We start from the raw sequence: 230,686 nt of genomic DNA on the forward strand, positions 1-230,686 counted from the left end.
AAAGTGCGGTGGTATCTTGCATTAATTCTGCTGACATAACGCGATTGAGAAAATAATGTTGCAGTAAGCACAACGTGGATTGAATTTCGCGATTAAGCTTAGGGTCACCCAACCAAGGTGATGCCGAGAAAGATTGAGCATCAGAGGGGGAATTACGTCTTGCATCACGAAAACGATAAACAGGATGCTGTGCAATTAATGCCATTGCCATTTGTTCTGGGTCTTCTACGCTAAGTATTTTCCCTTCCCCATCTAAAAAATGGTAGGTGGTGATAATCTCTGAGCCTCGCATTTCCCCCATAATCTGAAAATAAATTTTGGCATAAGGTTCATCGTCAAAAACGGCAAGTTGAGTATAAGGGAAATGCGCTAAGGATTTTGCCTCACGGTGAATGCTAAAGGTAAATAATAGGGTGATTTCTTTCACCGTAGAGACATTTTTTTCGTCTTGATAAAAATCCGTTGATTGGAATTGATAAAGGCGTTGCTCGTTATTAAAAATGACACTTAACGCCGCCAATAAACTGGATTTCCCCCAAGCATTTTCACCAATCAACACCATATTCGGTTGTAAAGTAAGCGAAAGGCGGTTTATGCCACGAAATCCCACCAAATCTAATTGACGCAAATACATCATTGCTCCTTTGTATTTTTATCTCACTTGCGTAAAATAGCATAATAATTTCATCATTTTAAGGAAAAAACTGTGTTTGAAGGATTACTTATCGTCCTCGCACCCATGTGTTTAGGCTATTTTTTTAAGACAAAAAACACCGCACTTTTACAACGTATAAACCAAATAGTAATGCTTCTGCTTTATGTCATTTTGTTCATTATGGGCGTATCTTTAGGGCATTTAGACGATCTTACCAACACGTTACCGTTAATTGGCATTTCTGCCTTTAGCTTTGCTTTAATCATTCAAAGTTGCAATATTATTGGCTTAATGCTCTATGACAAACTTTACCCATTGCCACTTAAACGTTTGGGCAAAGATTTACCTTCCCGTGGGCGATTATTATTGGATAGTGCCAAACTTTGCTCAATGGTATTGATTGGTTTTATGGTGGGGATTTTAACCAAAGAATGGCTCGCCTTTCCTTTTAGTACAAGTACTTATGCTTTGGTTCTGTTGATCTTTTTTGTCGGCATTCAACTGCGTAATAATGGTATTGCGTTACGTGAGGTGATCCTCAATAAGCGTGGCATTTATACGGGGATTATTTTTATTATCACTTCCTTGCTAGGCGGTATCATTTCCGCTTATGTCCTTGATTTACCGATGACGCAAAGTTTAGCCATTGCATCTGGGTTTGGCTGGTATTCCCTTTCTAGCGTTGTGATCAATGATGCGTGGGGGCCGGTATTTGGCAGTATCGCATTTTTTAATGATCTCTCACGGGAAATTCTGAGTTTGTTTATGATTCCCTTCTTTATGTTTAAGTATCGCTCTACCGCAGTCGGGATGGCTGGCGCAACCGCATTAGATTGCACCTTGCCCATTATTCAACGTTCTGGCGGCATTGAAGTTGTCCCACTGGCGATTAGCTTCGGCTTTGTAACGAATATCGTGCCGCCCATTTTATTGGTATTTTTTTCCAGCATCCCACTTGCTTAATTATTCACTTTCAGCCTGTATCTTGCTATATAGGCTGAAAAATCCATTCAATTTCTACCGCACTTTTCTTTTTAATATTTAGCAATAAGAATGATTCTCTCAAACAGAATAATTATTATTAAAATTTCCTTTTAAAATGAATAACTTATAAATATTTTTAGTTGCAAAAAAGAAAAAACTGGTTAAACTATGCCCAGTCTAGTTAATCATTAAGGAAAGGAGTGGCTATGTTACAAGACGCGATTATTAAGAAATTAAACGAACAAATTAATTTGGAATTTTATTCTTCCAATGTGTATTTACAAATGAGCGCTTGGTGCTCAGCAAATGGCTATGAAGGCGCAGCAGCCTTTTTACTACGCCACGCAGATGAAGAAATGATGCATATGCAAAAATTATTCACCTATGTAAATGAAACAACCGGTATGCCATTATTAGGCAAAATTGAAGCACCAAAAAATGACTACAAATCGTTAAAAGAAGTCTTTGAGATCACGCTTGAACACGAAAAATTTGTTACCGCAAAAATCAATGAACTGGTGGAAGTTACCTTTGAGCATAAAGACTACTCTACTTTCAATTTCTTACAATGGTACGTGGCAGAACAACACGAAGAAGAAAAATTATTCAGTAGCATTATTGATAAATTTAATTTGGTTGGTGAAGATGGACGCTCGCTTTACTACATCGACCGCGATTTAGCTACATTAGAATAATCAGAATAAAAGGAGAAAAAAATGTTATCAAACAACGTGATTAAATTATTAAACGATCAAATGAATTTGGAATTTTATTCCTCAAACTTATATTTACAAATGAGCGCTTGGTGCGAACAACAAGGTTTTGACGGTGCAGCACAATTTTTGTCTGCTCACGCGGCGGAAGAAATGCAACATATGCGTAAGTTATTCACTTATTTAACTGAAACAGGGGCATTGCCAATCATCAGTGAAATTGATGCACCACCGCACGAATTTAGTTCATTAAAACAAGTGATTGAAACCACTTACCAACACGAAAAATTAATTACCAGTAAAATCAATGAATTAGTTGGGAAAACCTTTGAAGAAAAAGACTTCTCTGCATTCAATTTCTTACAATGGTATGTGGCAGAACAACACGAAGAAGAAAAATTATTCAGTGGTATTTTAGATAAGCTGAATCTTCTCGGCGATGACGGCAAAGGCCTGTTCCTTGTGGATAAAGACCTTGCTAAACTTGCAGTTAATCACGCTTAGTTATCAGTATAAAGCCAGTTATTCGCTGGCTTTTTCTTTGTCCAAAATTTGCTGATTTTCCACCGCACTTTGGATTTGTTGATAATGACAAGTGCGGTAGAAAAAGGCGGAAAGAAGTATGCAAAGCATTAAAATAATTTGAATTAAACGTTTTTTTGTTAGCTTTTCAGTGGCCATTAGGATTTCCTTAACAATTATTTAACTATTTAAAACTTCTTAATTTTACCATTTAGTGGTATTATTTCTTGCGTTAGATCAATTTTATATGATTTTTTCTGCTTTACCGAGTTATTTGAGGATTAAATGAAAATTTTAGCTAATGACAGTAAAATTGGGCGTCGTGTTCAATCCGGCGGCTGTGCCATTCACTGCCAAGATTGTAGTATCAGCCAACTCTGTATTCCTTTCACATTAAATGAACACGAACTAGACCAGCTTGATAACATTATCGAACGTAAAAAACCGATCCAAAAATCTCAAGTCTTATTTAAAGCAGGCGATACCCTTCATTCTCTCTATGCAATTCGTTCTGGCACGATTAAATCTTATACGATTAGTGAAACAGGTGAGGAACAAATTACCTCTTTCCATTTGCCCGGTGATCTCGTCGGCTTTGACGCAATTATGAATATGCAACATCCAAGTTTTGCACAGGCTTTAGAAACCGCAATGGTCTGCGAGATCCCTTTTGATATTTTAGATGATTTATCAGGCAAAATGCCCAAATTACGCCAACAAATTATGCGTTTAATGAGTAATGAAATTAAAAGTGATCAAGAAATGATTCTCTTACTGTCTAAAATGAATGCCGAAGAACGCTTGGCGGCGTTTATTCATAACCTTTCTCGTCGTTACTCGGCTCGTGGTTTCTCTGCACGAGAGTTCCGTTTAACGATGACGCGTGGCGATATTGGCAATTATTTAGGTTTAACCGTTGAAACCATTAGCCGTTTGCTAGGACGTTTCCAAAAGTCAGGAATGCTCTCGGTTCAAGGAAAATATATCACCATCAATAATATGGCAGAGTTATCCCAATTAGCAGGAGTAACCAAAACGCGTATTCAAATGGTCAGCTAATTGGCTTTTCACTCAACTAGTGCAACAATATGTTGCACTAGATCACGTTTTTTTCCACACTAACTTGTTATTCTTGCCAATCTTTTCTATGCTATAAGCCAATTAACCATCATTTGGAGGTTGTTATGAAATTTAAAAATATCTTGGTTGTGTTAAATCCTGAAAATGAAAAGCAATATGCTCTTGCTCGCGCGGTGCGTTTAGTCAAAGAACAAAAAAGTGAAAATAAAGTAAACATTACCACGTTTATGACGGTTTATGATTTATCTTACGAAATGTCCGCACTGCTTTCTTCAGAAGAACGTGAAAATATGCACCAAGGTGTTATTGAACAACGCCAAAAAGCCATTAAACCTTATTTAGAAAAATACGCCGATCCAAATATTGAATTTTATTCAAAGGTTGTTTGGCATAGTAATGAAGCGGAAGCCATCGCGGAAGAAGTAGAAAAAAATCACTACGATCTTGTCGTGAAATATACACAGGAAGAAGAAAGCATTACATCACTTATTTTTACCCCGATGGATTGGCAATTATTACGTAAATGCCCCGCTCCAATAATGATCGTAAAAGACGGCGATTGGAAACATCAACGCCGTATTTTAGTTGCGGTCAATGTGTCTGATGACGAAGAACATCATAGTTTACTGAATAATGAATTAGTGACACTAGGTATTGATTTAGCCGATAGCTTAGAACGCGGAAATGTACACCTTGTTACCGCTTATCCACCAACACCAATCAATATGGCAATCGACTTACCTGAATTTAGCGCGGCTGATTACAGTAATAGTATTCGTGGACAATACTTGCTCAATATGAAAGCCCTACGCCAACATTTCAATATTGATGAAGATCACACCCACGTTAGAGAAGGTTTCCCAGAAGATATTATCCCTGAAGTGGCGAAAGAATTAGGGGCGGAAATGGTGGTGCTAGGCACAATCGGCAGAACCGGGCTTTCTGCGGCTTTTCTTGGAAATACTGCTGAACACGTTATCAGCAAATTAAATTGTAATTTATTGGCAATTAAACCGAATGACAAATAGCCCCAAATGAGCATATAAAAAAGCTGACCTCAATATTGAGATCAGCTTTTTTTTCATTTCAACAGCTAAAACAGTGGATTATTTTGCATAAAGCGGTGCTGGACCAATAGGCCCACCCTGCGTTGAATTTTCTTGCTGTTTTACTAATTTTCCTGACGAAGAAATTTCTACACGACGATTTTCGCGTAAGCAGTCTTTTAATGCTTGACCCGTTACGTTATCACAAGCTTTCACTTGATATGCTTTTCCATAACCAATTGCTTCAATATTTGCCGTTACACCTTGCTGAATTAAACGTGCTTTAACACTATCAGCTCGGCGCTGGGATAATTTTAAATTATAATCCGCAGAACCTAAACGGTCAGTATGACCTGAAACCTTAACATTTTTAGCTTGGGTCTCTTTCAATTGTTTCGCCACATTATCTATTACCTGAATCCCTTTTGCAGTCAAAACATCTTTATTGAAGTCAAATAGAAAATCGCCTTTTAAGCTAAACGATAAGCTTCCATTACAACCATTTGGATACCAGAAGAAACTTTGTGCGTTCATATTTTTGTCAAACAAAATTTTGTATTGACAGATTTTATGCTCGCCATTTTCACGATAGTTAAACACATAATCCCATTCGCGAACACTGAATAAACCTTCTGCAAAATGTGGACGATCGATCAAGTTATAAATTTGATCTTTATTCATACCACGTTCAATCATTCTCACATTATCCCAATTTGGCCAAGAACCATACTGGCTACCATTATGATTAAATGTTGAATCTTCAATTTTAGGCCAAACTAAGTGATCAGATGTACCTTCATCTGTCACTTTACTTAAATTTCCGCAGGCTGCTAATGTCGTTGCAGCAACAGCTGAGAATAAAAGATGTGATAATTTCATATTTTTACCTTAACACTGAATAAAACCATTACTTAAAATAAACAAAATGCTCAAATGGCATTTTTGTTCGGCGCTATATAGTAAAGCGAATTGCTAATAAAGTAAATTGACAAAACGCTTTACTCAACGAAATCCAATGAGTTTTTTGTCAAATAATGTAAATGCAACGTCCTCTTTAATATAGCGTTCGCTCATTACGTTTTAACCACCCCAATAGCACATTATCTGCACTTTCTTCCGCTTGTTTCCCTAATTTCTGGACAAGGGATTTTTTCATTGCGTATTTCACCGAAACGACAAATTTATCTTTAATCGCTTGCAGGATAACATCATCGCTGGTGGCAATTTCATCAACTAAGTTTAATCCTAACGCTTGCTGCCCAAACCAATGCTCTCCAGTGGCTACCTGCTCAATATCAACCTGTGGACGATGCTGTGCAACAAATTGTTTAAATAATTGATGAGTTTCTTCTAATTCTTGCTGGAATTTTTCTTTCCCTTTTTCCGTATTTTCGCCAAGTAAAGTGACTGTACGTTTATATTCTCCCGCAGTCATCACGTCCACATCCACATCGTGTTTTTTCAGTAAACGATGAATATTCGGCACCTGTGCCACCACCCCTACTGAACCAATAATAGCGAAAGGTGCGGCAATAATTTTATCCGCTACGCACGCCATCATATAGCCTCCACTGGCTGCTACTTTATCCACTGCCACGGTTAATTTAATCTGGTGCTGTTTTAAGCGTGCTAACTGGGAAGCCGCAAGCCCATAACCGTGAACCACACCACCGGGGCTTTCCAAACGCAATAATACCTCATCTTCCGGTTTTGCTACGGCGATAATAGCACTCACTTCCTCGCGAAGTGCGGTGGTTTCTGAAGCAGAAATATCCCCTTTAAAGTTCAACACAAATAAATGGGGCTTGCGTTCATTTTCTGGATTTTCACCTTTTTTACGCTTTTCTTTTTCTGCTTTTGCTTTTTGTTTATCCTCTTTTTTACGTGCTTTTTCTACTTGTTTTAACGCTTCTTCAGAAAGATGAAACTCCGCCAAACGCTTGGCATTTTCTTCATATTCTTGCGATAAATCGGTGATGACCAACTCCCCTGCTTGATGAGATTTTTTCTGTTTAAACGCCATAATCATCGCGACAATGCCAGTAATAACCAATAACACCGTAAGAATTTCTAAAATAAATAAGCCATAGCCCATTGCTAATTCTGACCACATAATCTGTCCTTGTTGTTAAATAAAAATCAAAATGCGATCATAAAGCATTTCTGACAAAGTGCAATTTCTCGCTGATTATTTACGATTAAGAAAAAATCTTTTTCCTTTTATCCCATTGTTCTAGCAAAAATTCCCTTTATAATGACCGCACTTTATAATAAGCACAATTTAAGGATTTCTTATGTCGAAAGTTCTTGTTTTAAAATCAAGTATTCTTGGCGATTACTCACAAACGAATCAGCTTGCTGACTACCTTGTTTCAAAATTACCTGCTGGCACCGAAGTGGTTGAGCGTGATTTAGGCGCGAACCCATTGCCACATTTTGATGGTATTGCTGCCAATGCCTTGCGTGGCGAACCAAAAACCGACCAAGATAAAGCATTACTGGCACTTTCAGATGAATTGGTCGCAGAATTAAAAGATGCTGATACCCTTATTATCAATGCACCAATGTACAACTTTAATATTCCAACCCAATTAAAAAGTTACATTGATTTCATTGCCCGCCCACGTGTCACTTTCCAATATACCGAAAATGGCCCTGAAGGCTTAGTAAAAGGGAAAAAAGCCATTGTATTAGCCTCTTTCGGCGGCGTACACCAAGGGCAGGTCACAGATGTTATCACCCCCTATTTGAAAACATTCCTTGGTTTTATCGGCATTAATGATGTGGAATTTGTTTATGTAGAAGGCGTAGGATCGGGGGCAGAAGTCGCCGCTAAATCGCAAGAACAAGCAAAAGCAAAAGTAGATACACTCATTTCATTATCTTAAATAAAAATTTGTTTATGTTAATCAACCTTTGCCTTTAAACATAACGAAACATTATTTTCTTTAAGATTATCGCACGACAAAAAAGCTTGATTTTCATCAAGCTTTTTCTTTATGGCAAAATTTTTATTGCACGAGCAAATAAAAATTGGTTTTACCACGCAAAATATTTAACGCAATGGTAGAAGGGTTATCTTTTAGTATGGCACGTAATTGGTCTAAATCTTTAATCGTTACACGATTAACACCAATAATGACATCGCCTTCTTTTAATCCCAAACGTTGAGCTAAAGATTTATCCTTAATTTTGCTAATCTCAACGCCTTTTTTCCCTTTAGCATCGTAATTACTTAATTCCGCCCCCTCAAGCGCTGGCAATAAATTATCTGCGTTTGCTTTAGTTTGCTCATCAGATTGCAGTGTGACAGAGGTGGTATTAGATTTACCATCACGCAAATACGTTAATTTAACTTGTTTCCCCGCACCTGCAGTAGCAATTTTAGCTCTTAACTCTGCAAAACTTGATAAGTTTTGCCCATTCAGTGCCGTAATAACATCACCCGCTTGCAATCCTGCTTTTTCTGCCGCAGAGTCAGGAAGCACCTCACTGATAAATGCCCCTTTCTGTGCATCAATTTTCAATGCCTTAGCCAAATCAGCATTTAATTCTGTGCCTTTTATTCCTAATAACCCGCGACGAACTTCACCAAATTCCAGAATTTGTTTCACTAAACTATTTGCCATATTACTTGGAATAGCAAAAGCAATGCCAGCATTGCCACCATTTGGCGAAATAATCGCAGTATTAATACCAATTAACTCACCATTTAAATTCAGCAAAGGTCCGCCTGAATTTCCTTGGTTTACAGCAGCATCGGTTTGGATATAGTTCTCATAATTCCCTGTTTCTGATCCTGTTGAACGCCCCAACGCAGAGACAATACCAGAAGTGACGGTCTGACCTAAACCAAATGGGTTCCCCACAGCAACCGTATAATCGCCTACACGAAGCTTATCAGAATCGGCTATCTTAATTTCTGTCAAATTCTTCGGATTTTCTAATTGAATTAAGGCAATATCAGAGAGATCATCCGTTCCTACTAATTTTGCGTTAAACTCTCGTCCATCTTGTAATTTCACCGTGATTTTATCCGCTTGATCCACAACGTGGTTATTGGTTAAAACATAACCTTTCTGTGCATTAATAATCACACCAGAACCCAGTCCTTTAAAGCGACGAGAAGAATTGTTGCTAAACACATCTGGACCGAAGAAAAACTTAAACTCCTCAGGTAGCTCATCATTTTGAAAACGTGATTTTTGTTTTCCCTCCACAGAAATAGAAACCACACTAGGAAGCACACGTTCTAACATTGGTGCAAGCGTCGGTGTTTCTGACAACGTACTAGGTGGAGGTAAGGTTGCCATTGAACTCACTGAAGAACCAAGCACCGTTAAGCCAAGTGCAATACTCGTTAATAAAAAATGTTTTCTTTTCACTTCATTTCTCCATTTTATTACTAAACATAATATTAAGGTAAGAACAGTTCTCAATTTTTAAAGAGATCAATAAACATTTCCTTTCATTAAGAAAAGTTTATTCACTGTCTCTCCTATGACAAAAGAAGTAAAAAATTGTTCATCAAAATGATCAAATAGTTAAAAATTACAAAAAAAGAGGTAAATGCGCCCTCAAAGTTGCATAAGCTAAATCAAATAGATAGAATAAGCGCAATTTTAACGCGCGACCAAAATATGAACAAAATCCAAGAACAAGGCATAGCAAGCAAGCAAGCAAGCAAGCAAGCAAGCAAGCAAGCAAGCAAGCAAGCAAGCAAGCAAGCAAGCAAGCAAGCAAGCAAGCAAGCAAGCAAGCAAGCAAGCAAGCAAGCAAGCAAGCAAGCAAGCAAGCAAGCAAGCAAGCAGACATCAATATTTAGTTGATGTCAAGGCTTATTTTGCCTATTTTTCTGTCTCTTTTTCTCTCTCTTTTTTCCTTTTCTTTGTTCTCAAGTTAGCCCCTTTATTTCACGTTTTCTGGTGGGATTTCCCAACCTGTTGCGTGCGTTTTTTCTTACAAGAACAAGGCGTTTTCAATAAACATGATGACCTTAATCCCGTGCGAGCATTACGCACACGCCTATTTTTTGCACAATCAAAAACCTTAACACCCATTTTAAATCGTGAGACGGGGGATAACGTTACCCCATCTCTGCCCCCTTGCCATCGCGTTCATTCTATTTATAGCAATCAACGCGGGCATTTTCCTTTTGGCCCTGCGCAACCTCTGACTCTCTCGCGCAAGGTCTTTTTTATTCACACACTTATTCAAACAAACACCGCGCTATACAAAGTGCGGTGCTGGATGAATACATTTTTAAACCACAACCTTAAGAAGATATTCTTATGAAAAATACAGTCATTATCAATGTCTTATCGAAAGATACCATTGTATTGCCTTTCAGTTACTCAAGCGTAAAACAAACGCAACGCCAAGGGGATAACCTTGTTATCACCTTAGACAATGGCAACACCATTGAACTCGACGGCTTTTTTAAATCGCCACACAATCTGTTATTAAAAGCAGAAAATGGTGTCGGCTTTGACCAACTTATCATGAATGAAAATGGCTTTGTGACCCAAGCCGCTCACCTCTCCAATGCTGAAGCCGATGCCTTATTAGGGTCTGATGCCTTATCTGCCTTAGCAAAACAATCTACCGATGCCGTATTATTAAATGCCGTTGCCCCAGCAGCCGAAGCAGGTGGCGCTATTACTGATGCCACGCCATTATATGTCGGGGCGGCAAGCTTAGGGATTTTAGGGGGAATGTTCGCCCTTGCAGACAAAAACGGTTCTTCAGGTAGTTCTGCTGCCGCACCTATCACGGAAACCAACACTCATCCTGATGGTTCAACCACCACAAGAGAAAGAAAAGATACCGATGGTGATGGGAAATTCGATACCACAATCACCACCGAAAAAGATAGTAAGGGTAACACCACAAAAGAAACCACTACGGTTGATATGAATGAAGATGGTAAGCCGGAAGAAACCACAGAGGTAATCAATCACCCAGATGGTTCTACCACCACGACCATAACCAAAGATAAGGATGGGGATGGCAATGCAGATGCCCGAACCTCGGAAACCAAAGATAAATACGATAACACTACGGGTAGCAGTGAGACCACTATCAAACATAATAAAGACGGCTCAATAACAGAAGACACCGTAAACAAAGATGCATACGGTAACACCACCGGTAGCACAGAAACCACCACAAAACAAAATGCGGATGGTTCAACTACCGAAACAGCCGTAAACAAAGATGCTCACGGTAACACCACCGGTACGACAGAAACCACCACAAAACAAAATGCAGATGGTTCGACTACTGAAACAGCCGTAAACAAAGATGCAAGCGGTAAAACCACGGGTAGTACAGAAACCACCACAAAACAAAATGAAGATGGTTCGACTACTGAAACAGCCGTAAACAAAGATGCAAGCGGTAACACCACGGGTAGCACAGAAACCACCACAAAACAAAATGAGGATGGTTCAACCACCGAAACAGCCGTAAACAAAGATGCACACGGTAACACCACCGGTAGCACAGAAACCACCACAAAACAAAATGCAGATGGTTCAACTACCGAAACAGCCGTAAACAAAGATGCGCACGGTAACACCACCGGTAGCACAGAAACCACCACAAAACAAAATGAAGATGGTTCGACTACCGAAACAGCCGTAAACAAAGATGCAAGCGGTAAAACCACGGGTAGTACAGAAACCACCACAAAACAAAATGAGGATGGTTCAACCACGGAAACGACCGAAAACAAAGACGCAAGCGGTCACACCACGGGTAGTACGGAAACCACCACTAAGCCAACTGAAGAGGGTAATGTTGTAAAAACTATCATCAAAGACGAAAATGGCAATAAAATCGGTAGCACCGAAGCCACAACCAAACAAAATGAGGACGGTTCAAGCACAACTACAACCATTGCCAAAGACAAAGATGACAATGTAACCGGCAGCACCGAAGCCACAACTAAACAAAATGAGGACGGTTCAACCACGACTACAACCATTGCCAAAGACAAAGACGATCATGTCACCGGTAGCACCGAGGCGACAACGGTCAAAAATGAAAATGGCTCAACAACCACGGTGAAAGAAAAAGACAGCAACGGTCAAACTGTTTCAACCACCAAAGAAACCACAACCACAGAAGATGATGGTTCAACCACCACGGTAACAGAAAAAAATAAAGATGCCGATGAACACGTAGATGAAAAAACGACCGTGAACACAAAAGCAGACGGTTCAACCACAACTACCGTGGAAACCTCTAGCAAGGATGATGGCGTGATGGATTCAACGGAAACTACAAAAAGAAACCCAGCTGGGGAAGCCACTTCCACCACCAAACAATCCACCACTGCTGGAGACAACGGCTCTACCACTACCGTAACGGAAAAAGATAAAGATGCCGACGGTCATGTGGATGAAAAAACGACTGTGAACACAAAAGCAGACGGTTCAAGCACAACTACCGTGGAAACCTCTAGCAAGGATAATGGCGTGATGGATTCAACGGAAACCACAGAAAGAAATCCAGAAGGAAAAGCCACTTCCACCACCAAAGAAAGCACCACCGCTGGAGACAACGGCGCTACCACCACCGTAACGGAAAACGATAAAGATGCCGACGGTCATGTAGATGAAAAAACGACCGTGAACACAAAAGCAGACGGTTCAACCACAACCACTGTGGAAACCTCTAGCAAGGATGATGGCGTGATGGATTCAACGGTCACCACAGAAAAAACGGCAGACAATAAAGTCACACATGAAACCGCCACAACCACACAAGATGGCACCACAACCACCGTGGACACAAAAGATGCGAATACCAACGGTCATATGGAAGAAAAAACCACCACTACCCTCAACGCAAATGGCTCAAAAACCGTGAGAACGGAGCTTGACACCAACGATGATGGCAAAGTGGACCAAATCACCGAAGCCACTTATGACAAGGCTACTGACGAACACCCATCTTTAGTGGAACACATTGATGTGGATACGGGGAAAGTTATTCAACGTGATATTGACGCCGACAAAAATGGCTTTATTGACCGTAAAGAATACGACGCTAATGGCGATGGTCACGATGAAAAAGTCGAAACCTTTGACAACAAAGGCAACAATCCATCCAACATCACTAAAGTGGAAATTGATGCGGACAGCAACGGGCGTGTGGAAACCATTAAATACAATGGAAATGGTAACGCGTTCTTTGAGAAGATTGAACACTTCGACAATAATGACTCAGCCAATACTACACCAATCAAAACAGAGTATGACGAAACCCCTGAAGATGGTAACCCTGACCTCATTATCACAGATGGGAATGAACGTCTCACCAAAAAGATTGAATATCAAAACGGTAAACCACATACTATCAGCTATGACAACAATGGTAGCGGTGATGTTGAACGCAAAGACACCCTTGGTAACAGCGGTAACGAAACCGACGTGGTAGAACGCGTGCTGGATATTAACGACGACGGCAATGCAGATGCCAAAATCACCTACGAGGGCAATAAAGCCTTTACCGTCACCAATGAAAACGGCGAAACTGAAATCGTTTACAAACCAACCAAAGCCAGCTTCAATGACAACTACAACAACGGTGCAGACAACACCATTGACCATATTGAAACCTATCAATATGACAACAAAGGCAATGTCACCGAAACCAAGTTCTTCAACGATGGAAATGATGCCAACAATAACGGCAAAGCAGACCGTATTGAAACCAACATCTACAATGCAGAAGGTCAGCTCACCACTAAATACATCAATGCTGATGGTGAAACCTCTACAGGCAAAGATAAAGTGGTTGACGGTAAATCAGTGAAAGGAGTAGATATCATTGAAACCTATGAGTACAACCCTGAAGGGCTAGTCAGCAAAAAATCCATTGATGGGGACGCGGATGGCAACGATGACCGTACTGAAAGCTATGACTATAACGACAAGGGGCAAGTAGAACGTATCACTTATAATGACAATAATGATGACACGCCAGACCGCATTGAAGTAAACAAATACGATGGCAACGGCAACCTTATCCAAACCAGCTTCTTCAACGATGGGAATGAAACCAACAACAAGGGCAAAGCGGACAAAGTTGAAACATACCGTTACAACGAATTTGGTCAAATGAAAGGCAAAGACATTGATGCGAATGGGGATGGCACCATTGACCAAGTGGAAACATACGCATTGAACGAAAAAGGACAAATCGTCCAAACCACTTACGCTGTACCAACCGGCGCAAAATCGGATGGTACCTACACCGGATTGACTGAAACCGCTATTGACTACTTTGACTTAGACGCGAACGGCAACATCAAAGCCAAATACACCAATGCGGATGCGAAGAACACCGGTGAAAGCCTAAGCGAACAAATTAACGGAAAAACCACCGCACTTTCAGGGATTGAGAAATTTGAGGAATACACCTTAAATGCCAAAGGTGAAATCACCGAAGTGAAATACAACCTTGACGCCAAAGGAGCGATTGACTGCATTGACTATCTCGACCTTGACAACAATGGTCACACCCTCAAAACCTATCAAGACCTTGACGGCAAAACTGCCACAGGGGCAAAAGCAAGTGCAACAACTGGCAACCATCAAGGAATTGACCGCATTATCACCAATACCCAACTTGACGCGGAAGGGCGTGTATTAGTTCAAGAAACGGACAATAATGCAGATGGTAACCCCGATAGCAAAGAGCGCTACACTCGCGATAATAATGGCAATGTGGTTAAAAAAGAAATCGATCTCACTGGAGATGGTCCATATGATAAGCATGAGGATTATGTGCTTGATGCCTCTGGATATATAACCGAAACCTCTTATTATTTGGGCGATATACTCACGTCAAAAGAGCACGTTACACGCAACAATAACCATCAGGTTACCCATAAAGATATCTATAAATCTAATGGTGAGACTGTTGATAATATTGTTGATGCAACAGAGGACTATAAACTGGATGCCTTAGGACGAGTCTCAGTTTATACCTATGATGATACCAATCGCGGTGAACCAAATCGCATTGAAACTGTAACACGCGATCCAAATGGTTATATTGTTCGTAGAGACATCAACCAAACGGATACTAATAAGGATGTTGATGCTATTCGATATTATGATGTTGACGCTTACGGTAACACTGCTGAATATCGTGCTGCGAATAATGCTACTGATATTGATCAAAAAAATATCTATACACGTAATGAATTTGGTCTTATTGTTACAGATGAGCGCTATTCTCTTGATTTAAATGGAGAACTAAAACTCCTCCACACAACAAGTAACACTTACAATGCATTGAAACAACTAGAGACAGCTACTATTAAGTACGCTGACCCAGCATTAACTACAAAAAATACAAGTACAACATACACCTATTATGATGATGGGTTAAAAGAGTCAGAAACGCATTTTAATGCTAAGGATGTTAAAAAAGATACTTATACATATAAGTACGATAATGCGACAAGAGTTGCTGAGCGTATTGATACCTATTATGACGCGAAAGGTGCTGTGACTAGAACAGACTATAATGTATATGAAAGCTACTATGAAGGTTTCGGAAGAGCTAAAGATATTGCAGTTTATACTGATGAAGCACATAAAATACGCCAAAACTTCACGACTTATGAAATAAACGGTAATGGAAAAATTACCCATTCTATTATAACACTTGATTCAGTAAACCCTGATGCACCATCAACTTATACATTCGGGGCGCGTAATGCTTCTACATCACTTATTCTTAATGAGAATATGACTGAATATAGTGCTGAGCGTTTAGCCTCTCTTGGCGATGCGTTAAAAGAGATTAAATTGACAAGAAATAATGCTAGTGAATTAACCATTGATTCAAAAACCATCGCCAAAATCAGCGAAGGTGGGTTAAATATTATCGGTCAAGCTGATGATAAAGTGACGCTATCTAGTGATTTCACTAAAGGGGCGGCTAATGAAGCAGGGCATAAAGGCTATACCCACTATACTGCCGATGTAGGTGATGAACATTTAGATGTATATATCAGCACGGCGGTTGATACAGTGATTGGAGGCTAATCGTTTTATCATCTATAGCTAACGCCAATGCTTTTGATATAAGGATTTATTTATCCTCTTTAATCAAAAGAAAAAGTGAATAACTATGCTATTCATCTCATTGCGTGGGCTAATTAATGGTAACGCTTGATTAATCATCATTAAAAGAGCGGTCAGTTTTTCACGAGTTTTTATCAAAATTCCTCAAATTCTGACCGCACTTTAAATAATTCAAACCCTTGAGAATAAGTAGATCTTGATTGTTTATCCTTTCGGAATAAATCCATTCACATTCCGATAAATAACAGCAATACCTTAACCATATTGTTAAAAATCATTGACTAATCACAAATTCCCTCGGGTTTTCATTATTTCTCTCAAAGGATTTCCTATGCAATTTGATTATAACGCACGCAACGCCTTACGAGGCTTTCGATTTAATACCCTTTTCGCCCTGTTAAGCACCACGCTATTAGTGGGTTGCCAACACCCAGCCACACACCCCATTCAACACAATGGTGACAACCACCCTATGCAAGCCTCAATAGAGCAAGTGAAAATGGGCGATGTAATGGCTTCCGCTTCAACGGTGGCAAATCCTCATAACAAAGCCCACACCACTCAACCCGCTCAATACAATAGTGACAATCACCCAACACAAGCCTCAATAGAACAAGTGAAGCTGGGTAAGGTGATAACCGCATCAACTGCCACCTCTACGAAAACGGCTACTGCTACGTCTATAGCTTCTACCTCGCCATCAACACCACCTCAGCCCGAGCCACAACGCTATTCCTTAGCCCCACTTCAGCTCACCAACCCCGTGCCAACCACACAGGGCAATGCTACTGCCCCTGTTGCGGTGCAACCCCTTGTGATGCAAATCATTGCCTCTTCCCGTGAAGGCAAACCCGTCCAAGCCATTTTGCAATCGGCACTCACCTATTTCGATAACCACGCCTCTGCCGATGCCTTAATTGCCCAACACCAAGCCGAAACCACTGCCACCGAACGCCAAGCCTATCCCGATATTCGCCCCGTGGCAGGCGTAGGCAAAAACCACACTGCCCAATTCGGCTTGGAAGTCAATTACACCCTCTTTGACTTTGGGCAAAACGACACCCAAGTCACCCAACGCCAATTAACCACTGAGAGTGCCATCATCAACAAACACCTCGAGCAAACCAAACGCCTCAGTGAAACCTTAATCAAACTCGGCGAAGTGGCGGAACGCCAAGCCCGCATTGCCCTCACCCAAAACACCTTAGCCAATATCAATCAACTGTTACAATTAGCCCAAAGTCGTCAGGCTTCCGGTGTAGATAACGGTTCCGATGAAATGCTATTAAGCATTAAATCCGCTGAACTCACCACCGAAATCCAAACCCTTAAAAAACAGCTGGATTTATCCCTTTCCCTGTTATCGCGTCAGCTCATTCGCCCGATTTCACTTAACGACGTTCCTACACTGACTCAATTATTGGCGGTGATTAATACCCCTGTTGCAGACTTAAACCAAGCGCCTCAGCTACAACAAGCGGAAAAATTCATTGAACGCGCCAAAGCCGCCGTAGAAGCCGAGAAAAAAGCCTTTACCCTAAAGTGGTAGTGACGGCAGGTGGATATAAAAATGTCAAAGGACAAAGCGACACCCAATTGAATGTCAGCCTACAAGCCCCTACGGGAATTTTTGCCGGCTCAGCCCGTGTAAACGCCCAAGAGGCAGCCCTTTTGGCGGCACAACGCGACTATGAACGATTAGCCGATGATATTCGCACCGAACGCTCGCGTCTTGATTTAGAGACAGACCGTTTACAACAAAACCTACAAACCTTTGACGCTTTCATCGCCCAAACACAAAGCTCAATCGACTTATTTAACCGCCAATTTGAAATCTCCCAAGCCTCTATCGCCGATGGCATCAGCCCATACAGCACCTTACTCCGCACCAAAATCGAGCGTAACAATGCCTTACTCGAGCTTATCCGCATCAAAGCCAACCGCTTACCCTTGGTGCTACCCAGCACATTAGCGGAAAAATAAGAAAAAACGGGAAAAATGAGATGAGATAAAAAAAGGATAATAAAAATAGAAATAGAAAGAAATAAAGGAAATACGGAATAGAAAAAAACGAATAAATAAAGCATAACCCCGACAAAAAGAAAAAAACAATAAATGGAAGAATAAAAATGGCTAAAAAGAAGCAAAAGAAACAAAAAAACAACCCTACACCCGCCCAACAAGGCGGTACAAATAAAAACCATAAAAAAACCACTGCACTTATAATAAGTCGGAATACCTAAATCACAAAAATGAAAGGAGTAACTAAATATGAAAATCACTACTAAAAGATGAAAAGAAAATATATAAATAACCGAACAGAAAATCAGTAAATAAACAAAATCAATAAATAAAAAAAATAGAAAAAAGTAGCATTGCCGAGCAAGCAGAACGAAAAAAAGCAACAACCTTGTAACGGCAAATAAAAATCATAAAAAACCACCGCGCTTATAATAAGTCGAAATATCTAAACCACAAAAGAGAAAGAATAATTGAATATAGCAACCACTACCAAAGGAAGAAAAGAAAATATGTAAAAGAAAAATACATAAACAAAGCACAACCTCAACTAAAAGAAAACCAGAAAATAGAGGGAAAGAAAATCAGCAAACGAAATGAAATAAATAAGTAAAAAATAATAGGAAGCACATAAAAATAAGAAATCAATAAATGAAAGAATAAAATATGATCAAATAGGAAAAGAAAATAAATAAATCCCCCTAAACCAAAAGAAAAACAACAAATGGAAGAATATAAAACACACAAAAAGACGAACAAAAAATGAGTAATAAGAAGCAAAAGAAATAAAAAAAACAGCCAACCCACCAAACAGGATGGAGAAATAAAAAAGGCAACCCCTTAATAACAGCAAATAAAAACCATAAAAAAACCACCGCACTTATAATAAGTCGGAATACCTAAACCGCGAAAGGGAAAGAATAATTGAATATAGCAACCACCACCAAAGAAAGAAAAAAATATGTAAAAGAAAAATACATAAACAAAGCACAACCTCAACTAAAAGAAAACCAGAAAATAGAGGGAAAGAAAATCAGCAAACGGAATGAAATAAATAAGTAAAAAAGAATAGGAAGCACATAAAAAGAAGAAATCAATAAATGAAAGAATAAAACATGATCAAATAGGAAAAGAAAATAAACAAATTCCCCTAGACCGAAAGAAAAACAACAAATAAAATAATATAAAACACATAAACAGACGAAAAAAAATGAGTAATAAGAAGCAAAAGAAATAAAAAAAAACAGCCACCCCACCAAACAGGATGGAGAAATAAAAAAAGGCAATACCCTTAATAACGGCAAATAAAAACCATAAAAAACCACCGCACTTATAATAAGTCGGAATACCTAAACCGCGAAAGGGAAAAAATAATTGAATATAGCAACCACCACCAAAGAAAGAAAAAATATATAAAAGAAAAAAACACATAAACAAAGCACAACCTCAACCAAAAGAAAAAATAGTAAACAGAAGAAAAAATATACAAATGAACAAACAAAAAATTAGTAAACGAACAAAATCAACAAATGGAAAAATAGAAAAAAGCCGTATTGCCTGCCAAACAGAATGGGACAAAAAGAGAAAGGGATAACTAAATATGAAATTACCACTAAAAGATGAAAAGAAAATATATAAATAACCGAACAAAAAATCAGTAAGCGAACAAAATCAATAAATGGAAGAATAAAAAAGCCGTATAACCACAAAAACAGAACGGGAGAAAAAACAATAGCCTTGTAACGGCAAATAAAATCATAAAAAAACACCGCACTTATAATAAGTCGGAATACCTAAACCGCGAAAGGGAAAGAATAATTGAATATAGCAACCACTACCAAAGGAAGAAAAAATATGTAAAAGAAAAATACATAAACAAAGCACAACCTCAACTAAAAGAAAACCAGAAAATAGAGGAAAAGAAAATCAGCAAACGGAATGAAATAAATAAGTAAAAAAAGAATAGGAAGCACATAAAAAGACGAACAAAAAATGAGTAACAAGAAGCAAAAGAAATAAAAAAACAGCCAACCCACCAAACAGGACGAGGAAATAAAAAAAGGCAATACCCTTAATAACGGCAAATAAAAATTATAAAAAACCACCGCACTTATAATAAGTCGGAATACCTAAACCGCGAAAAGGGAAAGAATAATTGAATATAGCAACCACTACCAAAGGAAGAAAAGAAAATATGCAAGAGAAAAATAAAAATGAATAAACAAAGCTCAACTAAGACAAAAAGAAAAAATAGCAAACAGAAGAAAAAATATACAAATGAACGAACAAAAAATTAGTAAACGAACAAAATCAATGAATGGAAAAATAAAAGATAAGCAAAGAAAACGATAAAAAAACAGCCGCACTACCCCGCCCAACAGGACGAGGAAATAAAAAAAGGCAACCCCCTTAATAACGGCAAATAAAAATTATAAAAAAACCACCGCACTTAATGCGTTGGAATACCTAAACAACAAAAAAGAAGGACTAATTACGTATGATAATTTCCACTGAACGCCTGAACACCTTAGCTGAACGTTGCTTGCTTCCCTTTGACGAAGCCCTTGCACAACAAGCTTATGCCATCGGTTTACCCCTTTCTAATGCCGATATTGACTTCGCATTAAATACGATGACATCGCCAAATCAGAAAGGGCAAGGCAACCCTGTTGCGATGTCAGTCGCCACAGCCGAACACCTCGCTGGCACAGGAAAAATGTCATCCTCTACCCCGACGACACCAAGCTCGCCTACTGCACCCACTCCGTCTTTACACCAACGTCGCGCTGCCGCATTACAAGCCTTATTGCTGGATGAACAACTTGACCTCACCCATCATCCCTTGGCTTCCGAAGAAAAAAAACAATGGGCATCACTGTCTGCCCCTTGTGTGGTGACGGTCAATGCTGAACAAGCCCTTGTGGTATTAGCGAAAAACCCAAACACCTCGCACGCTCGCCAACCTATCGCAAGGGTGAAAACCACCCGTTCAGGGAAAAAAGGCAGTGAGCAAACCCTTTTACTTTATGCCCGTCATTCAGACCCCATTGAACTCACCATCGCAGAATGGCACGCCTTGTTGCACACGCTCACCCAAGCACCACAGAAAAAGGCTAACACTCACGCAAATGCCAATGTGCCCCCTCACTTGAATACAACTGGGCAAGCTCTCGCGAACGACAATGGGCAAACAAAGGCACAGGCACACCTCAGCCATAACGCCAAAGAAAACCGCAATGCCGATGCGAACGCTGATGTGACCCCTCACTTAAATACAACTGGGCAAGCTCTCGCGAACGACAATGGACAAACAAACGCACAAGCACACGTTAGCCATAACGCGAAAGAAAACCGCAATGCCGATGACACGCGCCCCCATTACTATCAACTGCGTAAAACCCTTTCCCGTATTCAACAAGAAAATGCCGTTGAACAGGAAAATGGGCATTGGTTTTGGCGGCTCTTTCGTGCAGAAAAAGGCATCTTCTACCGAGTCCTCATTGCCTCGCTCTTTGCTAACCTCTTGTCGGCGATTTCCTCTTTCTTTTCGCTGCAAGTCTATGACCGTGTTATCCCCAATAAATCCGAAGAAACCCTCTGGGCATTGTTAATGGGGGTGTCCATTGCCTTTTTACTCGAGGGGCTGTTGCGTATTTTCCGCTCTCATTTGTTAGATTACAGCGGGAAACGCATTGATGTGCAGGCAACGGCACTGTTATTACGTCGTTTAATGGGCTTACGTTTGTCTCACCAAACCCCTTCCCCTAATCGCCTTAATCAACAAATGCGGGAATTTAATTCTGTCCGTGAGTTCTTCACGGAAGCCGCTGTGGGTTCGTTTGTTGATATTCCCTTTGCGGTGATATTTTTAGCCGTTATTTACCTGCTCGGTGGACCGGTCGTGTTTGTCCCGCTCTTTGCCTTGCTGTTAATGGTGCTTCCCGCACTGCTTTATCGCAAAAAAATGTTGCGTATTGTGAAGTCTTATCTCGGCTCACACGCCGCGGCAAACCGTTTATATAATGAAGTCAGTTATCATTTAGAAACCGTGAAAAATGCCAATGCTGGACGTTTTTTTGAACAACAATGGAATGACATTAGTTATTTAGTGGCGACTGTTTCGATGCAACAACGCCACCTCGTCACGTTTCTCACCCAATGGGCGGCGTCTATCCAACAATTTGCCTATGCGATGACCATTACCGTAGCAGCCTATCAGGTCTTTGAAGGGCATTTTACGATGGGGGCAATGATTGCCTTGAGTATTTTAACCTCTCGCGCCCTTGCCCCTTTTGCCCGTTTAAGTTCGTTGTTAATCCGTTGGCAACAAATCAAATCCTCTTTGGCGGATTTAGATACCATTGCAAATGGCGAACAAGATGACCCCATTGAACAACGTAAATTACGCCGCACCCAATTAAGCGGGCATATTCACTTAAAACACTTGCAATTTAGCTATGAAGCGAAAGCGCGCCCTGCCCTCAATATTCAACAACTTGTTATTCGTCCGGGTGAGAAAATTGGCATTTTAGGCCCCAATGGCTCGGGCAAATCCACCTTATTAAAACTGTTAGCCGGGCTTTATTTACCGCAACAAGGCGAGCTTAAATTTGATGGCATTGATGGCAGACAGATTGCGGCAAAAGATTTACGCCGTGCCATTGCCTATAACACCCAAGAAGCCCAGCTGTTTAATGGCACGCTACGCGATAATCTGACCTTTGGCGACAGACGTATCCGTGATGAACAATTACTGGCTGTCTTACAGCAGACTGGTTTAGCGGAATTAATTCAATCTCACCCTTATGGCTTGGATTTACCCATTCGTGATGGCGGTGCAGGGTTATCGGTTGGGCAAAAACACAGTGTGCAATTAGCCCGTGTCTTTTTAAGTCAAGCCAATGTGGTGCTATTAGATGAACCGACGGCAAGTTTTGACCCACAAGTGGAACAGCACGTTATCCATCATATTCAACGTTTTACTCGTGATAAAACCTTTATTGTGGTGACCCACCGCACCCCGATTTTATCTATGGTGGACAGAATTATTGTGATGGCACAAGGACAGATTATTGCTGACGGTCCAAGAGATGTGATTTTACAGAAAATTGAGCAAGCACAAGCCGCACAATCCGCTTAGGCTTAGGCTTAGGCTTAGGCTTAGGCTTAGGCTTAGGCTTAGGCTTAGGCAAAATAGCCTAACCCAAACCAAACAACATAACACAAGAAAAGAGAACCATCTTATGCGTGATTTAACCCAAGAAATGACTCAACCAACACAGACAAAACGCTATCTGACCTTAATTAGCTTGCTGCTTACCGCCCTGCTGATTTGGTCGTATATTACCCCCTTTAGCCGTGTGGTGCGTGCCAATGGCGAACTGGTTTCCGCCGCGCGTACCCAAGTAGTCCAAAACCTTGAAGGCGGTATCATTCAAGCAATTAATGTGGAAGAAGGACAAATCGTCAAAAAAGGACAAGTTCTGCTCCATTTTGATACCACCCGTTTTCAAAGTGCGGTGGAAGAATTAGACAAAAAACTGGCCTCGCTCACCTTTAAACGTCAGCGCCTACAACAAGAGCTTAAACTGCCCCTTACCCCTGAGACGCAAATTATCCCGTTGAGATTTCCAGAAAAACTGGCTCAACTCTACCCAACAATGGCGGAAGCTGAGCAGGCACTTTATCAAACTCGCTTGCAAGAGTTTATGAGTAAAGCCAAACACTTTCAGCGCTTAATTGCGCTTAAAGAACAGCAACTGAATAACATCAAGCCCTTTATTAAAAGTGGCGCGGTCTCAAAACAAGAATTACTCACCACCGAACAACAACTGGCTGCCCTTTATTCTGAACGCGATGCGTTTTTTTCGGATGTGCGTAAACGTCAATCAACCGAGCTGTCGGAAACCATCAGCGAACAATCCTTACTGGAAGAAAAACGGAAAGCCAACTTAGACCAACTGGAACGTACCACCGTCAAAGCCCCCGCGGACGGCACCGTCAATCAACTGTTTTTCTCTACCGTTGGCGCGGTGGTCAGCCCCGGGCAACCCATTTTAGATATTGTTCCCAAAGACGATAGCCTTGTTGCCGAAGTACGTGTGTTACCAAAAGACATCGGCTATGTTGTGCCCAATATGAATGCCAATTTAAAACTCACCGCTTATGATTACAGTATTTACGGCACCTTACAGGGTAAAGTAACGAAAATCGGCGCCGATACCGTCCCTGATAAACACAGACGCGATGCCCCGCCAAGTTATGTGGTCACCATCACCTTAACCCCCGAATCCCTTCAAAAATGGCAACAACGCCACTTAGACATTCGTAATGGGATGGTGGTTGATGCGGAGCTTGAAGCCAATAAAATGCGAATCATTGACTACCTCCTCCGCCCAATCCTTAAAACACGTGATGCGTTAAAGACGATTTAGAAAGGCGAGGATAACAGCACATTATGCTGATTTTTTCTTGTTACTATATTCCCTAAGAGGCCATTTTTTTAAATTATTAGAAAACCACCTCTATTTTTATAGGATTAATGAACAAGGTCGTTGCTAACCATTATTTTTTTAAATTGTTAGCAACGCTTTTTATTTAAAAAGCCTTTAATAAACATAATATTACAATTTTTGCTTAATCTGTGATGATTTATTGATTTCCTTTTTAATTCACTAGATCATCTTTAATCTATTTGTTGTCTTGTTCCTATTGGACTCAAGATGCTTTTTAAAGATAAATGCCTATTTTTCTCGTTTTTAAAAATAGGCTGAGTTGAGCTGTGAGGGAAGGTGTTTTGTTTATTTACAAGTTATATCTCGCATAATAACCTGTTACAAGAATAGATAAAATTATGGTTCCTGTTTGTATTCAAAAGCCATAACGCTCACCTAAAAGTGAATTTATTGTTACTAAGGTAGATTAAAAACCGCCCCAGCCTTTCATTAAATTTATTTTACTCATATTTATCCCTATAATTAGCCCTAAAAGAAATATTTTGACTAGAATGATAGGAATTTCTCCCTATTGTCAAGCGTTTACCCTCACAAACTTATCCATACCAACATCACAAAAAACAATAATGATACGCCCATTTCAACCATTCCTACTTGCTTTACTGAAAGTTTATATTTAGGAAGAATTAAGGCTCGGAGAAATGGTGGAAAAAAGGCGAGCGCTAACCCATATTGCTGGCATAAGACAAAACCTAATATACACAACAAATGAAAAAGAATGGAAATTTGTAAATATCGAGGATTTTTGCGTTCACGCATTACAGATTTAACATAAAGGGTTACGCCCACAAAAAAGAGGCTTGGATATAGCGCCACCCAGTAGATTTTATGATCGAATTGCGAATTGGCGAAATAATAAGCGGCCATTCCAGCGATCGCAAAAATAATAATCCCTGCAAAATCATTAAGTAATGCTCTCTCATTTTTTTGTTTTACATAATAAATATTCACTGCCACAAAAGGTAACATTGCGAGTAAAAAATAGAATATATGCCAGTTATGCAACAAGGCAGGTAAGGCAAAAAGCAAGCTGGCAGTGGCGTAAATCAGCGTCCATTTACGATAAAATTCAAGATTTCTGCCTTTAAATAAATTTAAAAAAGGATAGGTCATCAAATAAAGAGAGAACCACGCTAGCAAAAGAAATAAATGGAGTGTTATCGGCGTGGAGAGCAACATTCCGTATAAAAACGGCATTAATGCCATCACGATAGCACCGTGTTGATTGGAAATAAGCAATTTCATAATAAATTTTCTAAGTGCGGTGAAAAATTACCAAGAATTTTAGCTATTTTTACGCACAATCGCTATAATCCTTGCGAATTATTTTTATTTCATAGAAAGGGAAAAAACGATGACAACTATCCAACGTTTTCACACCAATGAACGCCTTGCTGAAATGTGCATTTACAATGGCGTGGCTTATTTGGCGGGGCAAGTGCCAGAAAATACACAAGGCAATGCCTATGAGCAAACCAAAGAAGTGCTAGGTTTGATTGATAAATTGCTGGCGGAAGCGGGTTCAAATAAAAGTAACATCCTAAATGCACAGATTTTCTTGGCTGATATGCAAGATTATACGGAAATGAACCAAGCTTGGGATGAGTGGGTGGATCGTCATAATCCACCAAGCCGTGCAACCGTAGAAGCAAAACTCGCACTGCCTGAGTGGAAAGTGGAAATCGTCATTACGGCTGCGGTTTAAGCAAGGTTAATTCCACCAGTAACGGATTATGATCGGAGCTGGTGGTTTGCATCGTGCGTGCAGACTTCACATTAAAACCGCGTACAAATACCCAATCGAGCGGATTCGCTAAAAAACGTAGCCTGTCATCTGGCTGAAATGAGACAGGAACTAAGCCATAAAGTGCGGTGAGTTTTTTGATTAAATTTATCCGCCCACTATTCCACGCATTGAAATCCCCTGCCAGAATAATTGGCCCTTGATGCGATTTAATCAGTTTAAACATTGCTTCTAACTGCTGTTGATAGCGAACTGGGTTAAGCTCAAAATTGACCAAATGTAAATTAATCGTTAATAAAGATTGCCCATTCACCAACGGAAACCTCATCGCATTCCCCACTTTAGGAATACGAATCCAAGGCTCGACAGAGGAACCCGCACAGAAAGATTGTGGCTGAAAATGGCTCATCAGCATTACCCCAGATTGCTTCCCCAAATAAGCAAAGCTACTGGTATAAAGTGCGGTAGGAAATTGCTGAGAAAATTGCTGTGCTAAATGTTGCTCGCTAGATACCTCTTGCAAAAAAAGAACATCGGATGCTTTCGCAAAGAACGAAAGTGCGTTTTGCCAACCTTTATCTTGCCCTTTGTGCATATTCCACACTAACAGACGAAAGTTCTGCTGCTCAATAGGTTTAACAGATTGCTCGGTATAAAAACAGGTCACTGCGCTATCTAGTGCTTTACGCTGATAAGCCAATGGGCTTTTTGTATGAAATTGAATTTGTGGGACAGGATAAATTTCTAGGCTATACCACAAATAGCCCAAACCAAGCAAAATCATCCCTAATAGGGCAATAAAAAAGGATTTTAGTTTACTCATTTTGATGTATTTTGAAAATTTGTGCTTTCTAAATAATAGCAGTTTACTTATACTACGCCAATTAATTTGGCTTATTCTCCATCCCTTTCCTTTATCAAGTGGAGCAAAATGAGCCACTTTTCTTAGCAAAATTCTTTATTATTTTGATTAAGGCTCTTCAATGAACGTTTATACCTACATTTGCTTTCTCTCTGCCATTTCTATTTTGATTGGTTTTATTACGCAGAAAATTAATGACAAAATTCAATATACCATTGCCATCACTGCCACCTCAATGGTTGCTTCTCTGATTTTGTTAATAATGGGGCATTTCAATTTATTGCACATTGATTCACTTGCCAAGGGCGTGATGGAACAAATTGATTTTAAAAGCTTTCTGCTCAACGGGATTTTAGGTTTTCTTCTCTTTGCCGGGGCGCTAGGCATAAAACTCCCCGTAATGAAAAGCCAAAAATGTGAAATCACCATTCTCGCCTTATTTTCTACTTTCGCCTCCACATTCCTTATCGGTTCAAGTTTTTATCTTTTAACTTACGTCCTTGGCTGGGAAGTGGATTTTATCTATTGTATGTTGTTTGGCGCATTAATTTCGCCTACTGACCCTATTGCCGTATTGGCGATTATCAAAAATCTCAAAGCACCAAAAAAACTTTCGATGAAAGTAGAGGGAGAATCCTTATTTAATGACGGTGTGGGTTTGGTGATTTTTACCACTATTTTTGCCGTCGCATTTGGGGGCAAACAGCCAACAATCGCCGATGTCAGCGAACTCTTTTTTATGGAAGCAGGCGGCGGATTATTATTTGGCTTAGTTCTTGGATTAATCGCACACTTTCTTATTTCTGCTACTGATGATGGTAGTTTAGAAATTCTCCTTACGCTCACCATTCCTACGGCGGGCTTTATGATTGCCGATTTACTTGAAGTTTCCGGCGCATTAGCAATGGTGGTGTCGGGCATCATTATCGGTAACTGGACAAGACACACAGGATTTTCCAAACAAAGTCAGCACTATTTAGATCATTTTTGGGAAATGATCGATCATTTCCTCAACTCCCTTTTATTCCTGTTAATTGGTGCGGCAATGTTATTAGTAAATTTCACCTATCAAGGCATTATCCTTAGCTTGATTGCTATTCCATTGTGTTTACTGTGTCGTTATATCAGTGTATGGACGCCCTTTAAATTTCTCAGTATGAAAACCACATACAATCCATATACCTTACGCATTCTCACTTGGGGCGGTTTACGCGGTGGGCTTTCACTGGCAATGGCACTTTCTCTTCCCGTGGGTAGCCTATATATCCCTAAAATTGGTATGAACGTGCGCGATTTGCTCTTAGTGATGACCTATGCAGTGGTAATGTTCTCCATTCTCGTCCAAGGCACAACCATTGAAACAATGGTTCGTAAATCTAAAGAAGCCACCTTACAAGCTAGAGGCTATGTGGGGTTGAAGCCTGAGCATAAAGAAGAAAAAGACGCATAAAGAAGAAAGGCTAACTCAAGTTAGCCTTTTTGATAAGCGAGAAAAAAGTTCTAAAAAAGTACCGCACTTCTCTTTTTATAAAATTAAGCTTTACGCAAAATTCTGCTTGAAACCACGCCTGCAGTCATTGCCCCGTTTACGTTTAACGCTGTGCGCCCCATATCAATGAGAGGTTCAATGGAAATGAGTAAACCAACTAATGCTAAGGGTAAGCCCATTGTAGAAAGCACGATAATTGCTGCAAACGTTGCGCCTCCACCAACGCCAGCAATGCCGAATGAAGAAAGGGTTACCACTAATACAAGGGTAAGCAAAAATTCTAACGACATTGGATCAATCCCCACGGTTGGCGCAACCATTACGGCGAGCATTGCCGGGTAAATGCCGGCACAGCCGTTTTGCCCGATTGTTGCACCAAAAGATGCGGCAAAATTCGCAATGGCTGACGGCACATTCAATTTTGATACTTGGGTTTCAATATTCATTGGAATTGTTGCAGCACTGGAACGGGAAGTGAAAGCAAAAAGTAACGTTGGGAAAGCCTGTTGATAGTAACGAACTGGATTTACTTTCACCAAAGCAAGTAAAATACCGTGTACCACGAACATTAAGAAAATCGCCAAATAAGATGCAACAATAAAGCCAAGCAAGTTAAGAATATCAGCAAGATTTGAGTTGGCAACCACTTTTGTCATCAAGGCCAAAACGCCATAAGGGGTAAGGCGAATCACCACACGAACAAGGCTCATCACTAATTTATTTAAACTTTCAACACCTTGTGATAATCGTGCCGCTAATTCCTCATCCTCTCGACGAATACGCAGAATCGCCACGCCTAGAAATGCGGCAAAAATCACCACACTGATAATCGAAGTTGGGTTGGCTCCAGTAAGTTCCGCAAAAGGATTTTTCGGAATAAAAGAAAGCAACATTGTCGGCACATTTAAACCTGCCACCTTTTCTGCGCGTCCCAGAACGCGATCTTGTGCAGCAAGCTCACGATCACCTGCCACCAACCCTTCGGCTGAGAGATCAAATAAATTTGCCATAGTAATCCCTATCACTGCTGCAATTGCGGTGGTGAACAGTAATACAGAAAGAACGCTGACACTAATCTTGCCTAAAGAGCTTGCTCCTTGTAAGCGTGCAACCGCAGAGAGAATGGAAACAAAGACCAGTGGCATTACGATCATTTGCAATAATCTCACATAACCGCTGCCCACAATGCCAATCCAATTCAGGGTTTCTTTCATTACTGGCACATTACCGTCATAAAATAAATGCAATGCGCCGCCAAATAATCCCCCTAATACTAACCCTAAAAACACGCTACGCGATAAGGTATGATTTTGATTAAAATACCATTTTATGCCGATCAACAAGGCGATAAAAATTGCTAAATTGAGTGCAAGATAGCTCCACATCATTGTAACTCCTTAATTTATATCATCATTAGTATAATATATAAGATAATCTGTGTAGCTCAATGACGTTTTTGGCATATCTTATGCCATTTTGATCTATCAAATTAGCTTACGTAATCAGGATTATTCGTTATAGGCAGGGGCAACCTATTACACGCCGTAAGAAAAGGAATAAAAACAAAAAGTGCGGTATCTTTTACCGCACTTTTTCTCACGCAATAGGCTATCTAGGATAATTGATGCTTTCCACTTTTCCTATTGTGTCTTCACAATGGATGCCCACTTCAACAAGCGTGGCTGGGTAAAAATTGGCAGGATTTCTGCCGCACAATTCACGTACGATATCCCCTACCAAAGGTAAATGAGAAATAATCAGCAAGGTTTTCACACCGTCTTCCGACAGCACATTCAAATAATCTCGCACTAGGCCTGCATCTCCATAGGGTGTGATCCCCTCCCACGTTTCGCACTTAGTTTGCAGCTGATTTTGATACGCCAAATTCACTTGCTCAAAGGTTTGTTGCGCACGCAGATAAGGGCTAACGAGGACTTTATCCAGCTGAATATTCATAGAATGTAGCCATTGCCCTTGTTGATATGCTTGCTGTTTGCCCTTTTCTGTGAGAGGTCTTGCACTATCTGAAGGGGCGATGGTCTGCGCCTCGCCGTGTCGCATTACAAAAATTTTCATACTACTACTCTATTTAATTAGAAGAAAAGAAGCGAAAAACTCGCTTCTTTTACACCACACTGTTAATTGGCACGCACCGCTTCAGCAATTTCTTCAGCACATTGTTGCGCAAGTGTGCCATCCTCACATTCAACCATTACACGAATTAACGGCTCTGTGCCTGATTTTCTTAATAAAATACGTCCCTTACCTGCTAAGCGTTTTTCCACTTCAGCGGCAACGGCTTTCACTTGTTCGCTTTCTAATGGATTACTGCCACCTGAGAAACGCACATTAATTAATACTTGTGGGAATAATTGCACCGCACTTGCCAATTCATTGAGTGATAAACGATGTTCTACCATGGCGGCTAATACCGCCAGTGAGGCGATTATGCCATCTCCCGTGGTATTTTTATCTGCAATAATGATATGACCTGAGTTTTCACCACCAAGTAACCAGCCATTTTCTTGCATTTTTTCTAACACATAACGGTCGCCCACATTGGCGCGCACAAATGGGATCGCTAATTCTTTTAAGGCGAGTTCAAGACGCATATTACTCATTAATGTTCCTACCACGCCGCCTTTTAGTTTGCCCGCACGCAAGGCTTCACGTGCAATAATAAATAGGGCTTGGTCGCCGTCCACTTTATTACCAAGGTGATCCACTAAGATTAAGCGGTCGCCATCACCATCATAGGCTAAACCAATATCGGCTTTGGTTTCTAATACTTTGTCCTGCAAGGCTTTAATATCGGTCGCACCACATTTTTCATTGATGTTCATTCCATTTGGTTGCGTCCCCATTTCGATCACCTCCGCCCCCAATTCACGCATTACATTAGGCGCAATGTGGTAAGTTGCGCCATTGGCACAGTCCACCACAATTTTGTAATTTTCTAGGCTTAAATGCGCGGGAAAGGTGCTTTTACAAAATTCAATGTAACGCCCTGCTGCGTCATTAATACGGCTTGCGCGCCCAAGTTGAGCCGATTCAACGCAATCCATTGGCTGTTCTAGCATTGCCTCAATCGCTTCTTCCACGTCATCAGGTAATTTTGTGCCTTGAGTAGAGAAAAATTTGATCCCGTTATCATAATAAGGATTATGAGAAGCTGAAATCACGATGCCCGCTTCAGCTCGGAAAGTGCGCGTTAAATAAGCAATGGCAGGGGTTGGCATTGGACCGGTAAAAGCGGCGGAAAGCCCTGCTGCCGCCAAACCTGCCTCAAGGGCGGATTCCAACATATAGCCTGAAATGCGGGTGTCTTTCCCAATTAATACGGTACCGTAACCCTGCGTTGCTAGCACTTTTCCTGCTGCCCAACCAAGTTTAAGGACAAAATCAGGGGTAATCGGTGAAGTCCCAACTTTTCCACGCACGCCATCAGTACCAAAATATTTGCGTTCTGCCATTTGTATTCCTTTTTATTTTTTATGGTTAAAAATCCGTACATTCATTGTACACTATTATGATTATGCCATTTGCGTCGCTTGCCAAATTTTTAATGCCTCTGAAGTGGGTGCAACATCGTGGACACGCACAATTTTTGCCCCATTTATGACGGCAATTAAGGCGGCGGCAACGCTACCCACAATACGCTCATCAACAGGTTTATCTAATACCGAGCCAATCATTGATTTACGCGAAACGCCGGCTAAGACAGGATAATCTTGGGTAAATTTCGCTAACTGTTGCAACAATTGATAATTATGTTGTACGGTTTTCCCAAACCCAAAGCCCAGATCCCAAATAATGTTTTCTTTTTTCATTCCGCAGGCTAAACAAAGTGCGGTGCGATTTTCCAGAAAATTTAATACCTCTTGCACCACATTTTCATAATACGGATTTTGTTGCATTGTTCGAGGCTGCCCTTGCATATGCATTATGCAGGTGGGTAACCCTAATTGTACGGCAGTTTGCAATGCATTGGGTTCAGTTAATGCACGAATATCATTAATTAAATCCATTCCGACTTTCGCACTTTCTGCCATTACTTGCGCCTTCGATGTATCCACAGAAATCCAACAATCAAAGCGTTTTCTCACTGCTTCCACCATAGGTACAACGCGATCTAATTCTTGCTCAAGACTCACTTCTTCTGCCATTGGGCGGGTGGATTCCCCCCCAATATCAATAATAGTCGCCCCTTCATTAAGCATTTTTTCCACTTGAAATAAGGCTTTGTCGCGGTCAAAAAACAGACCGCTATCTGAAAAAGAATCTGGCGTGAAATTTAAAATACCCATAATTTGGGGCTGTGATAAGGAAAGGGTTTTATTATTAGCTTGTAACTTCATAATTTTTTATATTGCATCGAAATTCGGTCAATTATAACGAAATATTTATGCAAACAAAATATAAACATTTTGTCGCGTAAAACGCATTATTCACTTATACTGACGACAAAACAATCAAGAGGAAACCCCAAATGAACAAAACCATTTTTGCTTTAAGTTTTTGTACGATTTTTTTACTCTCTGCTTGTGATGATAAACAAGTGGCTGAATTACAGCAAAAATTGCAACAAGCGGAAACAGCCCAACAAAGCCAGCAGCAAGAAATCACCCAACTAAAAAATGAACTCAATGCACAAAAATCCTTATTTCCGGCATTGCAGGTAGAAATTTCACCGCTCTTCCAAAAAGAGGAAACATTCAATCTCAAAAACACTGAAAGTGAAGCAAATATCAATGTTTCAGTTACGATGCCTGAAACCCATATTGAATGGCTTGATGCTTTGCTTCGCCAACAATGGGCGCAATATATCGCAAATGAAGAAAATGAAAATTCGCCACCACTGACTACAATCGACAAAGATCAACTCCGTCAAAAATTTGCACAAATTTATCAAGAATATCGTAAAGAAATGTTAGCCGAAGGCTCAATAGGAAAAGAATTCTCTCTTTCCTCCTACTACCTAGGACAACGCCAAAATTGGCTAGGATTTAGAATAGATAGCTATACTTATGAGGGCGGTGCACACGGGTTTGGTATGACTCATTATCTCAATTTTGATGCTCAGCAAAAAGCCTTGATCACCCTTGAAAAATTAATTTCTCCAGAAAATCAGCCCAAATTACTCGATGCGCTATGGAAAATTTACATACAGGGGCTTGAACCGGGGGAAGCCCCTTTTACTTCTTTAGAGGGTTTCTATATTTCACCTGAATTTTATTTCGATCAAGAAGGAATTCATTTCGTTTATCCGCCTTATGCACTTAATTCTTATGCGGAAGGGGAAAGGACGTTAGATTTATACTGGAAACAAAGTGAAATTAACTTACTCAATAGTGAATATGTGAAACCTTGGCTTAAGTAAAATAAGAAATAAAAAAAGTGCCTCATTAGAGGCACACTCGGAAAGCAAAATATGACCATTACAGGCTATTAAAATAGCACTTATTATGGTGCAAATAATATGCAAATCATTTCCAATAAGCAAAGAGTAATATTTAAATTTGTGAAGTAATTCACGGTTTTAATAATAAAAAATTGAGATAAAAAAACCGCACTGGTATAAGTGCGGTATAAATTTTATTAATTTTCTTCTTTATGACGCTCAGCCACTTCAGATAATAAGGTTTGTAATTCACCTTGTTGGTACATTTCCAGAATAATATCACAGCCCCCAATTAACTCACCCTCTACCCATAATTGTGGGAAAGTTGGCCAATTCGCATAGGCAGGAAGTTCTGCACGAATATCTGGGTTTTGCAAAATATCTACATAGCCAAAAGGCACTTTGCAATTCATTAAGGCTTCTACCGCTCTTGCTGAAAATCCACAAGATGGGAATTTTGGTGAACCTTTCATATAAATCAGAATTGGGTTCTCGCTAATTTGTTTTTTAATACGTTCTAAGGTTTCCATAATTGTCCTCGTTTTTAATTAAGTGGGCAGATTGTAGCATAAGGGGCTTGAGATACCAATAACCCGAGCAGAATAATCAAGTATTACCAACTTCCGCCAGCACCACCGCCACCAAAACCGCCACCGCCAAAGCCTCCGCCAGAACCGCCACCGAAACCACCAAATCCACCTCCTGAGCCAAAACCGCCTCCAACACCACCGCTACGGCGTCTGCCAAGAGGTGGTTGGCGGAAAATTTGTCCATTGTGATTATTGGTGGGGCTGATATAAGGCGTTCTACGCCAACTTAGTTCGCCAAACAGTACAAATAAGACAAAAATACTGATCATTATGATTGGAATATATTGTGTCCAATCATCCTCTTCCGTCTCAGCAGCATCATATTCCCCTTTACTTGCGGCAATGATGTAATCCAATCCACGATCAATCCCGAGCATATAATGCCCCTGTTTAAAGGCGGGAGTAATAACATTGCGTATGACGCGAGAAAGGAAAGCATCAGGCAACGCTCCTTCTAGTCCTTGCCCTGTGGCAATAAAAATCTTACGATCGTTGATGGCAATCAACATTAATACGCCATTATTTAGCTGTTTACGACCAATGCCCCATTTATCCCCCAATTCAAAGCTATATTGTGCAATATCATAATTCCCTGTACTTGGAATTAACACCACCGCAATTTGTGAACTGGTTTCTTTAGAATAAGCAACTAGCTTATTCTCCAAAAGTTGTTTTTCTGATGGAGTAAGGGTTTCAGTATAGTCATTGACATAATGAAAAGGATGAGGCGGTGGTGGGAAATTGACCGCATTCGCGGTTAAACTCCAAAAAACAAGCAAAAAAACGACCGCACTTTTTATAAGCTTAATCATTAATAATCACCTCATTATCCAGCTCATTACGATCATTTGGCTGAATAGGAAAATGCTGTGCCAACACTTGAGCAATGTTATCAATCGCATTAACAACGCCTTGAGTATAAAGCTTTTGCTTAAAATGCGTTGTCATTTCAGCACATTGTGCTTGCCAAAAGTTTTCTCCTACATACTGATGAATGCCTTCATCACCAATAATGGCACATTGATGATCCTTATAAGCAATATAAATCAACACGCCATTACGCGCTTGTGTGGCTGTCATTTCTAATTTTTGAAAAACAGATAAGGCGTGTTCCATCACCGAGCTTGATGATTTTGCAATGTGGCGTTCAATATAAACACGCAACTCTGCGGAAGTTTGTTGTTCGAGGCGAACAATTGCCGCCTCAATTTGCTTTTTGTTAAAGGGGATTCTTGAAAATAGCGCCATAATAGATCGATCTTAGTTAAAACTGACAACCGGTGCGTTTTCAGATCCCACGGCAGATTTGAAGTAAGGTTTTTCTTTAAAACCAAAAATCATTGCCGCTAATTTCGTTGGGAACTGGCGAATTTTTTGGTTATATTCACGCGCTGCCTCATTAAATTTATCACGTGCAACATTAATGCGGTTTTCTGTCCCTTCTAATTGGGCTTGCAAATTCATAAAGCCTTCGTGAGCTTTAAGATCTGGGTATTTCTCTACTGTGACTAATAAACGTGATAATGCCGATCCCACAGAGTTTTGTTGCTGTTGAAATTGCGCTAATTGCTCTTCTGTCATATTACTTGGATCAATTTTAGTTTGGCTCGCTTTTGCACGCGCTTCCATTACCCCCGTTAAGGTTTCTTTCTCAAAGTTAGCCTGACCTTTTACTGTATTCACGATATTGGGAATTAAATCTGCACGGCGTTGATATTGTGATTCAACATTCGCCCATACGGAATCAATTTTTTCTTCTGCTTGCACTAAACCATTGTAGCTAGTCATTAATGTAAAACCGGCGATGACAGCGACAATTAGCACAATAATCCACTTTTTCATTCTCTTTTCCTTAACGATAAAATGATGAGATAACAAAAGACCTAAACTTTCGTTTAGGTCTTTTTTATAAACGTATTAAAGTATTAACGAAAAATTATTCGTTACCTTTAACCGCGATTTCTACACGACGGTCATCAGCTAAACAAGCGATTAATGCTTTACGACCTTTAACTGAATCACATTTAGCACCAGTTACAGGGTTTGCTTCGCCGTAACCTGTTGCAGAAATAGCGTCTTGAGCAACACCTTTAGATACTAAGTAGTTTGCAACAGTTTCTGCACGACGTTGTGATAATTTTAAGTTCGCAGCTTCTGAACCGATACGGTCAGTGTAACCCGCTACTGCAACGTTTGCCTCTTTTAATTGTGCGATTTCACCGTAGATACCATCTAATGTGCTTTGTGCTTCTGGACGTAAATTAGATTTACCGAATGCAAACGTTACATCAGAGCTTAATGCGAAAGTTTTAGAAACCACTTTAGGCGCTACAACTGGTGCACTTTGACCGAAACGGTAGGATAAACCTGCAGTTACAGCACCAATACTTGGCGTGTAGTCTACACGATAACCATCTTCATCTTTTAAACGACCAACACCATTAACCCATTGATATTCAAGACGTAATGCTAACTCTGGTAATGATGGAAGGTTATATTCTAAACCACCAGCGAATACAGGAGATACTTTTAAACTGTGTTCATTTTTATCAAATGCCCCATCAGTTGTACCTTTTTTATTTTTATAGTCAGAACGGATTAATGCCGTACCTACACGACCATAAATATCTAAGCCTTCAATAATTGGATAGCTTGCTTTTAAGCTTAAGTGCGCACCGTGGTTAGTATGTTTAGATACTGTTTGACCATTTTTACGGAATTTAGCACGCCCGAAATCATCATAACCTAACTCAACAGCGAAGTTATCAGTAATTTGATAACCACCAAATACACCATAAGTAACTGAGTTACGTAATGTTCCCTCAGCAAAAGCTTGATCTTCAAATTGTTCTAAACCATCGTGGAAAGATGCCCAACCAGCTTTTGCACCAGCATAGAAAGTATTTGCTTGTGGTGCAGCTTGTGCTACTGATGCAGCAGTTAAACCAGCGATAGCTAATGCGATTGCAGTTTTTTTCATTTGGATGATCCTCTATTTAGTCATCAATAAATTTAAAATGAAAGTTTAATCTTATAAGTATTTAGAGAACGATAGCTTCTCTATTTCTACTTCGCTTATGTGTCAATCTAATTAAGATCGAACCTATTCAAAGCGAATATATTATCAGCTTGAAAAAATAGAAAATCAAACGATTTTTCTCTTTTCAGCTCAAAATTCATACAATCACTTACTATTTAAGATGATTTTTTGAGCAAAAATAAGGCGATTTTATCGTTTTACCTTTCAGAAAAAACAAAATTGATCTCTTTCTTTCGATGAAAGGATCATAACAATATGCTAAACTTCATTTATTATGTTAATCATTATATGAGTAATAAAATGCTACCACGTTTATCTGATGTCCCACAGCTTTCCCCTTTAGTTTCTGATTATTTGGAGGAACTCAAACGCCAACATTTTACTGGCGATATTGCTTCAAACTATGCAGATCGCTTAAGCCTTGCAACGGATAACAGTGTGTATCAGCAACTGCCGCAAGCCATTTTGTTTCCTAAAGATACCGCTGATGTGGTTCGCCTAACCAAATTAGCACAAAAAGAAAAATACCTTTCACTCACTTTTACGCCACGCGGTGGTGGCACTGGCACGAATGGGCAATCCCTAAATAACAATATTATTGTGGATCTTTCACGCTATATGAGCAAAATTCTTGAACTCAATGTGCAAGAACGCTGGGTAAAAGTGCAAGCCGGCGTGGTAAAAGATCAACTCAATCAATTTTTGAAACCTTATGGCTTATTTTTCTCGCCAGAATTGTCCACCAGCAACCGTGCTACGTTAGGCGGAATGATCAACACTGATGCCTCAGGACAGGGGTCATTGCGTTATGGCAAGACCTCTGATCACGTTTTAGGCTTGCGAGCAGTATTAATAGACGGCGAAGTGATTGATACTCACGCACTCAACACCGCAGATTTTGAGCAATCATTACAGCAACAACCTATTTCTCAGCGTAGTCGCCATCTGCATCAAGAGATTTTCCAGCGCTGTCAGCAAAAGCGTAACGAAATCCTGCGTGATTTACCACAGCTTAATCGCTTTTTAACAGGCTATGATCTCAAGAATGTCTTCAATAATGATGAAACTGAATTTAATTTATCCCGCATTTTAACGGGGTCAGAAGGTTCACTTGCGTTTATTTGTGAAGCCACCTTAGATCTCACCCCTATTCCACAATATCGCACATTAATTAATATTAAGTATCGCTCTTTTGATGCGGCGTTACGTAATGCCCCCTTTATGCTAAAAGCCAACGCACTTTCGGTAGAAACCATAGATAGCAAAGTGCTAAACCTTGCTAAGCAAGATATTATTTGGCATTCAGTGAGCGATCTGCTTATCGAAGATCAAGAAAATCCCATTCTTGGTTTGAATATCGTAGAATATGCTGGCAATAGTAAATCATTGATAGAAAAACAAGTGGCACAACTTTGCCTACAACTTGATGAAAAAATCTCGCAAAATCAAGATGATATTATCGGTTATCAAGTTTGTAATGATTTACCCTCTATTGAACGTATCTATGCAATGCGCAAAAAAGCCGTCGGCTTATTAGGCAATGCAAAAGGTCAAGCAAAACCGATTCCGTTCGTTGAAGATACCTGCGTTCCGCCAGAACATTTAGCAGATTATATTCGTGAATTTCGTGCGTTATTAGATCGCCACCAGCTTGAATATGGAATGTTCGGCCACGTTGATGCGGGCGTTTTGCACGTTCGCCCAGCCCTTGATTTATGCGATAAAGAACAAGTGAAACTGTTCAAACAAATTTCCGATCAAGTGGCAGAGCTGACACATAAATATGGTGGATTAATTTGGGGCGAACACGGCAAAGGAATGCGTTCACAATATGGTGAAACCTTCTTCACGCCTGAATTATGGCAAGAATTACGTTATATCAAAACGCTGTTTGATCCGCACAATCGGCTAAATCCGGGCAAAATTTGCACCGCACTTGATAGTACTCAAACACTCTACGCTATCCTATCGCCAATGCGTGCGGATCAAGATCGTCAAATTCCAATACAGATGAAAACGGAATTTGCTGGGGCAATGAATTGCAACGGTAACGGATTATGTTTTAATTTTGATGTACATAGTGCAATGTGTCCTTCAATGAAAGTAACTAAAAATCGCTTATTTTCGCCGAAAGGACGTGCGGCAATGGTGCGTGAATGGCTACGTTTACTGGCGAACCAAAGCGTTTCCCCTGAGCAATTAGATTTTCGCAAAAACCAAATAAAACTCACCGATTTTGTAGCCAAAATTCGTCATAGCCTTGGAAAATTACGCGGTGAATATGATTTTTCTCACGAAGTGAAAGCGGCGATGGATACCTGTCTTTCGTGCAAAGCCTGTGCTAGCCAATGTCCGATAAAAATTGACGTGCCAAGTTTCCGTGCGAAATTCTTACATTTTTATCATCAACGTTACACTCGCCCAATTAAAGACTATGTGGTGTCTAATGTGGAGTTCATCGCCCCTTATATGGCAAAAGCACCGACATTTTTTAACTTTTTCACGGCAGCCAAAATCACTCAGCCGCTAGCCAAAAAAGCCTTGGGAATGGTGGATTTACCCTTATTAAGCCAACCGAATTTGCAGCAGCAACTGGTTGCCCTTAATTATCAAGGGTTAAGTTTAGAACAATTAGAACACTTAAGTGAAATCGAAAAGCAAAATATGTTGCTTATCGTACAAGATCCTTTCACTTCTTATTATGATGCCAAAGTCGTGGCAGATTTTGTGGCACTTACTCAAAAATTGGGCTATCGTCCCATTTTGTTGCCTTTCAAGCCTAATGGCAAAGCCCAGCATATCAAAGGTTTTCTCGCTCGCTTTGCTAAAACAGCCAAAAATCAGGCGGCATTTTTAAATCGAATGGCGCAGTTAAATCTGCCTCTCGTCGGCGTAGATCCCGCCATCGTGCTGTCTTATCGTGATGAATATCGTGAAATTTTAGGTGATGAACGTGGTGATTTCCAAGTGCTTACCGCACATCAATGGCTGAAAAATCAGTTACATTCTGAGCAATTAGCGCAAGGAATAAAAAATTCACAAAAAAACCACCGCACTTTACCTGAAGGACAACAGTGGCATTTATTCCCCCACTGTACAGAATCCACCGCCTTACCGAATAGCCCGAAAGAATGGCAAGAAATCTTTGCTGCCTTTGGGCAAGCCTTGCAAGTGGAAACGGTTGGTTGCTGCGGAATGGCGGGAACATTTGGGCACGAAACGCAACATTTTGCTATGTCTAAAGCAATTTATGCCAGTTCTTGGAAAGAAAAACTTGCCGATAAAAATCCTGATTATTGCCTTGCCACGGGCTACTCTTGCCGTAGCCAAGTTAAACGTTTTGAAAAATGGCAGCCGAAACACCCTGTACAAGCCTTATTAACCTTACTCAGTTAGAAAACACAATGAAAATTTGGAAAAAATCATTTACTTTAGACCAACTTAATCAATTTAATGCCCATTGTGCCGTGGCACATTTAGGTATTCAATTTCACGCCCAAGGGGACGATTGGTTGGAAGCCACGATGCCTATTGATCAACGCACCACCCAGCCAATGGGCTTTTTACACGGTGGGATTTCTGCCGCATTAGCCGAAACCGTAGGTTCAATGGCTGGGTTTTGCTGTGTCGAAACAAACCAAGCCGTTGTTGGATTAGAAATTAACGCAAGCCACCTTCGCCCAGTTCGAGAAGGTGTGGTAACCGCCAGAGCAACCCCTATCCGTTTAGGAAAAACCATCCAATTTTGGCAAATTGACATTAAAGATCAAGCCGATAAACTATGCTGCTTTGCAAAACTGACATTAAGCGTGGTCAATCAATGAAAAACCCAAAAATCGGCATTATTCTTGCCAATTTAGGCACTCCAGACGCCCCTCAATCCAAGGCTATTTCAAGTTATTTATGGCAATTTCTGACCGATCCTCGCGTCGTCGATTTGCCCCGTTGGAAATGGTATCCTTTGCTTCGTGGCATCATCTTACCAATACGTGCTAGACGAGTGGCTGAAACTTACCGTAGTGTATGGACGGAGCAAGGCTCTCCCTTATTGGTCATTGCTAAACAGCAGCAACAAAAGTTACAGCAATATTTTACACAACAAGGAATCAATACCATTGTTGAAATAGGAATGACTTATGGCAATCCCTCTATGCAAAGTGCGGTGGAAAATTTACTCAAAAATCAAGTTGATAAAATTATTGTGCTACCGCTTTACCCACAATATAGTAGCACCACAACTGCGGCTGTCTTGGATTGTTTTGCTCACGCATTAAAATCCATTCGAGGGCTTGTGCCGTTTGAATTTATCCATTCTTATCATCTTGATGCGCATTATATTGATGCCTTGGCGCAATCTATTAAAGCAAAAATGAAATCGGATGAATTTTTACTGTTTTCCTATCACGGTATTCCATTGCGTTATGAACAAGAGGGCGACTATTATCGTGAACACTGTAAACAAACCACTCTCGCTGTGGTCGATCGTCTAGGTTTAACAGAAAATCAATGGCAACTCTGCTTTCAGTCTCGTTTTGGACGTGAAGAATGGTTACAGCCTTATACGGATCATTTCTTACAAAATGCAACTCGCCAGCAAGGCATCGAAAAAGTTGCGGTTATTTGCCCCGGTTTTTCTGCAGATTGTTTAGAAACATTGGAAGAAATTGAAGTAGAAAATCGCGAAATTTTTCTTCAGAATGGGGGAAAATCCTTCCAATATATCCCTGCCCTTAACGCAGAACCTGCCCATATCGAAATGATGGCGAAATTAATTAAAGAGAAAATATAAAAAAAATGCCTAGATGAACGTCTAGGCATTTTACTAAATTTTTCTAAAAATTAGACCGCACTTTAGCTCTTCGACTAAACATAAATTATGCCCAATTTTTCTTTTTAGAGGTTTTACCAATCCCCGGGTTGAAGCTGTTGGTTGGATCTAATTTTTGGTAAAAGGCCTTTAATTCAGGTTTTGCTTCATATAAATGTCCGACATTATGTTCCGCTGGATATTGCGCCCCACGCTGATCAAGCAATGCTAACATTTCGTGTTCGATTTCTTGCCAATCGTAACCTTTTTTCACCAAATAATCTTGATGGAATACATAGCACATAAAATGTCCGTAATACAGTTTATGGATTAATTTATTTTCCAACTCTGCTGGGAGTTTCTCGAACCAATCTTGATCATTACGACGCAAGGCAATATCCAATGCCACGATTTCTTCCACCTCTTGCTCGTGAATTGCACGATAACGAATTGCCGCTGATGCCACAGCAAAACGATGTAACATCGCGGCTTGTGTTTCTTCTGCACTGCATTCAAAATATGCTCCTTTGGACTTATCGGCAAAGCGTGTCTGCAAATATTCTCTGGCTTCTTGCACGCCATTCCCGCCCATTTTTAGGATTAAATGATGTTCATATTGATCGCGATAATCTCTCAAGCGTTGTGGCAAATGCTGTGGCAACAATTTAGAAACAAATTGCAACATTTTGTCGCTGATATGATTTGGTAAAAAAGTCAATTTTTTCATTAGGCGATCAGCTTTGGCTTTGAGCGCAAATAATTTTGGCAAACGGTGCGTGCCAAAACGTTTAATCACCCAGAACGTATCTTTTCCATACTCTGCCGCAATATCAAAAGCATCACGATGAATATATTCGCCCGATACAGGTAAGGTGCTAAATTCTGCCAAAATATGACGGCGAATATCCGTTAAAACTTGCGTGTCATTTGTGCCAATATAAAACACCGCACTTTCTTTATCTTGTGGGAACGTATCCAAACGTACAGCAAACACCCCTAATTTTCCCGCACTACCAGAGGCTTCATAATGACGATTAGGATCGGCATTAAAACGTGCAGGCGTGTCGGCATCAATTTGGCGAACGTGATTGCAATAATCGTGATCGTGTCCTTTCCCACAGTCAAGATGAATATCTTTACGCTGATAACGTCCTGCTTGTAAGTTGGTAAGAATTTCTTCTGGAGTCTCGCCTAAATCAATACCAAGATTATTGATCAGATGTAATTCACCGTTCTCATCTAACTGTGCATACAACGCCATTTCCGTATAAGCTGGACCACGTTGAACCAATGCACCACCAGAATTATTACAAATTCCACCAATTACTGAAGCACCGATACAAGATGAACCAATAACAGAATGCGGTTCACGTTTATATTCTTTCAGCAACATCTCCAGATCATTTAAACGCGAACCTGCAAAGCACATCACTTGCTCGGCATTATTAATGGGTTGAATGCCTGTCATTCGCATAGTATTTATCAAAACAATATCACGCTCGTAATCATTTCCCGATGGTGTTGAACCACCGGTAAGCCCCGTATTTGCCGCTTGTGAAATCACGATCACATCGGCTGCCACACAGGCTTTTAACACCTTCCAATATTCCAATAATGAACCGGGACGAACAACCGCAAGCACCTTGCCTTGCCCAAAGCGATAACCCGTGGTGTACTCTTCAGCTTTTAATGGATCGGTAATCAGATATTTAGGTGTAACAATTTGCGCTAATGTATCAATTAAATGCGTTGCAGACATACAATACCTCTTTAATAGAATGTAACAGGGATTTAACATTTACTATAAAATGAATATACTTGCATTTCAATGTAACTAATAAAATTATTTTGCTTTTCTTTTGATAGCAAAATAAAGGTTTTCTACCATAGAAAATAAACAATTCAGACGGGAAGATTATGGCTTATCACAAATCTCAATTTTGTGATATAGTTCAAAGTTTTTAAAATTTTGTTAAAAAATTTAAAAATTTTATTTACCGCACTTTTCATTTTGTTTAACAATAGAGAAGATTTGATCTAACCCAAAATCAAATATGACAACGCAAAAAAATCCTTATTCACAACAAGGCGAGGTTTCTACTAAAGGAAAAGCAATGGTTAGCAAGTTATTGTATAATGTCGCCATGATTTTTTACTGGAAATAAAGAATGAACATTAATTTTACTCAAATTTTTCAAGATTGTTGGTATTTTATGCGTAATCAAAGGACGATTACCCAGCAATTTATCTTTTTCTTTTTTATTAACGCACTAATTTTCTATTTTCTTTTAACGACGGTCGTACCGATGCCCGAAATCAGTCAGGCAAATGGACAAAGTTTACCCTTACCGAATAATATCAGTGCTGAATTTTTACTGTTAGGCATCGCACAACAATTAGTCAGCCTATTTCTTTCTTCTTGGGGTATTCTCACTTTTCACCGCATTAGTATTCAACAACAAAATCCATTAAATCAAAGTGCGGTGCTAACTTTACAACGTTTTGTTGGCGTAGTGGTCATTAGCTTAATTGGATTTATTCCGCTGATGATTGGCGTGGTAGAAAGCCTGTTCGCCATTTTACAAGGGCAATCGCCTTCAATGCTTTCTTTGGTCGCGATTTTGCTTGGCTTTTTTATTTTTGTACGCTTAAGCCTTGCTTCTACGGAATATCTCATTAACCCTGTAAGCATTATGCAAGCATTGAAAAATAGCTGGTTAAGCGGCGTGAAACGCACTGCGCCGTTATTGATTTATTGTTTGTTAATTTATGTCGTACTGCCTTTTGTACTGAGACGTATCACGGCATTAAGCGACAATCTTATTTTCGATGTCCTAATGCTCTTTTTAACTGCCGTAGTGAGCGTATTTTCTTTACTTTTCACCTACCGCTTTTACAGCTTATTTATGCGCAAGGATCAACAATAATGAAACAGATTTTAGAATTTATTCCCTTACTCGTCTTTTTTATTGTGTATAAACTATTGGGGATTCGTGAAGCCGCAATTGCCCTAATTATTGCCACCGTCATTCAGCTTGTGGTGCTAAAAGTCAAATACGGTAAAATTGAAAAACAACAGCTCATTATGGGAAGTGCGGTGGTTTTTTTTGGTGCATTATCCGCCTATTTCAACGAATTAGCATTTCTAAAATGGAAAGTGACGGTGATTTATGCCTTGTTCGCTTTGGCATTAATCATTAGCCAAGTGATGTTTAACAAACCGCTCATTCAGCAATTATTAGGTAAAGAAATTCAGCTACCTGATGCGGTTTGGTATAAATTAAATATGGGCTGGGCGTGCTTCTTTCTGCTTTGTATGGTGATTAATATTATCATTAGTCAATATTTCTCTGACGATATTTGGGTCGATTTCAAAACGTTTGGAATTATTGGGCTTAGCCTTATTGCAACAGTAGCAACGGGCGTTTATATTTATCGTTATCTTCCACAAACGGATAATAAAGAACAACAATAGGAAAAATTATGTCTGTTTTTATTGAAACCAAAACGGGGCGACAATCCCAAGGTAGTTTATTACTTCGTACATTAGCGATGCCTTCTGATACCAACGCCAACGGCGATATTTTCGGCGGTTGGATTATGTCGCAAATGGATATGGGCGGCGCTATTTTAGCGAAAGAAATCGCACACGGGCGTGTCGTTACCGTTGCCGTTGATAGTATGACCTTTATCCGCCCAATCTCCGTTGGCGATGTGGTATGCTGTTATGGGCAATGTGTTAAAGTCGGCCGTTCTTCTATTCAAATAAAAATTGAAGTATGGGCAAAAAAAGTGTCCAGTGAACCCATTGGTGAACGTTATTGTGTGACGGAAGCGATCTTTACCTTCGTTGCAGTAGATAATAAAGGAAAATCTCGTGCCATTCCGCGAGAAAACAACCCAGAACTAGAAAAAGCATTAGCATTAATGGCAAAACCCTAATCAAGGAGAACAACAAAATGTATTATGTTATTTTCGCACAAGATAAACCCAACACACTCGCTCAGCGTCTTGCTGTGCGTGAGCAACACCTCGCTCGTTTAAAACAATTACAAGCAGAAAATCGTCTATTAACCGCGGGACCAAATCCAGCCATTGATGATGAAAACCCCAGCGAGGCAGGCTTTACCGGTTCAACGGTTATTGCTCAATTTGATAGTCTTGAAGCCGCCCAACAATGGGCAAACCAAGATCCTTATGTGGAAGCAGGGGTTTATGGCGAAGTCATCATCAAACCATTTAAGAAAGTTTTCTAAGTAAAAACACTCAAAAAAAGCACCGCACTTTTCTTTTAGTTAACTCAAGTGAGAAAAAAGAAAAGTGCTATCCCTAACGATAAAAACAATAAGAGGAAACACAATGTCAAACTTTCTACACGATTACCAAAAACATATTGATGAACGTGCCGCACAGGGTGTTGTGCCAAAACCATTAGATGCCGAACAAACCGCACAGCTTATTGAATTATTAAAACATCCCCCAGCAGAGCAAACGGAATATCTTCTTGAGCTTTTTAAAACCCGCGTACCGGCTGGGGTGGATGAAGCCGCTTATGTGAAAGCCTCTTTTCTTGCCGCCATTGTCAATGGTAGCGCCCACTCTCCCTTGATTAGTCCTGAAAGTGCGGTACAAATTTTAGGTACAATGCAAGGTGGTTATAATATTGAACCACTGCTCCAAGCCCTTGATAATGACACCCTTGCCCCTTATGCCGTCACCGCCCTTTCTTCCACGTTATTAATGTTCGATAATTTCTACGATGTAGAACAACGAGCCAAACAAGGCAATGCTTACGCACAACAAATTCTTCAATCTTGGGCAAAGGCTGAATGGTTTTTATCACGTCCAAAATTAGACGAAAAACTCACTGTTACCGTATTTAAAGTATCGGGTGAAACCAACACAGATGATCTTTCTCCTGCTCAAGATGCGTGGTCACGTCCAGATATTCCTTTGCACGCTCTAGCAATGCTAAAAAATGAACGAGAAGGCATTCAACCAGATGAAGCCGGCAATATTGGACCAATTCAACAAATTAATGCCTTAAAAGAAAAAGACTATCCACTGGCTTATGTGGGCGACGTTGTAGGCACAGGTTCATCTCGCAAATCTGCGACAAATTCGGTGCTATGGTTTATGGGCGAGGATATTCCTTATATTCCGAATAAACGCGCAGGTGGCGTGGTATTAGGCGGAAAAATTGCCCCTATTTTCTTTAATACGTTAGAAGATGCGGGGGCATTACCGATTGAGGTCGATGTAAGCAAACTCAATATGGGGGATGTGATTGATATTTACCCTTATCAAGGCAAAATTTGCCAGCATAATAGCGATCAAGTATTAGCCGAATTTCAGTTAAAAACCAATGTATTATTAGATGAAGTACGCGCTGGCGGACGTATTCCATTAATTATTGGACGAGGCTTAACACATAAAGCACGCCAAAGTTTAGGTTTAGCTGAAAATGATATTTTTGCCAAACCACAAGCAATAGCCGATAACCATAAAGGGTTTACCCTCGCACAAAAAATGGTCGGGCGCGCCTGCGGTGTAGAAGGTATTCGCCCGGGACAATATTGCGAACCAAGAATGACCTCTGTCGGCTCACAAGATACCACCGGCCCAATGACCCGTGATGAACTGAAAGATCTCGCCTGTTTAGGATTTTCCTCAGATCTTGTGATGCAATCTTTCTGCCATACCGCCGCCTACCCTAAACCGGTGGATGTGGTCACCCATCACACGTTGCCTGATTTTATTATGAACCGAGGCGGTATATCGCTTCGTCCCGGAGATGGCGTTATCCACTCTTGGCTAAATCGTATGTTATTGCCTGATACCGTAGGAACAGGCGGAGATTCACACACTCGCTTCCCAATTGGCATTTCTTTCCCTGCTGGTTCAGGCTTGGTGGCGTTTGCTGCTGCCACAGGTGTAATGCCACTGGATATGCCGGAAAGTGTGCTTGTTCGCTTCAAAGGTGAAATGCAGCCGGGCATCACTTTGCGTGATTTAGTCCACGCCATTCCTTATTATGCCATTCAACAAGGCCTGCTCACGGTAGAAAAACAAGGCAAGAAAAATATTTTCTCTGGTCGCATTTTAGAAATTGAAGGATTAGAGCATCTTAAAGTGGAGCAAGCCTTTGAGCTTTCCGATGCCTCAGCAGAACGCTCTGCCGCCGCTTGTACCATAAAATTAGACAAAGCACCAATCATTGAATACCTGAATTCCAACATTGTATTACTCAAATGGATGATTGCAGAAGGTTATGGCGATGCGCGTACGCTAGAACGGCGTATCAACGCAATGGAAAAATGGTTAGAAAATCCTCAATTACTCAGCGCGGATCCTGATGCAGAATATGCTGCCGTGATTGAAATCGATCTCAATGAAATCAAAGAACCGATTTTATGTGCGCCAAATGATCCTGATGACGCTCGCCTTCTTTCTGAGGTGCAAGGGGATAACATTGACGAAGTGTTTATCGGCTCTTGTATGACGAATATTGGCCATTTCCGTGCTGCTGGAAAATTATTAGCCAAGTTTAAAGAGGTCATTCCAACTCGCTTATGGCTCGCCCCACCAACTAAAATGGATGCCAGCCTACTGACAGAAGAAGGCTATTACAGCATTTATGGTAAAAGTGGCGCACGGATTGAAATCCCCGGTTGTTCACTTTGTATGGGCAATCAAGCGCGTGTCGCCAATAATGCCACAGTGGTTTCCACTTCAACCCGCAATTTCCCGAACCGCTTAGGGCAAGGGGCAAATGTGTATTTGGCATCAGCAGAACTCGCCGCTGTGGCAGCATTGCTCGGCAAACTGCCAACACCAGAAGAATATCAAGCCTATGTGGCGGATTTACAGCAAGACAAAGAAGACACCTATCGCTATATGAATTTTGATCAACTTAATCAATATACGCAAAAAGCACAGCAAGTGATCTTCCAAGCCCCTGCTTAGTAAAACCGCAATCACAAAAGTGCGGTGAAAAAATCAGGAAAATTTCACTGCACTTTTCTTTCTATAAAAACCCAAACGCCTTTATTTTGTTATTTCTTTGCGGATAAGAAGTGCGGTTATTTTTTTGCTTATTTTTATTTCCTTTTTTCATCATTAATTATAGCCATTTAGCCTTTTCTATTTGACAGCAATATCCTGCCCTTTCTATACTAAACGGGAATTAGTCGGGGTGCTTTTTAAGCTGAGATGATACCCGTGAACCTGATTCAGTTAATGCTGACGTAGGAAACTAATTAGATCATATTCTTGCAAATAGCTATGTTGCAGAATATTCTTTTTTACCTTTCTAATTTCTTCCTTGCTCGTCAATATGACTTTTTAATCATTTAATTAATAAGGAAATGACAATGCAATTTAAACCTTTTTTCTCATCATTTTTATCAAAATGTGGCTTAATTTTTATTGTGCTAGGTGGATGCTTTTTATTTAGCCACAATGCTAATGCGGAAGGACGACTCAATATTTATTGTAGCGTGCAACATTCTGTGTGCGAAAAAATGGCTCAAATTTTTGCTAAAAAATATCACGTGGAGACCAAATTTGTGCGTAATAGCACAGGGGCAACCTTAGCTAAAATCAAAGCAGAACAAGCCTTGCCACAAGCGGATATTTGGTATGGCGGCACCATTGAGCCTCATTTTCAAGCTGCGCAATTAGGATTACTCGAGCCTTATCGTTCGCCCCTACAAGCGGAAACAATGCCACAATTTAAAGCATTGCTCGACAAGCACGGTGATGTAACCGCAATTGGCTATATTATTGTGTTAGGCATTGGTGTAAACACGGAAAAGTTCAAACAATTAGGCATTAAGGATTACCCAAAATGTTGGAAAGATTTAACCGATCCCAAATTTAAAGATCAAATTCAAATGCCTGATCCACGCAATACAGGTACCGGCTACACCTTTATCGCAACACTCGTGCAATTATTCGGTGAGGAAGAAGCCTTTCGTTATCTTAAAGCTTTAGATAAAAACATTTCCCAATATGCAAAAAGTGGCACAGAGAAATCCAATCTCTCGCGTGGGGATGCAGCGGTAACCATCGGTTTTATTAATGGTTATCAAACAGAAAAAGAGAATGGCGCGCCAGTGGAAGCAATTTTACCTTGTGAGGGGGATAGCTATTCGCTTGGTGGTATCAGTATTTTGAAAGGGGCGAGAAATTTAGACAATGCGAAATTATTTATGGATTGGGCATTAACCCCAGAAGCACAAGAAATTGCGTGGCGTGAAGAAAAAATGTATCAAATTCCAACCAATATTCACGCCAAAGCCTCGCCAAATTCAACCGATCCAAAAACCTTAAAACTCATTGACTTTGATTTTGATCGCTTTGGCTCAGACGAAGAAGGGAAACGATTAATAAAACGTTGGCTAGAAGAAGTGAAACTAAAGTAAGTTTACATTGACAAAGGATAAAGTGCGGTTAAAAATAACCGCACTTTATGATTTTTTACGTTAGGAAAGCTGTTCATAATGCGATACCAGATTATTTTCGCAATTTGTATTATTTTCTTACAATGTTTTATTTATATTTTTAACCGCACCCTTTCTTGGCTTTATTTGCAAAATGCCAGTCCTGTTTGTCGTAAAATTTTCACCCTGAGTACTTATCTCGCTGCAAACAGTATTATTTTGCTCACTGTTTCGCGTATTTACCCGATGTTTCGCACTAGCGCTTTTATTTTGGCATTTTTGCTTTTTGCAAGCTTTGTCAGCTTAGCCTGTGTAGCTATTTACTTTATCTTTAGAAAACAAAAAGTTAAGCCAAAATTACACCGCACCTTAGCTTGGTTTTATCCTGTTGGTTTAATCAGTTTGATTGGATTGAGTGTCTATAATGCTTACACACCACAAGTCATTCATTATCAAATTACCTTGGATAAACCTTTCAAACCCTTGCGTATTGGAATGGCGAGTGATTTTCACCTTGGACGATTATTTGGTGGCAAACAATTGGATAAGCTAGCTGAAATAATGAACGAGCAAAAAGTCGATATTATTTTACTCCCGGGCGATATTATGGATGATAATATTCGCGCTTATGTCGCAGAAAAAATGCGACCGCATCTTGCTAAATTACACGCCCCACTTGGCGTTTATGCCACCTTAGGTAACCACGATTTCTTTGGGCAACAGCAGGCGATTGCCAACGAAATTCGTCAAGCTGGCATTACGGTTCTGATGGATCAAGCAGTGCAAGTAGATAATCGTTTTGTGCTGATTGGGCGTAATGATGATTTATTTAAAGCGCGTCCAAAAACCAAAGATATAATTAATCGCTTAAATACCCATTTACCTATTTTTCTATTGGATCACCGTCCAACAGAAATTATGGCACATTCAACCTTACCTATTGACATTCAGGTTTCAGGCCACGCACATAAAGGACAAATCTTTCCAGCAAATTTAATCACAAAGGTGTTATATCGTTTAGATTACGGTTATGAGAAAATTGGCAACGGGCATTTTTTCGTTACTTCAGGTTATGGATTTTGGGGAATTCCAATGCGATTGGGATCGCAATCGGAAGTGTTTATTATTGATGTAAAAGGAAAAGAATAGGGCGTGAGAATGAACTTTCTAAATAAAAATTTAAGTAAAATTTACACCGCACTTTGTTTAGGCTCGGCAACGCTGTTTTCCAATGCCGTTCAGGCAGAAGGCAAGCTCACCGTCTATTGTAGTGTGCAAAGTACGACTTGTGAGAAAATCACGCAAGCTTTTAGTAAGAAGTATCATGTGCAAACTCAATTTGTGCGTAATAGTACAGGGGCGACCTTATCCAAGTTAAAAGCAGAACAACACAATCCTCAAGCGGATGTTTGGTACGGCGGTACGATTGAATTACATTATCAAGCTGGCGATCTGGGTTTACTCAGTCCTTATCGTTCACCAATGCAAGCTGAAACAATGCCACAATTTAAAGCATTATTGGATAAAAAAGGCGATCTGACGTCTATTTTATATATGCTCGTACTTGGTTTTGGTGTAAATACTGAAAAATTTGCTGAGCTAGGCATTAAAGACTATCCGAAATGTTGGAAAGATTTGCTTGATCCCCGCTTAAAAGGACAAATTCAAGTGCCAGATCCTCAACTTTCTGGCACGACTTATACAGCGATTGTTACGCTGATTGAATTACTCGGTGAAGAAAAAGCCTTTGCCTATCTAAAACAGTTAGATAAAAATGTTTCTCAATATATGAAGAGCAATCAAGTTACCAGTAATTTAGCACGCGGTGAAAGTGCAGTCAGTGTTGGATTCGTGCATAGTTATGCCACCGAGAAAGAAAATGGCGCACCAGTGGAAGCCATTTTGCCTTGTGAGGGGGATAGTTATTCCCTTGGTGGATTAAGCATTATTAAAGGCGCAAGAAACTTGGATAACGCAAAATTATTTGTGGATTGGGCATTATCTAAAGAGGCACAAGAAATTCCTTGGCGTGAGGCAGGGGTTTATCAAATTCCAACCAATGTGAATGCGCAAGCCTCACCAAAATCTGTTGATCCTAAGACCTTGAAGCTGATCAATATTGATTTTGACCGTTTTGGTTCGGCAGAAGAAGGCAAACGCTTAGTCAATAAATGGGTGCAAGAAATTAAATTGAAAAAAGAAAATTAACTTTTCGCAAAAAAATGACCCCACTTTTAATGTGGGGTCAGGCATTTTAACCTTTCAAACGTTCAAAGCCCGCTTTTAAATCAGCGATTAAATCTTCAACTTCTTCAAAACCAATATGCACACGGATTAATGTGCCAGTCAGTTTTCTATCAATATTAGGGCGAATTTTAGCAATCTCTTCTGGTTGATTATATAAAATTAATGACTCAAATCCTCCCCAAGAATATGCCATTGAAAACAGTTCAAAATGATCCATAAAGCGTTCTAATTGTTCTTGTGTTAATTTCTCTTTTAGCTCAAAAGAAAATAACCCGCTGGCCCCCGTGAAATCACGCTTAAAGTTTTCGTGTCCCGGACAACTTGCTAAAGCTGGGTGATAGACCGCCTTTACTTCAGGCCGTTGAGCTAACCATTGCGCAACTTTTATGCTATTTTCTTGATGTTGTTTTAGGCGAACCGCTAAGGTACGAATACCCCGTGCGGTAACATAGGCGGTATCTGCATCCACCATTTGCCCCATTAAATAAGAATGTTCACGCAATTTATCCCAACAACGGGCGTTAGATACTGCGGTGCCGATCATTGCATCAGAATGCCCTACTAAATATTTCGTCCCCGCTTGGATAGAAATATCAATATCGTGTTCCAGCGCCTTAAATAACACGCCCGCCGCCCAAGTATTATCAATCATAATCACGACATCAGGATTAACCGCACGCACAGCTTTTACAATCGCAGGAATATCAGGCACTTCCATTGTCAGTGAGCTTGGCGATTCTAAGAACACTACTTTGGTATTTGGCTGCATTAAATTGGCAATTTCAGCCCCCATCAGCGGATCATAATAGGTGGTACTTACCCCCATTTTTTGCAAAATCACGTTGCAGAACACTTGAGTTGGCTCATAAGCCGCACCTGTCATCAAAATATGATCACCAGTTGCCACAAAAGAAAGAATGGTATTGGTTACCGCTGCAGCCCCACAAGGGTAAAGATAACAGCCTGCCCCACCTTCTAATTCACACATTAAATCTTGTAAGGCAAAATGAGTGAGCGTACCGCGACGTCCATAATATAATGCGCCTTTAGTGAGGTTTTTGCCGGCTTCTTTTTTATCCGCTAAGCAATCAAAAACTAAAGAAGAGGCACGCTGAATCACAGGATTCACACTGCCTTGCGTCATTCTCTTTTTACGTCCAGCGTGGACAAAGGTGGTGTTCGATGTAGTATTTGCTTTCATACATTTTCCTTACTTTTATTAAATTTAGGTAAAAATAATCAATTTAATAGATAAAAACAGTTATTCAAGTGCGGTGCTTTTCTTTAGAATATTTCCCGATTTACGCTTATTGTTGTTTAAGCATATCTATCATTAATTTTTATAGGAGATTTTTACTATGGTATTAGTAACTCGTCAAGCACCAGATTTTACTGCATCCGCTGTATTAGGCAACGGTGAAATTGTTGATAATTTTAACTTAAAAAAACACATCGAAGGTAAACCAGCAGTTATCTTCTTCTGGCCTTTAGATTTCACTTTCGTATGTCCATCTGAAATCATCGCATTCGATCATCGTTATCAAGAATTCAAAAACCGTGGTGTTGAAGTGGTTGGTGTTTCTATTGACTCTCAATTCACTCACAATGCGTGGCGTAAAACCTCTGTTGATGCAGGCGGTATCGGTGAAGTTCAATTTGCGATGGTTGCTGACGTTAAACACGAGATTGCTCAAGCATACGGTATTGAACACCCTGAAGCAGGCGTTGCACTTCGTGCTTCATTCTTAATTGACAAAGATGGCGTTGTTCGTCACCAAGTTGTAAACGATCTTCCACTTGGTCGTAACATTGATGAAATGATCCGTATGGTTGATGCGTTACAATTCCACGAAGAACACGGTGAAGTTTGCCCAGCACAATGGGAAAAAGGTAAAGAAGGAATGACCGGCAGCCCTGAAGGCGTTGCAAAATACTTAAAACAAAACGCAGATAAACTTTAATCTATTACTTGTTTAGCTTTATTTTCAATTTAATTTAGGAACTGGAAACTCACTAAGGTGAGTTCTCTTTACCTAAGGAACTTTTATAAAAACAATGCGTTATAAAAAAAGCTAAGTTTTCTAAACTTAGCTTTTTCTTTTAAATCAACTCATTAAAAAATTGATGAGGCAAGCGTTAGGATCACGCCTAAAGATAGCACAACCATCATCATTGCATAACCAAATGTACCCATAATTTACTCCTAAAAGTTGATAAAACTTGTCGGGATTATAGCAAAATTGTGAAAAAAAGAAACTTTCTTAAATAAACAGGAAAAAGCCGTGATGAAGTGCAAATTTTTTCGCAATAACCCTTAACAATTCGATTTCGCCCTTTATAATAGCCAAAATTTTTTCGGAGGAATTATGGCAACAATTAAAGATGTGGCAAAAATGGCGGGCGTGTCCACCACGACGGTATCCCACGTAATTAATAAAACGCGCTTTGTTGCACCTGAAACAGAAAAGCAAGTACGCGAGGCGATTCAATCACTCAATTATTCACCCAGTGCAGTAGCGAGAAGTTTGAAAGTCAATACCACAAAATCAATTGGTATGATCGTAACCACCAGTGAAGCCCCTTATTTTGCTGAAATTATTCACGCCGTTGAAGAGCATTGCTATCGCCAAGGCTATTCATTATTTTTATGCAATACCCAAAATGAACCAGAAAAAATTAAAAATCATCTTGAAATGCTTGCTAAAAAACGCGTAGATGGGGTATTAGTGATGTGTGCAGAATACACGCAAGATTCCCTCGATCTGCTGGCAAATTTCACCGATATTCCAATGGTAGTAATGGATTGGGGACCAAATAATCAAAACACAGATATTATTCAAGACAACAGCTTTGAAGGTGGCTATATGGCAACCCAATATCTGATTGATAATGGGCATAAAGCCATTGGTATCATTGCAGGTGAATTAATTAAAACCACGGCTAAAACACGTTATGAAGGTTTTGTTAAAGCAATGACAGAGGCTAATTTACCGATTAATCCCGATTGGGTGATGGAAGGTTTTTTTGAGCCAGAAGATGGCTATGAATGTATGAATAAAATCTTAAAGCAAGAACACTTACCTAGTGCGGTATTCTGTTGCAATGATGTGATGGCATTAGGTGCAATCTCTGCCATTGGAGAAAAAGGACTGAAAGTGCCTGATGATATTTCTATTATTGGCTATGACAATATTCACGCCTCGCGTTTTTATTCACCGCCACTTACCACAATACACCAGTCTAAATCTCGTTTAGGCGCACAAGCGGTGAATTTATTATTCCAACGCATTAGTGATAAATCAGGTCAGCACCAAATTATCGAAATGCACCCTGAATTAGTCGTTCGCAGTTCAGTTAAACAGTTATAATTCATTTCCTGCCCGTTACTATAACGGGCAATTTTTTAGACTAAATTTTAACAAATTACTAACATTATTAGATTTCATATAAAAAAAGATAAAAAATTCATAAAAAAACCACCGCACTTTTGATTTATATTATTTTTTATCTTTTAAATAATTGACCTTTCTCCCTATTTTTGATTATATCTATCACAGAAAACGAATTTATTTTTTTGTGAGGTGCTTATGATCCAACAATACACAACACTGCGTAACAACATCAATATGCTTGGGCATTTCTTGGGCGAAACCATTAGTGATGCACAAGGTAGTGATATTCTTGACTTAATTGAAAATATTCGTGTGTTATCACGCAATTCCCGTGCGGGTGATGAAAAAGCACGCCAGCAGCTACTTGATACCCTCGCGACAATTTCTGACGAAAACATTATTCCTGTCGCGAGAGCCTTCAGCCATTTTTTGAACTTAACCAATATTGCTGAACAATACCAAACAATTTCTCGTCAGCATATTGACCAAGAATCGTCCGATCGCACGTTAGAAGCCTTATTTCAACGTTTAAAAGCACAAAATGTTCCTGTTGAGAAAGTCCTTGATGCGGTACAAAAACTGATTATTGAATTGGTGCTTACCGCTCACCCAACCGAGGTAACACGCCGTTCACTCGGGCATAAGCACGTCGAAATCAACCGCTGCTTAAGCCGTTTAGAACACGATGATTTAACTGAAGCCGAAACCACCAAACTTAAACGCCGTTTAATGCAGCTGATTGCCCTCGCTTGGCATACGAATGAAATTCGTACCCAACGCCCAACCCCTGTTGATGAAGCCAAAGCAGGGATGGCGGTGATTGAAAATAGCCTATGGAAAGCGGTGCCAGAATTTTGTCGCCTATTTAATTTTCATTTAGAAAAAAATTTTGCGGTGCAATTGCCAGTGGATCTTGCGCCAGTGCGTTTTTCTTCTTGGATGGGTGGGGATCGTGATGGTAACCCATTTGTTACTGCCCAAACGACTCGCCAAGTGTTACTAATGAATCGCTGGAAAGCGGCTGAGTTATTTTTAGAAGATATCAAAGCCTTAGCCGATGAACTTTCTGTAATTCAATGTACGCCTGAATTTCGCGCTAAATATGGCGATCACTTAGAACCCTATCGCTTTGTCATCAAACAATTGCGTAGCAAACTGATCAAAACCGTTGCCTATTATGGCGAGCAACTAGAAGGCAAAATCCCTGCTGTTGCGTCAGAAGAATGTTTAACTGATGATGAACAGCTTTGGGAACCACTTTATGACTGCTATCAATCTCTCCATCAATGTGGTATGCGAATTATTGCAAATGGGGCATTACTTGATTGCTTACGCCGTATTCGTTGCTTTGGCTTATCGCTTTCTCGCCTTGATATTCGCCAAGAAAGCACAAGACATAGCGATGCCATTGCGGAAATCACCCGTTATATTGGTTTAGGTGATTATTCACAATGGACAGAAGATGACAAACAAGCTTTCTTAATTCGTGAACTCAGTTCACGCCGTCCACTCCTACCGCGCGATTGGCAACCTTCTGCAGAAACGCAAGAAGTGCTAGATACCTGTAAAGTGATTGCAGAACAATCCGAAGGCGTGATTTCTTGCTATATTATTTCAATGGCGCGTACCGCTTCCGATGTACTTGCCGTGCATTTATTGCTAAAAGAAGCTGGCGTACCTTACCACTTACCTGTTGTACCGTTATTTGAAACATTAGACGATTTAGACGCCTCCGAAGAGGTGATGCGTCAATTATTCAATATCGGCTGGTATCGTGGGGTCATCAATAATAAACAAATGGTGATGATTGGCTATTCCGACAGTGCAAAAGATGCGGGAATGATGGCCGCTTCTTGGGCGCAATATCGTGCGCAAGAACAACTCGTAAATTTATGTGAAGAATTAGGCATCGAACTTACCCTATTCCACGGGCGTGGCGGTACCATTGGACGAGGGGGCGCACCTGCACACGCGGCGCTTCTTTCTCAACCGCCGCGTTCCTTAAAAAATGGTTTACGTGTAACCGAACAAGGAGAAATGATCCGCTTTAAACTTGGTCTCTCTGCGGTGGCAGTAGGCAGTTTAGATCTTTACGCAAGTGCTATTTTTGAAGCCAATTTATTACCCCCACCAGAACCTAAAAGAGCTTGGCGTGAAGTAATGGATGAGCTTTCTCGCACATCTTGCGATATTTATCGTCGCGTGGTGCGTGGCGATAAAGATTTTGTGCCATATTTCCGCTCTGCGACACCAGAACAAGAACTATCAAAATTACCATTGGGTTCACGCCCGGCGAAACGCAATCCTAATGGTGGCGTAGAAAGTCTGCGTGCGATTCCTTGGATTTTCGCTTGGATGCAAAACCGCTTAATGCTACCAGCTTGGCTTGGTGCAGGGGCTTCAGTGCGGCTTGCTATTGAGCAAGGTAAAGGCAATATTATTGAAGAAATGTGTAAACAATGGCCATTTTTCTCAACACGGATTGGTATGTTAGAAATGGTGTTCAGTAAAACCGATACTTGGCTTTCTGAACACTATGATCAACATCTTGTGAAACCTGAATTATGGTATTTAGGGCAATCTTTACGCGAACAATTAAACGCTGATATTCAAACAATTCTCTCTTTATCGCACGAAGATCAATTAATGTCCGATCTCCCTTGGATTGCAGAATCTATCGCTTTGCGTAATATTTACACTGATCCACTCAACTTATTACAAGTGGAATTATTACGCCGTTTGCGTGAAAACCCTGAAAACCCAAATCCTGATGTTGAGCAAGCCTTGATGATCACCATTACAGGTATTGCCGCTGGAATGCGTAATACTGGTTAAACGCAAGTATCGCCCGAAAGATAAAAGGCAAAGTGCGGTAAAAAATTACCGCACTTTTTCTTTCCTGATTATTCTTATGCTATGATACGCACTCTTTTCAAACAAATAAAAAAACCAATGACAGAACAAATAAAAAAACTTGATCCTGATACTGCTATTGATATTGCCTATGACATCTTCCTTGAAATGGCCGGAGAGAACCTTGATCCTGCGGATATTGTTCTCTTCAATTTACAATTTGAAGAACGCGGTGCGGTTGAATTTGTCGAAACGGCAGAAAATTGGGAAGAAGAAATCGGCGTATTGATTGATCCTGATGAATATGCTGAAGTTTGGATCGGCTTAGTTAATGCGCAAGATGAAATGGACGATATTTTTGCCAAGTTCCTCATTTCCCACCAAGAAGAAGATCGTCAATATCATATTATTTGGAAAAAATAATCCCGACAAAAAGTGCGGTGAAAAATCACCGCACTTTTACTATTTAACCACAGTCTGATCTGTACTCGAAAAACTGGACACCTAATTTGAGGTGCAGATCAGCCATTATTGTCCTATATATTCAAAGACAATAATTGAACCGGGATTTGCCATTTTTGAGGTTGGTGTGTCATCTAATTGACGGCCATTTCCCATATTATCTGTTACCACATAAATTTTACGGGTATCTGGGCTAACTAAAGCATTGCGATAACGGTTTGCACTGGTGAAATATTTTGCCGTATCCCCTTGCACATTACTCGCATCTTCATTCATTTTTACTTGATAGATTGCCCCACTCTTATAGGTTGCTAATAATAATGAATTACGGAACTCTGGAATAACGCCATCTTTCGGATAATATACCGCATTACCCGGTGCAATTGTTGGCCAGCAAATATAAGCCAGTTTTCCACAAGTGGCGTTAGTGTAATTGTAGTCATTATTCACCGTGAAGAACGTTTTGACAGGATCAATCACAGGTTCTTTGTAATCCGTTTCTTTTTGTGTTGGCACGCCTTCAGGAATCACATTGGGATCATATTTCACGCTCGGGCAATTTACCGCGGCAGAATAATTCGCATAAACATAAGCTAAATCATCTTTAAATCCCGCAATGTGTGGCCAGCCATAATTTCCACCCGCTTCAAGTTTGTTCAATTCATCATCGCTTGAAGGGCCTTGTTCTGTGCTATAAAGGTGATTTCCTACCCATACTAAACCTTGTGGATTACGGTGTCCGTAGGTATAAATGTGGCTTTTCACCCCTTTAATGATAGGATTATCATCAGGAATTGAGCCGTCTTTATTAAGGCGCAAGGTTTTTCCGTTATAAGCTTGGTAGTCGTGATTTTTCACCTGTTCTGCTGTTGGCAATTTTTGTGAAGTAATTTCATCGCAAACGTGTTTACCTTGGTTATAGCCTAAATCGCCTGTGGTGTAATAAAGTTTACCATCTGGACCAAATTTAATACGTCCAGCATTGTGATCGACACCTGCAATAATATGGTCAATGACAATTTTCTCATCACCTAATTTGTTGGCTTTCCCATCATAGGTTAAACGGACAATACGGGCGAATTTTTTCTCGCCGTCCACATAAGTATAGGCCGCATAAGCATAAGGTTCACCTGCATCAAAATTTGGATCTAAGGCTAACCCTAAAACGCCTTGATGTGGGAATTTCTCATAAGCATTAGCAAAATGGTACAACACGCTTTTCTCGCCCGTTTTGGGATCAATGCTCACGATATTTCTGCCTGCACGTTCTGTTAGCCAAAGTTGCTCTTTCGGCCCCCAGATCATCTCCCAACCGCCATCAACCTTATCGGTTAATACTGTTGCTTCAAAATGTGAACCAAAATCCACCTTCCCATCTTTACTCACCACATCAATGGCATTTGCGCTAGTTGTCGCAAATACAAATAATGCACCAGCAAATGCTAGTTTTTTCATTCTATTCTCCTATTGTTCTTCTTGCTGTTAAAAAGCGAGCGGATTATATAAAACGAGGAAAAATAGCGATACCTATTATTAGAAAAGGTGTTTTTACTATTAAGAAAATTTATAGTATGGGCATAGATTCACAAGTGATTCTCATAAAAAATGAAGATAAAAAACAGCCTATTTCTGGTTTGTAAGAAATAGGCTGTTTATTTTGATAAACCGAGAGGGATATCTAGTAAAGGCTAGCCTTGAGGTTTGTTTGCCATAATCTCAATAATTTGCACATCTGTGTGTTGCATACTCTTACAAGCAATCGCACATAAATTTTCTATACTTTCATCAACACAATGTTCCACAATCCCTTCATTACCGGTTACACCTGTTTGATTCATTGCCATCAACACCGATTTATATGCTGATGTAACACTTGTCGATACTTTCATTGCACAACTATTTGCAGCGCCATCACAAATAATCCCACTAATATCACCGATCATACTACTTATCGCCATTGCTGCCGTATCAAATTTATCTGTTAATAAATAAGAAATCCCAGCACAACTTCCCATTGCCGCAGTAGTTACCGCACAAAGGGCAGAAAGTTTTGGTAGCTTACTATGAATAAAAATTGCCATTAAATGTGATAAAAATAATGCGCGTGTACGTTTTTCTTCATCAACCTTGAGATGATCCGCCACGACAACAACAGGCATTGTCGCAGTGATACCTTGATTGCCCGAACCAGAATTACTCATTGCCGGTAAACTAGCGCCGCCCATTCTGGCATCTGATGCCGCTGTTGTATTAATCATAATACGTGAAAGCAAATCATCTGATATAAGCCCATCACCAATATGTTTCTGTAATGTACGGCCTATACGTAATCCATAATCACTACGTAATCCTTCATTAGATAAAGCTTTATTTAATTTTTCAGCTTGATTAATAAATGCAATTTTATCCAAAGGCACTGTCATTGAAAAATCAAAAATATCTTTTGCCTTTAGCTGCTCAAAAATTGCATAAGGATCAAGGTCTTGATGTTGGTTATCTTCTACTTGATAGATAACCTCCCCTTTTTTCTCAATAAGAATAATATTCGTATGCTGTCCTTGAATAACCACCCTTACCCAATCATCGCCAGCATATAGCGTTGATTCTGCATACAAAATTTGATCCGTTTGCTGAATACAAACACTCACTTTGTGTTGCGCTAAAAGCTGTTTAGCCTGCTCTACCTGCTCTGGTGTAATTTTATTTAATACCTCTAATCCGGCTTTTGCATCTCCGCCAATCGCACCTACCGCGGCGGCAATAGGCAATCCAACCATTCCCGTACCAGGAACCGCGACTCCCAAGCCGTTTTTCATTAGATTTGGTGAAACTTTTGCCACAATTTTATCTGGGAATTGCCCTAAATGTGATGCGGCAGTCGCAGAGGCTAGTGCTAGAGAAATCGGTTCGGTACACCCTAATGCAGGCACAACATCCTGCTTTACAATATTTATCAATGCTGGCTCAAAAGCCAATAAATGTGCGTTCATCATAAGCTCCTACATTAATGCTAAAAATGGTGAAATACATAATAAAATGCCAGTAATAATAATGATATAAAGTGCAATGCCTTTATATTTATGTAACATTGGTACTTTATAAACTAAATAAGCTGGAATCAAGCAACCAACTAAACCAAAAATTGGGCTACAAATAGACGTGAAGCTTAATACTGGCGCATTTAATACAATAGCACTCCAAGCAAGCAGAATAGCGGCTAACATAATTCCTTTAGCAACCCATTTCTGATTAATTTTATCTGCCGGCATAAAGCGTTGTAACATATTCAATACAATCCCTTGCGTTGCTTCATGGAAACCTAAATATACACCAAAGAAAGCTGTCATCACCGCAAAAAATAAGCGGGTATTCCCCCGCTTATTCATTCACTAGACTCGTTTATATCTTAACGCCACGCTTTATATTGGTTGATTAAACCATTAGTTGAGCTGTCGTGGCTGGTGATTTCGCTGTTGTTTTCAAGCTCTGGTAAAATACGGTTAGCAAGCTGTTTGCCAAGTTCTACTCCCCATTGGTCAAAGCTGAAAATGTTGAAGATCACACCTTGAGTGAAGATTTTGTGTTCATACATTGCAATTAATGCCCCTAAGCTAAATGGCGTGATTTTTTGCAATAAAATTGAGTTGGTTGGTTTGTTACCAGTGAACACTTTAAATGGTACAATCTCTTTCACTTCATCAAGGGATTTACCCGCTTTCACAAATTCTGCTTCTACTTCTTCTTTTGTCTTACCAAACGCCAATGCTTCCGTTTGTGCAAAGAAATTAGACAATAATTTCAGATGATGATCTGAAAGTGGATTATGAGTTTGTGCAGGGGCAATAAAATCACAAGGAATTAAAATTTTACCTTGGTGAATTAATTGATAGAACGCGTGTTGTCCGTTTGTACCCGGTTCCCCCCAGATAATTGGGCCTGTTTGGTAATCCACCACTTTACCATCACGTCCTACATATTTTCCGTTTGATTCCATATTACCTTGTTGGAAATAGGCGGCAAAGCGGTGTAAATATTGGTCATAAGGCAAAATAGCTTCTGTTTGCGCGCCAAGGAAATTGGTGTTCCATAAGCCCACTAAGGCTAATGTTGCAGGAATATTTTCTGCAAGCGGCGCATTGCGGAAATGTTTATCCATTTCGTGCGCACCCGATAACAAGGCTTCAAAGTTTTCAAAGCCGATAGAAAGGGCGATAGATAAGCCAATCGCTGACCATAAGGAATAGCGTCCGCCAACCCAATCCCAAAATTCAAACATATTTGCCGTATCAATGCCAAATTTTTCTACTTCTTTTGCGTTAGTTGAAAGTGCGGCGAAATGTTTTGCAATATGCGCTTCATCTTTCGCACTGGCTAAGAACCAATCACGCGCAGAATTTGCGTTGGTCATTGTTTCTTGCGTAGTGAAGGTTTTTGATGCGACTAGCACCAGCGTAGTTTCTGGATTCACTTTTTTCAATGTTTCAGCGATATGTGTGCCATCTACATTGGAGACAAAGTGCATTGTCAGGTGATTTTTGTAAGGGCGTAAGGCTTCGGTAACCATATAAGGCCCTAAATCTGAACCGCCGATACCAATATTAATCACATCAGTAATGGCTTTGCCTGTATAGCCTTTCCATTCCCCTGAAATAACACGATCGCAGAACGATTTCATTTTAGCGAGTACTGCATTCACTTCTGGCATCACATCTTTACCATCCACCAAGACAGGGGTATTTGAGCGATTACGCAATGCGGTGTGTAGCACAGCACGGTTTTCAGTGCGGTTAATTTTTTCCCCACTGAACATCGCTTCCGTTGCGGCTTGCAAGCCACATTCTTCCGCTAATTGACGCAATAGTCCTAAGGTTTCTTGAGTAAGATTATTTTTTGAATAATCCACTAAAATATCCTGATTAAAGGTTAAAGAATAATCTTTAAAACGGTTAGGTTCTTGCGCAAATAATTGTTGAATAGTGGTTTCGCCTAGATTGTTTTTATGTTGTTCTAAGGCTTTCCACGCTTGCGTGCTGGTTGGATTGATGTTTTTCATTTGAGTTTCCTTTTATTAAGTTTAATTAAAAAATTAATCAATATATTCCGTCAAAACTCGTGGGGTGAGTTTTGTTATTAATTCATAACTTAAAATGCCACTTATTGCTGCGATTTCTTCAATAGGTAATTCCTTACCCCATAAGATTACTTCGTCCCCCACTTGATCTTGGCTGTCTTGACCAAGATCCACAGTGAGCATATCCATTGATACTCTGCCCACAATTGGCACACGACGTCCATTAAGATAAACCGGAGTCCCTTGTGGCATATCTCTTGGATAGCCATCTCCATAGCCAATGGCAACAACACCAATTTTGGTATCTTGTTCGCTCACCCATTTTCCACCATATCCTACGGGTTCGCCTTTTTTATGATTACGCACGGCAATCAGCGATGAAGTGAGTGTCATCACAGGCATTAAGCCGTATTCTTGACTTGGTACGTTATTCGGTGAAATGCCATATAAAATAATGCCGGGACGAATCCAATCCAAATGCGCTTCAGGCCAAAATAAAATGCCCCCAGAGGCGGCAATACTACGCTCCCCTACTCTATTTTTCGTCGCTTTAAGAAATGCGTTAAGTTGCTTTTGGGTGTAATCTGATTCTAATTCATCGGCACGGCTAAAATGACTCACAAAACCAAAGTGCGGTTCAATATTTGGACATTTTTCAAGCGCTTGGCAAAATGTCTCTACTTCCTCTAACGCGACACCAAGGCGGTGCATTCCCGTGTCTATTTTGAGCCAAACGTTAATTGGGTTGGGTAAATTGGCTTGCTGTAAGGCATTTAACTGCTCTTCGTTATGCACGATAGTTTGGATATTATTGACGGCAATAATCGGTAGATCTTTCGCGCGGAAAAAGCCTTCTAATAATAAAATGGGCTTTGTAATCCCATTTGAACGTAATGTGAGTGCTTCTTCTAAGCGCGCAACGCCAAAACAATCGACAAATTCTTCCAACACGGAGGCAACAAACGCCACACCGTGTCCATAAGCATTGGCTTTTACGACGGCAATCACTTTGCTACGTGGCGCTTTTTGTTTGATCACCCCAATATTATGTTTTAATGCCTGTGAGCTAATTTTTGCCGTAGCGGGTTTTACATCAATCATAATGCCTACTCGTAAGAATAATCAGGTTGATCTTTAAGGTTGTCAAAACGAGAAAATTGTCCGTTAAATTTTAACCGCACTTTACCAATCGGTCCATTACGCTGCTTACCAATAATAATTTCTGCAATGCCTTTTTCTTCCGAATTATCGTTATACACTTCATCGCGATAAATAAACATAATCAAATCCGCATCTTGCTCAATAGAGCCTGACTCACGTAAATCTGAGTTTACAGGACGTTTATCCGCACGGTTTTCCAACGTACGGTTAAGCTGTGAAAGGGCAATCACAGGCACTTCCAACTCTTTTGCTAAGGCTTTCAAAGAACGCGAAATTTCTGCAATTTCCAAGGTACGGTTATCGGAAAACGCGGGCGCACGCATTAACTGCAAATAATCCACCATAATCAGGCTCAGCCCGCTGTGTTCGCGATACACGCGTCTCGCACGCGAACGCAATTCAGTTGGCGTTAGCCCTGAAGAATCATCAATATACAAATTGGGTTTTTTCCTAAATATCCCTAAGGTGCTGGCAATTTTCGCCCAATCCCCTTCATCTAAACCTTGTCCAGTCCGAATTTTCGTTTGATCCACCCGGGAAAGAGAAGCTAAAGAACGCATCATAATTTGCTCTGAAGGCATCTCTAAACTAAAGACCAACACAGGTTTATCACTGGCTAATGCGGCATTTTCACATAAATTCATCGCAAAGGTGGTTTTCCCCATAGAAGGGCGTGCGGCAACAATAATTAAATCGGAAGGCTGTAAGCCTGCGGTTTTGCGGTCTAAATCAATAAAGCCCGTCGTTACCCCCGTTACCCCGTTATGGGTTTCGCTCATACTTAGCACTTCAATTTTATCAATGGTTTTATCCAAAATATCAATGATATTTTGCGGTCCTTCACTCGCCGTGGTACGCTTTTCTGCAATGCTGAAAACTTCACGTTCGGCATCATCAAGAATTTCTTTTACATCTCGCCCTTTGGTTTGATAGCTCATTTCAGCAATTTTATTACTGGACGCGATAAGTTCACGCAAAATCGCTTTTTCTCGTACAATCTCGGCATAAGTCAGCACGTTCGCGGCACTTGGTGTATTTTTTGACAGTTCTGCTAAATAGGCAAAACCGCCCACTTCTTCGCTCACCCCTGCCGCTTTTAATGTTTCATCTAAGGTAAGAAGATCCACGGGTTTATTATTGCGGATCAAATTCATAATATGTTGAAAAATCAAACGATGCTCAAAGGTATAAAAATCCTCAGCAATAATGCGTTCAGAAACCGCATCCCAATGGGCATCTGTCAGCAACATACTGCCGATCACGGCTTGTTCTGCTTCAATGGAATGAGGGGGGATATTAATCTGCTCAACTTTTTTATCTTTTGAGTTTGAAGGGTATTGTTTCGCCATAAATCCGTTTTTGATTATGATAAAAATTTATGCCTATCATATACCAAATTGAGGTGAGAATTAAGAAAAAGAACAGTGAAATAGCGAAAATCCCCCAATAAAAATAAAAGGGAGAAATACATACGCTTAGGCGCAATAACAAAAAAGTGCGGTAAAAATTACCGCACTTTTTATGACAATCAAATTAGATGACCGACACATTAAGCTTTGAATCACCTACGATTTGAACTTTTGCTCCCGGAACAAATTTTTCATTGTATTTTTGTACAACCACAATTTGTTTACCATCATTTTTTCTGATCACCAATTCTTGCGCATTCACTTGGCTTGCTTTTTCTTCTACTTTGCTACCAATCACGGCACCCGCAATTGCGCCAACTGCCGTTGCAATCGCTTGACCTGTACCGCCACCAATGCCAGAACCCGCAATACCGCCAAGTACACCGCCACCAACAGTACCGATTACACCTTCATTTTCTGCTTGAATTTTCACCGCTCTTACAGAAACAATCGTACCATAGCTGATTGAGCGCGCTTCTTTTGCTTGTCCACCAGAATACACATCACCGCTGTAAATATCCTGATTTGCACAACCTACTAAGCCAATGCTCATTAAAATTGCTAATGCTAAACTCATTTTTTTCATAAGAAATACACCTTTATTTAACTTGTTATCTTTATTCCCTTATCAAGACGCCACAATCGTCTTAATATGATAAGGATGCACCTTAATGCAAGTGGAATGATCACAACTCACTGCAATTGAAGGGTTGGGGAGCCTTTCACCCTCTACCTTAGGTTCACTCACTTTGACGCTCACATCTGTCATTTTGTTCCATAAAAAATGCGAATTTATACGCTCAACCCACGCATTTGTCGTTTCTTTAGGCAAAAAAGGAATGACCGCTTCAATATGTTCCCACCCTTCTTGTGGATAATGTTTATTTTTCGGGAAAGGTAATTCAATGATCTGTACTTGCTGATTAGCAAAGGTTAATGGCGTATCTAATTGAATAAGATAGATTTTTCGCCCATTGACGATATTATCACTTAAAATTTCACCGCACGTTAATAACGCACTGAGCCAACGTTGTGCTGATTGCTCGCTGTTCACGCGCACCGCAAGGTGATCAATCACATAATCTTGCAACGGCAATGCCATTTTTTCCGCCAATCGTAAAATCTGCTGCTCAAATTTGGCAAATTCATCGTAGGAAAAGAAAGGGTTGTCAAAAAATGAAAAATTTTGTTCGCGACTTATCATTTTTTCCTGCTTTATCTTTGTCTTAATCCAGAAAGAACGGTATCATAGCGGATTATTTTATTTTCACAATTTAAAATTAAGGATAAACCGTGAATATTCAATCCATTTTATCTGACAAAATTAAGCACGCAATGATCCAAGCTGGGGCAGATGAACAATGCGAAGCCCTTGTGCGCCAATCCAACAAACCACAATTTGGCGATTATCAAGCAAACGGCATTATGGCTGCCGCAAAAAAATTGGGGCAAAATCCCCGTGAATTTGCACAAAACGTGCTAGAACATCTTAACCTCGAGCCTATTGCAAACAACATTGAAATTGCAGGTCCCGGCTTTATTAATATTTTTCTTTCCCCAACTTGGCTTGCGGATAATGTGCAAGTTGCCTTGAAAGACGATCATCTAGGCATTCACACCGATAAGAAAGAAACGATTGTTGCCGACTATTCTTCACCAAATGTAGCAAAAGAAATGCACGTCGGGCATTTACGTTCCACCATTATTGGCGATTCAGTGGTGCGTACCCTTGAATTTTTAGGGCATAAGGTGATTCGTGCTAATCACGTTGGCGACTGGGGAACGCAGTTCGGTATGCTTATCGCCTATTTAGAAAAAATGGAAAATGAACACGCCAGCGAAATGGAATTGAGCGATTTAGAGGCCTTTTACCGTGCAGCAAAAGAACATTACGACAACGATGAAGCCTTTGCTGAAAAAGCGCGTAATTATGTAGTGAAATTACAAAGTGGCGATGAATACTGCCGCACAATGTGGAAAAAGTTGGTTCATATTACCATGCAACAAAACCAACGCAATTACGATCGCTTAAACGTTACCCTCACAGAAAAAGATGTGATGGGCGAAAGCCTATATAACCCAATGCTACCTGCTATTGTAGAAGATCTGAAAGCACAAGGACTTGCGGTGGAAGATGACGGCGCATTAGTGGTTTATCTTGATGAATTTAAAAACAAAGATGGCGATCCAATGGGCGTGATCGTGCAGAAAAAAGATGGCGGATTTTTATACACTACCACAGACATTGCCGCCGCCAAATATCGCTATGAAACCTTAAAAGCGGATCGTGCACTTGTATTTTCAGATACACGCCAAAGCCAACATATGCAACAAGCGTGGCTGATTACACGCAAGGCAGGTTATGTACCAGATAGCTTCCAATTAGAACATAAAAATTTCGGTATGATGCTAGGTAAAGATGGCAAGCCATTTAAAACACGTACTGGCGGAACCGTAAAATTAGCTGACCTCCTAGATGAAGCCATTGAGCGTGCCGATAAATTAATTAGCGAAAAAAGCACCGCACTTTCTGCAGAAGAAAAAGCGGCCGTGGTTGAAGCGGTGGGAATTGGTTCAGTGAAATATGCCGATCTGTCTAAAAACCGCACAACAGATTACGTATTTGATTGGGATAATATGCTCAGCTTTGAAGGCAACACCGCCCCTTATATGCAATATGCTTACACGCGCATCCGTTCTATTTTCAATAAAGCAGGCATTAGCAGCGAACAACTTGCCGATGCGCCAATTAACATCATTGATGAAAAAGAACGTGCCTTAGCCCTCAAATTACTTCAATTTGAAGAAGCAATCCAACAAGTGGCAAAAGAAGGTTCACCGCATATTCTTTGTGCCTATCTTTATGAATTAGCCGGCGTCTTCTCAAGTTTCTACGAACATTGCCCAATACTTAATAACGAAGACGAAGGAGTAAAACTCAGCCGTTTGAAACTGGCATTACTCACAGAGAAAACCTTAAAACAAGGATTAGATTTGTTGGGAATTAAAACTGTTGAGAAGATGTGATTTTACACGTCAAAAAATAAGCAGTCTTTATTGACTGCTTTTTTGTTTCTACAAGAAAAAATATAAGTGCGGTATTTTTTCTCAAATTTTACTCAAATAATGTCTAATTAGCACCTCTATTCCCCCCTCATCGCCTCAAAGATTTTCTCTGCTAAGGATTTTGAGATCCCCGGTACGGAGGCGATTTCGTCAAGGGTGGCTTTTTTCACCCCTTGCATTCCGCCAAGGTATTTAAGCAAGGCTTGGCGGCGTTTTGTCCCAACCCCTTCAATGGTTTCTAAGCCACTTTGAGTAAAGGCTTTTTGACGTTTTTTACGGTGTCCGCTAATCGCGTGATTATGGCTTTCATCACGAATATGTTGAATTAAATGTAAGGCAAGGCTATCTGGGGGTAAATTGATTTCGCGATCTTGCTTGCTGATGATGAGGGTTTCCAAGCCAGCACGGCGATCCACACCTTTTGCCACGCCAATCAAGTGCGGTCGTTTTTTATCCCATTTTACCTTGAGTTGTGCAAACACTTGCAAGGCACGGTTCAGCTGCCCTTTTCCGCCATCAATAAAGATCACATCAGGAATTTTTTCGCTTTCCAGATCTTTATCGTAACGTTTTAATAAGGCTTGTTCCATCGCGGCATAATCATCACCGCCAGTAATGCCCGTGATATTAAAACGGCGGTAATCTGATTTCAGTGGTCCATCTTGATTAAACACCACACAAGACGCTATGGTTTGTTCTCCCATCGTATGACTAATATCAAAACATTCCATTCGCTGAATTTTTTCTATGCCAAGTAAATCTTGTAAGGCTTGGTAGCGTTCTTGAATAAGCGTGGATTGCTTCAGTTGCGTAACCAATGCAGCTTTCGCATTCATTTGTGCAAGCTGTAAATATTTACTTTTATCCCCTTTGGCACTGTCTTGAATTTGCACTTTACGCCCAGCTTGTTCAGCGAGCAAGGTTTCTAATTGAGCTTTTTCTGCCAATTTATGATCCACAATAATGGTGTTTGGCACGGTTCGTCCTTGATGTGCTTGCAAATAAAATTGCCCCACGAAAGTGGCGGTGAGTTCAGATAAATCCGTATTGGCTGGCACTTTCGGGAAATAACTGCGGTTGCCCAAAATTTTGCCTTGTCGAATAAACAACACTTGTACGCAAGCAATACCAAGTTGGTAAGCAATGGCGATAATATCAATATCATCAAGGCGATCATTACTAACAAATTGTTTTTCAATGACGGCACGCACAGCTTGAATTTGATCTCGTATGCGTGCTGCATCTTCAAAATTTAGGGCTTGGCTTGCCTGCTCCATTTTGCCGACAAGATGATCCAACACTTGTTGATCTTTACCTTGTAAGAAAAGACGAGCAAAATCCACTTGTTGGTTATAATCTTCATCAGAAATATAGCCTGTAACACAGGGCGCAGAACAACGCCCAATTTGATATTGCAAGCAAGGGCGTGAGCGGTTGCGATAAACCGAATTTTCACATTGCCGCACAGGAAACAACTTTTGCAATAGGGAAAGGGTTTCACGCACGGCGCCCGCATTAGGATAAGGCCCAAAATATTCACCTTGAATTTTTTTACTCCCCCGATACGCCGTGATCCTTGAGTGGCGTTCTTTGGTGAGCAAAATATAAGGATAAGATTTGTCATCACGCAATAGCACGTTATAGCGTGGCTGATAGGTTTTAATATAGTTATGTTCTAACAGCAATGCTTCCGTTTCGCTTGAAGTGATGGTCGTTTCAATACGATGAATGGCTGCAACGAGGGCTTCCGTCTTTTTACTCGATAAATTAGTACGAAAATAACTAGATAAGCGTTTTTTTAAATCTTTGGCTTTGCCCACATAAATCACCTGATCTTTATCGTCATACATACGATAAACACCGGGATCGTGGGTTACGTTAGCGAGAAACTTTTTGGCATCAAAGGTCATTTTGGTTATGAATGATTAAGCAGGGCAGAATAAATCCGCCCTAAAAATTATTTAAAGAAATTATTTAGGATCGCATTGATGTCTTTCGCTAACTCATCATTTGAGCTTTCTTCTTGTGTTTGGCTTGTTTGTGTTGGTGTGTTTAAAATTTGCTTAAACAAATCACCTAAAGGTGAGCCATTTGTTTCACCTTGGGTTGATGAACCACCAAAAATGCCACCTAACACAGAACCTAGCACATCTTGCGGATTATCGTTGTGAGCCTGCATTGATTGAGTTAAATTATCTGCCGATACCCCGCCTTGACGCCCATTCGGTGTTAGCATATCAATTAAACTCGGTAGTACTTGAGAAATAATATCTTCTGTTTGATTAGTGCTAATACCTGTCTGCTGAGCAATATCTTCAATAGTATTCTGCCCGAAAGTTTGGCTGACTTCATTTCTTGTCATCGTTTGGTTTGAACCCGTGCCGATCCAGCTATCTAGCAATCCACCTAAGCCATCTTGTTGTAACTTAGCAAAAATGCCTTGTACACCACCTTGTGAACGTAATAACTGTTGCAACACTTCACTCACCACATTACCTTGCCCTTGTGGCGCTGAATTGTTCCCTAATACCGAACCTAAAACTGAACCTAACATTTTGTCTAACATCTTGTTTCCTTAGTTTGAATAAATAGTGAAAGAGGAATTAATAATGTCCTAAAATCGCCCGCACTTTTTCTAAATCTTCCGGCGTATCTACACCGACAGCAGGGGCTTCTTTCGCAAGATCAATATGAATTTTTTCACCATACCACAACACCCGTAACTGCTCTAAAGATTCAATACCTTCTAACGCAGAAGGTTGCCATTGCACATATTGCTTAATAAATCCTGCACGATAAGCATAAATACCAATGTGGCGTAAATACGGGGTTTGTAGCACAAGCTGTGTTTTTTGTTCATCGGATAACCCAGCAAATTGATCGCGATTCCAAGGAATTGGCGCACGGGAAAAATACAAGACATTGCCTGATTTATCTGCTACAGCTTTCACCACATTTGGGTTAAATAATTCTTCAGCATCATTCAATGGGACAGCAAGGGTTGCCATATTCACGGCATTATTGGCTAAGTTATCCGCGACTTGTTGCACGATCACTGGGGGAATTAACGGCTCATCACCTTGAATATTGACCACAATTTCATCATCTGCTAGGGCTAATTTTTCCACCACTTCCGCCAAGCGTTCCGTGCCTGAATTATGATTCGTTGAGGTCATACACACTTCACCACCAAAGGCTTGCACCGCAGTTGCAACATCTTGATTATCCGTTGCCACCACGACTCGGCTTGCACCTGATTGTTGTGCTTGTTGCCAAACGTGGGCAATCATTGGTTTACCAGCAATATCCGCTAAGGGCTTGCCGGGTAAGCGACTTGAGGCAAAACGTGCAGGAATAATTACGGTAAATGTTGTCATTATTCTTCCCCTTGTTGTTGGGCTTTTTCTTGTTGTAACGGTATTGCTCGTTCCGCAAGTAACACCGGGATACCTTGTTCTATCGGGTATGCCACTTGCTCAAAAGAGCAAATGAGCTGTTCGTTTTCTTTTTGATATTTCAAGCGCCCTTGACAAAGGGGGCAAGCGAGAATGTCGAGTAGTTTTTCGTTCATTAAAATTTCTCCACTGCTTTTCAGAAGGTTATGTTTAACCCTGTCATCAAACGCAGGTAAATAAAGCTAAAGTGCGGTCTTTTTTTCTCTTGTTTTTATCTCTTGAATTAATTCGCTTATAAATTGCTTACTTTGTGGTGAAGTAATCTCCGCTTCAACAGGCACATACCACCAATTTGGCTGCGCAAAATTTTGACATTTGACCGCATCTTTTTCTGTCATAAAGAGCGGTTGGTTTTGATCAAATTTTTCAAATAAGGCTAAATGATAAGCTTGATGATCTTGAAAGGCTTGGCTTGCTACCACGTTCATCGACAGGGTTTGCAACATTGTGAAAAAACGCTGTGGGTTGCCAATGCCAGCAATGGCGGTAATACCTTGTTCTGCAAAATCACGCAATAGGCGCTTTTCCCCTGTTTGCAAATGAATCGCAAAGTGCGGTATTAAAGTCATTACACTTTGACTAAAAGGCGTTGGCGCCCCGTTATTGATAATCCAATCAACGTTTTTTAAACGACTGATTGGCTCTCGTAACGCACCTGCTGGCAAAACAAAACCATTACCAAATTGACGCTGAGCATCTAGCACCACGATTTCTTTATCTCGTTGTAATTTATAATGCTGTAAGCCGTCATCACTAATAATCACTTGGCAAGGAAAATGCGCAAGTAAATGCGCTATCGCCTGCTGACGATTTGGTGAAATACACACAGGGGCATTAGTGCGTTTAGCAATCAATAATGGCTCATCACCTGTTTCCACAGGATCATCTTGACTGGTTACTAAACGGGGATAACCTTTTGCTTTGCTCCCATAACCGCGTGAAATCACCCCCACTTGAATACCTTGTTGCTGTAATTGTTGCACGAGCCAAATCACCACAGGGGTTTTGCCATTCCCTCCAACAGATAAATTCCCCACAATCACTACGGGAACGGGGGCTTTGTAAGAAGACAAAATTCCACGCTGGTATAACCAAGATCGTAATCTGATAATGAGCAAAAATAACAAGGCGAAAGGTGATAATAACCACTTTAGTGCTTTTGCGAAAAGATCCGATTGATACCAAAAATTCATTATCACCTCATTAAAATGGGGAAATTGATGTACGCTGAAAATTCGTCCATCAATACAAAATTAATGATTAAACTGCATTTGATGTAACTGCTTATAAGCACCATTCAACGCAAGCAACGCTTGATGCGTGCCACGTTCTTTAATTTCACCGTGTTCAATCACCAAAATTTCATCAGCTTTTTCAATGGTAGATAAACGGTGCGCAATAACTAAAACGGTACGCTCTTTTTGTAATTCTTCAAGGGCTGCTTGAATTGCTCGTTCAGATTCCGTATCAAGGGCTGATGTTGCTTCATCTAAAATTAACACGGGAGAATTGCGCAACAAGGCACGAGCAATCGCCAAACGCTGACGTTGCCCGCCCGATAAACTTGCCCCATTTTCGCCAATGACGGTATCTAAACCATTTTCTAACTTTTCAATAAATTCCATCGCGTGTGCTGCTTTGGCGGCTTTAATAATATCTTCACGACTGTATTTATCTGCTGCGGCATAGGCAATGTTATTGGCAATAGTGTCATTAAATAAATGTACTTGTTGTGAGACCACCGCACAATTTTCACGCAAATTACTCAGGGTGTAATCTTGAATATTGACGCCATCAAGGGTGATTTCCCCTTGTTCAATCTCATAAAAACGGGTAACTAAATTAGCAATTGTAGATTTCCCGGAGCCTGAACGCCCAACTAATGCCACGGTTTTACCTTGTGGAATGTCAAAGGAAATATGATTTAATGCGGGATGCTCTTTGCCTGAATAGCTAAACGTAACGTCTTTAAATGCAATATTTCCTTTCGCTTTTTCTACTTGGTAAGTACCGTTATCTTTCTCAGTTGCCATATCCAAAATAGCAAACAAGGTTTGACAAGCCGCCATACCACGTTGGAACTGGGCGTTTACATTAGTTAAAGATTTCAACGGTCGCATCATTGCAAGCATTGAGGAAAACACCACCGTAAAAGACCCCGCCGTGAGGTTTTGGCTCATAATTTCTGGTACGGTTGCCAAATAAAGCACCGCTGACAAGGCAAAAGAGGCAATAATTTGCACCACAGGATCAGAAATGGCATCTGCCACCATCACTTTCATTCCCTTACGGCGCATATCATTACTTACTTTATTAAAGCGTTCTTCTTCAATTTTTTGTCCACCGAAAGAAAGCACTACTCGATGTCCTTTTAGCATTTGTTCTGCCGAAGAAGTCAGCTCCCCCATTGAGTTTTGCATATTTTTACCTAACTCGCGGAATTTTTTCGATACCATACGAATTAGCACCGCAATAATCGGTCCTATCACAAAAAGTACTAAGGAAAGCTGCCAACTGGTATAAATCATTACGCAAAGCAAAGAGATAATATACGCTCCTTCACGCACAATAGTTACTAAAGAACCTGATGATGAATTGGCGACTTGTTCGCTATCGTAAGTAATACGAGAAAGTAATTTTCCTGCTGAATTTTGATCAAAAAAGGGAACGGGCATATACATTAAATGCTTAAATAAACGGCGGCGAATTGTCATCACCACTTTCCCTGAAACCCACCCTAAACAATAGGTTGAAACAAAACTTGTTACACCTCGCACAATAATCAATAGTACAACCACTACGGCCATTAAACGCAAAAAGCCAACATCCGCTTTACCGAATCCATCATCTAATAAAGGTTTAAGCATTTGAATTAAAGTTGCATCAGCCAATGCGTTAAATACGAGTGTTATTGCAGCGGCAATTAGCCCTGCTTTAAAAGGCGCAATAATTGGCCATAAGCGTTTGAACGTTTGCAGCGTAGTTAAGTCTTTATCTTGCATAATTTATTCATTTCCGTTAAAAAACTTTGCCATTTTACCTTTATTTTGCCAACAAGCCAATTAATCCCCGATACCAAGGGGAAAATTCCGATCTTACGGTATGAATTTTTATCTGCTCAGGGAAGAACAATAGACTAATCTGACCAAAATCAGCGGTATTATACACCGCACTTTGTTGTGCCTTTAAACGTTCTAAAACCACTGAGTGAGGAAAATGCCACGGATTGCCACGGCTACTAGAAATCAACGCAATTTTCGGTTGTACTGTTTTGATAAAATATTCACTGCTAGAGGTTTTACTGCCGTGATGTCCCACTTGCAATACCTCTATTTTTCCAGCTAAATCAGCAAATTGGCGCTCTGTTTGACTGTCCGCATCCCCTGTTAAAAGCACCTTATATTGCCCATCATCAATCAACAGTACGCAAGAGTCTGGATTTTCTGCACGATCTCGGATCTGTTGCGGTGAAAGCGCAGTAATAGTTAATCCTTGCCATTGCCATTGTTTTCCTTGAAGACAAAAAGTGCGGTGTTTTTTTGACACATTTTTTCGAGAAGACGCCATCAATTCAATCTGTGGAAATGCCTGTAAAATCGCTTCTGCGCCCCCTGAATGATCATTATCATCGTGGCTCAAAACCAGTTTGTCTAGCACAATGCCTTGTCGTTGCAAATAAGGCAAAATTTCTAACTCAGCCATACTGCCATTACGCCAAGCCGCCCCAGTGTCATATAAAATACCACGCTGATTTTTCACCAATAAGGTGGCCAAACCTTGTCCGACATCAAGGGTTTCTAACCGCCATTTAGGTGTATTTATCCCTTGCCACCCTAAATTGATCAGCATTATGCTAAGCAAGCCTATAAAAATAAACTTCATTTTTTGCAGAAATCGCGGATTAGGCAATTTTTCTGCATTAAGTGAAATGCTCTTTTTTACCGCTAAGATCGGTTTTTTCATTACTTTTAGCTGTGAATTTTGCTGAAAATACTGCAAAAAGTGAACATAAAGTAATCCTAAACCAAGTAATAGAATCACAATCCATTGCCCTTGCTTATGAGATATATTCAACCAATATCCTTGCCATTGTGCCAGATACTCGGTGAGGTATTCTGCAAGCCAATTTGCCCCTTGCCACGAACCCAATGCCCCTTGACTCAATACTGCAAACAGCACCATTGGGACAAGACAGAGACTGAACAATGGCACAGCGAAAAGATTTGCTATCATTCCCGATAAAGCCATTCCGTGAAAAAAATAAAGCTGAATAGGGGTAAATAAACATAGCAACCCCAATTGCAGGTGAAATAAGGAAAAAATCCAGCGCACTAGTTTCTTCACCCACGTATTTTTAATCGGATAAATTTGCCACTTAATACAATCTAAAGGAACAAGCTGATACCATAAAATCAAGCTCGCTACCGCGCCCGCAGAAAGCCAAAAGCTGACGGAAAGTAACATCAGTGGATCCCATAGCATAAGCAATGCCACCACCCATTGAAAATACTGCCAAGCGGTATAATAACAGCGTAGCATTCGGATCACGCAAACCAAGCATAAGGCAAGCAATGCTCTTAAGGTGGGAATAGAGAATCCAGCTAGCTGAGCATAAATTAACGCAATGAAAATCCCACATAATAATGGCCAAATCGCCCCTATTCGGTGAGTGGGTAAAAAGAACTGCATTACTCTTGCGAGAGCAAAACCGAGCAACATTGCCAAGCCAATATGCAAACCAGAAATTGCGATGAGGTGTGCCGTATTTGTTTTCTGATAAATTTGCCAATGTTCAGGGTTAAGCCACGCTCGTTCGCCAAAACCCAATGCCAGTAACAGTCCTTGCATAGATAAACCTTGGGTCTGCTGAAAACTGACTTGCAATAATCGCTCGCGCCAAGAAAAATTCTCCGCAATTTTTACCGCACTTTTTACTCTGCCATAGGCGCTAATGCCTTGTGAAAAATACCATTTTTGCCGTTCAAAACCGCCTTGATTTAAACGGCTTGATAAAGGTTTAAGCAATAATTCTGCCTGCCAAATTTGCCCTACTTTAACTGCTTCAATCTTCCTATCTGAAACGGTGTTATTCTTGCTTTGCCATTGCAAATAAATACGCTGTTCGGGCAACTTTTCTGCTAATCTCGCTGTGGCAATAATCGTTTGATAATCTTGCTGATGTAAAATTTTCTCGATCTTGATTGGCGTGCTGATGTGGTTATTTACACGGGCAAGCTGTTCTGCTTGGCTCAAAAGCTGATTCGCTTGGAAATGAAAATACCCTAAACTCAACACAAAAATCACCCCATAAATGAGGCATTTTGCCGTGTTGTAATAAGTAAAAGCATAGGCAATCAAGACTGCCAATGCTCCACTTCCCACAAGCCAAAACATTAAATGTAAGCTCATTAATAGGCCTTTCGGAACATAAAGTAAACTCAAGCCAGCACCAATAATCAGCCATAAAATCACATCTAATTTGAGCGCAAATTTCATTCCAACATAAGGTTCACATTTACGATGACAAATAAAAATACTATGAAAAAAGCACCGCACTTTCGCAATGCCCTTAAATCATTTTTGCGATCTCGCTCGCAAAATTAAAAATATTTCTTAAAGAACAAAAAAATTATGACAATTAATATTGTCTTTCTCCTCATTTCTTTGTAGAGTGAAAAGCATTAATAGTCGGGGTGCTACGTTAAGTAGCTGAGATGATACCCGTTGAACCTGATCCAGTTAGCACTGACGTAGGAAACTTATTATGAAAACTTATCTAATTTTATACCGTACCCTATTTCTGTTTTATTCCCTAATTTCTTACTTTTTATTTCCCATCAATGAATAAAACTCTACTTTTATCATTGGTATTTTATTTTTTACTCCCTTCTTACGCATAATAGGAGAATATGATGCAATTCAATTTGTTAGAACAAATCCGTCAAAAAAACCCGTTAATTCATAGCATTACGAATATTGTGGTGGCAAATTATGTGGCTAATGGGCTACTCGCTTTGGGTGCATCGCCGATTATGGCGGATGCGGAAGAAGAAATGGCCGATCTTGCTCAATTCAGTGCTGCCTTGTCTATTAATATTGGTACACTCGATCCCTTTAAAGTGAAAGCGATGTTGGCGGCAGGACAAGCCGCAAATCAAGCTGGTATTCCCGTCGTGCTTGATCCTGTCGGGGTCGGCGCAACGCAATATCGCAAGGACGTAATCGCTGAATTACTTAACAAGGTAAAATTCACTGCTATTCGTGGCAATACTGGCGAAATTGCTCAATTAGCTGGCGTAAATTGGTCTGCGAAAGGCGTAGATGCGGGACAAGGTGATGGCAATATTGGCGAAATTGCAATGCTTGCTGCGCAACGTTATCAATGTATTGTCGCAGTAAGTGGTGAGGTGGATTATATTAGTGATGGAACGCAATTAGCCACCATTCATAATGGAACGGCAATGTTTCCTAAAATCACAGGATCGGGCTGTTTACTCGGCGCAGTGTTAGGCGCATTTTTGGCGGTTAACCCGCATTCTCCTTTTGAGGCAGTCGTACAAGCTTGTACAGCTTATGCCGTAGCAGGAGAATTAGCGGCACAACATCTTGCGCCAACAAAATATGGGCAATTTTACACCGCACTTTTAGATTCACTTGGCGAATTGAATGACCAGCAAGTGGCACAATTTGCACGAGTTAGCATAGAGAAATCAGCATAAATAAGGAGAAAAAATGGCGCATATTGCACAAGCCCTTACAATTGCCGGCTCAGACAGTGGCGGTGGTGCGGGTATTCAAGCAGATCTAAAAACCTTTCAAATGCAGAATGTATTTGGTATGAGTGTGATTACTGCGGTTACCGCACAAAATACCTTAGGGGTAACCGATATTCATTTAATTCCGCCTAAAACCATTGAAGCGCAACTGAATGCGATTATCGCAGACTTCACGCCCAATGCGGTGAAACTCGGTATGTTAGGCACTGCGGAAATTATTCACACCGTAGCCACATTTTTAAAGGTACACCCGATTCCTAATATTGTGATAGATCCTGTTATGATCGCTAAAGGGGGCGCTAGTTTATTGGAACAATCGGCAATCAATGCAATGCGTGAGCAATTATTGCCCTTAGCCGATGTGCTAACCCCCAACCAGCCCGAAGCAGAAGCATTAACTGGATTGAAAGCGGAAGATCAGCACAGTATCCAGAAAATTGCTGAACATTTACAACAAATGGGCGCAAAAACAGTGATCATAAAAGGTGGTCATCAACAAGATTCAAAAAGCACAGTATGCCAAGATTTTATTTTCACGCCAACGCAATCTTTTATTTTGGAAAGTCCGCGTTTTAATACGCCACACACACACGGCACAGGCTGCACGTTTTCCGCTTGTTTAACCGCTGAACTCGCAAAAGGACAATCTTTAGAGCAAGCCTGCAAAACGGCCAAAGCGTTTATCACAAGTGCCATAACGCACCCTTTAAATATCGGACACGGACACGGCCCAACGAATCACTGGGCCTATTCACAGGAGCAAAAAAATTATGAATAAACACATTTTACGCTGTTATTTGGTGGCCGGCACACAAGATTGCCGTCATCTACCACAATATGCCAACAATCCACAACAAACCTTGTTAGATCGTTTAGAACAGGCGTTAAAAGCTGGTATTACTTGTTATCAATTTCGTGAAAAAGGGCAATTTTCATTGCAAGATCCAACGGAAATTGAACAGCTTGCTCGCCAATGTCAGGCATTATGTCAACAATATAATGTGCCTTTTATTATGAATAATGATGTTGCACTCGCAGAAAAATTGAAGGCTGACGGCATTCACGTTGGGCAAAAAGATTTTGCGGTAGATAAGCTTGCTCAACAAATTCAAGGCAAAATGCTGATCGGTTTATCGGTCAATACCTTGCAACAAGCACAACAGCATAATGATTTCAATGGCGTTGATTATTATGGGTGCGGTCCTATTTTTCCAACTTTTTCAAAATCTGACGCGGCTCCAGATGTCGGCATTAATTTTGTTCAATATTTGCGTGAGCAAGGAATTACTAAACCATTAGTCGCCATTGGTGGCATAAAAACCCCTCACGTGAAACCACTTCTACAAAACGGTGCAGATGGCGTTGCCGTGATCTCCACCATTATGCAAGCGGAAAATGTCGCATTAACAGTAAAAGCAATTCTAGGTGAATAAATGACAATAAACCTTTCTCTATTACGTAATTTAGGCCCGGGTGTGATTATGGCTTGCTCCTGTGTTGGTGGCTCTCATATTATAGCCTCTACACAGGCTGGCGCATATTATGGCTATCAATTAGCTGGATTAATTATTTTAGTAAATTTACTTAAATACCCCTTTTTCCGCTTTGCATTTGATTATAGTGCAACGCAAAATAAAAGCGTATTGCAAGGCTATGCAGAAAAAGGTAAAGGATACTTATGGTTATTCCTATTATTTAATCTCTTTGCAACAGTGGTGAATATTGCAGGTGGAACCTTACTTTCTGCCGTACTATTGGCTATGTTGCTTCCTTTTTCTATTGATCTCAATAGTCTTAACATTATTGTATTAGTGAGTTTTTTAGTGATCTTATTTTATCGCCAATATCAGCGATTAGATAAAGTATCAAAAAGCATTATGCTACTTCTCTCCGTAATCACCCTCATTGCGTTGGTGCTTGCTTTTACTAAACAAACATCGCCACCAGTGGCTGATTTTGTTCCACCTGATGCTTGGAGTCTCGCTGCTGTACCGTTCTTAATTGCATTAATGGGCTGGATGCCTGCCCCAATGGAACTCAGTATTGCCAGTTCATTATGGGTGGTACAAAAAAGACGATTAACGCCAAATTATCAAAAACATCATCAATTAGATTTTAATATCGGCTATCTCACAACCATTGTGTTAGCTTTAATGTTTATGGCACTTGGCGCATTAATTCAATATGGTAATACCATTCCCCCCCTTAGCGGTGGCAAATTTATTCATTTATTTGTAGAAATGTATGCACTAAGCATTGGGGAATGGAGCCGTTGGTTTATTGCGCTTATCGCATTTGTGTGTATTTATGGCACCACAATTGTTGCTGTTGATGGCTATTCTCGTTGCAATCAACAAACAATTCAGCTACTCAAATTTGGCGCACAAACAGATGTTAATAATGAAAAAGGATTACGTTATTTTATGTTAGCGGCTTGTTTTGCAAGTTTCATTATTATTCAATTTTTTAGTGGCGCTATCGGTAAAATGATCCCTTTTGCAATGACGGCTTCTTTCCTATCAGCCCCTATTTTTGCGTGGCTAAACCTCAGTCTAGCAAAACAACTCTCACCTAATCCAATGCTAATAAGGTTGGCTTGGTTGGGATTGAGCTATTTAGTCATTATGATTATTATCTATTTCATTCAACTATAAAGGTTAGGCTAAAAATAATGCCCCCAAAGGGGCATTGTTTAATCTATCTAGAATTTATAAGTCACCTTCAAATCAACTAATCTATTATTCGCCGCCTCTTGGCTTTTTTCATAGGTAAATGTCATTCCCATTGTGAATGCCTCCATACCGAAATCAAGCCCTGTTTGATATTGCCAACCACGATTAAATTGTTGCACTAACCGATTGTTGTTCACCATTATTGCGTGATCGAATGTTTTACTGCTCGCATCAAAATAATACAGTGCCAATTTTGGCGTAATCGAAACGCTTTCCCAAGACCAAGTTTTTGACAATTCCGCTCCAGCGTAATAGTTCACTAAATCTAATGATGGCGAATCAATGCTTGCATCCTCTAATGTATAATGTGCTTTTGTAAAATGGTGATACCTTAAGCCTAATAAGGTATTAAGATCCATATATCCTAAATCCCATTTTTTGCCTAAACTCATACCCGCAGCAAATATATTACGCTTAAATTTAATTGAATGGCTGTCTAGCGTAATCTGGTTATTAGAACGTCCATACCCCAAATCAATAGCGGCGAATAAGCCTTTACTATTTTGAATTTTGCTATAGAGCGTTGCTTGAGAGTATTTAAGCTTACCGCTTGCTTGATCATAATTCATATTAGCTCGTGTATGGGATACCATAGCGCCTACACTTATACCTTGTTCATTCAGTGGGCTTTCTGCGCCTAATTCAGTATAGGAACTATATTGTTCGTAATGACGATAATTATCTGACTGATAATCACCTCTTTGAACACCAACATTTGTCCATAGTTGAGCTTGCTGGCTGCCAGCTTGGAAAAGGCGCTGATTTAAATGCTGATCTTTTTCAAGCACCACATTCACTTGAGCCGAAAGCTCTGATAATCCAGTATTTGATACACGGCTCACTAACTCAGCTTGCTTTAACCGTTTTGCTTCCGCTTCACGGCGAGCTTGCTCTTCTGCTGCGGCTTTACGTTCTTCTTCTAAACGTTTTGCATCTGCTTCACGACGAGCCTGTTCTTCTGCCGCAGCCAAACGTTCTTCTAAACGTTTGGCTTCTGCTTCACGACGCGCTTGCTCTTCTGCGGCTTTACGTTCTTCCTCTAAACGTTTTGCTTCGGCTTCACGGCGGGCTTGCTCTTCCTCTGCGGCTTTACGTGCTTCTTCTAAACGTTTTGCTTCGGCCTCACGGCGAGCTTGCTCTTCCGCTGCAGCTTTACGTTCTTCCTCTAAACGTTTTGCTTCTGCTTCACGACGCGCTTGCTCTTCCGCTTCAGCTTTACGTTCTTCTTCTAAACGTTTGGCTTCTGCTTCACGGCGAGCTTGCTCTTCCGCTACGGCTTTACGTTCTTCTTCTAAACGTTTTGCTTCTGCTTCGCGGCGGGCTTGCTCTTCCGCTGCGGCTTTACGTGTTTCTTCTAAACGTTTTGCTTCTGCTTCACGGCGAGCTTGCTCTTCCGCTGCGGCTTTACGTGCTTCTTCTAAACGTTTTGCTTCCGCTTCACGGCGAGCCTGTTCTTCTGCCGCGGCTTTACGTGCTTCTTCTAAACGTTTTGCTTCTGCTTCACGGCGAGCTTGCTCTTCCGCTTCGGCTTTACGTTCTTCTTCCAAACGTTTTGCTTCGGCTTCACGGCGGGCTTGCTCTTCCGCTTCGGCTTTACGTTCTTCTTCTAAACGTTTTGCTTCTGCTTCGCGACGGGCTTGCTCTTCCGCTTCAGCTTTACGTTCTTCCTCTAAACGTTTTGCTTCTGCTTCACGACGCGCTTGCTCTTCCGCTTCAGCTTTACGTTCTTCCTCTAAACGTTTTGCTTCTGCTTCACGACGCGCTTGCTCTTCCGCTGCAGCTTTACGTTCTTCCTCTAAACGTTTTGCTTCTGCTTCACGACGGGCTTGCTCTTCCTCTGCGGCTTTACGTTCTTCTTCTAAACGTTTTGCTTCTGCTTCACGACGCGCTTGCTCTTCCGCTTCAGCTTTACGTTCTTCCTCTAAACGTTTTACTTCGGCTTCACGACGCGCTTGCTCTTCCGCTTCAGCTTTACGTTCTTCCTCTAAACGTTTTGCTTCTGCTTCACGACGCGCTTGCTCTTCCGCTTCAGCTTTACGTTCTTCCTCTAAACGTTTTACTTCTGCTTCACGGCGGGCTTGCTCTTCCGCTGCGGCTTTACGTGCTTCTTCTAAACGTTTTGCTTCCGCTTCACGGCGGGCTTGCTCTTCCGCTGCGGCTTTACGTGCTTCTTCTAAACGTTTTGCTTCGGCTTCACGGCGAGCTTGCTCTTCCGCTGCTTGGCGTTCTTCTTGCTCAATTTGTTTTTCTACAATTGGGTTATATAGGCGGAAAGCATTGTCTTCTTTAATTAAGTTATAACGATAAGTACCTATATCAGCATAGTTATTTTGCAAGGTGACAGATAAATTATCTGATAAACCATTCGCTGTCAGCAATGTAAGGCGGGCTTTGCTACGTTCTGGTTCACTGCCTGTATCATTGACAACTAAGGTATGCTCTCCCGATGCTTGTCCATTAACAACAACCTGATCGCTTTCTCGCGTTGAAAACTTAGTGCGGTAATAAAATTTCCCTTTTCCACTTAAATCACCATTAATCGTTAAGGTATTAAATGGTTTATTTTCTTGGCTCAATGTAATTTGAGCGCCTTCATCTAACGTCAAGTTTCCTAGCGTGCTATTTTTTGTCAATTTCCAATGAGCCTCTTTTGATAATACTGTTTGGCTTGTATTTTCGCTTTGAATCGCCCCAATGAAATCTGTTTTTCCTAAATTTAAGGCACTTTGCTCAGACAGCGTAACATTACCGGTAAATTGAGTTCTTGGAATGGTATGTAATACGTTCTCATTATAGGTTGGCGTATCACAGCTTACCTCTCCTGTATAATCAGAACGCAGACACACTTTTTGCGTTGGCTGGTAGCCTAGATTTAATACAGTATTATTTGTTGCGTTAATATCAGCTGAAAGAGAAGAAACATTACGTCCTACGGTGAAAATACCCTGATTAGTAACAGAAATCGTATTTGCTGAAAAATCTCTATTTATCCAATCATCATCAAAAATGACCTCTTTTTTATTCAAAAAATCTCTGGCATGAGGTGTTTGCCTACCGGATAAAATTAATTCACCATTATTAATTGATAATTCCCCATTCAATGCCATTCCACCAGTAAATTGGTAAATAGCTTTGGGAACATCTGGAGAATAATGAATATTCAACTTACCATTGTGTTTCGTTTTATCTTTTTCCCCAAAAAAACCACTATAACTGAATAGATATTTTTGTTTTAAACGCAGTTGCTCAACCGCTTTTTCTTTATCTGTACCTAAATATTCCCAAAAGTAACTAATTGCTCGTTCCTCTTCAAAATAGGGGAAAGAGGCCGCGCCTTTATTTCTTCTTCTTTCTTGTGCTGGCGTTTTTGGACGAAAATATTGGTTCTCTCGCTCAAATAGATTATAAAACTCAAAAAAATCGCCATCATCAGTAGGTTTATGCCCCATAACGAATGAATCAGAAAGAGAGGCCTTCAACGTCACATTAGCTGAGTGCGATAAATGATGATTAACAATCATTGCCCCTTCATCTACATTCTGGATACGATCAAAAACTAATGCATTTCCATTAAGATCTAATCGACCTCCACGAAAACCAAAATACAATTTATTAGGATCAATTTGATCCGAACTCTGCAAAACCACGGTAGGACGCCCACTCACAATTCCCACTTGATTAAACGCCTGTTTCTTTCCTTCGTCATCAGCCTCTTGAGCTAAAATAACCGTACCATCCCCAATACTAATATCGCCAAGATTTCCCCCTTTCCCTTTAACAAGTAAGGTTCCCTCACCAATCTTAGATAAACGATCATCTTTCGGATTAGCAACTTGCCAAGTGACAGTTTTGTCTTTCGCAATATAAACCCCCGCCCCTAACCAAGTTTGGTTATCTTTAGGTTTAACAGTAAAATCACTATCAAAATAAAGAGCGCCAGCTCCTTGATTTATATCATTTTCTAAGATTAAAACGCCTCCATCAACACCGCCAAACTTAACGTTTTTCCCCGCATTCTTAGCTGCTTGGATGTTTGATTCTTTCTGATCTTTTAATGCTACGGGTAAAGAATTCGTTGAGTGGCTAATAAAACTACTATGCTCTGATACACGCCATTGCCAAATGTCTCCTGCTCTCTGATTAGAAATGCTCCCTGCGAGATCTTCATTTTCTTTTTCTGCAATGAATCCTAAAATTGGTAATGTCCAAATATTGGTATTAAAATTATCCCCACTCTCAAAATTTAGTACACCACTCAATACCCATTGATTCTTCTGCTTATCAAAAGCATATATCCCTGAACCACTGTCACCTCCTCTTGCATAAGTAGCCATAGGTCCGTATTTATCATTAAACAGGCTAGTCCAGCCATTAGAAGCCATTCTTCTTTCAATAAAATCGCCTACTTTCCTCCCATCTGTAACATCACTAATGATCATAGCTGCACCACCAGTTAAATAAACATATGGGCCTGCAATTTGTTTGAGATCATCTTGCTTATCTGAGTAACGAATAAATTGTGTACCAGAACCCACCCTAACATAAATAGGAAAACGTGAAGTATCCGTATAAACCGCACGCGTTTGTTCCGTATCATTCACATTAGCAGGGACAACTTCAGTCACTAACTTATGTAAACGAGGAACGTGATAATCTACCTTTTTTTCACTAACAGGATAAGGGTAGTTATTTCTATCAACGATTTCATAAAAATAATGATGAGAATCAGGATTATAGTCTTCTCCCCCAAAGGAAACATTCGGATATTCCCCATTGTGGGTTACGCTGGTTATATATTGTGGTGAAATTAACGTTGCAATCCCCGTTTCTCTATTTGCTGCACGCAAATCAGGCATTGGGATATCTTTCATCATTACCCCAATTTCCTGCCCTTCTTTATTGAAAATCGCAATATTACTCGCGCCCACAATAAATTTGCCTTTATTTTCAGCAAAATCACGAAAATATTGGTAATCAATATCGCTACGGACAACAGACGCTTGTGCAAAAGGTGTTGCACAAGAAGCAATTAAAAGTGCAATTCGGGAATAACGGAAAGGGATAGGAAAACAGAAAAAAGTAGGGGTTAATTTCATCATAATAGTTTATTCAACAATAACAGGTTTTATAAATAGCTAAAATCAGGGGCGCGAAGTATAGCAAGATTATTTATTAAACAACATCATTATTAGCCATTTAATCTCTTGAATTTACAATCTAACTGCAACAAATAAAAAAGTGTTCATAAGGAAATCGACGATAATTTGTTTGAAACAACAAAATTACTAATGAGAACTTATGAACACCTACAAACATCTTACCCTTTATGAACGCGAAAAGATAATGGTTTTCGGAAACTCCGCCTCACGCATTAGGCAAAACAATAACCCAGATTGCTCAGCGATTACAGCGACATAAATCGACCATTTCACGAGAATTGAAGCGCTGTCAGGGCGAATATGCGGCATTATCGGTGCAACAACACTATCAACAACGGGTAGAATGTAAACCCAAGCGAAAGTTAGCCGACCCGAGATTATTTGATTTTGTTAAGTGAAAGTTCTTACAAGAGAATTGGTCGCCAGAGCAGATTGCCTCTCGTTTGAAATACGAACAAAGTGTGCTTTCTATTAGCTTTGTCAGTATTTACCGAGGGATTTATGCAGGGTGGTTTGATGAGAAAGGCTTATCGCACGGGGCAAGAGGGACTATTCGGAAACTCCGTCATCGCGGGAAAAGGCGGCATACCAATGACTATGTGGAAAAACGCGGGAAAATCCCTATTAGTTATCATTTAACCGAACGACCAAGCGAAGCCGAAACTCGAAGCCGTTTAGGTGATTGGGAAGCAGATACAGTGTTGGGCGCGGCAGGCAAAGCTTGTTCATTGACTTTGACGGATAGAAAAAGCCGTTTTTCCATCATCAGAAAATTGCCTGCAAAGCGAGCAGAAAGCGTTGCTAAGGCAATGAGTGAAGCCTTGCACAATGAGCCTTTAGAGAGCATTACTCTAGATAGAGGGAAAGAATTTGCAAAACATCAGCAGGTAACGGAAAGACTTCAGGTTGAATTTTACTTTCCATTGCCCCACCAACCTTGGCAAAGAGAAACAAATGAAAACACGAACGGTTTACTAAGGGAGTATTTTCCGAAAGGTCAAGACATTACGCCCTTTTCGGAGGCACAAATACAAGCCGTGGTCGATAAATTAAATCACCGACCACGCAAATGTTTAAACTGGAAAACCCCTTATGAAGTTTATTTTGATAAAATATTGCAGTTAGTTTGACAATTTAAAGGATAATAGAATGCAATTAAGACATAGTCTCAAACTCGGTTTATTAAGTGCGGTGCTTTTTTTGCTTATTTCTTGTAAAGATCAAACCGCCAATATCGGCAGTCAAGCACCTGATATTGCGGCTTTTGATTTGCAGGGCAATAAGGTGGAATTAAGCCAATTTGCAGGGAAAAAATTGCTGATCAATTTTTGGTCGGAAACCTGCGGTATCTGTATTGTTGAGATGAAATTATTACAGCAATTTTCCCAAAACTATCCCAATACATTACAACTTTTAGCCATTAATATTGATGGGGAACGTGGTAACACACAAGCGGTGGTAGAAAAAAATCAACTGACTCTGCCAATTGTCAAAGATCAGCTTAATATTACCGCTGAACGTTATCAGTTGGTTGGCACACCAACCTCATTCTTGCTTGATTCTAAGGGAAAAATCCTTTATAAATTTGAGGGTTTAATCCCAGAAAACGAATTACGAACATTCTTTGAGGAAAAATAATGAAAGGTTACGCTTCTACTCTACTTTTTATTGCAGGCACGCTATTGGCATTCAATAGCCAAGCCGATGAAAGCCTAGAACATACACAAAAGATTTTTAACCGCACTTGTGCAATGTGCCACGGCAAGCAAGGGGAAAAATCGGCATTAAATCAATCCGCAATGATCAATAACTTAAAAACTGAAGAAATTCTCACCGCACTTGAAAAACGCAAAGCGGGCGAAATTGTCGGTGCGGGCAATGCCGCAAAATCTCGTTTAAGTGAAGAAGAAATCAAAGGATTAGCGGAATATATTCCAACATTGAAAAAATAGTATTAAAAAAATCGGGCTACTTAGAATAGCCCGATTTTTTTACCTCATATTATTCCTTAGGTTTCGTACAGACCTTTAGTAAGAAATACCCTCCTACTGCTGAAATCGCTGAGCCTAGCAAAATACCTACACGGGCAAAACTTGCCATTTCACTTGCCCCATCACCACCAAAGGCGAGCCCCGCCAAGAACATTGACATTGTAAATCCAATACCGCAGAGCAAGGCAATGGCAAAAATCTGTTTAAAATTAATTCCTTCAGGCAATTTCGCAAGACGAAATAACACCGATAAATAACTAAATAAAAAGACACCAAGCGGTTTTCCAAGTAATAATCCTAAGATCACGCCTAAAGTGAGCGGTGAGCTTAACGTCTCTATCCCCATTCCTGCTAAGGATACTCCCGCGTTGGAAAAGGCAAACAGGGGCAAAATAAAGAATGAACACCAAGGGGCTAAAATATGTTCCATATCGTGCAACACTTTTCTGCCATTTTTCCCTTTGAGTGGAATACTAAACCCAATGATAACGCCAGCTAAGGTGGCGTGTACGCCCGATTTTAGCACAGATACCCATAACACTAAGCCGACAATCACATAAGGCCCTAAATTGGATACTTTAAAGCGATTAAGCAAAATCAACCCCACAATGGCAATACTCGCTAAAATTAACGCGCGCGTACTCAAATCCTGTGAGAAGAACAACGCAATCACAATAATCGCGCCTAAATCATCAATAATCGCTAGTGCAAGCAAAAACACTTTTAATGCGAAAGGCACACGGCTCCCAAGCAAACCTAATACGCCCAGTGCAAAGGCAATGTCTGTTGCCATTGGAATTGCCCAGCCATCTTGATATTGTGGGGTATCCTTGGTGACAAACCAATAAATTGCCGCTGGCACAATCATTCCTCCCAAGGCGGCAATGGCTGGGAAAATGGCTTTTTGATAGCTTGAAATTGCCCCTGTGAGCAATTCTCGTTTTACTTCTAATCCCACAAGGACAAAAAATACCGCCATAAACCCATCATTCACCCACATCAAGAGTGGTTTGTTGATTTGTACAATAGAACCAAATTGGATCACCACTGGCGCATCAAGAAAGCTAAAATAAAAACGGCTCAAGGGCGTGTTTGCCAATAAAATGGCAAAGGCAGCAAAAAACAGCAATAACATTCCGCTGGCTGCTTCTAATTTCATAAAGTATCGAATGTATCGAACCATTAATCTCTCCTAGTCAAAATAACGGGCTTGAAAATAAACACCCAAATGGATCATTTCTTTGTAATAAGAAAAAGCAATATCATCAGTAAGTTTTTCTAACATATAAGGGAAAAATTGGTCAATAAAAATCGGCAAATTTCTCTTAGTTATTGAAAAATTTGTGATTTTTCACACATTTTTTAACCGCACTTTGCTTTTTAATTCCTGATAAAAATAAGGGGTAAATTCATTTCTATGATTTTTGCTTATTTATAAATAACTTAGTTTATGTCAAGAATTGGACGTAAAATTTAGTGCTTGCAGTTTCGTTAATAACACATTATCTTGTACCGCGTTTTCAATAAACCACTATATCTTGTGTTTTTACGCAACACCAACAAATCGGAATGTCTATGAATAAAGCTATGATGGTCACCAAACGTGACGGAAAACAAGAACCCATCGATTTAGATAAAATTCACCGAGTGATCACTTGGGCAGCAGAGGGATTGGATAACGTTTCTGTTTCTCAAGTAGAATTGCGTTCCCATATTCAATTTTATGAGGGGATTCGCACTTCGGATATTCACGAAACCATTATTAAAGCAGCCGCAGATTTAATCAGCAAAGATACGCCTGATTATCAATATTTAGCCGCGCGCCTTGCGGTTTTCCATTTGCGTAAAAAAGCCTATGGGCATTTTGATCCTCCGCGTTTATATGATCACGTTAAAAAATTGGTGCGTTTAGGCAAGTATGATCAAGCCTTACTGACCGATTATAGCCGTGAAGAATGGGACGAAATGGACGGCTTTTTAGATCACTGGCGTGATATGACATTCTCTTATGCAGCAGTCAAACAGCTTGAAGGCAAATATTTAGTACAAAATCGTGTCACAGGTGAGATTTATGAATCTGCCCAGTTCTTATATATTTTGGTGGCAGCAAGCTTGTTCTCAACCTATCCAAAAGAAACACGCTTAGATTATGTACGCCGTTTCTATGATGCGACATCGACATTTAAAATTTCTCTGCCTACACCAATCATGGCTGGGGTGCGTACACCAACACGCCAATTCAGTTCTTGTGTGTTAATTGAATGTGGTGATAGTTTAGATTCTATTAATGCGACTGCCTCTGCCATTGTGAAATATGTTTCTCAACGTGCTGGAATTGGCGTAAACGCCGGAGCGATTCGTGCCTTGGGTAGCCAAATCCGTGGCGGGGAAGCATTCCATACAGGCTGTATCCCATTCTATAAATATTTCCAAACTGCGGTAAAATCCTGCTCACAAGGCGGGGTGCGTGGTGGAGCGGCCACCGTTTACTACCCAATTTGGCACTTGGAAGTGGAAAGCCTGTTAGTCTTAAAAAATAACCGTGGTGTGGAAGATAACCGTGTTCGTCATATGGATTACGGTGTTCAGCTTAACAAATTAATGTATCAACGCTTAATCAAAGGCGGCGAAATCACCTTATTTAGCCCTTCTGATGTGCCGGGGTTATATGAAGCATTCTTTGCCGATCAAGATGAGTTTGAGCGCCTTTACACCCAATACGAACAAGATCCAGACATTCGTAAACGCAGTGTGAAAGCCGTTGAACTGTTCTCACTATTAATGCAAGAACGTGCATCCACAGGGCGTATCTATATTCAAAATGTGGATCACTGTAATACCCACTCGCCATTTGATCCTAGCGTTGCGCCTGTGCGTCAATCTAACCTTTGTTTAGAAATCGCATTGCCAACTAAGCCACTTTCTCATATTCACGATGAAGAAGGTGAAATTGCCCTTTGTACCCTTTCAGCCTTCAACTTAGGGGCGATTGCAAACCTTGATGAATTAGATGAACTTGCAGATCTTGCTGTGCGTGCCTTAGATTCCCTATTAGATTATCAAGATTACCCTGTGATCGCGGCAGAACGTAGCTCTCTTGCGCGTCGATCTTTAGGAATTGGCGTGATCAACTTTGCTTATTATTTAGCTAAAAATGGCGTGCGTTATTCGGACGGCAGTGCGAACGATCTCACGCACCGCACTTTTGAAGCCATTCAATACTATTTATTAAAAGCCTCAATGAACCTTGCGAAAGAAATGGGGGCTTGTGAGTATTTCGATCAAACTACTTACGCTCAAGGTATTTTACCGATTGATACCTATAAAAAAGATGTGGATACACTCACTCAAGAGCCATTACATTACGATTGGGAAAGCCTACGCCAAGACATTAAAACCTTTGGTTTGCGCAACTCAACACTGACTGCACTGATGCCATCAGAAACATCATCGCAAATTTCCAATGCAACCAACGGCATTGAACCACCGCGTGGACACGTCAGCATCAAAGCGTCAAAAGACGGTATCCTCAAACAAGTTGTACCAGATTATGAAAACTTAAGTGAAAACTACGAGTTATTATGGGATATTCCAAATAATGATGGTTACTTACACCTCGTAGGTATTATGCAAAAATTTGTAGATCAATCTATTTCAGCTAACACCAACTACGATCCACAACGTTTTGAAGAAGGCAAAGTACCGATGAAAGTGTTGTTAAAAGATTTATTAACCGCTTACAAATACGGCGTGAAAACCCTTTACTACCAAAACACCCGTGATGGCGCAGAAGACAGCCAAGAAGATCTTGATGACGGCTGTTCTGGTGGGGCGTGTAAGATTTAATAACTATAGTAATAAGAGGAAATTTAGTATGACTATTTGCATAAAAATCATAGATATGCAGATATTTAAGTAATTTACCTCCACATCAAAGTTATGAAAATAAACATCATTCTATACCCTATATCCGCTCAAGAAGTTGGCTTTCTGATGAATTGAATGGTAATTATTAAATAGGTAAGGATTTAAATGAAAACCAAGCTGATACAGGCGCAATCAGTTTAATCTGCATATAATCTAGGATATAAAAAAGCACAATCTTTATGAGAGAACTGACGAGCGTGTAAAATCCAATTAATGGAGTACAAAGTGCGGTAAAAAATTGAATAAATTTCTACCGCACTTTTGTTTAAAACCTAGTACATTATAGAAGATCAAACCTAATCGCAATGTAAATTTGTTGATGTTCATGATTATAAAAATTATGCTCAGTTAATAGGAGGCTTACGTCATCCCATTTATCATTAGCTAAGATTAATCCGCCAAGTACCGATTGCTCTGCCTCAAAAAAATAAGCCGGGAATGTTTTACTGCTCATTTTGACTCACCTCGTTTTGTTTCAGTTTGGAAATGCTCTTTCCAACAAGGGAATAAAAGTGAGCATAATTGACGGATATTTTCTGCCTCTATTTTATTATGTCTATGAATAGGTAACGCTCGACTTGCTACTTCTCAATAAGCTATTTGATGAGGAATTTCAAAATTGATGAGTTCAATGTGTGGATTTTTCTCAGTAAGATTAGAAAAATATTGTAAAGATTGGCAACAATCTCTTTTACATCTTGGGTATGATAAAACAAGGATATACAGAATGGTGCCAGTGGTCGGACTCGAACCGACACGCTTTTAAGGGCGGCGGATTTTGAATCCCTTGTGTGGTCTCGTTATACATCTACACTCTACGCAATAGAACAAAAACCGATCCAAGTACACATAACCTCTTGAATCGGGATCCGATTCTACTATTTTTTCATTGCTTGTAAAGCCTAGACATTAAATTTTATCAAATTTAGAGCTATTTTTACAAACCATCCACACACTCCCTTATCATTTCACTATCATATTCTATATAACTTAAGGTAACCTTTATATCACAATGCCCTAAAAGTTGTTTAACGCTATAAACATTGTCTACGTTCTTCATTAATTGTGTTGCAATTGTATGCCTAAAACGGTGAGCTGATACATAAAAACCAACAAGTTTTGAAATAACCGAAAAAATATGGCTCACCTGATTAACTGACATTTCCCCTCTTCTATTTACAACAACTTTAGATACTTTATTTATATTGAATAGCTGATCTTTTTCAGTCTGTTTCAATCTCAGCATCTCAAACTTTAATTTACATAAATATGGGTATAGTTTTTTCGAAATAGGGATTTCATGATAATGGTGATTTTTATTTATATGCGAAGGAATTGATATCACCTTACGTTCTAAATCTATATCACAAATTCTTAATTTTATTAGTTGGCTTCGTCTTATCCCTGTATATCTAAACGTCTGAAATAGTGCCAAAATAAACCATCTTGGTGTTAAAATATCAGGCAAATTCTCTTTTGAACATAATAAATCATGGACAACATTTATTTGATCAACACTCAGCGTTTTTCTTTTTGCTTTGTCTTCAGTAATAAATAATTTAGTAAATGGGTTTTTATCTAAAGAAATAAATTGATATTCAATTGCAAAATTATATAAACTCCTTAAATGACGTGCGTAATTATTCCAAGTGACTGGTTTTGCTGATTTTAAAACATGCTCCCTCCATTGAATAACATGCTCATGAGTAAAATCATTCGGCATAAGTTCAGGATAGGTTTTAGTTAAGACATTAACAATCTTCTTATACCCATCCATTGTACTTGGACGGAGTGATTTATATAAAAAAATTTTTCAAGTAATTGTTTAAAAGTACATGTCATACTAATTCTCCTTGTAATTTTAACCATTGATTATTTAACAAAATTTTATCTCCAAAAAATAGGCGAGTATCCTCAATAAGATAACCGTTCAAAAAAGAATGTTTATTCGGACCAATAACTTTACATTCCCAAATATTACGACTGTCATCTTCCATATGTTGCCTTTTATGGATACCTAAATTCTGGAAGTGTTTTTGTAGCAGTTCCCACGATGCTTGATCAGTACTTCCCGCTACTTCTCGTAAATATAGCTGAAAGATACTTGGCGTAACAAGAAATAGATGATTCTCAACAATATGGAGTTTAGCATTAGGTCTATTCCAGGATAATTTTTCAGCAATCACCCCTGCTTTTATCCAATCAATAAATTTTTTACCATCCATCACATCAGACACGTCTTTTGAACTTATCGCAGATGGAGTAGAAAGGTTATTAGGTTTAGCCTGCTTAGAACGTTTTGATTGTTCTGGCTGTTGTTCTACATGAATGGTTTCTTGCACTATCGAGGATGCAGTTTTTACTGTTTCAGTTATAGACGTATCAAACTCTGGTACAAATTTTGCTTCATCTTTATGCTCTGGTTCAATTTGAGAAAATAAATTAAGTGTAAAATCCATATCACTGACTCCCGCTGTTTCAACTTTTTTATCGTTGATAACATCTGTCTGGCGTTCTGCTTCAGAGATTTGATTTTCAGGTATATTTTCTGTGATCACTGGCGTATTTAATGAGGATGATATAGACATATCTGAAGAAATAGGAATGCTATTCCCCTCAGATTTCGCCCCCTCTTCGCCCACAACGGTTACGCGCCCTTCAAATAAATCTGGACGTTTATCTATACTGTCCCAAACAATATTAGGATCGATTTTAAGTAATGTAAAAGGTTTCGCTGGTACCCAACCGGCGTTTGAGACTACTTGACCGTTCCATATAGCCGTTCCTGATTGGGTTTTCTGAATCAAATGATGTGCTTGCAATTCATCAAATAATTTTCCATTCTGGCTCGGTACGGAAATGCCCTGGCTTAATAAATGTGCCCTAATATTGTCAGCCGTACTTTTACTCATTAGCCATAGCCCCTCCTCTGTTAACCAACCATCAGAACCACCTTTTGGTGCATTTAATTTAAAATGGTTCACAACATACCGTAAGGCAATGTGCAATTGTTTTGCAAAAGAAACTTTAGGTTGTTCAGATAATTTATTAGGGTCGCCTCCTAAGGCCAGCGTCACACTAATTTGATCCGCTTTTTGGATAATCTCTGTAAGTATTCCCGCTCTGTCGTGATGACCTGTAATTGTATACATCAGAGATGAAAAGGCCTGCTGATAAGTCGCCAACCAATCAAAGGCCACGTTAGGAATAAGATAATTTGCAAAAAATCCCCCAATCGCAGGGTGCAATGCATAATCCCTGTCCTTGATATATCTAAACTTGTAAGGCTGTGTCGGTATGCCATTCCAAGGATACCAACGTTCCCCATTTTTTTGTATTACTTCAAGATCAACAGCAACTTTACCAATATCATGTAATAAGGCCCCATAAATAATTGCCGCAGTCCATACATCACGCTGTTTTGCTTGTTCTTCTGGCGCAGCATTTTGCGGTAAAACATAATTTTGACGGAGTTTTGTGGCAATTGAGATAACCTCTAAACCATGATCTAGCATACCGCCAACATGGGAATGGTGATGGGATTCTGAGGCTGGTAATAATTGCACCATTTCTGCATATCTTTCTATCAGCTCACGGTAATAGTGCTTAAACATCTCAGGCGACATTGAGACATTTTGCCAAATAGTTGTTAGATATTGTTGTCTCAGTGGGGTATTTAGTAGCTCATCCGCTTTTTTAGGTATAAACCATCCCTCTTTATTAAAAATATGGGAGGGAGCAATATTCTCTTTTTCTACCTTTTTAAACTTAGAAAGGATACGTGATAGCATTGAAAACTCTTTTTACATAAATCTATGATGATTTATTAAAACAAGGTTTTGAGCTACTCAGAAGGCAAAATTTAATATAATTTATTTATAGTTTTTAATTGTTATAAGTTTACCTATGTTCAAATCAATCCTTATTTAAAGTTTTCTACTTTTATCGCCAATCACGCAAGTCATACCTTGTTATGTTACCAAAGTGCTTGCATACACAATAACTACACATTATAATTTGTATATTGATTGTATATTAATAGGATATGGAGACAACTATGCGTACAGCTGCAATTAACTTACGAGCTAAACCAATACAGCGTGATTTGATTGATCATGCAGCGTCTTTACTTGGAAAAACACGCTCTGATTTTATGTTAGATGCTGCTTGCACTTATGCACAAAACGTTATTTTAGATAGAGCAGTGTTTCAGCTTAATGAGGATAAATTTAATCATTTCATTGAAATACTTGAGCAGCCAGACTTAACTAATCCTGGGTTAGAGAAATTGATGGCTATCAACTCACCTTGGGAATGATAACGTGTATTCTAAACCTGAATTATTAACACACAACCATCATCTTGATTTATTTGATTGTGGTGAAGATTCACTAAATAGATGGCTTAGACACAATGCAGTTAAAAATCAACAAAGTCAAGCAAGTAGAACATTCGTAATCTGTAAAGAGAATGTTGTTATCGGTTTTTATGCCTTAGCAGCAGGGTCAATAACTCATGAGTTTGCACCTGGTTCGTTAAGACGTAATATGCCTAAACCTATCCCAGTTATTGTCTTAGGGAGATTAGCTATAGATGTAAAATATCAAGGAAAAAAATTAGGAGCCGCATTACTCAAAGATGCAGTATTGAGAGCAAAAGTTGTATCAGAACAGGTTGGAGTGAGAGCTTTGTTAGTACATGCTTTGAATAAGCAAGCAAGGCAATTCTATTTACATTATGGTTTTCAATCATCTCCAATTGATGATATGTTACTGATGCTCAAATTGTGATTATTAAATTTTTATACTGTATAAGTAATTGTTTAAGTATAGATCTTTATTTTCTTCTATCAAAATTTTCATAATAATTAATTATTACTTTTCGTATTTTATTTATTGTACTCTACATTTAATTCTTTAGATTCGCTATAAATAATCATTAACTTTTGAATAGAAGAATATATGTTAAGAAATTTTCTATCTAAATTAAAATTTTATTCTAATACTAAGTCTGGTACTAAATTAGGTCTATTAACGGTAAAAAATTCTTGCTCTTTCAGAACGTTCTTTCATTTTATGCTACGGTTCCTCAATAATTCTCAACTAAAACCTATCGTAGAAACAATAACAGCTATAACTCATAGCTTTAATAAAATAGAGTGTATGATTGAAATAAATCTTACTTGTACAAAATCTGCTGAATTTCAACTTAATAATATATTTAACAAATTGATGATATAAGAAATCAATTTTCAATCATCCACCTTAAATCAACAGACCTAAAAACTTTAGGAAATGAAGAACTTTGTAAAATGATACTATTTTTAGCAGGAATGCTTATGAAGTTTAAAATGTAGCTAATCTTAGCCTGACTATATTTGATTCTAATGAGTTAAATAAATATGGATTTAATTCAGAAGATTTTAATATCATTAAATTTCGTGGATATTCAAAATAATATAGGAAGTAATAACTTGTTGACATCTGTATACTTGTACTAAGCTTAAACTTTATTTCGATTTATAATCCATGAATTTGTATCGTTTCACGATTTTGTTGGGAAATTACTTCTATTACTGTTACAACATTAATCGGGATATTACCTAAAAATCTGTTTTTTATGGGATAGAAAAAAATCCGCCAACAACTCGTTCAATTTCGCCTTCTTCTTTTTGAACCATTTGAGAAAGTGTTTTAACAACCACGATATTTCCAAGTTCTAGAAATTCTCTAGATTAAAACATTCTTCCTTGCTTAAAAGGATCAATTTTTTCCTTAGTTTGTTAAGCGATAATAATATTATTTACTTCTTTAGCCAGAAAAGCTAATATAGTTTCTGACATTTTAGCATATAAGAAAATCCCAAAAGACTTTTACCATTTTCTGTTTAACAAACTGTCGAAGACCTTTATCAAGTTATTATCATAATCCAATATCCATTTAGATAAGAAGTATTTTGCACAACTTTAATACTTGATATTAAACTTAAAGCCATCAGTGATTTTCTAAAATCTACCCCCAAGGCCCCAAAAAGATACTATACTTTGAAAAATGCAATTATAGATTTGTATATTCACGAATTAACGTTCTCTTAAACTTTCATTTAATGTTCTTTGTAATGGACTCAATAAATAACTGATCACCCTACGACTACCCGTTTTAATCTCTGCATTAACCCTCATACCCGCTGTTAATCGTACCTTATTATTATCTATTACTAAAAAATCATGATCTAAGGTAATTACTGTTGAAAAAACTAAACCTAACTTATCATTCTCTATAGCATCAAAACTAATACTTTTAACATGTCCCGTAATATAACCATATCTCGTATAGGGGAATGCCTCTACTTTAATTGTAACAGGTTGTCCCACTTGAATAAAACCTATATCTTGGTTACTAATAAATGCCGATACTTCAAGCTGATCTTCCTGAGGAACAATGACCATAAGTTGTTGGGCTTCAGTAACAACCCCTCCAACCGTATGGATACTAAGTTGCTGCACAGTCCCTGTTACTGGTGCTCTAATAGTTGTAGTATTCTGCCTCTCTAAGGCTTTTTTTTCCTCAAAAATAAGTTGTTCAACTTGTTCGTTAGCTTGACGCAAAGCATCTCTTATATTTCGGACAAAGGTATACCTTAATAAATCATAGGATTCTTGAGCCTGTTTAATACTAGATTCTATCTCAGTCAATTTACTCTCCTGAGCCGCAAGCTCATTTTTAAGATTAATAAACTTACTTTCTTGTTCCAAAAACTCATGTTTTGCAACTATTTTTTTCTTATATAATACCTTAAAATCATTAAACCTTTCTCTTTCAATTTTCTCAAGACCTTGATATTTTTTTATCTGAAAAGATATCGTTTCTTTTTCTGCAATACGTTGCTCTAACAATAATTTTGCTTGCTTTCGTTCTGATATAAATGTCTGATATTGTTCAAATACGAGTTGTTGTGATTGTTTAATATCTGCATCATCAAACACTCTATTATTAGGAATATTTAAAACTGGATTATGTTCATTTTCAATTGCAGCTAAAAGTGATTCAGCTCTTGACTTCGTTAATAAAGCAAGTCCCAAAGATTTCTTCATCTTCTCATAATCAGCATCTACACCTAATGTCATCAATTTAACCAAATTATCACCTTTAAGAACGCTTTGTCCTTCAATGACATAAATATTATCAATAATAGAACGCTCAATCGGTTGTATAATCTTACTACGTCCACTATAAGACAGTTTACCGCTAGCTACAGCAACAACATCAACTTTTCCCAAGATAGACCAAGCTAAGGCTATAATTATTAAAAATATAATAGCTCGTGCGATCCATTTCGGTAATGCAGAAACTGGTTTCTCAATTAATTCTAAATGTGCCGGTAGAAATGAATACTCATCTACTTCACGTTTAGGCGAGTCAAGATTTTTTCTCTCTTTCCAAACATCTTTTATATGTTGGTAATAGCGCCAAATAAAATCACGAATACCACTACAATATAACCCCATATTAATGCCCTGACTGTAATTTGTTTAAATACGAGTATAATCCATTCGAATTTGATAATAAGTGTTCATGAGATCCTTGCTCTATGATACGTCCTTTCTCCATTACAACAATTTTATTTGCAATTCTAACTGTTGATAATCGATGAGCAATGATTATCACCGTTCTTCCATGGCAAATTGAATGCATATTTCGCATAACAATACGTTCAGATTCATAATCCAATGCGCTCGTAGCCTCATCAAAGATTAAAATTCTAGGGTTAGAAATTAAAGCCCTCGCAATAGCAATGCGCTGACGTTGCCCCCCAGATAATCCGGCTCCTTGCTCCCCTACCATGGTATCGTATCCTTCAGATAATTGAGTAATAAAATCATGAGCCCCTGCTAATTTTGCTGCATTTATCACCTGTTCAATTGAAATACCTGGTTCACTAATTGCAATATTATCTCTAATACTTCGATTTAACAGAATATTATCTTGGAAAACAACACCTATTTGACGTCTTAACCAAGATGGTTCAACCAAAGACAAATCTTGACCATCAATATAAATACGTCCAGATTGTGGAATATATAACCGCTGAACAAGTTTAGCAATTGTACTCTTACCTGAACCAGAACGCCCAACGATACCAACAATATCTCCCTCGGATAATTTCAATGAAAAATCAGTAATAACATCCCTATCTTCGGGTTTATATCTAAATTTCACACTATCAAAAATAATCTCTCCTTTAATTTCTGGTAAAGATAACTTGCTTTTTGTGGTTTCAGTCGGTGTATTTAAAATGTCACCTAAACGTTCCACTGATATACCTACTTGTTGGAAATCTTGCCATAATTGCGCCAAACGTATAACAGGTGCTGCAACTTGACTAGCTAACATATTAAATGCAATTAATTGTCCAATACTCATATCACCACTAATAACTAAATGAGCACCTAACCATAAGTTAATTACCATTACTAATTTTTGGATTAACTGTACACCACTTTGTCCTATTGTAGCTAATTTGGAAACATCAAACCCAGCCTTGACATAACCTGCTAGCTGCTTATTCCAATGTTCGATCATTTGAGGCGAGACAGCCATCGATTTAATAATATTAATCGCAGTAATTGATTCAACTAAAAAAGATTGATTATCTGCATTACGTGCAAACTTCTCATCCAATTTTTTTCTTAAAAGTGGAGTTATTATCATTGACCATATTACATAACAAGGTAAAGAGACTAAAACAACAAACGTTAACCAGCCACTATAAAACCACATTACGCTTAAGAAAATAAAAGAAAAACACAAATCTAATAATGATGTAAGTGCTTGCCCTGTCAAAAAATTACGAATCTGTTCTAATTCTCTTACGCGTGCAACAGTATCTCCAACTCGACGAGTTTCAAAATAGGCTAAAGGTAATGCCAATAAATGACGAAAAAGTTTTGCACCTAGCTCTACATCCATACGGCTAGTTGTATGAGAAAAAACATAGCTACGTATGGCAGTTAAGATAACTTCAAAGAAAATAATGGCACATAGGCCAAATGCAATGACATTTAACGTATTAAACCCTTGATGGACCAAGACTTTATCCATGACTACTTGAAAGAAAAGAGGGGTAATTAATGCCAAAATTTGCAATACCAATGAAACAGCAATAACCTCATATAAAATTTTTCTATATTTAATAATTGATGGAATAAACCACGTAAAATCAAACTTTGCTAAATGCCCTAAAACTGAAGCTCTTGAGCTTAATAGAATAACTTTTCCTGTATAACGTTGTATAAACTCTTTTTCACTTAGGACCACAGGTTGTTTTAATACTAAATCATGAATTAAATATTTTTTCTTAGCATTATCAATTTTAGCAAGAATAAAATGTTGTTTACTTCTATCGTCCCATATCAACACAGGAAGATTCATAAAAGGTAAGCGAGAAATTGATTTATTTGATACCCTTACTTTAAATCCTAAGGATTTTGCCGCTAATTGCCAATTTACTAAATCAATACCTATACCTGCGATATCAAACTGATGTCTTATATCCTCAATATTTACCGGAATACCATGGAAACGAGCTAATAAAACAAGCGCAGTTAAGGCATAATCATCTTTATATTCTTTTTTATCATCCATATATATACCCATAAAAAAGGTAACTTAGTTCTCCTAAGTTACCTACTTATATTTCACCTAAAAATTTACTTCCAACTTGCAGCGAGTACCATATCTAATTTAGAATGGTAATCTGCAGGTAAATTAATCTGCCCTGCAGCTGGTACATCAAAATTTGCCATAGCAGTTACCAGAGAATCCACTTGAGACTCAAGCAACTGTTTCCCATCGCCTGCAATAATCGTCTCAATTTTATAATCGCTGTTACTTGTCGATTTATACCAATCATCTATTATAACGCTATCGTTGGTACCAACGATATTAATCACTAAATCATTATTAATCTTTTTAAACCATAATTGATCAGAATTAATACCTGCATTAAATCGTAACACATCATTACCAGATTCCTCTTTAATAAAATCATTACCGTCTCCACGAGAGAATATATAAGTATCATCTCCCGCTCCTCCCATTAATAAATCACTACCTTTCTGACCTTGCAACGTATCATTACCAGCATAACCAATTAAACGATTATTCTCATTATTACCTTCTAATACATTATCTAATGCATTACCTGTACCTGAAATTGATTTATCTCCGGATAAAGTTAAATTTTCTAAATGGATAGGTAATGTATATGAAACAGAAGAAATGACTTTATCAACTCCCTCACCAGATTTCTCAATAACTTCATCTAAGCTAGAATCTACAATATAAATATCATCACCTTTTCCACCGATTAACACATCATCCCCTAAACCACCATCAAGATGATTTGCACCAACATTACCAACCAAACGATTATTAGCTGCATTTCCTGTAGCATTAATATTTGCATCACCTGTTAATTCTAACTCTTCAACATGATCTGGTAACTGATACGAAACGCTTGACTTGATAATATCATACCCCCCATTAACCGTTTCAATAACACGATCTTGAATATTATCTACCATATAGATATCATCTCCCTCGAGACCTTCCATTATATCTGCTCCAGATTTTCCATCCAAATAGTTCCCTACAGAATTTCCCTTAAGTACATCATTTGCAGATGTTCCTAAGAATTCCTGCTGTAATTTTGGTAAAACAAAAGCGCCTGTTTCAGTTAAATTATTCTTAACTATTGAGTTTAGACTACTACTTCTAACTCCTTTTAATGTGATATATTGAGTATCTTCGCCAGGATTGCCAAACCATAAACGAGAATAAATTTCACCATTAATCAACATCTCTTGTATTACCAACGGTAATTGCCCTCTATATTGAGATATATCAATTTTTTCATTTGGATTATTCACATCAAAATCAGTGATCAAATTCTTTAATAATCCTCTACCAACACCTTTAGATGTATCTTTTACCACAACAAATTTATCATCTCCACTACCACCCGTTGCAGAGGCATTACTAAATTTGACGTTATTAAGAGTTACCGGTCCAGTATATAACTGATTATCATAACCAATAGCTGATTCATCACCTTCTAGATAAATTATATCATTACCAGCATCACCACCTAGAGAATCTAAACCAGCACCTCCATAAAGGATATCATCACCAGGACCACCTCGAAGCACATCATTACCATCACCGCCATATAAAATATCATTGCCTCCTTCAGTTTGATCTGTTCTATGCTCTCCAACAAGTACATCATCACCTTGACCACCATACAACGTATCTCCTTTATTTCCCCCAAAGATACGATCATCACCGGCTGTTCCCCAATAAACGACTTGTATATCAGGTAATCCAATTTCTTGATTTGAAGAAGCAAAACCATACGCATAATAATCACGAATAAAACGAGAATTAAATTTTTCCGCAGTAATAACTACATTATTCAATCCCATGCTAGCACTTGATACGTTAAGTAAACGTACTGTTTGTCCATCACCTAAATGAATAATAGTATCATTCGCATCCTGTTGTAGGTTTAATTGTTTAAGATCCGGAAATTCACTTAAAACTAACCTATCAATGCCTACTTTAAAGTCAGTAATAATATCAGAATTTCCTGCATACTTATTAATTACAAAAATATCACTTCCATTACCACCAGTGAGTTTATTATTACCTTGTGCTCCGTATAAAATATCGTCACCATCTAAACCATACAGAACATCATCACCTCTACCACCAATAAGTAAATTACGCTGTGCATTACCAACTAGCACATCATTATAATCACCAGTAATGATCCCCTCTATTTCGGCAGGATTATCAATAGATAAAGCCTTTCCATTTAGATTGGCTTGACCATTGGCTAAATTGACATAAACAGCGCCACTCATCGCTGCAGTATTTATTACATCAAAACCACCATCAGTATCTGATAGATGATTTTTACCCTCAACTGACTTATATTCATCAGTATAAATATAAGTATCACTACCTGTATTTACTGAGCCATAAAGACTCAAGCTCCAATCATGTAAAATGCCTGTTTCTCCTGTTTTAACATCAAATACCTGTAAACGCCATTGTCCATTCGGATCTTCACCTCTCAAAAGTGCGGTATTAAAGGTATATTGTAATGTTTGGCTACCATTAAAATCTTTATCTCCTGTATGCTCATCACTACCCTCAACAAATCCGGGACGATTCATTAGTAACGACTCCGTACCTGATGGAGAAATAAGTTTTATAGCCAAATCGCTCGCTCTAGAATGAGTCAAGTTTACAGACACTTGTACATTTTCCAGTGTTACATGTGAATTACTAACGTTCACTGTAAATTGACGTCCATCATTATCAGCCAATTTATAATCAATTTTGCCTGATGAATACATTTTCTCTAAACGTACTTCATTTTTGTAGGTTTCTTGTTTATGCCAATTCTCAGCTAAAAGAACAGCAGCTTGAGCATCCACAATACCATAACCATAATCATGACTTACATGACGCCCACCACCATTCCAATTTTTATCACCATTCCACTGCCAACTATTACCAGTCGACTTATCTCCTCTAGCCGTTAATGAGAGTATCTCCTGAATATCACGATAACCTAAGTTTGGATTTGCCTCTAACATCAATGCAACAATGCCGGATACAATAGGTGCAGAAAAACTAGTGCCATCCACCTTAGAATAATCTTCCCCCAATGTGCCACCATTTTGATTAATTAAACGTCGCGAAGAAGAGAGCACTTGTGATCCATGAGCACTCACCAATACACTAGCACCAGGGCTAGAATAACTCGCTATTTCTGATGTCCCTTGATCGTTTAAATGAACCGAACCAACAACAATCGTATAAGGATTACTGGTAAGATATGAATAATTAGCATTACCACCTTTCTCTCTTTCATTACCTGCTGAATTAACAATCACCGTTCCCAGTCCATTACGCCCCTCTTTTAATGCAGTAACATAACGCTCATTAATCCATGCATCTATCTCTGATTGTTTAGAACTATCTTCAGCAAGAATTTGTTTAGCAAAATTTTTATTGTGCCCCCAACTATGGTTAGCGACATCATACTCTTTCATCTTTAATAAACTTGAAGTATTAGCCCCCACCCAGTGGCTTGCAGTGGTAGCATTGTAAGCAACGCCTACTCCACCTTCTCCATTGAGTGCCCCGACCATAACACCGGCGACTTCAGTCGCGTGTTTACTAAATACTTTATCCTCTTCTCGAGTATGGAATTCATAATCATATAACCAATTTTTATCAATATTATCTCTCAACTCTGGATTGCGATAATCCGCAACTTCCTCAGCTACTGAAAATGGTCCACTTGGCTCAAACTGCCCTATTCTGATATTTTTACCTGTATAATGTTTCCAAACCGGAACGATATTATCCTCCTGTAAATAGTATTGTTGATAAAAGAGCGGATCATCAGGTAAATCTGGTGTTTTAAAAAATACCTGTCCAACCTTTTCTTTCCCACCAACAACTAAACCGTTATGATTAAACTCATCAATCAATTTATATTTAAATCCTGCAACCCCTTGATAATTTGGATCTGGCGTAAAAATAATTTCACGTGCGTCATTAACTGAAATCTGCCCACCTTTTATATCAAATGCCTGAGCCACAATTAAACGATCACCTTGAATATCAAAATCATTTTGTAATAACTGCTGTTGCGTAATAGTAACGGAACGCTTACCATCAACAAGTTGCCCGTATTTATCACGATCAATAATATCCATGACGGGCAATGGATTACCAATAGCAACGCCATTTTTAGGTAACTCATAACCCGTCACATTTTTAAAGTTGGCTCTCTCTACATTGCGGACAAAATCCGTACCATCACGGCCCTGTACCGTATCACTAATGATCAATCCCCCTTCTACCTCAGTGAATTTATAATCCTCCAGATTACCCGAGTACTCAACAATATCTTCTCCATCACCACCATCAATAAAGTCATCACCGCCATCACCACTGAGCATATCATTGCCATTTCCGCCTAGTAACACATCATCGTCTGAACCACCCCAAATAAGATCATTACCATCATCTCCAGATAAATAATCATTTCCACGATGACCACGCAATACATCATCGCCTAAATTACCGAAAATTGTATCATTACCATTTTCACCAGAAAGTGCATCATTAGCGATACCACCTAAAATAATATCATCGCCATCTCCACCTCTAACATAAATCGTACTATTACCTGAAGAATAGATGACGTCATTACCACGACCACCTTGCATCGCTTCCACTTCAGCTTTATGTAAATCGATAGTAACGCCCTTATCACCAACTACTTGAATAATATCGTTACCTGCCCCACCATGAATATTATCTGGATTATCATCACCATCAATAATTAAAACATCATCGCCATCACCACCATAAAAAGTATCACTACCAAGATTACCTGCTAACCAGTTATTCTGACTATCACCTCGTAACACATCATTTCCCGTACCCGCTGCAATATTTTGTACCCCTAAATCAACCGCACTTAATGTTGTGTCTGTTGTTGCCTTTGAAGTAAATACGGAGGTTGGCGCAATACGCCCATCACCCTGAGTTTCCACTTTTACACCATTTTGTAATTGGGTAAAAATATTTCCTCTTGGATTAGCTAAAAAGTTAACGGAAGCAGCACCATAATTTCTAACATCTACAATGCTGGTCACTGTTTTATGTCTAAACCCTACACGTTTTCGCTTTGTTTTGACCTGACCTCGGCTAAAACGCCCTTCCGCTAACAACTCATTTTGCTGATAGTACTCGCCACCTTTCTCTTGATAAGTTAAATTAATATCAGTGATACCTAATGTTTTTAAATCAAACAGCTCTCCTGAATCGGTTATGCCATTTTGATTTTTATCTTGCCAAACTTTTACTTTAGTAAAATCTGCATCTTTATCATTAAAATGTCCATCACGGTTACTATCTAAACTACGCAATGCCTCAAAGCCATTACGAAAACGCTTCTCACCACTTTCACCATTACGCCCTGCATTTCCAGCATAATATTCAGAGAAAATCTCACTGATATTATCAATCTTACCGTTATTATTTAAATCTCTTACCAATAAACCATCTTCAGCACTTACCCAGCCTGTTTCTTCTAGTGCACCATCATTATCAATATCAAATAATACGGTGTTTTCCATATAGCCCGTTAGTTTTACGCCATCACCATTTAAATCCAACACGAGAGGATCCACAGGCAAACGAGAACGACCAAAATTCGCCATATGGTTTAATTTTAAATAATCTTTTTGAATATTTGGTCTTAAAGAAAGGGAGGATTCTACGATAGGATTGCGAGAGAAATTATTATTTGTGATACGATAATCATTAGCGAGAATATTTGAAGAAAAGACATTAAACGTATTATCCACTGCACCTTTTTCATTATGGTCAAAATTCAGATCTTTTGAATTTGCCCATAATCCCCAACCATGATTTTTATAAACAGGGTCAAATTTGAATGTTCCCTCTGTAGTCTTTTCTAATGGTTGAGATAGAGAAACTTTAAAATTATTTTTCACTTCCTCTTTTTTATAAATAGGAGTTAAGTAAGAATATGGAGAACGTCTAATAAATCTATCAACCTTTATATTTGATATATTTAGTAAATCTTCTTTATTTCGTAAATACCAATAACCTCCACTAGTACCACCACCTGGTTTTAAAACATAATTCGGTTCCTCTGCTATATGTTTTTCCGTCTTTTTAATACCATTATTATACATTGTTATCAAAATAGCTTTTTTATCACTGCTTGAAGTTAAACTCCAATTATGAGACTTAGAAGCAACTTTTTCTGCTTTCTGTAAATATAAACCCGCTAATACAGGCGTTAACCTTCCTGTTGGATCGATTAAATCACGAGTCATCATTGAATAATCTGAGAGATATTTCTTAATAGATAGAGGATCTGAATTTTTATAATGTTCACTATATTCTTTGATTAAATCTATTGCAGTTCTGATATTAATATTCCCCGGTCCAATATCATTTTGCATGAGATTTTTTAAGGATGTCATAATGTTTCTATCTATTGATTTAGGGTTTAAATAATCTTTATAAAAAGACTCATGAGTACGTGTCATAATATATAAATGTTGTAATTTATCCTTAATACTTTGAGATTCATACTCTTCACCAATCGCCCCCAATATAGTATCTTTAGTGACAATATCAGATCCCAATATATTGGCCACGTCTTCTGCATATATCTCCATACCTTTTAGAATATAAAGTGTCTCATTTTTCATTTTAAATTCTCCTTCATTATTAATAATTTACAAATTTAAAACCTAATTAATAAAGATATCCTTTACCCAAGATAACTGCAAACAAAAGAATAAAATAAAAAAAACCAAAAAAAATAAATTTTTCAAATACAACACTATTCATTTTTTTATAAATTTTAAAATAAAAATATCCAACAAGAGAACAACTAAAACTTACTCCAAGTATAAAAATAAAAAAATCACTTAAAAAAGTGTATAATTCATTTTTTTTCATAAAAAGCCCAATAACTAAAGGTGAGAAAATACAAAAAAAAATAAAAAACAAATATTCTTTTAACTCATATTTTTCATAAAAGAAAATCACTCCTCCCAGAAAATAAAATAAACTGAGAAATAGGAATATACGCGCCATAGAGCTTTCATCAACCATACTATCATCATAGTACTTCAAGAATGGTTCTAAGATAGATAAATCACATAATAAAAAATATAGTAATAAGGTTATAATAACGTATATTAGTTTATATTTTATGAAGAAGGGAAAGCTCAAAATAACCATAAATAAAACATAGAAGAATTCATTCCCTAAAAAATGACTTTCTAAATAAGAAAACAAAACAACAAAAAAAACTAAAAAAGGAATCACTATATAATTAAAAAGTATCTCTCTCACACTCTTATTTTTCATAGAAAATTATCCTTTTTAACAAATAAAAATAACCATTATTTTTTCATCATTATAAATAAATTTAAAATTGGAAGATAAAGCTCAAAAACGTACAACATATTTCTATTTAAAATCAGCTTTATCTGCTGTTCCTCTAATAACAAAGAGATTTTTACCTGTACTTTTTCTCGTACTACCATAGCAGAAAAACCACTTGCTGTTTCCAGTTGTTGATCCATTACTTCGTAAGTATTCAAAAACTGATCTATTTGAGATTTATTCATAGATCTTCTCTTTTCTAATACTTCTCTAATACTGTTCGTATCTTTCTTGTTTCCATTAGAATCAAAAAAATCAACATAAGAGGCTGAAGCTAACAATGCTTTATTTCCGCTACTCATAATAATCTCCTAACTAAAAATTATAATTTTTTTGCAAAAATTCTCTCAATTTTGAATAATTATTATCTAATTCTCCAACACTATTATATCCGCCAGCAAGATATGACGGATAAAGCCCAAAAACATCTTGAACTGAAGCTATAATCTTATGGATAATGAGATCATAATAGAGGTGATAATTTGCATCAAAAACGCAGCCTCCAAAGCTCTTTCTATCCTTTGTATTATCATGATTATATAAAATAATATGTGTTTTCTCGTCCATAAAACTGGCATCATAAATTCGCCCTTCAAACTCCAGCGTTTGGGGAAATTGAATATCGCTGTGTTCAACATCTCTTAGATCCTTCCATTCTAACGGAGGAGTTGAAGGAGTTGCAATGGTAGTAATCCCTCTTAACCTACGCCATTCATCGGGTTTTACATAAATTTTAATGACGTCTTTCTCGATCATTTTGGCTCGAATTGGCGTGGTGATTTCTGCGATAATCCAAGGCTGGAAAGGAAGATAAATCAGGTAAAGCAAAAATAGACACACAAAGTGACGGAATTTCAGTTTTGATATGATTTCAAGTAGCTTATTCATAATATTTCACTTTAAGATAAGAAAAGTATGGCAGAACAGACATACCTGTTATTGAGTAAATTGATTTTTTAGTCAATATGCCAAATCAATGATAATGCCACCTTTCTGCCTTTTGGATGAATAAGGTTTAGTAAGAATTTTATCTAAACCATTCGATTTTTTTAAAGCCTCATCTAAATTTTCTCTAACAAATTTAGTTGCATCTTCAATACTTTGTAATCCTGCCTGCTTAGATAATTCAAATACAACCAATGTATCTGAAGTTTCTTGTTTCTTTTTATCTACCATAATATTCACCTTTAATTAATTTCCCTATTAAATAAAAAATTTGAAATATAATAATACTCAAAAGACCTTGACATACCATAATTACCACTAACGCTATATTAGATATTAATCCACCTGACCATAACAGTCTATCTATCCTAGGAATAACATCTGGAAAAATAAGACCAAAAACATAAAAACTTGAAAGAAAAACATATGAAAAAAGTAAAGTCGGTATAGCTTTATAAAGAGGTATATCAACCTCAAACTTATCAAAATCTTTTAGATAAACTATCATAAAAAAATGAAAAAAAAGAAAAAAAAGCCCGAAGTAAAAAGAACAAATAAAAATAAATTTTGACTTATCTGGATTTTTACTTAATAAGTTAATAGTATCACTTGCATTTATGAGAAGAACTTCATTTTTTTCAACTATATATTTTTTAAATTCCAAAGGAATAGCACTATAAAATAATACTAGACACCAACCTAAAAAAATAAGAAACACAAAAAATAACCTAATTTTTTATAAAAAGGATGATCCATATTCACTCCTAGTTAATTCAATGACATAAAAAGAATGCTAACAAAGCTTTATTTCCGCTACTCATAATAATCTCCTAACTAAAAATTATAATTTTTTTGCAAAAATTCTCTCAATTTTGAATAATTATTATCTAATTCTCCAACACTATTATATTCGCCAGCAAGATATGACGGATAAAGCCCAAAAACATCTTGAACTGAAGCTATAATCTTATGGATAATGGGATCATAATAGAGGTGATAATTTGCATCAAAAACGCAGCCTCCAAAGCTCTTTCTATCCTTTGTATTATCATGATTATATAAAATAATATGTGTTTTCTCGTCCATAAAACTGGCATCATAAATTCGCCCTTCAAACTCCAGCGTTTGGGGAAATTGAATATCGCTGTGTTCAACGTCTCTTAGATCCTTCCATTCTAACGGAGGAGTTGAAGGAGTTGCAATGGTAGTAATCCCTCTTAACCTACGCCATTCATCGGGTTTTACATAAATTTTAATGACGTCTTTCTCGATCATTTTGGCTCGAATTGGCGTGGTGATTTCTGCGATAATCCAAGGCTGGAAAGGGAGGTAAATAAGATAAAGGAGAAATAAACACACAAAGTGTCTACATTTGAGCTTTGATATCATTCTTTCTAATCTACTCATCACATTTTCCTTAAAAGTAAACGCAAAGTATGCAATACCTATTATTGAGTAATTTAATTTTTTAGTCAACACTATATAAATGGTAAATAATCACCTGTGGTCATGGAATATTACACAAGAATTATCAGCATATTGGCGTTATAAAAATATGGAATAAATGCTAAATTACGATATATTGAAGCGCTGAATAGAGTTAAATTTAATAGTAAAAATATAAAAGCCCTTTAGCCTTTTCAATAGGCCCTTTCGGGTAAGTCCGCTCCACTTCGGTGGAGCGGTTTACCCTTGAAAACATTCCCCTTCATCCCTTAGCCCTTTTCCCTTTAACTTACTAATTAAATCATAACTTTCATCAATAATAATATTGAATTCTTTTTCTATCTGATTTTGCTCATCATCTTCTGGTTCAGTGGCTCTACGTGAGTTTAACCATTCTTCTTCTGACAAAAATTGCCTATAATTACAAATCATCACTCCTACTTCATCACGTTCCCATAATCCGGCATAGTTAAATTTTGATTCCTCTGGGTTAGCATGACAAATTTCTCCTTCACGTTGAGCTACAGCCAAATTTGAAAGCATAACGACTAAAATAATTATTATTTTGATAATAGCTGGCATTTTAATGATGATTTAAAAGTATCAATGTTGTTCCAGTGTAATAAACTTCATCTTTTTCTCATCCTAGAAACTATCTGAAACTTTAAAACAATTAACTATCTAAAAATCCCCTGATATTTTGCAAAATAGTGACCGTCATTAGGGTATACCTCAATGGCACAGGCAAAAAGCCATTAAATGCCTCCGTCATTTAGACCGAAAATGGGGTTCAATAACAGGGTCATAAAAAAATGACCTTAATGAAGGTATATTGAGTATTTTATGTTCGCACGAATTTATATGCGGGTTTCAACCGAAGAGCAAGACCTACAACGCCAAGATAAATTGATTGATGACGCAAAACAAAAAGGATTTTATGTGGTTGCGGTTTATCGTGAAAAAATTTCAGGTACAACAGAATGGGAAAAACGCCCAGAACTTTCTCGGTTAATTAGTGATTTGCAACAAAACGATATCGTGATTGCTGAAAGTATCGATCGCTTAACACGGTTAGAACCGAAAAAAGCCCTTGAGTTAATTAATGCCATACAATCAAAAGGGGCAAAAATTCAGGTTCCTGAGATATTTGACTTTGATACCGTGTCACAAAGTCTCGGTACAAGTGCGGAGGTTTTTGATCCTAAATTTTTAATGTCGGATCTCTTTTCTGCAATGCAGAACATGTTTTTAAAACTTGCCGTCAGTGTGGCGCACAATGATTTCCAAAAACGAAAAGAACGACAACATCAGGGAATTGCACTAGCACGCAAACAAAAGAAATATCGAGGACGGCAACCCAATACCGCATTACATCACGCCATTATTGAACAGCGAAAAAATGGGATATCCATTAAAGAGACCGCGGCAATCCTTAATACAAGTGAAAGTACAGTATTGAGAGTTTGGCGACAAAGAAAAAAATAATCATGAGCAATAAGTAATGGAAAAAGTAACATTATCAAAATCATCTAAACCAATTAAAGAAAAGAATACGCTCTTCGCAATTATTTGGATATCTTTTTTTATTGATTTTGTATGTAATATGGCGCTTCATTATTACTTTTTTGAAAATGAACAAAACTCTATTACTATTTTTAGTATTTTACTTCCTTTCGGTATAGGCATTCCTTGTCTATGCTTTCAAGCTGCTTGCTCTTGGTCTTCAAAGTATGTATATAAATACGAAAGCAATACAACACCTGTTATATGGACAGGAGGTCTAAATAAATATTTCAAAATAAAAATTAAAGCGACCACTTTAATTTATAAATATATAGGTTTAACATCCTCTATTATATCACTTCCTATTTTTATGCTATCATTATTAGGAAAATCAAGCTCAATAATCATTGAATTTTTTATTCATATGCTATATTTAACTGTATGCTTTAATTCTGCTGTGTGTTTTTTTCTTTTTACTCAAGCTTTTTTATTAACAACTCAATACAGGAAAGATATATGAAAAAATATGACGGTTAATTTTATTTATAGCCCATCACAACTGGAGGAACAAACTTAATTTTTATAAAGCAGAGTAAAATATAAAACCCCTTCATTCTAGGATGATTCTTTTATATATAGGCATTAAGGAGAACAAGCATGTCAAGAAAAAAGTCACTCAATCGTTATGATAAAAATTATCGTGGTCACACATCACCATCTGATTTTCCGTGGAGTGAATTTATTATCCATGTGTTGTATTTTTGTGCACTATGAATTCCAGGACTCGTCTGTCTGAGCTGTTTTATGGCAAACAATATTTTGGGAGGGGTAATTACATTTTTTATTTTCATGCTTGCCCTGACACATGCAGATGATGAGTTAAAGGCTAACTCGATATTAAAAAGCCTAGGTTATTTATTTCTTTTATTATTGATTGTATTTTTAACTAACTAAGAAATATTTTATAACAAATTAATGATGACTGGAGAATTAAATATGAGCCAAGCCACAAAAAACAAAATTTTTAGAGCAATCACATACTTATTAGTACTAGGTGCTTTTTTTATCGGCAACAGTATTTTTTTACATATTTGTATCTACAACAGAACTGGCTACTTTAAATTATATCTTATTGGCACTCCCGTTCTTTTTTCTAATATTACTCCAGTTTGGAAACGTGGTAACACATATGGATGAGATAGAAAAAAAGGGATTCGGATATCCTATTCTTTTGTTAGTGTATATGATTTTGGGAATAGGTTTATATATCTATCTTATGAATTTATTTTGGCGATAGGGATATAGATCTATCTGAGGTATAGGTATCGTCGTAATAGTAAAAAGCACTCAATACTGAGTGCTTTTATTACCATTATTCATGGTCAAATTCAAAATCGTCCTTCGAATAACCAAACTCCATTGCAATATTGAAAAGTCTTTCTACTGAATCAGGATATTCGCAATGACAAGTCTCTGTTTCATCAGAACTTTGAATACCTGCAAATAGCATTCCCGGTTCAAAATAGGCTAATCGAAAACTTGCTTCAGGAAACCGATGGGTAAGCTCAGTAAACCATTCTGAAGGTGGACACCATGCGGTATTAAAGCTCACACAAAAATACGTCTGTCCATCAAGTATATCATCGCAACATTGTGTATCCGCATTCCATTTTACGCCCCAATTCGCATAAGCCCATTCATACCAAGTAGGCGCATTATATTTACGCTGATTATCAATATTTTGCTGCCCTAAGGCTAAATCAAAGTGAAAATAATCCTGTTCATTAGAATGAACGTTAAGCCAATGGATAAAATCACCCACAGTCCAGTGCTGCTCTCGTGATAACAAAGATAACCGTAACGCTTTCTTGCCATCTTTGATAAATTCATCAATTAGCTCGTCAGTCAGTTGCTGTAACCTGTCTAGCCCCAATAATCGAAATGATGGCCAACCATAGCCTCCAGAAACAATATTCACTTCTTCAGGCATTGGGATTAACAAGTTAAAATCAACCACCTGCTGATTTTCTTCTTGATCGAAGCGTAAAACTTTTTCAACAATCGACTTCAGCATGGCAGAATCTTGAGCTGAGACTTCAAGTGAATTTTCGCACCAATTTGGCATTGTGTATCTCCTTATTTAAGTTAAATGATAAAAGGGATACACTGTCCCAAAGGGATAAATGTATCCCCATTGGGAAAAAGTGCGGTGAAATTTCACCGCACTTTTAAAGGTTGAAAGGAAGAGGTGCATCATTAAATGATGCCACTCCGTATGGTTTACGCTGCTTCAGGATAGTAATGTTCATATTGTTTTTGAACATCGAGCGTCTCAAGCATATATTCACAGGCTTTGCGGGCAAACCCTGAGGCTTTGAGAATGGCTCGATTATCCTCTTTCAAAATCTTGAGCCAACTTTGAATATAGGCCGCATTTTGTGGTACTTGATTAAAACCAAGATGCGCACATAAAAATGCCCCGCCCATTTCAGCAATCAACTCTTCAAACGCATAGATTTTGTTGCCAAACTTCGATTTTCCTGAAGCAACTCCCTCTCGATTTAGACGAGAGATGTGCCCTGTGGCGTGTGTCATTTCATGTAATAACACACTGTAAAATCCCTGCTCTGAATCAAATTGTTTCATTTCAGGTATCACAATTCTATCGGCTGTAGGCTGATAAAATGCTTGAGGACTCGGCTTCATCTCAACATTCAATGACATTCCATCAATAATTTTGCGAATATCCGCATAAATATGATACCGCTTCATTTCGTCATTGGATGCAGAGTCAATCTCGGTATTAAACAGATTGCTTGGTAAGCCCTCACACTGTTCAATATTAAATACGGGATAACGTTTTAAAACGGCAAATTGCTCCATTTCAGGATTCCCTTCTTCATCAAGAATCGGGTTACCTTCATCGTCGCATTTTTCACGTTCAATCGGACAATAGCTCGCAACAATCGTCGCTTTCTCACCTTTACGCACATAGCCACCTAATTTGTTGGCTGCACGGGCAGTAATCCATTTTGATTGTTGATAACCATTCTCGTCCGCTGCTATCCATAAAAGCAAAATATTTACCCCCTGATAAAACCGTCCTGACACGGCATTACAAGGCAAACCTAAATTGCCTTCTGGGTTGCTCCACGGTTTTAACCAGGGTGCAGTACCCGATTCAAGTGCGGTAATAATGCGATCAGTAATTTCTTGGTAAATATCTGTTTTCTGTGTTGAATTTTTCATCGTGTTTCTCCTAAGTAAAAAAGGGAAACACGCTTCCCAAGGGAGGTGGTTTCCCTTGGGGGTGAAAATCTTATCGTAATACGATTAAGATCAGTGTAGAAAAGTTAAGTTAATTTGATTTGTTCTCGGGATTTTTGTCAACTGATGCTTCATCTTCTGAAAACTCTGCTTTAATCAAATCCCAATTTGCCCAATAGACAAGTCCAACAAACGTGCCAACAAAGAGCGTAAACAAACCTAATGTAAAGAAAAGTGCCCAATTCATTTTTTCTCTCCTTGTGTATGTTTTGACTTAATATCTGCATAATAAGCACAAAGATGACCTATTATCCAAACAACTGCACCAAAAATAAAGAGAAAAATCCCTTCAGAGACAGAAACATTGTCAGAGGATAGAATAATCCCCACCAGTCCAAGCCCCATCAGATAAGCACCTTTTCGTAAATCATCACCTACACGTAATAATGTTACGCCTTGTAAGTGATAAAATAACGCTTTTAGCTTCTCTTTCATTTTGCTCGTCCTCCTGAGACCAACAAGGTATTTTCATCTTTTTGAGTCACCTCTAAAAAACGAAAATGTGAGCCATACTGTGAAGGCATTTTTTGTAAAAACCTCACCCTATTTTCACGCGGTTGACGAATCTGCCACACATCTTTTGCTTGTTGCATGATTTCATCAGCTAACGCTTGATAAGAGGCATCACCACGTTGTTGATATTTAGGTATATAGTCTCCAATTGCTGAAAGCAGAATATGTACTTTCATTGTGTTTCTCCTCGATAAAAGATAGGGAAACACTCCATAGAGAAGTCTTTCCCTATGGAAAAATGGATAACATCTTAATTAAACAATCAAGATGTTAAGTGAACAAACAAATTAGATAAGCATGAGATATGTTCCAATAGCTCCAGCAAATAACGAAAATGTTATAAGCCCTAAAGAAACTTGAATCCAACGCTTTTTCTGTTTACGAACTTCTTGTTCAAACTCTTCTGCTTGAGCGGCTAAATGAGCGAATATTTCCTGGTCAATTAGCCTTTGCTCTTCTTCAATACGTTGGTTAATTCCTTTTGTAACATCAAGGTATTTATTGGTTGCTGCTTTCTTTGCAGAAACAAACATACCACCTAATTGATGACCCAATTTATTGAAGAAATTAGATTTTGGTTTAGAAGCGAATGGATCAAATACATCCAATTCTTTAGACGTAAGGTTATTCATAATGAATTCTCCATTAAAAGTTAAAAAAACATTCAAGGAGAAATCACCCACAGGGAATGATTTTTCCCTGAACAGGTTATAAACACGTAAAAGATGCGTTCCCGAACAATAAGTCGGAGTCCTTTTCAGAACGCTGAGGAACATTTGGGATATGAACCAATCTTGTCGCAACAAGACCGTAGCGTTATAGGTTCTCGCTACCTACTTTGCTATCCACGATAGCGAAAGATTATGATGATTATTTGATGTATTCACACTATGATCAATCAAAAACTCTTTTTTCATTTTTGATAATTTATTCAATAAAAAACTCTCTAAAATTTAAACAGAGTTTTTCATTTCATTTATAACCATAAATTTTTAAGGTTACGCTAAGTTATTCTCTCTAAGGATTGTTATGCGAACCTTGAATTTAATCCCATTATTACTGTTAATCTCACCCCTTTCTTGGGCTGCGCCAGATATTCAAGAAACACAAATAACAGTATACACAACTGAAAATTATCCTATACAAAATGCGAATTTAGCCCATCAAATCTACTTTATTGATCGTGTAGAACAACTTGAAACGCAATTTAGTTCCTCACTAAGTCCTAACCTAAAACAAGCAGAAAAAGAAGTCAGAAACATGATGACCTCAGAAAATTGGAAGCAATTTGAAAGAGAGATTCAAGAGGCTTATGTCGGGGTCACTAAAGCATGGGCCACGGGGATCGCAAAAATTCCTGCAATTGTCTTTGAAAATGACGCCCATACGCCGACGGTAATTTACGGAGAAACCGATGTTCAGCGAGCCTTAACACGTTATGAACAATCCCATGTAAGGAAATGACGATGAAACAATCAATATTACGAAAAATATTATTAAATCACATAGCTGTAGCAGCTCTTCATTTCATGCCTACGACTGCATCAGCGGAGATAAATACAGCAACTATCATGACATCAGGGGCTTCTCCAAGTTGTGCTGATTATCAAACCGTTGGCGTCTGTTATTGGCTGTATTGTACCTATTGGAGTTGCAGCGTTAAAACCTCTGTTAAGGTTCATCATTTTATTCCCGAGATGGTTGTCTCCGTCTATAACCATAATAATCAAAATCCCTGGAAAGAAGTGAATTTTATGAATAAAGGGGTTATGGGTGGCCAATATGAAACGCCAACTAAAAAATACACACAATATACCTTTAAAAATGGTGATGCCATTGGTCATCCTGGGGGCATTATTTTGCAAATGTTCAGTAGCTATGGTTACTCATGCGAAAGCCAAACGACGCCATTTCAACCTTATTTTTTAAGCGCATTAGATGCCATTGCTTGGCGCTCAAATATGCCAGAAATGTTCTATCCCGAAGCAATTACACCTGGCATGCGTGAGGTCAGTAAGGCTGGTGATTTGTGGGGAAATATTTATCCACGATCAGGCAGTGTAACTCAAACTCATGACTATAAAGCCGCAGCTGTTATCGCACAACGTATTGCCGACATTGTTAGTCGTACAGGTCAGCTACATGTGTATTACCCCGCAACGAGAAGCGGTGGTCAAGGCAAATGGTATCCCAAAGAAGTAAAAGAAGGCGATAAAAAAACACACCGTTGGCAAATGCTCAGCCCCAAAATGGAACAAAGTTGCTCTGTATTCCCTGATGGAAATGCGACAGATAGCTATGGCGATAAAGTCTCCCCAACAGAAAATTACAGCTGGGCGCTTTGGCGTCCTTATGCCTGTTGCAAGCGTGAAGGACAAGTATTTCTAGGCAATACAGATTGGATCACAACACATACACATTAAATCAAGGATAAATCATAATGAAATTTAAAATAAGTGCATTAAGTTTAGGTATTTTATTATCTTTATCGAATACCACATTGGCCAATACGGACTATGTTCAAGGTAGTGTGTTATCAGACAAAATCTTTTATCAGATTGGAGGCGGTTCAGCCATTGCTCCCTCGCCGGCCAGAAAGCGGGCCAATGAATATAGCTTTGGTATTGGGTGGCAAGCTAACCTGATGTGCGGTAATTTTGACTTAAAAACGACGGTTAAAAATCAATTAAATGGGATTACTGAGGGATTTAAAGATTTATACAGCAATGTCATTCAATCTGCAACCGGTGCAGTTGCGAGCCTGCCTGCAATGATCATTCAACGCGCCAATCCACAACTGTACGATATATTAACCAATGGGTTATACCAGGGTAAAATTGATTTCGACAAACTGAAAACCAGTTGCGAAGAAATGTCTGAAAAACTAGCCGATTATGCCATGGATAGTAAATGGGCAAAAATGGCGGGGCTAGAAAATTACAAAGAGATTACTAAAGCTGAGCCTGATGCGAAAAAAGCTCAAAAAAAACTTGAGCAGGAACAAGGTGAAAAAGGAACTAAATGGGTAGGAGGTGAAAAGAGAGGCGGAAAGGGACAAAAAGCCATTGCAGTCATTGGTGATGTTGTCAGTGCGGGATTTAATATGGCACAAGGTCGAAATGCACTAGATAAAAACACAATACCTAAAACACAATGCGATGGTATGCTATGTACTGAATGGCAATCACCACAAGATATGCGTGATTATGCAATACGTATCCTAGGTGAAAAGACAATGAAAACCTGTGATAATTGCGGCGGTGAACCGAAAAAAACAAAACCTGGTCGTGGTCTAGCCCCAGAAATTGAGGCGCAAACCAAAATTAAAGCAACGCAGCTCGAAAACATTTTAAATACAAACGATATTACGAATGAAAAACTTACTGAACTGAGCACCTCAACAGTTACCGTTACCAGAGGGCTTATTGAAGCATTAAGAGAAGATCCAGATGCCCCAATACTTGGTGCGAGATTAGCTCAAGAGCTTGCAATATCTAAAGAGTTAGAAAAGGCCTTAGTATTACGTCGCGTACTCTTAACGGGTATGCGAGAACCTAACGTAGCAAATAATACGGCCGCCCAAGACGATCTTGAAGCGACCTTAAAAATGCTTGATAGAGAAATCGAGCAAGTCAAATTAGAAATGGATTTGCAAAAATCAATTAGCAATAATACAGCCATTGCAATACTAAATAATCGAATCAATGATCAGCTACGTTCTCTTGATAGTAATGCTGAAGATAACTCAAAGCGCTTAGCTAACTTATCTGAATTAGCGGGTAAAAATGATACGGATACCTCATTAGGTGGGGCATTAGGCTTTCCTAGACACTTACAAGAACGATATATTTTAATCCCTCGTTCTGAAGGAGCAAGTGGTCTAGGCAATATCTATGCAAGTTATGCCCCAACAAGTCCTAATTCAAATTCAGGGGCATACTCTCCAATTGGTGCAATTAGTGGTACAGCAATGGAACAAGCATCTGGTTTATTAAAAACCTTTGAAGGCTACAGTAGCAAGGCATATTGGGATGTCAATGCTTATCGAACAGGATATGGGTCAGATACCATAACAAAAGCAGATGGTACGATTGTACGTGTCACCAAAGACACTATCGTGACACGTGAAGATGCAGAAAGAGACTTAGCTCGACGTACACAAGAATTTGCCAATATTGCCAAAAGGGAAGTCTCACCAGAGACTTGGAATGCCCTATCCCCACAAGCACAAGCTGTATTAACCTCCTATGCTTATAATTATGGCACACTGAGAAAAACCCAAAGCGTAATAACAGCTGCGCGAGAATCAGCTGCAACGGGAGATATGACCGCACTTGCTAATGCGATACGCAATCGCCAAAACGATAACAAGGGCTCAAATGCAAGACGTCGTAATCAGGAGGCTGACTATATTCTAAATAAATCGTAATAATGTATAATTTACCTATAAATTAAACCTGACTATTAAGGAGCAATATAATGCGTAAAACACTATTCACTTTATTCGTTACAACAACACTTGCAGCTATCACCGTGCCTGCACAAGCTGCTACAGGAGCAATTTTTTCTTGTATCTCAAAAGATGGTAATACCATTACTGTAGAAAAATCTGGTGCTAACTATGTGTTATCATACAAGAAATTAAAACTCAGTAATGCGATAAAAGATATTATGCCGCGTAATAATACGATTATTGCCAGTCGTTCTGGTCATATTTTGTATTCACTTGAATTTGAAGATAAGCAAAACAGTTATTATGTGCAATATCAGGAGTCAATGGGCGATGGTAAACCACTATTTGCGGGGATATTTAAAGTACCTAACAATGCCGAACCGAAACAGTTTGCCGTGTGTAATACGAAAAAGCCTATGACGAAAAACTTTGAAACCTCACTTATGTCCCAATAACTTATGCAGCAATCTGGCGTAGGTTATTAATCATAATCTACCACATAACGAAAAGCACACGAGAATGGTTTTATTTGTGTGCTTTTTTATCGCGCTATACAAGTCACGCTAACATCTGAATTCAATAAAATACTGTATTGACATCGAATAAAAAAGAGTCGTATATTACAAATAATAAGGATAACTAATAGATTGGAGTATATATGTTAGGTCAAAAGATGAGTTATAAAGCGGGTCATAAATTAGGTTTATTATTTAAATCTACCCGAGCGCTTTTTGAACGTTTAGCTATTAAGTTACGTATTCCTGCTAAATATGGCGAATATCTATTTATTGCCGTTTCTATTATTGTTGCTATCTTATCCCTCTATGTATTATTTGCCATATTTATAGTGCTATTTGTGCTGGCTTTTTTGAGGACAAAAACTCATTCGGATGATTCTTACGTACCTCTTGATTTTGGACTTAACGATGGATATCGTGCCGATGGATATTATTACATAGGCGGAATCAGACAAGATGACGAGTAAATAAGAGAATGCACTTATCTAATATATTTGAATAAGTGCATTTGGGCTTCTTATAGGATTTTATTCTTAATTTTGTTCATTTCTTTATCTGTTATATTACTTGATGTCTTACTACCTTCATTTAAAAGAGCAGTTACCCCATGTCCAGCTCTAACTCCAGCCCATCCCATCATCCCCATCCATAAGGTTGGCAAAATCAAAAACAGTGTATTGACCACCGTCCCCATTACCGCATCATCAAATTCATTTTGAATGCCCATCCAGTTCCAAGAGGAATGGGTATCACTGAGATATAATGCCGAATACATCCAGGTATCTAACCACCTTGCCAGTTCCCACCAAAATGTGAGGAAAAATACCGAAAATTGCACAATAGTGATAGTGATTGCAGTAGAAATATTATAACCACTGACAACCATCAGAAGCGGAATCGCTAAATTAATAGCAAGTAGCATAATGCCCTGAAGCATCGGTAAGGCTTGCCGTATGGTTTCAAAGGTGGGCGCTGCAAATAATCCTCCTAGTGAATGGGTTGCATAAGTCGATATTTTTCGTAGACTATCAAAATGTATGCCATTATCTCCATCCGCAATCTGCCCACCATAACCGCCATATACGCGGCCACTCGATACTTGGATATTTTGAGGACTAACTAACCGTCTTAATACCGCCTCTTCATACGTCTGCGCATCATTACTGACTTTTTTTAACCGCTCCCAAATACTCGGTTCAACTTGTTGTAATAATCGCGCACGTAGCCCAATTGCACGATCGGCCCACCATGCTTTACAAGAAGGATACCCCCCACTCCCCGTATTAGGTAGCCCCACGTCTCGTTTCGCATCATACGGCCAATGCGTTCGAGGCAATTTAGAGCGATACGTATCATAAAGCCCTACGGTATTGAGCATAATACTTGAGCCAATCCAGTCTAAATCTCTTGCTTGCGCTTCATCAAGCTCATATTGCAAGCGCTTGATTTTAGAACGTGCAGGAATAAAACATTGCTCAACAAAGTCTGTCACTTCTTGACGTAATACTGGACTCGCAATTTGTGAATGTTGAATATCAAAACGAATTTGCCTTAAATCGGGTTTACAAGGGATCGCTGCAACCATCCCATGTGTTATTCCCTTACTCAAGGTATAAGTAAATGCCCACCATATTGGTAAGGTGGCTTCTTTACTACTTAACTCTGAAGACAACTTTCCAAGCCCGGTATCTTGCGGTTTATAGACTGTATAACCACAGGTTTCCATCCGTTCGGTATTAAATTCTAATGTACTATATGACACCGTAAAAACAGGCATACAGGTCAGTATCATGGTCAAAAAGCTCATATAAATGGCATTTTCTAACCAACTTGCCAGCAATTTGCCTTTATTTCCCTCATCATCCCCTTGCTCTCTTACTTTCAGCGTTAAGCCTATAATGTGAAAAAGAATAGGCAGGGCAAACACCCCTGTCTGAGTCAGTAAATCCCAAAGGTTATTGTTAATGATCCAGCCAAGTAACGTAAGAAAGTATTCAAAATAATTATCAACAGTAAGTGAGATATTCATCGTACTATACTCCTGTTCTGATAAGTTGCATCATATTGATACCTTCCATCACGACAACCCAAATCACACACGCAATCACTAACCGTCTAGTGTTATCTAATTTGTCTCGTAATTTGTATAAGAAAAATCCGACAACCGCATAAATAACAAGTCGCAATAAGACGAATAACAGCCAATATGATTTAAAAAAAGTAGGAAGCGCTAAATCGACTCCATATTCTAAGGAAAAATGGGCAATCACAAACAATCCCACTATCAGGAAAAACACAATTGCAGCCAGTTTAATCAGTGATTTCATTGTGCTCATCGTTGTGCTCCGTGTTAGCTTTTAAATGAATATTGGCTTGTAATTCTCGCTTTAATACCTCGGTTAACCAGTATGCATCGGTTGAATCAACCACACTAATATAACGTCGATAAGAATTATCAGTATGATTGTTCGGAAATTCTGTATAACCGGCCACAACAATTTGTAAACCAAATTGGCCAAGATCGCCCAAAATAGTCAGTTTAATGTATCCCATATTTGTTACACGATAAGGGAGCACATCTACTTTAGCGATATTTCCTGCATAGGAATGCACACATTCACAAAGTGTATCAATCTGTTGTTGTACATCAGCGGAGAGTCTTTGTTTCAATGTACTCAAATCAATTGTCTGAGATGGGTTAATGTAAAATAGCGTGTTGCGTCTCACTGTATATCCCCCTTGCTTTATCAATATTTTCAGCAACCTTAATTGCGGCATCGAGCTCGGAAATACCATATTGTTGCATCAGTGCTGCACGTTCAGCTTTTTCCTCAGGCTCGGTCATCGCCAACGCTAAATATAAACTTGGTGGTACAACACGGAATAAGGCCTCCATTTTTGAGGATAACAATACTCCTTCTGTGTATTTACGATTCTCTTTTCTTACTGAAATAATTAAGTTAATTTGTTCCTCACTCAATTTCTTGAATCGAGACACTTGTTCCACCTCGTCTTTTTCAAGGCAAAGCAATTCCCAAAACTCGAGCATAGAAAGGAGCTTGGCCGCATCACCAGGGAAATCTTTTAAGTTTTGTGTTCCCATCCATAACCAAATACCTAATTTACGCCACATCTTACCGGCCTTTGTTAGAAAGCGAGCTAGCATAGGATTGACAGTAATAATGTGCGATTCATCAGTGATATTCACAATAGGACGCCCTGAAAACTGATACTTTTCCCCTAAGGAATTAATATGGTTGATTAAGGAAATATAGGCGATAGCAAGCTGTGCTTCATACCCCTCGCGAGCAAGGGTAGCCAAATCAACTAACGTTACATCGGCATCAGGCCAAATAACCCCTTCTCGGTTAAATAACTCAGCCTCGAAACTACCTTCTTGGCAAAACATCCCAATAGATTCGCCCATTTCATACGCGCGGTTACGTCTTGCCTCAGGCAGAGAGTCATCTTTACTTAACATAAAAAGCGCATCACGAATATCTTGTGTCAATGTGGTTCGATTTTCTGCATACGTTTTTTCTGCGGCCAAAATAATCGCTCTACGTATCATCGCTTTATCCGCACGTGTCATTTTTTCATCTTCTTTGATTTCACCACCGGTTATCATCAAGCGTGCAGCAATTTCCATCTCCCCTAAAATATCACGCTGATCGTCTCCTTCCTCATCGCTAGAGGTCTCCTCATTCTCCATTTCACTTAACGAAATATCATCAATATCACGCAATATTTCTTGCTGAGCTTCAGATAAAGACGGATCCGCAATAAGTTTATGACAATCCGCAAACAGCGGAAGTGAAATCCCACCGCCAGGTTTCAAGGTCACACGATTTACACTCACCCCATAACGTTCGAGATATTCAGCCATTAACCCAAATGAGTTTCCTGCCTCAATCACAAATAATCGAGGGCGATGAATTGCCATTACTTGTGCAATCTTGCCGTTAAATGTCGCCGATTTACCTGCTCCTGTTGGCCCAAGGATAAGACAATGTGCTGCTTTGGAGCGGTCTTCTTTATTTAATGCATCGAAATCAAGAGGCGCACCGCCTCGATTAAAATACGTAATCCCTGGATGACGTGTCCCTATGCTACGACCAAAAACAGGCATCAAATTAGCAATATGTTGAACAAAGTTAAATTTGGTATAGAGGTTTTTGCTGTCATCCGCAGGATTAAAACACATTGGCAACCAACGTAAATAACTGTTAAGAGGGGCCACCTCAGCACCTTCTCGAATCGCAACTAACCCTGTTGATTGTAATGTGGTTCTGAGTTTTCGCGAGCGACGTTTAAGCTCATCCTTGTTCGGTGCCTTTAAATAAAAGGCAAGTGAAGAACGGTATAGTTTGTGTTTTTCTTTTAAAAATTCTTTAACACGCTCACAGTCTTTACGCGCATAAATAGACTCCGTATTTTCACCTAAGGCATTATCATAAATGCCTTGGATATGTAGCTCTAACAAGTCCTGCGGATAGACAACAACCGTCAAGGCCATAATGACCCCTTCGGGCAATAAATCAAATAACGTATTAAAGTTATCTCCGCGTTTCACTTCACCAGTCAAATGCCCAACTTCGGGTGCCCGTCTAAGTGAGTCAACCATAATTACTTCGTGAGGCTGTTCATCAAATAGCCAATAATGCTCCTCTGTACGAGGTGGATTAACAAAAAGTGTTTCAGCAAAATCATTACTTAAATACAGATCATCTTTATTTTCTGTTTCTTTAATGGTGTAATGACAGGTTTTATAAAACTCTTCCGGGTGATCATAAAGCTCTGGCGCAGGATTAAACCAACGTAGAAGCCATTGATGAATGGCATGACCATCTAAACGTGTTACTCGTACTCCTGCACTTAACAATGCGTTGCTCACGGTTTCGCAGGTTGCGTTTAAATCTTCTAAGGCTAATTCAAGTTCTGTATTAGCATCCACATAGCGATAGATCACCATACGAGTACGTCGTTGTTGTCCTCGCCATTGTGTCCCTGTTACGGTTTTATCCTCGAACAATCCACCTGGTTTCGATATGTCACGCAAATGTTTTGCCATGATATTGAGCCATTGTTCAGTAAATTCCGTCCCTTTGGCATTGGGTCTGACATACTCACGTAGCACTTGCTCATACTCAGCCGACATTTCATCATCCTGACAATAGAACTGGACGACCCAAGGATGTTTATCCAGCTCAACAAATGAATCTTGAATAGCATTACAAACTTGTGTCCTGACCATGTTTAAATAATCAGATGATCGTCCCTCTGTTCCAATCACCGCTAATTCAAAAATAGCACCAAGAGAACGTCCATCTTCGAGCAATAAGGCTTTTTCATCATCTAAAAATTCAACCCAAGGTAATTTATCAACGATAGAGGGTTGCGGTTTATACTGTTGCAAATGTTGTGCAGTCGTATATTTTCCTTGTCGTAACAAAAATTGAGGCTTATTTGAGGTGTCTTGAGAGACTTCAGCTATCGCTTGAGTCTCATCAACGCTATCCAATTGGGGCGCTATCTTCTCTTTTTTGTGTTTTGTGGTTTTAAACCATTTTCCAAGCATAGCCACCTCTAATAATCTCGAGTACGTTCACCAGGCTGTGCATATTGCACACGTCCATAAAATGGAAATACCGTGGTATAGCCAGGAATAGGAACAGGCTCTGCAGTATTGGATAAATGAGGAAAAACAAACATCGCTAAATCAGGATTAGGTAAACGAGGAAATAAGTTTTTGGCTTCATTTTCCGCCGTACGGGTATAATGAGCAAACTGAGCAGATTGTGCAGCAGGACTCTCAATAGGTCTTACAAATTGTAAGGCATTACGTGCTTCTATTAAGGCTGATTGACCGCCCGTATCTTTATTCCAAATATCTAGCATTGTTTCTCCCGTTGTAACAGGAAGTAGCTCTTTTTGTGAAGTTGAACAGGCTGTCATCCCTAAAATACAGCTTGAAAGTATAATTATTTTTTTCAGCATAGACATAATGTTATTCCTTATTAATCCATTTGGCGTGAACCACCTATTGTGGTGTAATTCACTTTTCGAGCATTTCTGTCATAATCAATTTCAATTTGCTGGTCGATGTGTACCGCAATTTTTTGACCTGGCGGTACATAAACCGCATCAAACGTTTGGCCATAACGTTGTCTTAGCCAATCATAGGTTTCTTTAAGCCCGCCACCTAATGCTTGACCTAAAATGTATTTACCTTGATTACCTGTTACCGCACCCACAACTGAGTTCCCATCAGTCACCGTTGTCGTTTGTCCCATGGCTAACCCTTGTGCGGCCGCCTCTGCACCAGATAAGAAAAACTGTGTCGTTAAATATTCCGGTGCATTGGTTTTACGTGAACCAGGAATACAAGGAATACCTTCAGGATTAGATAACCACCCAATACCCTTGTTATTATTCTGATTTTTCTTCTCCCCTGTTGAGGTAACAATACTTCCGTCTGTGAATACAAAGGTCATACTTTCCACTTTTCCACGCACACAAGACAGCGTCCAATCCCCTGTCGCCGTTCCTGAAATGATTGCCCCTTCAACATTAGGTAACTCAATTCCGTTGGCCGTTAAATTTTCTCGTCCAACTAATATTTTGAACGGGTAAGGATCGGAGACACTGCCATTAAGTGGCACTCGTCCAAGCAATGCGGTCATAGAGACCGCTCCCATCAATGTGGCGTTTCTTGGAATGGTATAAAAAGGAAAATTTGCGCTTTTTTCTTTCTCTTTATATCGACTTTCTTGACCAATAAATTCATTTGTTGCTTTACCCAAATGGGTATCATCCAGTATTTTAAATGGGTTAGGAAAAGCACTCGTTTTCTGACCTTTAAAATTATCATCAACTACATTTCCTTTGCTATCGCGATAGACCAGGTCATCAGGTGATACCCACGTGATTGTTCTTTCAGTATATTGCTCATCTGAAGTAACGCCTTTACCAATCGGGATATCAGAAGTGCTTACCGTTGTATTGACCTGTTGTTGAACGCGTTGCGATAATTGTGAAAAACGTTGCTCAAATTGATCCATAAGTTCATTTTGTTTTTGATTTACGGCATCTTGAATTTGACGATTTACATGAGATAAATCCCCTCTTAACGTTTGATTTTCACGTTTAAGCCGCTCATTTTCATCATTGGCTTTTTCAATATCCGCACGGACTTTTTTAATGTTCCAACAAGTGTTTTGAGCGTATCATGTGGCGTATCACCTGCGATGATCCCCAACTCTTGCTGCTCTTGCTTTGTCACGTCATAGACCACCCCTTCTGGTGTCGTGCTGATTGATTTTTCAGATTTTCCTCTTGAAAAAATGACAATCACGGCCGCAACTAATCCCAAAAAAATAACAAGAAGGAGTTTTAGCATGCCATTTGATTTATTGATTTTCATCCCTTATCTCCTACTTCTTCAATGCCGCTTTTTTTACTGTCACAGTTTTCTTGTTAGAAGGCACAAGGCGCACTTGCGGAATAAACGCATTTATGGGATTGCCTTCTGTCACAAGATAGACAACCGTCGTATCTTCAGGGGAACCGGTTTCTCCTAAAAACGCATGTTGAAATGTAGCTGCGTAAAAATAACCTTGAAGATAACGAGGATCTAAATCTACTGCATCTTTAGAAAGATTTTTAATACGCACAGCAGTAACAACATAATCTCCTAATTCCCAGCTCTCTAGTGGAGTACTCCGTACGAATAAATTAGGTAATAATGTCGGGAGTGATTTAGGTAATTTCAGCCCAATTCGACGTACGCCAGGTAACGGCTCTACAGTTCTTAATGGGGCATACAGAGATTGGGCAGCATAACGCGTTAATGCAGCCGGTATCGGTAATTGGCTTTTCGGTGGCGTCATCGTCTCCTCATCAGAGACCATTGTTTGAGACACACTTTTACGATTTGTCGTAACATCTTCATTAAACAAAATGCGTACAGACTCTAAACGTCCTTTATTAGCACGGCTACGTAGATCAATTAAGATAATCTCACCAGATTCAATATCCCGTAACTGTAATCGACTTAAATCAAACACATCATTTGATTTTAAATAGACAGTTCCCTCTGTACTTTGTACGCGTAACTTGTTCTCTATCTCAGCAGGAATACCGACAGCAACATTCTTATCAACAAAAATTATCCGCTCTTCATTCAGATTGAGATCAATGGTTAACGGTATGCGCTTCCAAGTCATTAATAATTCTGCTTGCGTTAATGCTGCGGTAAAAGAAAGCAATATGGTCAGCAATAATTTGGTTTTCATAGGCTATTCCTTATTTTTTCTCTGAGACAGGCTCAATTTCTAATCGCTGTGGTGTTGAACGATAACAATTTAGAGCAAGTCCCCATGGATTTGCTTCTGGATCGACGTCATAACGCACTACATTTAATGGATAACGCACAAGTACACGTTTAACGGGGTTATCCAAATAATATTCATCGGTACTTAAATCGAGTGTGACATCCCAGCTATCTTTACTATTGACTTTTACACGTGAGTTATCAAAACCTCGTCCAGGGATTTCATATACCCCACGTACACGTGAGCGAAGTTCACCTAATAAATTTCGGTTTTCATAATCTTGTTCCAAAAATCGTTGACATTGTGGCGTTAAGTAAGCCTGTAACGCGTGAATATTACGTTTATAATCATGTTCACCATCTTTTGGCCAACGATTAAGTTGCTGGAAAATATAAAATGTAAATGCATAGACCGTTGAGGGAGGAATTTCCCACCAAGCTCGAACCGATCCTGTCCGTAAATCTGGCGGGTTATGTACGATGATGTTTCTAGGGACGGAATAAAGACCATATCCTAACCCCGTTACAACCATTAATAAAACAACAATAATGATACGCAAACTCTGGATATGAAACCGTTGGCTTGTTAATTCATGTTTATATTTACTCATTATCTGTGATTACCTTGTCCGTTTAACCGCCCAATCCTGTGCAGTGGTAATGAACTTTGAGGGAGAAAACTTGAGCTCAAAAAATCTTTCAAGCCAGTTATCTGGTTTACCCCGTTTTAAGCGAGAGAGATAGACACCGCCAAAACGGATGCTCAAAAATAAGGTGGGTACAATGGCCGTGGGTATCCAAACCGAGTTGCCCAAAAAGAGCACTATCACAACCCCTATTACAAACCCTATTCCTAAGCCTGATATGGCAACAATAGCAAGCTCTGATATTGTCATACCGCGGTAAACCACGGGCGGTTTATTAAGTCTTTCAGGAATAAAGGTAATCGTTTCCGATGATAAATGCTCTTTCATACCGATTTCCTAATTCAAAATATCGACAGCCTTCGTGATTAACCAGATGATAACGACTAAAAGGATGACCCCAACACCACAAATCATCCCAAACTCACCCCAGCCTTTTTTACCTGCTCGAACTTCTCCAAAGGTTTCAAGTGCTGCGGTGGCGACTTTCAAAAAGGCGATAGCACTAACGAGCAATCCGCCATATAAAATAAAGTCATAGCCATAGTTTTTTAGCGTTTCAAAAAGCCCCGCACCTTCCCCTTTACTTGGTGCTTCCATTGTCGGTAAACCGGCAAAACTCATTTGAGTAGAAGATATAAATGCCCCTAATGAGATCAAAATTTTAGTAGCAAGATTTTTTATTTTTTGATATTGCTGTTTCATTGTGTAGTCCTTAATTAATGATTAAAAAATTAATGCAGTAAAAAATAGCCCATCACTAAGCTAACCAGTGCAATACGCCCAATCATCCAACCTAATTTATTTAGGGAAAGTTGCCCTTTTTTTACGCCTTCATACGCACTTGATAAGATATAAGCCCAAACAAAGAAGAATGCCGCAAAGATTATCGCCACAATAAGAATTCTGACTTCACCTGCACTGCTTCCCGCACCGATATCAAATGCTTTTATCAGTTCGTTGTTCATTGTGATGCTCTTATTTTGTTATAGTCGCCAGAAAGTGTTTTAAGTTGTCTTGGATCGCGAGGTTGGGCACGATCGGTATTCAAATAACGATGAATACCTTGTTTGACTAACTCAATATCTTGGCGCGCTTTCAGATAATCAAAATAGAAACGCGATTTAACCGGCACTTTTGATGACTGTCTAGCCTGTTGTTGTGCACGATAAAGCGCTTGTTTCGCAGATTCTAATTGTCTGAGTGCCTGATCTAGCTCAGCTTGTTCATTAGCAAAGCTGGGAACGGCAAATAGAGCAGGGAAAAGGAAAATGATCAGTGATTTACGCATTATGGTTCTCCTATCAATGAGTTACTGCAACGGAAATAATGCAAAAATTACCTCTCAAATGTAATCATTAATTCTATTGAAATTTCAGAGAGTTTTTTAAGACGTGATATGAGAGAGCCCTATGAGAGAAAAGAATAAGCTTAATGCAAGATAAAGAAAAATCATCTTGTAATTTTTATGATATGCCGTAATTTCTAAAACGCAGAGAGTGAGAAAGATACCTGCAACCAAAATAGGAAAGTAAGAGAGTAATAGCATAAACGTCACCTAATAATACAAATTTACTTGCCTATTAGGATAAACAATAAGGGGAAAAAATCGCTATATCAAACTATTTTACAATTTCGTTTAAATAATTTATAACTGTCGGAAATACAGGTAAGATAGATATTATTGATAGAATAATCCCAAATATAGCCAGACACAAAGTGCCTAGTTTATAACGTTTTTCTGAGATAAAAAGACTATTAATGATCTCTGCTAACTGTCTAATATTTTCAGCATTATCATTCGTTTTTAATAAATTAATTTTATCCATTATATAGCTAGGAAGTTCTGAAAAACTGAACTCTGTCTGATAGTCTTTAAGTAAATCTTCAACACACTTAGCATTACCGTCATCATTCTCAAGCTCATTTAAGTATAATTTAGTTAACTGATTAACTATTTGAAAGCGTTTTATCTTAACTTGATTCGACAGTGCTGTCATACTATACAAAGTTAATTTATTCTTATAAAGCAAACTTTTAGCTTTAACATAGAATTCTTTATCTTTTCTTTTTTCAGACAAATACATCACACAGACTATAATGAGTAATATGAGATAAACCCAGATCACAAAAAATTTATCATATGTCATAACTAACCCAATAAAAAATAGTCTTGGAAAAATTATTACATATTATAAATACTTTTTAAAGTTAGAGGCTGTCAGTGATATCATCAACCCAAATAGTAGCGCACCAGGAATCAGGATCATATTAGGGTGTATCGCAAAGGGAATAGACAAATAAATAACCCACGCAATAACCATTACTGGGCCCACTGATTTTTTGGCATGATGATATTTAAAGGCAGACTCTCGTCCTATACCAAAACGCCTTAAATCACGTTGTACTAACCCGTCAACCAACCCAACCAAGGCAACAAGAATAAATAATGGGCTGGTTAATACAATCACAATCAATCTGATAATGAATGTCATCGTGACATACAAAACGGATTCAATATAAGCACGCGCATAAAACCATAGATACGCAGAAAGACTATCAGGATCTTTTGGTGACGTTAGCCAATTTTGAAGCCCCGTTTTCACAAACAACCACTGATGAATAAATGCTAGCATTTGCTGTGCCAGCATAACAGGATAGCTATGAATAAGACTTTGTTGAAACCCTTCAGAAAACCAATTAAATTCAGTAAGCATCACTTGTTTACTATGTTCAGCCCCTTGTTCTGACCAAAAATAAGCAATACCAATCCATTCAATGATAATACTAAATAGTAAAGAAGTAATAAGCACGCCGACAAGAGTACATGCTCGTGATGACTTTTTCTCAACAGGACGCTGCGGTAGCTCATTGTCTCGCATATCAATGCATCCTTCCTCGTTGAAGTAACTCACATTGAACTAAAATATCCCCCTGATACTGCTTATCAAATCGCATCCAGAAGGCAAACGCATTTTCTTTGGTTAACGCCACCTCTGGTGCTGTCCAGAGTGATATATCAAATTGTATTAATGCATTAGCAAGCTGATGCAGTGAGTAATGATGCGCATACCAAAGAGGGAATACCTTGTTTTCAAAAAATCGTAATCGTTCCTCATCAAACATGCCAGTGCTGGAGCAGTAAAAAGATTGACTATCTAAATCAATCAGACAATCAGGCACAGTTAAAACTGATACAGATTTATTCGCCATAGATATTGTCATTTTCTTGCATTTCCTCGTCTTTACGTACATCAAACGTCGTTTGTCTATACTGTGATTGTTGAAAGGCCTCAAGGACATCTTGATTGGGTTTATACTCATCCACCCCTTCCCACCAAGATTGGCTAGTTTGATAGTTTTCTCGCATATACCCCACTAATTTTTGTAAAGATTCAGGCATACAATCGTCTTTTCCTTTTGCAGGCAACGGCATCCGTATTTTCCATAATTTACCGCCCTCTAACAAGGCAAAGGCTTGTCCTTTCGGTAAATTAATGATATCTGAAGGAGAGATCAATTTTTGTCTGCTCGTTATAACGCGATCGCCAGTGCTTGAGTTAAAATCTTTACTATCACCTGGATCGCTAGAGTCTGTAACATTTGACATAGCCATCACATCTAACACACTGACCTCAGGTAATTGATTTGTTAAGAGCTCCGCCGTTGAAAACTCTTTAACCCGGAACATTAAAAGAGAATTAAAGTTACCAATAATTTGCCCCGCTTTCGCCCGATTACCAATACGTGCTTCCACATCAGATAATGTCTGGGTATAGGCAATCACATTAATCCCCGCACCACGTGCTTTATTCAGTAAAGGGATAAATTCATCACCAATCAGTTCATTAAATTCATCGGCATGCACATTGATCACCGTTTTTTTGTTAGAAGATTGAGGGAGACTATCATTGACCCCAAATTTATAAATATGACCGGCCATCGACACTAAGTCTGCAAACATACTGTTCCCTACTGATGCAGCCACAACTAAATCAGATAAGGCATCAAGTCCCACATAAACAATGGCTTTTTTACGAATCACCGTTTCCCAATCAAAAATCGGCCTTGGATCAGAGACATCGGAATAATCAGGAGATAATAGTTTAGAAACTTTCCCTGTCGTGAGTTTTTCCAATAATGGTAAAAGGGAGGCCACAATTTTATCAAAGTAGGTTTTATCATAGCGTACCGCACTACACAACCCATCTAAAATTGGCTCAAATTCTTTGCTTTCTCGAATATATTGCTCAACGGCAATCACCATCGGATCACGTCCTTTCATCGCAAGGGAAATCGTTTTTTGATCTAAATTCGCCGCAATCCCTGAAATAGCTAACCAAATTTGCGGATCTTTTTTATCAAAATAGGTTTTTGCATAATCTAAAAATAACGCATCAATACTGCGTACATAACGGGCAATACTCTCGTAATCAGGACGAATTCCTAGGGCAACTAATGCACGAGCGATAATATTAACAAATCGCCAAGCAAACTCTTTAAATGCAGCAGAATTCCCCGCACCACTTAATTGCCCTGAAATTCGTGACGCAACTTCTGTAATTTTGTTAAAACGCCCAATCGCGTTATAGCGTGCAGATACTTCGGGCCAACCAAGATGAAAGACATAGAATTCATTTTCTCGTCCGGCTCGTTTTGCTTCCGCATACATACGTAAAAGCATATCGGCATCGCCCTTAGGATCGACAACGATAACCACTTCACGTTCATCAAAATTACGTCCCCGATGAATATCTTGTGTGACAAGCACTTCTGCACAACGTGTTTTACCAACCCCAGTAGTCCCTTGAACCAAAGTATGACCTGCTCTATCGACCATAGAAAGCATCACATTCATCTCCTGTAATTCAACGCCATGTAACTCTGGCTTTCCCCCAACGGGAGGAAGAGGTCTAACAGGATTAAATATCGAATCTTTTGACGTCAACTTAGCTAGCATACTTTTCTCATGCTTACGCTCAAACTCTCTTGCAAAGTTAAATAACCAAGACGGTTGAATATAAGGTCGTGCTTGAGGCAGCCCACAATCATGTAAACGCTGAGTATGACGTTGCGTCCACAGAAAACCTTTTCCTAAAAACAAGTATTTTTGACTCACCGGAATTTGTTTACTGGTTAATTCATAATGAGGTAGGCGTTTTAAATTACGGTGATAGCGAAGAATCTGCCAACCTTGATAACCTCGTCGAATGCCTAATATCGCAAACCCACTTGCCATACCGTAACCGATATGAGGAGCTAATGCCACAGACCAAGGTGCAAAAGTACATAATACGGCAGCACCGCCACAAACAGCGGAAGTATAGAGTTCAACAGGGGGACGTAATAATGCTTCAACAAGATGTTGTTTACTCATTGAGTGATCCCCTCAGCGGTAAGTAAAAAAGGATAATGATAAATCCCTAATCGCTCTGCTAAACTGTCTGCGGGAGCCGGCATGATCATTAAGCCAGGGGCTAATTCTCGTAATGCTTGGAGTTCTTGTTGCGTTTCCACATTCACAACAATGCCCATTGCAGAAAGTGTCGCCAATTGCTGATAATGATCTTGCAACCAGTTTTTTGAAGATTCATCAGCATCAATTAAGAATAACGGCGAAGCACCGGGTAAATTGAACACTTGTGTTTCAACTTTTCCTGGAGATAGCTTATGGGAAACAACTGGTAACAATTGTTCTTCGTTTATCTCTGATGGAATTGCATTAGGATGTTGAGGTGCATTATCCGTATGTACTGGTTGAATAGGCTCATAAAAGCGAATAGCACTTTCCCCACCAAAATCACCTATCACGTTTAATTTTGCCATAACAGGAAATGAGATTGATAAAATGATGAACGGTAATACATAATTCAATTTCATAGCGGATTTACCCATTTAATACGATTAACGGAAGTCGGTTCAATCCATTTAACAGGAGAGGATATACTGGCTATATGATGATGCATGGTATTAGCAAGTTGCCACTGCTGATAGTAGCGCCCTTTTTGATAGGCAATAAAATCAGTAGGATTCATCCAGCGTTTCATCCCATTTTTACGCATATTTTCAATATCTTCTTGGGTGGAGCGCCCCTGCATTGCACGATGCAACCCTTCTAAACCGATATTGTGCGCCATATACAAGTTTGCATCTGTCGGCATAATTTGACGCTCTGCAAACTGTTCAATATGCCAACGTGCAAGTAATCCTGTTGCCAACGTATTAATTCGTTTATTACGGCGAGGATCAGCTGAAGTTCCTTTTGTCTTACTTGTAATGGCTTTCATTCCAATTGCTTTACCTTCAGGTTTTTGTGCCAGCCAATTCCAGGTTTTGACAGTAAATTGTCCGATCCCGGTTGCTCCACTAGGTGAAACCTTGCCATACCACCCATCTTCCATTTTAATGAGACCGCGTAACATAGCTTCACTGACTTGATAGCGTTGAGCGGATTCTTTGATATAGCCATCAATTTCATAGCCAAATCCTGAAAACGCCAATGCTGAGGAACATAAGGAAAAACTAAACAAACCTATTCCAATTAATAGACGAATCGTTCCCATTGCCCATCTCCTTTGACTTGATAAGCAACAGGCATCTTACCTTTTGCATATTTAAACCATTTGCCATTATCGTGATTTAACGTAATTTGACGGCGTCTTACCTTGTCAATGTCAATATTATTTTTCACTGCCCAATCACGGATTTTGTCATCTTTTTGCTCACTATCGACGACATAAATATCAAGTGGGACAGATTTTGCATAATCCATAATTTTACGTAAATCATCACGACAAGATTCACAATCGGTTCGAGTAAAATAAATCACGCGATTTTCAGCTGAAGACAAAGTCTGATTCGATTCATCCATTCGAAAAGGTAAGATATTTGGATAGAGTTTTTGGAATGCTTGATTATATGCAATTTGGAAAGCGATTTCTTTCTCTGCACGTTGAAACTCTTTTTTTGCTAATAATTCAGCAAAATGCTGTCTTTCTGATTCACTTCTTGCTTCAACCCCTAATGTAACAAGAGGATCGAGAGTAGGCGTCCAAATACCACGTGGGCCTTTCATTAATGCTTCATAACGCGTCCATTCCTCATGCGTTAATCCCCATTCAGACCATTTATCCACTTGGCTATGTTGTTCATTAATGTCCTGAACATTTACTCCTTGAGAAACCACATTCTGGATATGCTGTGCCTGATTTAATGTATTCAAGGTGGTTGAATGCTTTGTTTGTATTTCTGCAACACTCGACATCGACAATAGACTTGCAAGAAGGGATAAAGATAATGTGTGATAAAAAAATTTTGGCATAGTTCTATTCCTAAACGGTATATTTAGAAAAACTATGCCAAAAAACTGACTAAGGGATAATAAAAAACCCTACTGAATTTTAAAACAGTTTTTTAATCAAATCCAAAAGAAACACCCGCAGCACCTCCCACATTTTTTCGACTGTCAACACTGCCAGATAAGCTCAAGACAACATTTTCACGTGGTTTTACTTTAATACCTATGGCAACCGCACTTTCAGAGCCATAAGATCCTACACCTGCTCCAACAGTAAAGCGTTTACCTGGCACAGACTGGATTGCACTCATCGCCATTGCACTAGAAATGCCTGCTCTGGATTCCTTACGCAGGGATGATATGGCTTTATTGGTCTCTCTACGTAATTGATGAATTTCTTGATGTGCTTTATTCCTATTTTCCTGTACATAGTGATGAACCTGACCACTTGTTACAAGCCCTTTATTATTTGCCTCAATTTTATCGGCAACTAATTTTTCACGCCATTGTTCAATATCCTGCTGAGTAAGATTACTTGCATTTTTATCTGCTTTATTCGTCATATCAACGCGATTTAAGGTCGCATCTTCAATCGCTTTATACACCGTTTTCCCTGTCACAAGGTGAGTATCTGTTGATGAAATGGTTCCCGTTCCTAGTCTTTCAGCCCACTTACTTTCAACAATATTAGAGGCATCTATATTGGCTTTATTTACTAACTCAACCTTATCTGCCTTGCTTGCTAATGCTGTTTTATCTGCTTTTTTATCTAAATCTGTCTGAATAGCAGATTTGATCGTGGTATTATCAACATTCACGGCATAATGTGTTTTACCATTTTCGATAGTTTTAGATACCGTTGTGTTGGTACCATTAACAACGTCAACCGCATCACCGACTAAAGATTTAATCACTGTTTTCCCATTATCAGTAATATTATCAAGATCGGTATTCGCTTTAGCATTTAAATTAGAATGAATGGCTGTTATCGCCGAGTTATCTGCTTTTTTATCTAATGCAGTATGTAAGGTATCCCCTGTAATTAAACCAGTATTCCCGACCTCTGTGATACCATCACCTAATGCGGCTTTCCACTTGGTTTTATCATCCGCCGTCAGGTTACTTGCATCTATATTGGCTTTATTTACTAACTCAGCCTTATCTGCCTTGCTCGCTAATGCTGTTTTATCTGCTTTTTTATCTAAATCTGTCTGAATAGCAGATTTGATCGTGGTATTATCAACATTTACGGCATATAAAAATCCGTAGAAAGGTTAAGGCTAGTACCTTGCTCTACAGTAGATTTAAAAGCCGTAGCAGCTTGAGTTAAATCATTATCAGATGAGATATTAATATTGGGAAGAGATGATACAGCAGATAAACGGCTATTAAGATCATCAATTTTTGCATTCATTTCTCTAAAAAAAGAAGTAGAATTAGAAACTTCATTATTGTAAAGAGTTAACTGATTTTGCCAATCAATACGTGCATTTTCTTTTGCTAAACGTACTTGCTTAATACGCTCCCCTGCTTCAATTACTTTGGCGTGAGTTGCTCTCAATGCTTGAATTTGGTTTAATAATGTATTCACATTTTTTGTTGCATTATCAATTTCAGTAAGCTTTTGTCTATTCTCCGTTAGTTTTGCATCAATAGATTCTTTTGTTTCGTTTCCACCTGTAGCAACGGCATTTTTCCCCGTAGCCAAGGAATTTTTACCTGTCGCAATAGCGCCTGAACCTCTAGCCATTGAATTAGTACCCAATTCAAGCCCCGTACTATCATTTTTACTTTGAGTAATATTGATATTATAGGTATTTGCTAATGTATTCATGGAGATGAATGTAGAAATCAGTATCGCAATGGTTTTTTTTTCATTTAAACGTCCTCTTTACTTATTTTTTTATTTCATTTTCAACATGCACGGTATATTCTGCAGGCGTCGGTAATGTCACTCGACGTTCAAAACAAACTTCACGTTTAGAATCATTAACTGTGAGCTCGTGAGCTTCTCCAGCAAGCATTTGAAGTGCATCACGTAACTTCATCGGGCCAAATTTGTAATGCACTTTAGGGAGTGGAAGATTGAATAGATGAGTGATTTCTGGACTAGACAAACGACATAACGTATAGCCTGTATTATTTAATGTCTTTTCTAGACCTTGACGGACTGTGAGGCGATATTTATTTTTTCCTTTTCCTACCATATTGACAGACACTAATTGGGCCAATAAATATTTTTGCCCGCCCATTGGTGAGGTACTGATAAGCGTATATCGATCATAACGTACCACCTCTGGGTATTTTTGATATTCTGATGATTGATAAATATCTTCTTGAACGACTCTCGTTAACTGAAGAGGATTAGGTTGGATAGGTTGAGGGGCTTCATGATGTGGTGCTTTATTGGCACAACCTGTTAACAAAACACCACATAAAGCGAAGCAAAAGGGAGATTTATTCATATATTGCATCCTTTAGTTAAATGGGATTAGAGAAAATAACTATCGGAAGCACTATGCAAAAAAATGGCGTAATTTTTAACAGGAAATAAAATATGAAATCTTAACGATTAAATTTATTAGATATGTTAGAAAATTATTGAGACTCTGTTCAAATGACAAGGCGTTTATCAAAAGACGCAGTGGATCACTTTTCGATGATCTTACCGCATCTACCTAGTTCATTTTTGCATGATCATTAACACTCTCACAATAAGGTAAGTAAAAAACAATTTTTAAAATGACAATAAAAAACCCGTTTATTACATAATAAACGGGTTAGTGAGTTAAATATTAATGTAGTGTGGATTTGATTTCGTCCACTTTTGCCATAAACTCATCAAGCGTGTTAATCGCTTCACCATTAATACAAAAATGGCTATCAAAGTCATTCACAAAGGTAAAAACATCGATGCGTTCGTCATCTTCGGCTAAATCAAGCTGCTCAAAGAACAGGCATTCCAACCGACCAATAACCAGGCTTTGGTAAATATTACCAAGGTGAGGAATTTCCTTACAACCTCGTGCAATCTCCCAAACCTCTTCATCTTCAACGCTGGCATCAAAATGAAAGAGAATCTCTTCCCAATCGGCTAAATTTTCACTCACCCCGCCCATATAAAGCTGAGGTACTGTGTTATAGGTTCTATTGTAGTACACTGTGTTTCTCCTAATAATCAATCAGAGAGAAACACACCCTAAAGGGAAGTATTTCCCTCTAGGGTGAATAAAGTTAAAGATAAATGCGATTAATCCCAAAGCAATGTCGCTAACTCCACTTTTTTCGCCAATTCATTGACTTTTTTCTTGGCATAAGTGAGTGAATAGCTATGCTCACGTTTTTCTGGGTTATCCTTCAAATCTTGATTGTTTTCCTTGGCTTTAGCCAATTCAAACTGAAAATAATCAAGACTTTCAGGCATAGATAAATCAATGACTTCTGCACGCTCTCGCCAATAAGGGATTTTATCCTCATAGTGCTCAGCTTTTCGCATTTCGTCGACCGCTTTATCCATACGTTTAGCATTTCGCTCAATTAAAGCACGGTGTTGTCTCTCGCTATGGTGTCCCACTTTAATAGGTTCGCCTAAGCCTAAAAACTCACGCCCTTCATTGGCTGCTTCACAATATTGTTCGCTACGCGTTTGTGCATTGTCTGCTGCAGTTTGATAATGCTCTGCTTTTTTAAGTGCATAGGTCTGACGATTTAATCCATCACAACGCACGAAAGAATAAAAATAGAAGTCATCTTGTTGTTTCACAAGGTTATAGATTTCTACTTCCGTTTCTTTCCCATATTTACTGGTTAGCGTGATAATATCCCCTCGTTGATGAGGTTCAGGACATTTCGCCAGAAAAACATTTGGAACAAATTTTGCGTAAGTGTTAATCATCATAAGATATTCTCCAAAATTAAAGGGGAATATCTCACCCAAAAGGGAAATATTCCCCAATGGGTAAATTAAAACTAACTTAAATGGATGACTGCACTTATTTTGATAAAATAAATGCAGTCTAGGTAATTGATAAAAATAAACCTAAAAGAATTAATTAAACAACTTCATTAATCCCATTAGTACGCCGACACCCGCAAGAATAAATCCAGCCATCTTATACATCGCTGCAGTTAATCTCACTTCAAACTGTGATATTTCTTGCTTCAGCTCCAATTTCAGTTCTTTCAGATCTTCTTTTGTTGCCAAAGGTGAAACAGTTTGTCCTAACGCATCATCCAAAGCATCTGCTAAGGCTTCAGCCATTTCAGGTGACTGCTTTGCCTCTTGTAATTTTTTTACAAAACGCAATTTATCAAAACGAATTGGATTCATAGGAATCTCCATAATAGTCTCCATCTCGTATAAATATACTTCAAATTAAAACAAAGGTGTAATAAATATTAAAGGCGTCATCGCTCACTTAGTCATCACGATAAACATCCCCAGAAACCGTATTTACTGAACCATGAATGATTTCACTTTGTACATCACCACTAACGGTTTTAACGTTTCCTGAAACTGAGCCCTGTACAGAAACATCACCACTTACCGTTTCAATGTTCCTGACTTGACCTGTCACCGCGATATCTGCACTGCTCGCATCAATACTTTGCACATCACCAAAAACTTCAATATGCAAAACGGGGGCTTTCTCAAGCTCAATGACCTGCCCATCAACAACCAGCTGTGGCTCTTGAACAACAAGTTGTCCGTTCACCATGCTGACAATTTGTGGTGAGACCACCATATTTTTAATACGGACTTGAATGATTTGAGTAGCGACTTGTTTACCGTTGATATAAATGCCTTGTTTCATTGTTAATTTCTCCAAAATGGTTGAAAAAAAAGACTGACAACGATTGTCAGTCTTTATGAGTAAAATTATGCTTGCGTTTTTTCGGAATCTGCTTTTTCAGCTTCACGATATTTTAATTCACCATCAACCTTGACAGATTTGATGCGAATTAAACGACCTTTAAGCATTGTGCCAACATCACCTTTTTTGTGATATTTGCTCTCTGTTGTGTAGGTAAAGGTATCTACCCACAAATCTGCAATCACAAATGAAATCAACACTTTTTTATCAGCGTTAACTGCATCTTGACAGCGACGAATTAAATTTGCAGTCTCCTCACCTACGACATTCACATCGAAATAACGATATTCAGGCTCTTTCGCATCGCCGGTTAATGCAGCAATACGACAAGCAAGGAAAGGTTTACCTTTTTTCGGTGTCACTTCACGAACATTATTAAGGTATCCAATACCTTGTGTATGTAAATTGAAATAACTGGCATTTTGTGTAGATTGAGTAGTCATGATAAGTTTCTCCATAAGTAAAGAATAAAAAGACGGAGAAACATTCCTACCCAACACGGGAAAAATGTTTCCCGTCAGGGGTTAATTGATAAGAGGTAAAAGGTACACTCCCAAAAAATAGATAACGAAGAACTATTCTTTGTAATGGCTTTTCTGAGTGCTGAGCCAAATATGGGCTGTGAACTCTCTCTATCATCATAGAGCGTCGCTTTTCAAGAGTTCTGCGACTTATTAAAGTGCTATCAACGATAGCGACCTAACTAATCTGTAATGTACAACAGCTTAGGATAAAAATAGAACAATTAATTGAATATTGCTGTGACATAGTTAAATTTAACCACACAAGAAAGAATAAAAAAGAAAAGCCCTAGAAGCATTCACTTCTAGGGCATTGACTAAAAACAAGATAATAATCACGATTAACGATTTGATTAAATCAAGATAAAGATGACCATATAATACAGAAAATCATTGAATAGTTTCTGTTCTCGTCAAGACATCACTATCCATTTTACTCCATACTACCCAATAACAATGTGGTCATTTATTGGCATAACGCGCACCAAAATTGGCACAAAGGGCACTCGTTTTTTTCACCAGCGAGCTCTGGTAAAAACAAAGATACATTACTGCAAAGAAGAAAATGGACGCAAGGCTTCATCACCCAAAATGAACAGTCCACTTTTTTCTTTGCAGTAAGCAAGATAAAAATAAGGTAAAAGATACACTCGCAATTCTATTGCCGTCTTTTTCAGAGTGCTAAAGAACGTTTGGGATTTGTAGTTTTACGCTTGACCTAAACTACAAAAAGGTCATTAAAGCCTAGTCATTGTATCATTAGACAACCAATTAAAAAAGGTTTCCCATTTATAACAACTGTCCTCGCCCTTGTGAGGCAATTGAAACAGACTTTCTTCCTCGTTTCTTTTTTGCCCCAATATTTTCAATACCATCACACGCAGGGTATTTGGTACATCCCCAAAACGGCCCATTTTTGCCTGTCCGTTTTGCCATTGGACTTCCACACTTCGGACATTTTTTAATTTCAATATTACCCATTTTAATCCCTTGTTGCATACAGGAACCCATTAAATGGCGAATAAATGCCTCTTGTTTTTGCATAAATTCATCGAGTGACAACGACCGCTCTGCTATTTGATTAAGCGCTTGTTCCCAAAGTGCAGTGAGTCCTGGATTTTTAAGTAAATCGGGTAAGTTATCAATCAGCGTATTTCCCTCTACAGTCGCAAGCAATGATTTCCCTTTTTTCTTGATAAATCCTTTTTGTAATAACGTTTCGATTACCCCCGCACGGGTAGCTTCTGTGCCCAGCCCCTCTGTTTCTCGTAACCTTTGTTTTAAGCGTTCATCTGTAACAAAACGTGCGGCATTTTTCATCGCACTTAATAATGTACCCTCGGTATAATGTGAAGGCGGAGAGGTTTTTAATGCTCTCACGTCGGTATTTTGTATACTGCAAACCTCATTTTGGGCTAATTTAGGTAAACGTTGTTTATCTTCATCCTCATTATCTTCATCGTGATTATTCCCAAATAGCACTTTCCATCCCTGTGCAACAATCACTTTACCTTTTGCAATTAATTGATGATTACCAGCTTGCAATTGTATGGTCGTTTTATCTGTTTCAAAGTGTGGTAAAAACTGAGCCAAGTAACGCTGACAAATTAAATCATAGACTTTACGTTCATGTTCATTCATTTTTGTTAAGGAGACATTGCCAGCAGTTGGGATAATGCCATGGTGGGCCGTCACTTTTTTATCGTTCCAAGCGCGAGATTTTTGCGATAAATTTAAGTGTGAGGCAATTTTCTGCCAATTTGAATTGGCATTTAATATACTTTTAATAATTTTAGGCACGTCTGCAAATTGTGATTCCGGCAAATAACCACAATCAGTTCTGGGGTAAGTTGTCGCTTTATGCGTCTCATAAAGAGATTGTGCAATATCTAAGACTTGTTGAGCCCCCATCCCATATAACCGGTTGCACTCGCCTTGTAAGTCACTTAGTGCAAATAAAAGCGGTGGCGCATTTTTCTCTCGCTTAGTTTCCACATTCAGCACTTGAGCTGTAGAGACTTGGCGAATTTGTGCCTCTGCTTGCTGTATGACTTGAGCCTGTAAACATAATCCCGATTCATCTAAATAATTTTCTGGTACAACATATTGTGCGATAAATTGAGCTTGTTGCTGTGTAGTGAGTAACACGTTTAACGCATAGTGGTTTTTAGGCACAAAATTTGCGATTTCCCTATCTCGATTCACTACCATGGCTAAGGTTGGGCTTTGTACACGACCAACGCTTAATGGTGAACCCTGATATCCTTTTTGCTGAGCCAGTAACGTAAATAATCGGGAAAAGTTCATCCCAATTAACCAATCTGCACGACTACGTCCAAGGCCTGCATAATAGAGTGGTAAGGTTTCCTCATTACTTTTTAATGAGCTCAATGCTTTTCTAATACTGGCATCATCAAGTGCTGAGAGCCATAAACGCTGAATATGACCGCGATAACCCGCAATCTCTAATAATTCACGGGCAATCATTTCTCCCTCACGATCCGCATCGGTTGCAATAATTAAACTTTTGGCTTGCTTAATTAATTTGATGACCACGTTATACTGTTTCTTACCTTCCTTTTTAGGAGATACCCCCCATTTTTGCGGGATAATCGGTAATGTTTCAAATGACCAACGCTTATACGCAGGATCGTAATCTTCCGGTTGAAATTGTTCAACTAAATGACCAAATCCCCACGTTACACAAACAGATTTATCTGCATTAGCAAGAAATCCTTCACCTCGATGCGTTGCGCCAAGCACTTTAGCAATATCACTTCCTTGAGAGGGTTTTTCACATAAAAAGAGTTTCATTATTTCCCCCTATTTGTTTTTTGATGTGCATACTGGACTAATTCTTCAATAGAGATATGCTGCAATCCTTTCCTAATGAGCTCTTGTAGAATATCTGTTTCCTTTACCATCACTTTAGCCTGCATAATTGTTTCTACTGTTTTATCTGAAACTTGCTGCCATAATTCCATTTCAATATGTTTAGTCGACATAATTCACTCCTAATCTAAATATGTAACGTAGCTATTAATATTTTCTGAATATTTAGATTAGAAATTAACTAGGCACCTAGCAATGGAAAAATATTTTTGGTTCTATGACAGAATTGTAAATATAAAAAAAACTCTCGATTTTCATCGAGAGCCAATGCGAGATTGAGTATTTGTTATATTTATGACGCTATTTTTACAAAAATAAATTAATAAAAATAGTGTTATCTATTTTTCAGTAATTTTTAGTTAACTGTAAGTAAGATAATTATGACTATTTATTTTTCTACGCTAGTCAAATCAAACGTAGGCTAGTGTTGTAACTATACTAAATGCAATAAATCGAATGTTGACTAAACCCCTTATGTACTGGAGCAAATGGAATATCATCATCCAATTCATCCATTGAAGGTTGTGGTATCTCATTTATTTTGGTTTGCGGAGCAGTGGATACGGCCTGTACTGTTTGGTTTGCTTGATTTGAATGCCCATTTGGATTGGTATCAAGCATTTGCATAGAATCTGCAATAATTTCTGTCGTATATCTATCAATGCCATTTTGGTCTTTCCACTTACGTGTTTTGAGCTTACCTTCAACATAAATTTTAGAACCTTTATGTAGATAATCTCTTACCACTTCTGCAAGGCGGCGATAAAACACTATGCGGTGCCATTCTGTCACTTCACGACGTTCCCCTGTATTTCTATCTTTCCAAGTCTCACTTGTAGCAACACTAATGTTTGCGACAGACTCACCGCTTTGCATAACTCTCACTTCAGGCTCTGCACCTAAATGACCAACAATAATGACTTTATTGACACCTGCCATAACTTGCCCTTATATCCTCATATAATAATTAGATGTTCAATTTTCCATTATTAAACGCGATTCTAAGTAAAAATGGAGTGATTAATTCAACTTTATTTTTTAAGAATTATTGAGCCACTTATTTCATTTTATCTACAATCTCTTTTGTTAATTTACGCTCTTTCAAAAAGTAAGAGCGTTTTCTAGCTTGTGATACATTGCCATTTCTCGTCAAAGGTAAGGGGGCTTGCTCCCTTACCTTTAAAAGGCCTTTTAGTCTAGGCTTTGCATACAACCTCAAATCTAGGCTTTACCTACAAGAAAAATCTAGGCTTTACCTACAAGATTAGTCGTAATATTTTCGACCTGCGCCAATTTATCCCGACATTCTTTCAGCTGGCGAAGTATATGCACAGTGATAGCCATCTGCATATTTAGAACAATTCGTTCTTTTTCCGCCTGAAGCAATGCTCCCTTAAGCTCACTAGGTTGGGTTGGAGCAGATAATACCTCTTGAACGATTAACTGACCGTTCTTAGTATTATCAAAATTACGCCAACGTAAATAGCTAGCACCAGAACGACTTGTATTATCTTTAATAAATCGAATAGGTAAATGCCTAACAAGATTAGTTGATATCCCTTTAATCATCTCTGGTTGCAAATTAACAAATCCCTGACGCAACCTATTAAAGTCCTCAATGAGATTATCAAACTGCGCCAATGAATCAATGGGACTAAAAAGATTTCGCATCATCTGATGAAGATTTGTCTTCTGCGTCAATTCTCTATACATCCCCTCTGGGATTAAACTATATATGTTCATTCTTCGCCTCATATTCTGAATCTAAGCTCGTCACCTCACCCAATTCTGCTTCAGAACTCAACTGTCTAATGACTGGAGCAAACATAGCACGACGCTCGCCACTTAAAATATCTTGAGGTAATTCTAATTTAAAGCGTGCCACACACTCTTGATAGCGTTGGTTATTTTCAAGTGCATCTTGCCGGGTGATTCCAGAATAACGATAGGTTTCAACTACCCCAAAGCATTTACGGATAAGACTTGCACCAGCTTCTAACCACTCTCTGGCTTGTTCTTTAGTCATAAGGGCAATATGGCTGGCGGTCATAACAGAACGTGCAAGCACATCAAATTCAGAAAGTAGGTAAATGAGTTTATAACCGAGTTGTGAATTCACAAAAATAGGGTAGGTTACGGGCGAAATATTTTCGCACCGTGATATATCAATATTATCTGGTAAATTCTGGTTATATACATCAACAAGATCATTAACCAACTTTTTCATATTCTCCATATAGCTCAATACTTTTTCCTCAAACTGAATCAAATACCAATCGGCATAAGGATCGTCATTTGCGGCATCTTTTTGAATCTGCGATAAGATCGCAAGGCATCCTGGCATACTAAGAATAGGGGGTTTTACAATTTTATCGCCTTCACGTACAACGGCACGCCCTAACCATAATCTGGTTGCATATTGTGAATGCAAGGTAAGCGTAATATTACTACGTAAAGCACCCAGCTCTTGATTGTATTCTTGAGTCATATATTTTTCTCCTATGAATAGTCTATTTTTTAAACTCTGCCACCAGTGGCGGCACTTAGTATGTTTTTTGTACAAACTGCCACCTAGGGCGGAACTTAGTATGTTTTTTGTACAAACTGCCACCTAGGGCGGCACTTGGTATATTTTTTATACAAACTGGCACCTAGGGTGCCACTCAGTATGTTTTTTGTACAAACTGGCGCCACTGGAGGCACTTAGTATATTTTCTGTACAAATTACTATCCCCTTAAATTTGCCCGTAATTGTTGAGCAAGGTTGGCTACAACGGCTTTCGTGTGAGCCATATCGGTATTAGTTTGAGTATTTGCCTCTAACAAGCGTCGAGAGCTCACTAATCCAGTCTGACAAGACTTAGTCTGATTTTTTTGCTGACTCTGTTTGTTCTGCCAATAAGGTTTAAACTCTCCTGACTGCGCTTTACGAATAATGCCAAAAATATCCCCTAAAGGGTTTTGAATATTTCCTCGATGAATGCGTTGCTCTGCTTCAACCAAAATAGCTTGTGCAGTCTCCTTATCCAGCTTATTCAAGGCTCGATAAACGGTTTCTGTTTCTAATTTGCCTAAATTTAAACAATTCAAGCTATCGTACAGTACAGTACTTTTTTTAGTATTTAATACAGTACTAGTACTCTCTGAGTTCCCATTTGGAACTAAGCCTAAAATCAATGACTTATCTTCATCTTGATGACTGAGTTCCGTATTGGAACTCAGTAAAATTGACCTTTTTTCACTGAGTTCCCTGTCGATTTTTCCAAGTTCCTTATTGGAACTCAGTAACCTTTGCTGCGTTTCTTTAATGGCTTCATCCACATTCTTAGCTAATGGCGTAATTGGAGAACCAATGTGGAAACCCTGTTTATGTGCTTGATAACGTGCTTGTATTGCCTCAATATGAGAGACAAGAAGCCATAACTGCGCATCTTGATTGAGCATATCGTCAATAATACGTATCGCGACATCTTTAATTAAAGGGTCTTTATGTTTCACTGATTTTTCAAGCAAACGGAGATAGTCATCATTCAGTTGCAAACAATCAACGACACTTAATGGCTCATCATTCATTACATAAACATTACCTAGAATTTGCCCTCGTTCATTTCTGACCGTCTCACACAAGGTCAACCACCTTGTTAGACGTAACAGTAATAATGTTTGGCTGATCACTTTACGGGAAACACGTTTCCCCTCAAATGCACGTTCAGACAGCCATAACGAAAGTTCATCATAGGATGGAAACGCTGCCCCCTGAAATTGGTAAGCATTCAGTTTTATCAATTGCCAAGCAAGTTTTGCTCGAGGCGTTAAATAACTATCAGTTAATAGCCGTAAAGGGACACTTTCATGCCGATTACCAACAAAGAGTAAACCTTGAAAATCGGCCCGCTTTTTCTGTTCTGCTTTTTCTATCAATTTTTGTTTTGCAGACTCTGCGAAATGCCCTATAATCTGTGTCGATTTCATTAGCTGAATCCTCCTATTTATATAGCTGAGAAAATCATATAAACCGAGAAAGCGTCCACTTTCTCGGTTTTTTATTACAGTCCATTTTTCTGCCAACCAATGACTAATCGAGAGACTTCAGTCAGGCTGACCTGAGATTCTTCTGCGATATACATTAGTAAATCAAATCCCTCAAAGGTAAGCGATACATCATAGGAAACAGATTGCTTATGCTTTTGCCATAAGTCCCAGATTTTATTTTCTTCTTCCTCCGTGGCATTTCGTTTACGTCCCATAGACTCATTAATACCAAGTAAACGACGTCGTGCAGACACTTCCGCTGAACTCCAACCAAATCGACTATGCAAGATTTCTGATGATGCCCCGAGTTGTAATGCTCTATCAATGGCATTACGTTTTCGGGTTTCTTCTCTGACTGATTCAATCAAACTCCAAAAGGCATTATGATTAACCTTAATCTCCGCAAAATTAATTTTACTTTCAGCTAAATCACAAATTTCTTGTGTCGATAAATTACATAATTCAGTTAATTCTGTTTCATCAAAACCAAGTTGAGTACAGTAATTAATTTCACCACGACGAATATGGTTAATTAAATTGTAAATGATGGCTTGATTTAAACTTGCATTGACCATAGTTATTCTCCTGCTCGAGATTGTTCTTTGATATAACGCACTACGCGTAATAAACGGATAAGACGGACTAATAGCAAATCATCAATCGCTGGTTCTTCTTGATAAGAGCCAACTAACCAGGATGCAGATAAACGCAATTCAGTATCAGAAATTGGTACCTCCTCAGTGGCACAAGCACAAAGAAATTGATAGACAAATGAAACTAAAGGCGTAGGCTCAGTAATGTCTAACGGTAAGAGATTAAAGCTATAATCGACAGGTTGTTTTACGACATGTTGAACTAAATGCGCTAACCCCACACTTTGCGCTATCTCAAGCGCAAGGGTAAACGCATCCATCTTATGTTTACGTTTAGGATAGATTTTCCATAAATTTGTTACTGGAGATTTACCCACATTAGCAAATTCTAATCCATTAACTTGCGCTTCTTCTGCGCGTTGTGCTTCTGGGTTCACCCCCGGAACAAACCCTAATTCTTGATAATGGGTATGTATTGCCCGATTTAATTCATTCTCATCCGAGCTAATAGGCTCTTCAGGGATATCAGGACTGTTAGCATCAGAGGATAAGGGATCCATCATCTCAGTTATGCCATCAAGTATTCCAGAATCCAATATCGTCTCCAGGCTATCTTTCTGCATTTGGGGAGAAGAAATGGCTTGTTTCTCATCGGTTTCTCCATTATTGTCTCGTTGTAATCCAGCGTTTTCCCCCACCTGGGCGCGTAAAGCACTTTCTGTGGCTAACTGAGCAATATGTGGTTGCTTTTCAATTAACCGTCTTAATTTACGCTCCTCAAGATCGATATCTATTTTTAATGTATCGTAAGATACCTCATAGCTAAATGCTTCACTGAATTTGCCTATTAGGCTGTCTTGAAAAGTTTCTATTGCAAACTCTGAAGGGGCTTCATCAAAACCAGATAAAACATTCATCCAAACTTCATCAAAGGTTGAATGTGGAGAATGTTCATCTTTATATTTATCCCACGCTGATTGTGCATTACGATGAATATGCAATAATTTTTCTATTTGAGCTTTACCTAAGCCATTTAATAGAATGTTGGGAATATGAGGATATAGATAGGTTAGACATTGCTCCATACGAGCAATCAATTGATTAGATATTGGATATCCATTTTCACCTAATTTTTCTGAGAGCTTACGATGGGAAAAATACTCATTATATTTTTCTTCATATAATGCTTTCACCTCTCTAATCCCTAAGGCTTTTTCAATAAAAGACAACTCCCCACGAATATCATTTTCGGCTAAATGCCCAATCAAAATATTTAATTTTGAATTAATATCATTTGCTTCCCCCTCCCAAGGTTTAAACACACATTCAATTGACCAAAAACGGGGATCTTGGGTTTCCTTAAATAATTCATTCAAGGCTTGCAGACGAGTATTTCCCCCGTCTGCAATAGTATAAAAATCCTCACCAGGACGTTGAGTGATATTCGGTGCATGATCTAGCCCACGTGCTTTAATTGAAGCTTTAATTTCTTCATAAGCTGGATTTTTGGTTTTACGCGGATTCCCTTCATAAGGACGTAATTTATCTAATGTCACCACGATTAATTGTTTTCTTTGTGGCATCACTGGTACAGCTTGATGATACTGTGGCGTATGATTTTGAATCGCGGGCTCAGTTAATCGTGCAAACATATCTTGACGACGATCTTTTGGTTTTCCAATAAATGGATTTGATTTTCTTCCGTTCATAATTCTCTCGCTTAACTGACAAGTCGTTGATATTCATCAGCAGATAAATTTTCAAACAAGGAAAATTCGCCTCTAAACTTAGCCATTACCGTACCTATTGGACCATTACGTTGTTTGCCAATAATAATTTCAGCTATCCCTGGATACTCTGTATTGTTGTGATAGACTTCATCGCGATAAACAAACAAAATTACATCCGCATCTTGTTCAATACTACCTGATTCTCGAAGATCAGCTTGTAACGGACGTTTATCCGCACGTTGTTCTAAATTACGATTAAGCTGTGACAGGGCGATAACAGGACAAGCCATTTCTTTTGCTAAGGCTTTTAACGCGCGGGAAATAGAAGAAATTTCCTGAGTGCGGTTATTTCCATTTTTAAATTCTGGGTCAGACATTAATTGAAGATAATCCACAATGATCAAGCCAGGTTTGCCATATTTACGTGCATTACGACGCACTCGGCTACGCAATAATTGTGGCGTGAGATAACTGCTATCATCAATTAAAAAACGCCCTCTCCAATTCTCTCTTATATAGATAAACGCCTCATTGAAACGGGCGAGATCTTCATCTGAAAGATGAATCGCTTGGCGATATTTTTGCATTGATACTCGTGTTCGCATGGATATCAGTCTTTGCATCAACTGTTCAGCGGGCATTTCAAGGCTAAAATACTGCACGGTAGTATCCTTTTCTTTAAGATGTTCTAATGCGGTTTCAGCAAATTTTAATGAAAGGGCAGTTTTCCCCATAGAGGGGCGAGCGGCTAGAATAATTAAATCCCCATCTTGCGCACCCGATGTATTGTTATCAAGCCTATCAATCCCAAAAGGCACACCAGTAATACCAGATTTATTTTCAAAATTTGCGTCTATCTGATCTAAGATATTTAACATCACTTGATTCAAATCTACGGTGGTATCTATATCAGCTTGATTGAATACAATCTCCGTTAAAGATTTTTCTGTTTGTTCAATCAAGGATTCTAATTTGTCCCTAGAATTGATTTTGATAGTTTCTGCTCTTAACAAATTACCTAATGCAAATAATTTACGAGCTTGACTATCATTTCTCACAATATCAGCATAAGCAAGGATATTAGATGCACTCGGGGTTTCTTTACATATCTCTGCTAAATAAGCTAATCCTCCGCATTCTTCCAGTATGCCTTTCTCTTTTAATGTGCGTTCTAAAGTAAGCAGATCGACGGATTGTTTTCTTTCGATAAGCTCCCTGATTGCGCTATAAATTTGTCGATGTTCATGATGATAAAAATTATGCTCAGTTAATAAGAGGCTGACATCATCCCATTTATCATTAGATAAGATTAATCCGCCAAGTACCGATTGTTCTGTCTCAAAAGAATAGGCGGGAAATGGTTTACTGCTCATTGTTATTCACCTCGTTTTGTTTCAGTTTGGAAATGCGCTTTCCAACAAGGGAATAAGAGTGAACATAATTGACGAATGTTTTCTGCCTCTATTTTATTATGTCTATGGACAGGTAACGCTCGACTTGCTGCTTCTCGATAAGCTATTCGATGAGGAATTTCAAAATTGATGAGTTCAATTTGTGAATTTTTTTCAGCAAGATTAGAAAAAATGTCGTAAAGATTAGCAACAATGTCTTTGGCATCACGTGTCCTATCAAGACAATTAATGACGGCTTTTAAAGGGGGAAGTGAAATACCATACCCCGTAAAAATACTTAATGATTCATAGAGATTGATAGTTCCTCTCACAAACTCACGTGCAGACACCAGCTCAGGTTTAATTGGAGAAATCACAAGATCACTTGCCAATACGGTCATATCTACCGTAATACCTCGTGTCCCACGCGTATCAATAATAATTAAATCATACCCTTCAATTTTTTTAATTAATTCGCGGAATTTTAAAATCCCACCCGGTAAAGTATTTAACTCTGTAGTAAGACGGTCTAGTGGATCATTTGACTGAATCACATCTAAATTATCAAATTCGGTCTGCGTAATAATTTCGGCGATAGGTAAATCTGGGCGATTAAATAACTCATAGAGCCCAAAGGGCGATTGATTGGCAACATGATAATAAGAAGATAAGGTTGGTTGCGTGTCCGTATCAATCATTAAGGTTTTGATACCATGATCAGCACAAAACGCACCAATGTTTGCAACATTGGTGGATTTAGTTACACCACCTTTAGTGGAGATAACAGAAACAACGAGTGAGGGATTTTTTGATATTAAACTTTTCATAACAAATTCTCGCATTGAAAATTAATGGAAAATTTGCTCTATTGTGATCAAATAAGGAGATATAGAATGGTGCCAGTGGTCGGACTCGAACCGACACGCTTTTAAGGGCGGCGGATTTTGAATCCGCTACGTCTACCAATTTCGTCACACTGGCTAAAGAGATATTTAGGTAAAAACATTTGTTATGTTTTACATGTGGTGAATTATACGGAGTTGATTTTTGCTTGCAAGTAAAATTTGTCAATTTAATGATGAGTGAAGTAATTTTAGTCAATTTTAAAGTGCGGTGTAAATTTCACGCATTTTCACCGCACTTTATAGAAAGAAATACAGTAAATTTTTTACTTGGGATAAAAAAGCCTATCGTTGAAAGATAGGCTAACATTTGTTTTTTCGTTATTGTACTTTTGTGGTTGCCTGATTGTCATTGAGTTGAAGAGCCTTATCGAACAAGTTCACACCACCTTTTACGCCAAAATCAAGCGTAGTTACGTTGTAGGCAATGCTGATATTTTCTTGCTCAAAGCGTTTTTTCAACGCCATAATTGCTTGGCTTTTGGATTCTAAATAATCTTCATAGGTTACAAAATTTACCCAGAAACGAATAACGAAATCAAAGGTTGAACTACCAATATCAGTAAAATAGAAATTGATGTCATTTTTATCGATTACAAAATCCCACTCTTGCATTAATGCTAAGGTAACTTGGCGAACTTTATCCAGATCATCACCATAAGACACGCCCGTAGATAAAATCACGCGGCGTTTTTTCAATTTAGAATAATTAAAAAACTCGCCACTATAAATCATCTGATTTGGAATTAAGGCGGTTTCCCCTTCAATGGTCATTAATTCTACGGTAACTAAACCAATGTTCATTACTTTACCAATTGAATTGTTGATATTTACCCAATCTCCAATATCAAAAGGTTGTTCTGATTTAATTAATAAGCCTGAAAACGCATTAGATGCAATATCTTTAAAGGCAAATCCGGCGATAATGCCCACAATTCCTGCGCCAGCCAGTAAGTGAGTTAGAAATGAGGCAAGATGTAATACTTCTAACGCCAGAATAATGCCTAAAAACCAAATCAGTATTTTCACACCAATGGCAATGCCTTTCGCCGCACGCAAGTTTTTTGCGAATAAACGGCTATAGATGCGCAATGCGACTTTGCTCAGAATGTTGGCTAAAAAATAGAAAAGTGTAAGTAAAATAATGGCTGAAACAATATTAGGAATAAAACCAATCAGCCAATCTTTCCATTGAGAAAGCGTATGTGTTACCAAGGTGAGTGAATTGTTTTCTGTCATAAAATTTCCTGTTATAAATAATCAAAAAGCCATTATAAAAATGGCTCTTTTTTATACCGCACTTTAGTATTAACGTTTATGCGCTAATAACCACCAAGTAATAAGAATAAATAGCCCGCTAGGCATTAATGCCCCGGCAATTGGCGGCACATTATAAACTAAACTGAGTGGGCCGAAAATCTCATTAACGACATAAAATAAAAAGCCAAAGCAAATTCCGGTGATCATTCTTGCACCCATTGTAACACTACGCAATGGACCAAAAATGAAAGAAAGGGCAAGTAACATCATTACCCCGACGGAAATCGGTTGAAAGAGTTTACGCCAATAAGTGAGTTCAAAACGTTTTGCGTCTTGCCCGGTTTCTTTCATAAACGCAATATAATCTGCCAGCCCTGAAATAGAAAGTGAGGTTGGACGTAAGGAGACAATACCCAATTTATCAGGCGTTAAGGTGGTTTGCCACGCTTCGTTAAGATAATTTGTTGTTGTAATTTTGTCCGCAGCAATTTGTGATTTATTCACTTGCATTAATTGCCAGTTGCCCTCTTTAAATTCTGCTTGATTCGCGTGGCTGACTTGTTCTAACTGGCGTTTATCATTGAAATGATAAATATAAATATCATTGAGTTTTACGTTGTCGGTAATTCGTCTCACATAGATAAAATCATTGCCATCTTTTGCCCATACGCCATTTTTAACAGAAAGCATTTCTCCGCCAGAAATCGCTTTGGCACGCATATCTCGTGCAAATTGTTCCGTTTGAGGAATCCCCCATTCACCAATGATCATTGTAATGATCACCAAAGGAATGGCGGTTTTCATTACGGCAAAACCAATTTTTAAGCGTGAAAATCCTGACGCTTGCATGACCACTAATTCACTACGACTAGCTAGATTTCCCAAGGCAATTAATGCACCAAGTAGTGCTGCCATTGGAAAGAAGGTTTCAATATCTTTTGGAATTGTTAATACCGTGAAAAGTCCCGCGTGTAATACATCGTAAGTTCCTCGCCCTACGCTACGAAATTGCTCCACAAATTTGATAATTGCTGAGAGTCCAACTAAGGTAAGCAAGGTGGCAAAAATCGCCCCTAAAATGGATTTTCCAATATAACGGTCTAATGTATTCATCATTATTTTTATTCCTTAGGCACGTTTTTTGAATAATTGATAGCGAATTTTGTACATAAAGGCACTGTTCCAGCCATTCAATAATATACCTAACGCCAAAAAGCTAAAATTTACCACTGGCATAAGCACACTTGCATCGACTTTCCCTGCGGCCCCCGCTGATTTAAAAGAACTCTGCAATAAAAAATAAATGAGATAAAGTAAAAGTGCGGGTAAAATTTTGGCAAATCGTCCTTGGCGTGGATTAACACGGCTTAGTGGTACTGCGATTAATGCCATAATAGGAACCGCTAAAATAAGTGTAATGCGCCAATGAAGCTCTGTTTTACCCGCTGGCGTCGTGCTATTTAATAGTTGACTTAAGGGCAAAGTTTCTGCATCATCAGTCTCATTTTCTGTGGCTTTATAACCTAAGTAGGCTTGATACTGCTCAAAATCAGTAATACGGAAATCAGGTAACACGGCACTCCCTTCAATGCGTTGGCTATGGGTGAGGTTTAACACCTGATCACCATTTGGTAACGCAGTGAGTTCACCACGATCAGCCATAATGACAGAGGGTTTTTCATTTTTTTTATTTTGCATTTGAAAAACATAAACCCCTTCAATGGTATTATTTTGAACTTTATCAATAAATAAAACCAAATCACTACTATTCGCTGAAATAAACTGCCCTGCTGCTAACGCTCCCATTGTTGGGTTTGCTTTTGCATCTTTGACGATTTGGCTTTGCTTTTGTAATGCCCAAGGCGAAAGAACCAACGCATTGTAAGCCGCTAATCCCGCAGTGGCTAAAGATAAAATTAATGCGACTTTTACTAATAAACGTTGCCCTACGCCGCAAGCACGCATTACCGTAATTTCACTTTCTGCATAAAGGCGACCAAAGGTAAGTAATAAAGCAATAAATAAACACAAAGGCAACATTAATTGTGCCATTGTCGGCATCCCCAATCCTAATAAGGAAAATACCAAATCTGCTGGCACTTTTCCGTTTGCTGCAGAACCAAGTACACGCACAAGTTGTTGGCAGAAAAAAATGAGAAGTAAAATGAACAGGATCGCCATTTGGCTTTTTAATACTTCTTTCGTTAAATATCTTGTTAAAATCACCGTATTGCCTATGTTATTTTGCTTGCAATTTTTATAGAAGTCGTTTCAAATTGAATGGCGTATAATAACGTATTTTTCAACAGAAGGCAGTAAATTAGTGAGGAACAAATGAAATATACTGTAAAAAACACCGCACTTTCTGCGGTAACAGGTAATGTTATCGTTGCTGTGTTTGAAGAAGGAAAACTTTCTCCCGCAGCACAAACACTTGATCAATTAAGCCAAGGCGCTATTAGCCAACTTATTCGTGTAGGTGATATGAAAGGCAAACTCGGTGAAGTGGTTACCTTGCGTTTATCTAATACAAATCTCGAACGCATTTTTGTAGTGGGTTGTGGCAAACAAGAAGAACTTAGCGTTCGTCAATATAAACAAGTCATCAAAAGTGCTATTCAAGCAGTAAAGGCTACCAATGCGGAACAAGTGTATAACTTTTTAACGGAAGTGCAAATCAACGAACGTGATCTTTATTGGAATGTGAGATTTGCAGTGGAAAGCATTGCTGAAAGTTTTTATCAATTTGATCAATTTAAAAGCCAAAAATCAGATAAACATTCCGTCTTACAGGAAGTGGTGTTTGCGGTTGAGCCCGTACAGCTTACAGAAGCTGAAAAAGCCATTCAGCAAGGTCAAGCTATTGCATTAGGTGTTGCCTTAGCAAAAGATGTGGCAAATTGCCCACCTAATGTGTGTAATCCAACCTATTTAGCCGAGCAAGCCAAAAAACTCAGCGAAAAATCACCGCACATTCGCACCACCGTACTGGGTGAAAAAGAAATGGCAGAGCTTGGAATGAATGCCTATCTTGCGGTATCTCAAGGCAGTAAGAATGAAGCTCAACTTTCCATTATTGAATACCGCAATCACCCTAATCCACAAGCCAAACCAATTGTTTTAGTGGGTAAAGGTTTAACCTTTGATGCAGGTGGTATTTCCTTAAAACCTGCCGACAGTATGGATGAAATGAAATACGATATGGGAGGCGCTGCGTCTGTTTATGGCGTGATGAACGCATTAGCAGAATTAGCATTGCCATTAAATGTGATTGGTGTCTTAGCTGGCTGTGAAAATTTGCCGGACGGCAATGCTTATCGCCCCGGCGATATTTTAACCACAATGAGTGGTTTAACCGTTGAAGTGCTGAATACCGATGCAGAAGGACGTTTAGTGCTGTGCGACACGCTCACTTATGTAGAACGTTTTGAGCCTGAGTTAGTGATTGATGTCGCCACCCTCACAGGGGCTTGTGTGGTGGCACTTGGTCAGCACAACAGCGGTTTAATGTCGCCAAATGATCATCTCGCAGAACAGCTATTAAATGCCGCACAACAAAGTGCCGATAAAGCTTGGCGTTTACCCTTAAGCGAAGAATATCAAGAACAACTTAAATCTCCATTTGCTGATCTTGCCAACATCGGTGGGCGTTGGGGCGGTGCGATTACCGCAGGTGAATTTTTATCTAATTTCACAAAAAAATATACGTGGGCGCACTTAGATATTGCTGGCACAGCGTGGCTACAAGGCGCAAACAAAGGGGCGACAGGTCGTCCTGTAAACTTGCTGACCCAATTTTTACTGGATCAAGTAAAATAAACATAAAAAAATCCCTCAATTATTTGAGGGATTTTTCTTTTAGGCACTACACAACTTCAATCAAAAACTGCTGTTCTTGATCTGTGAGCTCTCCCACTTCAAACAATTCAATCCCCTCTTGCTGCGCCAATGCCATTACTTGCGCCACTGCATCTGGCTTCACAGCAATCAACAATCCACCTGAAGTTTGCGGATCACACAATACCGCTTTTTGTCGCTCATTCATAGGTGAAATTTTATGTCCGTAACTCTCAAAATTTCGCCCTGTTCCACCCGGCACACAACCTTTTTCAATATAACGAATCACGCCGTCTAAGGTATGAATTTTATCAAAATACACTTTAGCCTTGAGCTGTGAACCTTCACAAATCTCACTTAAATGGCCAAGCAAACCAAACCCGGTTACATCCGTCATCGCGGTGATTGCCTCCAATTCAGCAAATTGACTACCGATTTTATTCATTTGGCACATTGTTGCACTGGCAAGCCCTTTATGTTCTGGCTTGAGCTTACCTTTTTTCTCCGCAGTGGTTAAAACCCCAATGCCTAATGGTTTAGTCAAATAAAGTTTACAGCCTGCTTGTGCGGAAGCATTCTTTTTCACTTTGTCCGTAGAAATCACTCCCGTTACGGCTAAGCCGAAAATGGGTTCTGGTGAATCAATAGAATGCCCACCAGCCAGCGCGATACCGGCTTGTTGGCAAGCAAAGCGTCCACCTTCAACAATCCGTTTTGCCACACTCGGTGGTAACAATTTAATTGGGAAACCTAAAATAGCAATTGCCATTATTGGTTTGCCTCCCATCGCATAAATATCACTAATGGCATTAGTCGCCGCAATACGCCCAAAATCAAAAGGATCATCGACTATCGGCATAAAGAAGTCCGTTGTACTAATAATGCCTAATCCATTACCAATATCATAAACAGCAGCATCATCTTTGGTTTCATTGCCAACCAATAAATTTGGATCAACAAACTTTTCCATTTCCGAATGTAAAATGGTTTCTAAGACTTTTGGTGAAATTTTACAACCGCACCCTGCGCCGTGACTGTATTGTGTTAAACGAATGGTTTCTGCCACCGTTTGATCTAGCGCATTTTGTACGTCGTTCAGATCTGTTTCTTTTTGCATAGCATCCTCGCGTTACCATCAACTGATGAGTGAATGAAGTTATTATACGCTGATTTATCAAGTGCGGTGATTTTTTGTGAAATTTTTGTCTTAAATCAGTTAAAATGTGCCTTATTATTTTGCTGATAAATATCACTAATGAATAGACGAAAACGCCCTACATTACAAATGATTGCTGATCATCTTGGTTTAACGAAAATGACGATTAGCCGTTATTTACGTCAGCCCGATTCTGTTGCACCAGAAACCCAGCAAAAAATTGCTGCAGCGATTGAGCAATTTGGCTATATCCCTAATCGTGCGCCAGATATTTTATCTAATGCGAAAAGCCTTGCCATTGGTGTATTACTCCCCTCTCTCACAAACCAAGTATTTGCTGAAGTGCTAAAAGGCATTGAGCTAATTACAGACAAAGCGGGCTATCAAACAATGGTTGCACACTACGGATATAGCGAAAAAAAAGAGGAACAACGTATTGAAAGCCTACTTTCTTATAATGTGGACGGCTTGATTTTATCGGAAAATCATCATAGCCCACGAACCCTAAAAATGTTGGAAGTTGCCAATATTCCTGTGATTGAAATTATGGATAGCAGCGAAATGGGTATTCAACAAGTGGTAGGCTTTGATAATGTGGCGGCGGCACAATCTATGGTAGAAACGATGATCCATTATGGTCATAACAAGATCGTATATTTTACCGCTCGAATGGATAAACGCACCCAATTAAAAATGCAAGGCTATGAAAATGCAATGAAAAAGCACGGTCTCACGCCACATAGTTTAATTACCTCTGAACCCTCTTCTTTCACCTTAGGCGCACATTTACTTCGCCAAGCCTTGAGTGAATATCCTGACACTAACGGGATTTTTTGTACCAATGATGATTTAGCCATAGGGGCTATCTTTGAATGCCAACGATTAGGGATTAAAATCCCACAGGAAATGGCGATTGCTGGCTTTCACGGCCACGATGTCGGGCAATCAATGACACCCCAGCTCGCAACCGTGATTACGCCAAGGTTAGAAATTGGCAAGATCGCCGCACAAGAATTACTAAACCGTTTAAAAGGCCTCCCTGTGCAAAGCCATATTATTAATTTGGGTTATGAAATTCATTTGGGGCAAAGTGTGAAATAATGCCCATCACCGCCATTAAAAAAGGGCATCACAAAAAATGCCCCTTTTTACTTTCTAGCTAAAAATTAGCCATTAACAAATTTCTCGCCTAATTCAATATCAGCACGTAATGTTGGTAGCATATCTTCTAATGCTTTTTGTTCAAAAGCACTTAATTCACCAATTGGCAGAATTTCTTCTACCCCTTCTTTACCTAAACGGACTGGCTGAGCGAAGAAACGTGCGTATTTACCATCGCCCTCTACATAACTACATTCCACCACAGTTTGACCGCTCAGACCTTTTACTAAAGAACGGGCAAAACGTGCAGCGGCTTGTGCCATAGAAAGGGTTGCAGAACCGCCGCCCGCTTTTGCTTCCACCACTTCTGTTCCAGCATTTTGGATACGTTTTGTCAGTGGCGCGATTTCTTCCTCTTTCCATTGTGCATACGGCACTTGAGATAATAACGGTAAAATGGTCACACCTGAATGTCCACCAATCACTGGTACAGCTGTGCGAGAAACATCAAGTTCTTTTAACGCTGCCACAAAAGTTTCAGAACGAAGTACATCAAGTGTCGTAACGCCAAATAATTTACGTTTGTCATAAACACCTGCTTTTTTCAACACTTCTGCCGCAATAGCTACTGTTGTATTGACTGGATTTGTGATGATACCAATGCAGGCTTTCGGGCAAGCTTGTGCAACTTTTTCAACCAGATTACGCACAATTCCCGCATTAATATTAAATAAATCTGAACGATCCATACCCGGCTTGCGCGCAACCCCCGCAGAAATTAACACCACATCTGCGCCTTGCAACGCAGGTGTAGGATCTTCACCTGAGAACCCCTGCACTGTTACCGCGGTTGGGATATGGCTAACATCCACGGCGACACCGGGCGTAACAGGGGCAATATCATAAAGCGATAATTCTGAACCAGCTGGTAGCTGTAACTTTAACAATAATGCTAAGGCTTGACCAATTCCGCCTGCGGCACCTAAAACTGCAACTTTCATCTAATACTCCTCTTTTTGGTTATAAATCAAATTAGTTGAATTTTAGACTTATCCCCTAGCAAATTCAAACAGAGAAATTCAATAGTGAGATCTAATTCAAAGTTTTAAAAAATTTATTTTAACCTTGTTGAATTTCCTTTCTATTATGGTGTTTTCAACTTGCTAAAAATTGAATTTTTATGCAAAATTCCTGCCCATATTTGCAATATAACCTTATTATGAAGCCTAAAACGATGACAACAGACAAAAATGATAATTTAATCGCTACATTTAAAACCTTGCTCGAACAAGAACGTTTCGGTTCACAAGGGGAAATTGTAAACGCCCTACAACAGCTCGGTTTTAATAATATTAATCAATCTAAAGTTTCTCGAATGCTCACCAAATTTGGGGCGGTTCGCACGCGTAACAGCCGAATGGAAATGGTATACTGTTTACCCGCTGAATTAAGCGTGCCAACGTCAAGCAGCCCATTAAAAAACTTGGTGTTAGACATCGATCATAACGATTTTTTGATCGTGGTGAAAACCAGCCCCGGCGCAGCACAGCTTATCGCTCGCTTATTAGATTCAGTGGGCAAAGCCGATGGCATTCTTGGCACGATTGCTGGAGATGATACTATTTTTATCACACCGACCTCAGGCACGGCGATTTTAGCGTTAATGCAACGAGTGCAAGAATTATTTGAAACGAGCCTATAAATGAAGATTTTACTCACAGGCGGCACAGGGCTGATTGGTTCAGCCTTGATCCCGCAACTTCTCGCCAAACGACATAAAATTTGCCTTTTAACACGCAACATTCAGCCCGAATGGTTTCCAAATGAAGTACAACAAATTGATCGTCTTGCGTTATTAAAAAATCTCAATGAATTTGATGCCGTCATTAATTTAGCCGGTGAACCTATTTTCAATCACCGCTGGACAACCAAACAAAAAACCAAACTTTTTGCAAGCCGAGTAAATTTAACGCAAAATTTAACCGCACTTATCAATCAAAGCGATTGTCCGCCTCACACCTTGATTTCAGGATCGGCGACGGGGTTCTATGGTGATCACCAAGATCATTGGATTGATGAAACAACCCTTGCTGGCACACAATTTCCCGCCCAGCTATGCCAACAATGGGAAGCCGCGGCAATGCAAGCCAACACTCGCGTTTGTTTATTACGCACGGCAATGGTATTAAGTCCAAACGGCGGTGCATTAAGCAAAATATTACCGCTATATCGCCTAGGTTTAGGCGGAAAACTGGGTAGCGGCAAACAATATTGGGCTTGGATTAGCTTACAAGATATGATCGCGGGAATTTTATTTTTATTAGAAAATAGACAATATGAAGGCGTCTTCAACTTCGCTTCCCCACAACCGATCACCAATCAGGATTTCAACCAACAGCTCGGAAATTTCCTTAACCGCCCTCATTGCGCTAACGTGCCAGCATTTATATTACGTTGGCTTTTAGGTGATCGCTCACAATTATTATTAGACAGCCAACGCATTCGCCCCACTCGCCTGATTGATGCGGGGTTTGAATTTCAAGTGGAGAATTTTGCGGCGTTTTTGGCAAAAAATTTAAGAAGATAAAAGGGGATATTTTCGGCGAGAATGAATAACTGTAATAATTTCGACACGATCTTCATATTCACGATAGACAATGCGGTAATGGCGGCAAAATAACTCGCTCGTTTCATCACCTCTTTTCTTGCCAATTTTGGGAAAAAATGCAATACGGTGGAAAACTTTTTGTAGCTCAGAATTTAATTTTTCTGCGCTTTTTACAGAGCCAGTATAGTCTGATACATTGGTTAGAATTCCATCAACCTGTCTGATAGCAGGTAAAGTAATCTCTAGCTTTTTAGCTGACATATCCTAACTCTAGCTCTTCTTCTTGAGTCAAAGCGTCTAATTCTAGAGCTTTTCGTTTTAATAATTCATCGGTGTGTTTTTTCCATTCTTCCAAAGACATTACTTCCCCCCGCTCTGCAGCGGCAATTCCCTCGGCAATCCTTTCTGCCAAAAACGCATCATAACCTTCTTCTTTTAGCATTTTCTTTCCTTTATTGAATAGATAAAATACAACGTAAGACTACGTCATAATCGCTATAAATTCAACATCTACCTAAAATTTTCTATTGTTATCCCAGCAAGAAACTAGGATAATAGCGAGCGAGATTTTTTCTGACAACTTGGCTTTCAACTATATAAAAATCATAACAATGCAATGAAAGCAAGGATAATGAACCGATGACTGACTATATTTTATTAATTATTAGCACCGCACTTATTAATAACTTTGTCCTAGTGAAATTCCTAGGGCTTTGTCCTTTTATGGGGGTATCGAAAAAAATCGAAACTGCGATTGGAATGGGGCTTGCTACAATGTTTGTACTCACCGTTGCCTCCCTTTGTTCTTATTTAATTGATCGCTACTTACTGACGCCATTTAATGGCAATTTTTTACGCACCTTAGTGTTTATTTTAGTGATTGCCGTGGTGGTGCAATTTACTGAAATGGTCATTCACAAAACAAGCCCAACCCTTTATCGCCTACTCGGTGTATTTTTGCCCCTTATCACCACTAACTGTGCGGTGTTAGGCGTGGCATTACTCAATGTCAATTTAGCCCATAACTTAACCCAATCCGTGGTTTACGGTTTTGGCGCTTCACTCGGTTTTTCCCTTGTGCTGGTGCTATTTGCCGCCTTGCGTGAACGCCTTGCCGCTGCAGATGTGCCAATGCCATTTCGCGGTGCATCTATCGCCTTGATTACAGCAGGGCTAATGTCCCTTGCCTTTATGGGCTTTGCTGGCATAGTGAGAATGTAAAATGACAACCTTATATTATGTCCTTCTCGCTATCAGCGTGCTTGCTTTAATTTTTGGTGCTATTTTAGGTTTAGCCTCAATCAAACTGAAAGTGCAAGCAGATCCTATCGTAGAAAAAATTGATGCACTGCTCCCACAAAGCCAATGCGGGCAATGTGGCTATCCCGGCTGTAAACCTTATGCTGAAGCAATTGCACAAGGTGATGTGATTACCAAATGTATTCCGGGTGGGCAGCCATTAGTGGTTAAAATTGCCGATTTATTAGGCGTGGACGTACCAGCAACAGAATTTGATGAAGAAGATAACGCCGCAAAAGTCGCACTGATTCACGAAGCGATGTGTATTGGCTGTACCAAATGTATTCAGGCCTGCCCCGTTGATGCCATTATTGGCACCAATAAAGCGATGCACACCGTCATTCCAGATCTTTGTACAGGTTGTGAACTCTGTGTTGCGCCTTGCCCGACAGATTGCATTTCAATGATAAAAATAGAACAAGACATTGATCATTGGGATTGGAAATTCGATCCCAGCTTAACCATTCCGGTGTTAGATATTACCGCAAACCGCAACTCAAAGAATCAGGGAGCGGAAAAATAATGGCTGATGTATTAACCCATTTTAATTCTGGAAAATTATGGGATTTCGCAGGAGGAATTCATCCGCCTGAAATGAAATCACAATCTAATCACGTCCCAATTCGCCCAGCGGCGTTGGTAGAAACCTACTATGTACCTGTTAAACAGCACGCAGGCAATGCGGGAAATCTGTTGGTAAAAGAAGGAGATAAGGTGCTAAAAGGCCAGCCATTAACCTTAGGTGAAGGCTTGCGTAATCTGCCCGTACACGCCCCAACTTCAGGCATTGTTACGGCCATTACCCCTTATATTGCCGCCCACCCTTCTGGCTTACCTGAGCTAACCATTCAAATTCAGGCAGACGGTAAAGACCAATGGCGTACACAACACCCGATTGAGGATTTTCTCACCCAAACGCCAGAACAGCTTATCGAAAAAATTTATCACGCCGGCATTGCGGGGTTAGGCGGTGCCGTGTTCCCTACTGCGGCTAAAATTCAATCGGCAGAAAATAAAGTAAAACTGCTGATTATCAATGGTGCAGAATGTGAACCTTATATCACCTGTGATGATCGGCTAATGCAAGATTATCCTAACGAGATCATCGAAGGAATACGGATCTTACGCTATATTTTAAGCCCCGAAAAAGTGGTCATCGCCATTGAGGACAATAAACCCAACGCCGTTAAGGCCCTTAAACACGCCTTAAAAGGGGCAAATGATATTGAAATTCGTGTTATTCCCACAAAATATCCTTCTGGTGCGGCAAAACAGCTTATTCAAGTGCTAACCGGCATTGAAGTACCAAGCGGACAGCGTTCTTCCAGCATTGGCGTACTAATGCACAATGTTGGCACCGCTTTTGCGATTAAAAGAGCGGTGATAAATGACGAACCTTTAATTGAACGGGTGGTAACGCTAACAGGTGATAAAATCCCCCACAAAGGTAATTTATGGGTACGCTTGGGAACACCTATTTCTGCACTATTGCAACAAGTCGGCTACCAATATGATGGGCGTTTTCCCGTGTTTATGGGCGGACCTATGATGGGCTTTATTTTGCCAAATCTCAGCGCGCCAGTTACAAAAATCACCAACTGCTTGCTTGCGCCTGATCATTTTGAGTATGCCGAACCCGAGCCTGAACAAGCTTGTATTCGCTGTTCTGCCTGCTCTGATGCTTGTCCTGTGCATTTAATGCCACAGCAACTCTATTGGTTTGCACGCAGTGAAGATCATCAAAAATCAGAACAATATGCCCTGCAAGATTGTATCGAATGTGGCTTGTGTGCCTATGTTTGCCCAAGCCACATTCCGCTTATCCAATATTTCCGTCAAGAAAAAGCAAAAATTTGGGAAATCAAAGAACAAGCACAAAAATCCCACGAAGCCAAACTACGCTTTGAAGCGCGCCAAGCACGTTTAGAGAAAGAAGAACAAGCCCGCAAAGCGCGTACCCAACGTGCTGCCGAAGCGCGTCGCGAAGAAATCGCAAAACAAAACGGCATAGATCCTGTTCAAGCGGCATTAGAGCGCCTAAAAGCCAAAAAACAAACGGACAACGAAACTCCAAATGTAAAAACCTTTGTGGATGAAAAAGGTCAGCTTCAACCAGATAATTCCGATATTATGGCGCAACGCAAAGCTCGTCGCTTAGCTCGCCAACAAGCAGAACAAGAACGTGCTGCATCAGAAAATCAAATGCAAGAAAATCCACAGAACACAAATTCTGCGGAAAATCTCACAGTTGATCCCAAAAAAGCCGCTATTGCTGCCGCACTCGCACGAGCCAAAGCAAGAAAACAAGCCTCAAGCCATAATGCACAACCTGAAAACGCAAAAGCCAACACCACAGAAAATTCAACTCAAACAAATAGTGGAAGTGCGATAGAAAACCGCGAAAACTCAACGTCAGCACAAGGTGTGATTGAAAACCACGAAAACGCAACGGCAATACAAAGTGCGGTTGAAAAAACGCAAGAAAATCCCACCGCACTTGATCCGAAAAAAGCGGCTATTGCGGCGGCAATTGCACGAGCAAAAGCGAAGAAACAGGCACAGAATCGCACGGCACAATCTATCCACGCGACACAGCCACTTATTGAAGAACAAGGGACTGTGGAAAGCGAACACCGCGAAAGCTCAACAGTAATACAAAGTGCGGTTGAAAAAACACAAGAAAATCCTACCGCACTTGATCCGAAAAAAGCCGCTATTGCGGCAGCTATTGCGCGGGCAAAAGCGAAGAAACAGGCACAGAATGGCACGCCACAATCTTCCCACTCAACACAACTTGTTGAAGAACAAGGGACTGTGGAAAGCGAACACCGCGAAAGTGTGTTAGAAAACCGCGAAGGCGCAACATCAGCACAAGGTGCGATTGAAAACCGCGAAAACGCAACGGCAATACAAAGTGCGGTTGAAAAAACGCAAGAAAATCCCACCGCACTTGATCCGAAAAAAGCGGCTATTGCGGCGGCTATTGCACGGGCAAAAGCGAAGAAACAGGCACAGAATGGCACGGCACAATCTATCCACGCGACACAGCCACTTATTGAAGAACAAGGGACTGTGAAAAGTGAACACCGCGAAAGTGCGTTAGAAAACCACGAAAGCTCAATAGTAATACAAAGTGCGGTTGAAAAAACGCAAGAAAATCCTACCGCACTTGATCCGAAAAAAGCCGCTATTGCGGCGGCTATTGCACGGGCAAAAGCGAAGAAACAGGCACAGAATGGCACGGCACAATCTGCCCATGCGACGCAGCCACTTATTGAAGAACAAGGTGCTGTGGAAAGTGAACACCGCGAAAGGGCAACGTCAGCACAAGATGTGATTGAAAACCGTGAAAGCTCAACAGTAATACAAAGTACGGTTGAAAAAACGCAAGAAAATCCTACCGCACTTGATCCTAAAAAAGCCGCTATTGCGGCGGCAATTGCACGAGCAAAAGCGAAGAAACAGGCACAGAATGGCACGGCACAATCTGCCCACGCGACGCAGTCACTTATTGAAGAACAAGGAACTGTGGAAAGCGAACACTGCGAAAGTGCAGTAGAAAACCGTGAAAGCGCAACGTCAGCACAAGGTGCGCTTGAAAACCGCGAAAACGCAACGGCAATACAAAGTGCGGTTGAAAAAACGCAAGAAAATCCCACCGCACTTGATCCGAAAAAAGCCGCTATTGCGGCGGCAATTGCACGAGCAAAAGCGAAGAAACAAGCAAAAGAAAATCAATCCAAGGAAAAAGAATAAGGTTTATCAATGTTTAAAATGATGAGTTCGCCACATACCCACTCGGGCAAATTAACTGCTCGCATTATGCTGTGGGTTGCACTGGCTATGTTGCCCGCTTTCGCGGCACAAGTTTATTATTTTGGTTTTGGTGTGTTGATTCAAAGCCTACTCGCCATTTCCTTTGCGTTAGTGTTGGAATTTATCGTTACTCGCTTACGCAAAAAACCAACCCTGTTTTATATTAGTGATTTCAGCGTCGTGCTAACGGCATTAATGCTCGCGATGGCAATTCCGCCTTATGCGCCTTATTGGGTGATTTTAATTGGCACATTCTGCGCCGTAATACTCGGCAAACACGTTTATGGCGGCTTGGGGCAAAATTTGTTTAACCCTGCAATGGTCGGTTATGTGATATTGCTCATTTCCTTTCCGGTGCAAATGACTGCTTGGCTTCCCCCTGTAACCCTATTAAATGAACCGCCTAGCCTGCAAGATGCTTATCAGTTGATTTTCCACGGCATCACCACAGATGGTTTCAACCTACATCAATTAACCAATTCCATTGATGGTATTACTCAAGCCACGCCGTTAGATTCCGTCAAAACGGCAAGCAAAATCAATATGGCGATAAGTGAAGTCAATCAATCACCGATTTTTGCACAAGTGTTGCCGTTAAAAGGGGAACTCAATCTTGGCTTAGGTTGGGCGCAAGTGAATTTTTTCTTCTTACTCGGTGGGCTCTTTTTAATTTGGAAAAAAATTATTCATTGGCAAATTCCAACGGCTTTTTTATCCACAATGTTACTGGTAAGTGGACTACATTGGCTGCTTTCTTCTTATGTGCCAAGCCCTTTATGGCAGTGGTTTAGTGGTGCAACGATGTTCGGGGCATTTTTCATTGCAACCGATCCTGTTACCTCTTCCATTACCCCAAAAGGTAAACTGGTTTTTGGTACGATTATTGGCTTACTGGTGTGCCTGATCCGCTTCAATGGTAACTACCCTGATGGTGTGGCATTTGCTGTGTTATTGGCAAATATTTGTGTGCCACTCATTGATCACTACACGCGCCCGCGCGTGGCTGGACATAGAAGGAAATAAGCAATGCAAACGGTAAAAATTAGCCTCCGCTATGGCATGATCTTAGGTGTTATTGCGTTAATTTGTACCGCACTTTCTGCTGCGGTGTATTTCTTAACAAAAGCCCCTATTGCGCAAGCAATCGCCAACCAACAAACAGAATTGCTCGCACAAATTATTCCACCGCAAAGCTATGATAACGATTTACTCGCCAGTTGCGATGAGCCTCATTTTGCTCAAGCAAAAACCTTGCGTATTGAGAAAATTTGTGTCGCAGAGAAAAATCATCAGCCGGTGGCTTATGCCTATGAAACCATTGCGCCAGACGGTTATTCAGGCAATATTCGTTTTCTTGTTGGCATTACGCCACAAGGTGAAGTATTAGGTTTGCGTGTACTTGAACATAAAGAAACACCGGGCTTAGGCGATAAAATTGAATTGCGTATTTCTGATTGGGTGCTGAGCTTTAATCACAAAAAAATTAGCACCGATAATCTTAATGATTGGGCGGTAAAAAAAGACGGTGGGCAATTTGATCAATTTACTGGGGCAACCATTACGCCACGCGCGATTGTCAATCAAATCAAGCGTTCTGCCTTACCTTTGTTACAACAAATGAAGGTGAATGCGGTGAAAGAGGAGCAAAAATGATGAATGAAAATCGTGAAAAAAACCACCGCACTTTAGAAAATGAGATGGATTTCACTGCGGAAACACCACCATCTCAACTGCCAATAAGCGAAGTAAAAAGCCAATGGAGTGAATTATTTAAGCAAGGCTTTTGGCATAATAACCCCGCACTTGTGCAACTTTTAGGGCTTTGCCCATTGCTTGCGGTATCTAGCTCGGCAACAAATGCCCTTGGTTTAGGTATTGCGACCATTGTAGTGCTAATGTGTACCAATGTGGTGGTTTCACTATTCCGCAAGCATATTCCACACGCCATTCGTATTCCTATTTATGTGATGATTATTGCTACTACGGTAACCATTGTGCAGTTAATGATGAATGCTTACACGTACACGCTTTATCAATCTTTAGGGATTTTTATTCCTTTAATTGTCACCAACTGTATTGTTATTGGTCGTGCAGAAGCCTTTGCGTCAAAAAATGGTGTATGGCTTTCACTTTTTGATGGCTTTGCAATGGGCGTGGGAATGGCATTTAGCTTGTTGATACTGGGGACAATTCGTGAAGTGTTAGGCACAGGCAAACTGTTTATGGGAATGGAAAATCTGCTCGGTAACTGGGCTGTCGCATTACATTTAAATCTTTTTGAGCTAAACAGTAGCTTTTTACTCGCTATTTTACCTCCCGGGGCATTCCTTGGTTTGGGATTGATTTTGGCGATGAAAAACTTGATTGATGATAAAAAACAATAAACACAATGAATAAACAAAAACGTATTGAAATTTTAACGCGATTGCGGGATCAAAATCCTCATCCCACGACAGAATTGAATTATCATTCACCTTTTGAGTTATTGATCGCGGTAATTTTGTCTGCACAGGCAACAGATAAAGGGGTGAATAAAGCCACCGCAAAACTCTTCCCTGTGGCAAATACACCACAAGCGATTTTAGATCTTGGATTAGATGGCTTAAAAAGCTATATTAAAACCATTGGTCTATTTAATAGTAAAGCTGAGAATATTATTAAAACCTGTCGTGATCTGATCGAAAAACACAATGGTGAAATTCCGCAAACGCGTGAGGAACTTGAAGCCTTAGCAGGCGTTGGGCGAAAAACCGCGAATGTGGTGTTAAATACGGCATTTGGCCAGCCTACCATTGCGGTAGATACCCATATTTTCCGTGTCTGTAATCGGACAAACTTTGCACCCGGCAAAACCGTATTACAGGTAGAAGAAAAATTACTCAAGGTTGTGCCAGCTGAATTTAAAGTCGATGTGCATCATTGGCTTATTTTGCACGGGCGTTATACCTGCATTGCACGCAAGCCTCGCTGCGGTTCTTGTATTATTGAAGATCTTTGTGAATACAAAGACAAAACTGAAAATTAAGGTAATTTATGACAACAAAAAAATCTGAACGACAAACTTGGTCAAGCCGCTTAACCTATATTATGACTGTGGCTGGTGCAACCGTAGGATTTGGCGCGACTTGGCGTTTCCCTTATTTAGTTGGTGAAAACGGCGGCGGTGCATACGTTTTATTATTCTGCGTAGCAATGATCGTGATTGGTATCCCGATGATCTTAGTGGAAAACGTCATTGGTCGCCGTTTGCGTGTCAATTCCATTGATGCCTTTGAAGATAAACTGACCGCAAAACCCCATTCAAAATATTGGAAAATCATTGGCTATATGGGATTGCTCGGAGCATTCGGCATTATGGCTTATTATATGGTACTCGGCGGTTGGGTGATGAATTATATCATTAGCTTGATTTCTGGTAGCCTTGATATTTCTAGCACCATTAGCAAAGAGTATGCCAAAACCTTCTATGAACAGAGCATTAGCAATAGCCCGCTACAAATTGCCCTTTATACCTTTATTTTTGTCGCCATTAACTATGTTATTTTAGCGAAAGGGATTATCGGTGGGATTGAACGTTCGGTAAAATATTTAATGCCATTACTGTTTATCTTCCTTATTGGAATGGTTATCCGTAACATCACCTTACCCGGCGCGGCAGAAGGCATTATTTATTATCTCAAACCTGATTTTTCTAAAATTACACCGCAGTTATTTATTATGGTGTTAGGTCAAGTTTTCTTTGCACTTAGCTTAGGTTTTGGCGTGCTAATTACCCTTTCAAGCTATCTCAGTAAAGAAGAAAATTTAGTACAAACTGCTGTGATCACTGGCTTTAGCAATACCATTATTGCGGTCTTAGCAGGATTTATGATTTTTCCATCGTTATTCAGCTTTGGCATTGAACCCAATGCTGGTCCAACGCTTGTGTTCCAAAGTTTACCCATTGTGTTCTCACATATGTGGGCAGGGCGTATTTTTGCCATTATCTTCTTTAGTTTATTGCTCATTGCGGCACTGACCACTTCCATCACCATTTATGAAGTGATTATCACCGCACTACAAGAAAAACTCAGAATGCGCCGTGGCAAAGCAATTATGCTCACCCTTGGAGGAATTTTCTTACTTGGTAATATTCCATCTATTTTGAGCGATAACTTACTGAAAGACGTCACCTTCTTTGGAAAAAGTATTTTTGATGCTTTTGATTATGTGAGTGGAAATATTCTCTTTTTACTCACCGCACTTGGCTGTGCGATTTTCGTCGGCTTTGTGTTGAAAGAGGAAGCTAAAAAAGAACTTTCTGATAAACCAAATTCTACTTTCACCAAAATTTGGTTCAACTATGTAAAATATGTCGTTCCATTGATTATTTTAGTTATTTTTGTGAGTAATTTAATTTAATCTCTGTTCAGATAAAAATCAGGGCTGATATTTCTCAGCCCTTAATTTTTTCGCGATTTTAAGCATTACTCGCTTTCTAATCCCCGGCGAATAAGTCCTTCAAAAGCATCGTAAGCCACTAAAAACGCATCGTGTCCATAATCAGAAGGAAACTCGTGATATGTTAAATTTACTCCTGCGTCTTCAAGCATTGCTCTACTTTTTCTCACGTCCACCGCTTTAAAAAGCTGATCATTGCTCACCGCAATTAAGCTATAACGCGCGGTAATGCGTGATAACGCTTGATATGTGTTTTCATAACCTAAGGCGGGATCATATAAATCCAAGGCACGCAACAAATGCAAATAGCTATTCGCATCAAAACGATCGAGAAATTTCTGCCCTTGATAACTGAGATAAGATTCTACTTGGAAATAGTCTCCCCAGTACTGCCCTTCTACTTTCGTCGCACGCCCAAAGGCTTTGGCAAGCTGAATATCAGTACGATAGGTAAGCATTCCTAACATTCGCGCAATAGATAACCCCTGCACAGGTGGCTCACCTTCATAATAATCGCCATTATTAAAATTAGGATCAGTTATAATGGCTTGACGCATAACGTGATTAAAGCCGATAGCTTCTGCACTAAAATACAGGGAAGAGCAAAGATTTACGATGTTATCCATAAAATCCGGATAATCTATTGCCCATTGAGTAGCTTGCATTCCACCAAAAGACCCCCCAACAATGCCTTTTAAGTGTGGGATTTGAAGATAATCAAGCAGCGCCCTTTGTACTTTTACAATATCTTGCACAAGAATATGCGGAAACTGGCTGCCATAAGGCTTTTGTGTTTTTGGATTTACCGAAGAAGGCCCAGTTGTCCCTTTACAACCACCTAGCACGTTAGAACAAATGAAAAAATATTTTGATGTATCTAGTGCCAAACCTTCGCCCATAAAATTCTGCCACCAACCTGTTTGGTTGGGATCAGGGTGATAGGGTTCTGCATCTCCCGTTAATGCGTGGCAAATCAACACGGCATTACTTTTATCCGCATTTAACTTGCCATAGGTTTGGTAGGCAACATCAATATGCTCAAGCTGTCCAGCTAAAGTGAGTTTGAGTGGTGTTTGAGTAAAAAGTGTTGCTGTTTGTACTGCCATTACCTAGTCCATTATTCCATTGATGCCATCTTGCAAAGGTTAGGCAACATAGACTACCGTTAGCCTTACACCTCGCCAAGATTTTTAGACGTCTAAACCTCTAGACGTATTTTAGAATAAATTTGCTTGAATTTACTAGTCTTTTTTATTATTTTGATACGCAAAAGATAAAAAAATACGAATTTTATGCTGAAATCCTTTTTCCGTTACCTTTTTTCTTTTCGATGGGTTAGCTACCTGCCTAGAAAAGTTCTACGGTATAGCCTGTTCCTCATTTTTCTCTGCGGCTTATTGCTTGTGCTTGTCGATCAAGCCATTGGCTTTTATGTTCGTCAAGGTATTTATACCGATATAGCAAAACTGCCCTATCGCCCTTATGGATTGGTGTTAGGCACATCAAAATATTTCAGTAAAAATACGCCAAATTTATTCTATTCCTATCGGTTATTAGCGGCAAATAACCTGTTTAAGGAACGGAAAGTAGATTATTTGCTACTAAGTGGAGATAACCGCACAATGGAATATAATGAGCCACGAACAATGTTTAAAGACCTCATAAAAATGGGGATACCAGAGGAATTTATGTATTTAGATTATGCGGGATTTCGTACCTTAGATTCCGTCATCCGTGCTGATCAGGTTTTTAAAGCCCATTCGATCACCATCATTACACAGCGCTTTCATTGTGAGCGGGCTTTGTTTATTGCCAAATACCATAATATTGATGCGATCTGTTTTGCGGCAGACTATCCGAGCGGCTATATGTTTGTCCGCTTCCGTGAGTTTTTTGCTCGTTTGCAAGCCGTATTAGATCTTCTTGTTGAAAAAGAACCGCACTTTTTAGGCAAGCCAGAACCACTCCCCCCACCACCTTTCTCTGATTAGCAATGATAAACTAAATCTCGCAAGATCTTACTCGGTGCCGGTAAGCTTTCTTGGGCTGATTTATGCTTAAGGCGTTCTAACACTAAATCTAACAATTTATCCGCAATTTTCTTATGATCCTGCACTGCACAGAGAGTTTTATTGGCTAATAGTTCTAACATTTCGTGATCGCCAAAAGTAGCAATGGCTAATTGTTGTGGAATGCCTTTATTCTGCCTTAATAGCACTTGAAATATCCCCTGTAACAAGGTTAAAGAAGTAACAAATAAGGCATCTGGCAAGGGATTTGTGACAAGCCATTGCTCAAAGGTTTGTGCCGCAGAATCTCGGTGGAATTGCTCGCTATAAAGAAATTCTGCTGAATTTTCCGACCGCTCTTTTAATGCCTGACAAAATCCTACTTCACGTTCCTTGCTGGTTGGAAGTTCGGGCAGCGCCCCAAAAAAGAGAACATTTTTAAACGATTGCTGTTTAAATAAATCTTGCGCTAGACGATAAGCATCATTCCTATCATCAGATAGCACATTAACCGCATTATCCGCGCTGATTTTTCGGTCAAAACCAAATACAGGCACCTTACTTTGCTGATAAAACCCATTCTCTGTAGGTAATGAGGTTGAAACAATTAACGCATCAATTTTGCGCTGAAAAAGGTGTTTGGCACAAGCCATTTCATTATTTGGATTATCATTAGAACAAGCGATCAAGAGTTGATAACCTTTTTCACGAAATTTTTGCTCAAGCTGATGAGCGATTCTGGCATAGCTCATATTTTCAAAATCAGGAATAATCAAGCCGATGGTATTGGTTTTCCCTGCTCGCAACCCTGCTGCCATTGCATTAGGTTTAAAATCATATTCCTTGATTAAGGATTGCACTTTTTCAATGGTTTTATCACTCACTCTATATTGCTTTGCTTTACCATTGACAACATAACTTACCGTTGTTCTGGAAACCCCAGCAAGTTTAGCTAACTCATCTAATTTCACATTAACTCCTTTTAATATGTCCTTTCAATTTCAAAGTGCGGTGAATTATAGCACCAAATTTTTAGTCATTTTTATGCGAAAATTCTCGAAATTTGATCTGCCTCGCAAAAAATAACCTTACCTGAAAAATATAAAAAAGACTGAATTTTCTCAATTCAGCCTTTCTCTCTACAAAAATCCAATTAGCGATTTACACGGCGACGAGCGATTACAGCGTTTGAAAGTTGCTCCAATACCAATTCTGAATCTTCCCAGCCAATGCAAGCATCGGTGATACTTTGTCCGTAAACCAATTCTTTGCCATCCACAAGATCTTGTCTGCCTTCAACCAAATGGCTTTCAATCATCACACCAAAAATTTGATTTGAACCCTGTGCAATTTGCTGACACACATCAGCGCAAACCTCTAATTGTTTTTTAAATTGCTTACTGCTGTTTGCGTGACTGAAATCCACCATAACGTGTGGAATACGACCGCTCTTCTCAATACTTTCACAGACCTCATTGACATCTTTTGCGCTGTAATTTGGTCCTTTATCGCCACCACGTAAAATAATATGGCAATCTGCATTTCCTTTAGTGGAAACAATGGCAGAATGACCAAATTTTGTTACCGAAAGGAAATAATGCGGGGCTTCTGCTGCACCAATCGCATCAAGGGCAATGCGTACACCACCATTGGTTGCGTTTTTAAAACCCACTGCACAAGATAAGCCCGAAGCCAATTCACGATGAACTTGCGATTCCGTCGTTCTTGCCCCGATTGCTCCCCAGCTCATAAAATCAGCAACATATTGCGGTGTGATCATATCCAAAAATTCGCCTGCTGCTGGCACTTCTAAATTATTAATATCCAACAATAATTTGCGCGCAATACGTAAGCCATCATTTAACGCATAACTGTTGTTGAGATAAGGATCGTTAATCAGTCCTTTCCAACCTACGGTTGTACGCGGTTTTTCAAAATAGACACGCATAATAATTTCTAAACTATCTTGATATTTCTCACGCATTGCTTTGATTCGTTGTGCATATTCCAATGCAGATTTCGGATCGTGAATAGAACAAGGCCCAATAACCACAAGCAAACGATCATCTTTGCGATGAATAATATTGTGTGCTTGTTGGCGAGCTTTTTTTACGGTGTTAATTGCCACGTCGCTTGCTGGATATTTTTCAATTAACGCAATAGGCGGTAACACCTGCTCTACGTTGCCAATTCGGGTATCGTCGTTAGCAATATAAATATCATTTTTGCTTTTTGTCATACATCACTCTCTTACATCTTGATTTGTCTTTGATCATCACTTACTTATTCGTATTGCGAATACTGAATTGCGTGTCAATGTAACACGCATTTTTGTACTAGTAAACTAGTTTAAAGATATTATTAATAAATTTTTAATGACTGCTTAAAACTTGTGCAGGTTGTAATTTCGCTGCCCGACTTGCTGGATACAAACTGGCAATTAAACTTAACACTAATGCCACCAAAAAAACCACGGCAATATCTTGCCAATGTAGTTCGCTCGGTAAAAAATCCACGAAATACACACCATCAGAAAGTAGCTTTCTGCCAATTAAAAATTCAATGCCTTTAATTAATTGCGTGAGATTTAATGCCGTTATGCAACCTAGCACTAACCCAATTACACAGCCTTTCATTCCAGCCAGTAAACCATACCAGATAAAAATTCGTTTAATAAAGCGATCATTTGCGCCGAGCGTGCGCATAATCGCAATATCGCCCTGCTTATCTTTCACCGCCATAATCAAGGTTGAGATAATATTAAAACAGGCCACGCCAATCACTAGCACCATCGCTAAATACATTACGGTGCGAATAAGCTGAATATCGCGATACATATAGCCAAATTGGCTAATCCAATTTTGCGCAGATAAAAACTGTGGATACTGTTGCAAGGTAGGATAATTCAACTGTTGCACGGCAAAAGGGTGTTGCACCTTAAGTTCTATCCCGCTGACTTCATCCGCCGAATAATCCAAAAATTGCTGTGCGGTGGCAAGGGGAATTAACGCATAGCTGTGATCGAGCTGTCCATCAAGGCGTAAAATTCCTGTAATCTGAATACGCTCACGCATTGGCTGGGTAAAATTATTGGTGCCGTCTGATTGCGAAATTAACAACGTTACCCAATCCCCTTCTTTCACCGCTAATTCACGCGCAATGCCAGATCCTAATACCAATCCGCCTTCACGAGAAAAACGCTGCCAGCCATCACCTAATACAAATTGCCCTAAGGCGCTCACCTGATCTTGCTTGTCGGCTTCAACCCCTTTGACTTGCACCAGTTTTAGCTTGGTGCCATTTTCTACCAATGCGGTAAAGCTCACAAAAGGGGAACTTGCCACCACGTTAGGATCTTGTTTTAAAAGTGCGGTTAAATTTTGCCAATTTTTTATTGCTGTGCTATCGCCCTGTTCAGAATAGGCTGAAATCTCAACGTGTGGCACAACAGCTAAAATTCGCTTATTCAGCTCACGTTCAAAGCCGTTCATCGCACTTAGCCCTACAATCAATACCATTACGCCCAGTGCAATACCAAGGGTAGAAAACATTGAAATCAGCGAAACCAAACGGTTTTTTTGCTTCCCTCGCTGATAACGCCAACTAATAAAAAAAGGTGCGTTCATCTAGCTTTCTCCACGCAATACGCCGTCTTGCATCACCATTCGGCGAGACAATTTCGCCGCCAACTGCAAATCGTGAGTCACCAATAAAAAGGCAATTTTTTGCTCTTGGTTTAATTTCAAAATAAGTTCAAAAATGCTTTCCGTGGTTTTACGATCCAAATTCCCTGTGGGTTCATCGGCTAACACTAAAGCGGGCTGATTCACTAAAGCACGGGCAATGGCAACCCGCTGACGCTCACCACCAGATAAGGCAGAAGGACGATGTTTAATGCGATGAGATAAGCCAACCGCTTGTAGCATTTGTTCTGCACGATCTTGTGCCTCACTACGCGATTGTTTACCAATTAACATTGGCATCATCACGTTTTCTAACGCACTAAAATCCGCCATTAAATGATGAAATTGATAAACAAAGCCCATATAGTGATTGCGTAATTTTGCTAATTCGTCGGCGCTGGTTTGCTGCAAAGATTGCCCTTTAATGAACACTTCCCCACTGGTTGGCTGATCTAAGCCACCTAGCGTATGTAATAACGTACTTTTGCCTGAACCTGAACTGCCCACAATCGCCACTAACTCGCCTTCTTCCATTGAAAAAGTGACCTCTTTTAGCACTGACGTTCGGTTTTCCCCTTCTTGGTAAACCTTGCTTAACTGTTGGCAGCTGAGTAAAATTTGCTTCTCTGTCATTCTTTTCTCGTTTTTTTTCTGTTTTATCATTAAAATCGCGTAAAAAAACACCGCACTATGGGATCACATTATTCATAGCGCAATGCTTCTGCTGGCTCAATTCGTGCTGCGCGGTAAGCTGGATAAATGGTTGAACATAAAGAAAATAATAAGGATAGCGCAACAATAATCACAATCTGTGAATAATTGAGTTCTGTTGGCAAACGAATATTTTCTGGATTAAACCACGCCATAAGAAAATCTAAATTTAACGTGGTTAGCACACCAAGCAGCGTGCCAATCAGCGTTCCAGTAATCCCGACCAATAGCCCTTGCCAAATAAACAGACTGCGTACTTGAGATTTATTTAACCCTTGCGTTTGCAAAATCGCGATTTCCCCTTGTTTATCCACCACCATTAAGCTAAGCGAAGTAACAATATTTGAGATGGCAACCACAATAATCAGGCTAATCAGCAAGCCCATCATATTTTTTTCCATTTTTACTGCTTGGAAAAATTCCCCTTTCTGGCTACGCCAATCGACTATCTGCCATTTCTCTGGGCTGAAATATTGAGGAAGTTTGGTAATATCAAAAGGATCAGCCAAAAATAAGCGATAACCTTGCATTTGCTGTGGCGGAATACGCATCAATCGACCAATATCTGAAAGATTGGCAAACACGGCGTTTGTGTCATTTTGCCCTGAAGCAAAATAAATATCGCTAATGGTAAATAAACGCTGTACTGGCACGCGCCCAAAGGGCGTGTATTGGCTATTTTCGGTGATCATTAAACGCACTTTATCACCAATCTGTAAATGCAATTTTTGTGCTAATTGCGCACCAATCAGCAATTTAAATTCACCTGCTGGCAATAATTGTTCAAAAGTCTGCGCCTGAAAATGTGCTAATAAGGGATCATCAGAAAAGTGTTGAATACCGATCACTTGTCCTGCACTCACGCCCTGTGGCGCTTGCAAAATGACATTCGTGGTATTAATAGGAATCGCTCGCTGTACGAAAGCTGGCATTGTGGGAATGGGCGCAGCAAGGGATAAATTCCCCGATTTTGGCGTCATTATGGCGTGGGGAATCGTGGAAAGCACTTGTTTTTTTTGCTGATTTTCCAAGCCATTCATTACCGAAAGCACGATGATTAATGCCATAATGCCTAGCACAATGCCCATCATCGCAAGATTGGTGACTAATCGCCCAAAGCGATCTGCACTTTTCGCACGCCAATAGCGTAGGGCAATAAATAAAGAAATCGGTAAATTCATCATAAATATTTATCAAAATTTCCCCTGCTGAACAGGGGAAATGTCGTCCTGCAATAAAATTATTTGCCTGTTGCGACAAATTCTTCCATATTTTGTGTCACTTTTTTCACCAAAATTTCCACCGCACCATCCGATGCCCAAGCAATGTGCGGGGTAATAATTAAATTTGGTAAACGCGTTGCCGCTTGAATAAGTGGGTTATCTTTCTCAGGTGGCTCTTTCACTAATACATCTAACGCTGCGGCGGCAATTGTGCCATTTTCCAATGCTTCCACTAAGGCTTTTTCATCCACTAAAGGCCCACGCCCTGTATTGATTAAATACGCCGTCGGCTTCATTAATTTTAAGGTTTCCGCATTGATCAAATTTGTGGTGTCTGGCGTTAAAGGGCAATGTAAGGTAACAATATCCGCCTCTTGTAACACTTGCTCAAAAGGTAAATATCCCTCACGCACTGTTGTAGCCCCTTTGCGTTCCGCATAAATCACTTTCATTCCTAAGGCTTCAGCTAAACGGCCGATTTCTTTCCCCAGATTGCCTTTGCCTACAACGCCTAAGGTAGAGCCTTTTACATCGGTGATGGGGTAATCAAAATAACAAAACTGTTTGCTATTTGCCCATTTTGCACTGAGTTGATCCTTATACCAATTCATTAAACTGTGTTTTAAGGCAAAAATTAAACCCAAAACGTGTTCAGGCACGGTAACAGAAGAATAACCTGTAACATTTTTCACGACAATCCCAAGTGCTTTGGCTGCCTCTAAGTCCACATTATTTGTACCCGTAGCTGTGATCGCAATTAATTTCAATTTAGGGAGCTGTTTCATTGTTTCGCGATCAAACACGACCTTACTAGTAATGACAATATCAGCCTCTTTCGCCCGTTCAATGGTTTGCTCTGGTGAAGTATGCGCATATTCCACCCATTGATGTTCAAAATTTGGGCGTGGAATGGGAATGTGTTTTGGAATGGCTGTGCTATCAAGAAAAACAATTTTCATAAAATGCTCCTTATCTCTATTTAGGGATATCCTTTACCTTCAAAATTCACCTGCATCGTATTGCTAAATAGTGGCGGTAACAAACTAGCGAACTTCTAGCATCACGTCATCAAATAATTTTTTTACCGCATTGTTATCGTGTAAACGCTCCGCTTGCTCCACCATTGGGCGGGTTAAGTGCGGTGAAAACATATTGATAAAATCGTACATATAATTACGTAAGAAAATGCTATGTTTGAACGCAATCTGCGTCATACTCGAACGGAAAATATGGCTGGCATCAATGGCAACCAGATCGTTATCTTCTGGCGTGTGTGCCATTGAAGCCATAATGCCAACCCCTAAGCCTAATCGGACATAAGTTTTAATCACATCTGCATCGGTCGCGGTAAACACAATATTCGGCAACAATCCTGCGCTGTTAAAAGCATAATCTAAATCAGAAACGCCCGTAAAACCAAAGGTATAGGTTACCAGTGGATAGTTGCCTAATTCTTCAATAGTGAGATGTTTACATTTTGCCAAAGGGTGATCCGGTTTTACAACCACCGAACGATTCCATAAATAACACGGCAATAGAACCAAATCATCAAATAAATATTGCGCTTCCGTGGTGATCGCTAAATCCACTTCTCCCGAAAGCAAGGCATCGTAAATTTGCGTGGGTGAACCTTGATGAATATGCAGGCTCACATCAGGATATTTCTTGGAAAACCGCTCTACCACAGAAGGCAACATATAACGCGCTTGCGTGTTGGTGGTGGCGATGCGTAACACGCCGTGATTAGGCTGCGTATATTCATCTGCGACGGCTTTAATGCTTTGGGTTTTCACCAATAATTCTCGCGCAATCGCGACAATTTTTTTGCCCGCTGGGGTAAGTGCTTTGATATGTTTGCCGTTACGCTCAAAAATCTCTAAGCCTAATTCATCTTCCAACAACCGCACTTGTTTGCTAATCCCCGGTTGCGAGGTAAACAAGGTATTTGCTGCTTCCGTTACATTCAAATTTTGATTTACGATTTCAACGATATAGCGTAATTGCTGAATTTTCATCATCACTCCTTGATTAAAGTGCGGTGCTTTTTTGTTACATTTTTAGGCTTTTTTATAACGTTTATTGATGTCCGCATAACGTTTCACTGCACGGCGGATTTGCCCCGTTTTGGCTCGTCTGCGTTGTTTAGTCACATCTAATTTGCTTTGCGTCTCTGGTTCAAGCCCAACTAATTCACGCAAATAATTGACATTGGTGAGATCCATTTCTTCCCATCCGCCACGCGGTAAGGTTTTCATTAATTTAATATTGCCGTAACGAATACGGATCAAACGGCTCACTTGAATGCCTTGCGATTCCCATAAACGGCGAACCTCACGATTACGCCCTTCCATTAGGGTAACATCAAACCATTGATTCATCCCCTGCCCGCCCATTGGCTTAATGGCTTTGAAATTGGCTGGCCCATCTTCTAACTGAACCCCTTTGCGTAAACGGGCGATCATTGCTTCATCGACCTGCCCAAATACGCGCACGGAATATTCACGTTCCACTTCTCGACTTGGGTGCATTAAGCGATTCGCCAATTCGCCATCCGTAGTAAATAATAATAAACCTGAGGTATTAATATCTAAACGCCCAACAGCAATCCAACGCGAACCTGTCAAACGTGGTAAGCGATCAAACACGGTGGCACGGCCTTCAGGATCGTGGCGTGTGCAGAGTTCGCCTTCGGGTTTGTAATACATCAACACGCGACACACTTCTTTTTGTGCTTGTTGTAAATTCACCAGATGTCCATCAATACGAATTTTTAAATTTGCGTTTACCACAACGCGATCACCGAGTGTTGCCATTTTGCCGTTTACGCTGACCCGATTGGCGGCGATCATCGCTTCAATTTCACGGCGAGAACCTTGTCCTGCGCGCGCCAATACTTTTTGTAATTTTTCCCCTTCGACTTTATGCGCCACAGAAAGTGCGGTCTTTTTTACCACACTTTTTTCTTTGCTTTCTACGTTTGATACGAAAGGCTTGTCTGTACGTTTTCTTTCAGTGTTATTTTTTTCAGCAAAACGCATTCCTTTGGTGGCATTGCGTTGCGAATAAGATGTTGATTTCATATTTCCTCTTGTCGCTTTCCCAAGCGTCTAACAATTTGAAAAGATTAAATAAATGGCGTAATTGAACCACTACCTTCACGCAAGATTACTGGCGTGTTGTCGGTTAAATCCACCACGGTTGTCGGCGCTTGTCCTAAATAGCCACCGTTAATAATTAAATCCACTTGATGTTCTAAACGATCGCGAATTTCTTCAGGATCAGATTGGGTAATACCTTCTTCCCCGGGCAACATTAAAGAACAAGATAAAATCGGCTCGCCCAAGGCATTCAATAAGGCTAACGCAATTTGATTATCTGGCACGCGTAAGCCAATGGTTTTACGTTTTGATGTCATTAAGCGGCGTGGCACTTCTTTCGTGGCGGTGAGAATAAAGGTATAACGCCCCGGTGTGTTATTTTTAATCAGTCGATACGCCACATTGTTCACCGTGGCATAAGTTGAAAGCTCTGATAAATCGCTACACACCAAAGTGAAATTATGATTTTCTGGCAGTTGGCGAATTTGCACAATGCGATCCATTGCGTGCTTATCACCGAGCATACAACCTAAGGCATAGCCTGAATCCGTCGGGTAAACAATCACCCCGCCTTGTTTCAACATATCCACCGCTTGATTAATTAAACGCGGCTGCGGATTTTCTGGGTGTATATAAAAAAACTGGCTCATAACCTTTATCCTGTAATAATAAACTTGGGCATTATACCGAAATTCCCCGTTGATTATAGGGTTGAGGGAAAATAAATTTGTACTGATGATTGATTTTTCACTGTTCTCGCTATTGTCGTGATCTTATCACTTTGTTACTATAACGCTAAAGATGACAGTAAATTTTTAATGCGAATATTCAAGACAAAAGCATTTCACAAATTTGCCTTAAAACACGCCATCAGCGATGAGTTGTTAGTTGAAGCGATCTTACGCGCTGAACAAGGATTGATTGATACCGATCTTGGCAATAATATTATCAAGTAACGCATAGCAAGAGCGGGACAAGGGCGAAGCGGTGGTTTTCGATCGTTTATTTTCTATCGAATTAATGAAAATCACTATTTTGTTGCAGGGATTAGTAAAAACGATCGTCAGAATATTACCCCAAAGCAACTTGCTCTACTCAAATTCTTAGCGAAACAATATACCGAAAAGAATATTCAAGACATTGAACAAGAAGTAGCGCAAGGTTTACTGATAAAAATAGTAAGGAGATAAAAAATGAGTGATGAACTTTCTGCAATGATTTATGAACACGCACTCGACTTATACGAAGCAGGACTAATGGATAAAAAAACAATGAAAAAATTTGATGCGCTGTGTTTAACGCCTGTTTCACCTTTCACCCCAGAAGAAATCAAAGCCATTCGTGAAAAAGAACAGGTTTCTCAAACCGTTTTTGCCCATTATCTCAATGTTAGTAAAAATATGATTTCAGAATGGGAAAGAGGGGTAAAAAAACCTAGCGGCGCTGCACTTAAATTATTGAATTTAGTACAGCGCCGCGGTATTGAAATTCTCGCTTAACTCAAAAAACGCTTTATCTTTTGGTAAAGCGTTTTCTTTTTACGCTGTCCCCCTCAATCGCCTCTTCCCACTGATTTCATCACCATTCAATCAAAGTCATCTAGAATCGCCAAGGCGTCACTCAGTTTTTTTACGGTAAAAACTTGCATATTTTTCACCGCACTTTTAGGTTTATTAGCAAAAGGAACGATAGCGCGGCTAAATCCGTGCTTAGCTGCCTCAGAAATCCGTTCTTGACCACTTGGTACAGGGCGAATTTCTCCTGCTAATCCCACTTCACCGAAAACCACTAAATCGCGTGGTAATGGCTGATTGCGGAAGCTGGAAATAAGCGCAAGAAGTAAGGCTAAATCGACGCTGGTTTCCGTTACTTTTACTCCACCAACCACATTAACAAAGACATCTTGATCAGACATTTGCAAGCCGCCGTGGCGATGCAATACAGCCAGTAATAATGCCAAGCGATTTTGTTCTAACCCCACGGCAACACGGCGAGGATTGGCGAGCATTGAATGATCCACCAAGGCTTGAATTTCAACCAATAAAGGGCGAGTTCCTTCCCATAGCACCATCACTGAACTGCCTGCGGTTTGTTCTTCGCCACGACTTAAGAAAATGGCTGAGGGGTTTTTCACCTCACGCAAGCCTTGTTCTGTCATTGCAAAAACCCCGAGTTCATTCACTGCGCCAAAACGGTTTTTATGGCTACGTAAGGTACGAAAACGGCTATCAGCCTCCCCCTCTAATAAAAGTGAACAGTCAATGGCGTGTTCCAAGACTTTTGGCCCTGCAAGCGTGCCGTCTTTCGTAACGTGTCCCACCATAATAATGGCGACTTGGCGAGTTTTGGCATAACGCGTAAGAAAAGCGGCGCATTCTCGTACTTGAGAAACACTTCCCGGTGAGGATTGAATATCCGCTAGATGCATCACTTGAATAGAATCCACCACAATGATTTGCGGTTTAAGTTGATCGGCAAGATGACAAATTTGTTCTACCGAGGTTTCGGATAACATCTTTAAGCGATCTGTCGGTAGCCCAAGACGATTGGCTCGCATTGCAACTTGTTGTAAAGATTCTTCCCCTGTAACATAAAGTGCGGTCATATTTTGTGCTAAACCACACATCACTTGTAATAAGAGTGTACTTTTCCCTGCCCCAGGGTGTCCGCCAATTAAGATCGCACTTCCCGGCACAATTCCTCCGCCTAATACACGATCAAGCTCATAAAAACCACTATGAAAACGAGGGACTTCTTGTAAACTGATTTCCGATAAAGTTTGAATTTTGGCTTGTGTTTCTCCCGCATAACCACTAAAGCGATCGGCTCTGCTCAATTTTGCAGGCGCAAGGCGTATTTCTGTAATGGTATTCCAAGATTTGCACGCATTACATTGTCCTTGCCAACGTGCATATTCCGCACCGCAATCATTACATACAAAAGCCGTTTTAGCTTTAGCCATTCTTTTCCTCCAAATTTGCTACGAAATGCGTTTCAAGATAAGTCAGCGAAATAAGATTTAACATTCGTTGTAAATAAAATGCTGATTGTAAGAAATCAAATAATTGTGCGATGACTTCAGCATTATTTTTCCTTTCACTATGCTGTGTAATAAGCTGTTTGCATTCTGCTAAACATTGCTGACTGCTTTCCACCAACGCTAGCCAATCAGTTTTAAGGGTGTCGTTTAACCCTTGTTGATGAAAGGCATTTTCCAATAACTTACCATTTTCTGTATAAAAATGATAAAGGTTAAAAAATGCACCAATTCGTTCCACTGTACGCAAAAAATCTTCTGCAAAATAAGCTTGCCCTAAGGCAAAAGTTTCTTCAATTAAGTTTTGTTCAAGTTGAAAAAGTGCGGTTAATTTTTGTGAAAAATTGCCCTCACCTTGGGCGAAGTTTAAAAAATCACGCCACTTGTCTAGCCAATTTTGTACTTTAGGCTGATAATTTTCCGCCAATGCATAACCCCGTTGTGCTTTGCTAATGGCGCTTAATCGCATACCATTTTCTAATCCTAAGGCGCGCACATAATTAAGCAAATCCGCGATATTACCTTGCTTTAACTCAAACTCCACTTCGCAAATTTCTGCCTGCTTATCACCTGCAATAATTTTGCCTTGATCGATTGCCACTTCAATTTCTGTAGCAATGTCTGCAGAAAGTGCGGTGCGAATTAAAAAAGTTTCTCGCTCAAAATCTGTCGCAAAAATCGGCTGTAATGCAAGGTTTTTCCAACCTGGTTCAAGATCATAATCTTCCACTAATTGAGCGAGGTTTGGGCTTTCATTTTGCTGTGGCAAATTATATTCAGGGCGAATATGTAAACCGCCTATGGTATTTCCTTTTGTTTTCAAGGTTAAGGTAATCTGTTGATTTTCTTTGCGAACACGCAAGCCCATTTGGTGTTGAGCAAAAAATTTATCTGCGGTGTCGTAATAGGTATTCCCTAAAAAAGCGTGCTGATGAGCGCACGGTTCACTTTTCATCAAATTCTGCTTAAATGAATTTAACCGAAACGGCGGAATTAGTAGTTTTAATTCAATTTCTGTACTCATTTTGTCTATTCCTTCCAATCTTAATCAAGTTTTTTCATATTATCTAATAAATTCCTTGTTTTTTCGATGAAATATAGTGTATTTTACGCGCGCATAGGCTTAAACAAGAGAGCAATGCATAAAAATTTTTCAACCTAACCCCTAGAAGGAGTTATCTTATGGCTGTAAATAATATTTTAGGATTATTTGCCCATTCCCCATTAAAGCCCTTAGCGCGTCATTCTGCTAAGGTAACTGATTGTTGTAAATATCTCATTCCCTTTTTTGACTACACTTTCCAAGGTGATTGGGAAAATGCAGAGAAATTGCGCCAAAAAATTTCGGAGACAGAACGCCAAGCTGATAGTTTGAAACGCGAAATTCGCTTAAAGCTGCCACGCGGTTTGTTTATGCCAATTGAACGCACTGATTTATTAGAACTGGTTACACAACAAGATAAATTAGCTAATTATGCCAAAGATATTGCAGGCAGAATGGTAGGGCGTCAATGCGCTTTTCCACCTGAAATGCAAGAAGATTTTATGAAATATGTGGCACGCAGTATTGATGCGGCGGAGCAAGCGCATCTGGTTATTGATGAAATGGACGGCTTGCTTGAAACGGGTTTCAAAGGGCGTGAAGTGCAATTTGTTAATAAAATGATCCAAACTCTTGATGAGATTGAAGATGATACAGATCAAATGCAAATTAAATTACGCTTAATTTTGCGTGCGATGGAAGATCAATTCAACCCAATTGACGCAATGTTTTTATACAAAATCCTGGAATGGATTGGCGTGCTTGCTGATCAAGCCCAGCGCGTAGGTTCACGAATTGAGTTAATGTTAGCTCGTTCATAATTGTTTAAGCAACATAGGAATAATACTATGGAAGTTATTCAACATTATGGCACTTTATTAGTGATCATCACCGCAGCTTTCGGCTTTTTTATGGCATTTGGTGTGGGGGCAAATGATGTTTCTAATGCAATGGGAACATCCGTAGGTTCCGGCACCATTACCGCCAAGCAAGCCATTATTATTGCAATGATTTTTGAATGTGCTGGTGCCTATTTAGCGGGTGGCGAAGTGACTGAAACCATTAAAAGTGGGGTACTCAATGCAATGGAATATACCGCAACGCCAGAAATTTTAGCGTTAGGTATGATGGCCGCTCTCTTTTCTTCAGGAATATGGTTGCTTATTGCCTCACGAATGGGCTGGCCGGTTTCCACCACGCACACCATTATTGGTGCGATTATCGGTTTCGGTTTAATTACTGTTGGCCCAAATTCTATTGACTGGTCAGCTATCCGCAATATTGTTGGCAGTTGGTTTATCACCCCTGTGATTGCTGGTGTGGTGGCGTATGGTATTTTCTTCAGCACTCAAAAACTGATTTTCGATACAGAAAAACCGTTACGCAATGCACAAAAATATGGTCCATATTATATGGGGCTAACTATCTTTATCTTGTCCGTCGTCACAATGATAAAAGGCTTAAAGCACGTTGGTTTACATTTAACGGGTGGCGAAACCTTCTTTATTTCATTAGCTATTAGTGCGATTTCTGTGGTGGCAAGCTATTTCTATTTCCGCAGCAAAAAATTCCATCAAACCGTAAAATCTGGCACCTTTGGTGCAGTAGAAAAAGTGTTCAGCATTTTAATGCTACTCACCGCCTGTGCAATGGCGTTCGCGCACGGTTCGAACGATGTGGCAAATGCCATTGGACCTTTGTCTGCCGTGGTGTCGATTGTAGATAATGGCGGTCAAATTATGGCGAAAAGTCCGCTTGCTTGGTGGATTCTTCCCTTAGGGGCGGCGGGGATCGCACTAGGTTTAATCATTATGGGCTACAAAGTAATGGCAACCATTGGGACAGGGATCACCGATCTCACACCAAGCCGCGGTTTCTCTGCCCAATTTGCCACGGCAACCACGGTAGTGCTTGCCTCAGGAACAGGGTTACCCATTTCTACCACGCAAACCCTTGTTGGTGCAATTCTTGGTATCGGTTTTGCACGAGGTATCGCCGCGTTGAATTTAACGGTAATTCGCAATATTATTGCCTCTTGGGTGATCACCTTGCCAGCGGGGGCATTCTTTGCCATTTTGATTTACTATGTGTTGCACGCCATTTTTATCTAACTGACGTAAAGCAGCGTAAACCCACATAAAATAAGACAAAGATTTTGTGAATGAAAGCAAAGTGCGGTACAATTTCCCGCACTTTTGTATTGTCTTGTTTTTAAGGTGCTGTAATGCGAAAAATGACTAAAATCTTGTTTTTATTCTTTCTTTCTGTGCCATTTGCACAGGCGGAAACCCGTTATGTAACGGAAAACCTTTCGACTTTTTTACGCAAAGGGGCTGGCGATCAATTTAAAATTGCCGGGGCAATCCGCTCAGGCGAGCCAGTCACCGTGCTAAACCAAAAAGATCGCTACACGCTCATTCGTGATAGTAAAAATCGTGAAGCGTGGATCTTAACATCTGAGCTTTCTAGCACACCAAGTAGCAAAGATGAAAACCCCAAATTAAAAGCCAAAATTGAAGAATTAACTTTAAAACTCAATCAATTAGATGGGGACTGGCAACAACGCACGAGCGAGATGCAACGCCGTACCAAACAAGCTGAACAACAAAGTAGCCAACTCTTGGAACAAAACTCCCAGCTCAACCGTGAACTTGAAATCACCAAAAATAAAAATCGTGATTTAGAAGCCATGCTTGATGCTGGCAAGCGAGAAATCGCCATTCAATGGTTTATCTACGGCGGTTCTGTGCTAGGCGTAGGTTTGCTACTTGGCTTAATTCTTCCTTTCATTATGCCGAAACGTCGCCGCCGTGATGGCTGGGCATAACCCAATCCTCTCAGCAAAATGGAAATTTATTTAGTCGGCGGTGCTGTACGCGATCAACTGCTCAATCTCCCTGTTAAAGACAAAGATTGGGTAGTGATTGGTACAACCCCCGAAGAGCTACTGCAACAAGGCTATATTCAAGTCGGGAAAGATTTCCCCGTCTTCCTTGATCCGAAAAAGAAAGAAGAATATGCGCTAGCACGCACGGAAAAAAAAGCAGGTGTAGGATACACGGGATTTATTTGTGATTTCAGCCCAGAAATAACTCTCGAGCAAGATTTAATCCGCCGAGATCTGACGATTAATGCCATTGCCCAAGACAGCCAAGGCAATTTGCACGATCCTTATGGTGGTGTCAATGATTTGAATCATCGCCTACTCCGTCATATTTCCCCAGCGTTTGCAGAAGACCCTTTACGGGTGTTAAGAGTGGCACGTTTTGCCGCACGTTACCATTATTTAGGCTTTCAAATTGCGCCTGAAACCATTCAATTAATGAAAGAAATCACGCTCTCTGGTGAACTTTCTCATCTCACCACAGAGCGCGTATGGCTAGAAACAGAAAAAGCCTTACAAACCCCAAATCCTGAAATTTATTTTGAGATTTTGAGAAAAATCAACGCATTAGCGGTGCTTTTCCCTGAGCTAAATGCCCTTTACGGTGTGCCAAACCCAGTGCAACATCACCCCGAAGTGGATAGTTTTATCCATACAATGATGGTATTACACCAAGCAAGCTTACTGACGACAAAGAGCAACAAGCAACAAAAAAGTGCGGTACGTTTTGCCGCAATTTGCCACGATCTAGGCAAAGCCCTCACCCCCAAAGATATGCTTCCCCGTCATATTGGACACGAACACAACGGAATAATACCAACCCGAAACCTATGTAATCGCTTAAAAGTCCCCAGCTACATCAAAGAACTGGCTTGTCTTGTGTGCGAAACCCATACCAATATTCACCGCGCATTTGACTTACGCCCAGCCACTATTGTTAGATTATTCAATAAATTAGACGTATGGCGTAAAGCAGAACGTTTTGAACAACTGTTACTTGTTTGTAAAGCAGATGCAAAAGGTCGCAAGGGCTTTGAACAGGTGGATTACCCACAAGCGGATTTCCTACTTAAACTGTATCAAGCCGCACTTCAGGTTGATGTACAACAGGTGATTAGAGATGGATTTGAAAAAGAAAAAATCCGTGAAGAATTAAACAAACGCCGCCAAAAAGCGATTGAACAAGCCAAAAAAGCATATTCGCAAGAATAGGAAAATACGATGCGATTCTCTTTACTCAAAAACAAATACAATGCCCTGTTACGCAAACTGTTCATTCATCCCAAAATGCGTAATGAATTGAAAAATAAAGGAATGACGGTAATAGCCAGTAATTGTAACGGTGCATTTATTTTGCACGATTTAGCACAACCGTTTAATTCGCCTTTTGTAAATTTATATCTTGAACCCAAAGATTTTATTCGCTATTTACAGCGTATTGAACATTATCAGCAACAAACCTTGCAATTTGTGGCGCAATCACCTTACCCGATTGCTTATTTAGATGATGTAAAAATTCACTTTATGCATTATGCAAATGCACAGCAAGCCCAAGAAAAATGGCAACAGCGCTCACAACGGATTGATCTTGAAAATCTTTTTATTATTATGACCGATCGTGATGGCTGCACAGAACAAGATCTCAACGCCTTTGATGCTCTGCCTTATCCAAACAAAGTGGTATTTACACATAAACCTTACCCAGCAATTCCTTCCGCTTTTTACATTCAAGGCTTTGAACAACAAGATTGTGTAGGCGATCTTTTTGCTTATTCAGGTTGGAGCGGTAAACGCTATTATGATCAGTTTGATTATCTCGCTTGGTTTAACCAACACAAAAACAAGAAACGTTCATCACATTAGGATAAAAATAAAGTGCGGTGAAATTTTGTTAAATTTTTTACCGCACTTTTAACTGAACTCTTACAACGCAATTTCGTCAAGGCTACGCCCAAAACTTGGGATAAACACTTGAATAAAATATGTCATTTCTTCGCTGTGCCATTCCGCCATTAATGCTTCTAACCGTACTTTCGCGGAAGAGAATTCTTGATTACCTTGTTCCAATTCAAACTTCGCTTTGATGTAAGCACAAAGTAAATCGGCTTGTTTTACAATGTGTTTTTCTTCAGCAGAAAATTGTTCACTATGTAAATAAGGCGCAAAATCAGGTTGCAATTCTTCGGGGAGTAAACTCAATAAATGAAATTCTGCGGCACTTTCAATTTGTTTATAGGCTTGGGTAATACTGTCATTAAAATATTTAATTGGCGTAGGTAAATCACCAGTAAAAATTTCTGCACTGTCGTGATACATTGCCAATACGGCAATGCGTTCAGGATTTAGCTGACCTGCATAAAATTTATTTTTGATGATAGCCAACATATGTGCCACAAACGCCACTTGTAGGCTATGTTCCGCTAAATTTTCTTTTTCAATATTACGCATTAAAGACCAACGCTGAATGAGCTTTAAGCGATCCAAACAGGCAAAGAAGTGGCTCGGTTGTAAGCATTCAAAGGACATTTAGTTCTCCGTATATTCTTCAATGGTAACTGGCAAAGTCATCACTTTGCCAAGACGAGAAATCACCATATTCACGGTGGTGTTTGGTCTGGTATTACTAATCACATTCATCATTTGTGCCGGTGATTCTGCTTTTATATCGCCAAATTGCAGCATAATATCCCCCGCTTGTAAGCCGGCTTTGGCAGCAGGGCTGTTTTCTTTCACATTCGTAATTTCAATACCTTTGCTGCTCGTTTCATCACTAAGCAAGACGTCAGTTTGAATACCAAGAAAACCGCGAATCACACGTCCATCACGGATAATTTTTTTCATTACGTCATTGGCAAGATCAATGGGAATGGCAAAATTCAACCCTTCCGCAATTTCATTAGCATTTTTACCAATGCTTAATGTGCTAATGCCCACCAATTCACCAAGGGAATTAATCAATGCGCCACCTGAATTACCACGATTAATGGACGCATCAGTTTGGATAAAATTTTGTCGCCCAATGTAATCGCCTACCGCATTGCGCCCCAACGCACTGATAATGCCTTGCGATACGCTTTGCCCTAAGTTATAAGGGTTACCAATGGCAAGCACCACATCACCTACGTGCAATTTACGCTTGGTATTAGGAATAGTGGGTAAATTATCTGCGCGGATTTTTAGTACCGCTAAATCGGTAAGATTGTCTGAGCCGATCAAACTAGCTTCAAAAATTCGCCCATTTTGCATTGCCACCACGATTTGATCGGCATTTTGAATAACGTGTTTATTGGTGAGAATATGCCCGTCTTTCACCATTATCACGCCCGAGCCAAGATTGGTAATCTGTGGCTGTCCACTCATCGAAGTAAAAGATTGACTGTACACATTCACGACCGCAGGCGAAGCAACCCGAACCGCATCTTTAAAAGAAAGGATCGCTTTTTGAAACAAAGGCTGATCTTGCTTTAGGAAAGGGCTAATTAACAAAATTGCGCCAGCGGCAAGTAAACCGATGACAATCGATTGGATAAGCTTTCTTAACATTCTTATTCTCTTCGTATTCGTTATATGATTTGCTTGTTTCTTTACTTTCACTTAATTTTTTGGATGATAAATTAATTTTAAATCTTCACCAATTGGCGTTGCCGATTGTAATTGCCATTGTGGCGCATCAGCTAATTTTTGGAGATGCGGTAATTGACAAAGACCTTTCCCTTTATCGCCCAATAATTTAGGTGCAAGATAAATAATCAGCTCGTCCACCAATTTTGCTTCAATCAAGGCACCGGCTAATTGTGCGCCCGCTTCAACCCATAAGGTATTAATTTGTTGTTCTGCTAACTGAGTTAAAAGTGCGGTGAAAAAATCCGCCTTTTTTTCAATATGTATTGCCTGACAGAAATCGGGCATACCTTGCATATCTCTTACCGTTGAACTGACTAACCAAACAGGCGTAGGTTGTTGAAATAACTGATATTCTGGCGTAACTCGATGCTGGCTATCTAAAATAACCCGCACGGGCTGGCGAAGTTCGCTATCAGGATATTGTTGTTGAACCGCTAAAGGAAGTTGCTCCCAACGTACATTTAACATCGGATTATCCATTAATACCGTTTGACTTGTGGAAAGAATGGCACTTGCTGCTGCCCGATATTGCTGCACATCTTGACGTGCCAGTGCACCGGTGATCCATTTACTTTCGCCACTTGCCATTGCGGTCCGTCCATCAATGCTCATCGCCATTTTCAGTTGTACAAAAGGACGATTGCGACGCATTCTTGTGAGAAAACCTTGATTGAGCAACGCTGCTTGCTCTGCCAATAATCCGACCTCCGTTTGCACGCCAGCTTGTTCAAGCATTTTCAAGCCACGTCCAGCAACTTGCGGATTGGGATCGGTCATTGCGGCAATCACTTTTATTACCCCAGCTTCAATTAATCCTTTGGCGCAAGGTGGCGTGCGACCAAAATGAGAACAAGGCTCAAGGGTAACATAAGCCGTTGCACCACGCGCATTTTCTCCAGCTTCACGCAATGCCATTACTTCGGCGTGTGGTTGCCCTGCTTTAAGGTGGAAGCCTTTACCGATCACCTTGCCTTCTTTAACCAAAACACAACCCACTGAAGGATTTGGCGTGGTAGTAAAACGTCCTTGCTTGGCGAGATCCAACGCCATTTGCATAAATTGCTGATCTTGTTGAGAAAATGATTGCATATTAATCCTTCAGGCTTTCGATTTCTTTGGTAAATTGATCGATGTCATCAAAACTTAAATAAACGGAGGCAAAACGGATATAGGCGACTTTATCCAATTTTTTTAACTCATTCATTGCCAGTTGCCCGACAAAATGGCTTGGCACTTCACGCTCCCCTGTGGCACGCAGTTGATGAATAATGCGATTAATGGATTTTTCCACATCATCAGAACTTACTGGACGTTTCTCTAAGGCGTGCAGAATACCACGACGGAGTTTTTCTTCATCAAAAGGTTCGCGCGATTGATCACTTTTAATAATTTTTGGGATCACGAGTTCAATAATTTCAAAGGTGGTAAAACGTTCGTGACAATGCCCACATTCACGGCGGCGGCGAACCTGAAAGCCATCGGAGACCAACCGACTATCGATCACTTTCGTTTCTTCTGTTGAACAAAAAGGACAACGCATAAATTCTTTCAATCCCCTTTTTAAATGGTATTTCCCATTTTAATGGCTAAAACAGCATAAAATTTTTGTTATAAAGGCTCGAATTGTAGCAAAATTTACCTTTTTTTACGATCTTTATACGGCAAAAAATGATCTTACGCAGGTATTTTATAACTTTTTTTGTTGTCTTATTGCCTTATACACCTTAATTCCCTACTATATTACTCAACTATTTTATCTTTGGAGAAAGACAATGAAAAATGAATTAATTTGCTACAAAAAAATGCCTGTGTGGAACAAAGAAAGTCTGCCAAAAATGTTCCAAGAAAAACATAACACGAAAATTGGCACTTGGGGCAAAATTACCGTGCTACAAGGCAAACTAAAATTTTATGTTTTAACCGAACAAGGGGACGTAGTGAGTGAGCATATTTTCACTGCGCAAGATGACACGCCTTTTGTTGAACCGCAACTATGGCACCGCGTCGAAGCCGCTTCGGATGATCTGGAATGTTATTTAGCATTTTATTGTAAAAAAGAAGATTATTTCAGCAAAAAATATAATATGACCCCAACGCATTCTGAAGTGAAAAATGCGGTGGAAATCATTCCACCTTGCAAAGTCTTAGATCTTGGTTGCGGACAAGGACGCAACTCGCTCTTTTTAAGTCTGCTTGGCTATGATGTTACTTCTTGGGATCACAACGAAAATAGCCTTGCTTTTCTAACCAGTACGGCGGAAAAAGAAAATCTCAATATTCAGACCGCACTTTATAATATCAATGACGCCAATATTCAGGAAAATTACGATTTTATTCTGTCTACGGTGGTATTTATGTTCCTTGATCGCAATGCCATTCCTGCGATTATTGAGAATATGCAAAATCACACAAATGCTGGCGGTTATAATCTCATTGTCGCGGCAATGAGTACTGATGATTTGCCTTGCCCAATGCCATTCTCTTTCACTTTCAAAGAAGGTGAACTGAAAAATTATTATCAAAATTGGGAATTGATTAAATATCAAGAAGAAATGGGCGAACTTCACAAAACAGATGAAAATGGCAACCGCATTAAAATGAAATTTGTAACAATGTTGGCAAAGAAAAAATAAACCAACCATAAAAAGAAAAAGCAATAACACCAGAAGTGCGGTGGAAATTTTTGAATTTTTTCACCGCACTTGTTTTCTACCTCATTTTATTTATCCCCATTCTTTTTACTCTCCTTTTATTTTTCTCTTTCTCGCCAAAGGGTAAACAATGCGCTATCTCGCAAATTTTTCCATTGATCATAGGCGATTACCTTACCTTGATCTAACAGCACCACTTGTTGAGCTAAACGTGCTAATTCTTCAAGGCTATGAGTAACATATAAAATAGGAATCGCAATTTCTTGTGCAAGTTTATCTAGATAATCCAATAACTCTAATTTGCGCGGTAGATCAAGGGCGGAAAGGGGTTCGTCCATCAGCAAAATTTCAGGTTGGCTGAGCAATGCACGCCCAATCGCAACACGCTGTTTTTCACCGCCTGATAAGGTGATCGGATAGCGTTTGAGTAAATGCTCAATACCCAAAAGTTGCACAATACGATCAAACTCTGCGGTATTTCTCTGTTTCATTCCGTAACGTAAATTGCCTATTACCGAATAATGAGGAAATAATCTGCCTTCTTGAAAAACATAGCCCACATTACGATGATTAGGTGGAAGATTAAATTGCGTTTCTGTATTAACTAAATCTCGCCCATTCAAACGAATATAGCCTTCATCAGGTTGCAACAAACCACTCACTAAATTAATCAGTGTGGTTTTCCCTGAACCAGACAAGCCAAATAATGCGGTAACCCCTTGCGTGGGCAACTGTAAATCTACCGCAAAAGTCATTTTGCCTAATTGTTTGCGTACATTAATTTCTAACATCAGATTGTCCCAAGCGTTTTTGTGTATATTTTGCTAACCATTCCGAAATCAATAAAGAAATCAAGGCAATTACAATAGCAATCAAACATAAGCGTGCTGCTGCACTTTCTGCACCCGGTGTTTCAAGAAAAGAAAACATTGCAAGAGGGATGGTTTGGGTTACTTTTGGAATATTTGAAACAAAGGTGATGGTTGCCCCAAATTCGCCTAATGAGCGAGCAAAACCAAGCACAATCCCTGCCAATATCCCCGGTAGTGCAAGTGGTAGGGTGATCGTGAAAAATGTTTTCAAGGCAGATGATCCCAAGGTGCGTGCTGCTTGCTCAAGCTTGAAATCTACATTTTCAATAGCTAGACGAATTGAGCGTACCACTAGTGGGAAAGAGACAATGGCAGAAGCTAATGCGGCGCCATACCAACTAAAGCCAAAGCTAAAATCAAACCATTGCAATAAGTATCGCCCGATAATGCCATTTCGCCCCATTGCGATTAATAATAAATAACCAACCACCACAGGAGGTAAAACTAAAGGCAAATGAATAATGCCATTGAGCAAGGATTTTCCCCAGAAATCTTTGCGCGCCAGCAACCAAGCCACCAAAATTGCGCAAGGCAATCCAGCCAACACTGACACCAATGCCACTTTGACACTTAATGCAATGGCATTCAACTCAGCTGAGGAAAAATGAAAAAAGGCCTGCCAATCCATTTGCATCGTACCCTTTTATTTGACCACGAATCCAGCTTTCAGGAAGATCTTTTTCGCCTCTTCTGATTGCAAATAGGCAAGAAAATCAACACTTTCCTGATTGCTATGCCCAACCACAATTGCCGCAGGATATTCAATCGCCGCGTGAGAATTTTCAGGGAAAACCGCCACCACTTTCACTTTTTGGCTTGCTGTTGCATCTGTGCCATATACAATCCCAAGAGGGGCTTCACCTTGTTCAACTAAGGCTAATGCAGCACGCACATTATTGGCTCTGGCAAGTTTATTTTCAACCACTTGCCATTGATTTAAGCTTGTTAAGGCTTCTTGTGCATATTTCCCAGCAGGAACGTGCGCAGGATCCCCCACTGCCAAATAGCTACCTTTTAATTCACCTTGCCACTGAGCATTTTGCACATCAATCTGCGCTAATCGGCTGTTTTTCGGGGCAATCATAACCAGACTATTCTGCACTAAATTCACGCGACTTTTTGGCTCAATCACATTCTTTTCCGATAAAAAATCCATCCATTTTTGGTTGGCAGAAATAAAAATATCCGCTGGCGCTCCCTGTGAAATTTGTCTCGCCAATACAGAAGAAGAGGCAAAAGAAAAATCAATTTCTTCTTTAGGGTGAGTTGCTAAATACTGCGTTTTCACCTCTTCTAATACATTTGTCATAGAAGCAGCGGCAAAAATAGTCAGCTTCGCTTGCGCAGAAAGTGAAAATAGTGAACAAGCCAATAAAGTTGAACAAAGAAATGTTTTAAGTTTTAGCATTGGGATACTCCTTAGTCACCAATATAAAATAAATTATATAACGATTTAAAAAATAAAAGCTACATAAAAAAGAGAACTTCTCGTAAAATAGTTTTACTTGATTTCAAGGGTGTCAAAATAAACAGGGCTAGCACAAACTCTATTGGGAATTTGAGGGGAATAATGTTAAATAGTGAAGTATTGCTCAGTATAAAATTACAACAACAGCTTTTTGTTGATCCAAAACGAATGCGTTTATTACGTGAAATTGCCGAATCTGGCTCTATCAGCCAAGCAGCAAAAAACGCCAACGTGAGTTATAAAAGTGCTTGGGATCATCTTGAAGCAATGAATAGCCTCAGCCCGATGCCTTTACTAGAACGTAATACAGGTGGAAAAAATGGTGGCGGTACAACACTGACAAATTATGCCAAGCGATTGTTAAAACTCTACGATCTATTGCAAGAAACACAACAAAAAGCCTTTCAAATTCTACAAGATGAACAAATTCCCCTTGATAGTTTACTGACTGCTACGGCGCGTTTTTCTTTGCAAAGTAGCGCCAGAAATCAGTTTTTTGGTACAGTGAAAAGCCTAACACAAGAAGACAATCATTGCGCTGTGGAAATCCAACTTCCCCATTTCGATCAGCCTATTATTGCCTTTATCACCGCACAAAGTGCGGTACGTTTACAGCTTCATTTAGGTAAAGAAGTAATGCTAATGATCAAAGCGCCTTGGGTAAAATTATTCGCTAAAAAACCGCAAAAAACCTGTAATATTTTCACCGCACTTTTATCCTATATCAATCATCAAAATCACACTAATGAAGCAATTCTCACCCTAAATGAGCAATTAGAATGCTGTGCTAGCCTTGACGAACATTCCTCTTTCCAACAAGGTGATAAACTCTTTTGCTATATTGATCCTGAACAAATTGTTTTACTCACACTGTACTAGCATTGTGTTAGCTAAATCGCCTATTTAGCTAACTACCCTGCCTCATTTTGAGTTTGCGATTTTCGGTATATTTTTTCAAATTTTGAAATAAGATGGCACGTTATAGGCTTGCTTTATTGCATTGCCTGTAACGTGCCATCTCGTTTCATTCCAAATTTAAACGGCGATAAAATAGGTTTATCAAAGAATAAGTTAAAATTTAACGCTGATACTATTTCAATTCAATCGTTAACTCATAGCTAGAAGTCTTACCTTTATAGGAGGCTGCTCGAGGCTGACCTACTCGTAATTCATATTGTCCTGTTTCTGGTAGCGTATAAGCTTCACCATAAGAATAATCATCATATCCATATAAGAAAGCATCTACATTCCCTTGGGTAACCAGTTTAACAATTAATGTTTGCCCTTTTTTTCCTTCAAAAGGATAACTTTGGAAATCATAGCCAGTAACTTTTCCTTCATAATGTTGAACAAACGCCTGAGTATTTTCAGTCTCTTGCTTAGCTTGAGCTTGTTCAACAACATCTGTTTTTGTTGCAGCGGTATCAGTCTTTGTGGCTTGTTCGCAACCTGATAAACCGACAAGACCTACAGCTAAAAATGCACAGTAAATTTTGTTTAATGTTTTCATCATTTCCTCTCTCGTTAGATAAAAATAGCACACCATAAAAATGGATGGTGTGTCTATTATGTTATCACTTATTTTGTAAAAATAATAAAGTTTCTTTATCTCCATTTACTTTTAGCCATTTTATGTTAGCATTTCCACTTATTTTTCATTAAAAAATAAGGTATATAAATGCAATCTTTTGAATTTCATAAACTTTCATTATTTTTAATCGCAGCAGCGAGTACAATGCCATCAAATGCGGAGCAAAATGGAGAAAATAGCCAACAATTGGCGCCCATTTTAGTTGAAACCACCATTTCTCCAACTGCGGTACCCGATCATTATTTGCATACGCAACATAAAATCACCGAACAGCAATTAAAACAGAACTATTCGACAACCATTGGTTCAGTCGTAGATAAAACCTCAGGTGTACAAAGCAGTTCTTTTGGACCAAATGCAAGTCGTCCTATTATTCGAGGATTATCAGGTCAGCGTGTTACTGTTTTACAAAATAATATGCCGATCAATGACTTAGCTATAGTAAGTGGTAATCTTGCAACTTCTGTCGATCCATTGAATGCAAAAGAAATTGAAATCAACAAAGGAAGTGCCAGTATTCTATACGGTGGACGTAGCCTTGGTGGTGCAGTGAATGTATTAGATAATTCAATCCCTAATAAAATTTCGCATCAAAAAATAAGCGGACAAGTAACCCTAAATAAAGGAATTAATGCGCCAAACCAAGGGCTATTTCAGCTCAATCTGAGTAATGATGAACATTGGGCAGGGCATATCAGTGGAAGTATCAGTAAGATTTCTTCTGTAAAAATACCTCATCGAACCAAATCTTCTGTTTGCTATGATAAAAGCTATCTACAATCTCGGACAGATTTACAGCGTCAATGTCAGGTAAGTATTCCTGTATTAACAACAATTAATCCAGCCTATTTTAAATATATTAGTCAATATTATTTAGATAATTATCAAGATACGAGCTTAGGTCTTACTGAAGAAGATAAATATACGAATAACCGTGGTAATGTTTTTGTGCAAAACCCACCAAATCCTTTATATGTACCAAATAGCCCTTACTATGCAGAGAAATTTGGTGAAATGAAAGAATATCGTTCTTATCCGTACGGAAAAATACCGAATAGCCACTCGCAAACACGTACCTTTACGCTTGGTACGAGTTACATTAGTGATTTTGGTTACTCAGGCATTGCTTGGCATTATTATGATGCGGATTATGGCGTACCGGGGTTTGCTTATTTAAATACCCAAACCATAGATGGTTATGCGCCAGTCAATGTGAAAAATAAAACTCATCGCTTAGACTGGCGAACACATTGGAAAACACCATTTACTGGTATCGATGCCATTGATTTACAAGTAAATTATCAACAAGCTAAAGATAATGAATACCTTGGTGATGTACTTTCTAATGGATTTCAGTCAAAAAATTACAGTTATCGCCTCTATGCAAGCCATCAACCTTTATTTGGACGCCTGATCGGCACAATTGGTACTGATTTTTCTCATCAACACGTACAACCAAATGGAGAAGATGCTTATTTGCCTCATTTAACAAGAAAATCTTATAGTGTATATGGTATTGAAACCCTTGATCTTTCTCCATTTATGCTAGAAGCAGGACATCGTATTGAAAAAGTGCGGTATAAATTAGGTGAGAATGTTGCTGGCACTGCAAGAGGGATAGGCGGCTATTATGCGAAAGATCGTGAATTTTATTTGCAAAATAGTCATCTTGCTCTGCAATTTAATCCAACTGACAATAGCTACCTCAGAATTCAACGCACCTTTGCCGAACGCGCCTTAGAAATGAATGAATTATATGCTAATAATAACCACTATGCGTTATTAATCGAAGAAAATGGTGATGCTCGGCTTGCGAAAGAAAAGAGTAAAACGTGGGAATTTTCGATCGGATATAGCACTGATCCTTTCGATATTAGCCTAAACTGGTATCAAACAAAATTCGATCATTTTACTTATTTAGGTTATACCGGTGTCGCACGAAATGGTTTAATGGTAAAAGAATGGCGTCAGACCCCATTTACCTTAACTGGATGGGAATTAGATTTAACTTATACGATGGAAACTGCTCATTTCGGTACTTGGTATTGGCATACTTTTTATGATCAAGTCAAACAGAAACTCCCTCATCGTCTAACTGGGCTAGGAAACTATTTACCTAATTTACCATCATCTCGATTTGGCGCTGATCTGAATATTGAATATGATCGATGGAAAGGATTTATTTCTGCTATTCATTACAAAACACAAAAAAATGTCAGCAATGAAATTGATGAAAAACTTTCCGTTCCTTCTTTCACGCTTGTTGATTTAGGCATCAGCTATACCTATCCTTGGAAACAAACAGAAATTGAGCTTTACCTCAATGTAAATAATATAACGAACAGAGAAGCGCGCTCTAATACGTCATCATTAAAATTTCTCGCTCCATTAGCAGGGAGAAATGCCAGTTTAGGTTTAAATATCAAATTTTAATACTCACAGAAACCACGTCTAATCAGCGTGGTTTCTTTATTTAAACACCATCTGTACTAAAAACATATAAATCACTGTTCCTGCAATGATGGAAAGAAACATATTCTTTTTCCAAAAATGTAACGCTAATACAATTCCCCCTGCAATAAAATCAGGTGCGCCAAAATAGGCCGTATTCATATCAATATTTTTATAACAATATACGACAAGCATACCGAACATTGCTGGCGGTAATACTTTACCTAAATAACGAATATATTCAGGAATAGGACGCTCAGCAGGAAAGATCCAAAAAGGTAACCATCTTGTTAATTGAACGGCTAACACAGCAAGAGAAATCGTAATAATTTGTTGAGTTAATGTCATTTTTCCACCTGTTCTAAGGTTACATTCAATTTTGCTCGCCATAAGGTTAAAACTAACCAAATAATCGCTAATGTAGGAAGAAGAAAATAATTTTTACCGACAACAAGCAAGCACAACGATGCCACACCAATACCTAATAACGAACTCTTATGTGATTTTTCCTTAAGCCAATTTTCTGCAAAAATCACTAAAAATAGTGCGGTCATTGCAAACTCAATGCCTTTGAGATCAAAAGGAATAATATTGCCGAATACATTTCCTAACAGTGCGCCTAACACCCAATAAATATGAAGATAAAGGCTGACAAAAAACATATACCATCCTTTATCTAAATGCGAAGGAATAGTCGCAACATAATTCAGTGAAAAACTCTCATCAACCAGTGAACTAATCAGATACCAACGTTTTTTACCTACGCGACTGCCATATTTCTCCAACATAGAAATACTATAAAAAATTTGACGTAAACTCACCATCAAGGTTAATAAAAAAACATAAACGGGCGTGAATACCCCCATCAATGCCCCAGCAACAATAAACTCCACAGAGCCTGCATAAATCAGTAATGCCATTAAAAAAGGATACCAAGCATTAAAACCTAATCCTTTCATATAAAGCCCGTATGCAAACCCTAAAAATAAAAAACCAACCAACATAGGTAAAGAATAAGGGAATGCCGCTCTTGCGCTTTGCCAAATCTTATTTTGCGTTGCAATCATACTTATCTCGCTACTCTTCTAAAATGGATAATCCGGGCAAGGTTGAAAAACTTTGGGCTTTCACTGTCTCATAAAAATCCTCAACAAAGGCAACCTCTGTATCAGCTTCACGAAATGCCCCATAAAGATTACTATATAACCCTTGTGAAGTGATCTTTCTCGCGACAATATAGCCTCGATCTAAATAAGGTTTTGCTGCCCAAAAAGGTAATGCTGCCACCCCTCTTTTACTCGCTACAAGCTGAATAATCGCAATGGTCAATTCACTTGTTCTACGAGTAGGATTGATCCCCGCAGGCTGCAACACTTTTTTCAGCAAATCTAACATATCATCAGGAACGGGATAGGTAATTAATGTTTGATCAAGAAAATCCTCCGCCTGCCAAACCGCTTTATTGGCAAGAGAATGATCCTTCGCGCATAATCCTACCATCTCATAAGAAAATAACGGTTTATAGGTAATACCGACAGTCTCTTCAACCTCCGAAACCACCGCCCAATCTGCACGATGGGTTAATAATAGCCCAACAGGATCAGTATGAAAGCCAGAAACAATATCTAACTCCACTAAAGGCCAATGTTGGCGAAAACTATCCATTGCGGGCATTAACCAGTCAAAGCAAGTATGACATTCTACCGCAATGCGCAGCTCCCCCGCTTCCCCTTGCTTCACTCGTGAAAGATCTCGCTCGGCCTCAATAATTTGTGGTAAAACTTCATTTGCTAATTTAATCAAACGCTCGCCAGCCGCCGTAAAGCGTAAAGGCTGACTTTTTCGCTCAAATAGCGCAAGACCATATTGATCTTCCAATAACTTTATCTGATGAGAAAGGGCTGATTGCGTTAAATAAATACGCTTCGCCGCTAAAGAAACACTCCCCGTCTCTTTTAATGCAATCAGTGTTTTAAGATGTCGAATTTCTAAAAATGTGGGTTTCATTAAATGGATTCATAGATATAAAACAAGATAATGAAAATTATACAACAAAAAAGCACCGCACTTTAATGATTAATATAAAGTGCGGTGGTTTTTATTTAAAAATTTATTAATTCTTATCTTTCATCATTGTTGGCATAACGAAATTTGTATATGGAGGAGAAATCTTTAAATATCCTTGATCCCCAGTTAGATCATTATTATTCACATACCCTAACTTACACGAACTGATCTCCTGCTTATAGCCAAAAAGATTGAGTAATAAAGTTGAAATTTGCTGATGAAATAAACGATCACATTGTGAAAAATCTTGATGTAATTGCTGTTGCAACACTCTGTCAGGGGTATATAACACTGTCGGCACAAGATAATTATCTTCGTCCATTGTTGCCTGAATATGACGCTCGGGGGTAACAAACTGCCCGTGATCAGAAGTATAAACAAACAGCCAATCTTGCGCTGATTGCTGTTCTAAATAATGAATAATGGCTTTCATTAGCTGATCGGTGGCATAAATAGTATTGTCATATTCATCATTTGCTGTTTTATCGCCAAATACTTTTTGCTCCGCAGTTAAAATCTTGCCATAAGGCATATGTGAACCGCGCTGATGTAAAATAATAAAATGATTACCTTCCTGTAAATTAATCTTTTTCAATAAGGGTAATAATTCCCTATCGGACATATGTTGTTTAAATCCAAAACCAAGATCTGTAGGATATTTCAGCTCATCAATCCACGTTTTTCCTAATAAATTAAGCAGATCCATATCCTCTTGCGACTGTGCAGTATAAAAATAAGTTTGATAACCTTGCTGTTTGGCTAAACGAAACAGATTTGTTGTACCTTTAGAAATTTGAGCTAATCCATTTGGATATTGAATCGCATTAAATAATGAAGGGAGTGTAATCACAGTAAGCAAGCCGGCTGAATAAGTTTCTTTTACAAGAGGCTGTGCATCAGATTGAGCGAATTGTGTTAAAAATGGTGTAGTCTGTCTATCCGCAAAATTATAGCCAAAGTAACTGACGTGTTTAGCACTTTCACTCTCACCAAGTAAGAAAATAATATTACGAACTTTAGGTTTACTTGCGACTTGTGGCTCTGCCATTTGATAATCAGGCACCACACTTAAATGCAAAAATTTATAGGGTAAAGTATGCCCTACAAATGAACTTAAACTAAGATAGTTTGTTTTAATTCGGCTATAAGAAAGTTTTGAATAAATAATGCTTTTACTCTCATCTAAAGCCACACGCACAATACCGAAAATCATCAAGAGAAAAAATACGCCATCAGCAATCCAAGAACGTTTACGTTGAAAACATAAAATAGAGCTGACAAAAATAACTTCTAACAAACCCCATAATGCGGGAAATAATGTCTTTCCAACCAATGAGCTAGTTGCCCCCATTACTTCGTGCCATTCTTTAAATAGCAAATATAAATTCATTGGCGTAACCCAGCCTTGATAAGCCGCATAATGGATATTGTTACCAATAAAACTCATTGCAAAGAAAGCAAGAAGCAAGCATTGCGCTACCCTTGATTTAACAAAATATAACAATGCAACAAATACCAAAATAAACGCATAATTCTCCGCTAACTTACCCATAGGCAAAGCTGGAACAGCAAACACAATGCGATAAAGTAATTCACTTCCGAGTAATAGCACACTGTATAACACAATGAGTGATAGGGCTTTTTTCATTTTGATGATCCTAAAAGATTAAAATGAGCGAGATTGTAGCACAACACAATGATTTATATAAACAAAGCACGCTAGCTAAAAAGTGCGGTGCTTTTTGAATAAATTTTTGCCATTATATGAATATTAATTTTATTCATACAAACTGTGAAAATTATGATATTGCATAATATAAAACCTTTCGGCATTATTAAACACAAGAAAGACGTTTAGACGTCTATTTGATTAATAATAAAGACAGGAGTTTGATTATGACAACATTTCATCTTTTAGGTTTTCCTCGTGTTGGAGCAAAGCGTGAGCTTAAATTTGCCCAAGAGCGTTATTGGCGTGGCGAGATTGCTGAGCAAGATTTATTGGATATCGCCAAAGCGCTACGTGAAATAAACTGGAAACACCAAGCGGCAGCAAAGGCAGATTATGTGGCAGTGGCAGATTTCACCTTTTACGATCATATTTTGGATCTACAGGTGGCAACAGGGGCAATTCCTGCACGTTTCGGTTTTGATAGCCAACAATTAACGCTTGATCAATATTTCCAACTAGCGCGCGGTAACAAAGAGCAATTCGCCATTGAGATGACAAAATGGTTCGACACTAACTACCACTATTTAGTGCCAGAATTCCACAAAAACACCGAATTTAAAGCCAATCCAGCTCATTATGTACAACAAATTCGTGAAGCAAAAGCGCTTGGTTTAACGGTGAAACCAACCATTGTTGGTCCATTAACCTTCTTACATTTAGGTAAAGAAAAAGGCGACGCGTTTGATCGCTTTACACTCTTAAATAAACTCGTGCCTATTTATGTGGAAATCCTAAATGCCTTAGCCGCAGAAGGCGTGGAATGGATCCAAATTGATGAACCTGCGCTTGCGGTAGATTTACCAGCACAATGGGTAGCTGCTTATCAGGCTGTTTATGCTGAATTAAGCGAAAAAGTAAACGCAAAATTACTTTTAGCCACCTATTTTGGTTCAGTGGCAGAACACGCGAACTTATTGAAATCACTCCCCGTAGACGGTTTACATATTGATTTAGTGCGTGCGCCTGAGCAGCTTGCCGCCTTTAGCGATTATGAGAAGGTACTATCCGCTGGCGTAATCGATGGACGCAATGTGTGGCGCGCTAATTTAAACCAAGTATTAGATGTGCTTGAGCCATTAAAAGCACAATTAGGCGAACGTTTATGGATTGCCCCGAGCTGCTCTTTATTGCATAGCCCTTATGATTTATCTGTGGAAGTGCAACTAAAAGAAAACAAACCTGCGCTTTATAGCTGGCTTGCTTTCACGTTACAAAAAGTACAAGAATTATCGGTCATTAAAACCGCACTTGAACAAGGTCGTGCAGCAGTTCAAGCAGAATTAGATGCCAGTCAAGCTGCTGCTGATACGCGAGCCAACAGCACAGAAATTCATCGCCCAGAAGTTGCTGAACGTTTAGCCAATTTGCCAGAAGGGGCGGATCAACGTAAATCGCCATTTGCTGAGCGTATTGCCAAACAAAATGCGTGGTTAAATTTACCTTTATTGCCAACCACTAATATCGGTTCATTCCCACAGACCAGTGAGATTCGTCAAGCCCGTGCGCAATTTAAGAAAGGCACATTAAGCCTTGAAGACTACGAAGCCGCAATGAAAAAAGAAATTGAGTTGGTCGTGCGTGAGCAAGAGCGTCTAGACTTAGATGTGTTGGTACACGGTGAAGCAGAGCGTAACGATATGGTGGAATATTTTGGTGAATTATTAGACGGTTTCGCGTTTACCAAATTTGGTTGGGTGCAAAGCTACGGTTCACGTTGCGTTAAACCACCCATTATTTATGGTGATGTAGTTCGCCCAGTGCCAATGACGGTTCGCTGGTCGCAATATGCCCAAAGTCTCACCAACAAAGTGATGAAAGGAATGCTCACCGGCCCTGTTACCATTTTACAATGGTCTTTCGTACGTAACGATATTCCACGCGCAACAGTGTGTAAACAGATTGGTGTCGCCCTGTCTGACGAAGTGTTAGATTTAGAAAAAGCAGGCATTAAAGTGATCCAAATTGACGAGCCGGCTATCCGTGAAGGTTTACCGCTTAAACGTGCGGATTGGGACGCCTATCTTCAATGGGCAGGCGAGGCATTCCGTTTAAGCTCAATGGGCGTGCAAGATGATACGCAAATTCACACACATATGTGTTATTCCGAATTTAACGATATTTTACCGGCTATCGCCGCACTTGATGCCGACGTGATTACTATTGAAACCTCACGTTCAGATATGGAATTGCTAAACGCTTTCGCCGATTTCAAATATCCAAATGATATTGGCCCGGGTGTTTATGATATTCACAGCCCACGCGTACCAAAAGCAGAAGAAATTGAGCATCTGCTACGCAAAGCGTTGAATGTTGTACCAAAAGAGCGTTTATGGGTGAATCCAGATTGCGGTTTAAAAACTCGTGGTTGGACAGAAACTTTACAACAATTAGAAGTGATGGTTGATGTGACGAAGAAATTACGCGCTGAACTCGCTCAATAAAAAATAGAGAAAAAACCACCGCACTTCGCGCCAAAATCCTAGATACCTAGGAAACAAAATATTGAGCCCTGTATTACATAGGGCTCAATTTATTTAGCACGTTTTTTATCTGTTACTGGTTATAATAGCGAAGATACTCGGGATCACCACTTCTAGCTCTGCCACATTAGCAAAAAACATTTCGGCTTTATAATGGTAAAAAAGAGTTCAATCGCTCATTATGCTAGCTTAACCTTAAAACCTTTTTGTTCTAATAATTGTTTGAGTAACTCTCGTTTTTCGCCTTGAATTTCAATTAAACCATTTTTCACTGAACCACCGCAACCACAACGTTTTTTCAGTTCTGCAGCCAATTTTTTCAATTCATCATCGGGCAAGTCTAGACCTTTTATTACGCTAACGCCACTCCCCTTTCTTCCGCTCACTTGGCGTTCAATGCGAATAACGCCATCACCTTTAGGGCGAACAGGCTGTTGTTTTTTTTCTGTTTGGATTCTGCCTATTTCCGTAGAGTAAACTAAAGTGCTTTCTGACATATTAGCCCTCAATAGACGCATTGATTGCGCGCAATACTTCTGCTGGATTTTCAGCTTGAGTAATTGGACGGCCGATAACCAAATAATCAGAACCCGCTTGAATTGCCGCAGCTGGAGTCATTACACGACGTTGATCACCAAAGTCTGCGCCAATAGGACGAATACCCGGAGTGATCAGTTTGAAATCGCTACCACAATGTGCGCGTAAAATTTCGACTTCTTGTGGTGAACATACTACGCCATCAAGTCCTGCACGTTGAGTTAAATGAGCAAGGCGAATCACTTGCTCCATTGGTGAAGCATTAATGCCAATTTGCAGCAGATCGAGATCTTCCATACTCGTTAGCACAGTAACGCCAATTAAAATTGGCGCATCTTTTCCATAAGGCACAAGAATATTTTTGGCTTCTTCCATCATTCGCAAGCCACCACTGGCGTGTAAATCCACCATCCAAACGCCTAAATCTGCCGCAGAACGCACCGCTCTTGCCACCGTGTTAGGAATATCGTGAAACTTGAGATCAAGAAAAACGTCAAAATTACGGCTATGTAGCTGTTTGACAAAATTTGTGCCTAGTGTGGTAAACATTTCTTTGCCTACTTTTAAGCGGCATTGGCTTGGGTCAAGCTGATCCACCAAAGCAAGGGCTTGTTCTTCTTTTTCATAATCTAAGGCAACAATGACTTTACTACTCATTTTCTCTTCCTCATTAGTTAATGATATTCAATATCTGGCGTGGGTTTGATGCTTTCCCATTGACGACAAGAAGGGCAGCACCAGATGAGTTTATTGGTTTGATAACCACAATTCGTACAGCGATAATCAAAACCTTGTTTAATCCGCTCACCAACCATTTTTGAGAGTAAAATGAGGCTCTCTTTACCTCGCCCTTCTTCTGCACTTTCAATTTGATATTGGATAAAGCGATGAAAAACAATGGTTGTTGGGTTTTGATTGAGCTGTTGATAAAGTTTGGCTTGCGCAGCCACAAGGCCATCTTTTTCTGCAATAAAATCCGCTAAGGCAAGATCAACGGCGCTACTTTTGCCTACTTGGCTTGCTTTAATAAGAAAAAGCTCAAAATTATCTTGTTGATGTAATTCTTCATAGCAATATTTTAAGGCGGATAATGCCTCACTAATATAAGCGGGATTTTGCTGTAAAATATTTTCTAAATTTTTTACCGCACTTTGGTAATCCAGTTGCAAGATTTCATTTTGAGCCAATAATAGCGAGGCTCGGATACAATTTGGATAGACGGTTAATGCACGCTGTAAAAGCGCGGTGGTTATTTTTCTTTGTTCTGAATCTAGGCTCTGAGCATATTCACAATAGTAATGCGCCAAAGGGATAGGATCAAAGTGCGGTGAAATTTTGGCAAGTTTTTCTGCGACATTAATAGCTTTTTTCCATTCTTTCATTTTTTGATAAATCACCGCTAACTGCTGTAAGGCATTTTCAGCAAAATCGGGTTCATCGACTAAAAGAATATACAATGCTTCAGCACGATCAAAAAAACCAACCGTCATAAAATCCCGTGCAAGCTGTTGTTTGGCGAGAAGTTTTTGTTCAAAGCTATAATTTGGACTACGATCTAGGGCTTGGTGGATTCGCAATGCACGATCTACTTCACCACGAGAACGGAATAAGTTTCCTAATGTGAGTTCCGCTTCAAATTGCGAACTTTGTTCAATTTCATTTTCTTGCTCTTGTTTTTGTAAAATACCTAAAAACAAATCAACTGCTTTTTCTTGCTGATTAGAGAGAAGCAAATTCACCCCCGTTACATAATCACGGGATAATTTATTCGTGATGTCTTCCTGATCCTTTTTCGCACTACGATGCCCCATATACCATCCATAAGCAGCAGCAATAGGAAGCAGTAGAAAAAGCAGCTCGAGCATTATTGTGCAGCCTTATCTCGGCTTGAAGTTAATTCAGTAATTTGTGAGGAAAGGCGTTTTACCTTGCGTGCTAATCCCATATTTTTTAATTTTAATTTGAGATAAAAAAAGCCAGTAATAAACCAACCTAAAAGCAAGCCAAAACCAAATAAGATAGCCACTAAAGTAGAAAGCTGTAGTTCACTTTGAGCAACAATATAATTAAAGGTAATGAGTTGATCATTATTCGCCCCAATGGTGATGGCGACAAGTACAACGGCGAGTAAAATAATAAAACCGAAAATATACTTAATCATTACGCACTCCAAAAGATTTAAATAAATACAAAAAACGACACAAAGGTGCCGTTTAGTTAGCTGACTATTATGCTTGAATATCTACACGCATTCTAAGATCTTTACCAGCTTTAAAGTGCGGTACAGATTTTGCATCTAATTCAACTTTAGCACCCGTTTTAGGGTTACGCCCTACACGAGGCTGACGGAAATGTAGTGAAAAACTGCCAAAACCACGAACTTCAACACGCTCTCCATTTTCTAAGGTCTGCGCAATTTGCTCTAAAATCTCTTTTACTGCATTTTCTACTTCTTTAACTGAAATAGAAGGATGCTGTTGAACTAATGCTTCAATGAGTTCTGATTTAGTCATAATATTCTCCTAACTATCAATAAGTTAGCGTGAGTTTCCTCACGCCAACTTTAAAGGGAACTAAAATTATTCACCTTTAGCTGCTTTGAATGCTTCAGCCATTGCATTTGGAATAACCACTTCTTCTTTATTCACATTTGCAACTGCTGCCGCTTCTTCAGCTTGATCTTTCGCTTTCACAGATAAGTGAACTAAACGAGCTTTACGATCTACACCGGTGTATTTCGCTTCAACAACATCACCTTCAGCAACTTCGCTTGTTAAATCAGCAGCACGGATGTAACCTTCAACACCGCCGTCTAACTCAACTTTAGCGCCTTTTGCATCTGCTTCAACAACTTTAGCACTTACGATAGCGCCTTTTTTGTTTGCTGCGATGAAGTTATTGAATGGATCATCTTCAAGTTGTTTGATACCTAAAGAGATACGCTCTTTTGCTGAATCCACTTGTAATACTACTGCAGAGACTTCATCACCTTTTTTGTAGTTACGAACAGCTTCTTCACCCGGAACATTCCAAGAAATGTCAGATAAGTGAACTAAGCCATCAATCCCCCCTTCAAGACCGATGAAGATACCGAAGTCAGTAATTGACTTAATTTTACCTGTAACTTTATCGCCTTTGTTGTGAGTGTCAGCAAATTGTAACCACGGGTTAGGTTTACATTGTTTTAAACCTAAAGAAATACGACGACGTTCTTCATCAATTTCTAATACCATTACCTCAACAGTATCACCTAAGCTAACCACTTTAGATGGGTGAATGTTTTTGTTTGTCCAATCCATTTCAGAAACGTGAACTAAGCCTTCAACGCCTTCTAAAATTTCAACGAAACAACCATAGTCTGTTAAGTTAGTCACTTTACCAGTTAATTTGCTACCAACTGGGTGATTTTCTGCGATAGCAACCCAAGGATCTTGACCTAATTGTTTTAAGCCTAAAGATACACGAGTACGATCTTTATCGAATTTTAATACTTTAACTGTGATTTCATCACCCACATTCACGATTTCGCTTGGGTGTTTAACGCGTTTCCAAGCCATATCAGTGATGTGTAATAAACCATCAACGCCACCTAAATCAACGAATGCGCCGTAGTCAGTTAAGTTTTTAACTGTACCTTTAACTTCTGCGCCTTCAGCAAGGTTAGCTAAGATTTCTTCACGATCTTGACTGTTTTCTGATTCAATAACAGCACGACGAGAAACCACAACGTTGTTACGTTTTTGATCTAATTTGATTACTTTGAATTCTAATTCTTTACCTTCAAGGTGTAAGGTATCACGCACTGGACGAGTATCTACTAATGAACCCGGTAAGAATGCACGAACACCGTTTAACTCAACTGTGAAACCACCTTTCACTTTACCGTTGATTAAACCGATAACTGTTGCTTGTTCTTCATAGGCTTTTTCTAATTCAATCCAAGATTCGTGACGTACTGCTTTTTCACGAGATAATTTAGTTTCACCAAAACCATCTTCCACAGCGTCTAACGCAACGTTTACCACGTCGCCAACTTTAACGTCTAATTCACCTTGTGCATTTTGGAATTCTTCAGCTGGGATACGTGCTTCAGATTTTAAACCTGCATCGACATATACGAAGCCTTTTTCAATAGCAACAACTGTACCGTTAACGATTGAACCTAAACGAGTTTCAAGGTCTTTTAATGATTCTTCAAAGAGTTGAGCAAAAGATTCTGACATAATTAATCTTCTAAATTTAGTTAATAACGTCCACTTTATATCCATAAAAAGTGGGGCTGATAATAAATGTTTATCCATCCTTGAATAAACTGATGAAAATAATTTAAGCCTTAGAGACTAACCTTCTGACGAATATAATCAAGTGCTTGGGCTATTACCGCCTCAATACTTAATTCCGTGCTATCTAATAGCAATGCATCATCCGCAGGTTTAAGTGGCGCAACAGGACGATTTCTATCGCGAAAATCACGCTCTTTTATCTCGGCTAAAATCTGTGCAAAGTTACCACTAATTCCTTTATTTTGCAACTGTTTATAGCGTCTTTTCGCTCTTTCTTCAACACTTGCATCTAAAAATAACTTGACTTGTGCCTGAGGGAAAACCACCGTCCCCATATCTCGCCCGTCTGCGATAAGCCCTTTCTCCGTCGCAAAGCTTTGTTGTAACTGCAATAATGCTTGGCGCACTTGTGGAAACACCGCCACTTTTGAAGCCGCATCAGCCACTTCTTGAGTGCGAATTTGTCCACTCACATTTTCCCCTTCTAAGATAATTTTCACTTCATTATCTTCAGGTAAAAATGCCACATCTAAATGACGTGCTAAATTTGCCAACGCCATTTCATCATCTAACGACACTTGCTTTTTCAACGCAGCCAATGCCGTAACACGATAAATAGCCCCGCTATCTAACAAAGCAAAACCTAATTGCTGTGCCAACGCATAACATAACGTGCCTTTACCCGCGCCACTTGGGCCATCGACGGTGATGACGAGATTATTCTGCATAGTCATTCATTCTCTATTGTGTTTTATGAAAGTAGCAATCATAGCACAGCTCTGTGCTTTTCGCATTGTGATTTATAAAGTGCGGTGATTTTTTATAAAATTTTTTGCTTTATTACAATTCCAAATAAATCTTTTTTCTTTATTGAAAAGAAATAACAGGCTTTGCTTTTTTCTTAGAATTTTGTGCGAAAAATTTACATTCAAATAGAAAATTACGTACCTTATTCGACATAGCCCTTTTTATAATTCATATCAATTCAAGGTGTTGTATCCACTACATAATTTTATGTAGCTCTTTCCTCTCAATCATATAAGGAGAAATATTATGGCTTTTAATCTTAAAAATAGGCATTTACTCAGTCTAGTGAATCACTCTGAACGTGAAATTAATTATTTACTTGAGCTTTCTCGAGATTTAAAACGAGCAAAATATGCTGGCACAGAACAGCAAAAATTAAAAGGTAAAAATATTGCCTTGATTTTTGAGAAAACCTCAACTCGCACTCGCTGTGCATTTGAAGTTGCTGCTTATGATCAAGGTGCAAACGTAACTTATATTGATCCAACTTCTTCACAAATCGGTCATAAAGAAAGTATGAAAGACACAGCACGTGTACTCGGGCGAATGTATGATGCGATTGAATATCGTGGTTTCAAACAAACAGTAGTTGAGGAACTAGCAGAATATGCGGGAGTACCTGTCTTTAATGGTTTAACCGACGAATTCCACCCAACCCAAATGCTCGCAGATGTGCTGACAATGATCGAAAATTGCGACAAACCACTCACGCAAATTAAATATGTTTATATTGGAGATGGACGTAATAATGTAGGCAACTCTTTATTATTAATCGGGGCCAAATTAGGTATGGATGTGCGTATTTGTAGCCCTAAATCGCTTTTACCAGAACCTGAATTAGTGACAATGTGTGAAAAATTTGCACAAGAAAGTGGCGCGCGAATTACTGTAACCGAAAATATCGATCTTGCTGTAAAAGATGTGGACTTTGTACATACCGATGTATGGGTTTCTATGGGGGAACCATTAGAAAGCTGGGGAGAACGTATTAAATTGCTTTTGCCTTACCAAGTCACCCCTGAATTAATGAAACGTACAGGCAATCCAAGAGCAAAATTTATGCATTGCTTACCTGCTTTCCATAACAGTGAAACCAAAGTGGGGCGCCAAATTGCCGAAACCTATCCTGAATTGGCCAATGGTATTGAAGTAACTGAAGATGTATTTGAATCATCAATGAATATTGCCTTTGAACAAGCCGAAAACCGTATGCACACCATTAAAGCGGTGCTTTATGCAAGCTTAACCTAGGGAATAAAAGGAGAATATTATGCGAATAGTCATTGCATTAGGGGGGAATGCGCTACTCCGCCGAGGAGAACCCTTAACAGCAGAGAATCAACGACAAAATGTCAGAATTGCTTGTGAACAGATTGCCAAGATTTGGCCTAATAATGAATTAGTTATCGCTCACGGTAATGGTCCTCAAGTAGGCTTATTAGCCTTGCAAGGTGCTGCTTATAAAGATGTCCCAACTTACCCGCTTGATGTACTTGGTGCAGAGTCAGTAGGAATGATTGGCTATATGATTCAACAAGAATTAGGTAATCTTGTACCATTTGAAGTCCCATTTGCCACATTACTTTCTCAGGTTGAAGTGGATAAAAATGATCCCGCATTCCAAAACCCAACAAAACCAATTGGACCAGTTTATACCAAAGAAGAAGCGGATAAATTAGCTAAAGAAAAAGGATGGTCCATTGCACAAGATGGTGATAAATATCGTCGTGTTGTACCAAGCCCATTACCAAAACGGATTTTTGAAACTCGTCCCGTACAGTGGTTGCTTGAAAAAGGCAGTATTGTTATCTGTGCAGGTGGCGGTGGTATTCCAACCTACTATGATGATCAACATAATCTTTGTGGTGTTGAAGCGGTCATTGATAAAGATCTTTGTTCTGCGCTATTAGCAGAAAATTTAGAGGCTGATCTCTTTATTATTGCCACAGATGTTTCCGCAGTGTATCTAAATTGGGGTCAAGAAAATCAACAAGCTATTGCAACGGCCCCTCCTGTTCTGCTAGAAGAAATGCCGTTCCCTTCTGGTTCAATGGGGCCAAAAGTCCAAGCTGCAGTGAATTTTGTTAAACATACGGGTAAAGATGCGGTGATAGGTTCACTTTCTGATATTGTGGATATTGTGAAAGGTAAAGCTGGTACGCGTATTACAACAAATGCCAAAGTGATAACCTACTATTGATAGTTAATTAATACGCTTTATAGGTCTATAAAGCGTATTCTTACCATAACTTACTGTATATAAAGGAGTATATTATGGAAAACGCACATAGAAAAACCTTTAACTTTCCATCAGCATTTTCAATTTTATTTGTTATTTTAATTATAGCCGTAGGACTCACTTGGATTATTCCCGCGGGTTCTTATTCCAAACTGACCTATAATTCGGCAAACAATGTCTTTGTGGTAAAAACCTATCAACAAGAAGATACCATTTTACCTCCAACCAAAGAATCCCTTGATAACTTAAATATTAAAATCGAATTATCAAACTTCACCGAAGGGACAATCAAAAAGCCAATTGCCATTCCTGGTACTTATCAACGTGTTCAACAAAATCCTAAAACACTGCAAGATATTGCAATCAGTATGGTACAAGGTACGATTGATGCTGCAGATATTATGGTATTTATCTTCGTTTTAGGAGGAATGATCGGGGTCATTAACCGAACAGGCTCTTTTAATGCGGGTCTGACTGCTTTGGCTAACCGCACTAAAGGCAATGAATTTTTGATTGTTTTCTGCGTATCCGTATTAATGGTAATTGGAGGAACAACCTGTGGCATTGAAGAAGAGGCCGTCGCATTCTATCCCATTCTTGTTCCCGTTTTCCTTGCTTTGGGATACGATGCCATTGTTTGCGTTGGCGCAATTTTTCTAGCTTCATCAATGGGAACTGCATTCTCTACTATCAATCCATTCTCAGTGGTAATTGCCTCTAATGCAGCTGGTATTCCATTCACTGAAGGGATTACTTGGCGATTTGCTGGCCTAATTCTCGGCTCAATTTGTGTCATCGCTTATCTTTACTGGTACTGTAAAAAAATAAAAGCTGATCCGACCGCATCTTATACCTATGAAGATCGCGAAGAATTTGTCCAAAAGTACATGAAAAACATTGATACCAACCAGCTCATTAACTTCACCGTGCGTAGAAAAATCATCTTAATGTTGTTCTGTATCGCATTTCCAATAATGGTTTGGGGTGTAATGTTCGGTGGTTGGTGGTTCCCACAAATGGCGGCTTCCTTCCTTACCCTCACAATTATCATTATGTTTATTTCTAAACTAAAAGAAAAAGAAATCGTTAATGCCTTTACTGAAGAGGCATCAGAATTAGTTGGTGTTTCCCTTATCATTGGTTTAGCTCGAGGAGTAAATCTTGTACTTGATGAAGGAATGATTTCCGATACGATTCTTGCTTATGCATCAGAACTTGTTTCTGGCGTACCGGGAAGCGTATTTATTTTAGCACAACTTGTGATCTTCATCTTCCTTGGTTTAATTGTACCGTCTTCATCAGGTTTGGCCGTGCTTGCAATGCCAATTATGGCGCCACTTGCAGACACCGTAGGCATTCCAAGACATATCATTGTATCCGCCTATAATTGGGGACAATATGCAATGCTATTCCTTGCACCAACAGGGCTTGTTCTCGTTACTTTGCAAATGCTCAATATTCCATTTAACAAATGGGTTCGTTTTGTTATGCCGATGATCGGATGTTTATTGGTAATAGGCTCAATCTTACTTGTTGTGCAAGTTTCACTTTATACTTGATACTCACACTTGCGTGTAACCAAATTGCACGCAAGTGTTTTCTTATAAAGAATAAGCTAAACAACAACATAGATCACAGTTTTACCTCGATTATCTTGTTATAATCAATTCGGCATAAAGCTACACAAGGATAATGTATGGCTAAGAAAGTATTTGATAATATTGATACGCGAATTTTAAGAGCATTACAACGCAATGGACGCTTGCAAAATAACGAGTTAGCCAAAGAAGTGGGATTATCTAATTCCGCTTGTTTACGCCGAGTTAATATTTTAGAACAAAATGGCGTGATTGATAATTATGTTGCCTTGCTTAATCCGCAAAAACTTAACTGTAATCTGGTAATTTATGTGCTAGGTTCATTTTTTGAAGAAGATCCCAAAGTCCGCGAACGCTTTATGTTTGAAATGAAATCCTTGCCACAAATTGCAGAATGCCATTTAATGGCGGGAGATTATGACTTTATCCTTAAATTATTCGTTTCCAATCTTGAAGAGTTTCATTCAATTAAAATACGTTATCTCACTAAAGAAATCGGTATCAAAAATATCAAATCTGAAATAGCCTTAAAAACTGTCAAAAACACCACCGAGCTCCCACTTTGATTTACCTAGAAAACGTACCCAAAAGTGCGGTCACTTTTGGGCCTATTTTTTAGCTAAATATTGTATTTAAATCAGTTTCCAATTCATCCAACATTTCATACCGTTTACGATACATTGAACGTTTTTTGCTTTGAATATCTTCTAAAGGTTTGCGTTCTATCTCAAGTGGTAATGTCCAGTAGCCATTCTCGGCTATCCCATTGTTTTCTTTCCAAAAATCATCATAATTGAATAATAGACGGTTATAATCATTCCAACGATATTTCGCTTGATTTTTATGTGGGATTGCAACTAATTCACAAGCAAAAAGTTGGCATAGTAGCTTAAATACATTCACAATCATAAACATTGGTCTAATGCCATATAAAGATTTAGTTGCAGATTTCACCAACTGTTGCGAATTAGCTTCATTAGGGCCTTGAATGGATGCAATCAATAATTTATTAGGTGTTAAAAAGCTAAAAGAGGCATCATAGACATTCTCATCATTTTCATTTTTGATATTGATAGAGAGAAATCCCTCAAAAGGATCAATAGCATTAATATTTAAGTATAGCTTTAAGCCATCAGGTAATTCAGCCAACAAAACACGATCTTCTCTGATCAATGTTTCTAGCCTCTCATTTCCTAGAAATTTTTCTGCTAATTGAAAATTAGCTAATATTGATTGAATCCGTACCTTTTTACTAAAGCGATTATCACAATATTTTCTTAACACCGCATTACAACGATAAGGGACTTTCTCAAAGATAGGTATCCACTTCGGATCTTGATTTAAAAATAGCGTGAATTGATGACATTCTTTATAACATAATACACGATAGAAATAATAGCGGAGACGTGAACGTAGACGCTTTAGGAAGCGTTTATCATAGGGTTGCAAGGTTTTAAAATCAGGAAAAGAAAACGAACTGGACATAAAAATACCGATAAAAAGCCAAAATAAGGTGAAAATTTTAATAAAAAATAACCACACTTTCAATGTAATAAAAGTGCGGTTAAATTTTTACACGATTTTAATTAATCTTTTTTATTATTTAACTGTGGTAAAAAAGAGTCTTTTGAAATGCTTAACAAACCAGTTTGGGTATAAATACCTAATTTATCACGGGTATCGACAATATCTAAGTTACGCATTGTTAATTGACCGATGCGATCTAATGGATCGAATGGGGCATTTTCAATTTTTTCCATACTTAAACGTTCTGGGTGATAGGTGCTGTTCGCTGATGACGTGTTTAAGATGGAATAATCATTGCCACGGCGTAGTTCAAGAGTAACTTCACCAGTGATCGCACGCGCAACCCAACGCTGCGCAGTTTCACGCAACATTAATGCTTGCGGATCGAACCAGCGACCTTGATACAATAAACGACCTAGACGTAAACCGTTAATGCGGTATTGTTCAATGGTGTCTTCATTGTGGATTGCACTGAGCAAACGCTCGTAGGCAATATGTAATAATGCCATTCCCGGCGCTTCATAAATACCGCGAGATTTTGCCTCAATAATGCGGTTTTCAATTTGGTCTGACATTCCTAAACCGTGGCGACCACCAATGCGGTTTGCTTCAAGGAAGAGTTCGACTGAATCGCTAAATGATTTACCATTTAATGCCACTGGCACGCCTTCTTCAAAGCGAACCGTAACTTCTTCAGGTTTAATTTCTACTTCTTCACGCCAGAATGGTACGCCCATAATTGGATTCACAATACGAATGCCACGGCTTAATAATTCGAGATCTTTCGCCTCGTGTGTCGCCCCCAGCATATTAGAATCTGTTGAGTAGGCTTTTTCGACAGACATTTTATATTCAAAACCATTAGCGATTAAGAATTCTGACATCTCGTGGCGACCGCCGAGTTCCTCAATAAAGCGATCATCTAACCAAGGTTTATAAATTTTTAAATTTGGGTTAGTTAATAAACCGTAACGATAAAAACGCTCAATATCATTCCCTTTGAAGGTGCTTCCATCGCCCCAGATATTGACATCATCTTCTTTCATTGCGGAAACCAGCATTGTTCCTGTTACCGCACGACCTAATGGTGTGGTGTTGAAGTAAGTTGCGCCCCCTGTAGAAATATGAAATGCCCCACATTGGATCGCCGCAATCCCTTCGTGCGCAAGCTGGCTACGACAGTCGATTAAACGTGCGTTTTCCGCACCATATTCCATCGCTTTGCGTGGAATGGCATTGTAATCTTCTTCATCAGGCTGACCTAAATTTGCCGTATATGCATAAGGAATTGCCCCATTTTGACGCATCCAAAGCAATGCGGCACTGGTATCTAATCCGCCAGAAAAGGCAATCCCAACTTTTTGTCCGACTGGAAGGTTTTGTAAAATCGTGTTTGACATAGTAATACCTTAGTTGTTGCTTTTGTGTGAGTAATGTTAAATCGGCTTATTATCAATGAAATCGTCTTTAAAGTCCATTAGGCATTAAAGCGATTTTGCTTCTGGAAGCATTAAGTCTGGATCAGGATATTGATAAACAAAATCTAATTCTTGGCAAATTTTATTGCCTTCAATAATTCGCCTTGGGTCCGTAGATGAACAAATAAAGTGCGGTGCAATTACACCAAGTTTTTCCGCCATTTTCCCATAATATTGCGCTTTGGTCGGATGACAAGGTGCAGAAAGATGATACAGACGCTGCCCACTTGGGGTTTCAAGCAAAAGCTGAATCGCTCTCGCACAATCATCAATATGCACTAAATTGACTGGCGTGTTACCTTGTTTCACGTCTTGCTTATTTGCTAACGCATAAACTGGATGGCGATCTGCCCCCACAAGCCCTGCAAAGCGGATAATATCGCAATCAACATTGGGCAATGTGGCTAGCCATTTTTCAATTTCAAGCAAGCCCTGCCCAATTTCACTGTCAGGTTGTGGCAACTGCGCTTCATCAAAATGCCCACTTTGCATCGGAAAAACGGAACTGGAACTAATAAAAATAAAATGCTGAACACCGTGATTTAGCGCCTCATTGACCAAATTTTTAATGCCTTGCACATAATCTTTGACATCAAAAAAATATTGGCTTGGCGGAATATTTATCACCAAGCTATCCACGGCCAAAAGCGCAGATAAATCATCAGGATCGGCATTGATTTCAGGCTCAAGCAACAAGTGATAGGTTTCCAATCGCATTAAGCGCATTTGTTCCACCTCATCGTGTGTACGTTTCGTGCCTTTTACTGTCCAGCCTAAATGTTTTAAATGGCGAGCAAGGGGCAACCCTAACCAACCTAATCCAACGATTGCAACAGATCGCATATTACCTCGGTAATCCAATTATTGTGTCGTCAATTCTAGCCGAAAAAGCACCGCACTTGAAAATAATTTGCTTCCAGATTGATTATTTCGTCAATAAATCCAATGCTTCTTGGTATTTATCCACCGTTTTTTGGATCACCTCAGCAGGAACTTTTGGAGCGGGCGGTTCTTTATTCCAACCGCTGTTTTCCAGCCAATCACGGATAAATTGTTTATCAAAAGAAGGCGGATTTATGCCTTCTTGGTAGCTGTCCACCGACCAAAAACGGCTAGAATCCGGTGTTAGCACTTCGTCCATTAAAGTAAGCGTGCCGTTTTCATCTAGTCCAAATTCAAATTTGGTATCACAAATGATAATGCCTTTGGTTAAGGCATATTCTGCCGCCGCTTTGTAAAGTGCTAGGGCTTTTTCTTTCACTTGCGCCGCTAATTCCGCCCCAATGAGCGCTTCACATTCGGCATAGCTAATATTGATGTCGTGATTGCCCACTTCTTCTTTACTTGACGGGGTAAAAATTGGCTCTGGCAATTTGCTCGCTTCTTGCAAACCTTTCGGTAATTCAAGCCCACAGATCGTTCCTGTTTGTAAGTAATCTTTTAAGCCACTTCCCGTGAGGTAGCCACGAACAATAGATTCAATTTTAATTGGCGTTAAACGCTGACATACAACAGCACGATCTTTGACTAAATCAGCTTCCGCTTTTGGTAATACATCATAGACACTATCGCCAGTAAAATGATTTGGCATAATAGGGGCTAATTTATTAAACCAGAAGTTAGAAATTTGGGTAAGAATTTCGCCTTTGCGTGGAATGGGATCATCTAAAATCACATCAAATGCCGATAAACGATCGGTTGCCACCATTAACATTCGTTTGTCGTCAATTTCATAGAGATCACGCACTTTGCCTGAATAAATTTTTTTTAGACTTAATTCGCTCATTTTTACCTCGTTTAGCTCATAAAAAAACTGCCGAATATTGTACCGCACTTTTAATTAATTTACGCAAACGTTTGCTTATTTTTTTAGAATAATTGAATAAATCCTTATTACAAAGAGAAAAGAAAAAGAAAGTATTGAGAATCACACAAAGATCAGGGAAAATAACCCTCATTTTTTTTCAGTATAACGAATAATAACCTATGTCTTTAAACGATTATCCACAACAAGTTAATAAACGTAGAACTTTTGCCATTATTTCTCACCCCGATGCCGGTAAAACCACTATCACAGAAAAAGTATTGCTTTATGGAAATGCGATTCAAAAAGCAGGGTCAGTGAAAGGGAAAGGTTCTGCGCAACACGCCAAATCAGACTGGATGGAAATGGAAAAGCAACGTGGAATTTCCATTACCACTTCTGTCATGCAATTTCCTTACAATAATTGCCTAGTCAATTTATTAGATACCCCAGGACACGAAGACTTCTCTGAAGATACTTACCGCACATTAACCGCAGTAGATAGCTGTTTAATGGTGATAGACAGTGCCAAAGGGGTTGAAGAGCGTACCATTAAACTAATGGAAGTCACTCGCTTGCGTGATACGCCAATTCTCACTTTTATGAATAAATTGGACCGCGATATTCGTGATCCGATGGAATTATTAGATGAAGTAGAAAGCGTACTCAATATTCATTGTGCGCCGATTACTTGGCCGATTGGTTGCGGTAAATTATTTAAGGGTGTCTATCATCTTTATAAAGATGAAACCTATCTTTACCAAACAGGGCAAGGGCATACGATTCAACAAGTTCGCGTGGTGAAAGGTCTTGATAATCCTGAATTAGATCAAGCAGTAGGCACAGATTTAGCACAGCAATTGCGTGATGAATTAGAACTGGTACAAGGCGCATCTAATGAATTTGATCTATCACTTTTCCTTTCTGGCGAATTGACCCCTGTATTCTTTGGTACAGCACTAGGTAATTTCGGGGTTGATCATTTCCTTGATGGTCTAACTGAATGGGCGCCAATACCACAAGCTCGTCAAACAGATACCCGAATCGTAGAAAGCAGTGAAGAAAAGCTTACTGGCTTTGTCTTTAAAATCCAAGCCAATATGGATCCAAAGCACCGCGACCGTGTTGCATTTATGCGTGTTGTTTCAGGAAAATATGAAAAAGGGATGAAACTACGCCACGTTCGTATCGGTAAAGATGTCGTGATTTCAGATGCACTTACCTTTATGGCAGGCGATCGTACTCACGCTGAAGAAGCCTATGCGGGGGATATTATCGGTTTACATAACCATGGCACGATTCAAATTGGCGATACTTTCACGCAAGGGGAAGAATTAAAATTCACTGGCATTCCAAACTTTGCCCCAGAATTATTCCGCCGTATTCGCCTTAAAGATCCACTCAAACAAAAACAATTACTCAAAGGTTTAGTACAACTCTCAGAAGAAGGCGCTGTGCAAGTTTTCCGCCCTCTCACCAATAATGATCTTATCGTTGGTGCGGTAGGGGTGTTGCAATTTGATGTGGTTGTCGCTCGCTTAAAATCTGAATATAACGTCGAAGCCATTTACGAAACCGTAAATGTCGCCACTTCACGCTGGGTGGAAGCTGATGATGTGAAAAAATTTGAAGAATTTAAACGCAAAAATGAACAAAATCTTGCTTTAGATGGAGGGGATAATCTCACCTATATCGCCCCAACAATGGTCAATCTGAACCTGACTCAAGAGCGTTATCCTGACATCACTTTCTTTAAAACAAGAGAACATTAATCACCAAAATGGGCTTACTGCCCATTTTTCTTACTTTACAAATCCCTCTCATATACAGCAAATATTCCCCCTTTACTAAAAAGTGAATTAATCATTTTATCTATAAAATAGCAAGTTTATCTTTTCTAAAAAAACTTGAAATACCCCTTATTTAAGCTCACAAGAGTATAGAAATGAAGAAAAAACGAAGCAATTACATCATTAAGCCGCCATAAAATTTAAGAAATTATTAACTCTCACCTTATTAATATTCTTTAAAGAAAAAATTACGCTGAATGAAGGTTATTCTGGTAAAAAAACCTAGGAAGAATTTAGTGAGATTGAACAGTTTTAGAAAAAACCTTGCTTATCCAATAGTTAATAGGTTTTGTAATACTTCTTATAATTTTATAGTAGATACAAAAAGAAAATTACTCTATATAAACGTAAATGACGAATAGAAAAGCTGAATTTACAATTATCTTATTGATTTACTTGATATTTTAAATGGTGCCCGAGGGCGGACTTGAACCGCCACGACTCGAAAGTCGAGGGATTTTAAATCCCTTGTATAGCCCATTAACTCTAATAGCTCTTCAAGTGGAAGATCCAGCCAATACTACCACAAGATCTATTGCTAAATAGATAACTTGATCTTACACAAATTCCAAGGCTTGTAAAGGCTGGACATTAACTTTTTATAATAATGCTGAATTTACAGTGTCTCTAATCATTTCCACATCGTCTTCTATGTAAGTTAGTGTTACCTTAATATCCCTGTGCCCCAATAACTGCTTGGCTACGT

The 230,686-nt window shown here is 39.3% G+C and carries 208 protein-coding genes, 1 tRNA gene, 7 pseudogenes and 2 riboswitches (2 of these 218 running past the window's edge); of the genes and pseudogenes, 80 read left to right on the forward strand and 136 right to left on the reverse strand.

From position 1 onward, the window contains the following. Positions 1-634: pseudogene (locus tag L5B83_RS08625) on the reverse strand (DUF2813 domain-containing protein); it reaches 921 nt to the left of the window's first position. A 72-nt stretch (positions 635-706) separates the two neighbouring features. On the opposite strand from L5B83_RS08625, the gene L5B83_RS08630 reads away from it, so the two are divergent. From L5B83_RS08630 to ftnA (L5B83_RS08640), 3 genes are all read left to right on the forward strand, one after another. Next, complete coding sequence (locus L5B83_RS08630) at positions 707-1,618, forward strand: lysine exporter LysO family protein (RefSeq protein WP_265778180.1); 912 nt, start codon at positions 707-709, stop codon at positions 1,616-1,618. A 227-nt stretch (positions 1,619-1,845) separates the two neighbouring features. Then, a complete protein-coding gene (gene ftnA / locus L5B83_RS08635) occupies positions 1,846-2,334 on the forward strand; it encodes a non-heme ferritin (protein ID WP_115249686.1) in 489 nt (162 codons plus the stop codon). A 21-nt stretch (positions 2,335-2,355) separates the two neighbouring features. Continuing rightward, positions 2,356-2,856: a non-heme ferritin gene (gene ftnA / locus L5B83_RS08640; protein ID WP_250350432.1), complete on the forward strand. Its 501-nt coding sequence runs from the start codon at positions 2,356-2,358 to the stop codon at positions 2,854-2,856. An 18-nt stretch (positions 2,857-2,874) separates the two neighbouring features. Here the strand turns inward: ftnA (L5B83_RS08640) and L5B83_RS08645 are convergent, their stop codons facing one another. After that, positions 2,875-3,033 carry a hypothetical protein gene (locus tag L5B83_RS08645; protein WP_250350433.1) on the reverse strand — a complete coding sequence of 53 codons (159 nt, stop codon included), beginning with the start codon at positions 3,031-3,033 and terminating at the stop codon, positions 2,875-2,877. Positions 3,034-3,159: 126 nt separating this feature from the next. Here L5B83_RS08645 and L5B83_RS08650 point away from each other — a divergent pair, with 126 nt between their 5' ends. Together L5B83_RS08650 and uspE are read left to right on the forward strand one after the other, a co-directional pair. After that, on the forward strand, positions 3,160-3,933 hold the full coding sequence (locus L5B83_RS08650; RefSeq protein ID WP_265778181.1) for an FNR family transcription factor: 774 nt from the start codon (positions 3,160-3,162) through the stop codon (positions 3,931-3,933). A gap of 125 nt (positions 3,934-4,058) precedes the next feature. Beyond that, the gene (gene uspE / locus L5B83_RS08655) at positions 4,059-4,982 is read left to right on the forward strand and encodes a universal stress protein UspE (RefSeq protein WP_265778182.1); all 924 of its coding nucleotides are present in this window, start codon (positions 4,059-4,061) and stop codon (positions 4,980-4,982) included. Between the two features lie 78 nt (positions 4,983-5,060). Here uspE and L5B83_RS08660 read toward each other — a convergent pair whose 3' ends face one another. Continuing rightward, positions 5,061-5,879: an OmpA family protein gene (locus tag L5B83_RS08660; protein ID WP_265778183.1), complete on the reverse strand. Its 819-nt coding sequence runs from the start codon at positions 5,877-5,879 to the stop codon at positions 5,061-5,063. A gap of 175 nt (positions 5,880-6,054) precedes the next feature. Beyond that, complete coding sequence (sohB, locus tag L5B83_RS08665; protein ID WP_265778184.1) at positions 6,055-7,113, reverse strand: protease SohB; 1,059 nt, start codon at positions 7,111-7,113, stop codon at positions 6,055-6,057. A gap of 181 nt (positions 7,114-7,294) precedes the next feature. Here sohB and L5B83_RS08670 point away from each other — a divergent pair, with 181 nt between their 5' ends. After that, the gene (locus L5B83_RS08670) at positions 7,295-7,888 is read left to right on the forward strand and encodes an FMN-dependent NADH-azoreductase (RefSeq protein WP_265778185.1); all 594 of its coding nucleotides are present in this window, start codon (positions 7,295-7,297) and stop codon (positions 7,886-7,888) included. 123 nt (positions 7,889-8,011) lie between these two features. On the opposite strand, the gene L5B83_RS08675 is transcribed toward L5B83_RS08670, so the two are convergent. Beyond that, a complete protein-coding gene (locus tag L5B83_RS08675) occupies positions 8,012-9,385 on the reverse strand; it encodes a Do family serine endopeptidase (RefSeq protein WP_265778186.1) in 1,374 nt (457 codons plus the stop codon). A 255-nt stretch (positions 9,386-9,640) separates the two neighbouring features. On the opposite strand from L5B83_RS08675, the gene L5B83_RS08680 reads away from it, so the two are divergent. From L5B83_RS08680 to L5B83_RS08710, 8 genes and pseudogenes are all read left to right on the forward strand, one after another. After that, on the forward strand, positions 9,641-9,829 hold the full coding sequence (locus tag L5B83_RS08680) for a hypothetical protein (protein ID WP_265778187.1): 189 nt from the start codon (positions 9,641-9,643) through the stop codon (positions 9,827-9,829). Positions 9,830-10,291: 462 nt separating this feature from the next. Next, positions 10,292-16,069 (forward strand): hypothetical protein, encoded by a 5,778-nt coding sequence (locus L5B83_RS08685; protein WP_265778189.1) that lies wholly within the window; start codon positions 10,292-10,294, stop codon positions 16,067-16,069. A 370-nt stretch (positions 16,070-16,439) separates the two neighbouring features. Next, complete coding sequence (locus L5B83_RS08690) at positions 16,440-17,657, forward strand: TolC family protein (RefSeq protein WP_265778190.1); 1,218 nt, start codon at positions 16,440-16,442, stop codon at positions 17,655-17,657. Beyond that, positions 17,651-18,091: a TolC family protein gene (locus tag L5B83_RS08695; protein WP_265777451.1), complete on the forward strand. Its 441-nt coding sequence runs from the start codon at positions 17,651-17,653 to the stop codon at positions 18,089-18,091. The genes L5B83_RS08690 and L5B83_RS08695 overlap by 7 nt, the downstream gene beginning before the upstream one ends. Before the next feature lie 960 nt (positions 18,092-19,051). Further along, the gene (locus L5B83_RS08700) at positions 19,052-19,189 is read left to right on the forward strand and encodes a hypothetical protein (RefSeq protein ID WP_265777954.1); all 138 of its coding nucleotides are present in this window, start codon (positions 19,052-19,054) and stop codon (positions 19,187-19,189) included. A 1,654-nt stretch (positions 19,190-20,843) separates the two neighbouring features. Continuing rightward, positions 20,844-22,388: pseudogene (locus tag L5B83_RS12480) on the forward strand (ABC transporter transmembrane domain-containing protein); the annotation flags it as partial. 240 nt (positions 22,389-22,628) lie between these two features. Further along, positions 22,629-23,267: pseudogene (locus L5B83_RS12485) on the forward strand (ATP-binding cassette domain-containing protein); the annotation flags it as partial. A 103-nt stretch (positions 23,268-23,370) separates the two neighbouring features. Further along, on the forward strand, positions 23,371-24,561 hold the full coding sequence (locus tag L5B83_RS08710; protein ID WP_265778191.1) for an HlyD family efflux transporter periplasmic adaptor subunit: 1,191 nt from the start codon (positions 23,371-23,373) through the stop codon (positions 24,559-24,561). 609 nt (positions 24,562-25,170) lie between these two features. On the opposite strand, the gene L5B83_RS08715 is transcribed toward L5B83_RS08710, so the two are convergent. Beyond that, positions 25,171-25,887 (reverse strand): YwiC-like family protein, encoded by a 717-nt coding sequence (locus L5B83_RS08715; protein WP_265778192.1) that lies wholly within the window; start codon positions 25,885-25,887, stop codon positions 25,171-25,173. A 109-nt stretch (positions 25,888-25,996) separates the two neighbouring features. Between L5B83_RS08715 and L5B83_RS08720 the strand changes: the two genes are divergently transcribed. Beyond that, positions 25,997-26,347: a RidA family protein gene (locus L5B83_RS08720; protein WP_265778193.1), complete on the forward strand. Its 351-nt coding sequence runs from the start codon at positions 25,997-25,999 to the stop codon at positions 26,345-26,347. Here the strand turns inward: L5B83_RS08720 and L5B83_RS08725 are convergent. Continuing rightward, positions 26,331-27,209 carry an endonuclease/exonuclease/phosphatase family protein gene (locus L5B83_RS08725; protein ID WP_265778194.1) on the reverse strand — a complete coding sequence of 293 codons (879 nt, stop codon included), beginning with the start codon at positions 27,207-27,209 and terminating at the stop codon, positions 26,331-26,333. The two genes, L5B83_RS08720 and L5B83_RS08725, sit on opposite strands and share 17 nt — an antisense overlap. A gap of 160 nt (positions 27,210-27,369) precedes the next feature. On the opposite strand from L5B83_RS08725, the gene L5B83_RS08730 reads away from it, so the two are divergent. Next, the gene (locus L5B83_RS08730) at positions 27,370-28,698 is read left to right on the forward strand and encodes a cation:proton antiporter (RefSeq protein WP_265778195.1); all 1,329 of its coding nucleotides are present in this window, start codon (positions 27,370-27,372) and stop codon (positions 28,696-28,698) included. 83 nt (positions 28,699-28,781) lie between these two features. Here L5B83_RS08730 and L5B83_RS08735 read toward each other — a convergent pair whose 3' ends face one another. From L5B83_RS08735 to folP, 4 genes are all read right to left on the reverse strand, one after another. Next, complete coding sequence (locus L5B83_RS08735; protein ID WP_250364556.1) at positions 28,782-30,122, reverse strand: L-cystine transporter; 1,341 nt, start codon at positions 30,120-30,122, stop codon at positions 28,782-28,784. Positions 30,123-30,345: 223 nt separating this feature from the next. Further along, positions 30,346-30,813 (reverse strand): phosphohistidine phosphatase SixA, encoded by a 468-nt coding sequence (gene sixA, locus L5B83_RS08740; RefSeq protein WP_265778196.1) that lies wholly within the window; start codon positions 30,811-30,813, stop codon positions 30,346-30,348. A gap of 62 nt (positions 30,814-30,875) precedes the next feature. Continuing rightward, positions 30,876-32,210 carry a phosphoglucosamine mutase gene (gene glmM / locus L5B83_RS08745; protein ID WP_250350110.1) on the reverse strand — a complete coding sequence of 445 codons (1,335 nt, stop codon included), beginning with the start codon at positions 32,208-32,210 and terminating at the stop codon, positions 30,876-30,878. A gap of 60 nt (positions 32,211-32,270) precedes the next feature. After that, positions 32,271-33,095, reverse strand: coding sequence for a dihydropteroate synthase (gene folP, locus L5B83_RS08750; protein WP_265778197.1), 825 nt, complete (start codon positions 33,093-33,095; stop codon positions 32,271-32,273). Positions 33,096-33,226: 131 nt separating this feature from the next. Between folP and L5B83_RS08755 the strand changes: the two genes are divergently transcribed. Continuing rightward, a complete protein-coding gene (locus tag L5B83_RS08755; RefSeq protein ID WP_265778198.1) occupies positions 33,227-34,117 on the forward strand; it encodes a DUF3298 and DUF4163 domain-containing protein in 891 nt (296 codons plus the stop codon). Positions 34,118-34,335: 218 nt separating this feature from the next. Here the strand turns inward: L5B83_RS08755 and grxD are convergent, their stop codons facing one another. From grxD to ompA, 5 genes are all read right to left on the reverse strand, one after another. Continuing rightward, positions 34,336-34,668 carry a Grx4 family monothiol glutaredoxin gene (gene grxD, locus L5B83_RS08760; protein WP_250350107.1) on the reverse strand — a complete coding sequence of 111 codons (333 nt, stop codon included), beginning with the start codon at positions 34,666-34,668 and terminating at the stop codon, positions 34,336-34,338. 83 nt (positions 34,669-34,751) lie between these two features. After that, a complete protein-coding gene (locus L5B83_RS08765; protein WP_265778199.1) occupies positions 34,752-35,540 on the reverse strand; it encodes a TPM domain-containing protein in 789 nt (262 codons plus the stop codon). Beyond that, a complete protein-coding gene (locus L5B83_RS08770) occupies positions 35,533-35,976 on the reverse strand; it encodes a TPM domain-containing protein (protein WP_265778200.1) in 444 nt (147 codons plus the stop codon). The genes L5B83_RS08765 and L5B83_RS08770 overlap by 8 nt, the downstream gene beginning before the upstream one ends. A gap of 12 nt (positions 35,977-35,988) precedes the next feature. Continuing rightward, positions 35,989-36,570 carry a LemA family protein gene (locus tag L5B83_RS08775; protein ID WP_103853020.1) on the reverse strand — a complete coding sequence of 194 codons (582 nt, stop codon included), beginning with the start codon at positions 36,568-36,570 and terminating at the stop codon, positions 35,989-35,991. A 94-nt stretch (positions 36,571-36,664) separates the two neighbouring features. Beyond that, positions 36,665-37,708, reverse strand: a complete 1,044-nt coding sequence (gene ompA / locus L5B83_RS08780) for a porin OmpA (RefSeq protein WP_265778201.1) — start codon at positions 37,706-37,708, stop codon at positions 36,665-36,667. A gap of 360 nt (positions 37,709-38,068) precedes the next feature. On the opposite strand from ompA, the gene ydiJ reads away from it, so the two are divergent. The 3 genes from ydiJ to hemH are packed head-to-tail and all read left to right on the forward strand — an operon-like array spanning position 38,069 to position 42,557. After that, entirely contained in the window at positions 38,069-41,164 is a 3,096-nt protein-coding gene (ydiJ, locus tag L5B83_RS08785; RefSeq protein ID WP_265778410.1) for a D-2-hydroxyglutarate dehydrogenase YdiJ, read from the forward strand. 8 nt (positions 41,165-41,172) lie between these two features. After that, on the forward strand, positions 41,173-41,592 hold the full coding sequence (locus tag L5B83_RS08790; RefSeq protein WP_265778202.1) for a hotdog fold thioesterase: 420 nt from the start codon (positions 41,173-41,175) through the stop codon (positions 41,590-41,592). Then, positions 41,589-42,557, forward strand: a complete 969-nt coding sequence (hemH, locus tag L5B83_RS08795) for a ferrochelatase (RefSeq protein WP_265778203.1) — start codon at positions 41,589-41,591, stop codon at positions 42,555-42,557. Before L5B83_RS08790 ends, hemH begins: the two co-directional genes overlap by 4 nt. Positions 42,558-42,642: 85 nt before the next feature. Here the strand turns inward: hemH and dld are convergent, their stop codons facing one another. Beyond that, positions 42,643-44,334 carry a D-lactate dehydrogenase gene (gene dld, locus L5B83_RS08800; RefSeq protein ID WP_265778204.1) on the reverse strand — a complete coding sequence of 564 codons (1,692 nt, stop codon included), beginning with the start codon at positions 44,332-44,334 and terminating at the stop codon, positions 42,643-42,645. A gap of 409 nt (positions 44,335-44,743) precedes the next feature. Between dld and L5B83_RS08805 the strand changes: the two genes are divergently transcribed. The 8 genes from L5B83_RS08805 to L5B83_RS08840 all read left to right on the forward strand — a co-directional run bounded on the left by L5B83_RS08805 (position 44,744) and on the right by L5B83_RS08840 (position 53,227). Continuing rightward, positions 44,744-45,502, forward strand: a complete 759-nt coding sequence (locus tag L5B83_RS08805; protein WP_250350086.1) for a hypothetical protein — start codon at positions 44,744-44,746, stop codon at positions 45,500-45,502. Next, positions 45,502-46,050: a septation protein A gene (locus tag L5B83_RS08810; protein ID WP_265778205.1), complete on the forward strand. Its 549-nt coding sequence runs from the start codon at positions 45,502-45,504 to the stop codon at positions 46,048-46,050. Before L5B83_RS08805 ends, L5B83_RS08810 begins: the two co-directional genes overlap by 1 nt. Before the next feature lie 8 nt (positions 46,051-46,058). Further along, complete coding sequence (gene yciA / locus L5B83_RS08815) at positions 46,059-46,517, forward strand: acyl-CoA thioester hydrolase YciA (RefSeq protein WP_250350084.1); 459 nt, start codon at positions 46,059-46,061, stop codon at positions 46,515-46,517. A 17-nt stretch (positions 46,518-46,534) separates the two neighbouring features. Next, the gene (locus L5B83_RS08820; RefSeq protein ID WP_250350083.1) at positions 46,535-46,831 is read left to right on the forward strand and encodes a YciI family protein; all 297 of its coding nucleotides are present in this window, start codon (positions 46,535-46,537) and stop codon (positions 46,829-46,831) included. A gap of 103 nt (positions 46,832-46,934) precedes the next feature. Continuing rightward, on the forward strand, positions 46,935-49,541 hold the full coding sequence (acnB, locus tag L5B83_RS08825) for a bifunctional aconitate hydratase 2/2-methylisocitrate dehydratase (RefSeq protein WP_265778206.1): 2,607 nt from the start codon (positions 46,935-46,937) through the stop codon (positions 49,539-49,541). 215 nt (positions 49,542-49,756) lie between these two features. Beyond that, a riboswitch (TPP riboswitch) is annotated at positions 49,757-49,846 on the forward strand. 102 nt (positions 49,847-49,948) lie between these two features. Next, positions 49,949-51,001 (forward strand): ABC transporter substrate-binding protein, encoded by a 1,053-nt coding sequence (locus L5B83_RS08830; protein ID WP_265778207.1) that lies wholly within the window; start codon positions 49,949-49,951, stop codon positions 50,999-51,001. A gap of 78 nt (positions 51,002-51,079) precedes the next feature. Further along, positions 51,080-52,168, forward strand: coding sequence for a metallophosphoesterase (locus L5B83_RS08835; RefSeq protein WP_265778208.1), 1,089 nt, complete (start codon positions 51,080-51,082; stop codon positions 52,166-52,168). A 9-nt stretch (positions 52,169-52,177) separates the two neighbouring features. Continuing rightward, on the forward strand, positions 52,178-53,227 hold the full coding sequence (locus L5B83_RS08840) for an ABC transporter substrate-binding protein (RefSeq protein ID WP_265778209.1): 1,050 nt from the start codon (positions 52,178-52,180) through the stop codon (positions 53,225-53,227). A gap of 46 nt (positions 53,228-53,273) precedes the next feature. Here L5B83_RS08840 and metC read toward each other — a convergent pair whose 3' ends face one another. Further along, positions 53,274-54,467 carry a cystathionine beta-lyase gene (metC, locus tag L5B83_RS08845; RefSeq protein ID WP_265778210.1) on the reverse strand — a complete coding sequence of 398 codons (1,194 nt, stop codon included), beginning with the start codon at positions 54,465-54,467 and terminating at the stop codon, positions 53,274-53,276. Positions 54,468-54,624: 157 nt separating this feature from the next. Between metC and L5B83_RS08850 the strand changes: the two genes are divergently transcribed. The 4 genes from L5B83_RS08850 to L5B83_RS08865 all read left to right on the forward strand — a co-directional run bounded on the left by L5B83_RS08850 (position 54,625) and on the right by L5B83_RS08865 (position 59,934). After that, entirely contained in the window at positions 54,625-55,227 is a 603-nt protein-coding gene (locus L5B83_RS08850) for a peroxiredoxin C (RefSeq protein ID WP_250350077.1), read from the forward strand. A 405-nt stretch (positions 55,228-55,632) separates the two neighbouring features. Beyond that, the gene (gene purR / locus L5B83_RS08855; RefSeq protein WP_265778211.1) at positions 55,633-56,634 is read left to right on the forward strand and encodes an HTH-type transcriptional repressor PurR; all 1,002 of its coding nucleotides are present in this window, start codon (positions 55,633-55,635) and stop codon (positions 56,632-56,634) included. Positions 56,635-56,853: 219 nt separating this feature from the next. Further along, positions 56,854-59,493: a phosphoenolpyruvate carboxylase gene (ppc, locus tag L5B83_RS08860; protein WP_265778212.1), complete on the forward strand. Its 2,640-nt coding sequence runs from the start codon at positions 56,854-56,856 to the stop codon at positions 59,491-59,493. Positions 59,494-59,610: 117 nt separating this feature from the next. Then, positions 59,611-59,934, forward strand: coding sequence for an HI1450 family dsDNA-mimic protein (locus L5B83_RS08865; protein ID WP_265762057.1), 324 nt, complete (start codon positions 59,611-59,613; stop codon positions 59,932-59,934). A 105-nt stretch (positions 59,935-60,039) separates the two neighbouring features. Here the strand turns inward: L5B83_RS08865 and L5B83_RS08870 are convergent, their stop codons facing one another. After that, positions 60,040-61,428 carry a glucose/sorbosone family PQQ-dependent dehydrogenase gene (locus L5B83_RS08870; protein ID WP_265778213.1) on the reverse strand — a complete coding sequence of 463 codons (1,389 nt, stop codon included), beginning with the start codon at positions 61,426-61,428 and terminating at the stop codon, positions 60,040-60,042. Here L5B83_RS08870 and L5B83_RS08875 point away from each other — a divergent pair. Next, the gene (locus tag L5B83_RS08875) at positions 61,413-61,613 is read left to right on the forward strand and encodes a hypothetical protein (protein WP_265778214.1); all 201 of its coding nucleotides are present in this window, start codon (positions 61,413-61,415) and stop codon (positions 61,611-61,613) included. The genes L5B83_RS08870 and L5B83_RS08875 overlap by 16 nt on opposite strands. A 48-nt stretch (positions 61,614-61,661) precedes the next feature. On the opposite strand, the gene L5B83_RS08880 is transcribed toward L5B83_RS08875, so the two are convergent. The 7 genes from L5B83_RS08880 to L5B83_RS08910 all read right to left on the reverse strand — a co-directional run bounded on the left by L5B83_RS08880 (position 61,662) and on the right by L5B83_RS08910 (position 68,818). Continuing rightward, positions 61,662-62,963 carry an L-cysteine desulfidase family protein gene (locus L5B83_RS08880; RefSeq protein ID WP_250351679.1) on the reverse strand — a complete coding sequence of 434 codons (1,302 nt, stop codon included), beginning with the start codon at positions 62,961-62,963 and terminating at the stop codon, positions 61,662-61,664. Between the two features lie 9 nt (positions 62,964-62,972). Further along, positions 62,973-63,359, reverse strand: coding sequence for a hypothetical protein (locus tag L5B83_RS08885; protein ID WP_265778215.1), 387 nt, complete (start codon positions 63,357-63,359; stop codon positions 62,973-62,975). A gap of 20 nt (positions 63,360-63,379) precedes the next feature. Next, a complete protein-coding gene (pgi, locus tag L5B83_RS08890) occupies positions 63,380-65,026 on the reverse strand; it encodes a glucose-6-phosphate isomerase (protein WP_250364419.1) in 1,647 nt (548 codons plus the stop codon). A gap of 33 nt (positions 65,027-65,059) precedes the next feature. Next, on the reverse strand, positions 65,060-66,145 hold the full coding sequence (gene alr, locus L5B83_RS08895; RefSeq protein ID WP_265778216.1) for an alanine racemase: 1,086 nt from the start codon (positions 66,143-66,145) through the stop codon (positions 65,060-65,062). 5 nt (positions 66,146-66,150) lie between these two features. Further along, positions 66,151-67,554, reverse strand: coding sequence for a replicative DNA helicase (locus tag L5B83_RS08900; RefSeq protein WP_265778218.1), 1,404 nt, complete (start codon positions 67,552-67,554; stop codon positions 66,151-66,153). 184 nt (positions 67,555-67,738) lie between these two features. Continuing rightward, the gene (locus L5B83_RS08905) at positions 67,739-68,200 is read right to left on the reverse strand and encodes a glycine zipper 2TM domain-containing protein (protein WP_250364416.1); all 462 of its coding nucleotides are present in this window, start codon (positions 68,198-68,200) and stop codon (positions 67,739-67,741) included. Between the two features lie 42 nt (positions 68,201-68,242). After that, positions 68,243-68,818 carry a VOC family protein gene (locus L5B83_RS08910; RefSeq protein WP_250364415.1) on the reverse strand — a complete coding sequence of 192 codons (576 nt, stop codon included), beginning with the start codon at positions 68,816-68,818 and terminating at the stop codon, positions 68,243-68,245. Between the two features lie 89 nt (positions 68,819-68,907). On the opposite strand from L5B83_RS08910, the gene argS reads away from it, so the two are divergent. Further along, a complete protein-coding gene (argS, locus tag L5B83_RS08915) occupies positions 68,908-70,641 on the forward strand; it encodes an arginine--tRNA ligase (RefSeq protein WP_265778219.1) in 1,734 nt (577 codons plus the stop codon). A gap of 116 nt (positions 70,642-70,757) precedes the next feature. Here the strand turns inward: argS and uvrC are convergent, their stop codons facing one another. The 7 genes from uvrC to L5B83_RS08950 all read right to left on the reverse strand — a co-directional run bounded on the left by uvrC (position 70,758) and on the right by L5B83_RS08950 (position 79,631). Continuing rightward, entirely contained in the window at positions 70,758-72,590 is a 1,833-nt protein-coding gene (gene uvrC / locus L5B83_RS08920; protein ID WP_265778220.1) for an excinuclease ABC subunit UvrC, read from the reverse strand. 47 nt (positions 72,591-72,637) lie between these two features. Next, the gene (locus tag L5B83_RS08925) at positions 72,638-73,246 is read right to left on the reverse strand and encodes a YidB family protein (protein WP_265778221.1); all 609 of its coding nucleotides are present in this window, start codon (positions 73,244-73,246) and stop codon (positions 72,638-72,640) included. 37 nt (positions 73,247-73,283) lie between these two features. Beyond that, positions 73,284-74,057 (reverse strand): 3-deoxy-manno-octulosonate cytidylyltransferase, encoded by a 774-nt coding sequence (gene kdsB, locus L5B83_RS08930; protein ID WP_250364411.1) that lies wholly within the window; start codon positions 74,055-74,057, stop codon positions 73,284-73,286. Continuing rightward, positions 74,057-74,251, reverse strand: coding sequence for a Trm112 family protein (locus tag L5B83_RS08935; protein WP_250350445.1), 195 nt, complete (start codon positions 74,249-74,251; stop codon positions 74,057-74,059). The genes kdsB and L5B83_RS08935 overlap by 1 nt, the downstream gene beginning before the upstream one ends. A gap of 66 nt (positions 74,252-74,317) precedes the next feature. Beyond that, positions 74,318-75,328: a tetraacyldisaccharide 4'-kinase gene (lpxK, locus tag L5B83_RS08940; RefSeq protein ID WP_265778222.1), complete on the reverse strand. Its 1,011-nt coding sequence runs from the start codon at positions 75,326-75,328 to the stop codon at positions 74,318-74,320. Positions 75,329-75,388: 60 nt separating this feature from the next. Beyond that, positions 75,389-77,137 carry a lipid A ABC transporter ATP-binding protein/permease MsbA gene (msbA, locus tag L5B83_RS08945; RefSeq protein WP_265778223.1) on the reverse strand — a complete coding sequence of 583 codons (1,749 nt, stop codon included), beginning with the start codon at positions 77,135-77,137 and terminating at the stop codon, positions 75,389-75,391. A 40-nt stretch (positions 77,138-77,177) separates the two neighbouring features. Then, entirely contained in the window at positions 77,178-79,631 is a 2,454-nt protein-coding gene (locus tag L5B83_RS08950; RefSeq protein WP_265778224.1) for a DNA internalization-related competence protein ComEC/Rec2, read from the reverse strand. 183 nt (positions 79,632-79,814) lie between these two features. Beyond that, positions 79,815-79,909, forward strand: a riboswitch (TPP riboswitch). A 135-nt stretch (positions 79,910-80,044) separates the two neighbouring features. Between L5B83_RS08950 and thiM the strand changes: the two genes are divergently transcribed. From thiM to L5B83_RS08970, 4 genes are read left to right on the forward strand one after another with little or no spacing between them, the layout of a single operon-like run. Then, a complete protein-coding gene (gene thiM / locus L5B83_RS08955; RefSeq protein WP_442780630.1) occupies positions 80,045-80,854 on the forward strand; it encodes a hydroxyethylthiazole kinase in 810 nt (269 codons plus the stop codon). Between the two features lie 13 nt (positions 80,855-80,867). Then, entirely contained in the window at positions 80,868-81,689 is an 822-nt protein-coding gene (gene thiD, locus L5B83_RS08960) for a bifunctional hydroxymethylpyrimidine kinase/phosphomethylpyrimidine kinase (protein ID WP_265778225.1), read from the forward strand. Beyond that, on the forward strand, positions 81,682-82,344 hold the full coding sequence (gene thiE, locus L5B83_RS08965) for a thiamine phosphate synthase (RefSeq protein WP_265778226.1): 663 nt from the start codon (positions 81,682-81,684) through the stop codon (positions 82,342-82,344). Before thiD ends, thiE begins: the two co-directional genes overlap by 8 nt. After that, positions 82,345-83,565, forward strand: coding sequence for an NRAMP family divalent metal transporter (locus tag L5B83_RS08970; protein WP_250350451.1), 1,221 nt, complete (start codon positions 82,345-82,347; stop codon positions 83,563-83,565). A 47-nt stretch (positions 83,566-83,612) separates the two neighbouring features. Here L5B83_RS08970 and L5B83_RS08975 read toward each other — a convergent pair whose 3' ends face one another. After that, a complete protein-coding gene (locus L5B83_RS08975; RefSeq protein WP_265778227.1) occupies positions 83,613-88,742 on the reverse strand; it encodes a S6 family peptidase in 5,130 nt (1,709 codons plus the stop codon). Positions 88,743-88,941: 199 nt separating this feature from the next. On the opposite strand from L5B83_RS08975, the pseudogene L5B83_RS08980 reads away from it, so the two are divergent. From L5B83_RS08980 to L5B83_RS08990, 3 genes and pseudogenes are all read left to right on the forward strand, one after another. Next, a pseudogene (locus tag L5B83_RS08980) lies at positions 88,942-89,932 on the forward strand (IS30 family transposase). 19 nt (positions 89,933-89,951) lie between these two features. Continuing rightward, positions 89,952-90,440 carry a TlpA family protein disulfide reductase gene (locus L5B83_RS08985; RefSeq protein ID WP_265778228.1) on the forward strand — a complete coding sequence of 163 codons (489 nt, stop codon included), beginning with the start codon at positions 89,952-89,954 and terminating at the stop codon, positions 90,438-90,440. Next, positions 90,440-90,754 carry a c-type cytochrome gene (locus tag L5B83_RS08990; RefSeq protein WP_250363063.1) on the forward strand — a complete coding sequence of 105 codons (315 nt, stop codon included), beginning with the start codon at positions 90,440-90,442 and terminating at the stop codon, positions 90,752-90,754. Before L5B83_RS08985 ends, L5B83_RS08990 begins: the two co-directional genes overlap by 1 nt. Positions 90,755-90,803: 49 nt before the next feature. On the opposite strand, the gene nhaA is transcribed toward L5B83_RS08990, so the two are convergent. Continuing rightward, a complete protein-coding gene (gene nhaA / locus L5B83_RS08995; protein ID WP_250350194.1) occupies positions 90,804-91,976 on the reverse strand; it encodes a Na+/H+ antiporter NhaA in 1,173 nt (390 codons plus the stop codon). 392 nt (positions 91,977-92,368) lie between these two features. Here nhaA and nrdA point away from each other — a divergent pair, with 392 nt between their 5' ends. After that, positions 92,369-94,639, forward strand: a complete 2,271-nt coding sequence (gene nrdA / locus L5B83_RS09000) for a class 1a ribonucleoside-diphosphate reductase subunit alpha (RefSeq protein WP_265778229.1) — start codon at positions 92,369-92,371, stop codon at positions 94,637-94,639. Between the two features lie 361 nt (positions 94,640-95,000). On the opposite strand, the gene L5B83_RS09005 is transcribed toward nrdA, so the two are convergent. The 3 genes from L5B83_RS09005 to mobH form a co-directional block, all read right to left on the reverse strand. Next, positions 95,001-95,174 (reverse strand): DnaB-like helicase N-terminal domain-containing protein, encoded by a 174-nt coding sequence (locus tag L5B83_RS09005; protein WP_265778230.1) that lies wholly within the window; start codon positions 95,172-95,174, stop codon positions 95,001-95,003. A gap of 483 nt (positions 95,175-95,657) precedes the next feature. Further along, on the reverse strand, positions 95,658-96,497 hold the full coding sequence (locus tag L5B83_RS09010; RefSeq protein WP_265778231.1) for a tyrosine-type recombinase/integrase: 840 nt from the start codon (positions 96,495-96,497) through the stop codon (positions 95,658-95,660). A 61-nt stretch (positions 96,498-96,558) separates the two neighbouring features. Next, positions 96,559-98,511, reverse strand: a complete 1,953-nt coding sequence (mobH, locus tag L5B83_RS09015) for a MobH family relaxase (protein WP_265778233.1) — start codon at positions 98,509-98,511, stop codon at positions 96,559-96,561. A gap of 266 nt (positions 98,512-98,777) precedes the next feature. Between mobH and L5B83_RS09020 the strand changes: the two genes are divergently transcribed. Both L5B83_RS09020 and L5B83_RS09025 read left to right on the forward strand, forming a co-directional pair. Further along, positions 98,778-99,038: a type II toxin-antitoxin system TacA family antitoxin gene (locus L5B83_RS09020; protein ID WP_103854620.1), complete on the forward strand. Its 261-nt coding sequence runs from the start codon at positions 98,778-98,780 to the stop codon at positions 99,036-99,038. A gap of 4 nt (positions 99,039-99,042) precedes the next feature. Further along, a complete protein-coding gene (locus tag L5B83_RS09025) occupies positions 99,043-99,510 on the forward strand; it encodes a GNAT family N-acetyltransferase (RefSeq protein ID WP_265778234.1) in 468 nt (155 codons plus the stop codon). A 1,289-nt stretch (positions 99,511-100,799) separates the two neighbouring features. On the opposite strand, the gene L5B83_RS09030 is transcribed toward L5B83_RS09025, so the two are convergent. The 10 genes from L5B83_RS09030 to L5B83_RS09075 form a co-directional block, all read right to left on the reverse strand. Next, positions 100,800-102,227 carry an HlyD family type I secretion periplasmic adaptor subunit gene (locus L5B83_RS09030; protein ID WP_265778235.1) on the reverse strand — a complete coding sequence of 476 codons (1,428 nt, stop codon included), beginning with the start codon at positions 102,225-102,227 and terminating at the stop codon, positions 100,800-100,802. A gap of 1 nt (position 102,228) precedes the next feature. Beyond that, a complete protein-coding gene (locus tag L5B83_RS09035; protein ID WP_265778236.1) occupies positions 102,229-104,364 on the reverse strand; it encodes a type I secretion system permease/ATPase in 2,136 nt (711 codons plus the stop codon). A gap of 65 nt (positions 104,365-104,429) precedes the next feature. After that, on the reverse strand, positions 104,430-111,059 hold the full coding sequence (locus L5B83_RS09040; protein WP_265778237.1) for a S8 family serine peptidase: 6,630 nt from the start codon (positions 111,057-111,059) through the stop codon (positions 104,430-104,432). A 46-nt stretch (positions 111,060-111,105) separates the two neighbouring features. Next, positions 111,106-111,726, reverse strand: a complete 621-nt coding sequence (locus L5B83_RS09045) for a hypothetical protein (RefSeq protein ID WP_265778238.1) — start codon at positions 111,724-111,726, stop codon at positions 111,106-111,108. A gap of 35 nt (positions 111,727-111,761) precedes the next feature. After that, positions 111,762-112,106: a hypothetical protein gene (locus L5B83_RS09050; protein WP_265778239.1), complete on the reverse strand. Its 345-nt coding sequence runs from the start codon at positions 112,104-112,106 to the stop codon at positions 111,762-111,764. Positions 112,107-112,119: 13 nt separating this feature from the next. Further along, the gene (locus L5B83_RS09055) at positions 112,120-112,692 is read right to left on the reverse strand and encodes a hypothetical protein (RefSeq protein WP_265778240.1); all 573 of its coding nucleotides are present in this window, start codon (positions 112,690-112,692) and stop codon (positions 112,120-112,122) included. 72 nt (positions 112,693-112,764) lie between these two features. Then, positions 112,765-112,980, reverse strand: a complete 216-nt coding sequence (locus tag L5B83_RS09060) for a hypothetical protein (protein WP_265778241.1) — start codon at positions 112,978-112,980, stop codon at positions 112,765-112,767. Continuing rightward, a complete protein-coding gene (locus L5B83_RS09065) occupies positions 112,970-113,467 on the reverse strand; it encodes a hypothetical protein (RefSeq protein WP_265778242.1) in 498 nt (165 codons plus the stop codon). Before L5B83_RS09065 ends, L5B83_RS09060 begins: the two co-directional genes overlap by 11 nt. Before the next feature lie 116 nt (positions 113,468-113,583). Beyond that, complete coding sequence (locus L5B83_RS09070; protein ID WP_265778243.1) at positions 113,584-114,156, reverse strand: hypothetical protein; 573 nt, start codon at positions 114,154-114,156, stop codon at positions 113,584-113,586. Positions 114,157-114,435: 279 nt separating this feature from the next. After that, the gene (locus L5B83_RS09075; protein WP_265778244.1) at positions 114,436-114,777 is read right to left on the reverse strand and encodes a hypothetical protein; all 342 of its coding nucleotides are present in this window, start codon (positions 114,775-114,777) and stop codon (positions 114,436-114,438) included. A gap of 279 nt (positions 114,778-115,056) precedes the next feature. Here L5B83_RS09075 and L5B83_RS09080 point away from each other — a divergent pair, with 279 nt between their 5' ends. Then, positions 115,057-115,680, forward strand: coding sequence for a recombinase family protein (locus L5B83_RS09080; protein WP_265778245.1), 624 nt, complete (start codon positions 115,057-115,059; stop codon positions 115,678-115,680). A gap of 16 nt (positions 115,681-115,696) precedes the next feature. Beyond that, the gene (locus L5B83_RS09085; protein WP_265778246.1) at positions 115,697-116,218 is read left to right on the forward strand and encodes a hypothetical protein; all 522 of its coding nucleotides are present in this window, start codon (positions 115,697-115,699) and stop codon (positions 116,216-116,218) included. An 852-nt stretch (positions 116,219-117,070) separates the two neighbouring features. Here L5B83_RS09085 and L5B83_RS09090 read toward each other — a convergent pair. From L5B83_RS09090 to L5B83_RS09115, 6 genes are all read right to left on the reverse strand, one after another. Continuing rightward, positions 117,071-117,823, reverse strand: a complete 753-nt coding sequence (locus L5B83_RS09090; protein WP_265778247.1) for a hypothetical protein — start codon at positions 117,821-117,823, stop codon at positions 117,071-117,073. Between the two features lie 155 nt (positions 117,824-117,978). Continuing rightward, complete coding sequence (locus tag L5B83_RS09095; RefSeq protein WP_265778248.1) at positions 117,979-118,947, reverse strand: ArdC family protein; 969 nt, start codon at positions 118,945-118,947, stop codon at positions 117,979-117,981. Positions 118,948-119,056: 109 nt separating this feature from the next. Continuing rightward, complete coding sequence (locus L5B83_RS09100; protein ID WP_265778249.1) at positions 119,057-119,212, reverse strand: hypothetical protein; 156 nt, start codon at positions 119,210-119,212, stop codon at positions 119,057-119,059. Next, positions 119,209-119,460: a hypothetical protein gene (locus tag L5B83_RS09105; protein ID WP_265778250.1), complete on the reverse strand. Its 252-nt coding sequence runs from the start codon at positions 119,458-119,460 to the stop codon at positions 119,209-119,211. Before L5B83_RS09105 ends, L5B83_RS09100 begins: the two co-directional genes overlap by 4 nt. Beyond that, on the reverse strand, positions 119,457-119,714 hold the full coding sequence (locus L5B83_RS09110) for a hypothetical protein (RefSeq protein ID WP_265778251.1): 258 nt from the start codon (positions 119,712-119,714) through the stop codon (positions 119,457-119,459). Before L5B83_RS09110 ends, L5B83_RS09105 begins: the two co-directional genes overlap by 4 nt. A gap of 111 nt (positions 119,715-119,825) precedes the next feature. Next, positions 119,826-120,170, reverse strand: coding sequence for a hypothetical protein (locus L5B83_RS09115; protein ID WP_265778252.1), 345 nt, complete (start codon positions 120,168-120,170; stop codon positions 119,826-119,828). 397 nt (positions 120,171-120,567) lie between these two features. On the opposite strand from L5B83_RS09115, the gene L5B83_RS09120 reads away from it, so the two are divergent. The 5 genes from L5B83_RS09120 to L5B83_RS09140 all read left to right on the forward strand — a co-directional run bounded on the left by L5B83_RS09120 (position 120,568) and on the right by L5B83_RS09140 (position 124,976). After that, complete coding sequence (locus tag L5B83_RS09120; protein WP_265778253.1) at positions 120,568-121,002, forward strand: TIGR03757 family integrating conjugative element protein; 435 nt, start codon at positions 120,568-120,570, stop codon at positions 121,000-121,002. Between the two features lie 2 nt (positions 121,003-121,004). Continuing rightward, complete coding sequence (locus tag L5B83_RS09125) at positions 121,005-121,961, forward strand: TIGR03756 family integrating conjugative element protein (protein ID WP_442780631.1); 957 nt, start codon at positions 121,005-121,007, stop codon at positions 121,959-121,961. 17 nt (positions 121,962-121,978) lie between these two features. Beyond that, positions 121,979-123,967: an integrating conjugative element protein gene (locus L5B83_RS09130; RefSeq protein WP_265778255.1), complete on the forward strand. Its 1,989-nt coding sequence runs from the start codon at positions 121,979-121,981 to the stop codon at positions 123,965-123,967. 50 nt (positions 123,968-124,017) lie between these two features. After that, entirely contained in the window at positions 124,018-124,446 is a 429-nt protein-coding gene (locus L5B83_RS09135) for a hypothetical protein (RefSeq protein ID WP_265778256.1), read from the forward strand. A gap of 203 nt (positions 124,447-124,649) precedes the next feature. Continuing rightward, complete coding sequence (locus L5B83_RS09140) at positions 124,650-124,976, forward strand: hypothetical protein (RefSeq protein ID WP_265778257.1); 327 nt, start codon at positions 124,650-124,652, stop codon at positions 124,974-124,976. A 50-nt stretch (positions 124,977-125,026) separates the two neighbouring features. Here the strand turns inward: L5B83_RS09140 and L5B83_RS09145 are convergent, their stop codons facing one another. The 42 genes from L5B83_RS09145 to lptF form a co-directional block, all read right to left on the reverse strand. Beyond that, on the reverse strand, positions 125,027-126,538 hold the full coding sequence (locus L5B83_RS09145) for a conjugal transfer protein TraG N-terminal domain-containing protein (RefSeq protein ID WP_265778258.1): 1,512 nt from the start codon (positions 126,536-126,538) through the stop codon (positions 125,027-125,029). A 4-nt stretch (positions 126,539-126,542) separates the two neighbouring features. Continuing rightward, a complete protein-coding gene (locus tag L5B83_RS09150; protein ID WP_265778259.1) occupies positions 126,543-126,845 on the reverse strand; it encodes a hypothetical protein in 303 nt (100 codons plus the stop codon). Beyond that, positions 126,820-127,236, reverse strand: coding sequence for a hypothetical protein (locus L5B83_RS09155; RefSeq protein ID WP_265778260.1), 417 nt, complete (start codon positions 127,234-127,236; stop codon positions 126,820-126,822). Before L5B83_RS09155 ends, L5B83_RS09150 begins: the two co-directional genes overlap by 26 nt. Beyond that, positions 127,208-130,087: a conjugative transfer ATPase gene (locus L5B83_RS09160; RefSeq protein ID WP_265778261.1), complete on the reverse strand. Its 2,880-nt coding sequence runs from the start codon at positions 130,085-130,087 to the stop codon at positions 127,208-127,210. The genes L5B83_RS09155 and L5B83_RS09160 overlap by 29 nt, the downstream gene beginning before the upstream one ends. Positions 130,088-130,095: 8 nt before the next feature. After that, positions 130,096-130,506 carry a TIGR03751 family conjugal transfer lipoprotein gene (locus L5B83_RS09165; RefSeq protein WP_442780638.1) on the reverse strand — a complete coding sequence of 137 codons (411 nt, stop codon included), beginning with the start codon at positions 130,504-130,506 and terminating at the stop codon, positions 130,096-130,098. A 20-nt stretch (positions 130,507-130,526) separates the two neighbouring features. After that, a complete protein-coding gene (locus L5B83_RS09170; RefSeq protein WP_326938364.1) occupies positions 130,527-131,711 on the reverse strand; it encodes a TIGR03752 family integrating conjugative element protein in 1,185 nt (394 codons plus the stop codon). Beyond that, positions 131,636-131,932, reverse strand: a complete 297-nt coding sequence (locus L5B83_RS09175; RefSeq protein WP_265778263.1) for a hypothetical protein — start codon at positions 131,930-131,932, stop codon at positions 131,636-131,638. Before L5B83_RS09175 ends, L5B83_RS09170 begins: the two co-directional genes overlap by 76 nt. Before the next feature lie 10 nt (positions 131,933-131,942). Next, entirely contained in the window at positions 131,943-132,803 is an 861-nt protein-coding gene (locus L5B83_RS09180; protein ID WP_265778264.1) for a TIGR03749 family integrating conjugative element protein, read from the reverse strand. 10 nt (positions 132,804-132,813) lie between these two features. Beyond that, on the reverse strand, positions 132,814-133,452 hold the full coding sequence (locus L5B83_RS09185; RefSeq protein ID WP_265778265.1) for a PFL_4703 family integrating conjugative element protein: 639 nt from the start codon (positions 133,450-133,452) through the stop codon (positions 132,814-132,816). Positions 133,453-133,461: 9 nt separating this feature from the next. Beyond that, positions 133,462-133,815, reverse strand: a complete 354-nt coding sequence (locus L5B83_RS09190; protein ID WP_265778266.1) for a TIGR03750 family conjugal transfer protein — start codon at positions 133,813-133,815, stop codon at positions 133,462-133,464. 9 nt (positions 133,816-133,824) lie between these two features. Next, complete coding sequence (locus tag L5B83_RS09195) at positions 133,825-134,190, reverse strand: TIGR03745 family integrating conjugative element membrane protein (protein ID WP_265778267.1); 366 nt, start codon at positions 134,188-134,190, stop codon at positions 133,825-133,827. Between the two features lie 29 nt (positions 134,191-134,219). After that, positions 134,220-134,453 carry a DUF3262 family protein gene (locus tag L5B83_RS09200; protein ID WP_265778268.1) on the reverse strand — a complete coding sequence of 78 codons (234 nt, stop codon included), beginning with the start codon at positions 134,451-134,453 and terminating at the stop codon, positions 134,220-134,222. Beyond that, positions 134,450-134,776: an integrative conjugative element protein, RAQPRD family gene (locus L5B83_RS09205; protein WP_265778269.1), complete on the reverse strand. Its 327-nt coding sequence runs from the start codon at positions 134,774-134,776 to the stop codon at positions 134,450-134,452. The genes L5B83_RS09200 and L5B83_RS09205 overlap by 4 nt, the downstream gene beginning before the upstream one ends. 331 nt (positions 134,777-135,107) lie before the next feature. Continuing rightward, positions 135,108-135,635 carry a hypothetical protein gene (locus L5B83_RS09210; protein WP_265778270.1) on the reverse strand — a complete coding sequence of 176 codons (528 nt, stop codon included), beginning with the start codon at positions 135,633-135,635 and terminating at the stop codon, positions 135,108-135,110. A gap of 42 nt (positions 135,636-135,677) precedes the next feature. Beyond that, positions 135,678-136,367, reverse strand: coding sequence for a TIGR03747 family integrating conjugative element membrane protein (locus L5B83_RS09215; RefSeq protein WP_265778271.1), 690 nt, complete (start codon positions 136,365-136,367; stop codon positions 135,678-135,680). 1 nt (position 136,368) lies between these two features. Further along, the gene (locus L5B83_RS09220; RefSeq protein WP_265778272.1) at positions 136,369-136,710 is read right to left on the reverse strand and encodes a hypothetical protein; all 342 of its coding nucleotides are present in this window, start codon (positions 136,708-136,710) and stop codon (positions 136,369-136,371) included. Further along, positions 136,688-138,862, reverse strand: coding sequence for a type IV conjugative transfer system coupling protein TraD (gene traD / locus L5B83_RS09225; RefSeq protein ID WP_265778273.1), 2,175 nt, complete (start codon positions 138,860-138,862; stop codon positions 136,688-136,690). The genes L5B83_RS09220 and traD overlap by 23 nt, the downstream gene beginning before the upstream one ends. Further along, entirely contained in the window at positions 138,859-139,365 is a 507-nt protein-coding gene (locus L5B83_RS09230) for an integrating conjugative element protein (RefSeq protein ID WP_265778274.1), read from the reverse strand. The genes traD and L5B83_RS09230 overlap by 4 nt, the downstream gene beginning before the upstream one ends. After that, positions 139,362-140,048 (reverse strand): transglycosylase SLT domain-containing protein, encoded by a 687-nt coding sequence (locus tag L5B83_RS09235; RefSeq protein WP_265778275.1) that lies wholly within the window; start codon positions 140,046-140,048, stop codon positions 139,362-139,364. Before L5B83_RS09235 ends, L5B83_RS09230 begins: the two co-directional genes overlap by 4 nt. Next, positions 140,027-140,806 carry a TIGR03759 family integrating conjugative element protein gene (locus L5B83_RS09240; RefSeq protein ID WP_265778276.1) on the reverse strand — a complete coding sequence of 260 codons (780 nt, stop codon included), beginning with the start codon at positions 140,804-140,806 and terminating at the stop codon, positions 140,027-140,029. The genes L5B83_RS09235 and L5B83_RS09240 overlap by 22 nt, the downstream gene beginning before the upstream one ends. A gap of 92 nt (positions 140,807-140,898) precedes the next feature. Then, entirely contained in the window at positions 140,899-141,696 is a 798-nt protein-coding gene (locus L5B83_RS12365; RefSeq protein WP_265778277.1) for a YadA C-terminal domain-containing protein, read from the reverse strand. Positions 141,697-142,028: 332 nt separating this feature from the next. After that, complete coding sequence (locus tag L5B83_RS09250) at positions 142,029-142,616, reverse strand: hypothetical protein (protein ID WP_265778278.1); 588 nt, start codon at positions 142,614-142,616, stop codon at positions 142,029-142,031. A 61-nt stretch (positions 142,617-142,677) separates the two neighbouring features. After that, positions 142,678-143,247, reverse strand: coding sequence for a PFGI-1 class ICE element type IV pilus protein PilL2 (pilL2, locus tag L5B83_RS09255; protein ID WP_265778279.1), 570 nt, complete (start codon positions 143,245-143,247; stop codon positions 142,678-142,680). 330 nt (positions 143,248-143,577) lie between these two features. Next, positions 143,578-143,943, reverse strand: a complete 366-nt coding sequence (locus tag L5B83_RS09260; RefSeq protein ID WP_265778280.1) for a hypothetical protein — start codon at positions 143,941-143,943, stop codon at positions 143,578-143,580. 89 nt (positions 143,944-144,032) lie between these two features. Beyond that, positions 144,033-144,680 carry a DUF3560 domain-containing protein gene (locus L5B83_RS09265; protein WP_265778281.1) on the reverse strand — a complete coding sequence of 216 codons (648 nt, stop codon included), beginning with the start codon at positions 144,678-144,680 and terminating at the stop codon, positions 144,033-144,035. 150 nt (positions 144,681-144,830) lie between these two features. After that, positions 144,831-145,112 (reverse strand): hypothetical protein, encoded by a 282-nt coding sequence (locus L5B83_RS09270; protein ID WP_442780632.1) that lies wholly within the window; start codon positions 145,110-145,112, stop codon positions 144,831-144,833. 88 nt (positions 145,113-145,200) lie between these two features. Next, positions 145,201-145,596 (reverse strand): heme utilization protein, encoded by a 396-nt coding sequence (locus L5B83_RS09275; RefSeq protein ID WP_265778283.1) that lies wholly within the window; start codon positions 145,594-145,596, stop codon positions 145,201-145,203. A gap of 65 nt (positions 145,597-145,661) precedes the next feature. Beyond that, positions 145,662-146,099 carry an STY4534 family ICE replication protein gene (locus L5B83_RS09280; RefSeq protein ID WP_265778284.1) on the reverse strand — a complete coding sequence of 146 codons (438 nt, stop codon included), beginning with the start codon at positions 146,097-146,099 and terminating at the stop codon, positions 145,662-145,664. 867 nt (positions 146,100-146,966) lie between these two features. Then, positions 146,967-148,991 carry a DNA topoisomerase III gene (locus L5B83_RS09285; RefSeq protein WP_265778285.1) on the reverse strand — a complete coding sequence of 675 codons (2,025 nt, stop codon included), beginning with the start codon at positions 148,989-148,991 and terminating at the stop codon, positions 146,967-146,969. After that, positions 148,991-149,182, reverse strand: coding sequence for a hypothetical protein (locus L5B83_RS09290; RefSeq protein WP_265778286.1), 192 nt, complete (start codon positions 149,180-149,182; stop codon positions 148,991-148,993). The genes L5B83_RS09285 and L5B83_RS09290 overlap by 1 nt, the downstream gene beginning before the upstream one ends. A 325-nt stretch (positions 149,183-149,507) precedes the next feature. After that, the gene (ssb, locus tag L5B83_RS09295) at positions 149,508-150,008 is read right to left on the reverse strand and encodes a single-stranded DNA-binding protein (protein WP_265778287.1); all 501 of its coding nucleotides are present in this window, start codon (positions 150,006-150,008) and stop codon (positions 149,508-149,510) included. 306 nt (positions 150,009-150,314) lie between these two features. Beyond that, the gene (locus L5B83_RS09300) at positions 150,315-150,812 is read right to left on the reverse strand and encodes a DUF3158 family protein (protein ID WP_181021976.1); all 498 of its coding nucleotides are present in this window, start codon (positions 150,810-150,812) and stop codon (positions 150,315-150,317) included. Then, positions 150,799-151,557: a PFL_4669 family integrating conjugative element protein gene (locus L5B83_RS09305; RefSeq protein WP_265778288.1), complete on the reverse strand. Its 759-nt coding sequence runs from the start codon at positions 151,555-151,557 to the stop codon at positions 150,799-150,801. The genes L5B83_RS09300 and L5B83_RS09305 overlap by 14 nt, the downstream gene beginning before the upstream one ends. Before the next feature lie 239 nt (positions 151,558-151,796). Beyond that, on the reverse strand, positions 151,797-153,041 hold the full coding sequence (locus tag L5B83_RS09310; RefSeq protein WP_265778289.1) for an STY4528 family pathogenicity island replication protein: 1,245 nt from the start codon (positions 153,039-153,041) through the stop codon (positions 151,797-151,799). 74 nt (positions 153,042-153,115) lie between these two features. After that, a complete protein-coding gene (locus tag L5B83_RS09315; RefSeq protein ID WP_245872485.1) occupies positions 153,116-153,676 on the reverse strand; it encodes a DUF2857 domain-containing protein in 561 nt (186 codons plus the stop codon). Between the two features lie 2 nt (positions 153,677-153,678). After that, on the reverse strand, positions 153,679-155,403 hold the full coding sequence (locus L5B83_RS09320) for a ParB family protein (protein ID WP_265778291.1): 1,725 nt from the start codon (positions 155,401-155,403) through the stop codon (positions 153,679-153,681). 11 nt (positions 155,404-155,414) lie between these two features. Next, positions 155,415-156,797: a replicative DNA helicase gene (dnaB, locus tag L5B83_RS09325; RefSeq protein ID WP_265778292.1), complete on the reverse strand. Its 1,383-nt coding sequence runs from the start codon at positions 156,795-156,797 to the stop codon at positions 155,415-155,417. Between the two features lie 2 nt (positions 156,798-156,799). Continuing rightward, positions 156,800-157,642, reverse strand: coding sequence for a ParA family protein (locus L5B83_RS09330; protein ID WP_265778293.1), 843 nt, complete (start codon positions 157,640-157,642; stop codon positions 156,800-156,802). Between the two features lie 67 nt (positions 157,643-157,709). Then, positions 157,710-157,796 (reverse strand) — tRNA-Leu (locus tag L5B83_RS09335). 242 nt (positions 157,797-158,038) lie between these two features. Then, the gene (locus tag L5B83_RS09340) at positions 158,039-158,956 is read right to left on the reverse strand and encodes a mechanosensitive ion channel family protein (protein ID WP_265778294.1); all 918 of its coding nucleotides are present in this window, start codon (positions 158,954-158,956) and stop codon (positions 158,039-158,041) included. Between the two features lie 69 nt (positions 158,957-159,025). Continuing rightward, positions 159,026-160,093 (reverse strand): LPS export ABC transporter permease LptG, encoded by a 1,068-nt coding sequence (gene lptG, locus L5B83_RS09345; RefSeq protein ID WP_265778295.1) that lies wholly within the window; start codon positions 160,091-160,093, stop codon positions 159,026-159,028. A 12-nt stretch (positions 160,094-160,105) separates the two neighbouring features. Next, the gene (lptF, locus tag L5B83_RS09350) at positions 160,106-161,203 is read right to left on the reverse strand and encodes an LPS export ABC transporter permease LptF (protein WP_250350061.1); all 1,098 of its coding nucleotides are present in this window, start codon (positions 161,201-161,203) and stop codon (positions 160,106-160,108) included. 108 nt (positions 161,204-161,311) lie between these two features. Between lptF and L5B83_RS09355 the strand changes: the two genes are divergently transcribed. Continuing rightward, complete coding sequence (locus L5B83_RS09355) at positions 161,312-162,796, forward strand: leucyl aminopeptidase (RefSeq protein WP_265778296.1); 1,485 nt, start codon at positions 161,312-161,314, stop codon at positions 162,794-162,796. 46 nt (positions 162,797-162,842) lie between these two features. Here L5B83_RS09355 and selD read toward each other — a convergent pair whose 3' ends face one another. Beyond that, positions 162,843-163,880 carry a selenide, water dikinase SelD gene (gene selD, locus L5B83_RS09360; RefSeq protein ID WP_250364569.1) on the reverse strand — a complete coding sequence of 346 codons (1,038 nt, stop codon included), beginning with the start codon at positions 163,878-163,880 and terminating at the stop codon, positions 162,843-162,845. 189 nt (positions 163,881-164,069) lie between these two features. On the opposite strand from selD, the gene gntR reads away from it, so the two are divergent. Beyond that, the gene (gene gntR / locus L5B83_RS09365) at positions 164,070-165,071 is read left to right on the forward strand and encodes a gluconate operon transcriptional repressor GntR (protein ID WP_265778297.1); all 1,002 of its coding nucleotides are present in this window, start codon (positions 164,070-164,072) and stop codon (positions 165,069-165,071) included. 65 nt (positions 165,072-165,136) lie between these two features. Here the strand turns inward: gntR and mdh are convergent, their stop codons facing one another. Continuing rightward, a complete protein-coding gene (gene mdh / locus L5B83_RS09370) occupies positions 165,137-166,072 on the reverse strand; it encodes a malate dehydrogenase (protein WP_265778298.1) in 936 nt (311 codons plus the stop codon). Between the two features lie 233 nt (positions 166,073-166,305). Here mdh and argR point away from each other — a divergent pair, with 233 nt between their 5' ends. Both argR and L5B83_RS09380 read left to right on the forward strand, forming a co-directional pair. Beyond that, the gene (argR, locus tag L5B83_RS09375) at positions 166,306-166,773 is read left to right on the forward strand and encodes a transcriptional regulator ArgR (RefSeq protein WP_250351677.1); all 468 of its coding nucleotides are present in this window, start codon (positions 166,306-166,308) and stop codon (positions 166,771-166,773) included. After that, a complete protein-coding gene (locus L5B83_RS09380; protein ID WP_265778299.1) occupies positions 166,774-167,658 on the forward strand; it encodes a TIGR01777 family oxidoreductase in 885 nt (294 codons plus the stop codon). Here L5B83_RS09380 and L5B83_RS09385 read toward each other — a convergent pair. After that, positions 167,647-167,940, reverse strand: coding sequence for a type II toxin-antitoxin system RelE/ParE family toxin (locus L5B83_RS09385; protein WP_265778300.1), 294 nt, complete (start codon positions 167,938-167,940; stop codon positions 167,647-167,649). The genes L5B83_RS09380 and L5B83_RS09385 overlap by 12 nt on opposite strands. Next, a complete protein-coding gene (locus tag L5B83_RS09390; protein WP_265778301.1) occupies positions 167,930-168,121 on the reverse strand; it encodes a hypothetical protein in 192 nt (63 codons plus the stop codon). The genes L5B83_RS09385 and L5B83_RS09390 overlap by 11 nt, the downstream gene beginning before the upstream one ends. 197 nt (positions 168,122-168,318) lie before the next feature. Between L5B83_RS09390 and rsxA the strand changes: the two genes are divergently transcribed. The 8 genes from rsxA (at position 168,319) to L5B83_RS09430 (ending at position 177,195) form a co-directional block, all read left to right on the forward strand. Further along, positions 168,319-168,900, forward strand: coding sequence for an electron transport complex subunit RsxA (gene rsxA, locus L5B83_RS09395; RefSeq protein ID WP_250350054.1), 582 nt, complete (start codon positions 168,319-168,321; stop codon positions 168,898-168,900). Between the two features lies 1 nt (position 168,901). Next, positions 168,902-169,501, forward strand: coding sequence for an electron transport complex subunit RsxB (rsxB, locus tag L5B83_RS09400; protein ID WP_265761837.1), 600 nt, complete (start codon positions 168,902-168,904; stop codon positions 169,499-169,501). Continuing rightward, on the forward strand, positions 169,501-172,734 hold the full coding sequence (gene rsxC / locus L5B83_RS09405; protein WP_442780633.1) for an electron transport complex subunit RsxC: 3,234 nt from the start codon (positions 169,501-169,503) through the stop codon (positions 172,732-172,734). Before rsxB ends, rsxC begins: the two co-directional genes overlap by 1 nt. A 66-nt stretch (positions 172,735-172,800) precedes the next feature. Further along, complete coding sequence (rsxD, locus tag L5B83_RS09410) at positions 172,801-173,817, forward strand: electron transport complex subunit RsxD (protein ID WP_442780639.1); 1,017 nt, start codon at positions 172,801-172,803, stop codon at positions 173,815-173,817. Positions 173,818-173,820: 3 nt separating this feature from the next. Then, a complete protein-coding gene (gene rsxG / locus L5B83_RS09415) occupies positions 173,821-174,447 on the forward strand; it encodes an electron transport complex subunit RsxG (protein WP_265778303.1) in 627 nt (208 codons plus the stop codon). A 44-nt stretch (positions 174,448-174,491) separates the two neighbouring features. After that, positions 174,492-175,178 (forward strand): electron transport complex subunit E, encoded by a 687-nt coding sequence (locus L5B83_RS09420; protein WP_268739419.1) that lies wholly within the window; start codon positions 174,492-174,494, stop codon positions 175,176-175,178. 5 nt (positions 175,179-175,183) lie between these two features. Then, complete coding sequence (gene nth / locus L5B83_RS09425; protein WP_250350049.1) at positions 175,184-175,819, forward strand: endonuclease III; 636 nt, start codon at positions 175,184-175,186, stop codon at positions 175,817-175,819. A gap of 8 nt (positions 175,820-175,827) precedes the next feature. Next, positions 175,828-177,195: a sodium-dependent transporter gene (locus L5B83_RS09430; protein ID WP_265778304.1), complete on the forward strand. Its 1,368-nt coding sequence runs from the start codon at positions 175,828-175,830 to the stop codon at positions 177,193-177,195. Positions 177,196-177,260: 65 nt separating this feature from the next. Here L5B83_RS09430 and metX read toward each other — a convergent pair whose 3' ends face one another. After that, positions 177,261-178,340 (reverse strand): homoserine O-acetyltransferase MetX, encoded by a 1,080-nt coding sequence (gene metX / locus L5B83_RS09435; protein WP_265778305.1) that lies wholly within the window; start codon positions 178,338-178,340, stop codon positions 177,261-177,263. Positions 178,341-178,526: 186 nt separating this feature from the next. Between metX and L5B83_RS09440 the strand changes: the two genes are divergently transcribed. Further along, entirely contained in the window at positions 178,527-179,225 is a 699-nt protein-coding gene (locus L5B83_RS09440; RefSeq protein WP_265761834.1) for a SanA/YdcF family protein, read from the forward strand. Here L5B83_RS09440 and cra read toward each other — a convergent pair. From cra to L5B83_RS09485, 9 genes and pseudogenes are all read right to left on the reverse strand, one after another. Beyond that, entirely contained in the window at positions 179,222-180,214 is a 993-nt protein-coding gene (gene cra / locus L5B83_RS09445; RefSeq protein ID WP_250350045.1) for a catabolite repressor/activator, read from the reverse strand. The genes L5B83_RS09440 and cra overlap by 4 nt on opposite strands. Positions 180,215-180,396: 182 nt before the next feature. Continuing rightward, positions 180,397-181,482, reverse strand: a complete 1,086-nt coding sequence (aroG, locus tag L5B83_RS09450; RefSeq protein ID WP_268739388.1) for a 3-deoxy-7-phosphoheptulonate synthase AroG — start codon at positions 181,480-181,482, stop codon at positions 180,397-180,399. A 133-nt stretch (positions 181,483-181,615) separates the two neighbouring features. Continuing rightward, positions 181,616-182,869 (reverse strand): lipoprotein-releasing ABC transporter permease subunit LolE, encoded by a 1,254-nt coding sequence (gene lolE / locus L5B83_RS09455; RefSeq protein WP_265778306.1) that lies wholly within the window; start codon positions 182,867-182,869, stop codon positions 181,616-181,618. Further along, positions 182,870-183,559 (reverse strand): lipoprotein-releasing ABC transporter ATP-binding protein LolD, encoded by a 690-nt coding sequence (gene lolD / locus L5B83_RS09460; protein WP_250363142.1) that lies wholly within the window; start codon positions 183,557-183,559, stop codon positions 182,870-182,872. Between the two features lie 68 nt (positions 183,560-183,627). After that, on the reverse strand, positions 183,628-184,818 hold the full coding sequence (locus L5B83_RS09465; RefSeq protein WP_265778414.1) for a lipoprotein-releasing ABC transporter permease subunit: 1,191 nt from the start codon (positions 184,816-184,818) through the stop codon (positions 183,628-183,630). Between the two features lie 59 nt (positions 184,819-184,877). Next, complete coding sequence (locus tag L5B83_RS09470; protein ID WP_250363143.1) at positions 184,878-185,819, reverse strand: 2-hydroxyacid dehydrogenase; 942 nt, start codon at positions 185,817-185,819, stop codon at positions 184,878-184,880. Between the two features lie 84 nt (positions 185,820-185,903). Beyond that, positions 185,904-186,875 carry an HTH-type transcriptional regulator CysB gene (gene cysB / locus L5B83_RS09475; protein WP_250351673.1) on the reverse strand — a complete coding sequence of 324 codons (972 nt, stop codon included), beginning with the start codon at positions 186,873-186,875 and terminating at the stop codon, positions 185,904-185,906. Between the two features lie 42 nt (positions 186,876-186,917). Next, a pseudogene (gene rluB, locus L5B83_RS09480) lies at positions 186,918-187,826 on the reverse strand (23S rRNA pseudouridine(2605) synthase RluB); the annotation flags it as partial. 158 nt (positions 187,827-187,984) lie between these two features. Next, on the reverse strand, positions 187,985-188,608 hold the full coding sequence (locus tag L5B83_RS09485) for an L-threonylcarbamoyladenylate synthase (RefSeq protein ID WP_250350041.1): 624 nt from the start codon (positions 188,606-188,608) through the stop codon (positions 187,985-187,987). A gap of 168 nt (positions 188,609-188,776) precedes the next feature. On the opposite strand from L5B83_RS09485, the pseudogene L5B83_RS09490 reads away from it, so the two are divergent. Both L5B83_RS09490 and L5B83_RS09495 read left to right on the forward strand, forming a co-directional pair. Further along, positions 188,777-189,148, forward strand: a pseudogene (locus L5B83_RS09490) (type II toxin-antitoxin system RelE/ParE family toxin). A 3-nt stretch (positions 189,149-189,151) separates the two neighbouring features. Then, entirely contained in the window at positions 189,152-189,457 is a 306-nt protein-coding gene (locus L5B83_RS09495; RefSeq protein WP_265778307.1) for a helix-turn-helix domain-containing protein, read from the forward strand. A gap of 86 nt (positions 189,458-189,543) precedes the next feature. Here the strand turns inward: L5B83_RS09495 and radA are convergent, their stop codons facing one another. Next, positions 189,544-190,920 (reverse strand): DNA repair protein RadA, encoded by a 1,377-nt coding sequence (gene radA, locus L5B83_RS09500; RefSeq protein WP_265778308.1) that lies wholly within the window; start codon positions 190,918-190,920, stop codon positions 189,544-189,546. After that, the gene (locus L5B83_RS09505) at positions 190,913-192,019 is read right to left on the reverse strand and encodes a CYTH domain-containing protein (RefSeq protein ID WP_265778309.1); all 1,107 of its coding nucleotides are present in this window, start codon (positions 192,017-192,019) and stop codon (positions 190,913-190,915) included. Before L5B83_RS09505 ends, radA begins: the two co-directional genes overlap by 8 nt. Positions 192,020-192,177: 158 nt before the next feature. On the opposite strand from L5B83_RS09505, the gene L5B83_RS09510 reads away from it, so the two are divergent. From L5B83_RS09510 to L5B83_RS09530, 5 genes are all read left to right on the forward strand, one after another. After that, on the forward strand, positions 192,178-192,858 hold the full coding sequence (locus L5B83_RS09510) for a TIGR00153 family protein (protein ID WP_250350455.1): 681 nt from the start codon (positions 192,178-192,180) through the stop codon (positions 192,856-192,858). 27 nt (positions 192,859-192,885) lie between these two features. Next, positions 192,886-194,148 (forward strand): inorganic phosphate transporter, encoded by a 1,263-nt coding sequence (locus tag L5B83_RS09515; protein WP_250350456.1) that lies wholly within the window; start codon positions 192,886-192,888, stop codon positions 194,146-194,148. Between the two features lie 113 nt (positions 194,149-194,261). Next, positions 194,262-194,864 carry a TIGR04211 family SH3 domain-containing protein gene (locus L5B83_RS09520; RefSeq protein WP_265778310.1) on the forward strand — a complete coding sequence of 201 codons (603 nt, stop codon included), beginning with the start codon at positions 194,262-194,264 and terminating at the stop codon, positions 194,862-194,864. Between the two features lie 18 nt (positions 194,865-194,882). Then, positions 194,883-196,133: a multifunctional CCA addition/repair protein gene (locus L5B83_RS09525; protein ID WP_265778311.1), complete on the forward strand. Its 1,251-nt coding sequence runs from the start codon at positions 194,883-194,885 to the stop codon at positions 196,131-196,133. A 9-nt stretch (positions 196,134-196,142) separates the two neighbouring features. Next, positions 196,143-196,784, forward strand: coding sequence for a DUF1919 domain-containing protein (locus tag L5B83_RS09530; RefSeq protein ID WP_265778312.1), 642 nt, complete (start codon positions 196,143-196,145; stop codon positions 196,782-196,784). A 60-nt stretch (positions 196,785-196,844) separates the two neighbouring features. Here L5B83_RS09530 and yfbR read toward each other — a convergent pair whose 3' ends face one another. The 4 genes from yfbR to nrdR are packed head-to-tail and all read right to left on the reverse strand — an operon-like array spanning position 196,845 to position 200,085. Beyond that, entirely contained in the window at positions 196,845-197,447 is a 603-nt protein-coding gene (gene yfbR / locus L5B83_RS09535) for a 5'-deoxynucleotidase (RefSeq protein WP_265778313.1), read from the reverse strand. Further along, a complete protein-coding gene (gene degS, locus L5B83_RS09540) occupies positions 197,448-198,464 on the reverse strand; it encodes an outer membrane-stress sensor serine endopeptidase DegS (RefSeq protein ID WP_250364394.1) in 1,017 nt (338 codons plus the stop codon). A gap of 51 nt (positions 198,465-198,515) precedes the next feature. Beyond that, the gene (gene ribD / locus L5B83_RS09545; RefSeq protein ID WP_250364393.1) at positions 198,516-199,634 is read right to left on the reverse strand and encodes a bifunctional diaminohydroxyphosphoribosylaminopyrimidine deaminase/5-amino-6-(5-phosphoribosylamino)uracil reductase RibD; all 1,119 of its coding nucleotides are present in this window, start codon (positions 199,632-199,634) and stop codon (positions 198,516-198,518) included. A gap of 1 nt (position 199,635) precedes the next feature. After that, complete coding sequence (gene nrdR, locus L5B83_RS09550; RefSeq protein WP_250364392.1) at positions 199,636-200,085, reverse strand: transcriptional regulator NrdR; 450 nt, start codon at positions 200,083-200,085, stop codon at positions 199,636-199,638. A gap of 232 nt (positions 200,086-200,317) precedes the next feature. Here nrdR and tehB point away from each other — a divergent pair, with 232 nt between their 5' ends. After that, a complete protein-coding gene (gene tehB / locus L5B83_RS09555) occupies positions 200,318-201,178 on the forward strand; it encodes an SAM-dependent methyltransferase TehB (RefSeq protein WP_265778314.1) in 861 nt (286 codons plus the stop codon). Between the two features lie 131 nt (positions 201,179-201,309). Here tehB and modC read toward each other — a convergent pair. The 3 genes and pseudogenes from modC to modA all read right to left on the reverse strand — a co-directional run. After that, positions 201,310-201,987 (reverse strand): annotated as a pseudogene (gene modC, locus L5B83_RS09560) (molybdenum ABC transporter ATP-binding protein); the annotation flags it as partial. Further along, positions 201,974-202,696, reverse strand: a complete 723-nt coding sequence (gene modB, locus L5B83_RS09565) for a molybdate ABC transporter permease subunit (RefSeq protein WP_442780640.1) — start codon at positions 202,694-202,696, stop codon at positions 201,974-201,976. The gene modB and the pseudogene modC, both read right to left, overlap by 14 nt. Positions 202,697-202,711: 15 nt before the next feature. Further along, entirely contained in the window at positions 202,712-203,476 is a 765-nt protein-coding gene (gene modA, locus L5B83_RS09570) for a molybdate ABC transporter substrate-binding protein (protein WP_250364389.1), read from the reverse strand. A 162-nt stretch (positions 203,477-203,638) separates the two neighbouring features. Here modA and L5B83_RS09575 point away from each other — a divergent pair, with 162 nt between their 5' ends. After that, positions 203,639-204,415, forward strand: a complete 777-nt coding sequence (locus L5B83_RS09575) for a TOBE domain-containing protein (protein ID WP_265778316.1) — start codon at positions 203,639-203,641, stop codon at positions 204,413-204,415. 211 nt (positions 204,416-204,626) lie between these two features. Here the strand turns inward: L5B83_RS09575 and L5B83_RS09580 are convergent, their stop codons facing one another. Further along, entirely contained in the window at positions 204,627-205,049 is a 423-nt protein-coding gene (locus L5B83_RS09580; RefSeq protein WP_250364387.1) for a PPC domain-containing protein, read from the reverse strand. Positions 205,050-205,214: 165 nt separating this feature from the next. On the opposite strand from L5B83_RS09580, the gene L5B83_RS09585 reads away from it, so the two are divergent. Then, positions 205,215-207,560, forward strand: coding sequence for a TonB-dependent receptor (locus L5B83_RS09585; RefSeq protein ID WP_265778317.1), 2,346 nt, complete (start codon positions 205,215-205,217; stop codon positions 207,558-207,560). Positions 207,561-207,596: 36 nt separating this feature from the next. Here the strand turns inward: L5B83_RS09585 and L5B83_RS09590 are convergent, their stop codons facing one another. From L5B83_RS09590 to L5B83_RS09605, 4 genes are all read right to left on the reverse strand, one after another. Next, positions 207,597-207,926, reverse strand: a complete 330-nt coding sequence (locus tag L5B83_RS09590; RefSeq protein WP_250364385.1) for a branched-chain amino acid transporter permease — start codon at positions 207,924-207,926, stop codon at positions 207,597-207,599. After that, a complete protein-coding gene (locus tag L5B83_RS09595; RefSeq protein WP_265778318.1) occupies positions 207,923-208,645 on the reverse strand; it encodes an AzlC family ABC transporter permease in 723 nt (240 codons plus the stop codon). Before L5B83_RS09595 ends, L5B83_RS09590 begins: the two co-directional genes overlap by 4 nt. A 10-nt stretch (positions 208,646-208,655) precedes the next feature. Continuing rightward, complete coding sequence (locus L5B83_RS09600) at positions 208,656-209,585, reverse strand: LysR family transcriptional regulator (RefSeq protein WP_250350472.1); 930 nt, start codon at positions 209,583-209,585, stop codon at positions 208,656-208,658. A 106-nt stretch (positions 209,586-209,691) separates the two neighbouring features. Further along, the gene (locus L5B83_RS09605) at positions 209,692-211,293 is read right to left on the reverse strand and encodes a phosphoethanolamine transferase (protein WP_250364384.1); all 1,602 of its coding nucleotides are present in this window, start codon (positions 211,291-211,293) and stop codon (positions 209,692-209,694) included. Between the two features lie 248 nt (positions 211,294-211,541). On the opposite strand from L5B83_RS09605, the gene metE reads away from it, so the two are divergent. After that, positions 211,542-213,818 (forward strand): 5-methyltetrahydropteroyltriglutamate--homocysteine S-methyltransferase, encoded by a 2,277-nt coding sequence (gene metE / locus L5B83_RS09610; RefSeq protein ID WP_265778319.1) that lies wholly within the window; start codon positions 211,542-211,544, stop codon positions 213,816-213,818. A gap of 218 nt (positions 213,819-214,036) precedes the next feature. Here metE and yciH read toward each other — a convergent pair whose 3' ends face one another. The 7 genes from yciH to cmk all read right to left on the reverse strand — a co-directional run bounded on the left by yciH (position 214,037) and on the right by cmk (position 219,405). Then, the gene (gene yciH, locus L5B83_RS09615; RefSeq protein ID WP_265778320.1) at positions 214,037-214,354 is read right to left on the reverse strand and encodes a stress response translation initiation inhibitor YciH; all 318 of its coding nucleotides are present in this window, start codon (positions 214,352-214,354) and stop codon (positions 214,037-214,039) included. Between the two features lies 1 nt (position 214,355). Continuing rightward, positions 214,356-215,051: an orotidine-5'-phosphate decarboxylase gene (gene pyrF, locus L5B83_RS09620; RefSeq protein WP_250349752.1), complete on the reverse strand. Its 696-nt coding sequence runs from the start codon at positions 215,049-215,051 to the stop codon at positions 214,356-214,358. Positions 215,052-215,068: 17 nt separating this feature from the next. Continuing rightward, positions 215,069-216,259: a lipopolysaccharide assembly protein LapB gene (gene lapB / locus L5B83_RS09625; protein WP_250349751.1), complete on the reverse strand. Its 1,191-nt coding sequence runs from the start codon at positions 216,257-216,259 to the stop codon at positions 215,069-215,071. After that, positions 216,259-216,555, reverse strand: a complete 297-nt coding sequence (locus tag L5B83_RS09630; protein ID WP_250349750.1) for a LapA family protein — start codon at positions 216,553-216,555, stop codon at positions 216,259-216,261. Before L5B83_RS09630 ends, lapB begins: the two co-directional genes overlap by 1 nt. 67 nt (positions 216,556-216,622) lie before the next feature. Continuing rightward, positions 216,623-216,907, reverse strand: a complete 285-nt coding sequence (locus tag L5B83_RS09635) for an integration host factor subunit beta (RefSeq protein ID WP_250349749.1) — start codon at positions 216,905-216,907, stop codon at positions 216,623-216,625. A 66-nt stretch (positions 216,908-216,973) separates the two neighbouring features. Next, the gene (gene rpsA / locus L5B83_RS09640; RefSeq protein WP_250349748.1) at positions 216,974-218,617 is read right to left on the reverse strand and encodes a 30S ribosomal protein S1; all 1,644 of its coding nucleotides are present in this window, start codon (positions 218,615-218,617) and stop codon (positions 216,974-216,976) included. A 110-nt stretch (positions 218,618-218,727) separates the two neighbouring features. Further along, positions 218,728-219,405, reverse strand: coding sequence for a (d)CMP kinase (cmk, locus tag L5B83_RS09645; protein WP_265778321.1), 678 nt, complete (start codon positions 219,403-219,405; stop codon positions 218,728-218,730). Between the two features lie 325 nt (positions 219,406-219,730). Between cmk and L5B83_RS09650 the strand changes: the two genes are divergently transcribed. From L5B83_RS09650 to L5B83_RS09665, 4 genes are all read left to right on the forward strand, one after another. After that, positions 219,731-220,735: an ornithine carbamoyltransferase gene (locus L5B83_RS09650; RefSeq protein ID WP_265778322.1), complete on the forward strand. Its 1,005-nt coding sequence runs from the start codon at positions 219,731-219,733 to the stop codon at positions 220,733-220,735. 19 nt (positions 220,736-220,754) lie between these two features. Beyond that, positions 220,755-221,684: a carbamate kinase gene (arcC, locus tag L5B83_RS09655; RefSeq protein ID WP_265778323.1), complete on the forward strand. Its 930-nt coding sequence runs from the start codon at positions 220,755-220,757 to the stop codon at positions 221,682-221,684. Positions 221,685-221,758: 74 nt separating this feature from the next. Continuing rightward, positions 221,759-223,282 (forward strand): YfcC family protein, encoded by a 1,524-nt coding sequence (locus L5B83_RS09660; protein WP_265778324.1) that lies wholly within the window; start codon positions 221,759-221,761, stop codon positions 223,280-223,282. 137 nt (positions 223,283-223,419) lie between these two features. Next, positions 223,420-223,887: an Lrp/AsnC family transcriptional regulator gene (locus tag L5B83_RS09665; protein ID WP_250349743.1), complete on the forward strand. Its 468-nt coding sequence runs from the start codon at positions 223,420-223,422 to the stop codon at positions 223,885-223,887. A 49-nt stretch (positions 223,888-223,936) separates the two neighbouring features. Here the strand turns inward: L5B83_RS09665 and L5B83_RS09670 are convergent, their stop codons facing one another. The 4 genes from L5B83_RS09670 to L5B83_RS09685 form a co-directional block, all read right to left on the reverse strand. Next, complete coding sequence (locus L5B83_RS09670) at positions 223,937-224,806, reverse strand: VirK/YbjX family protein (RefSeq protein WP_265778325.1); 870 nt, start codon at positions 224,804-224,806, stop codon at positions 223,937-223,939. A 101-nt stretch (positions 224,807-224,907) separates the two neighbouring features. Next, positions 224,908-226,248: an argininosuccinate synthase gene (gene argG, locus L5B83_RS09675; RefSeq protein WP_265778326.1), complete on the reverse strand. Its 1,341-nt coding sequence runs from the start codon at positions 226,246-226,248 to the stop codon at positions 224,908-224,910. Positions 226,249-226,332: 84 nt separating this feature from the next. Beyond that, on the reverse strand, positions 226,333-227,169 hold the full coding sequence (locus tag L5B83_RS09680; RefSeq protein ID WP_265778327.1) for an SDR family oxidoreductase: 837 nt from the start codon (positions 227,167-227,169) through the stop codon (positions 226,333-226,335). An 82-nt stretch (positions 227,170-227,251) separates the two neighbouring features. Beyond that, positions 227,252-228,112 carry a phosphoribosylaminoimidazolesuccinocarboxamide synthase gene (locus tag L5B83_RS09685; protein WP_250363405.1) on the reverse strand — a complete coding sequence of 287 codons (861 nt, stop codon included), beginning with the start codon at positions 228,110-228,112 and terminating at the stop codon, positions 227,252-227,254. Between the two features lie 200 nt (positions 228,113-228,312). Here L5B83_RS09685 and prfC point away from each other — a divergent pair, with 200 nt between their 5' ends. Beyond that, a complete protein-coding gene (gene prfC / locus L5B83_RS09690) occupies positions 228,313-229,902 on the forward strand; it encodes a peptide chain release factor 3 (protein WP_265778328.1) in 1,590 nt (529 codons plus the stop codon). Between the two features lie 677 nt (positions 229,903-230,579). On the opposite strand, the gene L5B83_RS09695 is transcribed toward prfC, so the two are convergent. Next, a protein-coding gene (locus L5B83_RS09695) for a tyrosine-type recombinase/integrase (protein WP_103855534.1) crosses the window boundary here: on the reverse strand, positions 230,580-230,686 show its final stretch. Its footprint extends 793 nt past the window's final position; only the last 107 of its 900 coding nucleotides appear in the window; its start codon lies off the right edge, out of view; the stop codon is at positions 230,580-230,582.

The organism is Avibacterium sp. 21-599 (assembly GCF_026226765.1).
Taxonomy (GTDB): Bacteria; Pseudomonadota; Gammaproteobacteria; order Enterobacterales; family Pasteurellaceae; genus Avibacterium.

Coding starts and splice junctions, on each gene's coding strand:
- L5B83_RS09635 (WP_250349749.1), bottom strand. CDS start 216,907: ATGACTAAATCAGAACTCATTGAAGCATTAGTTCAACAGCATCCTTCT.
- grxD (WP_250350107.1), bottom strand. CDS start 34,668: ATGGAAACCTTAGAACGTATTAAAAAACAAATTAGCGAGAACCCAATT.
- L5B83_RS09605 (WP_250364384.1), bottom strand. CDS start 211,293: ATGAAAAAAGCCCTATCACTCATTGTGTTATACAGTGTGCTATTACTC.
- L5B83_RS09270 (WP_442780632.1), bottom strand. CDS start 145,112: ATGAATCCAATTCGTTTTGATAAATTGCGTTTTGTAAAAAAATTACAA.
- L5B83_RS09600 (WP_250350472.1), bottom strand. CDS start 209,585: ATGAAACCCACATTTTTAGAAATTCGACATCTTAAAACACTGATTGCA.
- L5B83_RS09130 (WP_265778255.1), top strand. CDS start 121,979: ATGAAATTTAAAATAAGTGCATTAAGTTTAGGTATTTTATTATCTTTA.
- L5B83_RS09185 (WP_265778265.1), bottom strand. CDS start 133,452: ATGAGTAAATATAAACATGAATTAACAAGCCAACGGTTTCATATCCAG.
- ftnA (WP_115249686.1), top strand. CDS start 1,846: ATGTTACAAGACGCGATTATTAAGAAATTAAACGAACAAATTAATTTG.
- L5B83_RS09305 (WP_265778288.1), bottom strand. CDS start 151,557: ATGACTCAAGAATACAATCAAGAGCTGGGTGCTTTACGTAGTAATATT.
- L5B83_RS09530 (WP_265778312.1), top strand. CDS start 196,143: ATGCGATTCTCTTTACTCAAAAACAAATACAATGCCCTGTTACGCAAA.
- L5B83_RS09525 (WP_265778311.1), top strand. CDS start 194,883: ATGGAAATTTATTTAGTCGGCGGTGCTGTACGCGATCAACTGCTCAAT.
- L5B83_RS09220 (WP_265778272.1), bottom strand. CDS start 136,710: ATGACAATATCTATGGCGAATAAATCTGTATCAGTTTTAACTGTGCCT.
- msbA (WP_265778223.1), bottom strand. CDS start 77,137: ATGCAAGATAAAGACTTAACTACGCTGCAAACGTTCAAACGCTTATGG.
- rsxA (WP_250350054.1), top strand. CDS start 168,319: ATGACTGACTATATTTTATTAATTATTAGCACCGCACTTATTAATAAC.
- L5B83_RS09140 (WP_265778257.1), top strand. CDS start 124,650: ATGTTAGGTCAAAAGATGAGTTATAAAGCGGGTCATAAATTAGGTTTA.
- L5B83_RS09265 (WP_265778281.1), bottom strand. CDS start 144,680: ATGATGATTAACACTTACGCAAAATTTGTTCCAAATGTTTTTCTGGCG.
- L5B83_RS09590 (WP_250364385.1), bottom strand. CDS start 207,926: ATGACATTAACTCAACAAATTATTACGATTTCTCTTGCTGTGTTAGCC.
- L5B83_RS09670 (WP_265778325.1), bottom strand. CDS start 224,806: ATGTCCAGTTCGTTTTCTTTTCCTGATTTTAAAACCTTGCAACCCTAT.
- L5B83_RS09080 (WP_265778245.1), top strand. CDS start 115,057: ATGCGGGTTTCAACCGAAGAGCAAGACCTACAACGCCAAGATAAATTG.
- L5B83_RS09280 (WP_265778284.1), bottom strand. CDS start 146,099: ATGACTACTCAATCTACACAAAATGCCAGTTATTTCAATTTACATACA.
- L5B83_RS09510 (WP_250350455.1), top strand. CDS start 192,178: ATGGCTGTAAATAATATTTTAGGATTATTTGCCCATTCCCCATTAAAG.
- nrdA (WP_265778229.1), top strand. CDS start 92,369: ATGAATAAAGCTATGATGGTCACCAAACGTGACGGAAAACAAGAACCC.
- pilL2 (WP_265778279.1), bottom strand. CDS start 143,247: ATGAATAAATCTCCCTTTTGCTTCGCTTTATGTGGTGTTTTGTTAACA.
- rsxC (WP_442780633.1), top strand. CDS start 169,501: ATGGCTGATGTATTAACCCATTTTAATTCTGGAAAATTATGGGATTTC.
- alr (WP_265778216.1), bottom strand. CDS start 66,145: ATGATTGATGTAAAACCCGCTACGGCAAAAATTAGCTCACAGGCATTA.
- yciA (WP_250350084.1), top strand. CDS start 46,059: ATGTCTGTTTTTATTGAAACCAAAACGGGGCGACAATCCCAAGGTAGT.
- L5B83_RS09470 (WP_250363143.1), bottom strand. CDS start 185,819: ATGAAAATTGTTTTTCTTGATAGCACAGCCATTCCAAAACACATTCCC.
- L5B83_RS09110 (WP_265778251.1), bottom strand. CDS start 119,714: ATGAAAGTACATATTCTGCTTTCAGCAATTGGAGACTATATACCTAAA.
- L5B83_RS08900 (WP_265778218.1), bottom strand. CDS start 67,554: ATGGCGAAACAATACCCTTCAAACTCAAAAGATAAAAAAGTTGAGCAG.
- L5B83_RS08835 (WP_265778208.1), top strand. CDS start 51,080: ATGCGATACCAGATTATTTTCGCAATTTGTATTATTTTCTTACAATGT.
- L5B83_RS09235 (WP_265778275.1), bottom strand. CDS start 140,048: ATGGGAACGATTCGTCTATTAATTGGAATAGGTTTGTTTAGTTTTTCC.
- L5B83_RS09180 (WP_265778264.1), bottom strand. CDS start 132,803: ATGAAAACCAAATTATTGCTGACCATATTGCTTTCTTTTACCGCAGCA.
- L5B83_RS09150 (WP_265778259.1), bottom strand. CDS start 126,845: ATGAGCACAATGAAATCACTGATTAAACTGGCTGCAATTGTGTTTTTC.
- purR (WP_265778211.1), top strand. CDS start 55,633: ATGGCAACAATTAAAGATGTGGCAAAAATGGCGGGCGTGTCCACCACG.
- L5B83_RS09005 (WP_265778230.1), bottom strand. CDS start 95,174: ATGAGCAGTAAAACATTCCCGGCTTATTTTTTTGAGGCAGAGCAATCG.
- L5B83_RS09685 (WP_250363405.1), bottom strand. CDS start 228,112: ATGAGCGAATTAAGTCTAAAAAAAATTTATTCAGGCAAAGTGCGTGAT.
- uspE (WP_265778182.1), top strand. CDS start 4,059: ATGAAATTTAAAAATATCTTGGTTGTGTTAAATCCTGAAAATGAAAAG.
- L5B83_RS09485 (WP_250350041.1), bottom strand. CDS start 188,608: ATGAGCCAGTTTTTTTATATACACCCAGAAAATCCGCAGCCGCGTTTA.
- kdsB (WP_250364411.1), bottom strand. CDS start 74,057: ATGACAACATTTACCGTAATTATTCCTGCACGTTTTGCCTCAAGTCGC.
- lapB (WP_250349751.1), bottom strand. CDS start 216,259: ATGCTCGAGCTGCTTTTTCTACTGCTTCCTATTGCTGCTGCTTATGGA.
- traD (WP_265778273.1), bottom strand. CDS start 138,862: ATGAGTAAACAACATCTTGTTGAAGCATTATTACGTCCCCCTGTTGAA.
- L5B83_RS08975 (WP_265778227.1), bottom strand. CDS start 88,742: ATGATGAAATTAACCCCTACTTTTTTCTGTTTTCCTATCCCTTTCCGT.
- metE (WP_265778319.1), top strand. CDS start 211,542: ATGACAACATTTCATCTTTTAGGTTTTCCTCGTGTTGGAGCAAAGCGT.
- L5B83_RS09030 (WP_265778235.1), bottom strand. CDS start 102,227: ATGGGGTTATATTGTAGTGGTATTCGTGATTTTATTTGGCGCTATTAC.
- modB (WP_442780640.1), bottom strand. CDS start 202,696: ATGGATTGGCAGGCCTTTTTTCATTTTTCCTCAGCTGAGTTGAATGCC.
- L5B83_RS09630 (WP_250349750.1), bottom strand. CDS start 216,555: ATGATTAAGTATATTTTCGGTTTTATTATTTTACTCGCCGTTGTACTT.
- L5B83_RS09190 (WP_265778266.1), bottom strand. CDS start 133,815: ATGAAAGAGCATTTATCATCGGAAACGATTACCTTTATTCCTGAAAGA.
- yfbR (WP_265778313.1), bottom strand. CDS start 197,447: ATGTCCTTTGAATGCTTACAACCGAGCCACTTCTTTGCCTGTTTGGAT.
- dnaB (WP_265778292.1), bottom strand. CDS start 156,797: ATGAGCAGTAAACCATTTCCCGCCTATTCTTTTGAGACAGAACAATCG.
- L5B83_RS08755 (WP_265778198.1), top strand. CDS start 33,227: ATGAACAAAACCATTTTTGCTTTAAGTTTTTGTACGATTTTTTTACTC.
- ompA (WP_265778201.1), bottom strand. CDS start 37,708: ATGAAAAAAACTGCAATCGCATTAGCTATCGCTGGTTTAACTGCTGCA.
- thiD (WP_265778225.1), top strand. CDS start 80,868: ATGGCGCATATTGCACAAGCCCTTACAATTGCCGGCTCAGACAGTGGC.
- L5B83_RS09575 (WP_265778316.1), top strand. CDS start 203,639: ATGTTAAATAGTGAAGTATTGCTCAGTATAAAATTACAACAACAGCTT.
- L5B83_RS08790 (WP_265778202.1), top strand. CDS start 41,173: ATGAAAATTTGGAAAAAATCATTTACTTTAGACCAACTTAATCAATTT.
- L5B83_RS09135 (WP_265778256.1), top strand. CDS start 124,018: ATGCGTAAAACACTATTCACTTTATTCGTTACAACAACACTTGCAGCT.
- L5B83_RS08805 (WP_250350086.1), top strand. CDS start 44,744: ATGAACATTAATTTTACTCAAATTTTTCAAGATTGTTGGTATTTTATG.
- arcC (WP_265778323.1), top strand. CDS start 220,755: ATGCGAATAGTCATTGCATTAGGGGGGAATGCGCTACTCCGCCGAGGA.
- nhaA (WP_250350194.1), bottom strand. CDS start 91,976: ATGGTTCGATACATTCGATACTTTATGAAATTAGAAGCAGCCAGCGGA.
- thiE (WP_265778226.1), top strand. CDS start 81,682: ATGAATAAACACATTTTACGCTGTTATTTGGTGGCCGGCACACAAGAT.
- L5B83_RS09250 (WP_265778278.1), bottom strand. CDS start 142,616: ATGAATACATTAGCAAATACCTATAATATCAATATTACTCAAAGTAAA.
- glmM (WP_250350110.1), bottom strand. CDS start 32,210: ATGGCAGAACGCAAATATTTTGGTACTGATGGCGTGCGTGGAAAAGTT.
- L5B83_RS09385 (WP_265778300.1), bottom strand. CDS start 167,940: ATGTCAGCTAAAAAGCTAGAGATTACTTTACCTGCTATCAGACAGGTT.
- L5B83_RS09215 (WP_265778271.1), bottom strand. CDS start 136,367: ATGCGAGACAATGAGCTACCGCAGCGTCCTGTTGAGAAAAAGTCATCA.
- L5B83_RS08810 (WP_265778205.1), top strand. CDS start 45,502: ATGAAACAGATTTTAGAATTTATTCCCTTACTCGTCTTTTTTATTGTG.
- L5B83_RS09515 (WP_250350456.1), top strand. CDS start 192,886: ATGGAAGTTATTCAACATTATGGCACTTTATTAGTGATCATCACCGCA.
- acnB (WP_265778206.1), top strand. CDS start 46,935: ATGTCAAACTTTCTACACGATTACCAAAAACATATTGATGAACGTGCC.
- argR (WP_250351677.1), top strand. CDS start 166,306: ATGACAACAGACAAAAATGATAATTTAATCGCTACATTTAAAACCTTG.
- L5B83_RS08770 (WP_265778200.1), bottom strand. CDS start 35,976: ATGGCGCTATTTTCAAGAATCCCCTTTAACAAAAAGCAAATTGAGGCG.
- gntR (WP_265778297.1), top strand. CDS start 164,070: ATGAATAGACGAAAACGCCCTACATTACAAATGATTGCTGATCATCTT.
- L5B83_RS09090 (WP_265778247.1), bottom strand. CDS start 117,823: ATGCCAAATTGGTGCGAAAATTCACTTGAAGTCTCAGCTCAAGATTCT.
- L5B83_RS08875 (WP_265778214.1), top strand. CDS start 61,413: ATGCTAGTTTTTTCATTCTATTCTCCTATTGTTCTTCTTGCTGTTAAA.
- L5B83_RS09095 (WP_265778248.1), bottom strand. CDS start 118,947: ATGAAAAATTCAACACAGAAAACAGATATTTACCAAGAAATTACTGAT.
- L5B83_RS08650 (WP_265778181.1), top strand. CDS start 3,160: ATGAAAATTTTAGCTAATGACAGTAAAATTGGGCGTCGTGTTCAATCC.
- L5B83_RS09465 (WP_265778414.1), bottom strand. CDS start 184,818: ATGAATTTACCGATTTCTTTATTTATTGCCCTACGCTATTGGCGTGCG.
- L5B83_RS09100 (WP_265778249.1), bottom strand. CDS start 119,212: ATGAATTGGGCACTTTTCTTTACATTAGGTTTGTTTACGCTCTTTGTT.
- L5B83_RS09120 (WP_265778253.1), top strand. CDS start 120,568: ATGCGAACCTTGAATTTAATCCCATTATTACTGTTAATCTCACCCCTT.
- L5B83_RS09020 (WP_103854620.1), top strand. CDS start 98,778: ATGCGTACAGCTGCAATTAACTTACGAGCTAAACCAATACAGCGTGAT.
- L5B83_RS09105 (WP_265778250.1), bottom strand. CDS start 119,460: ATGAAAGAGAAGCTAAAAGCGTTATTTTATCACTTACAAGGCGTAACA.
- L5B83_RS09390 (WP_265778301.1), bottom strand. CDS start 168,121: ATGCTAAAAGAAGAAGGTTATGATGCGTTTTTGGCAGAAAGGATTGCC.
- L5B83_RS08715 (WP_265778192.1), bottom strand. CDS start 25,887: ATGAAATTGCTTATTTCCAATCAACACGGTGCTATCGTGATGGCATTA.
- L5B83_RS09580 (WP_250364387.1), bottom strand. CDS start 205,049: ATGATGAAAACATTAAACAAAATTTACTGTGCATTTTTAGCTGTAGGT.
- rsxG (WP_265778303.1), top strand. CDS start 173,821: ATGCAAACGGTAAAAATTAGCCTCCGCTATGGCATGATCTTAGGTGTT.
- L5B83_RS08935 (WP_250350445.1), bottom strand. CDS start 74,251: ATGAACGAAAAACTACTCGACATTCTCGCTTGCCCCCTTTGTCAAGGG.
- L5B83_RS08725 (WP_265778194.1), bottom strand. CDS start 27,209: ATGAGTAAACTAAAATCCTTTTTTATTGCCCTATTAGGGATGATTTTG.
- L5B83_RS08820 (WP_250350083.1), top strand. CDS start 46,535: ATGTATTATGTTATTTTCGCACAAGATAAACCCAACACACTCGCTCAG.
- L5B83_RS09420 (WP_268739419.1), top strand. CDS start 174,492: ATGGATTTCACTGCGGAAACACCACCATCTCAACTGCCAATAAGCGAA.
- L5B83_RS09660 (WP_265778324.1), top strand. CDS start 221,759: ATGGAAAACGCACATAGAAAAACCTTTAACTTTCCATCAGCATTTTCA.
- L5B83_RS08680 (WP_265778187.1), top strand. CDS start 9,641: ATGAACAAAATCCAAGAACAAGGCATAGCAAGCAAGCAAGCAAGCAAG.
- L5B83_RS09035 (WP_265778236.1), bottom strand. CDS start 104,364: ATGGATGATAAAAAAGAATATAAAGATGATTATGCCTTAACTGCGCTT.
- L5B83_RS09300 (WP_181021976.1), bottom strand. CDS start 150,812: ATGAACATATATAGTTTAATCCCAGAGGGGATGTATAGAGAATTGACG.
- L5B83_RS09680 (WP_265778327.1), bottom strand. CDS start 227,169: ATGCGATCTGTTGCAATCGTTGGATTAGGTTGGTTAGGGTTGCCCCTT.
- L5B83_RS08970 (WP_250350451.1), top strand. CDS start 82,345: ATGACAATAAACCTTTCTCTATTACGTAATTTAGGCCCGGGTGTGATT.
- nrdR (WP_250364392.1), bottom strand. CDS start 200,085: ATGCGTTGTCCTTTTTGTTCAACAGAAGAAACGAAAGTGATCGATAGT.
- L5B83_RS09195 (WP_265778267.1), bottom strand. CDS start 134,190: ATGAAACAGCAATATCAAAAAATAAAAAATCTTGCTACTAAAATTTTG.
- L5B83_RS08830 (WP_265778207.1), top strand. CDS start 49,949: ATGCAATTTAAACCTTTTTTCTCATCATTTTTATCAAAATGTGGCTTA.
- L5B83_RS09650 (WP_265778322.1), top strand. CDS start 219,731: ATGGCTTTTAATCTTAAAAATAGGCATTTACTCAGTCTAGTGAATCAC.
- L5B83_RS08910 (WP_250364415.1), bottom strand. CDS start 68,818: ATGATAAGTCGCGAACAAAATTTTTCATTTTTTGACAACCCTTTCTTT.
- L5B83_RS08865 (WP_265762057.1), top strand. CDS start 59,611: ATGACAGAACAAATAAAAAAACTTGATCCTGATACTGCTATTGATATT.
- mobH (WP_265778233.1), bottom strand. CDS start 98,511: ATGCTATCACGTATCCTTTCTAAGTTTAAAAAGGTAGAAAAAGAGAAT.
- lpxK (WP_265778222.1), bottom strand. CDS start 75,328: ATGAATTTTTGGTATCAATCGGATCTTTTCGCAAAAGCACTAAAGTGG.
- radA (WP_265778308.1), bottom strand. CDS start 190,920: ATGGCTAAAGCTAAAACGGCTTTTGTATGTAATGATTGCGGTGCGGAA.
- L5B83_RS09040 (WP_265778237.1), bottom strand. CDS start 111,059: ATGAAAAATGAGACACTTTATATTCTAAAAGGTATGGAGATATATGCA.
- L5B83_RS09595 (WP_265778318.1), bottom strand. CDS start 208,645: ATGATTGCAACGCAAAATAAGATTTGGCAAAGCGCAAGAGCGGCATTC.
- rpsA (WP_250349748.1), bottom strand. CDS start 218,617: ATGTCAGAATCTTTTGCTCAACTCTTTGAAGAATCATTAAAAGACCTT.
- L5B83_RS08690 (WP_265778190.1), top strand. CDS start 16,440: ATGCAATTTGATTATAACGCACGCAACGCCTTACGAGGCTTTCGATTT.
- argG (WP_265778326.1), bottom strand. CDS start 226,248: ATGTCAAACACGATTTTACAAAACCTTCCAGTCGGACAAAAAGTTGGG.
- ydiJ (WP_265778410.1), top strand. CDS start 38,069: ATGCTACCACGTTTATCTGATGTCCCACAGCTTTCCCCTTTAGTTTCT.
- lolE (WP_265778306.1), bottom strand. CDS start 182,869: ATGAACGCACCTTTTTTTATTAGTTGGCGTTATCAGCGAGGGAAGCAA.
- cysB (WP_250351673.1), bottom strand. CDS start 186,875: ATGAAAATTCAGCAATTACGCTATATCGTTGAAATCGTAAATCAAAAT.
- lolD (WP_250363142.1), bottom strand. CDS start 183,559: ATGACAGAGAAGCAAATTTTACTCAGCTGCCAACAGTTAAGCAAGGTT.
- folP (WP_265778197.1), bottom strand. CDS start 33,095: ATGAAGTTACAAGCTAATAATAAAACCCTTTCCTTATCACAGCCCCAA.
- pyrF (WP_250349752.1), bottom strand. CDS start 215,051: ATGAGTAGTAAAGTCATTGTTGCCTTAGATTATGAAAAAGAAGAACAA.
- L5B83_RS08730 (WP_265778195.1), top strand. CDS start 27,370: ATGAACGTTTATACCTACATTTGCTTTCTCTCTGCCATTTCTATTTTG.
- L5B83_RS09520 (WP_265778310.1), top strand. CDS start 194,262: ATGCGAAAAATGACTAAAATCTTGTTTTTATTCTTTCTTTCTGTGCCA.
- L5B83_RS08720 (WP_265778193.1), top strand. CDS start 25,997: ATGACAACTATCCAACGTTTTCACACCAATGAACGCCTTGCTGAAATG.
- L5B83_RS09210 (WP_265778270.1), bottom strand. CDS start 135,635: ATGACATATGATAAATTTTTTGTGATCTGGGTTTATCTCATATTACTC.
- mdh (WP_265778298.1), bottom strand. CDS start 166,072: ATGAAAGTTGCAGTTTTAGGTGCCGCAGGCGGAATTGGTCAAGCCTTA.
- metX (WP_265778305.1), bottom strand. CDS start 178,340: ATGGCAGTACAAACAGCAACACTTTTTACTCAAACACCACTCAAACTC.
- L5B83_RS08710 (WP_265778191.1), top strand. CDS start 23,371: ATGCGTGATTTAACCCAAGAAATGACTCAACCAACACAGACAAAACGC.
- aroG (WP_268739388.1), bottom strand. CDS start 181,482: ATGACAAAAAGCAAAAATGATATTTATATTGCTAACGACGATACCCGA.
- L5B83_RS08775 (WP_103853020.1), bottom strand. CDS start 36,570: ATGAAAAAGTGGATTATTGTGCTAATTGTCGCTGTCATCGCCGGTTTT.
- sixA (WP_265778196.1), bottom strand. CDS start 30,813: ATGAAAATTTTTGTAATGCGACACGGCGAGGCGCAGACCATCGCCCCT.
- L5B83_RS09285 (WP_265778285.1), bottom strand. CDS start 148,991: ATGAAACTCTTTTTATGTGAAAAACCCTCTCAAGGAAGTGATATTGCT.
- L5B83_RS09010 (WP_265778231.1), bottom strand. CDS start 96,497: ATGGATGGGTATAAGAAGATTGTTAATGTCTTAACTAAAACCTATCCT.
- sohB (WP_265778184.1), bottom strand. CDS start 7,113: ATGTGGTCAGAATTAGCAATGGGCTATGGCTTATTTATTTTAGAAATT.
- thiM (WP_442780630.1), top strand. CDS start 80,045: ATGATGCAATTCAATTTGTTAGAACAAATCCGTCAAAAAAACCCGTTA.
- L5B83_RS09495 (WP_265778307.1), top strand. CDS start 189,152: ATGAGTGATGAACTTTCTGCAATGATTTATGAACACGCACTCGACTTA.
- L5B83_RS09665 (WP_250349743.1), top strand. CDS start 223,420: ATGGCTAAGAAAGTATTTGATAATATTGATACGCGAATTTTAAGAGCA.
- L5B83_RS09330 (WP_265778293.1), bottom strand. CDS start 157,642: ATGAAAAGTTTAATATCAAAAAATCCCTCACTCGTTGTTTCTGTTATC.
- dld (WP_265778204.1), bottom strand. CDS start 44,334: ATGTCTGCAACGCATTTAATTGATACATTAGCGCAAATTGTTACACCT.
- tehB (WP_265778314.1), top strand. CDS start 200,318: ATGAAAAATGAATTAATTTGCTACAAAAAAATGCCTGTGTGGAACAAA.
- L5B83_RS09085 (WP_265778246.1), top strand. CDS start 115,697: ATGGAAAAAGTAACATTATCAAAATCATCTAAACCAATTAAAGAAAAG.
- ppc (WP_265778212.1), top strand. CDS start 56,854: ATGATCCAACAATACACAACACTGCGTAACAACATCAATATGCTTGGG.
- hemH (WP_265778203.1), top strand. CDS start 41,589: ATGAAAAACCCAAAAATCGGCATTATTCTTGCCAATTTAGGCACTCCA.
- L5B83_RS09355 (WP_265778296.1), top strand. CDS start 161,312: ATGAAATATACTGTAAAAAACACCGCACTTTCTGCGGTAACAGGTAAT.
- degS (WP_250364394.1), bottom strand. CDS start 198,464: ATGTTAAGAAAGCTTATCCAATCGATTGTCATCGGTTTACTTGCCGCT.
- L5B83_RS08850 (WP_250350077.1), top strand. CDS start 54,625: ATGGTATTAGTAACTCGTCAAGCACCAGATTTTACTGCATCCGCTGTA.
- L5B83_RS09310 (WP_265778289.1), bottom strand. CDS start 153,041: ATGAAATCGACACAGATTATAGGGCATTTCGCAGAGTCTGCAAAACAA.
- L5B83_RS09075 (WP_265778244.1), bottom strand. CDS start 114,777: ATGCCAGCTATTATCAAAATAATAATTATTTTAGTCGTTATGCTTTCA.
- L5B83_RS08985 (WP_265778228.1), top strand. CDS start 89,952: ATGCAATTAAGACATAGTCTCAAACTCGGTTTATTAAGTGCGGTGCTT.
- pgi (WP_250364419.1), bottom strand. CDS start 65,026: ATGAAAAACATCAATCCAACCAGCACGCAAGCGTGGAAAGCCTTAGAA.
- L5B83_RS08765 (WP_265778199.1), bottom strand. CDS start 35,540: ATGATTAAGCTTATAAAAAGTGCGGTCGTTTTTTTGCTTGTTTTTTGG.
- L5B83_RS09430 (WP_265778304.1), top strand. CDS start 175,828: ATGACAACAAAAAAATCTGAACGACAAACTTGGTCAAGCCGCTTAACC.
- L5B83_RS08840 (WP_265778209.1), top strand. CDS start 52,178: ATGAACTTTCTAAATAAAAATTTAAGTAAAATTTACACCGCACTTTGT.
- L5B83_RS08925 (WP_265778221.1), bottom strand. CDS start 73,246: ATGTTAGACAAAATGTTAGGTTCAGTTTTAGGTTCGGTATTAGGGAAC.
- L5B83_RS08905 (WP_250364416.1), bottom strand. CDS start 68,200: ATGAAAAAAATGAGTTTAGCATTAGCAATTTTAATGAGCATTGGCTTA.
- L5B83_RS09125 (WP_442780631.1), top strand. CDS start 121,005: ATGAAACAATCAATATTACGAAAAATATTATTAAATCACATAGCTGTA.
- L5B83_RS09200 (WP_265778268.1), bottom strand. CDS start 134,453: ATGAACAACGAACTGATAAAAGCATTTGATATCGGTGCGGGAAGCAGT.
- L5B83_RS09315 (WP_245872485.1), bottom strand. CDS start 153,676: ATGGTCAATGCAAGTTTAAATCAAGCCATCATTTACAATTTAATTAAC.
- uvrC (WP_265778220.1), bottom strand. CDS start 72,590: ATGACCTTTGATGCCAAAAAGTTTCTCGCTAACGTAACCCACGATCCC.
- L5B83_RS09290 (WP_265778286.1), bottom strand. CDS start 149,182: ATGTCGACTAAACATATTGAAATGGAATTATGGCAGCAAGTTTCAGAT.
- L5B83_RS09380 (WP_265778299.1), top strand. CDS start 166,774: ATGAAGATTTTACTCACAGGCGGCACAGGGCTGATTGGTTCAGCCTTG.
- ssb (WP_265778287.1), bottom strand. CDS start 150,008: ATGGCAGGTGTCAATAAAGTCATTATTGTTGGTCATTTAGGTGCAGAG.
- L5B83_RS09240 (WP_265778276.1), bottom strand. CDS start 140,806: ATGCCAAAATTTTTTTATCACACATTATCTTTATCCCTTCTTGCAAGT.
- ftnA (WP_250350432.1), top strand. CDS start 2,356: ATGTTATCAAACAACGTGATTAAATTATTAAACGATCAAATGAATTTG.
- L5B83_RS09115 (WP_265778252.1), bottom strand. CDS start 120,170: ATGAATAACCTTACGTCTAAAGAATTGGATGTATTTGATCCATTCGCT.
- yciH (WP_265778320.1), bottom strand. CDS start 214,354: ATGTCAGAAAGCACTTTAGTTTACTCTACGGAAATAGGCAGAATCCAA.
- modA (WP_250364389.1), bottom strand. CDS start 203,476: ATGCTAAAACTTAAAACATTTCTTTGTTCAACTTTATTGGCTTGTTCA.
- L5B83_RS08645 (WP_250350433.1), bottom strand. CDS start 3,033: ATGGCCACTGAAAAGCTAACAAAAAAACGTTTAATTCAAATTATTTTA.
- L5B83_RS08990 (WP_250363063.1), top strand. CDS start 90,440: ATGAAAGGTTACGCTTCTACTCTACTTTTTATTGCAGGCACGCTATTG.
- cmk (WP_265778321.1), bottom strand. CDS start 219,405: ATGCAGAATAATCTCGTCATCACCGTCGATGGCCCAAGTGGCGCGGGT.
- rsxD (WP_442780639.1), top strand. CDS start 172,801: ATGCTGTGGGTTGCACTGGCTATGTTGCCCGCTTTCGCGGCACAAGTT.
- L5B83_RS09585 (WP_265778317.1), top strand. CDS start 205,215: ATGCAATCTTTTGAATTTCATAAACTTTCATTATTTTTAATCGCAGCA.
- L5B83_RS09340 (WP_265778294.1), bottom strand. CDS start 158,956: ATGACAGAAAACAATTCACTCACCTTGGTAACACATACGCTTTCTCAA.
- L5B83_RS09145 (WP_265778258.1), bottom strand. CDS start 126,538: ATGAATATCTCACTTACTGTTGATAATTATTTTGAATACTTTCTTACG.
- L5B83_RS08660 (WP_265778183.1), bottom strand. CDS start 5,879: ATGAAATTATCACATCTTTTATTCTCAGCTGTTGCTGCAACGACATTA.
- L5B83_RS09045 (WP_265778238.1), bottom strand. CDS start 111,726: ATGAAAAATAAGAGTGTGAGAGAGATACTTTTTAATTATATAGTGATT.
- L5B83_RS09050 (WP_265778239.1), bottom strand. CDS start 112,106: ATGAGTAGCGGAAATAAAGCATTGTTAGCTTCAGCCTCTTATGTTGAT.
- L5B83_RS09205 (WP_265778269.1), bottom strand. CDS start 134,776: ATGCGTAAATCACTGATCATTTTCCTTTTCCCTGCTCTATTTGCCGTT.
- L5B83_RS08735 (WP_250364556.1), bottom strand. CDS start 30,122: ATGTGGAGCTATCTTGCACTCAATTTAGCAATTTTTATCGCCTTGTTG.
- L5B83_RS09320 (WP_265778291.1), bottom strand. CDS start 155,403: ATGAACGGAAGAAAATCAAATCCATTTATTGGAAAACCAAAAGATCGT.
- L5B83_RS09505 (WP_265778309.1), bottom strand. CDS start 192,019: ATGAGTACAGAAATTGAATTAAAACTACTAATTCCGCCGTTTCGGTTA.
- lptG (WP_265778295.1), bottom strand. CDS start 160,093: ATGATGAATACATTAGACCGTTATATTGGAAAATCCATTTTAGGGGCG.
- L5B83_RS09070 (WP_265778243.1), bottom strand. CDS start 114,156: ATGAGTAGATTAGAAAGAATGATATCAAAGCTCAAATGTAGACACTTT.
- L5B83_RS09230 (WP_265778274.1), bottom strand. CDS start 139,365: ATGAAATTGAATTATGTATTACCGTTCATCATTTTATCAATCTCATTT.
- L5B83_RS08950 (WP_265778224.1), bottom strand. CDS start 79,631: ATGAAATTTGCGCTCAAATTAGATGTGATTTTATGGCTGATTATTGGT.
- L5B83_RS09060 (WP_265778241.1), bottom strand. CDS start 112,980: ATGGTAGATAAAAAGAAACAAGAAACTTCAGATACATTGGTTGTATTT.
- L5B83_RS08870 (WP_265778213.1), bottom strand. CDS start 61,428: ATGAAAAAACTAGCATTTGCTGGTGCATTATTTGTATTTGCGACAACT.
- metC (WP_265778210.1), bottom strand. CDS start 54,467: ATGAAAGCAAATACTACATCGAACACCACCTTTGTCCACGCTGGACGT.
- L5B83_RS09165 (WP_442780638.1), bottom strand. CDS start 130,506: ATGCTGAAAAAAATAATTATACTTTCAAGCTGTATTTTAGGGATGACA.
- L5B83_RS09275 (WP_265778283.1), bottom strand. CDS start 145,596: ATGAAACAAGGCATTTATATCAACGGTAAACAAGTCGCTACTCAAATC.
- L5B83_RS09055 (WP_265778240.1), bottom strand. CDS start 112,692: ATGAATAAGCTACTTGAAATCATATCAAAACTGAAATTCCGTCACTTT.
- prfC (WP_265778328.1), top strand. CDS start 228,313: ATGTCTTTAAACGATTATCCACAACAAGTTAATAAACGTAGAACTTTT.
- L5B83_RS09440 (WP_265761834.1), top strand. CDS start 178,527: ATGCTGAAATCCTTTTTCCGTTACCTTTTTTCTTTTCGATGGGTTAGC.
- L5B83_RS08885 (WP_265778215.1), bottom strand. CDS start 63,359: ATGAATAAGCGGGGGAATACCCGCTTATTTTTTGCGGTGATGACAGCT.
- L5B83_RS08880 (WP_250351679.1), bottom strand. CDS start 62,963: ATGAACGCACATTTATTGGCTTTTGAGCCAGCATTGATAAATATTGTA.
- L5B83_RS09175 (WP_265778263.1), bottom strand. CDS start 131,932: ATGAAAATCAATAAATCAAATGGCATGCTAAAACTCCTTCTTGTTATT.
- rsxB (WP_265761837.1), top strand. CDS start 168,902: ATGACAACCTTATATTATGTCCTTCTCGCTATCAGCGTGCTTGCTTTA.
- L5B83_RS08685 (WP_265778189.1), top strand. CDS start 10,292: ATGAAAAATACAGTCATTATCAATGTCTTATCGAAAGATACCATTGTA.
- ribD (WP_250364393.1), bottom strand. CDS start 199,634: ATGCAATCATTTTCTCAACAAGATCAGCAATTTATGCAAATGGCGTTG.
- L5B83_RS08670 (WP_265778185.1), top strand. CDS start 7,295: ATGTCGAAAGTTCTTGTTTTAAAATCAAGTATTCTTGGCGATTACTCA.
- nth (WP_250350049.1), top strand. CDS start 175,184: ATGAATAAACAAAAACGTATTGAAATTTTAACGCGATTGCGGGATCAA.
- L5B83_RS09160 (WP_265778261.1), bottom strand. CDS start 130,087: ATGCTTGGAAAATGGTTTAAAACCACAAAACACAAAAAAGAGAAGATA.